This is a genomic window from Flavobacterium aquidurense (assembly GCF_031458035.1).
Lineage (GTDB): Bacteria > Bacteroidota > Bacteroidia > Flavobacteriales > Flavobacteriaceae > Flavobacterium > Flavobacterium aquidurense_C.
Window position 1 is genome coordinate 346,030 of sequence record NZ_JAVDXR010000002.1, and the last position, 213,291, is coordinate 559,320.

Genomic DNA, 213,291 nt, shown 5'->3' on the forward strand with positions numbered 1-213,291 from the left:
ACTGCTATATTTTGCAGCATTACTTAAAACATCTATAATCATATTCTAAATTTTGTATTTGATTTTTTTTGAGTAAACTTTAATTTATTTACAACAACTTATTGTTTTGTATGTAATTTATGTATTTTTGCGTGTACGCACACGGTCTTTTACAAATGTATAGAAAAAGTTAACTAATACAACTTATCTATACTAAAAAAAATATTTTTTTGTGTTTTCAAAATCATTTTAACTTAAAAAGGTATATTATCATAACAATCAAGAAAATAGCAGCATTAGCCAATGTTTCGCCCGGAACGGTTGACAGAATCATCCACAATCGGGGACAAGTTGCACAGGAAAATGTTGATAAGGTGAATGCTATCATTGAACAATATGGCTATAAGCGTAATATTCTGGCGAGTAATCTGGCATTGAACAAGAAATTTCGTTTCGCTGTATTTCTTCCTAAATATGAAAACATTGAATATTGGAAAAGTCAGATTATCGGAATTGAAAAGGCTGCTGTTGAGTTTGGGAAATTTGGAGTTGTTCTGGAATATTTTTTCTACGATTTCAATATAGTTTCTTTTAAAGAATCTGTCGAAAAAGTATTGAATTTTGATTGCGACGGATTGTTATTTGCGCCTATATTTTATGAGGAATCAGTACGTTTTTTGAAAGAATATGAGAAGAAAAACATTCCGGTTGTCATGATCGATTCAAATATTTCTAGTGATGAAGAACATGCCTACATTGGACAGGATGCCTTTCAGAGCGGCTATCTCGCGGGAAGACTGATTAGTTTTGCCGTAAATAATGAAAGACAGGTTTTGATTTTTAAGATCACCCGTGAAATAGAGAGTACTTCGGTTTATTTGCAGCGTATTGATGGTTTTTATTCTTTTTTTAAAGATCACAACGAACTTACCAATTTTAAATTTTCGGAAGTTACTATTAAAGATTCCGGAATCGATCAAATGTCACTGGAAATGTTTTCAGGAATCAATAGTGTTTTTGTACCCAATTCAAGAGCTTATATTGTGGCCCGTTTCTTAGAACAAAACAATATTAAGGGGGTTCGTATTATTGGTTACGATTTATTAAAAGAAAATATCGAATACTTAAATAAAGGAATAATTGACTTTTTGATTAATCAAAGACCTGAAGAACAGGGTTATATGGGTATCAATCATTTGTATAAAAAATTGGTATTGCAGGAAAGTGTAGAGAAAGTACATTTTATTCCGTTAGAGATTATTTTAAAGGAGAATTACTTTCCTGTGAAGAGATAGTCATTGCGGGGAACGAAGCAATCGCACTCGAATAGCCAGTTGTTGATTTAGCCAATGAGGTTGCTTCGTTCCTCGAATGACAAATTTTAGTGTATAAATAAATGTAAATCAAGTATATGGAAGTTAAATGTATTATTTTCGATTGTGATGGCGTTTTGGTAGATACGGAAAAAATAGGCAATGAAATTCTGCTTTCAATGGCAGCTGAGCATGGTTTTGAAATGAAAATTGAAGATGCTTACAGTAATTTCAATGGCCGTAATTTAAAAGAATGTTTCCAGCATATCGAAAATACAATTGGCAATAAACTTCCAGAGAATTTCGAAAACGAATATCGCCAAAAGAGTTTTGAGGCATTTAAAACTCAGGTTTAGCCAATGGAAGGTGTCGTTGCTTTTATCGAGAAATTGAAAATTCCGTATTGCGTTGCTTCAAGCGGCCCTGTTGACAAAATCCGTTTAAATCTTGAAACGGCAGGTTTACTTGATAAATTTGAAAACAAAATATTCAGCTCCTACCAAATAAAAAGCTGGAAACCCGATCCCGGAATTTTTCTGCACGCTGCTAAAGAAATGGGTTTTAATGTTAAAAACTGTATTGTAATTGAGGATAGCAAAGCTGGTGTTATGGCAGGTATAAATGGTGGATTTAAAGTGTACGGTCTTGCGAACGATAATAATGCAGCCGACTTAAAAAGTGAAGGTGCGATTGTTATTAAAAATTATGAGGAACTGGAAATTATTCTCCAGCTCTAAGTTGTTTCTTTAGTCGTTTTCTGCCGATTTTGAAACATTTTTGATTCTCTTACCTTCCTTATGTAACTTGAAACCGTAGAGAAGTCCTCTTTTCTTCTCTTTTTTTGGGTGGTTTCACTTTTGATAGCTAAAATTCTTAAATTTTTTTGTAAAACACTTGTTTTCAGATATGTTAGCTATGAATTATTTTATTATTTAAAGAATTAAACAGGATATTTTTGGTTTCAAGTTATAAAATGAAACCATTAAAAATGAAACTTTTAAATATTTATTTTTTTATCTCGTTAGCTTTGAGGTAAGTAAGAATTATTTAAAATTTTTAGCATCATAATTTTTTTAAATGTTCATTTCTCTAAACCTAATTTGCTTAAACAAAAAGAAAAAAATGAGAATTAAATTACCAATAACATTAACTATTTACCCTAAAAACTTAATTTCTACGCCAAAACATTTGACTGAAATTTGGACAGAACTTTATTCTCCGTAGAAACGATTTTCTACAAAAACTATTAATTAATCCGATGCAAAAGTTTTCAAATTGAAACAAAAATGTATTCAAATTTTTAACCAAATTAAAATCAAAAATTATGAAAAAGTATCTTTTATTATTCGCAGTATTTTTCTTTTCGCTGGCAATGTCGGCACAAGACGCACATTCAGTTTTACTTAACCTGTATGGAGGTTACACTTTTAAGGACAAAGTCGATTTCGACTCTTCCTACGCACGTGTGGAAGATGGTTTTGAGTACGGTGCAGGTTTAGAGTATTTCTTTATGGACAATCAATCAATCGAGTTAAAATACAACAGATTTGATACCCATATGCCTTTATACACAAAGGTTCCTTTGCCTAATTTTGGTATTCCCGCTGGAGGACAGGTTAATAGCGGAGATGATAAAGGTGCTATTAATTATATACTAGCTGATTATACCTATTATTTTGCATCATCTGACTCTCAAAAAGCGATTCCATTTTTAGGTGCAGGTGCGGGGATTTCTATTCTTGAATCACCACAAAGCGGCAACGGAACTTATTTTGCATGGGAACTTAAGGCGGGTGTAAAAGTAAAAACAGGTTCACCATTATCAATTAATTTTAATGCTTATTTGCAATCGATGTCGGCAGCTGTTGGATATGACTATTATTGGGATTACTATTGGGGTCCTATAGCAGTTTCTGATTACGCATCAACATTTCAGTTTGGATTAGGAGCTGTTTTGAGCTACGATTTCAGCAAATAATCACTTAATAGAAAAGATAAAATTTTAATTCCTTAAAAAATAATTATGAAAAAAATATTTTTATTACTTGTCTTTGTTGCTGCTGCAAGCGGATATGCACAATCGAGTTCTAGCCTGTCAGATGATGTGGCAATAATTCAGGATATTTATGGTAAATCTAAGTCAGACTTAGTGAAACAATATATGAATTTGTTGGAACCTCAGGCATCAGCATTTCAAAAAGTTTATGATGAGTATGAAATAGAACGCAAAGTACTAGGCCAGAAGAAAGTACAGATCATTAAAGATTATGCAGACAATTATGCGACTCTTGATGATGTAAAAGCAGCCGAATTAACTGAAGCCAATTTAAAAAACACAGCCGATTTTGATAAACTGCTGTCTAAAACATTTGGAAAAGTAAAGAAAGCCGCCGGTGGTCGTAATGCAGCAAAATTTGTGCAGTTAGAACAATATTTACAAGTAACAATTAAAGCTGAAATTCAAAACTCAATTCCGTTTATAGACGAAATTGACAGATCAAAAATCAATAAATAAAAAAAAAAGGCAACTCTATCGAGTTGCTTTTTTTTAGGTTCAAAGGCTCAAAGGCTCAAAGGCTCAAAGGTTCAAAGGCTCAAAGGCTCAAAGGTTCAAAGGTTCAAAGAGGAAAGATTTTAGTTTTCTAAGTCAAAACTTTGAACCTTTGAGCCTTTGAGTCTTTGTACCTTTTAAAAAAAAAAGTAGTTATTTTATAAAAAAGTATTGAGATGATATAAAGAATAAAATGCATTTCAGAGTTAATTTTGATAGACATTTCATGAAATGTGAAATCATTATTAATCAGCATTTTAATAACATTCAAAATAAAAATATCATGATACATCAAATAGACACAACAGATAACATAGTCGCTTTTAGAGCTTTGGCAGAAGTAACAAAAGAAGACTTTCTGAGTGTAGTTGTTCCCGCTGTTGAACATTTAGTTAAACAGACAAACGAAATTAACTTTTTATTAGTTCTGGATACCGATCTTGAAAATTTTACTGCCGGAGCATGGTTACAAGATGCATTGCTGGGACTAAAACATTTGGGAAAATGGAACAGAGCTGCTATAATCTCAGATTCGGAAGATATTATTTCTTTCACAAATGGATTCAGTTACGTAGTTCCAGGAGAATTCCACGGATTTAAAAAAGAAAATTTTAATAAGGCACTGAATTGGGTAGAGGGCAACATTAATATTTCTTAGAAATTTGTTTCAAGTTTTATTTGTTTCAACTTTCCAGTTAGTTGGAGCGCAAATAAAAGCCACAAATTCACGAATGTTTGTCTACAATAATGTAGCATAATTCGCGAATTTGTGGCTTATTTATTTTTTGAGGTTCGTTCTATTAACTCATGCTGACTTGAAACAAAGAAAAATTGAAACCTGAAACAATTTTTTAGTGGTTGTATTCTATTCCACTGCTATCTGTTTTTTCTTTTTTCTCTTTATAAACTTTTGATAGTTTTTTATAGCACGCAGTTGCCAATAAAGGTAATGCAATACCGCCTACAATTGCTGCTGTTTTATTTTGTCCCGCTTTTTTAAGAACTGCTCCAAGTATAAGTGAACTTATTCCGGCGCAAACTAAATGTTTTGCAGACAGTTTATAAGATGTGTCAGGCGTTATTCCGTGTAATAGAGGGTCTATAAAATTTAAATTTTCCATGATTCGTAATTTATTTGATTTAACTTATTTGTATTTATTTCGATAGCTTTTCGCTATCTGTTTCATTTTCTATTTTCTCGATTTCTACTTTTTCTTTTTTAATAGCCTGTCGCAATAATGCAAAAAGACTCATATAGGCGTTTGCTACATAAACCAGCGAGAATCCTGCCAAAATGTAGCCTCTCCAGTCATTTAACAAAAGTTTATAATCACATAAAATCAAAAATCCAATTGTGATATAGTGACTAAAACAATATTCGCAGGTAAAAAGATAGAAGAGTTTTCTGGTCAATAATAGTTTGCTTTCTTTAGAACATTTAACGCACCATTCCCGTGGTTCCTTGAATATTTCTTCGTGAGTCACAGTCCAGCTGATACAGGCGATAGGAATAGCTAAAACAAGCAGCCAGATAATTTGCGTTGTTATATTCATGATTCTCCGGATTTTCTAATTCTTGATTTTTGTATAACAAAAAAATAAAGTTAGCTAATACCGAAAAATGTCAGCTTATATAGTTTTAGGATAATATTACAAAATTCGTATCTGCCAAACTGGCAAATGACAAAGACCGCTAAAATTAATTTTAACGGTCTTTGAGATTATAATTTATTTTATTTAATGAATGAATTTTATTCTCTCGTATGAGTTTCCGGAAAATGCTCATCATTTTCTTCGACATGATCGTAACCGGCATCGGTTTCTTCATCGTTGTCATCAAGATCGCCATCTTTATCTAAGCTATCATCTAGATTGTCAGGATCTTCATTGTCTTCGTCATTCGTTATTTTGTCATCTTCATTAATGACTTGTTCCTCATTCGGAATATTTTCATTTCGATTATAATCATTTACTTCATGATTAACATCATTTGAAAGATCTGGTTTGTACTGATCTGTCACATCATCTTCTATATATTGATTTTCGATTTGTTGATTATCATCCCCGGACAGATTTTCTATTGATGGATTAGTTTCGTTATCAACAATGGTATCTATATTTTCATCGTGAGAATTATGGTTTTCGTGACCATAATAGCTGTTGTTTTGATTTTCCATGATTATATGATTTTATAAGTTTCTATTTCAATAAAGCGATTTACTAATTCGCACTTTACAAATCTACCTCCGATTATCACTGATTATATTATAACAATATGCAATGTGATTGTATAATTTACAGCTTTTCAAAATATAAATTACGATTAGAATAGTATAAAGAGTTGTTATTTAAATCTCTTATTTTTTTCTATTTAAAAACAAAATAAAAAATAGTAGAACTAATGTTTTGTTGTTGAAAATCAAATATTTAAATCTTGTAATTTTTGAGTTAAATGATATAAGCAAAGGTATTTACAGAGGTTTACATTTGTTTTCACATTTTGTGTGAAATCAAAAAGCAATCCTGTTCAAACAGTATAAAAATTAAAAAACTCTGACGATGAAAAATTCAAAAAAAACAATTGGTAATACTTCTGATGAAAAGCAAAACGATTTGGATTTAAACAAATCAAATGCTGAAAATCAGTTCCTGACAACCAATCAGGGCGTTAAGATTAATGATAATAACAATTCTTTAAAAGCAGGCGAAAGAGGACCATCCCTGTTAGAGGATTTTATTTTGAGGGAAAAAATAACCAGCTTCGATCACGAAAGAATTCCGGAACGTATAGTTCACGCAAGAGGGTCTGCAGCACATGGTTATTTTGAACTGTATGAATCTATGGAACAATATACAAAAGCTGGATTTTTGACTGATACAAGTATCAAAACGCCGGTATTTTTGCGATTTTCAACTGTCGCAGGCTCGAAAGGCTCTACAGATTTAGCTCGTGACGTACGCGGATTTTCAGTAAAATTTTATACTCAGGAGGGGAACTACGACTTAGTAGGAAATAATATGCCCGTATTTTTTATACAGGATGCTATGAAATTCCCAGATTTGATACATGCCGTAAAACCTGAACCTCACAACGAATTACCTCAAGCGGCTTCTGCTCATGATACGTTTTGGGATTTTATTTCGCTAATGCCGGAATCTATGCACATGATTATGTGGGTGATGAGCGACAGGGCAATTCCGAGGAGTTTAAGAATGATGGAAGGTTTTGGTGTGCATACTTTCAGATTTATCAATAAAAATAATGAATCGCATTTTGTAAAATTCCATTGGAAACCTAAATTAGGAACACATGCCGTTGTTTGGGATGAAGCACAAAAAATATCAGGTAAAAATTCTGATTTTCATAAACAGGATTTATGGGAAGCTATTGAAGCCGGAAATTTTCCGGAATGGGAATTAGGTGTACAGATTATCCCGGAAAGTGATGAACACAAATTTGATTTTGACCTTTTAGATCCAACGAAATTAGTTCCGGAGGAATTGGTTCCGGTAAAGATCATTGGAAAAATGACCTTGAATAAAAATCCGGAAAATTTCTTTGCAGAAACAGAACAGGTAGCTTTTCATCCGGGACATGTTGTGCCGGGGATTGACTTTACCAATGACCCGTTATTGCAAGGAAGATTATTCTCTTATACAGATACCCAATTGTCAAGATTAGGTAGCCCGAATTTTCATGAAATTCCAATCAACCGTACTATTGCACCAATGCACAATAACCAGCGTGATGGACACATGCGTCAGGAAATTGCAACAGGGCGTGTGAGTTACCATCCGAATTCGCTTGGTGGCGGCTGTCCGTTTCAGGCAAAGATTGACGAAGGTGGTTTTGCCAGTTTTAACGAGCGAATTGATGCTCAGAAAATTCGTGAAAGAAGCGAAAGCTTTTCAGACCACTTTAGCCAGGCGATTCTTTTTTATAATAGCCAGACTCCAACAGAGCAAGGGCATATTGCAAAAGCACTGTCGTTTGAACTAGGGAAAGTAGAAACTGAGGCAATCAGAACAAGAATGTTGGGACTTATAGCTCAAGTTGATAAAAATCTGGCCGCAACTGTTGCCAAAAATTTAGGAATGAATGTACCGGCAGCTCCTGAAAAACCTATTAATCATGGAGTAGGAGCGGATGAAGAAGGAGAGAAACACGAACCTAAAAAAGTCAAACAGACTATTGAAAATTCTGATGCATTGAGTATGTTGAAAAACCCAACTTTGTCAAATACCATTGCGACCCGTCAAGTTGCTTTTTTATGTGCCGAAGGTGTTAACGCAGCTTCCGTAGATTCGATGAAAAAAGCACTTAAAGGCGCTGGCGCGAAAGCAGTAATCATTGCGCCGCATTTAGGAACAATTGTATCTGAAGAAGGAACAGAAATTAAAGTTGATCAGAGTTATCTAATTGCAGCGTCCGTACTTTTTGATGCCGTATTCGTTCCTGCAGGAAATGGAATTACGGAGCTTAAAAAAGTAAAAGAAGTTGCTGAATTTATTAAAGATGCTTACCAACATTGCAAGTTTATAGCGGCAGAAGGACAAGGGATTGATGTACTTCCTATTGATGCTGATGGTGGCGTTTTAACCAGCGAAAAAGCAGGAGATAATACTCTTGCCGGCTCTTTTATAGAAGCAATGGGAAATCATCGTTACTGGGAAAGAGAGAAAACTTTATAAAAAATAATTTTGAAATGTAATTTCTAAAATGCTCATAATGAAAAAGTTTATCTACCAGAATAGTTTGTCTATCGTTTTTTTGCTGCTTTTTGCAGGAGCTATGATCGGGCAGCTTGTTTTTGGGTTTGATGAATATAATAATGAGCTGATAGAAAGCGGTGGTCAGGTAATTACAATTTGTGATTATCTCACCACCGGACATTTCTTTGAAGCAACTTTTGAGAATTGGGAAAGTGAGTTTTTACAAATGTCTTTGTTCGTATGGCTCACTATTTTTTTGAAGCAAAAAGGCTCTTCAGAGTCTAAAGGTTTTGATGGTCCAGAAGAAGTAGATCGCGAACCTTCAGCCCATAAAAAAGATGCTCCATGGCCTGTGAAATCAGGAGGAGTATGGTTAAAAATTTATCAGAATTCCTTGACTATTAGTTTATTTTTACTCTTTATAATTTCTTTTATACTCCATCTTTACGGAAGTTTAAAAGATGAAAATACAATGAATATCTTAAAAGGGAAACCAACAGTATCTCTTGGCGATTATTTAGTTCAGACGCGCTTTTGGTTTGAATCTTTTCAGAATTGGCAAAGTGAATTTCTTTCGGTTTTTGCCATTGTCGTTTTATCCATTTTTTTACGTCAAAAAGGATCTTCACAATCTAAACCTGTTGATGCACCACACAGTCAGACAGGGGAGTAAAATTTTATTCCTAATTTACAATATTTACTGTAAAACTTAAGAGCTTAAACTGCTGTATTTTTGTGTGCACGAGCGAGACGCTCGCGCTAGCGGGGGGACAGTTTTTATCTCTCTATACAATCACAATTAGTATCACCATAGTAGCCAGCTTTTCTTTTTTCTGTTTTTATTTTCTTGAAAACGATTGTATCTGTAACTATTTGTTTAAGCCCACCTATATCTTGATTCGGATTTGTCTGTATAAAAAGCACCTTTATTTCATTTTCTAATTTGTTTACTGATATTGTTTCACAATTATCCTCTTTTTCCGAACTGTAAACTTGTTTTGAGTTATTTAATAATTTAAAAGAATATAAAATTCTGTCTGTTCCGATTTGAGTTATTGGTATTCTAAAATAAAAGATTGAATCTTTATGTTCTAATTTATAATTATGTTCAGAGCTACAGGCAAAATCAATTTTCACAATACTATTATCAAATAGTTTTAACTCTTTCTTATTAGGTTTATATAAGTATCTATTATAACTCAAAATATTTTCATCAACATAAGATCTTGGATAGAATGAAAAAAAGATGAAAGAATAAGAGAATAAATTTAGACTAAAGAGTAAAAAAAAATATTTCTTAATTGGTTTAATCTTAAATGTTATTCTATAAATCGATATTTCAAAAATTGATAATACAATTAAAGCGAATATGAGGATTATTGAAATAATTGCGGATTCACTTTTTTCATTTCTACTAAAAACTGAAATATTAGTGTTTTTGTAAATAGAGATTAAATATAAAATAAAGGAAAATGAAAAGAATACAAGATTGGGTAATAATGCTTTTGTGAATGAGTTTTTTTCTGTTTTATAATTTAGTTTTAAAAAGAAAAATGAAACTCCAACAGAAACAAAAAAGAAGAATATAAGTGTAGTGATTAATGATAAAATTTCTTCAAAAGATTGATTTAAATGATACATTTAGTTCTTTTTGGGTTAAGTTTTGTAAAATTGCTCCCAACGTCTTGGTATTAGAGTGGGTTTCGTGCTAAATTAAGCCCATTCTTCAGATTTGCCAAATCATCGAAATATAAAACCATATTTCCATTAAACCAATTGCCCAAATCCGTTGTAGAGCTGTTACCAGCAATAATTATTTAATCTTCTGTTACGTAATCAAAATTTCCATCTGCAGGTATTGTTAAAATTCCTTTTTTATTCATTTCGTCAGTTGATTGTGTATAAATGAAATGATACCACCAAATAAAAAATTCTTCAAAAGATATTTCTTTGTCATACCCTAATTTTGCATATATCTTTTTACTATAATCTCTTTCATCCTCTAAAATTTTTAATAAGTCAGGCAAGTAGATTTTAGCCATTTCATCAAAAATTTTGTTGTCTGATTTTGAAATTAGATTCTCAGATGAAGATATTTTTAAATTAAGTCTGTTATTTCCATAGACGCTATTATATTTATCTCCAATTTTTTGAGATTGATTGCCATAAATCCCAAAAGATTCTATTTGTGGATTTGTATTTTCGCTGATTTTGTAATAATAATGCTTTCCATGTCTTAAAGGTCTGTCTTCTTTCTTAAGAAAATCTTTTTCAACATTATCAATTTGCCAAGAATCTAATAAAACATCACTTAAAATCAGAAATGACCATTTTTGAAAATTTTGTTTTTTTGAAATTTCAGTTTGGTCAAATTGTGATTTTATTTCAGATAAATTTTTAGTTATTGATTTTGTGATTTTTTTAGAAATGGGTTTTGCATATTTATAAAGTAATTTTCCATCTTCTGCGTCGGAAATGAAAACTGTTGGTTTGTATTGATTATTTATTCGATGAAGCCAATTTTTGGATTCTAATAAGGAAATTAGATTTGACATTTTTTCGTCATTAAACTTTGTATAGTTTTGAAAGTCATTTGGAGAATAACCTTTATGAAGTGTAAATAAAAACACATCCAAACTATCTTTTTTTACTCTAAAATCCGGAAAATTATCTCCTCTCGAAATTAGAGATTGTTCTATTTTTATTTTAAAAAATTGGTCAATCTTATTTTGAGCATTTATATATTTTCCTAATAATAGAAAAATTAATATTAATAATTTTGGTGTTTTCATTATTTCTTTTCTTGTATTATTGCTGGTAACGGCTGTTAGGTGTAGTTTTATTTACGTCCTACATAAACTGAAATTGGGTATGAAAAATGAATTTCATTTCCAATTAGATGCGATTCAACGCCTAAATTGTTTTCAGTTAAATCATTTTTAAAGATTTGTCTCAACTTTTCATCATCCCCTTCTTTTGGAAAAGATGCAGAAAGTTGTCTTTCAAGTTCCATTTCAACCTTGTAAGATGCTCTCTTTAAATTTGTCAATTCAAAAAAGGATAAAAGTTCTTCAAATTCTTCAAAAGTCAAAGCCTTCGTGTGAGAATTGTCTCTTATAACTTCCATCTCATTAAACGCATTTACTTTTTCTTTTGATAAAACTACATCAGCAATCAAAATTCGTCCATTTGGTTTACAAACTCTATACATTTCAGATAGGACTTTTTTTGGTTCTAAAAAATGATGAAAGCTATACCTTGTAATCACTAATGAGAATGAATTTGAACTATATGGTAATTCTGTAACATTGCCTAAATCCCACTTCATATTTGTCAAACCTAAGTTTTTCTGTCTTTCTTGGGCTTGTTCCAGCATAACCTGTGTTATGTCTATTCCTGTTCCATGGATTGCCGTTTTTGCGAACTCACAAAGCACAAGTCCTGGCCCACAGGCAATATCTAAAACATTGTCTTCTGGCGTCAATTCAGCCATCTCTTTAAGTATTTCAATCGAATCTAAATGCCCTGATAGTTTTGTGAATGGAATGGCTTGTTTAGAAAATTGCTCCACAATCTTTGCGTTATGTTCTTCAGTATTCATCGTATTGATTTTAAGATTTCTGATTTTTAAAATTACTCCTAACGTTTTGGTGCTGCTAAAGCGGGTTTGGGACTAATTTAAGCCCTATTTTCGGATTTGTCAAATCATCACAAATACGAAACCAGCTTTCCATTAAGCCTAATACTCAAATACATAGGATTATCTGTTAGTGGCAGATATTAATCTATTTTCTTTAAGTAATATTTTCTTTTGTTCATTGATCCTTGAATTTTTCGAACAATTTTGCCTGTTACAATATTATAAACTATTAGTTTATTTTGCTTTATTTTATATTTCAAATGATAAGGAATACTATTTTCATACTTCAAATCATATGAATGCATATTTCGATATTCATTTGTATCTACTTCTTTTGTAAGTATTTCGCTGAACGATAAGTTGTCTTTTGATTGATCGTATTTCAATTTGTCAAATTTTATATATGCAATATTATTTGAGACTTTAAATCGTCCTGTTAAGTTTTCATTCATTAAATCTCCAGCCATACGATATTCAGTTGTGCTGTCTGGATTAAATTTTATCTGAGTGACGAAAAAACCATGCACAGCAAAATTCGATCTATAGGTTCCGATAAGGTTCTTTCTTGAATTACATGAAATCAATAATAAAAATAATATAGGTAAAAATGACGTATTTTTCATGTAATTATAATTTCAAGTTTCCAGAGCCAATTGCCACTAACGTCTTAGTTCTACAGCGGGTTTGAGATTAAATTAAGCCCATTCCTCGGATTTGCCAAATCTTCCAAATACAAAACCAACTTTCCATTAAGTCGATTGCCCAAATCCGTTGTAGCTGTTATAGCCAGTATTTTCTATTTAGAATCTTTGCTCAAATAAAAACATTTCTAATGATTCTGCGTCGAGATTCAATTCTGCTGAATATTTATGCATTAATGTGTTATATATTTTATAATGTACAAATTTGGATGATGGAACAACTTCAACTATTTCAAAAATTTCTGGTGTTGTACTTAATTTTATAAGAGATTTAGCTACTCTAATGTCATAAATCAAGGCATATTCTTTATAATCGCACGCTTTTGTAGCAAAGTATAAAATTTTAGAGATGTAACTTATATTTAACCCTTTTATAGATTTTAAACTTTTATAAGCCAATTCTAAATTATTGTTTTTAACAGCTTCAAAAGATTTTTGAATCAGGTTTTGATTTTTTTCTTCTGCTATGTAATTGTTTGTTCGGTACGTTCCATATCCAGTATCAGCAAATCCCCAAATCATTGTCAATAAAAATGGTTTTTCCCAATTTGATTTTCCAATATAAAAGTTTTGAAAAGAATCAATTACGTCTTGTCTTGATATATCTACATTTTCAAATTCTGAAATGAAATTTGTAAATTTTGGATTCAACTTTTCCCACCTTTTTCTATTATACATAAACTTGGAATTAGTTAATGGTTTCAGATTTTTGATGATTTCCTTGTAAATTGAAATATTCATTTTTAGCAGTTTTTTAATATTGTCTATAACTTGTATATATGTGTAACATAATCACACAAAGCTACCCAAATCAAGGTAGATACGTATGACGCTAATCACACAATATTTATTTCAAATATATCATTTTCTTTTCCAATTCATTAAAAGCAAATAACATTTCAACTCATTATTCTATAAAACATTCCCGATATCCTATAACATAAAATTAATCTTCTGATTTAATTTTAAAGTCAATTTAAAATGATGAAATCATGAGAGCAATATGGACAGGTTCAATCAGTTTTGGTTTGATTAATATTCCGGTGAAAATATTTTCGGCAGTGCAGGAAAGCAATCTTGATTTGGATATGTTAGATGCGAAAGATCATTCACACATCTTATTTAAGAGAGTAAATGAAAGTACCGGCAAAGAAGTTAATTACGGAAATATTGTAAAAGGCTACAAAATCGAAGACAAATATGTAATTCTTGAAGATGAAGATTTTGAAGCTGCGGATGCCATCAAAACTAAAACCATTGATATTGAAAGTTTTGTTTTGGAGAAAGAAATCGAAAGCATTTATTACGAACAGCCGTATTATCTCGAACCTGATAAAGGTGCTATGAAAGCGTATGCCTTACTTCGTGATGCGCTTGCAGCATCGGGCAAAGTAGGAGTGACCCGTTTTGTTTTGAGAAGCAAAGAAAGTCTGGCGATTTTAAAACCGTATAAAAATGTGATTGTTTTAAACCGAATTAGATTCGAACAGGAAATCAGAAATACAGCAGAATTAAAACTTCCTCCGGCGTCTTCAACCAGTGCGAAAGAAATGGATATGGCCGAGAAATTAATCGAACAGCTTACAGAAAAATTTGATATTAGCGCTTTTAAAGATGAATACACAGCCAAACTTCTGGATATTATTAAAAAGAAAGCCAAAGGAAAAGTTTCTAAAAAAGCTCCCGATTTAAAAGTTGTTCACAAACAATCTGATGATCTTATGGAAATGCTGAAAGCAAGTTTAGAAACTAAAAAGAAAAAATCATCTTAGAATCTAAAATAATACAACTTCCGTTTTATTTTTTACCATTAAGAGATTAAGAAAGTTAAGTTTTGTGTTCATAGAACCTGAAAGCATAATAATTAGTTAAGAAAATTAAGTAAGAGAGTCTTACTTTATCTTAATATCTTAATGGTGAAATATTTACAACCTTTATTTGTGAAAATTAAATAAAGTCTTACGTTTTATCGCGATCTTCAATTTTCTTGATAATCTTTTTAACGTTGGCACCTTTTGCTAAAACAGGTGTCCATAAATCACCTTTTTTCTCCAAACGACTTAACATGTTTTTAATGGTAAATTGCGATGGATGCAACTTATCATTTACCTCACTCCATTCTAAAGGAGTGGACACTGTTGCTCCAGGTTTAGGACGCACAGAATAGGGTGCCGCTAATGTCTGGCCTTTTCGGTTTTGCAGATAATCCAGATAAATTTTATTTTTTCTCTTTTTGATGCTGCGTTCTAAAGTCGTTAAATCCGGTAATCGGGACTGCACTTCTTTGGCAATTAATTCGGCCAGAATTTTTGTAGAATTATAGTCATATTGTGCCCCTAGCGGAATATAAACATGAAGTCCGGAAGCACCTGAAGTTTTACAAATACATTCTGTTTCCAGTTCATCCATAACTTCTTTTACAGTTAAAGCTGTTTTAACGACTTCTGAAAAATCTTGTTGATCGGGATCAATATCAATGACAAGCCAGTCCGGATTATCAAGATGCAGAATAGTAGAATTCCACGGATTAATTTCAATGCAGCCCAAATTTGCCATATAAAGCAAAGTTTCCTTATTGTTGCAAATCAGGTAATTAACATCAGCGTCATTAGATTCTGAGAATATCTTTTTGGTTTTTAACCACGACGGACTTTTATCAATATCAATCTCTTTGTGATAAAAACTCGGACCTTCAATTCCGTTCGGGAATCGATTCATAGATTGGGGACGATTTTTAAGATAAGGCAATATAACATCAGCAACTTCATTGTAATATTGCACAATATCGCCTTTTGTTATGTTATCTGCAGGAAAATATATTTTATTCTGATTCGTCAAATGAAGCACCGTTTTATTCACTTTCAGATCATAATCATTTTCTGTTTTATTTTCTTTTTCGTTTTTTTGAGTGTCATCCATGGCTTCTTTTTTTACTTCTTCTGAATTTTTAGAATTATTCGAAAATACAACCTCACTAGCTTTTTTGTCTATTCTTAAACCAAGATATATGGGATGTCGGAGATGGTTGTCATGTGTCCATTCGGAGAATTTTATCTGACAAACTAATTTTGGTTTTACCCATTGAATTGTATCTCTAAGTCCTGTTTTTTTGCTTAAAGTTGAATCTGTAGTAAAATAGGGTTCTAATTTAGTGTACAATTCTTCCAGGATTTGGTCTGTAAAACCCGTTCCGCATTTTCCAATATATTGAAGTTTTTTTCCATCATACTGCGCCATTAGAATTGCACCAAAAAACTTCCTTGAATTTTTAGGTTCGGTAATCCCAATAATAATCACTTCTTCCTGATTCGAAGTTTTAATTTTAAGCCAGTCATGGCTTCGTTTATCAGAGAGATATATACTGTCTGCTTTTTTGGCAACGATTCCTTCTTCTTTATTTTTTGTGGCAAGTTCAAACTGTTTTATTCCCTCTTTAATAGTATGATCAGCATAAAAAATATTTTTGAATTTATATTTATTAAAAAGGATTTTCAATAGCTCTTTTCGGTCGATTAATGATAATTTGGTAATGATGTTATCTTCCAGATTCAATAAATCAAACACATAATATTTTAGGATACCCTCACCCGTTTTAAGGTAATTTTGAAGCATTTGGAAACTTGCTTTTCCATCTTCGTCCTCAACAACAACTTCACCATCTAATACCGCTGTGTAGTCAATTTTTTTTAATTCCTCGACAATTGGTTTAAAATTAGTATTGAAAGAAATCTCATTACGGCTATACAATTCAACGTCTCCCTGATTTATAACAGCAATCGTTCTGTAGCCATCATATTTATTTTCAAACACCCAATCTTCATCATCAAAAGCCTTATCAGTAATCGTGGCTAGCATTGGCTTGATAAAAACTGCTTTTTTCTCGCTTTGGTGAGGTTCTTTTAAAATTTGCTTCTGATCAGCTGAAGTTATTTTTTTAGCTTTTTGCTGTAATTCTTCTAAAGTTCTGTTCGAAATGACAGATTTGTTGTGATATAATATATCGCTATCAGACGCAAATTCGTCACTTTTTTTGATTAATAACCAAGCATTTTCTTGTTTTCCGGTTAATTTTACTAAAGAAAATTCTCCTTTAAGTTTTTTGCCCTTCAGAATAAAACTTAAACGGCCTTTTTTCAGGTTGGCCATTAAAGTTTTTTCAGGTGAATCTGTTTTTTCTGCGGGTACGTACGTTCCGTTATCCCAAACAATTACATTTCCGGCACCGTAGTTTCCCGTAGGAATTGTGCCTTCAAAATCTTTATAGCTGTACGGATGATCCTCAACCATCATCGCCAGACGTTTTACTTCCGGATTCATGGACGGACCTTTAGGAACTGCCCAGCTTTTCAGAACACCATTTATTTCCAGTCTGAAATCATAATGCAAATGCGAAGCGGCATGCTTTTGCACCACAAATATCAGTTTATTGACAGATTTTTCAACTTTACCCTTCGGTTCCTGAGTTTGCTTAAAGTCTCTTTTTTTATTGTATTTAGAAAGTGACATATCTTGAAAATTGATTGGTTAGCAATAGAAAAATGTTTTGGTTTTTTATAACAGCTGAAACCTTAAAAATTTCAACGCTGTAAGTATTTATTTTGCCTGTTAGTACTAACAAATTTAGGCTTGAAATATGATTTTATTTTATAAGATTATCTTTCTCCATTGTATAATTATCAGATTCGTTTTTTGCCGGTTAAGTGTTTTTTTTATGCTGATTTACAATAAATTGTATAATTTTTACGATTAATTATATAATCTCTTTCATTTTTAATTTGTGAAATTTGATAGAAATTCCAATCTCACTATTGTATTCATTTCATAGAAAATATTAACCTAAAATCTACCATCATGATGCGACATTCTAACTTCATTATTTCTATTTTATCTAGCGTTTTGTTTATAGCCTGCGGCTGTTCAAACGATAAAGATCATGTTGAAACGCCAGATCCGGGCACAAGTACAGATCCGGTTGAAACCAATACACCAAATACAGCTTATAAACCGGCTTTTGCAGGACAGACCCGAGCTAGCGGATTGAAAACCAATACAGCTTTTGAAGCTAAGGTTATCACTTCAGGGTTGACTGCTCCGTGGGGTGTAAAAAGCCTTCCGGACGGAAGATTGTTGGTTACTCAAAAAGCGGGTAATATGCGTATTGTAACAGTGAGTGGAGAAGTAAGTGCACCAATCACGGGAATTCCCGCAGTTAACCCGGCTGGTCAGGGAGGTTTATTGGGCTTATGTCTTGATCCTGAATTTGCTTCAAACCGAATGATTTACTGGGTTTTTTCTGAAGCTGTTACGGGCGGAAATCAAACTTCAGTAGCCAAAGGAAGATTGTCAAATGATGAAAAAGCTATAGAGGGAGCGGTGGTAATATACCGTGCTAATCCTGCAAATCCAAGTGATCTTCATTATGGAGGGCGCATTCTTTTTGATTCTTCAGGAAATCTGGTTGTAAGTACTGGAGAACGTTCCGTATTACAAACCAGACCTTTAGCACAATCTGTTACGGCAGGATTAGGAAAAGTGATCAGAATAACAAAAACCGGACAACCTGCCCCAGGAAACCCAACATTTACAACATCCGGTGCATTACCGGAATTATATACTATCGGTCATCGAAATCCGCAAGGATTAGCTTTAAATTCCGTTACAGGTGAAATATGGCTGGCAGAGCACGGACCACGCGGAGGCGACGAAATCAATCGCCTGAAAGCCGGTTCTAATTATGGCTGGCCAACAATTACCTACGGAATCGAATATAGCGGAGAAAAAGTTGGTGCAGGAATTCAGCAACAAGAAGGTCTGGAACAGCCTGTTTATTATTGGGATCCAGTTGTATCACCAAGTGGTATGACTTTCTATAAGGGAAATCGTGTTCCGGAATGGCAAAATAATCTTTTTATTGGTGCTTTAAGCGGAATGCATATTGTGCGCCTTGCAATCGAAAATAATAAAGTAGTTGGAGAAGAAAGACTTTTGGCAGGAGAAGGGCAACGATTTAGAGATATTACACAAGGAAATGACGGAGCTTTATACGCTGTTACTGATCAGGGAAGACTTTATAAAATTGATAAAAAATAAGGAAATAAATCTGGATGAAATTTTCTCCTTTAAAAAATAAAAATGGCGCTAATTATGCGCCATTTTTGTTATTTAAATTAGTGTGAAAGATTTTCCTTTTTGGTTTGAAAAATTACTTTGGAGCAAAATAGGTGTCTGCCAGCAAAGTGACTGTCAAGGAAATAGCGTAGACCGCAGTAGCAGTAAGGGCAAAAATAATATGGGCTGCGAATAATTGTATATAATAACCTTTATAAGTGATTAGTGGCTGATAATGCGAAATTTTAAAAAAGATCATCCAACTGATGATGGCGATAATTCCACTTGCGGCACCCAATACAAGTGCGTGCAAAATAGATAATTGTAATATATTTCGTGCCCAAAAATAATGATAAACAGCTACAAAAGCCACTCCAAAACCATAATGTAACAACCAGCCTAATGTGTTTTTGGAAGCATTTGAAAGATTGATTTTGAAATTTTGCAGCAAGTACGTAAGTAATAAAGGTTCTTTATATACCGCTCTGTACTTTGTAGATACTGCAAAACTAAATAATGTCATGGTGGATGTTGCGGCAATTGATACTATAATAATTTGAAAAATTAGGTAAAGATCCATAACGAGTTATTTTTTGGAGCAATAAAATGATGTATCCTAAATATCGATACATCAGTCATTTTTATGTACTCTCGTTTTGATCTTTTGTCTCATACCTTTCCTGCTTTTTATCATTGAAGAGAGAAGAGTTTGAGAATTTTTTATAGCACCCAATAGCCAGAAGCGGAAACGCCCACTTGCCCAAAAAAGAACCAGCCTGATTTTGTCCTGCCAGTTTTAAAGTTGCAGCTAACAGCAAAGAACCTGCAGCGGCTCCCATAAAGGTGTTAGCAGAAATACCTGAGACTTTAGATTCTAAAGTTTCACCAAAATTTTCCAGATTACCGGAATTGAAAATAGTTTTCATAATTTTAGATTTAGTTAAACAAATTCCATTAGTAAAGATTTTATTATTCGTTATCAAAATTGTCTTCTTGAAAATCGTCGCCGTCACGATCAATTTGTTCTTCAAACTTTTCTTCTTCCTGATCTTCTTCCAGGGCATCTAAAAAGCTTTGATCCAAATCATCTTCATCATTTGTAATAGTGTCTTCCGTATTAACGATTGTTTCCTCTTCAGGATTATCATTGTCGGGTGTAATATTTTCATATTGATCGACATAGCTTTCGCTTTCGTCTTTTTCAGAATCGGCTATAATCGGTTCCTGAAAATGAAAATCACGGTCATCACGACCGTAATTTTCTTTGTTTTCTATGCTCATATGAGTCAGAATTTTAAAAATTACTATTTTTTTGTCGATGATTTTTTATCATCGCTTTTAGATTTGGTGGTGCTTTTAGCATCGGTTCCTTTTGCATCAGCTTTTTTACCTTCTGATTTTGCACTCGCAGTGCTGCTGGTTTTTTGATTTGAAGTCTTCATAACATTTTAGTTTTAATGATTCATATAAGCAAATGTAGGTGTGCCTAAACATAAAACTATTATACGATTTCGATTCGTAATTTTATAATTATCAGTAGTTTGTGTTTTGTAAGGTTGTAAAAGTGTTGCAATAGCAGTTGCGGAAAATTTATATGGTGGTATAAAAATAGGTCAGTATTTTCAATCCAAGACAAGTCCGCGGTATAAAATCCCAGGCTTATAAATAACTACAACCCGAATAAATCAATTATAAAAAATATAAAATGGAGTAATCATTTAAATCAGTTTAGCTGAATTAAAAGGCTTGTAAGTACAGGTTTTTTGTGGTTTATTTTGAAATAAAAGCCTAAGTTTATGATACTATCCCTTTCAGAATAACCTTAAGGTCATTAAAATCACTTGGTTTTGTGAGGTAATCTTTAGCATCGAGTATTTTTGCCAGTTGAGAAGATACAGGAGCCGTCGAAAATATAATGACAGGAATATTTTTAATAACGTCCCTTTTTTTAATTTCCGCCAAAAACTCAATACCACTCATAAGAGGCATATTGATATCAAGGAAAATCAGATCTGGTTTTACATCGTTATCAATTAATTTTTGTAATGCTTCTATAGGATTATGAAGTGCCATATAAGTAGCATTCGACACTTCTTCCAACGCCTGTTGAAAGAACTCACAATCATCTGAATCATCATCAATCTGCAAAATGTTTTTATAGTTCATTTTAGATAATATTTGTTTATTTTATATGATGATGTCTTGTAAAAATACGGATTTTGCATCAAATAATAATGAATTATTCTAAAATTCACATAAAAAAGCAAGATTATTCTTATTTAATAAAATGCTGTAGGTTGAAACAATATAACATTTGAATGAAATTATGTAAAAGCAAAAGAAAATAATGAATGCATATTTGTTAAACTAGAAAAAATGAGCCTTTTATAGGCCCTATAGACGTTAAATTGATATTACATTCTTCATTCGGAGAATCCATAAATTAAGAATTATTGATAGAACTTTACTTACCAGAATAAGCAGATGACTTATAAAAATATACTACAAATTGATGATGATTCAGATGATTGTGAATTATTCATGGAAGCTCTGGAAGCCGTCTCCGATACAACTTATACTGCAATGTATAATCCTGTAGAAGCATTACGAAAATTAAGACAAAAGGAGATTTCGCCCGACATTATTTTTCTGGATTTAAACATGCCAATTATGTCCGGGCTGGAATTCTTAACGGAAATAAAAAAGGAGGAAGTGTTAAAAGAAATCCCTATCATTATTTTTTCTACTTCACAATTAGATGATATTATTCGTGAAGCAAAAGCACTCGGGGCTTATGATTTTATATCAAAACCAAATAATTTTAATGACTTAAAAAGAATTTTAAGTCACTATACTTTTGCTGCTTAATTGGAATCGGTTTTAAGATTAGTGGTAGTCGTAAAAGGTTCATCAATAAAAATTGTGCACAAAAAATATTCAGTTGAGATCTTATTATTTTTAGTATTTTTATGTGATAATCTACAGCCGCACAGTATGATATGGATTTTTAATTGGTATTAAATGAAATTATCGACTCAAATTCTTGTAGCGTTTACTTTGGTGATTTTGTTGTCCGTAGCGGACTCATACACGAATTATCTGCTTTCAAAAAAAGTACAGCTTAACTCACAGTTTCTTGCCAGATCTGAAGAAATAATCCGTAATTCTAATAAAACACATAAAACGATTATCGAAATGCAAAGTGCGTTCCGCGGTTTTCTCTTAACTGATGATCATACTTTTCTGAGATCTTATTTCCTCGGGCTGAATAAAGTACCTTTATTGATAAAAGAGCAGCAACAACTTATTGATGATGATATGACGCAGCATGCTATCTTAGATTCGATTAGTGTGCTTCATAATTCCTGGATAAAATATTCGGAGTTATTGATAAAATCCAGAAAAGAAAATCCGGATTCCTATAAAAATCTTTTCGATTCTTCGTTAAAAAGACATGTCGGAAAAAAAATAAATGATGCCATTGCCGAGAAATTTTCACGCTTTGATAAAATCGAGTATAAAGCGAGGAAACACCACACAGAAATGTTGCTTAATTCCTTGCGTTATGCCAGAACTTTTTCACTTATTTTCCTGACTCTCATAGTTATAGTTGGGTTTCTAAGTACTATCTTTATAATGTTCATCACCAATAAAAGAATTACTTCAATGATTCGTCTTGCCGAAAATATTTCGAAAGGAAATTTTACAATAGTGAAAGACACCAGAAATGACGAATTAACAGCATTGGCAACTTCACTCAACAGGATGTCAGAGAAACTGGATCAAAATATTCATGAACTAAAAAATAGAAATGCCGAATTGAACAAATTTGCTTACGCAGTTTCGCACGATCTTAAGGCACCAATCCGTGGTATTCACAACGTTGTGAGCTGGATTGAAGAAGATATGGAAAATGAGTTATCACCGGAACTAAAGCGATATCTCAAAATTATTCCGCAAAAAACCAGACGCATGGAAGCACTTATTAATGGTTTACTTGATTATGCGCGGCTGAATTTAAAAGCGCCTTCAGAGCATATTGATACAAATGCTTTGGTGCATGAAATTGCTGATTCAATTGTTCCAAGGAATTTCAGACTTGAAATTGGGAACCTTCCTGATTTATTTACGGAGCGAATTAAACTTGAACAGGTTTTTGCTAATTTGATTAGCAACGCCGTAAAATATACACCTCAGGAAGACGGCTTGATTCAGATTAGCTGTCAAAGCTATGCCGGGGTTTATGAATTTTCAGTTAAAGATAACGGAATCGGTATAGCCATTGAATATCACCAGAAAATATTCGAAATATTTCAGACCCTGCGCGAACAAAATGAGCAGGAAAGCACCGGAGTTGGTCTCGCAATAGTGAAGAAAATAATAGACGATCAACAGGAGAATATCATAGTGAAGTCGGCATTAGGCGAGGGAGCCGAATTTGTTTTTACATGGAGAAATAATAAGTTATGAAAAAGCCAACAATTTTACTGGTCGAAGATGACGAACTGGACGTAATAAGTGTAGAACGGTCTTTAAAAAAATTCGAAAGTGAGTATGTACTTTACACCGCTTATAACGGAATTGAGGCATTAAAAATGCTGCGGGATTCTGAACTTGAATTGATTCCGGATGTGATTTTGCTGGATATTAATATGCCAAGAATGAACGGAATAGAATTCCTTAATGTGTTGAGGGAGGATAAAAAGCTCAAAGATTTAAAGGTTTTTATCATGACGACTTCATCAGAATACAATGATCGCACAGAGGCAGAAAAGTTAGGAATATCAGGCTATATTATAAAGCCATTAAATTATAATGACAACACAAAACGATCTGATTCTATGGATGCTTTTGTGCAGTTTCATTTAAGGAAAATATTGTTTGATGATGGTTTGTAAATAAAAGTACTTAAAACCTATCAGGTCTCAGAGATGTTTAAGTAACTATGTTAAGCAGGTTAAACAAAAATTAAACACATAGAAATATAGTTTTGATTGGGGAAAAAGAGTACAAAAAGAAGCAAGTTTGTCACAGATAGCTATATGTTTTTGTATAAGTGGAACGCCTTTTTAAGCATTTAGCTAAGCTATGTTTCTATGTGTTTAAATAAAAATAGTAGTGTCGGATTTTTTTAATCATTCGAAAAGAATTGGGAATATGAAAAAAATAAAAGAAATTAAAACTGTTGAATCTCAGGAAATTGCAATTGAACTTCCAATTGTTTCAGGAGATGAGCCTGCAAAATCAAGAAGGGAAAAAGTTGATTCTGAGGAATCAATTTTGACTGATGCAGAGTTTTTAAAGATTTTGCTGAAAGTCAAAAATGGTAATTTCGCGCAACGTTTCCCAACAGATCAAAATGGAATTAAAAGATCAATTTGTGATACTTTGAATGAAATCATCGACCTGAATGAGCGAATGGTTTTTGAGTTTCAGAAAGTTGGAAAAAGCATTGGTAAACAAGGAAAACTAACCAATCGCGTGGCACTTGACGGCGCTCGTGGTTCGTGGAGTTCCTGCGTTGATTCGGTAAATACACTGATATCAGATCTGGTGCACCCGACGATTGAAATTGCGCACGTAATCACATCTGTGGCAAAAGGAAATTTATCTCAGGAAATGCCGCTCTCTATTGAAGGAAACCCGCTTCAGGGAGAGTTCCTCCGAATTGCAAAAGAGGTAAACGGAATGGTAAAACAGCTGAATTTGTTTTCGATGGAAGTTACCCGTGTGGCGCGTGAGGTAGGTACAGAAGGTAAACTGGGAGGTCAGGCAAAAGTGCGAGGTGTTGGTGGTGTTTGGAAAGATTTGACTGACTCGGTAAATAAAATGGCTTCGAACTTAACAGGCCAGGTGCGTAATATTGCCGATGTAACCACGGCGGTGGCAAAAGGAGATTTATCTAAAAAAATTACCGTTGACGTAAAAGGAGAAATCTTAGAATTAAAAAATACCATCAATACCATGGTGGATCAGCTGAACTCGTTCTCCTCTGAGGTAACGCGTGTGGCGAGAGAGGTAGGAACCGAAGGAAAACTGGGAGGACAGGCGCAGGTAAAAGGAGTTGGAGGGACCTGGAAAGATTTAACCGATTCCGTAAATCAGATGGCGTCCAACTTAACAGGTCAGGTGCGTAATATTGCCGATGTAACAACGGCGGTGGCAAAAGGAGACTTATCCAAAAAAATTACAGTTGACGTAAAAGGAGAAATCCTGGAACTAAAAGATACAATCAACACGATGGTGGATCAGCTGAACTCGTTTTCATCTGAGGTAACGCGTGTATCACGTGAAGTTGGTTCGGAAGGAAAACTGGGAGGTCAGGCAAGAGTACGAGGAGTTGGTGGAGTTTGGAAAGATTTGACGGATTCGGTAAACCAGATGGCATCGAACTTAACGGGTCAGGTGCGTAATATTGCCGAGGTAACAACGGCGGTAGCAAAAGGCGATTTATCCAAAAAAATTACAGTAAACGTAGCGGGGGAGATCCTCGAACTTAAAAATACGATCAACACGATGGTGGATCAGCTGAATTCATTCGGTTCCGAGGTAACGCGTGTGGCGCGTGAAGTAGGTTCAGAAGGAAAACTCGGAGGTCAGGCAAAAGTGAAAGGTGTTGGTGGAACCTGGAAGGATTTAACCGATTCGGTGAATCAGATGGCGTCCAACTTAACCGGGCAGGTACGTAATATCGCCGAGGTAACAACAGCGGTAGCCAACGGAGATTTATCGAAAAAGATTACGGCAGTCGCCGAAGGGGAAATTCTGGAGCTGAAGAAAACCATTAATACGATGGTGGATCAGTTGAATTCATTTTCTTCTGAGGTTACCCGTGTGGCATTGGAAGTAGGTACGGAAGGAAAACTCGGAGGTCAGGCGAAAGTAAAAGGTGTCGGGGGAACCTGGAAAGATTTAACAGACTCTGTTAATCAGATGGCATCGAATTTAACAGGTCAGGTTCGTAACATCGCCGAGGTAACGACAGCGGTAGCAAAAGGCGATTTATCACGTCAGATTACCGTAGATACCAAAGGAGAGATTTTGGAACTTAAAAATACCATTAATACGATGGTGGGGCAGTTGAATTCATTTGCCTCCGAGGTAACTCGTGTGGCGCGTGAGGTTGGTACCGAAGGAAAACTGGGAGGTCAGGCACAGGTAGAAGGTGTTGGTGGAACATGGAAAGATTTAACGGATTCGGTGAACCAGATGGCGTCCAACTTAACTGGTCAGGTGCGTAACATTGCCGAAGTAACCACAGCGGTAGCAAAAGGAGATTTATCGCTCCAAATTACCGTTGACGTAAAAGGAGAAATTTTAGAGCTTAAAAATACAATTAATACCATGGTGGATCAGCTTCGAGGCTTTGCTTCGGAGGTAACCCGTGTGTCAAGAGAGGTAGGAACGGAAGGAAAACTTGGAGGTCAGGCGAATGTGCCGGGAGTTGCCGGAACGTGGAAAGATTTAACGGATTCGGTGAATCAAATGGCAGGAAACCTTACCGCTCAGGTACGTAATATTGCCGATGTGGCGATTGCCGTGGCGAATGGGGATATGTCCCGAAAAATTACCGTTGACGTTCGCGGGGAGATTCTTCAATTAAAAGAAACCCTGAATACCATGGTGGACCAGCTTCGTGAATTTGCCTCCGAGGTAACTCGTGTGGCGCGTGAGGTGGGTACCGAAGGAAAACTGGGAGGTCAGGCGAATGTACCGGGAGTTGCCGGAACGTGGAAAGATTTGACCGATTCGGTGAACCAAATGGCGGGTAACTTAACCACTCAGGTGCGTAATATTGCCGAGGTAACTATCGCTGTAGCGAACGGAGATATGTCTAAAAAAATTACTGCCGACGTTCGTGGAGAAATTCTGCAATTGAAAGAAACCGTAAATACAATGGTGGATCAGCTTCGAAGTTTTGCTTCGGAGGTAACCCGTGTATCGAGAGAGGTAGGAACAGAAGGAAAACTGGGAGGACAAGCCTTCGTACCGGGAGTTGCAGGAACCTGGAAAGATTTAACGGATTCGGTGAATCAGATGGCATCGAACTTAACGGGTCAGGTGCGTAATATTGCCGATGTAACCAAAGCCGTAGCCAATGGTGACCTTTCAAAACAAATTACCGTTGACGTAAAAGGGGAAATTCTGGATTTGAAAAATACCTTCAACACCATGGTGGAACAGCTGAATTCGTTTTCATCCGAGGTAACTCGTGTGGCGCGTGAAGTTGGTACCGAAGGAAAACTGGGAGGACAATCTGAAGTAAAAGGAGTTGCGGGAACATGGAAAGATTTAACGGATTCGGTTAATTTAATGGCTTCGAATTTGACTTCTCAGGTGCGTGGAATTGCGAAGGTTGTAACTTCCGTAGCAAAAGGAAATCTGAAGCAAAAATTATCCATTGATGCCAAAGGAGAGGTGGCACAATTAACCGATACAATCAACGAAATGATTGATACGCTGGCAACTTTCTCGGATCAGGTAACAACCGTGGCGCGTGAAGTTGGAGCGGAAGGAAAACTCGGAGGTCAGGCGAATGTACCTGGAGCATCGGGAACCTGGAAAAACTTAACGGAAAACGTAAATCAGCTGGCAGCGAACTTGACGACTCAGGTACGTGCGATTTCAGAAGTGGCTTCTGCGGTAACGCAAGGGGATTTAACGCGAACTATTGGTGTTGAAGCAAAAGGTGAGGTAGAGGCACTTAAAGATACTATTAACCAAATGATTTCGAACCTGAAAGCAACAACTTTACGAAATCAGGAACAAGACTGGCTGAAATCGAATTTGGCTAAGTTTACACAGATGCTTCAAGGGCAAAAAGAGCTGAATTCGGTTACTAAAAAAATCCTTTCGGAGTTGGCAACGGTAGTTACAGCACAACACGGATTGTTCTATATTTTACAGGAAGATGAGAATTTTGATGATTCAAAACTGAATTTGATTGCATCTTACGCATACGTTAAAAGAAAAAATTCACCAACGCAATATGCAATGGGTGAAGGACTTATAGGTCAGGTTGCTGTCGAAAAAGAACGAATTATTCTGAGTAATGTTCCGAAAGATTATATCCGAATCAATTCGGGACTAGGTGATGCCAAACCAAAAGACGTTATTATTCTACCAGTATTATTTGAAGGACAACTTAAAGCTGTTATTGAATTGGCTTCACTTGATACGTTTAGTCAGACACACTTAGATTTCTTAGAAGGATTGACAGAAAGTATCGGAATTGTATTGAATACGATCGAATCGAATTCAAGAACGGAAGAACTTTTGGTACAATCACAATCATTGGCAAACGAGCTGAAAAGTCAACAGGAAGTACTAAAAAATACCAACGAAGAACTGGAAGAAAAAGCATTTTTATTGGCGAATCAAAAAGAAGAAGTGGAGCTTAAAAACCAAGAGGTAGAGGTTGCCAGAAAAGCGTTGGAAGAAAAAGCAGATCAGCTGACTTTGACATCAAAATATAAGTCGGAATTCCTCGCAAATATGTCGCATGAGTTAAGAACGCCGCTGAACAGTTTACAGATTTTAGCGAATGAATTAATTGCGAACAGAGACGGAAATCTTTCTGAAAAACAAATTCAGTTTGCCAAAACCATCAACTCCTGCGGGGACGATTTAATTCAGTTGATTAACGACATTCTGGATCTTTCTAAAATTGAATCCGGTTATATCTCTGTGGATTACAATCCAATTAGCTTTGATGAAATCAGCCGATTTGTGGAGTCTACTTTTAACCCGATTGCAGAGGCGAAACATTTACGTTTTAAAATCAGCATGGACGACGAGCTTCCGGAACTTATGGAAACCGATTCACAGCGATTAAATCAGATTTTGAAAAACCTGCTGTCAAATTCTTTCAAATTCACCGAAAAAGGAGAAGTTCAATTGAAAATTTACAAAGCTAAAAATAACTGGAAAATTACAAATCCGAGTCTTGATAATGCCGAAGATGTGGTGGCTTTCGAAATTTCAGACACTGGAATCGGAATTTCAAAAGAAAAACAAAATATCATTTTTGAAGCTTTCCAACAGGCCGAGGGTTCTACGAGCCGTAAATATGGAGGAACCGGTTTGGGATTATCTATTAGCCGTGGACTTTCAGATTTATTGGGAGGAAGTATCGAATTGGAAAGTGAAACCAACATCGGAAGTAAATTTACCTTGTTCCTGCCATTGCAATACGTAGATATTTCTGAAATAGAAGATATTGAATATGAGGATGAAACAGATGTGAAAGGCCGTATAAAATCATTGCCTTCGGAGAAATTTAACCGATCTGATATTGATTTGTTTTTTGTCGATGAAATTGGCGATGACAGAACCGATATTAAACCGGGAGACAAAGTTTTATTGATTGCAGAAGATAATCTGACATTTGCTAAAATCATGCTCGAGCAGGCGCATCAAAACGGAATTAAGGCAATTGTAACCACAAAAGGAAATGATGTTGTTGATTTTATCAATCAGTTTCATCCGCATGCGATTACGATGGATTTAAACATGCCGGATACGAGCGGCTGGAAAATTCTGGACCGATTAAAAACCGATTTCAACCTGCGCCATATTCCCGTTTACATTATTTCCGGCGAAGACGAGCGAAATAAAGGATTAAAACGCGGTGCAAGAAACTTTTTCTTAAAACCGGTTAAGAATGATTCGCTGGCGTATCTTTTTAATGACATTCACGACTTTAAAAATAAAAAAGTAAAAAACCTTTTAGTTGTAGATGATAATGAATTGGAATTAAGCCGAATAATAAATGCAATAGACGGTGATGATATTACAATTTCGAGCGCAAAAACTGCCAGTGAAGCTGTGACATTAATACAGGAAAAATCATTTGATTGTATTATCTTAGATTTGGTTTTGCCAGATGCTGACGGACTCGATATAATTACGGATTTGGAGAATAATATTGCGGGACAGGAAACGGCGATTATTATTCATTCGGCGGCTGATGTTACTAAAAAACAAAAGCTTAAACTGAATAGGTTTGCCCATAGTATCATTACGAAAAGTGCAGGTTCTATGGAGGAACTTATAGATCAGACAGCGTTGTTTATGCATCGTGTTCATAAAGAATTGCCTGATGAAATGAAAGAAATCATCGAGTCATTTTACTTGAAAGAAGATGTACTGCCAGGTAAAAAAGTATTGCTGGTGGATGATGATGTACGTAATCTTTTTGCGTTAACGACAGCTCTGGAACGCTACGGATTAGACGTAATAAGTGCAGAAAGCGGTCAGGAAGCAATCGATATTCTCAACGGAAACAGAGATATTGATATTGTCCTGATGGACATTATGATGCCCGAAATGGATGGTTACGAAACCATGAAACGCATCAGGAAAGATGCCAGACATAAAGACCTTACTATTATTGCCGTGACTGCAAAAGCAATGAAAGGCGACAGACAGCGTTGTATAGAATCAGGAGCTTCAGATTATATGACCAAACCGGTAAACGTTGAACAATTGTCTTCGCTGATGCGTGTGTGGCTTAAATAAAATGTTGAGTGTAATTCACAAATAGAACGATTCGTGACTAATACCAAGCTGAAAAATTAGCCACAGATTAAAGCAGATTCGAAGGATTAACACAGATTTTTTTTTAATAATAAGGGAATAAAATCTGGGTAAATCTTTTTAATCTGTGGCAAAAAAAGTGTACAGTTTGCGAATTGTCATATTCATAAAAAAAAACAGATAGCTTCAAGACTATATGTTGAAAATAATTAGAGCCAGGGGTTTTAATAAAAATTTCATATTTCAATGCAAAATCTAATGGGAGACAACGCAATTAAAATCTTAATAGTCGATGACAAAAAGGAAAATCTGCTTTCACTGCAGGTTATCCTGGCAGATCGTGGGTATAAGTTTGTGGAAGCAACATCTGGAAAAGATGCTTTGCGGATCTTACTGAAAAATCAGGATTTTGCCATTATATTGATGGATGTGCAAATGCCATTGATGGATGGTTTTGAAACAGCTGAAATGATCCGACAAAGTGAAAAACTGAAACATGTCCCGATTATTTTTTTAACGGCTAATATGAATACAAATGAATATATTTTCAAAGGCTATCAGTCTGGTGCTGTTGATTATATGATTAAGCCGTTGTCGCCGGAAATATTACAGGCGAAAGTAATGGTCTTTACCGAATTGTTCCGAAAAAATCAGGAATTAAGAAAGAAGGAAGAAGAAACCCATGCCCTCAACGAAATAATTTTAAAGACCAATAAAGAGCTTGCTGCTCAATATGCCGCAATAGAAAAACATGCTGATGAACTGAAAAAGAAAAACATGGAATTAGATGCTTTTACCTATATTTCAAGTCATGATTTACAGGAGCCATTGCGAAAAATCCAGACATTTTCAAATCTTATTTTGTCGAATGAATATGCCAATTTATCTGATGACGGCAAGACAAAATTCGACCGCATTTTATATGCCTGCAACAGAATGAGAGAGCTGATTAACAGTCTACTGACGTTCTCCCGCGCTACACTTGTTGACAGAAGATTTGAAACGGTTGATCTTAACACTATTATCAGGGATGTGGAAGAAGCATTGCATGAAAATCTACAGGAAAAAGGAACTGTAATAACAACTGATTTTCATGATACGGCGAAGGTTATTCCTTTTCAGTTTGTTCAGTTAATGGAAAATCTGATTCATAACGCCATCAAATTTGCAAAAACAGAAAAGCCTTTAGAAATTAATATCAAAAGTCGATTGGTGAATGGTTTTGATCTGCAAATTGAAAATCTATCGACAGAACATAATTATTGTCATATTAGTTTTGCTGACAATGGAATTGGTTTTGAACCCCAGCACAACGAGAAAATTTTTGGTGTTTTCCAGAAATTACATGGAAGAGATGTGTATGAAGGAACGGGAATTGGCCTGGCAATCGTTAAGAAAATAGTCGAAAATCATAATGGTTATATTAATGCTGTTGGCGAGCCGATGCAGGGCGCGACTTTTAATATATATATTCCATATTAATGAAGTTTTACTTTGCAGTAGCGATTTTTAATTTTTATTAAAGCAAAACTTACCATTTTTTAAGTTTTTAAAATTTTATTTTGATTTTTTTTGCAGTAAAGTGTCTGACATTGTGATTTTTATAGTACTTTTAAGGTGTAAGACTTTAATTTTTTATGATATGAAAAACAGGATTTTAAAAGGATTATTATTAGGGAGTGTGCTAATTTCGATGTTAGCCTGTAATACCAAAAAGGAGGAAGAAACGCCCGTAGTAGTTGATAAGGAGCAGGTAAAAAAGGAAATTCAGGCAAAAGAAGATGAATTTGCTGCAACTTATAACGCAGGGGAGGTTAAAGATATTGGCTATTATGCTGAAGACGCTATCAGTTATTATCAAAACCGGAAACCTTTAGTTGGAAAAACAGCAATTAGAGAATTTTTAACAGCGGACTTAAATGAAAATTCGAATGTAATTTCATTTAAAACAAATGAAGTTTTTGTTTCTAATGATGGAAATCAGGTTGTTGAAACTGGCGCATTTACGCTAACAGACTCTAGTAAAGTCATTATTAATTCAGGAAATTATATTAGCTTGTTTGAAAAAAGAAATGGCAAATATGTTTGTTTAAGAGATATGAGTGCTTCAGATCTTACAAATTAAGAAATAAAGATATATATCCTTTCAGGACTAAATAAAAATGGACTAAAAACTTCGAAAGTTTTTAGTCCATTTTTATTTTTTTAGGAACTATTATTTAGCGTCTTCTTCCACCGCCTCCGCTAAAACCTCCGCCTCCTCTGCTTCCGCCGCCGCCGCTAAAACCTCCGCTGCCTCTGCTACTGCTGTTGTTAAAGTTGCTGCCACCACTGCTTCTGGTACGTCCAGAATCAAAACTTGGTGTTGATGAACGATTTGATGCTGAAGAACGATCTGAAGTAGAAGGACGATTAGCTGACGAAGAACGATCTGAAGTAGAAGGACGATTTACGTTTGAACGATCTGATGTTCCTGCAGATGGTCTATTAGATGCAGAAGAACCTCTGTTGTTCTGACGATCTGATGTTCCAGCCGATGGACGAGATGATGAATTGCCTCTATTGGTATTGTAATTTCCGTTAGCTCGATTATTAGCAACAGTAGTTGATCGATTTCTCTGGTTGTTATAATGATTAATTTGATTTCTGTTATTGATAACTACGGTATTTCCACCATGATAATGTCCGCCATGATAACCACCATGATACCAGTTATTATGACGATAAATACCAACTGCCAGCACCGTAAATGCTGCAAAATAAGGAGGATAGTATCCATAGTGATAAGGAGGATAATAAGGAACATAAGCCGGAGAGTACACATACTGTACAATTGGTACCTGTTCTACAATGACTGTGGTTGTGGCGGGAACATTGACAGTAACCGGATTTGAACCCTCATATGCCGGATTGGCAGTTACTGAAGGAGAACCCGTTTTAGATGGTTCAATAACATAATTTTTGCCATAAAGATCTTCATCTCCAACAGCTTGTAATGAAACTTTTCCGTTTTTGTCTTTATTGACTAAAATGACGGCAACATCCTGCGTTTCTTTTTTGCTGACAGCAACTTGCAATACAAAGGTAAATGCGTTACCATCTTTCTTAGTAACAACTTTTATAAAGTCAACTTTTTTGTCAAGATTTAAATCAAGATTATTAATACCAGTTTCTTTTAGATTCAAATCCTTTTCAAATCCTTCAATAGTTTTTGACTTTTGAAAAAGAGTTAATACAGCGTAAAGATCTAGATTATCTCCCGGCAAACCTAGGGGTTTTACCGAGTCATCATCGGTTTGAGAAAAAATGGGCTGATTAAATAAGCATACTAAAACTACTAAAAATGGCAAAAGATGTTTTTTCATAATACGAAAGTTTAGAAGAATATACTGCAAGTTAATGAATATCAATGGAATAAAAAAACGTTATATCGCTTTCATTTTTGGTAATCTTTATTCGTTTTTGATTTTGTTATTTTTATAGAATATTTTCTATTGCTTAGGAACTATTTTGTAAGTTTTTTACTTTGAAATACCTATTTGAATGCTACTTAAATTAAGAATTACATAAATAACCAGCAGGATAGTACATGACGCTAAGTTTATGGCTATTAGATACTTTTACAAGACGCTAACCTAACCATAAAACCATGAAAATTAGAAAAAGCTTTTCTTTTAATTTTATTATCCTGTTGTCATTTACTATCATTGGGCTATCCGGCACCAGCGTAGCACAAGAACTAAATATTAAAAATGATGTGTTTTGGAATACCAAAGAGGGTCTGCCTCTAAATAGTCAGGGTGGTGGAATTTTTAAATTTGCTGATCCGCTCACGGGCACACAAAAATATTACTGGTATGGTGTGCAATATGTTGAAGCGAACCAATATCGTGCAAACCCTGCCGTTACTTTAGCAAAATCTACTTTTGAAGCTGTTACCTGCTACAGTTCTTTAGATTTGGTAAATTGGACTTTTGAAGGTAACGTTTTGACGAAAGATATAGCAAACCCGAAAGGAAAAAGCTGGGTAGGACGTTTAGGGGTTTGCTATATTAAAGAACTTCGTCAATATGCGATGTTTGTTCAGCATGATAAAGAAGTATTGATCACGCTTTCGGACTCGCCTGCAGGAGATTTTAAATGGGATCAGAAAATAAATATGGAGAAAATGATCGGAACCAGTAATACAGGCGATCAAACCGTTTTTACAGATGAAGATACCGGGAAATCATATCTTATTTATTCGTACGGAAAAGGCCGGAACAAAATTTATGTTTCTGAAATTGGTCTGAAAGATGGAAAAGTGAATCTGCTGGATTGTACGGAAGTTTTTAAAGGTGAAAGCCGTGAAGGAAATTGCATGTTCAAATATCAAAATAAATATTACATGTTTGCTTCCAATATTTATGGCTGGGATGCTTCTTTTGCCTATTATTTAGTTGCAGATGACATTAGAGGACCTTATCTCCCGACAAATGAAATGCTGGTTATGAACGGTGCTGCAGAAGATTTTGCGCACATTTCGCAAACTGGTTTTTTCTTTTCTGTTAAAGGAAGTCAGAAGGAGACAATAGTATATTGTGGTGACCGATGGGCCGATTTTGCAGGAAATGGACTTGGTTATAATCAATGGTGCCCGCTTTCTTTTGATGTAAAAACACCTTATTTTAATTCACTTAGTTCCTGGAATCTGGATGCTGAAACAGGAACCTGGAAAGTTGCAAAGGATAACAATTACATCAAAAATGGCAGTTTTGAAGCGGATCGCAGACATATTCCGAGTCCCGTTAAACCTGTCCAAATTCAATTGACAGGCTGGGCAAGCGAAGTAATTGAAGGAAATAAAATAGGACTAGACAGTATTAATTCGCCGGTTTTAAATCATTTTAATACTGAAAATGAACGAAAAATTGTCATCGGCGAAAAGAGCCTGAATATTAGTGACAAGGTTAATTTCAAGCGAAAAACATTTCAGGTAATTTCGTCTTCGCCTTACGTAAAACTCGAAGACGGCGTTTATACTTTAACAGCAAAAATAAAAAACAGCAAAGGATTTGATAATTTGGAAATGTACGCTTTAAGCAATTCTAAAACATTTAAAACCAGTATCAAAAATGAAAATGCAGAATGGAAAACAATCGTGATTAAAAATATTGCTGTAAAAGGAGGAAAGGCGGAGGTTGGTTTTATAGCTGCAGGCCAGGCAAATGCTTTTTGTCTTGTCGATGATGTGTCTTTTGTAAAAAGATAAATTAATCAGAAAAGGGAAGCGCAAAATTTCCCTTTTTTTATCCTCGATAATTACGTAAAGTTTCGATAATAGAATTTGGCTATATTTGTTACCGAATCTAAACTTTGATTATTAATTAAATTGAATTTTTTTAGATTTTAAAATAATTTAATACCACCCAATTTCAGGTAATTATTTATGAAAAAGGATACTTTAAATACCACAAAAAAAGTTTTAATAGTCGACGATCATTTAGTAGTACGTAATGGTGTTGCTATGGTTTTAGAAAAACAAATTGAAAATGTAGAAATATCGAATGCCGAAAATTTCTTCGAGGCCGTTGCTATTTTAAAATTGGTTCCTTTTGATCTTGTTATTTTGGATATCAATATTCCGGGCGGAAAAAGTACTGAAATGATTGGTGATATAAGAGCTATTCAGCCGGCTGTTAAAATACTTGTTTTTTCGGCACATGAGGAAGAACAATATGCGTTGAAATATATTTCTTCCGGAGCTAATGGATATTTGAATAAATTATCCAGTGAAGAAAAAATGATGTTTGCCATAAATTCTATTTTCGAGTCTTCGACCTATATTTCTCCCGAACTTTTGAGTAAATTGGTAGAAGCCAGAGTTACCAAAGCGCCAATAAACCCCAGAGATGTTTTATCTAAAAGAGAACTTCAAATTGCCGAATTATTAATCCATGGCAATGGTAATCTCGAAATCTCAAATTTACTAGATATTCACATGTCTACAGTGAGTACCTACAAAGCCAGGGTATTTGAAAAACTTAAAGTTCATAATCTGGTGGAACTCATTAATTTGTATAAAAATTTTGAGGTTTAGTTATACTCTACAATTATTTCAATCGTCGTTCCTTCATTAACCCTACTTACAATATTGATTTCACCTTTGATGATAAGAAGAAGTTCAATAATCATGTGTAATCCTAAGTGGTAATTTTTCGCAATAGGATTTTTATAAAAATCAAGGTAATAATCAATTTGTTCCTGAGGCATACCTTTTCCATTATCTACAATTATAAAAGCAAGCAAATTGTCTTTTGTGATACATTGTAATTCAATTTGTCCATCTTTTGTATTCTTTACGGCATTATCAAGTAAATTATGGACAATAATAGACAATGCTTTTTTATTTGTTCTGATAAAAATATCCGGATTAATTTCATTATATATTACGGTATTTTCTGTAGCGGCAATTTTTTCAAAAATCTGAATCTTCTCCTCAATCAGCTCATACAAGGAATAACTTTTTTCTTCGAGTTTTTTTCCTTCAATAAATATGGTCGAATATTTAATAAGATTCTCAACATATTCATATAATTGAAAGGATGACAGCTGAATATTTTCGATCTGGCGTTTTAGTTTTTGATCGTCCTGTATATTTTCATTGTCAAATATATGGTTTATAGAAGTGTTCAGGAATTTCAACGGACTTTTAATGTCATGACTCATACTTTTTACCAATGTTTCCTGTTGCTTGATTTCCTGTTTTAGATTGTTTTGTGTCTTTTCGAGTTTATGAACTGTTTTTGCTAATTTTTTAGTTTTTTCGGCAATAATATCTTTTAGTTTTTTGTTTTTTAATTTGACATAATGCAAGCGGGCATACCATATCAACATTATCAATCCTAAGACTAAAAAATAACAAAATATACTAAACCAAAGTGTCTGATAGAATTTTGCCGGCACAATCACGGCAAATTTTTTAAAGGTATAGCCTTCATTAAAACCAGACATGGTTCTTAAAGTAAGCGTATAATCTCCAGGGGGCAATGTCGTAAAAGATATCGATTTATCGGTTCCTAATTTCTCCCAGCGGCTATTGGTGGTTTTGTCCAGTTTAGCTTCGATATTTATATTCTCAGGATTGCCATAATAGGGATACGCTATTAAAAAACGTACCCTTTGAAAATTGTTTTCCAATGTAATAGTATTTTTCGGAGAGTAACTTTTCTGGTCTACAATGACTTTGTCAATAAATATATCTTTAGAGGGAAGCAAAGGCGAAACCTTATACGGATTAAAAAATACAAAACCATTCATAGAAGGAAAAACAATCTCATCATTTTGAAGGAAATTTCCACAAGGATCGCATCCTCCGTTAAATTCATTAGTTAGAAAACCATCGTCTTTATTATACTTATGATAGTAAACGGGTCCTTTTTTGCTTTTGTTATATTGTAGTAATTCGCTTCTGGAAACCTGAAAAAGCCCTTTATTAGTAGGTATCCAGAAAAATCCATTTTTGTCTTCGACTATGCAATGGGATGAATTAAGATAATTGTCCTCATCTTTTGGGAAAGAATTTAAAACATTATTTGAATAGAGGAAGAAACCTTTTTCATAGGTGGTCAGCCATATTTTTTTATCACTATCAATAAAAATACTTCTAACGTTTGTTTTTTTAGAGTTTTTAACAAAAAGAAGTCGGCCAGATTTAATTTCATATTTATATAAACCATTTTCGGTTCCTAAATAAAGTGTATTACTATCATATTGTTTAATACAATTGATATTGCTATCCATTGTTCTAAAGTGAGTGATTTTTCCATTCTTTATGGCATATATATTACACTTATGAAATTCATCTTTATTTAAACTGACCCAGATGGTATTGTTTTGATCCTTAAATAAAGTTTTTGGAACCTGTTTAAAAGGATACAAAACGTATTTTTTATACCCTGTTTTTTTCAAATAGCAGTACACATTAAACTTCAATACTATCCATATATTTTCATCATTATCTTTAGTCATTGATAAGCGTTCCGTATAAAAAGTACTTTGTTCAAATGGAAGGCTGTCAACCACTTTTTTGTTATTAATGATCAATCCTTCTACATCAACAATTGAATTATCGGTAAATGGGAGGGCGGCATAAAAAACATCTGTCGAATGAGAATCTCTTTTTACTGCTTTAAAAGCTGGAAATGAAATAATACATAACCCATTTGTGGCACTTCCTAAATAGAGTTTTCGGCTTTTTTGATCGTAATAAATGGAAACAATATTACTTTTGCTAAACTCACTAAAGTCTACTATTGGCAGGGCTTCTAAACGGTTGTTTTTTAAGGTTAGAAGTTGTATTTTATTCTTTGAACAAAGAAAAATTTGATTGGCAGTAATGTTCCAGATTAATTTGTGTTTTGTCTTAAAAAGAGACGGATCCAGTTTTCCGGAGTATTTTACACCGTTAGAAAAGTAATCATAATCACCATTATCTTTAAGGTAGTAAAGGATGCCGTCAATCACAAAAAAATTAAAAATATTATTGTTTTTATAGGTTATTTTGTAAATGCTTTTCATTTTAGCATTGCAAAATTCTACTTTTTCATTATCCATAAAATACATATTCCCGTTTGGCAACGTAATATAATAAGGCTCGTGAGGGTTTACGGTATTAATTGAAGGTAGTCCGTCATGATAGAAAAAGCGTTTTCCATTTCTTGTAATGTTAAACTCAATCCGTTTATTTTTGATTATCTGAACTTTTCTGTTGTTAATAAGAACCAACTCGGTTTTTCCTTCATTGTAACAGTACAAACTATCTTTTTGTATGTTTCCTGAAATCGCAGTAAATCGACATTGTTTTAAACTGGTCGTATTAGAATTGAATACGTAGAAAATATTACCATCGTAACGGACAAGACCATTTTCAGTGGTCATCCAAATAAAATTGTGTTTGCTTTGTACTATCGCTTTTACACTGCTTTGAGGTAACTCATTATTATCTGCAGTGTACCATCTTGCCTTATAATTTTCCTGGCAAATTCCAGAAGTAGCAATTAGTAGCAAAAGACAATAATAATTCAAGGATGAAAACAACCGCTTTTTTAGCATCGAAATGATTTTTCTATTCATACAAACATACTATAAAATTTAATTCTTGTAGTTTTAAATCTACAGAAATGTAGATTTATTAGTACGGTCTGTTCAAGTCTCTCAACAATGTTTACAGTTATATTTGTAATAACAGTAATCGTAGAATTTTAACAAATTTATAATGTATTTACTACTAAAAAGAAAATATTTTATAAAGTTAAAGTAATATAAAGCACCAAATTGTAAAGAGTATGAAAACAGGAATCATCGGCGTAAATAATTTTACATTAGACCTCGCCAGCAGAGCAGTAAATTCAGGATACGAAGTTTTAATCAGTCATGCCCGTGATAATAATATCTTAAAGCAGACAGTGCAAAAAATGGGTGAGAAAGTACAATTGGCTACGAAACAGGAAGCGGCGAGTGCTGATATAATACTATTGTTTATTCCTCGGGAAAATCTTGAGGCTTGGTTAAATGATTTGCCTGACATGACTGATAAAATAATATTACACATTAATAATTCGATTTTTAATATTCAAACCTTTTTACCTGATTTTGAAACAAAATCGGCAACGGAGATCATAACAGATCACTTGCCAAACACACACGTCGTAAAAATATTTAATAGCTTAGAACCTATGTTAATTTTACCGGAAAGAAAAAATCAAGATAGAAACGAGATATTTTATGAAGGAATCAATGAGGATGTAAAAAATGAAGTAAAGGTTTTTTTAGAAGCCTTGCAATTTTCAGCAGTTGATCTTACGGGGCAATGTATGCTAAGTAATTTAAAAGTTTCTGCATAAATAAAAGGATTAGTAAGCAGCTTTAAATAGATTTGTCAGATTTTTGGTAGACCTCTAAAGTCATTTGATTTTAGAGGTTTTTGGTTATAAATTATTAATTATTAATGACTTTTCTTCAAAGTATCCAGCAATTCTGCTAAATCAACTATGGCATAAGTAGAGGAATAATCAGATACGGCATAAGGTAATATTAAACTATTGTTGTGAATAATTGCACCGCACGAATACACAACATTAGGAACATACCCTTCACGTTCGTCTTCTAATGGTGAAAGCAACGGTTCTTCTAATCTTCCAATTTCTTTAGATGGATCATCTAGATCTAACAACGATGCACCAATGCAGTAACGTCTCATTGTACCTACACCATGAGTAATTACCAGCCAGCCATCTTGTGTCCAAAGTGGTGATCCGCAATTCCCTATTTGTGTAAACTCCCATGTAAAACGCGGTTCCTGAAGTAGTATAGGAGTGTTCCATTGCGTAACTCTGTCAGAATACATAATGTAATTGTTCACACCATCAATGCGGGCAAGCATTGCATATTTGCCTTTTATTTTTCGGGGAAATAAAGCCAGGTTTTTATTTTGTGCACCTGCGCCATGCAAAGGCATTACTCTAAAGGTATAAAAATCTTCGGTTGAGATAAGTTTAGGCAGAATCGTATGACCATTATACGCCGTATAAGTTGCCATAACTCTGGTTGAACCATCGTCATCAGTAAAGCGAACAAAACGGGCATCTTCGATACCACGGCTTTCAGAATCTGATATTGGAAATATAACACGCTCGGTAATATCAGAATCATGCTTGAATTCTAAATCATAAAATGATTTGGCTAACCAGATTATTTCGTTCAGCGCAGTCCTTCTTTCTTCGCGAATTGAAGGATCGTTTAAAGCTGTGTTTACAAGATTTTTTAGAATAGTATATTCAAATTCATCAGGAAGCTCCTGCATAATTTGCGTTATGTATTTATCCTGAGTATGCATCTCAGACAATTTCATTAAAAATCGCTCTTTATTGAAAAAGGTTTTGTGCATAATTTCAGCCTTGTCAATGTTGGTACCAATTTTCATCACCTGCAGATTGTTGTCCCTATCCAAAATTGCCCTTCTAAAAACAATAGAGGAGATGTGACCTTCACCTGTTGCACGAAAAGAAATAATAACGCGTTTTTCTCCGACTTCTAAACCTGACTGATCAAAATCTTCTACAATTGAAGGATTAAAAATTGCGGCAGATTCTATTGCATATTCCATTGTACAATAAGAACCAATAAGCATTTTTCGATTAAGGGATATCGCTTCGTAATCAATTTGCATTGCTTCGATTAAATCTCTGATTTTTTCGCAATGTCTAAAAAATATAGCCGAAATATTTCGATGGCGTCTGGCAAATTCCCTAAGTGTTTGTTCTAAGGTTTCTACAACTTGTTTTTCATCCAACATCATGATGCGCATGACCATTTGCTGGGTTCGCTCATCACCATTCATAAAATATCGGGCTACAACTCTTCGGGAATCTGGGGTTAATTTTATATTTTTTCGGATGACTGACACTCGCATAATAAGTCTGTTTTTTTTTTGTGTTAGAAAAATTACTTAAGGAACTTTGCACTATAATTTGTTTCGAAAAATAGAGAAGTAAACTACTGGAGAACGGTATTAATACTTGGAAGTAGTTCTAATTCTAAACAAGTTAGTGATTTTGCGAATGAAAAAAAAACTTTATTTTAAAAAGTCGCTGCTGTTGTTTAATTTCTGAATGGATTTTGCAGATCAATTATGAAAGTTCAAATAAAATAATACTCTTTTTATTGTATTGAGTTATATTAGTTTGGAGCAAAAACAGGATGAACTTAAAAATGTACCTGCTGGAACACGCCACTAGAAAACTAATTTGTTAATATTTTTAAGAAATTATCTTTAATTTGCAGATAGTAGACTCTAAAAGAGCGGAACAGGAGCAGTATTAACTTTACAAAAAGGCAACAAATAATACATTTAAATTTTTGGGTTTAATTAAAAATAATTTTGATGATGTTACGTAGAAAACGGTATATTTTAAAAAACTAAAACCTCGAAATTTTTCGAGGTTTTTGTTTTTTAATTTTGTCGTAAAAGATTACCAGGCAAAAGGCAAATACCAGTTGTTTACATTCATTAACTTAGAACGAACTTCTTCAGCTCTGCTGTTTCCTTCTTTACTTAGTTTTTCATATACTCTATCAGCCAAATAAGCAGGGTCATTTCGGCGTAAAGCAATACGAACTAAATCTTCCCAACGATTTCCTTCATATGCTAATTCTAATGCATCTTCATTTATAATATTGTTTTCAGTAGTTAGCATATCATCTCCAATATTTCCTGCTGGCGTTACATAAGCTCTTCCACGAACTCCTGCACCACGGTACCAATTACCTCTGAAGTATGGATATTCACCCTGACGGGCATCAAAATCATAAGGAAAACCAAGATTTGTCTTCTGAATATCAGTAACATCTACTTGATTTGGAATATTATAAGTTCCTTTTATCCCGATGTTTAAAATCGCATAGGCAACTTTTTGCTGATTGTCTCTGTTCGCTGCTTCTGCATAGCGCAAGTGTAATTTTGCTGCACGGTATAAAAACCATTGTCCTTTTGTAGGCTGAATGTCACTAACAATAGCTTCGCTGCTGTACAGGTATTTCATAATTACCGGATCTCCATTTACCATTTTGTAAGTAAATTTCTGTCCGCGGGCATCATATGGGAAACCGTTTTGCTGTTTTTGGGTATTCCATAAATCCATGGCACGCTGAGAAGGTTTTGCTAAATAACTTCCATGTTTACTTGAAAAGATATTGATAAAAGGATTTTTAGGAGCAAAATTATTTTCGAATGGTAAAGACCAAATCCATTCTGTATTCCACAAAACGTCTCTGTCTCTGGCAAAAATAGATCTCCATCCGCGAGTATCTTCATCGATTAAAGCATTAATATCCTGTTCACGAGTTCTTATATAACCAACCGCTAAGTCATTATTATTGGTAACCTCGGCAAGTTTTACACGGTACATATCAAAACGCTCAGAGTCATTTCCACTTGTTGAAGAGGTTTCCATCACATTTTTGTAATGTTGAGCCGCTTGCAGATAATTTCCTTTCCAAAGCTGTAAATCACCTAATAAACATTCTTTGTTGATGAAGAATTTTGCAGTATTATAACCGTCAACGGCAATATTTAAACTGCTTTCAGAATCGTATTGGTTTTTATAGGTTAAGCCTTCAGTAAAAGCAACCAATTTGGTCAATAATTCATTAAACGAAATTCTGGGCGTTTTTGCTAGATTTTTTACATCATTAATATTTTCAATAGGTTCTGTGATATACGGAACGCTTCCATATTGAATTCCTAATTGCAGGTAAATCCATGAACGAAGCACTCCGATATCAGCATAACGTTGATCATACTGAGATTGCGAAAACTTCTTTTTAGCCAGCATGATATCGAAATTTTTCAGGACATCATTACAGTTCTGAATTACTTCGTAGAACTCTTTTGGACTTGCATAAGGATTATCTGCCGAAACATTATGTTCTGAAATCTCTTTCAAATACGGACTTGAATTACGGGTTGTCGTCATCAAATCGGCACGCATTTCGTTCAGGATTACATGTTTTTCAGCCAGTTTCATGAATTTTCCATAAACTCCAACTACTGCGGCATCGGCATCATAAATGTCGCGATACACCTGCTCGCCGGCTAGTTTATCCTCAGGTTCTACATCAAGATAGTTCTCACATGAGGTTAAGCTAAACACTAGCATCACCATCATTAGTATGACACTATTTTTTGTCTTTGTTCTAATTGTTGTTATCATTTTTATGTTCTCTATAGTGTAAAAAATAATTAAAGGCCTAAACGTAATCCTAGCTGAAATGATCTGAACTGAGGAGTTAAACCAATATCTGCTCCCTGACCAAATATTGATGAGGTAGGGCTAAATTCAGGATCAAAACCTAAATAATCTGTGATTGTAAATAAATTATTAGCAGTAGCGTAAAGCTTTATTGCTTTGATATAATTCATTTTCTCCACATTAAAATCATATCCGATTACTAAAGTTTTTAATCTTAAATAAGAACCATCTTCGATCCATCTGTCTGAAAAACTGCTGTTTCCTAATGGGTCACCATAAGTTGCTTTTGGCATATCAGTGATTTGATCTTCAGCTCTCCAACGATTTTCAACCGCGATGCTTTGGTTTTCATAAGTACTCATTTTTTCAAGGTTGTAACGTAGTCCGTTATAAAGATCATTTCCTATTGAGAAATTGAATAATCCCTGAAGGCTGAAACGTTTGTATGTAACATTTGCAGTAATATTTCCAGTTAAATCCGGGTTTGGATTACCGATAACAACTCGGTCTTTGTCATCAATTACCTTATCACCATTTGTGTCGGTAAAACGCATGTCACCACCACCAAAAGGAAGTAATTCTCCGTTGCTTAAACGTTTAGAAAGACCGTCAGTCTTGGCATCAGCAGTTGTAGCATACACTCCGTTGCTTTTAAAACCGTAAAATAAGTTAGCATCCTGCCCAACTGATGTTAAATAGGTTGCACCGCCAAATTGCGTTGTAATATCTCCGTCAGGTAAACTTTGAATTTTGTTTTTGTACGTCGCTAAATTCAATCCTAAGTCAAACGTTAAATCCGGAGTATTGATTATACGGCTGTTTATAGATAATTCTGCACCAGTAGTCTTCATTGTTCCGCTATTGGTAATCATATAATCAAAACCACTTTGAACCGGAATGGATTCATAAATAATCATATCCTCTGTTTTGTTTGAAAAGAAATCAACAGAAACATTTAAGCGTTCTTTCAACAAACCGAAGTCAGCTCCTAAGTTGAATTTTTTAACGGTTTCCCATTGCAAATCAGGATTTCCGATATTACCACGAACTAATCCCTGCATTCCCAAAAGGTTTTGAGAAACATAATATTGCTGTGCAGTAAAGTTTCCGATATCGTCATTTCCGGTTTGGCTCACAGTTGCTCTGATTTTCAAATAATCAAATACATTAGAATCTTTCATAAAATCTTCAGAAGAAACCAACCATGCACCAGTTAGCGAACTCATTAAAGCTAGTTTGCTGTTTCCATTCGGATTATCTCCAAAACGACTTGATCCGTCTAATGCATAACTGGCAGAGAAGAAGTATTTGTTACGAAAGTTATATTTACCATTTGCATAAAAATTTAACCAGTTCCATTCTCCCAATGTTCCGCCAACTACACGTAAAAGGCTGGATCCTGAACCAACACTCGTAAAATCATCAGTAGGAGAGTTATATCCTAAGCCTAAATCATTTTCTGATTTATTATTTTGAGTTCTGAAACCAAAGCGTACATCAAAATTGTGATCTTCTTTATAGTTTTTCAGGTAATTCGCATAGGTATCAGTATAGATGGTGTACAAGCGCTGTACATCACTGCCAGAGCGATTTTTTGCAATTGCAATTGGAAGCTCAATATCTGCAACTCCTAAATCCGGAATAAAGAAAGATTCACGCTCTTTGTTGTACGTTAGACCAAAAAGTGAGTTTACATTCCAATCATTATTGATGGTATATTTGAAATTCAGGTTACCAAAAAAGCGATAGTTTTTATTTGTTCCGATGGCGTTATCAATAATCGCCTGAGGATTTCCGACATTAAAATAATCTGTATCAGCAATATTAGGAGATACTTCTCCTGCATCATTAATAGCATTTGCTGCTAAAAATGGTGCTTTTGTTAAAGCTAAATAAAGCGGACTTGTTTTGTAAGCAAGGCCCTGATCTCTTTGACTTTCTATATTATTGATGAAAGATAAATTGGCATCGACAATAAAATTTTCGGTCAAACGTAATGCAGCATTTAAACGCGTGCTGTAACGATTTGCGTAAGTGTTTGGAACAATTCCTTCATTATTTAGGTATCCAACAGACAGCCCGTATTTTGCAATATCATCACCACCGCGAATCTTTAAAAAATAATTTTGGCTATAACTATTGTCAAAAACCTTCTCCTGCCAATTAGTTTCGTTATGATATTTGTAATATCCCGGAACCTGAGAATCATCATTCATATAAGGCTGACTGGCAATTTGATCAGGTGTAAGCCCAGCAGTTGTTGCTAATTGTGAAATATGAGTACGATATGCCTCAGAACCTAAAAGCGGAAGCTGTTTAGGTTTTTCGTTAAAACTTCCGTACATCGTAAAATCAATTTTGGTTGTTAAATCAGTTGGGCGTGTAGTGTTGATTATAATGACACCATTTGCACCTTTAGTTCCGTAAAGAGATGAATCGTCTTTAAGAACCGTAATGTTTTCAATATCTTTTACATCAATATTATCTAAAGGCGAAGAACTGTTATTCTGAATAATTCCGGCACCGTAATCGTCGTCATCATAAATCATTCCATCAACTATGATCAAAGGTTTATTTGATCCGTACAAAGAGTTAAAGCCACGAATAGTCAAATAAGCACCAGCACTTGGAACACCTGATCTTCGAATACTATTAAGTCCGGCAGCTCTTCCCTGGATAAAATCTCCAATAGATTCTTTTATTGGGCTAGACCATTGATTGGTTTTGAAATTGACAACACTTGCGGCTTTGGTATTTCCAAATTGGCTCTCTGAACCTGACGGTAAATTGGCAGTTTCATAAACAGGGGAATAATAAGGATCGAAAAGAAATATCTCAATGCCAGATTCTCTATTGTTAAGAGCGAATACCTTAGGTTGAAAATCCTGACCGCTGATATTTAACAGCGCCTCTAAATGAGGAACTTTAATTTCAAATTTACCTTCGTCATCTGTAATAGCTGCAGAGAAACCTGTGACAGCTACGTTTATTCCTGATAAACCTAATTTTGTTTTTGCGTTTTTAACCACGCCGTGAACTAAAATACCTTTTTTTATGATAGGAGCAGGGGTTGTAGTTTTTGTTGCGGTTGAATCTTGGGAATCCTGAGCATACAATCGCACATTAAGACCTCCGGCAAAGAAGATGCTTATTAGGCAGGTCATTTGTAATTTTTTTAGCATAACAATTTTTATAAAATATTATTTAACGACAGGAACAAATTTTAAATAATCAAGGGCCAGCGAATTGACATCATCAGCTGTAGTAGCAGCGGAGATAAGCGAAATCAGATCTATATTCCCTGCTTTAGTTATTGAAAACTCACCCAAATAGACTTCGGTATAACTATTAAGCGGCACTGTGGTATAATCAAAAGCTTTGATCGCCTCTGCCGGATAATAAGTAGTTCCTCTTATCACATTTCCTATAATTAACCTTTGTTGGAAAGTTATTGCCTGAAAATCGTTAATGGCTCTCCAATAGACTTTATATTTTGTACTGTATAAATCTTTTGCACTGTAATTAATCCAAAATGCAGAAACTGCAGGTTTTCTCATTATCAAATCTTTAAAGTTAACACCCAGCGGGTCACTCGGATCATGATTGTCACGGTAAAGAAGTTTACTTCTTAAAGTAGTTGGGAAAAATGATGTATTATTTTCGCCCTCTATTTTGGTAGTTACCAAACGCTTTGTTAATGGAACATCTACTTTTTTCATACGATAAAGAATTCCGTTGCTTAAAACAATCGGCTCACCAACAATTTGAGTTTTGTCAATAGGTACTTCAACTCCAAAACGTGTGGTTAATGTTGCTGGTAATTCATTAGGCATATACGCTTTTGGAAAAACCATATCCCTAACTGTAAAATAGCTCGAATAAGTTGTTGTAGAATCGACAGTTGATTTGTTCAAATAAGGTTTGAGTTTTTCAACTTCAGCGTTATATCCTTCATCTTCAATTAAAAACATCGTGTAAGACTGTTTTTCATTATTTACATTGTATGCATTTTTCAGGAAAGTGTTACTAAGCGAATCGGCATATTGGCCTGGCAATGCATTTGCCTTGGCAATAATGTCTGAAGGGTAGATGTTTACTTCATTTAAGCTTACCAAATATTTGCTCATGGCAGAGGCATCTTTTTGAGCATTGATATATTGCCAGATGTTTTTCTTTGGAGTTAAATTCTTGTTGATGATATGAAAAATACCATTTTTAGCATAATGATCAGGAGAAACAATTGTAGCATCTGAGATTATATTCGTGCCTTTAAAATCCAAATATTTATCGCTTAGCATTTTCAGTTTTACTACCGCTTCATTTCTTACAGAAGAATAAGAAGTCAGTACAATATGATTGGCAACAAAGTTCGAAAGCGCTTCCGGATTGCTACTAATCGCTGGGTCCAATTGAGCAAGAGCCTCATTTGTAGGTACAAAAACAGTGTAGGTTTTAGATGCTGCCAAAATTTTGTCATATCCTGTTTTGGTAAGTAATTCTCCAAATTTTGACACTTCCGGATTAGCTGTAATGGCTTCGGTCAGGTTTACATCCAGATTGTCGTCTCCATTATTTTCACGGTCAGCCCAAGGATCTGAACAAGATACTGCGGCTACTGCTAAAATACCAATGAAGAGTGTTTTATATATTGATTTTAATGAGATCATTTTTACGTGATTAGGTTTTTAATTAGTTCGCTTTTGATTTTTTAGCCCATTATTGATAAATAAGTCCATCACCACCTGCTTCAAATCTTGGATAAATCTGATCCATATCGATAGGGCGGAATTCAATAACATCAATCCATGAAACTACCCCTGCACTTGGCGAAAGAGATTCTAAAGTAATCGTATGTCTACCAGTGGTCGGAACATCAATAATTCCGCAAAGTCTCGTATTGAAACGGTTGTTAAATGGTGAGATATGGCTTTTGTATCCTTGCGATTCTAAAACTCTTTCTGGTAAAGCGTTGCTTCCTCCTTCTAAGAAATTGATAAGTCTTGGAAGTGCTTGTCCGTTAAAATAAACTTTTACAAGAGGCGCTTTTTGACTTTGATATCTGTAAGAAATCCATACTTTATATTTTCCTTTGATAATTACTGGAGTTTTAAAAGCAATATTTTGCGTATTACCAGTTCTGTGACGCAAAATTTCAATTACATCTCCGTGCCATCCGCGGTCCAGATTCGCACTTGATCCTTTAGCCGAACAGTCGTAAGTCAATACATCCGGACCTTCCCATGTAACATCACTAAATAGTTCTTTTTTAAGCGCAGCTCTGTTTCCTGGTTTTCTGAAAACGGCACTAAGCTGTCTGAATTCAGGCTGATCAGCAACGTCAAAATATACAGGAGCCGGTAAACGTTTTTTGATAAAGAAGTTTTTGTTTACAAAATTTACCACACCGTTTGAAGCTGTTACGTCGCTCTTTTCACGATTTACTACGATACCTTTTTCTAAAACTCCATTGAAAGTTTCTTCATTTAATAAAAGGGTATCCTTTGATAATTTTACACCAATTACTTCAAGAGGGGCTTTTGTTTCTACTGCCTGGGTTACCGCTAAATCGGCTAAGTACTGAAGTCGTGGCAAAACACGATAGCTCACAAAAAGATTCAAACTGTCTTGTGGATTCGTAGGATCTCCTAAATGGCTGTACTTTGCTTTTAAATCGGCAATGCTGTTGATGCCAGCCGCTTTAAAAACGTCATTAGTTTGAGTCAATACTGTTAAGTAATTATCAATTGTATTTTTACCTTCGGGGATTGGCTGGTTCAATTTATCATACCATCCTGTAACTTTTAAGGCTTCTGTAAATAGTGTTAAAGATGGATCACTTTCGATAGTCTGGCTCAGTGTTTTATTGGCTACGCGTAATGCTTTATCAATAACATGAATTACACCATTACCGACTTCGATATTAGAAGTAACAATTTTGGCCGTTTTATTAATTGTAGTGCTTGAAACTCCGTTAACATTTGTTGCTCCAGTTATTAAAAACTGACCATAAAGGCTAGGAGTAGCAATTTTTCCATCGGTAAAAGCAGTTGTATTTATTTTTGCATCAAGGATATGTAATTTTGCAAAATCTTGTAAATCTTTTAAAGGCACATCTTTAACCGAAGCAGCACCTACATCTTTTAAATATTGTTGCACTGCAGCATTAGTTGGCAGAAACAAGGTATAAGTACCATACGTATTCATAAATGAAGCGTAATTTGTAATCTCAAGAACTTCTAAGAATAAAGAGTAGTCTTCTTTGTTTTCTTTTAGAAAGCCAGTAATATTTACGGTTTCATCTGTCGACTCTTTGATCTTGTCTGAACTACAGTTTTGAAATACTATAGTTAGTAAAACCACTAAAGTAAGTCTCATCAATCTGGATATTGTAAGGAATCTTTTCATGACTTAAATTTTTTATTATTTATAAAATGGGTTTTGAACAAGTTTTTTATTGGTATAGATTTCGTATTTATTAATTGGCAGATAATGACTGTTTGGATCTCTTAATTTCGCCAAAATAGATTGCTGCTGATCTGCAGGAGCACTACCCAAAGCATTGGCAAGCAAAAGGTCCAAGCGTTCGTAATTGTTTCTTCGGGCATTACGTAATACATCAAACCAACGTTTTCCTTCAAAGGCAAATTCACGGGCACGTTCTTCTAAAAGAAAATTAGTAACCTCTGTTTTACTTTGTGGATTAATGCGTTGACCTAAATCAAGAGCTGCACGTTTTAGTCTGAGATCATCTATTATAGTAAGCGCTTCGCTTCCTCTGTTTAATTGTGTTAAAGCTTCTGCTTTCATTAGTAAAACATCTGAGTAGCGGTAAACAAACCAGTGTGTATCTGCTTCCTGCAAAGTCTTACGTTCGTCAGTATTTAAACCAGTGTATTTGTATATTTCGTTACTTCCGGCAACTAATGAAGCACGGTCGCCACGAATATCTTTATTTAAAGGATTGACAAAATCAATTCCGAAAACTTCTTCTAAAACTCTTGGAGAGGCTATGAATTCAGGTCTCTGAAAGAACATATCGTAAAATGGATTAACGTTTTGTGCTGTGTATTGAAATTCAAAAATACTTTCAGTAGTGTTTCCTTCGGCGAAAACTCTGGCAAACCAGCTATTTGACGCGGGAATTAATTGAAATTGCCCTGAACTGATTACTTTGTCTGCTGCAGCAATGGCACCATCATAATTATCCATCCAAAGAAAAACATCAGCCTGCATGGCGTTAATCGTGTAAGCTGTTATTCTTCCTTTATTTGAAGCAATATTTCCATAGTCTTTTACTGCATATTCTTCTGCTAAAGCAAGATCTTTTACTACCTGTGCAAAAATTTCACTTTGTGGCGTTACCGGTAATTGAAAATTATCAGCATCAGAAAGAGTTGCTTCTAATTTTAAAGGAACATCTTTAAAAGTACGTGCCAAAGTAAAATACAAATACGCTCTGATGGCCAATGCTTCAGAAAGATAATTATTTAACTGTTTTTGTGTTAAAGTTGGGTCTTCCTTAATTACAGCCGGAGCAAGGTCAATAACAGTATTACAGTAATTAATGACGCGATACATTACAGCCCAGCTGGTCAAGTTGTTTGACGGAATAATATTTGAAGTGGTAATATCTCTTTGGTCTGTAGTTACGAAACCAGCGGGAGAAATCATATCTCCTCTAAGTTCACCGTACATGAAAAGATATTCACTTACCGTATAATTTGTCATTCCGGTAGGAAGATTTGTTCCCGGAGGTGATGTTAACAAAGAAGAGTAGATACCAATAACGGCAGCCTGAATGTCTTCTTTTGTTTTCCAGAATTCCTGACGTACGATTCCGTCCTGAGGGCGCAGGTCTAAATAATTGTCACACGATACAGTGGTAACAAAAATTAGAAGTGTAGCTATTATTGCATTTATTTTAGTTCGCATAATGTAATATTTTATATTTAGAAACGAGTTGAGATACCTAATGTAATACGACTTGTAGGAGGAGTACGGGAGTCGTCAATTGCAATACCAAAAGGGTCGCCGCCTTTCATATTAACCTCCGGATCCTGGCCACGATAGTTTGTAAATGTCATCAGGTTATCAGCAGTAATGTATGTTCTGATCTCATCCATTTTCAAGCGTTTTAGAAGTTTTTGTCCTAAACTGTAACTGAAGGTAACAGAACGCAAACGAAGGAATGAAGCATCTTCTACATAACGATCAGAACCTAACCAGTTATAACCAGACCCAAAAACAGCTCTCGGCATATCAGTTACATCACCTGGATTACGCCATCTTGATAGTGTAGCAGTACTTTGATTGCTCCAGCCGTACATATTGGTTGTATTCATATCGGTTCCGTTTACAATATCATAATTCATACGATACGTGAAATAAAGCAGGAATTTAAACTGATTGTTGAAAGTAATGTTCGGTCCAAAACCTCCGTATAATTTTGGATTACTGTTTCCTAAATAAACTACGTCACGGCTATCAATATTACCATCTTTGTTGATGTCCTCGTATTTGGAATCACCTGGCTGAAAAACATAATCGGTGGCTGGATAATTAAAACGCATATAAACTGTCTGACCGTTTGGACCTGTAATTACATTTCCTTCAGCATCTCTGGCCAAAGTAGCTTCTTTGTCAGTATATACGCCTTTGAATTTATATCCGTAGAAGGAACCAAATGGATTGTCTTTTTGAAGGAAACGTTTGTATTGTCCGTTTACATCTGTATTTCCGCTTTCGCTTGGATAGAATTCAGAAATTTCACGAATTATATTCTCATTGCTGGCAATGTTAAAGTTGAATTCGATTTTCCATTTGCTGTCTCTGTAAGGCGTTGTAAAAAGACCAATCTCCCAACCCTGATTATCCATAGTACCAACATTTTGATCCATTTTGGAATAACCTGAAACAGTTGTAATGTCAAGATTTTCAAAAAACAAATTTTTAGTTCTATTCTTGTAAATATCGACATCCAGAGTAATTTTTCTTTTAAACAACTGAAGATTAAATCCGATGTTTTGACCTGTTAAGGTTTCCCAGCGCAAGTTGCTCAATTCGATGTTTTGAGGAAAAACACCATTTTGACCTAAATATTCAGTACCACTATTGCCATAAATATTAAAATATCTGTAGTCGTAACGAGGCGCATTACCAGATTGTCCGTAACTGGCTCTGATACTGAAATCATCTACAAAATGAAGACTTTGCATAAATGATTCGCCTGAAACTCTCCATCTTGCTGATGCAGAAGGAAATAATCCGTATCTGTTTTCAGGACCAAATTTAGAGTTACCATCAGCACGTAAACCAAAATTCACAATATAACGGTCTAAGTAACCATATTGAGCATTAATCAAACTACCAACACTTCTTGACTGACTGTTGTTAGTGTATAATCTTAATTCAGAATTTTGTGTTCTTGACGGATTTGAAGGGTCAGTTAACAAAGACGAAGCCGTATTTGACGTCAATGCCTGATGCGATTCATAACGATAATCATTTGTCTGCAATGACAAAAGTGCTGATAAAGTATGCTTTTCACCAAGTCTTGGAGAGTAAATAAAATTCGTTTTTGTTGTAATACTTGCTGCATCAACATCAGCATCAGAAGCACGGTTCACAACAGTTTCTGTAAAAGGACGACCTGTAGCGTTTTGTGGTAAAAAGGCCTTTGCTTTTGTACTGTTGAAATCAAATTGCAAATCAAATGTTGATATAAAAACTTTTGGTACGATATCCACATTTAAATTGAAATGAGGTACAATTCGCTCTCCGGATTGGTCATTGGTAGCAAATTCAGCCATTGCCACCGGATTATACGTAGACGGATATCCTCCCTGGATATTTTGCGAAGGAGAGAAATAATTTGGCGTAAGAACTCCAGTTTCATCGTATTCAAAAATACCCATGTTTGGCATTTTTCCGTAAGCGATCGATCTTAATAAATCCTTATCAGCAGTTCCAAAAGTATTTACATAATTACGCTGCGTGTCAGAATGTGTGTACGAAATATCAGTTTTAAAACGAATACGGTCTGAGACTATATAATCTAAATTTAACCTCGCATTGATACGCTGATAACCGGTTCCTTTCGTAACTCCTTTAGAATCATAATATCCTACGGAACTAAAATATCTTGCTTTTTCACCACCTCCTTGCAAAGAAAGGTTATGATCGCCCGTTAAACCAACCTGCGAAATCGCATCAATCCAATCGGTATTGTTACTGTAATTTTTATAGTAATACACTTCCTGAGGGTCGTATTGAAATTCTTTGATATTATTAGTGTTTAACGGAACTCCGTTTCTGTTCATGAATTCTTCAGGAATCAATTGCGAATATTGATCACCATTCAACATCGGGATTGGCTCCGGAAGTTTAGCGTAAGTTCCAATAAAAGTATAGCTGATTTTTGGTGCACTTACAGAACCACGTTTTGTGTTAATCGTAATAACTCCATTAGCTGCACGAGCTCCCCATAATGCTGTTGCTGCGGCATCCTTATCGATGGTAATAGTTTCAATATCTGACGGTGCAATGTTAAGCAATGCTGCATATCCCTGTTCATCGGCAGTACCAAAGTTAAAATCTGTTGGAACAGAAGTTTCGTAAGGCATTCCATCCACAACAATCAAGGGATTTGAATTTCCTGTGATGGAAGACGCACCTCTGATTCGGATTTGCATACCAGCTCCGGGATCACCACTATTTGCGGTAATATCAACCCCGGCAACACGTCCTTGCAAAGCTTCATCGATAGAAGCTGCCTGTGTATTGGCTAAGTCACTTGCTTTAATGGTAACAGAAGCCGTTGTTTTATTACGCTCCGCAAAATTTAACAAACCTGTTTCAACAGTTTTTCCAGATTTAACGACAACCTCAGTAAGAGATTCAATATTAGATTTTAAAGTAATTTTGAAATTAGTTTTGCCATCAATCGGAATTGCTTTCGTAACATATCCTATGAATGAAACAACCAATTTATTGTTAGGATTTTTAATGTTGATTGCAAAATTTCCATCAATATCAGATAAAATTCCGCCTACGGTACGTTTCTCTGAATCCTGCTCAATAATGGTAGCGCCTGGAATTGGTAAATTATCACTTGCATCAACGATCTGACCACGAATTAAAGTAGTTTTAGATTCCTGGGCAAAAGTTGGGAGTGCTGCCAAGACAATGAAGGCAAATGAAAAACAGTAAATTATTTTGGTGATTTTTGATCTCATTTTATTGCTTATATAAAAGGTAATTGTCTACTAAATGAATTAAGGTTCTGTCTGCCAAATTGTTACTTGAAGATTTTATGAAGTTGGCAGTTCTTCCTGCTGAATCTTTAAAAGACAAAGTCCCGGGAGCACTATTAATTTGGATAAAAGTTTTTTCTCCAAAAGTGTCTTTTCTTAAAGTTTCAACCAGACCTTCTGATAGACCATCATCTGATACTGTTTTTGTGGCAATAATGTGATAACGAATAAAATCGGCTACTAAATCCTTATCTCCCTGAAGTGCCGGATTAAAGTTTGGTACGCCCGTAGCTACAGTTCCCGGCAATACGCCATCTTTAACAGCCTGAGAAATCGCGGCATTACTTGGTACAATAAAAGTGTATGAAGTTCCTATCTCTACACCTTCAATCCAGTCTCCAATTTTGTACAAAGTAGATTGTGCCAGATAATTATAAAAATGACTGAAATTTGTATTTGCAGTTGCTAGTTTTTTAAGCGTTAAACCATGAGCTTCTTCCGAAAACTGAATTAATTTATCAATGTAATACGTTCTTCCGTTTCTTTTGTCTTCAAAACCTATCACAGTTGCAGGAGTAATATTTCCTGCAGCAAAAACTTTATTATTATTCCATTTGATGTACTCTCCCGGAATATCAAGGTCACCGGAACGAATGATTCCTGAACCTGCTAAATTGTTTAATTCTCCGTTTGGAGTTGGGATAATTCCATTGTATAAAACACGCATCAAATTTGAACGGGCAATAGAAGCTGTTGCAACTGCGCCATTTACCGGATTAGTGTACATCCACTCATTACGGTTGATGTTGAAATCATATCCAAGAGAACGCAAAACAGCATCGGAAGGAAGGAACAAAGTATATTTTTGAGAGATATCACTAACAATTTCCCTGAAACCAGAACCATCGTTGAATAATCTTGTAGCAAGCGTAAATTTCGGATCTAAATAAGCCGAAGTATAAACTGTATAAAATAAATTTGATTCCTGAATTTTATTTGTTCCGTAAAAGAAACCGTTGCTGGCAACTTTGGCGTCTTTTACATCAGTAGCAAAATTGAATCTGATTTCTTCACCCAGCGCATTGTTGTACGAAGAAACTTTTGATGGCCAAACTGCATTTGGAACCATGTGAGCATTTACTAAATCCTGAAAAATGTATTTCGGAAGTTTGTCAATTGATGCGTAGTTTTTAAGTAAAACCGTATTGATAAACTGTTGTAAAGCATTGTTATCCGGCACAAATAAGGTGTAAGCGTCCATTTGTCCGTCATTGTCAGACTGTTTTAGATAGTTTTCATTATTTGGAGAAAAAGCTAAAGTCGCATCATAAACCTTCACAAAAACCTGGTCAGATTTACCAGTGTAATTACGGTAAGCGGTCGTAGCATCCTGATTGAAATTGTAAGTTACCAAGTTGTTTTCTACAATGCTGCGAAATAAACTATAGTTGGGATTACTTTCCAGATATTGGTCTAAATTCAAAAGAGGCACAGAAACCTGGCTCACTTCATGAATCACACCATTTTCGGCTATAATATCAGCTTCTTCGATATGTCCGCCTAAAACATTCGCATTTGTGAAGTTTGAATTCGGATAGAAAAAATTATAATCGTAAGTGCTTAAATTTTTTGTTGCAAAATATTCTTTCTCAAAGTAAGAAAGATATTTATTGTTGTTATCACCATTTACATAGTAAGTTGTTGCACCACGGTTATTTCTGTTTGAGCCAACAATAACAATTGGTTTTCCATTTACGGTTTTATTCAGGAATCCGTCGTAAAATGCAGTTCTTCTTCTGAAAGAATTATCTACTTCCCATCCGATAGCCGATTGATAATCTGATAATTGTTCTAAACGGAAGGCATTGTATACCAGCGCATATTTAACAATTTTAGAAGCTGTTACAGAATCAATTTTTGTAACATCTGAAATACCTTCTTTTTGAAAAAATTGGGTAAAGGCATCATCATTGGGCGCCATCATGGTCCAATATCCTGCTTTGCTCAGGATGTCCTTGTATTTTGCTTTTTGAATTAAAGCGGTAAGATTTTTGAAATTGCCCTTTGCTTCAAGTTGTTGGTAAATTGGGGGCTCTAAGCTTTCTGGTCGCTCATAGTATTCATCAAATACATCTTTGCTGCAACCGGTCAGAAGAACTAAAAAAGAAAAGACAAGTAAAGAGTAGTGAGTAGTTTTCTTCATTCTTGTATGGTTTATTAATTGTAAAAGGTTGGTTAGTTAGTTTTTTTAACTTTCTTTTAGGAAAATTAACATCCCAAACGTAAAATGATATACGGCAATTTCTATCCTGCACTATCCTGCATTTTTTCGGGATGTGTTTTTTATTTGATAAAAAAATATCAATCCTGTAATTTATTCGTTAATATTTTATAAATGTACAATACCAGTAACTGCAAGGGTTTAGCTTTGAGAATCCTTTTTGTATTTAGTGTGGAATAAACACTTAAAAAAATGCTAATTTTTTTTTAAAAAAGGTGAGAGATTTTCGCTTCTATAAAATTACGGAAGTAAAACTGGTGGCGTGTTTTTGTAGTAATTCCCGATTTGGAGATAATTATCGTAGGATTTTATTTCATTGCGAATACGAAATGTAAGTAAGTTTGTATTAATAGCTGAAAGAAAAGAAGACTGTCAAATTAAAACAAAGATCCAGTTAATTGTCAGGGATGTTTTTTTATGAATATCCTTCAAAAGTAGCATTTTGTTATATATCACAAAATTTATTAAAAATTAGCGAAATGTAGTTATGGATTTATGTAATTCATATCGTATTTCATTGATAATCAATTGTTTATATTTTAGGTACAGCGATTGCACCAGGTTTCTATGGTTGTAAATTAAGTACAGGAATTATACTGTATTATTTTAAAGCACATTTTATAACGCAAAATAATTAAAACTTAAATTATAAAAAATCTTCACTGATACGATGCTATTATTTTTTTAAATATTCAATATTATGACAAAATCCAAAACCATCATTCTAATACACGGAAACTTTGTAAACAACATTAGTTGGACAAACTGGAAAAGCCATTATGAAAAAAAAGGTTATACCGTGTACACACCGGCTAATCCTGGTCACGAAGGAATTCCTGCAGATTTAAGAAATAAAGTTCATCCCACGCTTACTAAAACAGGATTTATAGACGTGGTAAACAATATTGTGAAACTGATTGACAGTTTACCTGAAAAGCCATTAATTATAGGACATTCTATGGCTGGGATGGCAGCTATGAAACTATTGGAAATGGATAAGGCAGCGGCAGCCGTAAGTATAGATGGCGCACCTCCAAAGAACGTGTTTCCTCCATTTAAAACACTTAAGGCAGTACTGTCTGCATTCGGTTTTTTTTCGGGAAAAGATTATTTTATGGGAAGTCGTGAGTGGTATAATAACTGTTTTTTCAATACGTTGCCAGAAGGCGAAAAAGCAGCTGCTTTTGAAAATTTTGCTGTACCTGAAAGCTTTAAAGTGAATCGTGAATTGGTACTAAACTCTTTTTCAAACATTGATTTTGGAAAATCCCATGAACCGATTTTATTTATTGGTGGCGGCAGTGACAATATTTTTCCACCGTCACTTACAACAACTTTGGCAAATAAATATAAAGACAAAAATAGTCGTGTCAATTTGAAGATTTTTGATGGCAAAAGCCACTTCATTTGTGGAGAAAAAGGTTGGGAAACAGTGGCAGATTTTATTATAGACTGGTATGAAAAACTATAAATTTTCATGAGAAGTCTGAATAGCCAAATGTTAATTCAGTTTGAAATCATTAATAATTAATTAAAAGAAAACAAAATGAGTAAGATTACAGTAAAAGACGGAACAGAACTTTATTACAAAGATTGGGGTACGGGGCAACCAATTTTTTTTCATCATGGCTGGCCATTATCTGCAGACGATTGGGATGCACAAATGATGTTTTTCTTAGGTCGTGGATTTAGAGTAATTGCATACGACAGACGCGGACATGGAAGATCTACACAAACCTATACAGGTAATGAAATGGATACGTATGCGGCTGATGTAGCTGAACTTACAACTTTTTTAGATTTAAAAAACGCAATACATATTGGGCATTCAACAGGGGGTGGCGAAGCTATTCATTATGTTGCAAAATACGGCAAAGATCGTGTTGCAAAAGTGGTTTTGATTAGCGCAGTTACACCGTATATGATTGTTAATGAGGGTAATCCAGATGGAGTGCCATTGGCAGTTTTTGATGATATTCGTTTTAATACTGCCAATAACAGATCACAATTTTATCATGATATCACTTTTCCGTTTTATGGCTACAACAGGGAAGGTGCGAATATAATAAAAGGAATACAGGATAATTGGTGGCGTCAGGGAATGATGGGAGGAATAAAAGCTCATTTTGACTGTATAAAAGCATTTTCCGAAACTGATTTTACTGAAGATTTAAAAAGTGTTGAGGTACCGGTACTTGTGCTCCATGGAGAAGATGATCAAATTGTTCCTTACAAAACTACTGCCTTAAGAGCTGCTAAGCTTTTGAAAAACGGAAAATTAATTACATATCCGGGTTTATGTCATGGGATGCCAACAACTGATGCACCAACTATTAATGCAGATATTTTAGCTTTTATAACATCTTAAAAAGGACCGGATTTTATTATATGATTGAAAAATAAATTAACAATGAAAAAAAATTGTAACTCAAAATTTTGAGACATCACATAGACTGGATGCTTTCTTAATTAATAAAAAAACGAACTGAGATACTAAGTATTTTGGTTCGTTTTTTTTATGATTTTAGCGAATTCAATAATAGAAAAGATATCCTGACAGAGAAATTAGTCAACGCACCTAAAATTTTGCTAAAAGGAACGACTATTATACAGCTGGAAGAGATATTCGGTTTTGGGGAATCTGTTTGATTTCTAAAAAATTGTGGTATTTGGCATTGTAAAAGAATATATTCATAGGTAAGTATTCTTATAATAATAAATATTTGTTATGCTGTTCTAAATTATTAATAACAATCACAATTATATGTAGAAAATACAGTAATTAAAGTTTGTCATTATATTTTTTTTACATAATTTGGTAAAACCCCAAATTACCAAAATAATATGAAATTTAAAACTGAACCTGCAGCGGAATCCCTGCATATTGAAGACTATCTTTTTGCAATTAAAGAGAAGTCAGATCACTTAATTAATTACTTTCTCTTCAGTTTTTTCATAATAGGTCTACTTTTGGCCTTTTATTATGATACCTGGGAAATTGCAATAGGAGTGGGAAGTTTATCACTAATCGCTTATTATTCTGCTAAAATAATTTTGCCAAAATCAAATTTGTATCAATATGTTCTTAGTATTGTATTGGGTGTTTTTATGGCGCAGTTTATTTATCAGATGCATGGCATGTTCGAAATGCATTTTTTTGCTTTTATTGCCAGTGCCATTCTTATTACGTATCAGGACTGGAAACTACAAATTCCACTTATGCTTGTTGTGGGGCTCCATCACGGATTGTTTGGTTATTATCAATACAATGGTTTTGATGAAATTTATTTTTCTCAGTTAGATTATATGTCGCTCCAGACTTTTATCATTCATATGATACTTGCCGGAGTTATTTTTGCTATCTGCGGATTGTGGGCCTACCAAATTAAAAAATATAGTCAGGCACATATCGATCTGATTTTTAATAGAAGGGAAATAGAAAATCAGCAATTAAAAACAGCCAATTACGAACTTGATCGTTTTGTGTACAGTACCTCTCATGATTTACGTGCGCCATTGAATTCAATGCTTGGCCTGATCGAAGTGGCCAAATATGACACTGTCGAAGAACAGACACTGGGACATCTTGAAATGCTGAAAGCCAGTGCCAAAAAACTAGATGTCTTTATATGTGATATTCTTGATTACTCGCGAAATTCCCGAATGGAAATTATTAAGGAGGAAATTAATTTTAAAGAACTTCTTCATGATGTGACCGAAAATTTAAAATTTATAGGCGACAACAATAGAAAAGTAGAATTTAATACTGACATCACTGGTGAAAGTTTTATTTATTCTGATAAAAAACGTTTCCTAACCATTTTAGGCAATCTTATTTCAAATGCTGTTCGATATCAAAATTCAAAAATTCCAAACCCCTTTGTCAATATAAAAATTGACGCATCTAAAACGGAAACGAAAATAGTGATTGAAGACAACGGAATAGGTATCTCTACAGAAGCTCATTCGAAAATATTTGACATGTTTTATCGTGTGTCACAAGAATCAGTTGGTTCAGGACTAGGATTGTATATAGTAAAAGAGGCCGTCATTAAACTCAACGGCGAGATAAAAATACAATCTGAAGTAGGTATTGGAACTACTTTTTTAATTAATATTCCAAATTAATAAATCAATTGAATTTATGGAGCAAGAAACAGGAACAACATCCTTCAAAAAAATACTGGTAATTGACGACAATCCGACAGACAGATATATTGCAAAAAGAATGGCCGAAAAATTTCTTTTTGCTGAAGAAATAATTTTACAAGAATCAGCTCTTGAAGCGCTGCATTATATCAAATCATTAGAAAACACACCCCAATTATTGCCGGAATTGATTTTTTTAGATATCAATATGCCTGGAATGAACGGATATGAATTCCTTGATGAATATGCCAAGCTTTCTGAAACAATCAAAAGTAATTGTATTATTTTGATGATTACAACATCTCTACATCCGGATGATTTCAGACGCGCAGAAAACAATCCTTCGATATTTAGATTCCTCAACAAACCTTTAGATCAGGAAAAATTCAGACTAATTGAATCTGAATTTTCATTGAAAAAATAATACGTTGAAATATTTTAGATTTAAAAATGAATCAATTTTTCTTCTTCAATGTCTAAGTAATACATCTGTTTTCTGATGATGGATTCATCTAGTGTTTTGTCCTCTCTGTTTTTATTTATCAGCCATTGCCTTTGCTCGTTGAGTAAGTCGAGATAGATAACTTTGAGTTCCGTTCCAAGTGATTCGTCGTCCATTCCTTTATTGTGATGCTCCATTTTCTGAATGAGTTGCTGGAGTGAAGCATTAGTTTCGAGCTGATCTTTGTAGTTTGTTTTTAGATACTGAATGGCATATTCTGATAAATCTTTTCGTAAGATTGCATAAGCTTCATCACGTGGCAAAGGGTCATAAATATCGGTCAATTTGATTTTTCTGATGAAATACGGCAGCGTTAATCCCTGAATTAATAAGGTCAGAAGGATAACAATAAAAGTGATAAATAAGATTAAGTTTCGTTGCGGAAAACCGTTCCCGTTATTCAAATAAACAGGTATAGATAAGGCGGCAGCCAATGAGACGACACCCCTCATACCGGTCCATCCAAGAATAAAAGGTGTTTTATATCCGGGATGCCTGCTGTCGGCAACAGTTATAAAATTTCGGGCAATTAATGTCACAATTACGGCACCATAGGCTGATAAGATTCTGCTTACAATTAAAACAGCAGTAATTACAACACCATATCCAATTGCGTGTGCGAGGCTGACATCTTCCAGTCCCGAAGTAATCTGAGGTAAATCTAGACCGATGAGCATAAACACTAAACCGTTTAAAATAAAGCAAAGACTTTCCCAAACATTGATTCCCTGCAATCTTGATTTGCTGCTAAGAAAACGGTGTCTGTTATTCGATAAAAGCAAGCCTCCGCTCACAACTGCCAAAACACCTGAACTATGCACTTCTTCAGCGGAAAGATATATAATGTAAGGTGTAAGTAATGATAAAACAATGTCGACATTGGCATTCGTTGGTAAATATTTGTGCGCTTTCATGAATAACCATCCGATTAATAAGCCGATTGCTACACCGCCAAAGATCATCCAGCTAAAACTTATTGCGGCTTTATAAAAAATAAACTGTTCTGTTGCAACGGCTATCATTGCAAATCTGAAAATGATTAAGGATGAGGCATCATTCAGTAAACTTTCGCCTTCAAGTATCGACGAAATTGTTTTGGGTACTTTGACAAATTTTAAAATTGCACCTGCACTGACTGCATCTGGCGGAGATACAATGCCACCCAATAAAAATCCCAATGCTAATGAAAATCCCGGAATAATATAATTAGCCACTAAAGCAACTGAAAGTGCCGAAAGAAAAACAACGACAAAAGCGAAACTCGTAATAATACGTCGCCAACGCCACATTTCTTTCCAGGAAACCGTCCACGCTGCTTCATATAAAAGAGGAGGAAGGAATATGAAAAATATAAGATCGGGTTCAATTTGAACTACCGGAACTTTAGGAATAAAACTAATTGCCAATCCTGCCAATACAAGTAGTACAGGATAAGCCACTTTTATTTTATTAGCCAACATAATCAGTAATAAAATAATTAATATTATACCCAAATAAAAAGGAAAGTTGTTCAGCATTTGTCTAATTTATCAATTAAAATATTCATATACAAGAAAGGTACGCAACTTTTCTCTCACTATGTAATCAGATTAATGCTTACGCCGAATATATTTGATAGTATCGCTAATTTAGGGTCAGTATTTGCAAAAGCCAAATAGTATAATTAATTGCTTAAATTCTAAAGATTAAATTAATAGTAGGTTGTTAATTATTTATATATTAGCATAAATTCTTAATTTCTAAAATTTAATAGAAAGTTATTTCTAAATTAACTTGAGATAATTTTATTAGAGTACCCAGAGAAGACTTTAAGAATTGTTATTGAATCAAAATTTGACTTTAAAAAAATCCACACATGGCATTTGATGATTATATACAGATAGAAAGAGTTGAAAAACTTACAAAAAAAGAATTTATAGAAAACTATTATAAGCTCCAAAAGCCGGTTGTAATTACCAATCAGATAGAAGACTGGCCTGCCTTTACAAAGTGGAATTTTAATTTTTTAAGAGAAGTTGCAGGAGATAAAAAGGTGCCTTTGTATGATAGTCGTAAAACTGATTATACCAAGAAAGTAAATGAGCCGGATTTTATAATGACCATGTCCGAATACATTGATATTCTTGAAAAAGGTCCAACAGATCTTCGTATTTTCTTATATAATCTGATGAAAGATGTGCCTTCAATGAAGTCCGATATGCATTGGCCTCGTTTGGGAATCCGACTACTTAAGAGTCTGCCGCTTGTCTTTTTTGGAGGTGAGAATGCGAAAGTTTTTATGCATTATGATATTGATTTTCCAAATATTTTTCATGTTCATTTTGAAGGTGAAAAACAATGCGTACTTGTCGATCCTAAAGAGACAAAATATATGTACCGTCTTCCGTATTCATGGTTATGCAATGAAGATATTGATTTTGACAACCCTGATTTTGAAAAATTTCCTGCCCTAAAGAAGGTAAAACCATACATCACGAATCTGAAACATGGAGAAATGCTCTACATGCCGGAGGGTTGGTGGCACTACATGAAATATTTAACACCAGGTTTTTCACTTAGTTTAAGATCACTTCCCGGAAGGCCTTCGAATCTATGGAAAGGTTTTGCTAATGTTGCAATCATTCGTTATTACGACAACTGGATGCGTAAGAGAAAAGGTCAGGACTGGCTGGATTATAAAGATGCCGAATCTATTCGGAGAACCAATGAATTGTTAGAGACAGAAGAAAAAAGTTAGAAAATAATCAAGGATAAAAGTGCTATGGTAAAAATGATTTTAAAGCGTTTTTACCATAGTAAGTATCCATTTATATTCTTCTTTCATTGTTGGATAATCTAAATAGTTTTTAGCAGTTTGTATGAATTCTTGTCTTTCATAAAAATATCTTGCCTCACTGCTTTCCATTGTTTTAAGCCATAGAATCGAATGATTTTTCTTTTTGCAAAATAAAATTATGAATTCAATTATGGCCTTTCCAAATCCTTTTCCTGAATATTCCTTTAAAAGGTAAAGCTTGTCAATTTCAATACATTGTGTTTTTGAATAGGGCTCAAGTCCATTATTTTTTAATTTAAAATATCCTATTGCCTTGTCTGCATCATAGATTAAAAAGTAAAAAATATCAGGTGCAGAAAGTTCTTTCTCGAAGTCTTCTTTTTTATAAAATTGATCAAGATAAGCTTGTCCATTATCTGTCCAGAGATATTGATACGTATCATTATAACTTTGTATGGCAACTTTGAATAAAATATCAAGCTGACTCTTTTTGCATTCTAAAATAGTGATCAATGAAGTGTTTTATTGAATAAGTTATAGGATGCAAATTTAAAACAAATATTAATTGTCAGCTTACAGAATATCACAGAATCAAAAAAACGCTAATAAGTAATTGATATTTCTTTAAACTTTTAGATTTCAGTAGGGATAGAAACAGGTTGATTATTATCATTTAATGGCACTAAAGCAGATAAAATTTCCTTAATTGAAAAATACGCGCCGCAAACAAATTCATCTGCTGCGCCGTAATAGATTGTCAATTTATCTCCCTCTACGATGTGTCCATTAGTAAAAACCACATAACCAAAAAAGCCGCTGAGTTCATAATTTTCCTGAGGCATCATTATGGGATCTATTGTTCGGGAAATTATTTTTGAAGGATCTTCGGGATCCATTAAAAAAGCACCTAGACAATATTGATGTTCAGCATTTGCACCATGATAGATTTCGAGCCATCCCTGATCTGTTTTAATAGGAGCGGCACCTGCACCAACTCTGGCACTATCCCATAATCCGTAGCGTGTTTTGATAATGCATTTGTGGTTTCCCCAATGTATTCCGTCAGGAGATTCTGCCAGCCATATAAAATTGCCTCCTACTTGAGGGCTTGATGGTCGATGCAGGGCATAATATTTACCATTAATTTTTTCTTCAAAAATGGCACAATCCTTATTATGAGGAGGGAGTATCATACCCGCTATTTCAAAATTTTTCCAGTCTTTGGTCATACGTAATCCAACGCCAACACCATTTTCAGAAACTGCGGTGTATGTTAAATAATAGGTATCTGCTATTTTAGAAACGCGACAATCTTCTATTCCGAACTGTTCTAATATTCCGCTGCCCATTAAGATAGAAGAATCTTCAGGTTCATGAAAATGTACTCCATCTTCACTGCAGACTAAACGTAAGTGCGAAATGGTGGTAAGGTAATCGAGGCCTTTGTATTGTACAATTCGGGCATCGGTAACAATGAGATCCGGATTGTTTAAAGGTAATTCGAGAATTTCTACTTTGCCTAAGGCATTAATTACAGGAAAAAAAATAACACCTTCTTTTTGTGCAATACCTTCAGCTACCCTTATTAAAAGCCAGATTTTTTTCTCAAAAACGAAAACGCCCGGATTTAAAAGACTGATAACCTGCAGTTCTGCGCTGCTGGATTGCAGATCTTTCGGCATTAATAATGGATTTTCAGGAAATCTGTGGGCGATGTCACTCATAAATAACTTATTTTTTACTGATTCCTCCGACATAAAAGAAATAAAGCAAGCGGGAGCAATACAGCATTTTTTATGAATTATAAAAGTAACTAATTTCAAGAGAATTAATGTTAAGCAATAATCAATCTGGATGCAACCATTTCTTCCAATCGCATTCTAGTTGTTTTGTACATCGCGATCATTGATATCGCTTTTGATTTCATAATCATCCTGATCTGATTCTGTAAAATTATTTGTACTGTTAAGCGGCTCATCATCCCAGTCGCCCCAGTCTCCCTGATAGGATTTTCTATAGATTAAATCACTATTATCAGAGCCATATACTTTGCTTTGAAATGGACATTTGTATAAATTTCCACTATTGTAACGGTATGAATTTTTCATTTGTGATGTTTTTAAGGTTTAAGGTTCTCAAAATTAATACGATAGCTCTGATTTATACTTATATAAAAATGTGTATATGTTATTTAATTATCATCCTACGAAAAGTAGAATATCAATATTGTCCTCATTTTACAAACTAGCAACACAATCAATAACAAGTTTTGCAGCCTCGTCAATGGCCTGTAACACAATTTTTTCAGCAGAACCTTTAAATACTTTACGATGATTTATTTTTTTTACCGGCGTAATAATGCAAAAGAAAATCGTTCCAACTGGTTTTTCCTTCGTTTCGCTTCCTCCTGCCTTTGCCAGACCGGTGATTGCTACAGTAATATTAGAGTTAAATATTTTTGAAGTTTCTTCTGCAAGTCTTTGTGTAACTTCGGCTGATTCCGGTGTATATTTCTCTATTATCGAATGCGGTACATTTAATATTTGCTCTTTAACAAATATCTCATAGCAGGTTATTCCGCCACGCAAAATTTTACCAGACTCATTAGTCATAGAAAACTCAGCACTCATTCTTCCGGCTGTCACACTTTCGGCAAAGGCGATATTCCACTCTTTGGCGGCTAAAATTTTGGCGCATTTAGTTACTAGATCTGATGGCATAATAGTATGTTTAAAAGATTTATAGAAACAATTTGTAAATTAGAAATGCAGTTACACCGAAGATTATGTGTGCCACAAAAAGTTGCGTATAATACCCTTTATAGTCAATATTAGGCTTTTGCGGAATGATTTCGAATAAAATAATCCAGCTTATAATTCCAATTATTCCACTTAAAACACCCAATAAAATGCTGGCTGCCCATGAAATTTCCAAAAACTCATTCCACCATAAAAAGTGATAACCAATTACAAAACATAGTCCGATTAGGTAGTGTAAAAGCCAGCCATAAATAGTTTTTAGGTTTTTTGATATTTTTAAACGGAGTGCTGTTAAAATATAAGTAAGTAATACCGGCTCTTTATAAAGTTCTCTGGCACTTGCTGAGATAGCATAACTGAATAAAGTCATCACAGAAGTGGCTGCGATAGAAGCTGTTAAAATTTGAAGTATAATGTTGAAACTCATAATAATATGACTTTTACGGTTATTTCAAAAATGCAATTTTAAAAGGTTTTGTATTTCTTTTTTTATCTGCAATTAGTCAAAATTAGAAATCCTGATTTTTATAAAATTACAGCTTATCGCCTTTAGTTTATATCATTACCAGTTGTGTCATCGCGTATCTTTAGAATATTTGAGCGATGAAAAATAAGTATTAAATTCTGGTTGTTTTAATTATGTAATTTTAAGTTAAAATATTGAAACAGAACGTTTTAATATTGAAGTTATATTTGAATAAACATTAAATAAAGAAATCATGAAAAAGATATTTAATTCAAAACTGATAGTGCTAATTTTTTTATTAGGACTATCTATTTCTTGTAAATCGACTTCGGGTAATACTATGAAAACAGATTCAGATGCTATAAAAGCTGGTGACAGCACATCCATGAATTCAGGAATAAAGGGTACAACGAGAAGTAATGAAGGAAATGGAAATGAATCAGATGACGTGCCAGCTAAGACTAAAAGTACAGAGTCATCAACCCCTGCAAAATAGCAGTTTTTATTTCGATCAGGAATTACAATAAGATTCTTGATCGAAATAAAATTGGTAAATAAATTCTGCTATATCGAAATGGGAAATATTTCTTAAGCTTTCTGAAGAAATTGTCTCAACACATATTGAAGTATTCCATCATTTCTATAATATTCAATTTCTATTTGAGAATCCAGTCTGGCAATAACATAGAAATCTAACTTTTCGCCATTCTCTTTTACTGCTGATACTAATAGCTCTTTCAAAGGTTTAATATCTTGTGCAATTCCGGAGATGGTAAAAGTTTCTTTTCCTGTAAGTCCAAGACTTAAAGCATTATCGCCGTTTTTATATTGTAGCGGTAAAACTCCCATACCCACTAAGTTGCTTCTGTGAATTCGTTCGTAACTTTCTGCCAATACAGCTTTTACACCCAAAAGAAAAGTTCCTTTTGCAGCCCAATCCCTTGATGAACCACTTCCATATTCTTTTCCGGCAAGAATGACTAGAGGAGTATTAGATGCTTTATATTGTACCGAAGCATCATAGACACTCATTTCTTCTCCCGTAGGAAGATATTTGGTATAACCTCCTTCTTTATCTGCCAAGGCATTTTTAATACGAACATTGGCAAAAGTGCCTCTTATCATGACTTCATCATGACCGCGACGTGATCCATAAGAGTTAAAATCGGCTTTTGCTACACCACGACTTATTAAATATTTACCGGCCGCCGAATTCTCATTAAAGGAACCAGCGGGAGAAATATGGTCTGTCGTAATACTGTCGCCCAGCATTAATAAGGTTCTGGCATTTTCAATATCCTGTAATGGTTTTGGATGTTCCGGAAGATCCTGAAAAAATGGTGCTTCTTTAATATAAGTGGAGTTATCATCCCAAGCATATATTTTTTGTTCTGGTATTTTTAATTTTTGCCATGTTTCATTTCCGTCAAAAATAGTTTCATAGCTTTTAGCAAATTGTTTGGGAGATAAAACGGCACTTAAGACTGCATTAATTTCATCATTTGTAGGCCAGATATCTTTTAAATAAACAGGCAGCTGATTAGAATCGTAACTGACAGGTTCATTAATTAAATCAATATCTACACGCCCTGCAAGCGCAAAAACAACTACGAGCATGGGCGACATTAAAAAATTCATTTTAATCTGTGGATGAATTCTTGCTTCAAAATTTCTGTTACCGGATAAAACAGAAGCGAGAACAAGATCATGATCTTCGACAGCCTTGGCAATATGGACAGGAAGTGGCCCCGAATTTCCTATACATGAGGTACAGCCGTAACCTACAACGTGAAATTTCAGAGATTCAAGATCGCCGAGCAAATCTGCTTTTTCAAGATAATCAGTTACTACTTTTGAGCCGGGTGCCAGCGAAGTTTTAACCCATGGCTTTACATTAAGGCCACGTTCTCTTGCTTTTTTGGCTACGAGTCCGGCGCCAATCATTACAAAAGGATTAGAGGTATTGGTACAGGATGTAATGGCTGCTATGGCAACTGCACCATCTGAGAGCATAAATTGCTCATTGCCTAAGGTTACCGCAACGGTTTTTATACCATTTTCAATCTTTTCTTCAATTTTTGCATTATCGGGAATTACGGCTTCTCCCTGAATCGGTTGTGAACCTCCTTCGCCTGACCAGCGTGCTGTTTGTTTTGGAGCTACATTTTTTCTGCCAAAGGTTTTGTCAAGCAAATCGATAAGGGAAGGCTGGAGATTTTTAAGAAGTATTTTATCCTGCGGTCTTTTCGGTCCTGCAATAGTGGGTTCTATAGTCGAAAGATCAAGCTCCAAAACATCAGTATAAGTAATGGCTTCATCGCCAGTACGCCAGAGCAAATTAGCTTTACAGTATTGTTCAACCAGATCTATTTGATCTTCAGAACGATTGCTGAGGCGCATATATTCTAAGGTTTTATCATCAATAGGGAAGTAGGTAACCGTACAGCCAAACTCAGGCGACATATTGCCGATGGTGGCGCGATCAGGAACACTTAAGCTATCGAGTCCCGGACCAAATACTTCAACAAATTTCCCTACAACACCATATTTTCTAAGGAGTTCTGCTATTGTAAGCACCATATCTGTGGCTGTAGATCCAAGCGGAATTTCACCGGAAAGTTTAAGACCAATAACTTCAGGCATGATAAAATAAATGGGTTGACCCAAAATAGCGGCCTCAGCCTCAATACCACCAACACCCCACGCAATTACACCGATTCCATTTACCATTGGGGTGTGACTGTCAGTCCCAACCAGTGTATCAGGGAAAATTTCTCCATTTCGTTCAATCACACCTTTTGACAAATACTCTAAATTAACCTGATGACAGATTCCCATCCCAGGAGGAACGACACTAAAGTTGCTGAAAGATTGTTGAGCCCATTTTAAAAATTCGTATCGTTCTGTATTGCGTTTATATTCTTCCTCCATATTGTGCAGATAAGAATATTCTGTTCCGAAATAATCTACCTGAACCGAATGATCAATAACTAAATCTACAGGAATAAGTGGGTTAATCATATCTGGATTTTTTCCTTTTTTAGCGGCTTCAGCTCTTAGTGATGCAATATCTACTACGGCGGGAACTCCGGTAAAATCCTGCATCAAAACGCGAGCAGGCTTAAACGGAATATCCTTGTCAGAAGCTTCAGGTTTCCAATTCAGCAGCGTTTCAATATTTTCTTTAGTAATAGCAAAATCATCGTAGTTGCGTAACACATTCTCTAACAGTATTCTAATAGAGAATGGCATTTTTTTAATATTAAATCCCTGATTCTCCATCTCAGCCAGACTATAATATGAAAATGTCTTGTTCTTAGTAGTGAGTAATCTTTTAATTTGATAGATGTCGTTTTGCATAATTAAAAATATTTAATTCGTATGTTATCTTATTCTCAAAAAACCTGCCTCGTTTTTAAATCGCTGAATAACAGTATTTTGTGATTAAATTGATTTATTTTATTTTTGATATATCGCTAATTTGTACCGAACTGTAATTAAATTGGAAAAAACAGTGTCAATCTAATTTTTAAAATTTTAAATTTCATTAATTAATCTTATTTTAAAAGAAAATCTTGTTGATTTGTAGATGCTTACGCTAAAGTTACATAAAATATCCTATAACTATAAAATGTTTTAGTTGTGGTTGCCTGTCTATAATAACTCATAATAATCCATTATCTTTGATACTAATTAAGGATTACGAATTGATTAAAGGTAAATACCCGAAATTTAAAAATTATACAAGAATGGAAAATTTAAAGAAAGCCTATATAGCCGGAGGATGTTTTTGGGGAATGGAAGATTTGTTTCGTGTTCGTCCAGGTGTAAAAGATACCGAGGTTGGCTACATTGGCGGAATCAATGATAATCCCACATACGAAAATCATCCGGGTCATGCCGAAGGAATTGAAATTACCTACGACAGCAATGAAACCTCTTATAAGGAATTGTTAGATTATTTTTTCAGAATGCATGATCCAACCACTATTGATAGGCAAGGCAATGACAGAGGATCTAGTTACAGATCTGCAATATTTATCCAGGACGAGCAGGAGGAAAAAATTGCTGATGAAGTGATTAATATTGTTGATGAATCAGGAAAATGGCATGGTAAAATTGTCACCACACTTGAACCTTTTACCAAATTTTGGCCAGCTGAAGAATATCATCAGGATTATCTTGTCAAGAAACCAGATGGCTATACTTGTCATTTTGAGAGATTTGACACTTTCCTATAAATAGTATAAGATAAGTTATATAATCACTTAATGAATTTATTAAGCACCTCTTTAAAGAGGTGCGTTTCTGCTTTTTCAAGCCATTCAAATGCGAGCATATCGCGTGTAATTATTTCAGCTCCATTTTGGCGCATTCTTTTTATCGCAATTTTTTTGTCTTTTGGATGTCGGCTTCCCACAGCTGATTCAAGAATAAAAACCTGAAAGCCTGATTGTAAAAGATCCAAAACGGTCTGCTGTACGCAAATGTGCGCTTCCGTACCCGTCACAATAATCTGCTTTTTTTCTTTTGGCATCATCTTGAGAAGATTGCCCTCACTGACTGCGGAAAAGTAAACCTTTGATACAATGTCTTTTTCTTCGAATTTTTCTCTTAATTCGGAAGGCGTGGTTCCTATTTTATCCGGGCAATGCTCGGTTAAAATACTTGTAATGCCAATTACTTTAGCCAAATCAACAGCCCAGAGGGTATCTTTCATTACCTCTTCGTTTTCGTAAATTTTTGGCAGCAGCTTCACTTGTATATCCATTACAAGCAAAACAGAATTCGATGGTGATATCTTCATACATTTTTGTTTGAATTAGACAAAACTTAGGAAGGACTACCAAATTTACTAAAAAAGGAGATTGTTTAAAACAAACAGATTTTCAAATTTCGTTTGATTTCTTTTTATGAATGAAATTCAGTCTCCGGTTGTGTTTCCGTTAGTGCTTCAAATTCAGATTTTATGGCATCTTTATACTTTGCAAGTCCAATTGCAATTATTGGGATAGACAATTTGCCAATTACGGAACTTGCTTGGTTTTTTCCTATTTTTTTAAGATAGCCAGATAAAAGTAGCGAACCGATTGCTCCGACCAATATATAATTAGTTGGCACATCTGCTATCTTACTTTCAATAAATTCTCTGATATCTTCCAGATTCTCCTGATTAATTAAGTTTTCCATGATTTATAATTTTATAGTTATTAGTGTAAGCTTTTTAGCAAATGCTCTTAATTCAAAATTATGGGTTTATTGCTTTGCTATTTTATAGAATTGGTGAGTGGAATTATATAATTAACAGTGAATTACATTTTATGACTACTTGGAGTTTTGTAATTAAAGCCAAAAATGATATAAAGATATTTTTTTGCTAATTGGTTAATTTTAAACGGAATTAGATCAGTACATTTTGAACTTATAATGTACTCCGAGTCTGGTTTAAAAATCCATTTTAATTTCAAAATACAATAACCTATGGAAACATCAGAAATGCATTCCGTAATTTTAAATGTAAACGGAACAGTCCATACTTTAAAACTCATGCCTTGGGTTTCTTTACTGGATGTGCTGCGCGAAAAAATCAATCTGACAGGCACAAAAAAAGGATGTGATCACGGGCAATGTGGTGCCTGTACGGTTATTGTTGACGGCAAAAGAATCTTAAGCTGCCTAACGCTGGGTGTAATGAAAAATGGTTCTGAAATTACCACAATTGAAGGAGTTGCTGATGGAGAAAATCTACATCCATTACAGAAAGCTTTTATTGAACATGATGCTTTTCAGTGCGGTTATTGCACACCAGGACAGATTTGCAGTGCCATAGGAATGTTACAGGAAGGAAAAGCAAAAACCAGAGAAGAAGTTCAGGATTTAATGAGCGGAAATCTTTGCAGATGTGGCGCCAGTAAAGGTATTATTAATGCAATTATAGCGGTGCAGGAAGGAGGGTTCAATGAATAATTTTTCTTATACAAAAGCATCAAATGTTGATCAGGCAATTTCTCAGTTAGACGCTGATATTCGGAATAAAATTGTGGCTGGAGGTACAAATATTACCGACCTTCTTAAATATTTCATTACGAAAGCGGATAAACTCGTCGATATCAATGCGATAAAGGAACATAATTCCATACTTCGTCTTGACAATGGAGGAGTGAGGATCGGGGCGTTGCATACCAATGCCGATACTGCCTACGATCCAATTATAGAAGGGCGTTATCCATTATTATCAAAAGCAATATTGGCTGGCGCTTCGGCACAAATTAGAAATATGGCAACCAATGGCGGTAATCTTATGCAGCGAACAAGATGTTATTATTTTTACGATATTAATACACCGTGCAACAAACGCGATCCAGGTTCAGGTTGCTCAGCAATTACTGGTTATAATCGTATTCATGCTATTTTAGGACAAAGCAAAAACTGCATTGCTGTTTTTCCTTCGGATATGTGTGTGGCTTTGTCGGCTTTAAATGCTACAATAAATATTAGCGGATCACATGGAGAAAGGGTAGTCGATTTCTCTGACTTTCACCGACTTCCCGGAGATACGCCCAATATTGATAATAATCTCAAACACGGCGAAGTAATTACGAGTATTGATCTTCCGGAGAAGGGATTTGAAAAAAACTACTCTTACCTAAAACTCAGAGACAGAAGTTCGTATTCTTTCGCACTTGTATCTGTAGCTACCGGTTTTGATATTGAAAATGGCATTATTAAAGATGTCAGAATAGCTTTGGGAGGAGTTGCTCATAAACCATGGCGTGTTCCGGAAGCGGAGGATTTCTTAAAAGGTAAAGAGCCTACTCAGGAAATTATTACCGAAGCAGCAAATATTATTTTGAAAGGGGCGATGGGTTATCAACACAATTCATTTAAAATAATATTGGCTAAAAGAGCAATTATACGTAATTGCATTATGGCATTAGATCCTGAATCTCAACGACCGGGTGCAAAACCGTCATTGTAAATTACCGATAATTTAAAATTAAAAAAATGACAAAATTACCCTCAATAGGAAAACCAATAAGCCGTTTAGAAGGTCATCTGAAAGTTACCGGAAGCGCCAAATATGCTGGCGAGTATGAAGCCGCAGATTTGTTATACGGTTATGTGGTAAACAGTACAATTACTAAAGGTAAAATAGCGATTATTGATACTACAGATGCAAAAGCCTTAGAGGGAGTAATAGAAGTTTTTACGCATGAAAACAGACCATCAACAGCATGGTTTGATTTTCAATATGCGGATATGGATGCACCACCCGGAACAGTTTTTAAACCATTAAAAGATAACGAAATAAAATATAACGGTCAGCCGATTGCACTTGTCGTAGCTGAAACTTTTGAGATGGCACGATATGCCGCAATTAAAATTAAAGTAGCTTATATAGAGGAAGAATTTGAAACTGATCTTGAATCAAATTTAGATAAAGCAAGAGATCCCAAAAAAGGACTTGCTTCTATGCTTAAACCTCCACCGCCTAAGCCAACAGGTAATTTTGAAGCAGCATATCAAAATTCTTTTGTTCAAATTTCGGGTAAATTTAAACACGGAACAGAGCATCACAATCCAATGGAAATGTTTGCTACGACTGTTATTTACGAAGGAAAAAACAAACTGAAAATTTACGACAAAACACAGGGAACAATTAATTCTCAAATGTATGTGGCAAATGTTTTTGGTTTAAAAATGAAAAATGTTCAGGTAATTGCACCATTTGTAGGTGGTGCTTTCGGGTCAGGACTTCGACCGCAATATCAGCTTTTTATGGCGGTTATGGCATCACTTGAATTAAAAAGAAATGTTCGGGTAACCTTAGATCGGGCACAGATGTTTACTTTCGGACACAGACCGCCAACATTGCAGTTTACAAAATTTGGAGCTGATGAAAAAGGAAGGGTCAACGCTATTTATCATAAAGCAATAGGGGAGACTTCTCGTTTTGAAGATTATGTTGAAATCGTTGTCAATTGGGCAAACATGCTGTATCCCGCAGAAAATACTTTGCTGGAACACCAGCTGATTCCCTTAGATGTTTATACTCCGCTCGATATGCGTGCTCCCGGCGGAAGTACTGGTATGCATGCTATTGAAATTACGATGGATGAATTGGCATATAAGTTAAATATTGATCCGGTCGAATTGAGACTGATCAATTATTCTGAAACAGACAAAAGTTCTGATAAAGAATATTCGAGCAAAGAATTAAGAAGCTGCTACTTGCAAGGTGCTGAAAAATTTGGGTGGGACAAAAGAAATCCTGAACCAAGAAGTATGACAGATGGCAATAAATTAGTCGGTTACGGAATGGCAACGGGAATTTGGGATGCCAACAGGCTTTTGGCCAGAGTGCAGGCTATAATGACAAATGATGGAAAAGTGGAGATAAAAAGCGCCGTTACAGACATTGGAACAGGAACTTCGACTATTATGACTCAAATTGCATCAGATGAATTAGGTCTTCCAATAGAAGATATTACCTTTTCATATGGTGATTGTAAAATGCCATTTGCCCCTATTCAAGGTGGTTCTTTTACCTCTGCAACTGTGGGTCCGGCTGTTCAGACTGCATGCAGGGCATTAAATAAAAAAATATTTAAAATTGCGAAACATCTTCCGAATTCTGTTTTAAACGAGGCCGTATTTGAAGATGTAATTTTTAGTAATGGGTTTTTATTATTAAAGAATAATCCTGAGGTTAAAATTAGCCTCGCAGCGATTTTTGCTGCTAATAAAGGAAAAGAAATAAAAACAACCAATACATCCATGCCCAATCCTTTACATTACCGAAAAAAAGCAAGGGCGGTGCACAGTGCAGTTTTTGTTGAAGTTGAAGTAGATCAGGATTTAGGAATAATTGAAGTAAAAAGAGCCCTTACAGCCGTTGCTGCAGGTAAAATCATTAATCCTAAAACTGCTGAAAGCCAGATTTTAGGCGGAATGATTTGGGGAATCAGCAAAACGCTGCATGAAGAAACAATTGTAGATCATCAATTTGGAAAATATATGAATACCAATTTGGCCGAATATCATATTCCGGTTCACGCTGATATTCATGATTTGGATGTGATTTTTGTAGAGGAAGAAGATCATTTTGTTAATGATCTTGGTATAAAAGGTGTCGGAGAAATTGGTGTTGTAGGAATGGCTCCGGCGATTGCGAATGCCATTTTTCACGCTACTGGCAAACGCATAAACGATTTACCGATTCACTTTGATAAACTTTTATAACTTTAAAAAATAAAATAGAATTAGTATCAAGGATTTAATATTAAATAATTAAAACTATGAAGGCATTGCTGATTGGAGCGACAGGCTCTACGGGGAAATTTTTATTAAAAGAACTGATACAGGATGATGATTATACATCGGTATCTATTTTTGTGAGAAGGCCTACAGGCAGATCGCATCCTAAATTGACGGAACATATAATTGACTTTTCAAATATTGAGCAATACAAGGAACTGATCACTGGAGATGTTTTGTTTTCCTGCTTGGGAACAACATTGAAAGACGCAGGTTCGCAGGAAAATCAATGGAAAATTGATTATGAAATTCCGCTAACATTTTCTTTCATTGCAAGAAAGAACAGGGTAAATTCAATGGTATTGGTTTCTTCTTCTGATGCCTCTCCGAAGAGCAGGATTTTTTATTCACGGATGAAAGGAGAACTTGAAACAGCAATTACAGAACTTGATTTTGGGCAATATATAATTTTTAGACCCGGACCGCTCCTGCGTGCCGATACGGACAGAAGCGGAGAAAAAACAATAGTTAAAATACTTGGCTTTTTTAACGGTATTGGATTATTAAATAAATACAAACCGCTACCAACAGAAGTTTTGGCTATGAAACTCGCTAAAGCACCTTGGAAACTGCCTCAGGGAACTTCAATTGTAAAACTGCAGGAAATTGCTAAGTTTTAGAATAGCTTTTAAAATTCAAATTTTGATTCAAAAAACAATTCTGTGCTATTTTTTAAAAGCGTAAATAGTATAATAAAGCAATATAATATTGTAAAAAAAAAACATACCATTGTCTTACTTTTATTCTTATAAAATCAGCCCTATTTATTAACTCTAAATGATCAAGCTATGTTTAAGAAAGGTCAAAATGTACAGCAGGAATTCGGTGGTCAGGTGATGAAAGTTATTGGCTTTGAGCCGGAATTAATTGAAAATGTCCTAACACAATGGGAAGACGAACAAGGGACTATTGTAACGGCAAAATTTATGGAATCGCAGCTTTTATTAGTTGATGAAAAGAGAAATAGTGACAAACTTTTCAAACAAAACTAAAATACTATCTCTTCAAACCATAAAAAGGATATTTATTTAGGTAGTCATTAGGCTTTTTCTGAAATATTCCTTAACTATGTGTTTAATTATCAAAACTTTAATTATGGATTTAGAAGAGGTTAAAATAATAAATTTGAGTATTTTAGTTCTGAGCTTTAAAATTAAGGCTTTACAAGACAGTCTAACTGATGACCAAAAAAAAATCTTTGAAGAATCTCTAGAAAATAGCAAAGTTATGATCCGCAGCAAATTATCAGATTCGCTTACCATAGCCGAATTTGATCGTTTATTTGAGGCTCTGGATTCTGTTTAATAAATCTTTAATAAAATCATTATTTATTATTTTAGTAGTGACTAATTATTATTCAAAAGTCATGCGTCTTTCACTGCCTTGTCTGCAAGTTCAATGTCATCTAATGAACTGCTGCCATTTCCGTTTGATTTTCTGACAACTGTTATTTGTCCATTTAGTTCCATCACAATAGCTTTCACTTCATCTATCTGATCGATTCCTGAATTTCGGATTGTTGAAAAAATTTCGCCTTTTGTTATAGCTTCTTTTGCCATAGCTTTCTCGATAAATTTTCCATCATAATATATAAGCGTTGGAACGGCATTTATAAGCCTTTCCATTTTTTTGGACGAACGGGCTGTCCAGGCAAAAATGTATTGTAAAATAATAATTAACAGTAACACTATAGTGCCTTCTACAATAGGAACCATGGCCAGCATCATATATGATAATGTAGATCCCAAAGCCACTGTTACAACAAAATCAAAGGCATTGAGTTTTGATAATGTGCGTTTTCCTGAAATCCTGACGAAGAAAAATAACGTGATAAATGCGATGATTGTTGAAAGGGCAACATGCTCAATGCTTTTCCAATCTTTAAAAAATACTTCTTGCATATTATTTATTTATTAAATTGAAAATGTACAGCAACAGCCAGTTCATAGACTTTTAATTCGAAAAGCTAAAATAACTCCAGCTGATTATTTGGATTTATAGGTTTGTTTTTAGGGGGTTTTGCAGCTCCAAAAATAGTTCTTCCCCCATATTTATGCGAGTCATCTCTTTCCCTCTGAAGCAATGCATCAAAATTGGAATTGGGAGTAAAACTTTCTTCCGCTTTTCTTGAGATTTCAGATAGTTTTTGAATCGCGTTTATTTTATCAGTATTGCCAATCTTAGCACGATTAATAGCTCTTTGAAAAGTATCAATTGTCTCATCATATATTTTTACCGGAACAGGAAACGGATGCCCGTCTTTTCCGCCGTGGGCAAATGAAAAACGTGCTGGATCTTCAAATCGGGTAGGAGTGCCGTAAATTATTTCACTTACTAATGCCAATGATTGCAGAGCTCTTGGCCCCATGCCTTTTAAAAGCAGCAGATCCTCAAAATCTTCCGGCTTATTCTCATGTGTCGTCCAGAGCATTGCACCGAGTCTTTTCATATTAACATCCTCCATTCTAACATCGTGATGAGCGGGCATAGAAAGGTATTGCATCTCTTTTATAATTTTTGTTGGCGATTCCCGGGATAATTCTAAAATGCCTTCTCTGGATTTTAAGGCTGCCTGAGCAGTAAGATTTAAGATAGTTCCTTGGTTTTCGCCATAAATAAAGGTGTGAGGTTCATTTATAAAAGATTTTAAATCTTGTGAATGCCAATGATATCTTCTTGCTGTTTGTGAGTTGGGATTCATTCCTTGTTGAATAACCGCCCATTGTCCTTTATTGTCGACAATAAAATTATGCTGATACAATTGAAAACCGTCCTGAATGGCTGTATTGTCAACTTTGGCAGTAAGCCTGCTGTAATTGGCGAGATTATTTCCGTCGAGACCTGTTTTTTCACCAACAAACAAAAGTTCCTTTGGAGTTAACATAGAATGTTTGCCTTTTCCTCCACAGATGTATATTCCTAATTCTTTGGAATGCGGGTTGACGGATTTTTTTAAAGCGCCAAGAACAGATGTTGTAATTCCGGAAGAATGCCAGTCCATTCCCATCACAGCACCGAAACTTTGAAACCAAAAGGGATTGCTAAGTTTGCTTATTACTTCAGAAGTAGAAAATTCCATTGCAATCGTTTCGACAATTGCAAAACCAAGCTTAGCCATTCGTTCGGAAAGCCATAACGGAACGTGTCCATAATGTAATGGTAAATCTGCTGTGCCGGAACGTTTCATCTGGTAGATTTGAATTGATACAAAAATAATTAAAAAATAGAGTTAAATAACTCGCTGATTGTCGCTATGCTTTAAATACTATTTTGCTATTTAGCAGCTTTCTTCAACGATTCCGCCAAAGATGTTGCATCTTTAGCGTAGTTCCGTTGATAATATTTTTGCAATTGTGTCTTTGTTTTTTTGGAGTTCTTGGCATGCCCTTCCCATATAACACCAAGTGAAGAATAAGGCGGCACAGTTACTCCGATGCTGCAAAAGAAATTAGCAATATTTCCGGTGATGTGTTCAACACCGTCCGAATCGCCGGTTATGATAATACCTCCAATTTTACCGTCAAGCGGAGAATCTTTTCCTTCCAGAATAATATCATATACTTCATCAAGGCGTTCGATGCATCTTTGAAGTTCGGACGAATGGTTGTTCCACCAAATTGGTGTCGCAAATAATAAAATTTTTGCTTCAAGAATTTTATTATAAATCTCCGTCCAATCGTCTTTAACATTCATATGTGTGTAGGTACCGGGAACAATGTTTTGACTCGCTAATCTTATAATTTCATACTCAATATTCTGTTGCTTCAGATAGGGAGCAATAAATTCAACCAGAGCTTCAGTATTGGAGCGTCCTTTATTTTTCAGGGTCGCTAAAAGTATAATAGCTTTCATATATTTCTATTTAATATGGATTTTTGGCAGATCGGTTTGAGATGGTCCATTAATTACAGTGCCTTTAGTATCAAATCGTGAGCCGTGACAAGGGCAGTCAAAAGATTTTTCATCAGCATTCCATTGTACAATGCATCCTAAATGTGGACATACTGCCGAAAAAGCTTTTAATGAATTATCATAATCACGATAGACCGCAATTTTTTTTACTCCTGAAGAAAGAACGCCTCCTTCTCCCGGAGGTAAATCGGCAGTGCTTTTTAAATCAGATTTTTTGATCCAGTCCAGATATTGTGAAGCCATGTTGCCAGCTTCTTTGATATAATCTCCCGTGGTTTTCAGAGTGATACGTGATGGACTGTACAAATCCTCCCATTTATTTTTGATACCCAAAATACTATCGCAGATAATCATTGCGCCAATAGTCGAGTGTGTCATGCCATTGCCGGAATCGCCAGTAATGATATAAATATTATCATCGCCGGGATTTTTGCCCATAAAACCCAGAGAATCTACAGGCTCCATTACTTGCCCTGACCATCTGTATGAAAGGTCATTGTCGAGCATCGGAAAGTAGTTTCTTGTCCAGGCTTCGAGTCTGTCATAGCGTTCCATTGCAGAAATATTTTCCTCATCTGCCTGACCAGTTTTATGATCTTCACCACCTGAGATCAACAGATCATAATGCTCATCAAATTCTTCTAGACGTACATAATGATACGGCTGAGAAACCCATTTGGAGTCCAGATCGCCAGTGTCCCACCAAAGAGAATAGGGTAGTTGTCCTTTCGGAATCTTACCTGCAATAACATAAGTTCTATACGCATGTTGTTTGGTATGGATGGCTAAGGTATCATTAACAGGTGTGTTGGTAGCCACTATTATATCATTTGCAGAAAAATTAAAACCGTTTACTTTTGCGCCTTTTTTGGTAATTTCTTCGGCATGGGCTTCTGTATAAATGTTTCCGCCAAGTGCAATAATAGCTTCTGCAAGCCCTTTTAAATAATGCATTATATGAAATTGTGCCTGATTATGAAATACCAGACATCTTTGATTTTCACCATCTGCGACTGCTGGAGTTGCCTGTAATATTGATGTTGCAAGCCCAGCTTTTTGAGTGGCCGTGAATTCTTTGTCGAGATTCTCCTCCTTGTCGGTTGAATGCAGAAATAAATAACCATTTACTCTTTTGAAAGAACAATCGATATTTAGCGTATTTATAATTTGTTCAATTTCATCTATCGCGGCGCTATGACTTTCTGCAGCTAATTTTGCAGCGTTTTCACCAAAAGTATTTTCAAGGAAGTAATAACGATCGTCAAGGGCACAGGTAAGATGTGCTGTAGTACGCCCACTTTCTCCGCTTCCAATAAAACCATCCTCAACAAGTACTACTTTTTTGCCAGCCTGTAATAATTTATAGGCAGTTGTTAAGCCTGCAATACCTCCTCCAATAATAAGTACTTCAGTATCAATATCCTGATCAGGCTTATTATAAGAGATTATTGGGCTGGAATCAATCCAAAACGATACATTATCACCAGAAGATATGTTGGAACTTTTAAAGGTTGGGTCCGGTTTATCCATGATTTTAAAACTAGTTAAACAGATTAGATTTTTTAATTGCCGCCTAAATCCAAATTAAAAATGTCCGTAGCATTAATTACTACCGACATTTTTAATTTCCTAAACATTTTATGATTCAGCAGATTCAAGATAATTTTTAAGGCTTGCAATATCATCTCGGACCATTTTTTCAAAGTAAGGATTTAAAAGTTTTGCCGCACTTTCGCCAGCAATTCCTAGTGGTGCATGATAAGAAATAGTGATCTCAAGTTCTGTTGCACTGCCTTTGTCTTTAAAGATTACTTTACCGGCATTTCTTATTGAAGATCCTTCTAAAGAATTCCAACTTAAAAGTCTATTGGTTCTGTCTTTAACAATTCTTGCTTTCCAGCTAATTGATCCAATTCCTGCCGGACCTTTTGCTGTCCACTCTGAAACTGTAGAATCAATGGTTTTGATGCTGTGAAGATGGCTCATGAATTTTGGCAAATTTTCAAGATTGTGCCAAAAAGCAAATACTTCACTAACAGGTCTGTTAATAACAGTATTTAATCTAATATTGATGTTTGATGCTTTATCATTTCTTAAATGATCTGCAACATCATAAACAGGGCAATAGCCTGAAATTCCTCTCAAAAGCATAGCACCGCCAGCGCCCGCTTTTTTAATGTTTTTGTTTTTATTGGACAAGGCATTATATAGGAGATAGGCACCACTGGTGACCATTAATATCCTTTCTAGATTCGATACATTTTTTTTCAATATCGATTTTGAAATGCCTGCTGTTGAAGATGATAATGTTTCCATAATATATTGTTTTTAAGTTTTAAAATCTAATTATTACGATAAAGTAATAATGATTAAAATTACGCAGCTTTCAATGTTTTTATTTTACAGCTTTTCTATCAATCATTACAGAATTAGTTGTTCGTAACAGTTTTAGATCTAACGCTAAGAAACTGTAAGTCAATGTTTAAATAGTGTAAATAACAGCCAAAAAGCTGTAAAATTATACAATGCAACGCGTTGTAATTTTGGCCCATAACCTTAAAAGAAAACATTATGAAAACTGCCGAAAAAAAGACAGCTGCTACAAAAAGCAAAACTGCTGCTAAAACAACAGCATCCAAAACTAGTTCAAACGGAACTGTAAAAGCGAAACCTTCTGCTGCTGAAGGATTAAGAGAATTGTTTGTAGATTCATTAAAAGACATTTACTGGGCGGAAAAAGCGTTAGTAAAAGCACTTCCCAAAATGGCTAAAAATGCAACTTCTCAAAATTTGATTACTGCGATAAATGACCATCTTGCAGTAACTCAGAAACAGGTTGCAAGACTTGAAGAAGTTTTTAAATCTGTGGGTGAAAAAGCAGTTGCCAAAAAATGCGACGCTATGGAAGGACTTATCAAGGAAGGTGAAAGCATCTTAGAAGAAACAGAATCTGGACCAGTAAGAGATGCCGGTATTATTGCTGCATCGCAAAAGATTGAGCACTATGAAATTGCAACTTACGGAACACTGGCCGCTTTTGCAACAACTTTAGGAGAGGATGACGCAGTATTGCTGCTTGAAAAAACGTTGGCAGAAGAAAAAGAAGCTGATGTTACACTAACTGAAGCTGCCTATAACACTATAAATTTCGACGCAAAAGAGGAAGAAGAAGATTAATTTTAAAATTGCCGGTTTCAAGATTAAAATGGATTAAAAAAAGCTGCACCATTTATTTAATGGTACAGCTTTTTTTGCCAAAGCATTTAACAATTTTTAGTTATCAGAGAAAGAACCAATTTGTTGTAAATGTCTTTCTGTTTGATATTTATTAAAATTATTCCATTTTGGTGGAAAACTTGTTTTTTGCCCGTACATAGAATCCAGACAAACATTGTTGTCTTTGTATTTGTCATGTAAAACTGCAAGAATTTTAAAGAAAAATTCATCCAGTAATGTTATTTCTTCAAACTCGGCTTTCAATATATTATAAGTTGGATCTGCTGGATGTAACAATTGCAGTAATGCCAAAACTTCGTTTTTTTCCTCCGCATCAATTTCAGTTAAATAACCCATTTTTAGGGTTTTAAAAACCAAATTATTCCACACTTTACTATCATGTCCCCATTGTACATCGGGAAGATTTAAAGAATGCTCACAAATTAGAATTATCGAAAAAAGAACATCGTTTAAATATTCTGCCGGAAATTCATCAAAACTTCTGAATTCAAAACCGCTTTGGTACATTTTTTCCTGATTAAAATCAAGACCCAATTCTGCAAGCATTTCGTATTCCATGTCAGCCTCAATCTGATCGCGCCACCAAATATTTTCTTCCTTTTCAAATTTCAGCAATTTTCTAAAATCATCAACGTTATAAGTTAGGATTTTCCCTTTTGGCATTGCCTTGTTGTAAGTTCCTACGCCAATGTAACGAGACATCGCATTTCGCATTGAACCTAAAGTGAAATTTTTATCTAAACTATATTTATCGCTAATCACGCCCATAATGTCCGGACTTCCCAGAGTTGCTATAAAAAAAGGTTCAAACCATTGCAGCAAGTAGATCGCGTTGGCATGTGTTTTTTCAAAATCATTATAATCTACAATTCGGCTGTCCTCAGTTAACGATGGTAAAGTAATATGAAAATGGTACGTTCCATTATTAAACAAAACAAGATTTTCCTGATTGGTCATAAACATATTAAGGCCATTGTTGTAATCCGGAAAATTCAATTTGCCTTTTAAAACAGACGATTCGTTGATTTTATCCAAAAATAATTTTTTGGTAGCTTTCAATTCTTTGCAAGAATCAGCTATAGTTCGGTTTTCAAAATATTTGGTTACAAATTCGATAGAATCTCCATCAAAATGCACAGATCCCATTGTTTTATTTCTTTGGGTAATCATACTTTGAATGTTGTAAGGCTGATCTTCAAGGAAAAGCTCCATAATTGACTTTCCAAGATATTCAGGATTTTCAATTGGTTCTGCGTTCACAGTTGTTTCTGCAGTTTCAACAGCTGGTTTTACTGCGGATAATGTTTTATGCTGGTAATTGATATCCAGTTTTTCCAGCGAATGACTGTTCATCATTCGGCTTACTTTATAAGTATCATTTACATTAAATGCTTTCCTCAAAATAGGAGCCAGGCTTTCTGGTTTGTAGCATTTTCTGTAGTCAAGACTATATTTTTCAAAACCAATTTTTTCTTGTATAAATTCACCAGAAACTATTAGGGATTCTTCAAATTGCATGTAGGTTTCGTTTTCTAATCCTATTCCCCAATAATATTTTTTTGTCTGATTGTCTTTCATTTATACTGATTTTCTTTTTTTATGATTGATTAAATTTTTTTAGAACATTTTTTTTAATTCTGAAATAAGGGATAAATCGTTTATGATTTGAGCCAAAAAAACTTTAACGGATCTGTATAATTGTTTGTATCCATTAAAAAAGTTTATTTATTTTAGAATTTAGAAATGAGAATTTTAGTCTCAGAAATTTACACTTGTATCGACTGAAAGAATGATAAAAAGAATGATTTTATAAAGGGGCTTATAAAACTATAATTGTCATTAATTACTTTTATATCAATAATTTAAGCAAATGAATAGCCTAACAGTATTATTCTGCTATCCCTGTTTTTTACAGGTTGCAAAATTAGTTTTTTATTATGTGATTTCCAAGTAGTTAATGCGTTGAAAATCAATATTTTTTTTAGGTGTTTGAGCAATAGGTGAGTTGGCTTTATTTATTCATGATAATAAAACACATGAGACGAGTATAATTCGTCATTCCACCAGTCTTTTCTGATTTCCGCGAAGTAATTATAATTTAATTTTCCCGCTTGTGATTGCAATGGATATATAACAACGCCGTTTTCACGATATGCTTTATGAAAATCAGTTTCAGGAACCACAGGAACGATATGTCCCGATAATCCTTTTTCTCTTCTTTTGGCACAAATTATTCCGATTCCGCCATTGGCATTCACTTTATTTTGAATTTCATCCACGGTAAACATTCTTTCCCAGCCAAAATTAATTCCCCATTCTAAAAACCAGTCATGGATGGCACTTGAGTAAATACGATCAACCGTTTGCTCAAAAACGGCTTCTACATCTTGTCCTTGTATTAATTTTTCCAGCGATTCTTCTGTCCACCAAACCGTTGGAAGATATACTCTGGAGAAATGACAATAATCATAAGAATACACATTGCAATAGGTATCTTCAATTGTTCTTTGATAACGGATATTAGCAGCAACATCCAGTTTAGCAATGATTTGTGCGATACTTTCTTTTTTAGTAACGACATTTGTCAAGTCTCTATACGGAATAGTCACATCGCTGATAGGTCTCTCTTTCATTTCTATAGAATCTAAACGAGATTCCGGATCCGGTAATAAATCAGCTTTTTTTATTTGAATGTTTTGCATTGGATTATCATTCAAAGGTACTGCTGCTGATATAGTATTTTTTTCCATCTTGACTGCTTAAATTAAATGGCTAACGCTATAAGAATTGGAAAATCCGTAAGACGTAATGCTCTCCACTAAAAAAGTAAATATAGGTATTTTAAGTTTTTTGAAGTTAAGTTTTATCTAATAATTTGCTTGATACTATTAGAATTTCTGTACTAAGATAACGTTTTGTATACGTTAGAGTTTTGATTGTAAGTTAATTAATATCCACGAATGCATGTACATAAACAATGTTGTTTAAAAGAAATTTTATTGACACGAATGTATTTATTTATGACGATGAACAAGTTATTTACGGAGTAATTTGACATAAATATCAAAAGTAGAACTCTTTGTTTGTTGTGAAATTTAAAAGCCGTCTCAAATATGTTTTGGGACGGCTTTATTTTAAATTAGTATTTTCCTGTAGATACAATATCAAGACATTATTTTACAGTTACAATTAAAGGTTCGTTTGTCTGCTGATAAAAATTATTCAGATAGTCCTGCCATTGTTTTGCATTCGTGATTACACCTGCTTTATCCCAGGCTGCTCCGGTGTAATAAATAACGGGAACATTGTTTTTAACTTCAGTTTTAGCTAAAATTTGCTTTTTGGTTACCATCATATTGCTAACCGGACTGGTTAATATGGCTCCCACACCAGTCGTACCATCTTGACCGTGAACAGGTTCCCAATACCCCATAACACCTTGCTGTTCATTTAATGAAATAGTTCCGGTTTCAGGTCTTTTTATTATTCCGACCACTACTGGTAATGGTTTTTCGCCATCAAAAGAATAAACATTCTCAATTTTGTTAAGTTGAGAACCAGCATCAAGCGAAATAGTTTTTGTTACTTTAACATTTGTTCCGCCGGCATTCCAGGTGTCGTGAGTTAGTTGAAATGTGCTGCGTAAAGGCCCGTTGTCCAGGACTTTCCATTGACGGTAATTGGCGGAGTAATAAATTGAATCCTTTACGTAAGGCGCCATATTTCCCGCACCTAATGAAAAACCTACGTGGTAATAATCCATCCCGTCGCCATGATCAATATGGTATTCATTTCGTTTGTATCTTTCATTAAGGATAAGCCTGTCCGTTCTTTTAACCCACACATCAAATCCAAATGCATCTTCTTTTGTGTTTTCTAAAGCTTTTCCGTAAGCACGAAATGCAATTTTGTCATTTTCCCACGCAAAATCATCTTTTCGTTCCGGTACATAACGCGCATAGGTTTTTGCAGCAAAAGCTTCAGGTTTTCCTTTTTGTATTAGAATATTGAATGAGGATTTGGCTTTCACATCAACTTGTACGAGCAAATTTTGAATTGCCTGAAGTCCGCGATGTTCTAGCTGAAAAGGGATTTGCTTTTTAGTGGCTGGGTTAATAACCACAAAATTGGCAGTATCTATTTGAGGATAATTTGATACAATAGTTTTCCAGGGTATAGAAACTATGGCTGCTTTTCTGTCTAAATTGGAGTTATTTTGAATGGAAACAGTTATTTTGGATTGAGCCAAAAGGGCTATAGGTAAAAGAATAAAAGTCAGGCCTAATAAGATTTTTTTAAATTTCATTTTAATTATTTTAAGTCGTTAATTGCACAATAATCCATATTTCCGTAATCTAAATTTTAGCCCGCTATACTTCACATAAAGTAAAATTGAAGTTACCGCTCCAGATGTTTTTCGCTTTCTCAGGCTTAATATTTAAAATATGCAATTAACAAATTTAACTTTTATAGCGATGTTTTTTAATTGATTTTCTTAAAAAGTTTTAATAGCACGATTCGTCGCTCTACATTATTCTTTTTTATTCTCGAGTTGTATGGTGAATTTGCCCCAATACGGATTGTCAGCCATAAGCGAATGTCCAACTATTAAAATATGATTTCCTTTTTGTTTAAGCGGAATATTAATCTCCATTCCAAAAGGTCCGTCTGAGCTTTGATCGGGAAAAATAATTTGGTTAAAACGGATGTTTCCTTTGCCTGTAGCCGGAATAATCTGTGCTTTCAATTTGCCTGAATATTCATTTTTAACTTTGATATATACTTTTGAATGTAAAGAATCGAGGGAACCTTCAGCGATAAAAAGACCTTTTTCATCCATATAATTCATCAGAATAGTGTCTCCAATTTGTTTGTTTTCTTCTTTTTTTTGTTGGCTCTCGCCAATGTTTTTGTTCGTGGCAACTGAATCTGATACTTCAACAGAAGGTTTCTTGTTTTCTTTTTGTTGACACGACAAGAAGAAAATTGATATTAAAAGCATTATATAATTTTTCATAATAGTATATTTAAGATATTAAAAATAATGATTTATGATTTTATAAAATATGAATCATAAGTATTTAACTTCTAATTTGGATTAAATTAGGTTTTGGTAAAATATTAATTTAAAAAACTAACTGTAGTAAAAACGAATCTAGAACCGCTACTATTCATGATTTCATCTCAATAAAAATTGATTTATGTACTTACAGTTTGTATTTTTGCCGTTATGAATGACAATTTTATAAATGAATATTTTGGGATAGGGATACAAAACGGTAAAACACCTGAAAATTTGGGTGTTTTATGGCGATCCGCTCAAAATTTAGGTGCTACTTTTATATTCACAATTGGTAATCGATATGCCAAGCAAGCAAGTGACACACATGATGCGGTAAAAGCAATTCCTTATTTTCACTATGATACTTTTGAAGCTTTTTTTGAAAACTTACCAAAAGGAGCCCGATTGGTTGGTGTTGAATTGGATGACAAAGCTTTAGATTTAGAAACCTTTGAACATCCAAGACGTTGTGTTTATTTATTAGGGGCAGAAGATCATGGTTTATCCAGGAAAGTAATGGAAAAGTGCCATTATTTAGTAAAATTTAAATCAGTTAAAAGCTTAAATGTAGCCGTGGCGGGAACAATAATTATGTACGACAGAAACTTGCCTAAGCCACGTTCTTAAAATAATATCTAGTTAAGTTTCTCTGTGCTTTCCATTCGCAAACAATGTTCAGTTCCCAGGTAAAGTGGGTTACCGTGTTTCTCAGACCAAAAGCCATCCAGCACATCTTTGGTAATGCAGCGGTAAACTGCAACTCCTTTGAAGGTTGTATTGTTTTCACCCTTGTAGTTAAAATTTATTACCAGAATATTGTCTTTAAAAAAGCCGTGACCATTTTGTTCCTGTGTATTGTTGATGATCCAGTGAGCGATAACCCGGTTGTTTTTATCTAAAGACAAACTCAAAATACCTTTGTAAGTTATTTCATGACTCTCATCCTGATTGCTTCCGGAAATAGAATAGGTACCAATTAAATCTTGTATAGTCATTTATTTTATCATGCAGAAATTTACAGCTGTTACTTAAAAAACACAGTAATTCAGTGCTTGGAAGCAAATTTATAAAAAAAAGCATTTGATCTAAAATGGCGTTGTTATTACTTTAAATATTTAGGTCTTTTAAAATATTCCAATCATTAATTTTAAATGCTGGTTTGAATGCTTTAACGCAAAGAAATATTTAACATATTGAAATTATAAAACATTAAAAATCAAAAATTTAGAATAATAATAAAGTACAAAATGAGAAATTTTATTCTTCTTGTTTAGTCAATCATTTCAAATGTCCCTGGTTTTTCTTCATTCTTGTCATGTTCTGCATGACTGTCTTCATACGAATCATCTTCTTCCCAATCATTTTCGTCGTATTCAGACTCAAAATCAGCATCCAGTTCTTCAAGCTCAAGGTCGAAGTGGACGGGTGCTTTTGGTGTTTTTGTAAAACTGCTATCCATTAAATCTTCATAATTTAGCAACAGTTGTTCTTCATAAGAAATCATATCGCCTGTAAATTCCTGTGATGTCGAAAAGTAATTTTGAAATGTCATATCATTTTAATTTAAGTTAGAAAAAATCAATACTCCAATTTTTCAAAATGGAATTAATTAAAATTACTTATTAATACAACTGTAGGTTTTACATAATTCCTTCTAGTGTTTGTTGAATTTTCATTTTTTCATTTATTAATTGACCTAACATAATTCTTCTAATTAATACCTGTTCTTTTGATGTTAACATGATATGGTTCAAATCGTATTTTTACATACCTTATAATAATCTGTAATAAAGCAAAAAATAGGGTGGACCTCACAGAAATAAGGAGACCTGATTAAAAATATAAAACACCTATTTCAGATTGAATAGGTGTTTTTAAACGACGTTCTTGAGCAAATGACGCCATATAAATTAAAAGAAGATGGAAGTAAATTAGATTTTTCATAATTATATAATTTTTCAAATGATACCAAAATTTTCTATTTTTTAAAATTTTTGATGCCTGAATTCAACCAATTGAAATAATTATCAATATCAGGATTGTAAGCTGATGGTTCAATCAAATTAACGCTCTTATGATCAACGATTGCATAGAAAGGCTGAGCGTTGGCTTTATAGGTTTTAATCTGTAAATCACTCCATTTATTTCCAATTGTTTTTATATTTTTTCCTGTTTTTTCAGAAACATATTGTTCGTTTTCCGGTAATTCTTTTTTATCGTCAACATACAGAGAAATCAGCACAACATCCTTTTTTAAAACGCCTAAAACTTTTGGATCTGACCAGACAAGTTCTTCCATTTTTCTGCAGTTCACGCAGGCATAACCAGTAAAATCTAATAATACAGGCTTTCCTGCTTTTTTTGCAAACTCCATTCCCTTATCGTAATCATGAAAAGTAATGATGTCATGCGGACCAAATTCTGCGCCATCCGGCAAAGAAGATTTTGCTTCGTCTGAGCTCTCAGCAGATCCTATTCCATCAGGCGATTCACTGTATTCCATTGGAGGTGGAAATCCGCTGATTAATTTTAGAGGTGCACCCCAAAGTCCAGGAATCAGATAAATCGTAAAGCTTAAAACAATTAATCCAAATCCTAATCTTCCAACTGAAATATGATTTAACGGAAAATCATGCTGCAACGTAATTTTTCCAAATAAATAAAATGCCAAAGTTCCAAAAACAGCAATCCAGATTGTTAAAAACACTTCTCTTTCTAACCAATGCAATTGTAAAACCAAATCGGCATTAGATAAAAACTTGAACGCCAAAGCCAATTCTAAAAATCCAAGTACCACTTTTACCGTGTTTAACCATCCGCCGGATTTTGGCAATGCATTTAACCATCCCGGAAAGGCGGCAAACAATGAAAACGGTAAGGCAATAGCAGTTGAAAAACCTAACATTCCCACAATTGGAGCAATACCTCCTTTTGAAGCAGCTTCTACCAATAAAGTGCCCACAATTGGCCCTGTGCATGAAAAAGAAACTATGGCTAAAGCCAGAGCCATAAAGAAAATCCCTATCAGACCGCCGCGATCGGCGTGCGAATCTACTTTGTTTGCCAATGCATTTGGAAGCATGATTTCGAATGCGCCTAAAAAAGAAATAGCAAAAACAACCAGTAAAATAAAGAAAATAAGGTTGAACCAAACATTCGTCGAAAGAGCGTTTAAAGAATCGGCACCAAAAATGGCCGTTACAATTGAACCTAATAAGACATAGATAATAATTATCGAAAAGCCGTAAATCAAAGCATTTCTGATTCCCGCTGCTTTAGTTTTACTTTGTTTGGTAAAATAACTTACCGTCATTGGGATCATCGGGAAAACACAAGGAGTTAGCAAAGCGGCAAAACCAGATAAGAATGCAATGATAAAAATGCTTATCAAGCCTCTTGATTCATTTTTTTTAATAGGATGTACAACTGCTTTTCTCACTTTTACCTCGTGCTTTACGACATGGTTTTCCTCTGAAATTACATTGTTATTTGCTGTAGCATCTCCCTGGGCTTCAGCTGCTTTTTTAGCATTCGGAATTTTAAAAGATAATTCTTCCGAAGACGGAGGCAGACAATTACTGTCGTTACAAACCATAAATTCAACTTCGGCTTCTATGCTTGCACTTTGATGTGAGTTGAATTTTATTTTTTGCGTAAAAACCGCTTTATCTTCAAAATATTTAATTTTCATATTGAAGATTTTATCTGCTATTTCATGTCCTTTTCCTTCAGTAGTTTTACCTACTAAATCAAAGTTCTTTTTTGGATTTTTAAAAGAAAAGGCTGTCGCGGATGGGCCTCCTTCTTCAATATATTGTCCATACAAATGCCAGCCCGACTGAATAACAGCTTCTATCTTTAAAACATATTCTTTATCCGAAATTTTTTCTACAGAGGTGGTCCATTTTACTGGATTATACATTTGTCCAAACATACTGCAGCTTAAAAGAAACAGTAAGGCTGTTATGGTATTTTTCATAGGTTTAAGGTTTGATATTTTGTTTTGCTTTAAAAAAAAGAGCTGTCGGCAAACCAGCTCTTTTAGTCTCTCACAGAAATTTGCTTACTAATTCAGTTTCTAATAAAAAAATGAAAGACAATTATTAAAAGTATTTTTGCTTCATGTTACGATAACTTTGTCAAAGTTTAATTCCTATTATAATTTATTTTAAAGGATTGCCGTCCTGGTCCAGTGAACCCGATTTAATGACAACGATTTAATCGTACTAAGCGCTGGAAATTTTTTTAACGGCTGTAGACTATTTTGCAGGCTCCAATATTGGGGTTTGGGCAATAATAACTACAAAAAGTGCCGTCACAAAAAATATTTTTTTCATGTGGATGTTTTTACTGCTTTGGTTTGAATATAACTTGATAAGATTCTCCTCCGTCAAGTAATTGTTTTCCAATATTTTGTATGTCCTTTTTAGACATTTTATTAACGATGTCTTCAAAGTTTTTAGGATCATTTATGTTTTCATTGTATCTAAAATAGGAGGTAAGCAAGTTCATTTCATAACCATTTTTATCTTTAGCCTGCTCGCGTTCTTTTATAAAGTTTGTTTTAGTTTTATTTAAATCATCGTCATTGATGATGCCATTCGCTATTTTTTGTAACTCATCGTTTACGATACGAACTAAATTTTCTGTTAAATCTGGATTACAATCAAAACTGAATCCTGCATAAATTTGTTTTTTGGGCTCTCTGCTGAGAAAAGCTCCTGCTCTCGGACTATAAGCACCGCCCTCTGCTTCTCTAACGGTTTCTAAAACTCTGAGTTGCAAAATATCTCCTAAGGCATCTGTATAAATACTGTTTTTGATGGAATACGGCATTTCTTTTTTATAAGCGATATTGACAGAAACTTTTGGCTCTTGCATAGGTATATAAATATCTTTATGTAAGGTTTTAGACAGCCATTCAGCTTCATTATTTTTATAAACTTCTTTAATTTTTTTAGTTGGAAGACTGGCGATGTATTGCTCTAAGAGTGGCTTTAACTGAGTTTCGTTGACATCTCCTACTATGAAAAAATCAAAATCTGACGCATCTGCAAAGCGCTCGTTATAAATCTTTTTTATTTTTTCAAATGAAATGGCACGGGCGTAATCTTGATTAAAAAGCTGTTTCTTGGGATTGTTTTTGCCATATAGTGCAACGGTTAAACTATCTCTCATTTTCTCGCCAATATCTTTGCTTCTTCGGATGATGTAATTATCAATATTACTTTCTAATACGCTAAAGGATTGTCCGTCAAAGCGTGGTTTTACAAAATAAACGTGAGCCAATTGTAACATGGTTTCTACATCTTTTGTATTTGAATAGCCTGATAATGACTCGGTAATATCTCCTAAACCAATTGAAACCCCAGCAGTTTTTCCAGCCATTATTTTTTGTAAATCGCTGGCACTATAATTGCCTAATCCAGACATTGAGATTAAATCGCCCAATAAATTTGCAGAGGGTAAGTCGGCATTACTTAAAAGTGATTTTCCTCCATAACTGATAGCGTTTAAAGAGACATTATCTTTTTCTTTATCAACAAACTTATAATGTACTTTTACGCCGTTACTTAGCTGATATACAGTTGCGCCAGTTTCTTTATTTAGTATTGTCTTTTTTATAGTTCCGGCTTTAATGTTTACACCATCTGTTATAGTTGCTCCTTCCAGAGTTTCATTATAAGGCACTATGGAAGTATCGTTTTGTACAGAAGATATTATTTCTTTGGCCTGCACTTCTGTTAGATTGTCTTGTCCTTCAACACCTGTCACATTTAAATATCTATTTTCCTGACCATAAAATCGCTTTATAGTGTTATGAAGTTCTTCTGCTGTGATTTGTTGTAAAAGCTGTTTTGCTATTTCATATTCCTTCTCGGTGTCTTTCATTGTTCTATTTGAAAGAAAATTATTTTGAATAACTGCCTCGATCTGTCCATGATCCTGATCATTTTTTTTAGCAATCTTATTTTCATACGAACTTTTTATGCTAGCAATTGACCGATCAACTTCTGTTTGTATAAAACCAAATTTCACAGCTCTTTGTATTTCCGTTAAAACCTCTTTTAATGCTTGCTGCTGCTGATTTAGTTTTGGATAGATGGTTATTGTAAAAGCATTAGAGGTTCTGGAAAAACCTCCGTACCAAAGTTGAGCATTTAAAAAACTGGCATCTGGTTTTTGTGATTTCTCTGAAATTCTTCCAGATAACATTATAGATACTATAGACTCCAATAAGTCTCTTTTTAAATCCGAAACAGTTTCCGGTTCTAATGATTTTTTATCTCTGACACTAAAATTTATAGATGCCGTTGAAACTTCTGGATCGGTACCATAAATAAATGCCATTTCTTTATTTGCAGGAATGTCTATTATAAAACGTTCCTTTGTTTTTTTTATCGCAGGAATTTTAGAGAATTTTTCGATTATTTTTTGTTCTATCTCATCTAAATTCACATCACCAATAACAGCAATTGCTTGTAAATCTGTCCTGTACCAATCGTGGTAAAAATCACGAAGTGTTTTGTAATCAAAATGCTCTACAACAGACATCAATCCGATAGGCAATCTTTCAGCATACTTTGAACCGTTAAACAGGACTGGCATCGACTTTACAAACAATCGGCTATAACCATTTTGGCTTGTACGCCATTCTTCTTTTATAACACCTCTTTCGGCATCAATTTCCTCATTTGTTAAAAGCAGGCTATTCGACCAATCTTTTAACACCGTGAGACAAGTATCGAGAAGACCATCTTTCAGAGGTATGTTATTTAGGTTATAAACCGTCTCGTCAAAAGAAGTATAGGCATTGATGTCTTTTCCAAATACAGCCCCGTGTTTTTGCAGGGTATTTAAAATTTCTTTTCCAGGAAAATTTTCTGTACCGTTGAAAGCCATATGTTCTAAAAAGTGAGCCAGACCTCGCTGGTCTTCATTTTCCAGAATGGAGCCTACATTTTGAATGATATAATAACTTGCGGCCCCCTTAACAACATCGGTACTTTTAATGTAGTACGTCATGCCATTTGGCAGCACTCCTTTTTTAATAGTTTTATCGACAGGTAATGCATCATTATAATTAATATTTTGAGATAAAATCTCAGAATTTATGGAAATAAAAAAAATAAGTGATAAGATAAAAATACGTTTCATGTTGTATTATTTTTTTAGAAGAAGAAGTATTAAATATCTGCCAGATTTAGATAGGTCAATACAAGGTTTGTATAGACGATCTTCTATATAGCTTTGTTCAGGTCAGATTACAGGGATAATTTGAGTAAGCCATAATCTTTAAAGAAAAATCATGGCTGTTACTACACCAATTAAAATAAATAATATGCTGGCCTGATGTGTCTTAAGGCTGAATATTTAATTATCTTATTATTATTTTTGAATGTTTAAGTGCTTAATAATAAGCTCTTCCAGACCTTCTCCGCGAAGAGACTCTCCTAAAATTTCTCCCTGAGAATTTACCAAAATATTATATGGTATGCCCGTTATTTCATAATCGATCGCGCTTTGTGATTTCCATGCTTTAAAATCAGCCGTATTAACCCATAATGTTTTTTCCATTTCCAAGGCTTTTAACCATTTGTTTTTATTGTCGTCCAAAGACACAGCATAAATTTCAAATCCCTGATTTTTATATTTCTCATAGGCAATGCGCAGGTAAGGAAATTCAGCTCGGCATGGGTGGCACCAAGAAGCCCAAAAATCAAGCAGCACTAGTTTATTATTTTTTAATACTTCAGAAAATTTATGAATGTTTCCGTCAACATCCACTGTAGTCACATCTGTATATTGTTTTCCTACTCTAGACTTTCTCAAGGTACCTTCCGCTTTTTTTTGCTCCTCTTTAACATAATATTCAAGAGCATATTTAATGTTCATTGTGTTAGGGTGATCCGGATAATTAGTAATTATATATTCAGCCTGCTTTTTGAATTTTTCAAAATCTTTTTTTGGATCTATACCGTACACCAGAAAAATTTGATGCAGTGGATGTGATTCTTCAAACCAATTTGGATCAATATTAGAAATATAACCTCCAACTTCCTCCTGCAGTTTTTGCAATGCTATTTTTTCTTCATTCGTGTTCTCTTTAGCTTCCATTTTCATTACTTTTTCCCTTAATTCTAAATATTTTGGATCCGATTGAGAGGCATATACTTTTTGTGCAAACTTACCACCAGTGACTTTATAAACAGGGTAGTAGGTGAATAGTCCAGAATAGTTTAATGTTGTTTTTTCAACAAAAAATTTTCCGTATGTTGTATCCCGTTTTGTAGTTACCATGACATAATACTCATTTTCATATTTGACATACCCGGTAAGCGTAAATTTTCCATCTGAAATTTTGGCTCTTGAAAATGGCACTAATTTATTCATGACTTGATTGCAGAGAAAAACCGAATCTGATTCTTTTAGGTTTGGAAAATCCCCATTTATTTTAAAATTGGCTTTTTGTGCTGTTATTTTGACTGTTATTAATGATGTTACTAGTATTAAGATCATTAATGAGCATTTTACTCTTTTCATAATTTGTAGTATTAGTTTAATCCTTTTATATAAGTGATATCCGTTTTAATTTCCCATAGGCCGGGCTGAAAAATTTCAATTTCAATAAAATCCTGGTTGTAACTGGCCTTTAATTTTATAGGATAAGTGACATTGGTCAGTTCAACAAAATCATTATTGTCGATTTGGGTTTGAAAACTTCCGGAATGAACAATAAAATTGATACGGGGATATTTCTCGGGTTCTTGGTTAACCTTGATATAAAAGCGTAAATTATTAATATCATCTTGAACTTTGTTTATAGCATATGATGAAACATTTGGCGATTTTGATATTTTTTTATAAGGCTTATCGAATAATCCTATGTACACATCTTTTTTCCAAAAACCAGTAATAATACTGTCCTTATTAACAATTAGTTTCCCTTGTCCTTCTTTAAGCCCTTTACTGAACTCACCCTCATAGATTTTTCCATCTTGCCAGGTATATGTTCCTACGCCATCAGGGAGACCTTTTTTAAATTGTCCTTTATAGTTATCTATACCTTTCGCCAATCCTTGTCCATCAGCTTTTCCTTTTTTACAATCGCCTTCGTAAGTGTTATCAATATTTTTTAATAACACAGTACAATCTTGGGCATGTACTGCTTTTAGAATAAAAAACAGTAATGCCAAAAAAATATATTTTTTCATAATTTTTATTTTTTAAAAGATTACGCTCCTTTACAATTAGATCATTGCAGTGGATATTTTTTAGTAACTTGGGTTTTGCTCTACTATATTTTTACCAGCTTCAATGTTTACATAATCAATAGGCAAGATGTATTTATCCGGATTAACAGCGGTCGGTTTTACTTTTGAAACATCAAAGCCATCTGTAAAGTGGTATCGTACCAAATCAAACCAGTCTTCTCCGTTTTCAATGCCAAGTTCTACTCTTTTTTCGACGCGGACCGCTTCTAAAAATTCTGCATATGTAATTGTTGATGGATATGTTTTAAAACCGTTACCAGCAGTAGTTTTAGCACCTGCTCTGATACGAATTTTGTTTAGTGCAGCAAGAGCATTTATACTCACAGTTTTATTGGTTCTGGCATCAGCTTCTGCATAAATAAGATATATTTCGCTCATTCTTAGATGATAAACCATTTCATACTTATTGTCTGGAGGAGAAAAATTGAATTTTGACTTCAGACTATCAAAACCAAAATACCCGTTTTTAATCGTTGACGATACACGAGTACTATCGGGAGTAATCTTTTGTGTACCAATTGTAGTTGTTTGCAGAACTGAATTTATATAGGAAGGAGTTACTGCTTCTATAGTGCCTATAACATTTCCAATTCCTGTATCTGCCATAGGATCGCCTTTTGTACCGAATATAATTTCAGAACTATTAAATAGGTCCTCGGTAGCATGATTAAGAAATATTTCGCCATAAGTGGCGGCTAAAGTAAAATCTGCATTAGATGCATCAATAATCTGCTTCGCCAATATAGCAGCTCCGGAGTAGTTTCCTTGGTATAAAAGTACTTTTGCCTTTAAACCTTTTGCATATGTTTTATTTGTATACCATTTAGCTCTGAGTTCTGGTGCATTTGCTATAGCAAAATCTAAATCTTCAACAATAGCATTGTAGGATTCACTAACTGTGTTTCGTGGTAATGCATCACCAGATCTCGATGGATCTTTTCTGATACAGATTCCGTACTTTGAACTATTGTCATAAAATTGCCCCCAAAGGCGTAATAAGTAAAAATTTGCTGTAGCTCTTAACATTTTTGCTTCCGCAATGATTTGGAGGCGTCTTCCTGATGTTGGAAATTTATTATCGGTTAGTGCTGTTACTTTTTCAATCAGCCAATTCGCTCTATTAATAACGGAATACATGCGGGTATAGGCACCCAGTCCTTGACTGGTCTTGACAGAAATAGGACTGTTGTTTACATAACCCTGTGTTTCTGAATCATTCAAAAGAAAGGTATTTACCAGCGTTCCGCTCATTAAAGAAGGTATTGTATAAATTTCTGGAATTCCCGAGCCGGCATTCTGTTGGTGGAAACCCGCGTAAATACCTGTCAGAGCCAGTTCAGCCGTTGATTCATTGGTAATTGCTTTATTTGCATCTAATGCATTCAGAGGTTCGTATTCGTCTAATTCTTGCGCCAATTCACATGAAGAGCATGCAAAAATTAAACTAATCAGTAATGATATATATTTTATAGTTTTCATTTTCTTTAGTTTCTTTTAGTTAATTATAAACTCACATTAAGTCCAATAGTGAATGTTCTGGCTTGTGGATAAGAAACGCCAGTATCTCTTCTTAAATCTACTGTAGCTCCACCTCGTTGTGAGTCAACACTTTCTGGATCGATACCTGGATAATTACTTATAATAAATACATTATTTCCTGAAAGGCTTAATTTTACATTTTGTATTCCTGTATTTGTTAACCAAGCTTTTGGAAAATTATAAGATAAAGAGACTGATCGTAATTTTATATAATCTCCTGCTTCGACATTTTTGCTGGTTGAAATTATATTACCATGAGTGGCTGAGCCAATACGGGCATATGTAGCATCTGTGTGCTCGGGAGTCCATGTGTCATAAACATCTGTTGTCACGTTCGAAGTTGCGCTTATTGATGAAAATTGAGTGGCTCCTCTATACCAATTTCTCTTGTTTCCTTGTACAAAATTAAAATTCAGTGAAAATTCGAAATTTTTATAGCTTACAGAGTTATTCCATCCTCCAAAAAAATTGGGATTTATATCTCCTAAAGGTGTTATATCTTTATTATTAATTTCTTTGTCGCCATTTACATCTCTAAAAATATAATCCCCCGGCTGTTTTAGCCCGCTATAATAAGTGCCGCTGGGAGCACTTGCATTTAAAGCAGTAATTTCTTCTTGTGTTTGTGCTATGGATACAACATCAAACCCCGTAATTACACCTATCGGCTGTCCCTCTATAATACCGCTGCTGCCAAAATTTGTTGTTGCCCCATTGTTTAGCGCATCAACATTATTCTTGATAAAAGAAATATTAAAAGACGAATTCCATCTAAAATTTTTGCTCCTAACCACGTCTCCGCCTAATTCGATTTCCCATCCAGTGTTTGAGACATCTGCAATATTTGTATTCCAGTTTGCAAAACCTGTTTCTGCAGGTACCGGTACAAATAATATAATACCACTGGTTTTCTTTTCAAAATAGACAACTTCAGCATTTAAACGATTATTAAATAATCCGAATTCCAGACCAAGATCTAATTGGTCTGTTTGTTCCCATTTAATATCTAAATTAGGTACTCCATCTACAGCAATTCCATTTACGTCATCATAATAGGAATCGGTTCCGTTCAAGGATTTATAATTCACTAAATAAGAGAAAGCGGGTAAATTATCAGATCCAGTGCGGCCTAAACTAGCACGAAGTTTTAATTGGCTTATAACTTCATTATCACTTAAAAAATTTTCATTATGTACATTCCATGCCAAAGCAGCCGAAGGAAAAAAGCCTCGTCTATTATTTGGTCCAAATTTAATAGAACCATCATACCTTGCGGTAAATGTTGCCAAATAGCGATCTTTATAGTTATAGTTTAATCTTCCAAATAAAGAATTAAGACCAGTTTGGGTAGATTCACTAGAAACATCCAAAACACTTTGTGCAGAATTGATGTCGGTTAGTATTTCATCATCTGGAAAGCCTACATATTGCTGAAAATCTAAATCTAATCTTGAACGGTCCCATGAGACTCCCGCTAATGCATCTATAGTATGGCCGTCACCAATTGTTTTATTGTAATTTAATGTGTTGGCCCATGATGTGGTTAGTCCGTTGGAGTGCTGAACCATCAACAATGCTCCATCTGCTAAGCCTCTTCTTGTATAAGATGGGTGAAAAACATCTCTTAGGTCAGTATTAACATTAAGACTTAACTGGGATTTAAATCGCAGTCCATCAATTAACTTGTATTCTCCATAAATTGTCCCTAAAATATTTTGCGAGACTGCTTTATCCCTAACTTGCGCTTCATCTCCTAAAGGATTATTAAAAGGCACTCCTGAATAATCTATAGAGGTATAGCTGCCATCATTATTATATACCGCTAAATCAGGTCTGTAAAAGGCGCCTGTACCCAAACTGTTTAATGCAGATTGTTTACTTTCAGAATAATTATAGCCAATATTTGTTCCAACTCTAAAGCGATCTGTTATATCTGCATCAATGCTTGATGAAAAGGAGTAGCGTTTTAACTTATTGCCTACCATAATGCCTTCTTGATCATTAACATGTCCAGAAACTAAATAATTTATTTTTTCACTGCCTCCAGAAACACTCATATTGTATTGTTTCCAAAGTGCATTATTATTAGTGGTCTCATCCTGCCAATCTGTATTGGATGTACCGAATTCAATTTCATCTGCCAAACCCTGATCTGTAATAAATTTTTTAAAGCCATTAGCATCAAGAACATCATAGGTTTTTGTTGGATTTTGAATGGTCAGGTTGTAGGAGAAATCAAATTTTGGCTTTTGATTTCTTTTTCCGCGTTTAGTAGTTATAATAATTACTCCATTAGCAGCTCTGGAACCATAAATAGCGGCTGATGAAGCATCTTTTAAAACATCAACACGCTCTACATCTGATGGATTAATTGTTAATAATGGATTAAGCCGATTATCATTTAAGCCCAGATCACCGCCAAATTGTGGATTTATAATAATTGGAACTCCATCAACTACATATAAAGGCTGATTATCTCCAATTAATTGGCCAAGTCCTCTAACATGAACTATAGCACCGCTTCCAGGTGCACCTGATTGAGCAGATACAAAAACCCCGGGAAGTTTGCCCACCAAAGCTTGGTCTATTGTCTGCGCATTTATTTGTTCAATACTTTCAGATTTTATAGAACTGACAGATCCAGTTAAGTCCTTGCGTTTTGTAGAGCCATACCCAACTACAGCGACTTCATCTAAAATGTTTAATTTTTCCTGTAGAGCAATATTATAAACTCCTTTATTTTCTGAAATTTTTTCATAATATAATTCATAGCCTATTCCAGTAGCAACAAGATAATTACCAGTTACGCCATTTATAGAATAGTTCCCCTCAGCATCAGAAATTGAAGTCGTAATTAAAAAATCCTTATTGATTTCGCCTCCGACGGGTGCTTTATTCATTACGGCGATCATAATTCCCGGCAATGGTAGACCGTTAACGTCTGTAATTTTTCCTTTTATTGAAATTTGTATCTTTTCAGATCTTTTGATAAGAATAGTGTTATCTTGAGATACCTCAAATTGAAAATCTCCATAGGAAAGACTAGTTTCTAATAATTCATTTGCATTTATAACCCCTTTTTTTACCTTGATTTTAGGGTAGTCTTTAAATAAGTCAGACTTATAGATAAAATTATAGCTGGTTTGCTGTTTGATAATTTGAAATACTTCGCTAATAGTGAGTGTATTATCATTATAGATTTTTACTTTTGGGTTTTGTGAAAAAACACCGTCGGAAGTAAAGCTGAAAACAGTAGTGCAGAAGAAGTAAAGAAATATTTTCATAGCAATATGAAGCATTCTTTTTCTTTTTAAGAAAAAGACATTGGCTAATTTAATTTTCATAAATTTGTTTTACGTTAGTTAATAATATTAATTAATTGTCAAGGGGTATGACGGTTAGTTTGGTGAGATATTCGAACCTTATACCCTTTTTTATTTTATAAAAACGGTGTTGTTTTTTATTTCATAGTGTATGGCGTTTAATGATTTAATTGTTTTAAGAATATTTTCAATATTTTGATTTTTTCGAAGCACACCGGTAAATGTTGTGTTTTCAAAGTTGGAGTTTATAAAAACAAAATTGATATTGTACCATCTGGATAATACCGTCATTATATCTTTGAGCGACATATTATCAAAACTAAAAATACCTTGTTTCCAGCATACACTGTTATAAATGTCTGCTTTCGCAACTACAATTCCTGATTGGTTGGTCTTAATAATAGATTGCTGTTTCGGAATTAAAGTTGCAGTTTCATCAAATCTGGAAACTGTCACTTTACCTTCTACAAGTGTTGTACAGATGAGATTTTCTTCTTTATACGCTTTTATATTGAACTCAGTTCCAAGCACTTCCACTTCTTGATTTTTTGTAAATACTTTAAATTTTGCGCCTTTGTTGTCTGTACTTGGAGACACATCAAAATAAGCTTCACCATATACTAATTCCACTTCACGGGTTCTTCCTTCAATGAAATTGACAGGAAACTTGATTTTGGATTCAGAATTTAACCAAATCTTCGTACCGTCGCCAAGCTCTACCAAAAACTGCCCTCCCCTTGGAATGGTCAAATAATTATAGGTAAGTTCTGTATTTTGTTTTGTTCCAGTTTCGTAAATGATTTTTTCTCCAGTGCTTTTACTATTTTCAGACTGGTACTCAATTCCTTTTTTTAAAATAATTTGTGATCCGTCTCCTAATGTTAAGATGGCTTTGTCAGTTCCTGGTTTAATAACATTATTTATAGACACAGGTTTTTTAAAAGGAGCAGTTTGTATATCCTGAAATAGGAGAGGAATGGAAAGTAAGAGAATTAAAGCCGCCGCGGCTGCATATTTCCAATAAACAAATTTCTTAGGTTTTGAATTGATTTGCTTTTGAAGAGAATCCCATGCTTTTTCAGCATCTATTAACTCAATATTTTTCGCCTGATTATTTTCAACTTTATGAAAGTACAATCTGTGATCGGCAGATTCATTATACCAGTTATCAAAAATAATTTCCTCTTCTTTAGAAAGAGAATGATTTATTTTTTTTATTATGAGTTCGAATTCCATTGCTTTGTTTGTCTTGTTTTATATTATGACAACTTAAACTTTACAATGGGTGACAAAAAAAATATTTTATTTTTACATAAACTGATATTTAAGTAAAAATAAATCAGTCAGTAGTCCTATTTAGTTCTTAATCTGAGTTAAAATCAAGAGTATTGTTACAAATTCCGCAATTTTTAGTTTTGCTCTTTTTAGTTGAGTTTTAACAGTATTTACAGAGAGATTTAGTTCAGCGGCAATTTCGGCGTATTTATAATTATGCAAAAACTTTAATCTAGCAATTTGCTGCATTTGCTTGGGAAGTCTATCTACTATTTTTAATATTTGATTATAAACTTTTTCTTCTTCATCTTCACTGCTAGAATCGAATTCATAATCTGTTGTCAAATTTGTATACAATTCTAGTACCTCTAAATTATCTGTGATTTTAAATGATTTTAAATAATTTAAGCATTTATTACGGACCATTGCATAGAGATAACTTTGCAGCGATGTTTGAATATTTAAGCTTACAGCATGCTCCCAAAAGTAGATAAAAACCTCCTGTACTAAATCTTCACTAGTATCTTTATCATACAGATATCCGTAAGCATAAGTTACCAAACCTTTATAATACCTATTAAATATGATTCGAAATGTTTTTTCATCATCAGCAATAGAATTCTCCTTGACAATAAAAATTTCGTTATTAATTTTAAATTTTGACATGAATCACCTTTTTAATATTTATTTGATAATCTATAATTAAGGTCAATTATTCACAACAAAAATACTTAAATAGTTGTAAAAATAATGATGTTTTGTAAAATTTCATTAAAAACCGTAATGACTATATAATTTATTGAAGACTATTTCTTTCAAGTTTTAATATGACAGATAAAATATTCAAAATGTTTTTTAAAATAAATCCAGCTTTATAATTAAAATTGATTTTTAATTATACTAATTATATAGAACAAATGTAATTTAAAAAAATTAATCTAAAAATTTAATTATATATTTTGTGTAATGATGGGGGAAGTATTTTTTTTGAAGTTGCAGCATTTACCGGGACATAAATTTTAAGACTGTTTAAATAAAAATAAATATCTTAGAATTATGTAAAAACGAGTTTACAGTGTTGAGTTTAAATCATAAGCAGTACGAATAAGTTACGAGCAAGAAAAAGATACTTTCCAGCCAACTCGTTATATTGACCTGATGAACAGAGATGGCTATTTTTTTTCCATCATCTAATTTTAGATCTGAATTCCAGATTTTAATTTTATCAGAATTTGCTAAAACTCAAATAAATTTTATTTTTGACGTTGAAATGCTGCAACAGACACTTAGAAAATGGCTCAATCAATTTAAGCAGTACTTTTTTACGTACAGCAACGGCTTCTATCATCTTCCTTACAGCAGTAAAACTCCGGAAGATCTTGTGGAGAGTTTAGCTAATTACCCCTTTATGAAGCATGATAGAGTAAAACAGAGTGTTTACGCTAATACTCCTTTTTGTTCGGGAGGCTTCAATTATCAAAAATTAGAAGAAGGACTTTGGGTTATTTATTCTAAAATGAGATATTCTTTAAAAGAAAAAGGTGTTGTTTTGTAATAAAACACACCTTTTTCTATATCATAAAACTATTTTTATATATAAATTAACAATCTTCTATTACGGACTCTGAGTAGCTTCGAAATAGTAATAGAGACGAATTGTAAGCAAAAAAGCGATGTATTGATGTTCCTTGTTTTATAGATTTTTTTATTTTTTGACCCAAGATCTTGTGTTGTGTATTCACTTTTAGTTATGAACTCCAATCGAGTCCTATTTTTATTATTTGTAATATTCACTATGATGCTTCATTCAAATCGGTAGAGCTGAACTTTCAGTACTTCTGGATCGTCGCTTTCGAACCGCGCTACACTGCCTGTTTTATTTTGAGCCGCCTCATCTGCCAAAATATAATTCAGCATAATATTATCGCCGTTTAATTTTCTTCCTTCAACCCATTGTCCATTACTGAAGCTGCCTTCGTAAACAGACGCAAAGCCTGCAGTTTTAGGACCTGGTGTTATTGGGCTAAAAGTGAATTGCAGCCCTTCACCAGCCAAAATATATTCATTTTTAGAAGTATTGATAATTATTGCATAGCCCATTTTTAGTTTGCTTTTTTCACCGCGTGTCTTTCTTAAAGCAACATCTATTTTGTAATCTCCCAAAACAATAGTTTGTTCCGGTTTATCTTCCTTTAAATATACCGCGGTAATTGTACCAGCAGATTGGGCTTCTGTTATCTTTGGCATCATTTCAGATAATACCTTATAGCCTTTGGATAATTTATCGCCACCTGAAATTTGCTTTCCTCTAATGCCATCAATCCCAAAAGGAGAATAACCAATACCCTTATGAAAACCAACTGTGTAGAAAGCACTTGCAACGCCAATGGAATCTGAAAATGATTCAGGTATGAAAAGCGGATTCCAATCGTGCGCATACAATTGTGCGATATCTTTAAAATCGGGCAAATATATATCGGGCGATAATATATTTATATGAGGAGCCGCCATCCTGTAGATATCGTGATTAATGGATTGTGGCCCCCCGCTCGGGTAATTTCCCGGCATGTGATCTTCAGGCTGCACAATCCAGGCATTAACAAACATTGGTAAATCATATTCTGCTTTTCCAGCTGCAGCAACAGCATCTATATAAGTAGCGTATTGATAGGCCATAAAAATCTCGTCTGTACGGTAACCATTTCCAAATACCTGACTCCAGGTACCCGAATTTAGTGATCCGTTTTCATTCCATTTCGATTTTAGTTCAGGTTGTAATTGGCTCTCATTCTTTTTGATATAGGCTAGGAATGATTCAGGAACTTGTTTTAAAAATTCATTATTCGCAGCAATAGAATGATCTCGGGATGCTCCAATAACGCCTACTTCATTTTCTACCTGTACCATAATTACAGTCCGCTCCGCATCATTTTGATACAAATGTTTCATTAAAGCAGCAAATGCCTTCGCATCTAAATTTTTAGCTTCCGTACAAAATGGGCTAATGGTTTCGGTGGCATTTCCATCAGCTAATTTTACTCTTGGAAATCGCTTGTAATCAGATTTTACCCAATCAGGTACATAATGGGATAAACCGTTTTTCCAGCTGCCAAACCAAAGTAATATCAGGCGCATATTGTTTTGTCGGGCCTGCTTTAAAAGTCCATCTACCAATGTAAAATCGTATTGACCTTCTTTAGGTTCAGATAAATCCCAGGATATTGCTGCAAGTGTGGTATTGAGATGAATAGAGGAGAGGTAAGGAAGTATCGGCTGCATATAAGAAAGACTGGAGGTGCTGGAATTATGAAGTTCTCCACCCAATATCAAAAAAGGTTTTCCATCAACTATTAGTTGGGTAGCTTCGCCCCGTTTTTGCAAATGAGAAATTTCCTTGCTTTTTTTTGTTTGCCCAATTGCCTGCATGCCTAAAATCAACATTAGGCACGGTAAAATAATGCACTTATTAAATTTCATATTCATCTTATTATTTTTTTAATAGTTATTATTTCTTGATTATTCTTCTCTAATAATATCTTCTCCTGTAACTCCTGTAATGGTAAGCCCGGAAAGATCTATATTATTTACATTTTTCAATGTGAATCCTTTTTTTGCGTTTATGTTGCAGTTTATGAATTTCACACCAGTAATTGGACTATCTTTCAACCCATTCATGTCACCAACACTATCTGCTGTCCCGGATATATTTATGATTGTAATATTACGAACTACAGGCAGCTTTTCTGCCGCAGGTTTTGGATTGACCATTCGCCATTCCATATTAAATTCAAAAGCTTTTTTTGTATTATTCAGTTTAATATTTCGATACGTAATGTTCTCTACCACACCACCTCGGCTGGGCTGCGATTTAAAACGGATTGGAGCCCAGTTCTGAGAGTCAATAACACAGTTGCTTATCACTACATTTTTGATACCTCCGGATGTCTCGCTTCCCATAGCTACACCGCCATGACCATAAGCAAAGTGGCATTTTTCAATAAGTATATTCTCGGAAGGACGATTTACCCGAAGACCATCTTCATCTTTGCCTGATTTAATAGAAATACAATCGTCATTCACATCTATAAAGGTTTCTGTAATATTAATTTTATTGCTCGAATCAATATCTATTCCATCAGAGCTGGGAATATTATGATCTGCAGTGATATTTAATTCCTTAACTTTTACATTTGTAGAGTAGAGGATAAATAAACCCCATGATGCCTGATTATGAAGACGCAAACCTTCTATTTTAATATTTTTGCAATTTTGGATGCCTATTAAACGCGGTCGTCCCAGTTTTTTTTCATTAGATGATTCTGGTTTTTTATTTCTCCACAAATCACCGGAACCATCTATTACACCTTCTCCAGTTATAATAATATCTTTTAATGTTTCAGCATTTATCAAGGCTGACGTCCACAAACGTTCTTCACCTTCCCAACGGGTTTTGATTTGGGGATAATCACTCTGATTCACAGATCCTTTTAATTTTGCGCCTTTTTCTACCAGAAGATTCACTTTGTTTTTTAGGAATATAGCCCCGCTAATAAAAACTCCTTTTGGAATGATTACTGTGCCTCCGCCATCATCGCTGCACTTGTCAATACAATCCTGAATTGCTTTAGTATTAACTGTAATACTGTCGCCTATGGCCCCAAATTCAGTAATTAAATATTGTGTTGGAGTAGGTTGTTTTGCAGCATAGGCCATAGTTATCATGTAAATAAAAAAACAGGTTACATTAAATATCTTTTTCATCTGTAATTTATTTTATTGATGATCCAATAACGATGAATTTAGTTTCGTGAGCATTTAAATGCAGTTCAAAAGTGATTCGATCCACATCTTTCGAAGTCTCTTTTATAGCGGTAATATCGCCAGAAAATGCATCCCATACAGCTGCTTTATCACCATTAGCCTTAAGGCTTGCTTTTGTGTTTTGTTCTTGGTCACTCTCATTAAAAAAGAAATACATTTCAGCATCTTTCCATTTTCGATGGAGGTATTTAATACCAAGAATTGATTTTTCAAATTTTACATCTATGTTCTTTATTTTAGAGAGCATTTCACTGGTTACCTTAACTGTCGGTTCAGTATAGCCCCATGTAAAATCAGGTATTTTTTCTGCGTTTAAGAAAGTTTTTTCGACAGTTAGAGTAGGGTGTGAGCCCATAAAGATTACTTGGCCACCATTTTTTGTAAAAGAATTTAAACGGTTTAAGATTTTTTTCGGAATGTATTTGATGGCAGGGATAATAATGGTTGTATAAATTTGTCCGCTTAAATTTTTAAATCCTTCCTTTTCAAAAGTAAAAAGAGTTTCCAAACCCTGATCGTCAACAAAATCATAATCAATTTGATGTTCTGACAGTGATTGTGCAATGTCCAATGTGTTTTTATTTGCTGCATCATCACCCATCCACAAATTACTTGTCGGATGGTAGAGTGCTACCTGTGCGGCAGGGATTCCATTTGATAGTAAGTACGAAGCCCGATTGGAATATTTTGCCACAGGGATAAAATCATCTTGTCCTAAATATCCTTTAGGTACTTTGGTTTCATTTAGAGGCCAAAACATATATTCAAATAAATTAATTCCTCGTATCAGTTGATAATCAATTACCCATTTTGCCTGCAGTACGCTTGGTGGTATAGTATATGCCGCAAAACTTTCACTTAATGACCTTGGCCTGCCATACATATGGGCTGCTGATGAGGCAAGCTTTGGAAAATCAGCCACTTTATCAGGCCATATTTGTAACCAAATGGCATCTACGCCAGGAACTCCAACATGGCGCATATTTCTGAAAAAATCACCTTCCGATCGCACAAGGTCCATCATTTTTTCTTCGTGATTAAGATGAACCATATATTCCATACCATTTTCTTTGCACCATTCTGCCTGAATGTCAAAGAAATTTTTGCTGAACATGTATGACCAAACATCCCAAAAATCTGCTTTCATTCGCTGCTGCTCTAAACTTAGGTCTTTGAGGAAAATTACACCTAAATAAGGTACAATGTCGTAACCTTTTTGTTTTCTGAATTCCGCGGGAAGTTGAGACGTCCAGGGAGTAAAGCCATAATCAGGTTCGTCACCTCGGAAACCTAATACTGTTTTTCCAAATTCATTCCCTATATATTTTTTATATTGAACATGGGTAAATTCAAGGAATTGCTTAGTAGCGACAGGATTCAAATAATCGCAGAGAGAATTGAGAGTGTCTTTACCGTGTGTAGGGTTGTTAGCAGCGCGGGTAACTGATGTTTTAAACTTATGCTGAATCAATAAAATTTCCCAGTTGCCTGCAGGAGCTTTCCAGTTGATACTGTTTGAATTAATAGAAATCATTTTGCTGCTCTTATCATTTTGATTGACCACAATAGCGCTAATGACACTTGGAGATAATTTTCTGGTAAAGTAATCCCCTTCCTTAATAATTGTTTTTTCCTTGATCACCAGTCCCTGCATCCTTAATTCAGGTTTCTCCTTGCTGAATTTACCCCCTGCAAAACCACTAGGATATTTTCCTTCATCAATTAGCCAGACATGCATATTCCTTTTTTTTGCTTCTTCAACTGCTATTTTAACAAGTTCAAACCAGCCATCGGAAAGGTAATCTACCGGCATGCCGTATCCGGCTTCTATACTTACTGTAAAAAGGCCATGTTTTTTTAAAATATCTAAATTTGCCGCTATGGTTTCCCTGGTTATATTGCCTTCCCATCCCCAGGTGACTGTCTGGGAATAAACTGAAGGATAATCCTTAAAGTTTGCCGCCATCTCTGCCATAATAGGTTGAGAAACTTTTTGCCAAAATTCCTGAGCAGTCGAAGCGGTGGTATATAAGAGCAGGGCCACAACTATATTCAGATTCTTATTCCATTGTTTTATTTCTAACATGAACTTTTGCTTTATTTTATTAAATTTCAGTTTAACATCCTTTTAATAGACCGCTACATCCCAAACATTTGCCATACGAGCTTTTCCGGCTGGTCCTTCAATATCCAGCACTACAACATATTTACCTGCATTTTTGTAATGATGAACAGGGTTTTCTTCATTAGAAGTTGTACCATCACCAAAATCCCAATGCCACTTTGTTATATCACCCGTACTTTCATTTATAAAAGTCACTTGGCGTTTACTCATGTCGGTTATTTTAAACGACCATTTGGCATCAAATGATTTTTGGTATTTCTTCTCAAGAGGTTGTAATGTAAAAATGGTGCCCAGACTTGAGTTGCCATACATTTTGTGGTTTTTGGATAAGTTCCAAAAACCTTTTTTTGTTTCATCATTTACATCATCATAATCGATCACAGCCCATGTAAGTCCAATTTTTTTATTATCATATAAGTTAGATTCTACTGCTCTTTCTGGACCTTCAGTGCCTGCATAATCAAATAGTGTAATCCAGAATTCTGCAATTAGTTTGCCGGGCTGGCCTGGTTTAAAGTTGTACGAATATGAAATATTGGAATAAGGCATTTTTTTAATCCACGGCTGACTACCCCAAGCCAGTGCCCAGTCTTTGCCGACCGCCGGCGTGAATATGTGATAGTTTTGTGCATGTACCCCATGGAAATCAAAATAGCGCTGCTGCCAAGACAGATTTTGGTTTGAATGTTGTTCGTCAATCAGAGGACCACCGGAAAGGTCGCCATCTACCACTATTTCAAAAATATCATTGTGCAGGCCTGGCAGCGAAAAATCCCAATAATCATCATATGCCTCATATAAAAAATAAAGCCGGTTCAATCCTTTTACCCAGGCTACTTTTACTTTTACGTCTAAATTTTTGGGATCTGTCTTAGGGTAGTGTTTTGAATCGTCCCACAGCTGGTCGGTACCAACAATATATTCAGCAGGAAAAGTATCCCAATCATCTGTATTACCGTCAATTCTCGGAATCATGTTGGCAGGAAACTGATATATTTTGTATCCTCTGTCTTCTTGGGAAAATGCCATTGAATTTAAAAATAAAAAGGTACTTAACAACAGAAGGTTTTTCATTTTATATAACATATTTACTATTGGTTTTTATAATTTTACTTACAATTATCTTGTATTGCTTCAACCGCGACACGTTATCTTTTATTTGGATTTTTCTTTTCGTAACGCAGCATTTCGGTTCCCGCTAATAAAAATGGTCCAATTCCATGGCTGTCGTTAAGCTTAGCAGGACGAGTGTAATAGAATTTAATATCATCCTGGATCCCGGTACCAACACAAATATCCTGCATTTGACCGTCTGAAGTAATTTTATTTGCCAAAGCTGTCCACGCATCTTCGGCAATTCTAATATATCCATTATCTATCCATCCTTCATTTACTGCCCTTGCAATGGCGTAGATGTACATAGCAGTAACGGATGTTTCTAAGTAAGAATCATTTCGATCTAGCACCTGATGCCATAGACCGGTTTGGTCTTGCCAGCGCGAGAAACCAACAATATCTTTTAATAATAATGCTATTAGTTCTTTTCTTTTAGGATGGGTAGCGGGAAGATTATTTAAAAGTTCAGTTTGGGCAACAGCTACCCATCCGTTGGCGCGGCCCCAATGAGCAACTCCGTTTTGTTGATTAGAACTGTAATAGCAGTGATAAAAAAGTCCGGTATGATCATCGTATAAATATTTAGTAAAATTGATTATCTGTTTTATAGCATCATTATAATATTTTTCATCTCCGGTTATTTTTCCCATTCGGGCCAAAAAAGGAACACTCATATAAAGGTCATCTGCCCAAACAGTGTTTTCTCGCGGATCAGGTCTGCATAGTGTACCATCCGCAAGCCGTAATTGTTTGTTTAAAATATAATCGCCTGCCTTGTCAAGATATTGTCTATAATCTTTGCGGGGATCCAAGAGATAAACATCACTTAAACCAGCTGCCATAGCCCCACAGTCATCTAGTTTTGACATTCTGAAAAGGCCGGAAAACTCTGTGCGGACACGTCCACCATCTTTCGATGCACCATCGTTGTAAAGCTTTTCAAAAAAAGGCAGATCATTAAATATAAATTGATAATTGTGACTGCAGTAGGCAGCATATTTTTTATCCTGTAATACATCAGACATATGCATCAGTCCGGTCATCATGACGCCATTAGGATACCCCCATCTATTATACTCACTTTCCGCAGCTATTTCCGGCACTGGTTTTAGTCCCGTGACAGCATCAAATTTTTCGCTGGTATTTTTATTAATATACTTAAATGAAGTAACTGCAAGGACCCTGTCAGCCACCCGCCTAATTACTTCTTCCGTATTAACTGGTTGGGATGTTTGTGCCAAAGCTACATGGCAGGCCATTATAAAAATTATTTGCAATACCTTTTTTTTCATATTTAATATAGGGTTAAATAGTTAGTGTAGTAAATTGTTAATTTTATAAATAGGTTCTAATATGTTTTTGTTGTTAGTTTCTTTATCTCTACTTCTTTAAACGGTTTGCTGTCTTTGATGGAAAGGTCACTTACATCTTTGAGTACAAGAAGTTCGGATTTAAGATTTTCCGGCACAGTTATATTGCGCAGCTTTATACCTCTTACTCCTGTGAGCATTATAGCAGGTCGCACTTCTTTGCCTAACAAATAAAGATTAATGTTACTGAGCTCAATGTTTTTGGCGTGTCGGATAAAAAATCCATAGACAGGCAATACACCAAATTTTTGTGGCTCGGGATAGTCTTTTTCAAATTCCGGAACTTCCTTTTGAATGTTGGTTTTCAAAGAATCTAATGCCCGATACCAAATACTAATATTGTTAAGGCGAACATCCTCAATCTCATGATTAGGAATCCCGCTTATAAGGACAGCAAAACGGGAATCGGTATTGAATACAGTTATGTTGCTAATGTTTATACGCCGCAAGGCGCCCACAGCAGTGCCGTCTGGTGCTCTCATGCGCCCGCCAAGACGAAGGAAAATAGGTGAATTTATAATGTCCCGCATGGTTATGTTGGTAATTGTTACATCTTCCAAAAGACCGCCATCCACTGTTTCGAGCGCGAGTCCGCGGCAAAATTCAAATACACAATTGCTAATGGTAATGTTTTTAAAACCGCCATTCGATTCCGTACCAAACTTGATACGGCCAGTCGGACCTTCCTTATCTGGCACAAGATGCCCTTCATTACGCTGGTAGGTGCCATTGTAGAAAGTACCACGATCAAAACCGCTTACACTGCAATTGGTTATTGTTACATTTTCGGTTGGGCGTGCATAACCGAGGGCAAATGAACTTTTGAGGCAGATGCCATCATCCCATGGAGAATTTACACTGCAATTGGAGATACGAACATTTTTGCAGCAATCGATATCTATTCCGTCGCGATTGGTATCAATTTTAAGGTTGTCAACTGTAAGATTGTCAACACCAGTGGCTAGTATGCCGAAATGCCCGCCATAAAGTATGGTAAAGTCTTTTAGAGTTACATTTCGGCAAGATTTCAGTGCGATTGCTTTATTGCCAACCGGCGCTTTATAAGGCCCTCCTCTTGATAGCCCTTTCCCGTGAATTAATCCTGGGCCCAAAATAGAAATATCCTGAAGATTTTCACCCCAAATTAAACTGTTATGCCAGTGGCTGTGTCCAAAGTCCTGAAACGTATCATTGATGGCAGATTCAGGCATATCATAACCTAGTTCACCAGAAGGTGTTGCTCCCAGAATCACAGCGCCCTGGTCTAAATAAAGCGCAATATGGCTTTCCAGACGAATAGAATAACTGAGGTAGGTACCAGCCGGAAAATAGACAGTACCACCGCCTGCCTTTACAGCTGTTGTTATGGTATTATTTATAGCGTTGCTATCCAGTGTAATGCCGTCTCCTTTGGCCCCGTATTCCCTAACGTTGAAGACTGTTTCCGGAGCTGCGCACGTACTGGTGATTACAGTAAAAAATAAGTAAATACTAAAAGTGAACTTAGATAATAAAGGGGTAATATGACTGAATGGAATTTTCATATCGTTGACTGGAATAAAGTGTAATTGTCAGCAAGCTAATAGTTTAACAAGATATTGATATCCTGTACAATCCTGCTACATAAAAACTTATTTTGCCAACTTTAGGTTTACTAACACATAAAATTGCAGTAACCATAGTTGTTGCCTCTGATTTATATTTAGGAATGTTTCAAAATGATACTGATTTATGCCTTGATAATAATTTATTTTTTTCCTCTCTAAATATTCGCTATTATTTTTATAGATAAAAAACCTTAAAAATTAGAATTACTGGTGAATAAGCTATGCTTCTGTCGCATCTGGGAATAACTTTTATCTTAGAATTTTAAACACATCGAAAATGAATACGAAAGGTCATTGCTATCCAAAGTCTAGCGGGATGTTGAAGAAATAATGAAGATTAGGGGCGTGATTGTGAATCATGCTGCGATCCAACATTGCGTTTATAACTTTACGCCTTTCATTGAATCAGTTCTCGAAGATTAAAATCCGGCAATGTAAATATCTTAACAATGTTTTCGAACAGGACCCTCTTTTGATCAAGTGGCGCATACAAAACAGATTAGGCTTTAAAAGTTTTGAATTAGCAAAGAGAACTCTAAGCGGAATTGAAGTTTTGCATATGCTTCGGAAGAATCAGATGATTAGACCACGGATCTTTATGTTTAAATCATTCTGTACGTTGGCGTGTTAACTTTTAAATCACCTAAATTCATATATTTGATTCTGACAGGTGCGACAGAACCCTTCATTGCTATATTCTGGAAATCCCAGGAACCATTATAGTCTTTGTGTAAGAAATAAGCTTGAATAGTTATAAAGAGTATGCTTGGAATGTTTTTTTTGCCCATTTTCCCCAGCCTTTCAAAGCATCCAAAAGTATTTTGTTTAGTCCTTTATTGTCAGTGGGCTTACCTTTAATTGGTGGGGCCAAATCTTTGTCAGAAACTGGAATTTCTGTAACTTTAGTCGCAAACCATGTCATATTTTCGTGCGGCATAGCCAATCCTAAAATTGTTCCTGGTAATCCTGTAAAAGATTCAGGGCCACCGGCAAATGGAATTTGAATTGTGTAATAGGCAACAACATACACAGAATCGAGAACTATAGCATTTGCTCTTCGACATTCATAACCAGCAATTTCTCTGGTTTCATCGGTGATTTTCCAATCAATTTTGCGTAAACTGTCTTTAACTAAGTATAAATCGTCATAAACATTTTTTTGCGTAATACTGGTTTGCGTATCAAGATCTGTTGCGATAATATTTTTTAAATTAGCCATTGCATCATCTGCAATCCAACTGTTGCTTGCTGATTGATTTGTTTCATCCCATTTGTATAAACTCTTGTTTTTTGAAAAACTGAGAATGCTTTTAGTAGTTTTAAATTGTGGATTGGTTTTTTTATAGCTTTCAAAAGCAGCTTGATAATAACTATCCGTTTCTCCTTTTATTTTTTTTGTAATCAAAGCATACATATTCGATTTTTTCTCAAATTCGATTACGCCATTTTGTACAAAGTGATCATTTTGTGCAAAAGTATTGCAGCTTGTCAATACAATTATTAAAATTAAGAAGCGATTTATTATTGTTTTCATAGTTTTAGTTTTGTTTAATTTCTCCTCCGCCCATTTTGCTGAAATCCCAGCTTACAGAGAACATAAAGTATCTTTGAATAGTGGTATAAGTACTTTGGTTGATATTTCCATTATATGCCGAACGATTAAATCCTACATTTTGGTTCAGAAGATCTCTTCCCGTTATAGAAACTCTTAAATTATCTGATTTTAAGAATTTTTTGGTGATAGATGCATTCCAGATAAAACGTTCAAAACTTTCCTGAATCACTTGTGTTTTTCCATTATATTGATAATTACCATCTGTGCTAATTTCCAGTTTGAAAGGTAATTGTATACTGGACCAGAAATTTCCATTAAAACCCCAACCATTACTATCACTATTTTCGTTGATGCTTGCATCCGCTACGTTGTAAGTAGGTCCGAAGCTGGTATTAAAATTATATTTTTTTTCTTTATTCTTTGATAAGTTTAAATTAAAGGAATAAATTGAATTTTTAGTTTGATTCAGTTTTGTATTGATGTAATTATAGTTTACATTTTTATTGGCGCTTAAACCAATTCCTGCCGACAGATCTATTACTTTAATTGTTTTACCAAAACTAGTACTCAAATAATAACTTGTTGCTGCTTTGTCTTTTAGGTTTACAAATTGTGATATACTTTCACCTCTATCATTTGTAAGCACATTACTTATTATTGGATTTAGCGTAAAATTATACGATCCATTAACCGAAAAATATTGATTGCTAAGTACCTTATACGAATAATAATTTCCTCTAAAATTATTTCTAAATGAAGGATCTAAATTAGGATTACCCACAATTGTGTTCAATTGATTTTGATTGTTTCGGATAGGCTGTATTTGTTCTAATGTTGGCTGATCAGTGTTTCCGTTATACGATAAACGCAATGATTCTCTTTGTTTAAAATTATATTGATAGTTCATCTGAGGCATGTAGTTGATAAATTTTTGCTTAAAAGAACTATCTGTATAAACATCATATTGTTTAAAGTGTACACCACTAAATTTAGAACCAAAAGAAAAAACAGTTTTATTTTTTTTGTAATTAAAAATCGCTCCCAGTTGGTTTATCGTTTGGTCTAGTTCATAATTATTACTAAAGACTGAATCGAGGACATTATAGTCGCCATTTGAAGACTGATTAAAAGATTTACGATCCGCTTTTCCGTTACTAATGTTCAAGCCATAATTAAGAATTAAAGACAGACTTTTGGATAACGGTTCGGTATAGATTAAATTTGATTTAAAAGCGGTATTGCTAATATTATTGACTTTATTTTGATCGACTACTTTGGTGCTATCCGGATTAATTACGGCTGCTTTAAAAAATTCAGCTCTGGAATTTAAATAACCATCACTTTCGCTATCTGTACTTGATTGGCTTAAATTAAGAGATACTGTTCGGCCCGTTCTTTTAAGTCTTTTGGTTAGTAAAGTATTTATATTAAATGTTTTATCATCAACATCGTTTGTAGTTGTCTGATTCAAATTATTCAATTGGTTACCTTGTTCGTCAGTACCTTTTCGCATTTCTGCTTCTCTTGAATTACTATTTTTGAATAATCCATCTACATTTAATTTTAAAGTTAATGTGCTATCAATTTTAATTTCATAAGCCAGATCAAGTTTGTTTTTAGTCATGTTTTTCTCAAAACTCTTGTCTGAATTATTATAAATACTGCTAGAACTTAAATTTTGCTGGTTAATATCATTGCGATTTCCTGAAAGTTTGATATCGCCAATTTTATAATTTACATTGATAGATTCTTTATCATTGTTCCATTTATTGTCAAAATGTATTCCGCCAGTTTGAGCAACTGGAATTCCTTCACCATTAAATTGTCCGTCCCAACTTTCAAATTCATCATTTCCGCTACTTGTAAAATTAATACCGCCGTCATCACTTACCTGATAACTACTTTGGCCGTATTTATCTTTATCTCCCCATCCTAATCCTACTTGTCCTGTGTTGCCAAAAATGCCATAAGCTGCTAATTTTTTCTTATCCCAAAACTTATTAAACATGGCTTGGCCTTTGTAAAAATTATCAGTTCCTAATCCGAGTTCTACTTTCCCGAAATGACCATTTTTTTTGTCTTCTTTAAGTTTGACATTTAGCGTTTTGGTTTTTTGACCATCGTCAATTCCTGTAAAAGCGGCCTGATCACTTTTTTTGTCATACAATTGTACTTTATCAACCATGTCCGCACGTAGATTTTTTGTAACTAAAGTGGGATCATCACCAAAAAATTCTTCACCATCAACCAAAACTTTGGTTACAGTTTCGCCTTGAGCGGTAATTTTTCCATCCTTATCAATTTGTATTCCCGGGAATTGTTTTATCAGATCTTCCACTTTTGCATTAGGTTCTATTTTAAATGCTTTTGGATCAAATTCTAACGTATCTCCTTTGATTTTCATGGCGGCTCTATTGCCTTTTATAATTACTTCGGTTAGTAATCTTCCTTTATCAGCCAAATTAATTTTACCAAAATCTTTGATTAACTTTGTGGAATCAATAGAAAATTGATCTACAAAATCAGCATATTTGGGATAAGAAACCAGTAAAATAAATTTACCGGCCTTAATATTATTCAACTCAAAAGAACCATTTTCTTTGGCTCGGGTAAATTTTACTAAAACAGAATCTTTTGCTCTTAACAAAGAAACTGATGCTTTCGTTAAAGTAGAATTGTTTATGGTATCTGTTATATAGCCTTTAACTGTACCTGATGTTTGTGCCTGTAAAGTATTTAATAAAAAAAGAAAGCAACATAATAGTAGAATTGTTTGTCTCATTAATTGGTTGTGGTTTTTTGAAAACAGGCATTATAGTTCTATTCTATTTTTTGAGAAATAGAAATAAAATGCATTTGTTGTGTAATTTGTTTTTTAAGTAAGCAAGATTGTAGATTCTAAAATAGAAATTGAAATAGCACCTTTTGATACAGGTTTAGAGAAGTATAATGACTTGATTTTATGAAATTCATAATTTTTTTGTGAGGTTTTGGTTGTTAGTGGTGTAAGTTTTAACGATTTAATTAGTGATTGTTGCTATAATAGTTTAAATGTGTGTATGGTTCAAATGTAAATAAAAATACTACAATATTATAAAAGACTTTACTTTTATTGCCATGATTAATTATTTACATGCTCATCATGTTTTTTTGCCAATATCTTTCAATGTTAAGCTAATCTCAAAATCTTCAATGGAGGTTCTTCTGCGTTGAGACGATTTCGTCCTGATTATCTGCAGATTGTTGCTGGAACTACCAATATTATAGTTGGCTATGTTCTTCCATTTGATCTAATAAAATCATATAGTATGACAAAGGGTTTAGTAATCGAGCCATAATCTTCCGCAAGTGTTATAGAAATTTTCTATAGAATCAAAAATTGAATCTGTTGACTGGTCTATCGTTCCATATTTATTCTGGTAAACCAGTTCTGCTTTCAGGGTTTTGAAAAAACTCTGAGCAACCGCATTATCTAAATTGTAAGTCCCTTTTTAAATCAGGAATAGATTGATTGCAGCACTTATCAAAAAAAGGGTTTTAGTTTATTCAATATGTTAGAATATATATAACTATTAGGTCATATTAGCTTAACATCATACTTCTAGATTTGCAAAAAAAAAATAACTACATGAAAAAAATTACACTTCTTTTTATTTTTACATTTTGTTTTTTTCTTACGGTTTCTGCAAAAGCATCTACTATTAAAGGTAATGTTTATGATGCAGAAACGGGTGAACCTTTAGTTGGCGTTTTAGTTTCACTTGCAAAAAGCAATCAAAACTTCATTACTGGACTGGATGGTTCTTTTAAACTTAGCGAATTATCCTCTGGAACTTATACTTTAAAAATTAGTTATGCTTCTTATGTAAGTATTTCGAAAGAAATTACAATTGATAATGAAAATTCTCAAAATTTAAAATTTTACTTGCAGCCTGAAAGTAATTCGCTAGATGAAGTCATTGTAGACAGTGAAGGCCGCGGCAATGGAGAGCATACAGCCAGAAGATTAGAGAAAGAATATAGCCAGGTTGTTAATATCGTATCTGGCAAAGCAATAGAGATATCGCCAGATCTTACAGTAGCTAATGTAATTCAGCGCGTTTCGGGTGTGTCGATAGAAAGAAATAGTAATGGAGATGGTCAATATGCTATTATTAGAGGAATGGACAAGCGATACAACTACACAGAAGTTAATGGAGTAAAAATTCCAAGTCCGGATAATAAATATCGTTATGTGCCTTTAGATATTTTTCCTTCTGACTTACTAGACCGATTAGAAGTATATAAAACATTAACTCCAAATATGGAGGGTGATGCCATAGGAGGTGTCGTAAATATGGTAATGAAAGATGCTCCAGCTGCTAAACCACTCTTCAGTGTTAATATTTCTGAAGGCTACAGCCAAATGTTTTTCGACAGAAAATTCATGGCCTACGGATTCAATGAAATTCACAAAAAATCTCCTTATGAAGTAAATCCTAAGGGCTATCAGGCGACTTCTCAAGACTTCCCAAAAGGGACATTGGCTTATACTTACCCAACTCTAGTGCCTAACTTTCTAGCTAACATCTCATTAGGGAAACGGTTTTTTGATAACAAATTTGGTGTGCTTCTAGCGGGAAGTTTTCAAAATTCTTATAGAGGCAGCAACTCTACGATTTACAATACCCAACTTGTGGGTACGGATGAGTATGCCAGCATTGTCAACAAAAATTCCCGTGAATATTCGGAACAGCAAAAAAGATACGGTGTACAGGGAAAGGCTGATTACAAATTCAATCCATCTAACAAAATCAGTTTATATAGTGTCTTCTTAAATCTTGATAATATTCAAACGAGAAATACGCTAACTACAGATTATACTTCTGAGTATCACCCGGAAATTGGCAACGCAAAATTGCTTTATGCCACACGAACACGTTTTACAAGGCAGCAAATTTACAACAACACTTTACAGGGAGATAATGCCTTATTAAACGATAAATTCAAAATTCATTGGTCGGCTGCTTATTCTTTTGCCAGTAACGAAGTTCCGGATAATACCAATATCAATGTTAATGGCGAAGAGAAAAACTATGTAAGTACCCGTACAAAACTAGCTATTAACCCCGTTACGCATCGTTGGGAGCGCAATACAGACGAAGATTTAGCGGGATATTTAGATTTAACATACACCCTTCCTTTATTTGGCGGCAATATCGATTTATCGGCAGGAGGTCTTTACAGAGATAAGCAAAGAAGCAGTTTTTACAATAATTATACTTTAGCACCAACAAATCCGAATGCTACTTATGGGACAGATTTTACAGATTATACTCAAATAGATTTAATAGTAACCAATCCGACAGGGGCAGTAAGTAACCCTTTGACTTACGATGCAAGTGAAAAAACAGCTGCGGGTTACGGAATGTTTAATTTTAAAACAGAAAAATGGCAGGCAATAGGAGGTATCCGTATAGAGAACACCGACCAGGGGTATAATCTTCTTTTTCCTGCCGGTGAACCTCGCCCAACAGGAAACCAAATTTATACCTACACTTTGCCTAGCTTGACTTTAAAATATTTCTTAAGCAGCAAACAACAATTACATGCTTCTTATTTCCGCTCGTTAAATCGTCCTGGATTTTATGAAATTGTACCCAGTAAAGTGGTTAACGAAGAATATCAAGAGCGAGGTAATCCTGACTTAAAGCCTGCAGTTGCCGATAATTATGACTTTAGATATGAATTTTTTCCAAAGGCAGGTTCACAATTATTTTTGGGTACTTTTTACAAAAACATTAAAGACCCAATCGAATACACATTTTTGGCCGATGCCACTCGTGGACAAGACACTTATTATAGCCCTGGTAATTTTGGAACAGCAAAAAACTTCGGAATAGAGTTAGATTATATCACGTTTTTTAACAAAATTGGCTTTAAAGTAAACTATACTTATACTGATTCTAAAATTACGACTCCAAAAGACAAAAAAGTTTTAGATGATAACGGAAATTTACAAAAAATATCAGTAATGCAAACCAGACCGCTTTATGGTCAATCTGCCCATATTGGTAATGCCTCTATACTTTATAAAGACGGCAAAAAAGGTTGGGATGCTCAGCTTTCTGCAGCATATACTGGTCCTCGTATCAATACTGTTTCGCAATTTGTGAATAATGATTTATGGCAGGAAGGATTTGTACAAATGGATGCTTCGGTTGAAAAACAATTTAAATCAAAATTTAGCATTTACATAAAAGCAAATAATCTCTTAAACACCCCGCATAAGTTATTTATAAAAGGTACAAACCCAGCAAACGCCACCATTGCAGAGAATAATTTAGAATATAATGGCAGAACACTGATAAGAGATGATTATTATGGTCAAAGCTATCTTATTGGCGTACGTTACAAATATTAGTTAATCCTAAAGAAAAAAATATACCGATGAAAACAATCTTTAAAAATCTTAGCACTGCTTTTTTATTCATAATTATAATAACAGCAGGAGGTTGCGAAAAAGCGAATATCGACGTAGACACCGATGTAGATAGTGGCGCTTCTTCAGGTGAAGTCTCCGGGGTTTGGGTAAAAGGAACAACACACAACATTACCGGAGATGTAATTATTCCACAAGGAAAATCGCTAACCATAGAAGAAGGTGTAACCGTAATTATGGATCCTGTGGCAAAAACCGAATTTATTGTAAAAGGTAATCTGTATTCGTTAGGAACGGCCGATAATCCTGTAAAATTTACCATTCAGGAAAAAGACAGAACTGCAGACAATAAATTTGGAAAAAAATGGGGAGGGATTTTAGCCACTCCAACTTGTGCAGAACTCATTTTAGACTACACAATTTTAGAATATGGAGGAAGTACTACTTCAGACGCCTCTACATCAGTAAAATTAGGCTTATACAAGGCAGTTGCCGGCGAAAACTTACCTGCTTTGTGGTTTTCTAATGTAAACGGAAAATTGGTGGTAACGAACTCTATTATTAGAAATTTTCAAGAAGACTGCACTTATATCGAAGGTGGGAATATTATTTTTTCGAATAATCTTTTCTATACTACAGGGGTTTCTGGTGGTGAGGCGATGAATTTCAAGTCAGGTTGTTTGGTTGATGCAGCTTACAATTTAATTTACAGTACCAATACAAATGCGTTTAAATTGTCTAACGCAGGTCTTAGAAATCCACAAGCTGATATTGTTGCTTATAACAATACTTTTGTAAACACAGGCTGGCGCAGACCAACAGCAAAAGGGGGATCCATTTGGGTCGAGAATGCGGTAATAGCCCATATTTATAATAATTTATTTGCCAATGCCCGCTTTGGTATTAAGAGAGATACAAAGAGCAAAGAAGACGCTCGCACTACGATTAGCAATAATTTTTATTATGGTTATGATCAGGCAACCGTTAATCAGTTTCAACCATCAACAGATATAATTGGCGGTACAAACGAAGTAAGAGGAACAACTGCCGGCCAAAACGACCCAAACTTTGTTAATTACCCTCTAAACAATCCTGTAAGCAGTCCGGATTTTAATACCTCTTGGGATTTTCATTTAAAATCAAATTCTATTGCGCTAGGTAAAGGAACTACTAATTTTGTGAGGCATTTTAGTAATCCTATCACTTTTAGTAACGGACTGGCATATGCTTCACCAGCTCCGGCAACTTTTATAGGTGCTTATGGACAGGCTAAATAAAGAAATCAAATAATTCAATTATTACAAAATGATCAAAAAAAATATGCTTTCTATTGGTTTATTTATGCTTGCTGGACTATCAGCAAGCTGTCAAACCGATAAAAAAAAGACTATAATCACCCCCAAAAACGTAGTAAAACCAGTTTTTATCTCTGAACCTGTGCAGTTTGACAGTGACGATCCGGCAATTTGGATTAATAACGCTGATGTTTCAAAAAGTTTGGTTATAGGAACAGATAAAGATATAAATGGAGGACTTTATGTATTTGACCTACAAGGAAAGATCTTAAAAGATAAAACCGTTAAAAATCTAAAAAGACCCAATAATGTAGATATTGCTTATGGATTAGTACTCAACGGAAAACCAACTGATGTTGCTATTACTAGTGAAAGATTAGGCCAGGACCTTAGAATTTTTTCTTTACCGGACATGCAACCTGTCGACAACGGGGGCATAAAAGTATTTGAAAATGAAACCGAACCTGATTATAATGCTCCAATGGGAATAGCTGTTTATACTTCAAAAGATGCAAAAATATATGCCATTGTCGGTCGTAAAACCGGACCCAAAACGGGAGGATACCTTTTTCAATATTTATTGGAGGATGACGGAAACGGAAAAGTGAAAGCCTCTTTAGTACGCAAATTTGGAGAATACAGTGGCAAAAAAGAAATAGAATCAATTGCTGTAGATAACGAGTTAGGATATGTTTACTATTCTGATGAGCAATTTGGCGTACGCCAGTATTATGCCGATCCAGCTAAAGGAAACAAACAACTATCCTTATTTGGTACAACTGGTTTTGCCGAAGATCATGAAGGCATTTCTATCTATAAACTTAATGCTACTACAGGCTATATTTTAGTATCGGATCAAGGGGCTAACCGTTTTCAGATTTTTAGACGCGAAGGCACAAAAAACAAGCCATTTGAACACAAATACTTAAAGACCGTAAATGTTGCAGCGATGGAAAGTGATGGCTCAGAAATAACCAGCATCCCTTTAAATAAAACCTTTAAACATGGTTTGTTTGTTGTGATGAGTACTGATAAAACGTTTCACTTTTATCGTTGGGAAGATATAGCCGGTAAAGATTTAAAAATAAAGTAGTTTCAGTTTCATTTGGCGTCTGTATGTATTCCGGCATAAAAGAATCTTTCCAATCGAGAGTGGTTTAGCAACTGTTCGAGTGGCTTAAGGAGAAATAAAAACTTCTTTTATAGATCTTATTGGTACCTCAAATCCATTTTATTATACAGTTAATTTCTGGGGCTGAAGTTCGCAGTATTGTGCTTTGTTTCATTTTCGAACTTAATTGCTATATTTGATCAACCACAAATGTAAATTTTTGTACAATACACGTTAGGGTTAATGCTAGCGGACTATCGCAAAAATTGGTAACTAAGAAAATGACAGAAAACAAAGGACAATATAGAAACTTTAAAATAACTGTTCCGACAGAGTACGAAGATGTTTTTTCTCATTTTTATTTTGCCGAAAATACAACAACTGAAACCATTACCAAAACATTACTTCCCTCTTACCAAACCATTTTAATTTTCAATTTTGGGACAACAACTATTCTTTATTCAAACCAAAGAACAGAAATTGAAGTTGACAAATGTCTCATTTTAGGACCGATAAAACATTCTTTGGATTATTCATTACCGCCAAAATCAAAAATATTAGTTGCCAATTTTAAAGACGATGCATTTTACCGTTTCTTTGGTAATGCCTCGGTTGCAGAACATTTGCCTCTCAATCCAGACGATTTACTAAATGAAAATTGTTTTACCGCTTTATGGACAGAACTCAACAAAATAAATGACACAAATTATCAGGTAAATTATATTCTTGATTTTTGTAAACCGTATTTAAAACAGAGAAATATAATAGCGGAAAAGTTGACAAACTTTAATGATGAAATCTTAAATCCAATTAAATCCGTTGCAAGCCAGCAGAATCAAACAGAAAGAAACATCCAACTCAACCATAAAAAACATTTAGGATATACATCCAAAGAAATCAACCGCTACCAACGTTTTCTAAAAGCTGTTGAGTTAATACAAACTTATGCAACTGCATCAGCTAAAATCGATTGGTTTGAAATTATCAGCAAATGTGGCTATTATGATCAAAGTCAACTTATTCACGATTTTAAGCATTACATCAATATTAGCCCAACAAAATACCTGAAATTCCAACAAGACATTTGTAATCCAAAAGCGGAATAGTAATCTACATTTCGTTTTCTTACAATTTTAGCATACAGCGCTATTCTACATTTGTTCTATCAAATTTTAAAAAATATAGAACAATGAAACATTTAATTATTTACTCACATCCCAATCAAGGTAGTTTAAACCATCATTTATTGCAAACAGCAACAGACAGTTTAAAGGCTAAAAATCATGAAATCGTCATTAGAGATTTGTATCAATTGAACTTCAATCCTGTACTTTCATTGGAAGATATGAATGGACAACGAATGGGAAATGTCACAGACGAAGTAAAACAGGAGCAGCAATATATTTCGTGGGCAGACCATATAACATTTATTTATCCAATTTGGTGGACTGGAATGCCCGCCATTATGAAAGGATATATTGACCGTGTTTTTAGTTATGGTTTTGCATATCGTTACGACCAAGGCGTGCAAAAAGGCTTACTTACAGGCAAACTGACAACTATCATAAATACACACGGAAAATCACAAGCCGAATATGAAAGTATTGGAATGGACAAGGCGCTTTCGCTAACATCTGACAAAGGAATTTTTACGTATTGCGGTCTTGAAATTAATCAACATTTCTTCTTTGACAAAGCCGATAGGGCAGCGCCAGAACGCGTCGAAAATTGGACAAATCAAATTATATCAACCTTTAAAATCTAAATTACGATGAAAAATAAAGCGCTAAAAAAGATACTATTTGGCTTCGTTTCTTTTCTCTTAGTAATTGCTATAACTGTATTTTCACTTGAGTATTTCAGTAACTACAAAACATCTAAAACAATTAACTATAATGCACCTGTGATAGCAAAAAAGAGTATTGTAATTAACGCACCAGTTGAAAAGGTTTGGGAAATTTTTAGCGATGTAAATAATTGGGATACCTGGCAAAAAGAAATTGTAACACCCAAAATTAATGGAGTGTTTAAAGCAGGAACATCTTTCAATTGGAAAAGTAATGGCTTAACTATCATTTCTACATTACAAACAGTTGAAACTAATAAAATGGTCGGTTGGTCAGGCCCTGCATTTGGAGCATTTGCAATACATACCTGGCATTTTTCAGAACATAATGGTCAAACAACCATTATAGTGGAAGAAAGTATGGAAGGCTGGCTAGTCGCATTATTAAAAAGTAAATTTCAATCAAGCCTCGACACATCGATAGAACATTGGCTTAACGCACTAAAGATTAAAGCAGAAAAATAATTTATTTCACAACAATTAAAATCAACAAAAATGGAACAGTCAACAAAAGCATCATTCGACAAATCGGTTTACAATCCGATACTTTTCAAAAGTTATAAAGGAGTAAAGAAAATCCTGAAATACAGTTTGTATATTATGACGATATACTTTGCTTACGAAGGATTTATGGCGTGGCAATAATTTGCATACAAAAGTAAATTACTTTTTTGCGTACTATGAAACATGCTGAGAAAAATTCAGCTGGATGACATCATAACGCACAGGCTTTCTGTATCCGAGATTTCACATATCGATATCCTTAATAAAAAAGAAGACCGCTGTGTTGAGGTAGTGATGGAACCCTGGAAGTAAGTACAACAGCGGCTTAAAAAAAGAAAAAACTGCACTTAGTGCAGTTTTTCTATATTTTTGAATGACAAGATTGTAATAATTTGAATTAAAAATTGTTAAAGTGTACATTTAAGATCAATATCATCCAGTGAACTTTTTCCGTTGCCTTTTGATTTTCTAACTACAGTAATCACGCCATTGAGTTCCATAACAACAGCTTTTACGTCGTCGATCTGATCGATACCTGAGTTTCTTATCATTGAAAAAATTTCACCTTTCGTTACCGCTTCTTTAGACATGGCATGCTCAATAAATTCGCCATCATAAAAAATGAGCGTAGGCACTGCATTAATAAGCTTTTCTATTTTTTTTGAAGAACGGGCCGTCCAGGCGAAAATGTATTGTAATGCAATTATTAGAAACAGTACAATAGCACCTTCTATAATGGGGACGATCGCCAGCATCATGTAAGATAAAGTAGATCCCAGTGCGACAGTTACTACAAAATCAAATGCATTAAGTTTAGCCAGAGTTCGTTTACCCGAAATGCGTACGAAAAAAAATAATATGACAAATGCTATGATCGTAGTAATCGCTACATGACCAATGCTTTTCCAGTCTCTAAAAAAAACCTGTTCCATGATTACTCTTTTAAAATGTCATGTTTTTTGCGAAGCATGCCGGCTTACCAAAATTTGCTATTTGATTAAATTCAGAATGGAAAGCCTTAATTGTCTTGCTGTGTAATAAGATTTCCTGTATTAGCTTTTCAATCGAAAAGTTACTGATTCTTCGTGATTTTTATCGAATTCTCCTTCCTGATTTTCAATTGAGTTTTCTTCCTCTTCCCAGTCATTTTCGTCATATTCGGATTCGAAATCATCCTCGAGATCCTCAAGTTCCAGGCTGAAGTGGTTAGAGAGTGTTACTGTCTTTGAAAAGCTGCTCTCCAGATAGTCATCATAATTTAATAACAGCTGTTCTTCATAGGATCTAACATCACCAGCAGATTCTTTTGGTGTATTAAAGTAGCTTTGGAATGTCATATAATTCAGTTTAAATTAATAAAAGTAGAGTCTCATTTATTTTTTAAAATGATTGGCTTAAAATTACAATTAATGAATTTAGAGGGGTTTACATAATTCCTTTTGGTCTTTGCTGAATTTACATTTGAAAATAGAATCTGATAGAAGAAATCTTGTATTTTAGATACATTATATCTTCCCTTTATTTATGAGGGTTTAAGAGGATGGAGGTGTACAGGAGGTGTAGTGATATTGTTGATAAATGAGTATTTATAAATGAAAGGAAAAACAATCTTAGTTATTCTTCTTTACTTCTTCTGAATCATAAGTACCCTGGTTTATGTGGTAAGTATAGTAAGTATTCTCTGTAAAAAATGCGGTGAATAACGTGTTTTTTCACCGCATTTTTTTTTGCATAATATAATTACAGCAAAATTATTCTATCAAATAAAATTTAAAAACTAATAATCATCTTCAATTCAATTTTCTATAACTTATTAATTTCAGCTTGCTATAATTTTATCTCCTTATTAATTGATATCTTTAAAATTCTACATTCTTCATGTTTTTAATCATGATCACGCTTATAGTAAATGTTAGCGTTGCGCTTTTTGTTTTGCAGGACTAAAATTTTAATTAATATAATACACATTCAAAAATTCCAATAACTTTTAAGTTTTCTAGATCATCATCCATCAATTCAATATCATTGTATTCAATATTATAAGAAAGAGGCCTTAAAATAATAGAATGATGATTCCATTGTTCGCTTTCAATATTTTTTTTACTTCTATACTCTTTTACAGTGTAACCAGATCCAAAATCTAGATCCTGAATATTTGTATGTTCTACTAATACAATTTTACCATCTCGAGAACCTCCAGAATATTTTCTGAACATACAAATTGAGCCATTAGGAATGATTTTATTCATTGACTCACCAACAATTTTACAAGCAAATAAATCATTTGATGGTTTGTACGTTTTAGGTACTGCAATCCATTGACAATCATTTACAGTTTGTAAATTACTAAAGTTACCTGCCGCAACCTTTAAATCATATAATGGAATACTATTTACATACGGGATAACTTCACTTTCTTGTAAAATAAGTGTTTGTTTTTCAGTCTTGAATTTAGGTATAAATTGAGAAAAATAATCTCTGAGGTTATTATCACAAACATATACATATGTTCCTTTAATGCCTCTAAGCATTATTGTCTTATATATGTTTAAAATAAAATCTTTTAACTCTTCTGGTTCAACAATAGATTGTTTCCCATTCACATCATAATAATTTTCTTTTATGATTTTAATTTGATTTGTTGCTTTATCAAAAGTAATTTCATTTCCAAAAATTATTCCCGTATAGTTTAAGTCATAACCTTGAGTAGTATGAATACAGCCCACTTCGTTTCTGGAATTTTCGGAATTAACCCAATCAATATTTGTGCTGTTCCATTTTAGTCTGGTATTTTCAATTTCAATATCGTAATCCTGCTTGGAGTCTTTTTTATTGGTCATCCATGGCCAAGAATATCCTGCAACCAATCTTGACAAACCATTTTCTATATCTCTTGATTTTATCTCATTTCTAATATCTTCAATAGAATCAAAAAGAATAAGTTCATATTCTTTAGAGTTAAAAATAATATCCGAACTGTTCAATTTGCATTTCAAAAGATTATCAATATAACTAACATAATCATTACCTCCCTTAGATCTGAATTGAGATTTTAAGAATTCAATTTTGGTTAAGCTATTTCTTTTTAATTTATCGAAATCTTCTTTCTTAACATCAGAAGGTTTTATAGATTGATTTTCATCATAAAAATATATTGCACTTTCTGATTGTTTCATTATCCAATCTAATTCATTGCAAGTATATCTATTTAAATTTAATTTTTCACAAACGATATCAAATGCCCTAAAATAAGCACCTAAATTTACACGTCTCCTTAATCGATGCGACTCGTCGACAATAACAATATCAAAAGTATCTTTTACGATTTCTGCAGGACCAATAACCATATTGGAATTTAGTCCTTTGATGTTTTTGAAAACTTTTTTTAAAGTAGTTCTAAATGATGACATTGGAACAACTAATGCCATTTTTGGGTTTGGATATTTTTTCTTTAATTCAAAGACAAGTTCCATGAATTCAAATTCATCACTTCCGAACTCTTCAAAATTAAAATCTTCATTTGAAGTGTTAAGTAGCTTAAATAAGAAAATTGCTAAAATTGTTTTACCAGTCCCTGCACCACCTTCAATAATAATGCTTTTGTATTGATTATCAAGCAGGTTTTTCATAATTACGAGGAGACCACTCTTTTGTTCTGAAGTTAAAGTTTTGTACGGTGAATACTTAAATAGATCAGAGTTATTAATAAAATCAATTGGATGCTTAGCTATTCCAACAGATCTTAAATTATCCCAAATAGATTTGAAAATATCCCAATATATTTCTCTCTTTTGGTAATAATTGTGATTGGCTAATCCAATATTTCCATTAATTAATTTATATTGACCATCGCCAGAAATATATTTTATGAGATTTGATTCTATATCTAATGTTGCAGATTTATTAAACTTTTCACTTGAAATTAAATGTACTGTTACAAGTTTGTTTTTTATATTATTTTTTAAATGACTATTCATTCTAGCATACGCATCTGTCGTTTCACCAACATATGCTTCATTTACGTTTCCATCACTTAAAATGTAAACTATAGGCCATAAGTCTTTGATATAGTGGATATTGTTGAATTCGCTAATAAGAGTTGAATCAAAATCAAATTTTTTAATTGTGAATACAGGATTTTGATTCATAGTTCATTGTATTTTTTTGCAGTGCCTTTAGCTTTATCAACAGGATATTTTAATGCATTCTTTATAATCTTTTCAGAAATTATATCACAGACATCTAGTTTGTGTTTTTCAGCAAGTAAAAAAGCAAAAGATAGTACATCAGCAAGCTCTTCTTTTAATCGATCTTTATTGATGTTTTCTGCTTCATCTTCTTTTTTCCATAGGAAGATTTCATTCAGTTCTGCAGCTTCGATTGAAATTGCTAGGGCTAAATTTTTAGAATCATGAAATTGTTCCCAATCCCTTTCATCCCTAAATTGAATTAATTCTTTGATAACTTTATCGAACTTATTCATAATATTTGTTTTATATCAAATAAATTAAATGCTAAAATATCAATTATATATGGAAGAGTAAAGAGGAAAACCGTAAAAAAAATAAAGAAATATCTTTAGTTTCTTTTAGTATGGTTGTAGTTTCATTTTTTATCAAGAATCAGTTGTACTATAAATTATCAGATAATCTTCGGCTATACTAGATAAAAGTTATACATGTCAAGAAAAGGTAAACATTAGAATTTTAAAGAAAGCATTATTACTTCCCAATACAGAAATTTGCAGTCCAGTCTTTACTGGGGTTTTCAGATGTCGAGGTACAGTAAAAGTACTAATCTGAACAAAATAAAACGAAACAGCAACAAACAAACTTATCCTTTTTTAGTAGAATGTAGAATTTTGTTAAACCGTAATAAAATCTTTTTTTAAAAACACATTAATCCAGTGGTTGTAGCAAATTTATAAAAAATATTATTCGTACCATTTATATTTTGAAGCTTTTTCATTTTCAGAATTTTAAATTTTGTATTGAACCTCTGTATAAATCGGAGAGCTGCACATTCGAGCCTAACTCCACGACCTCTTCTAATCATTGGATTTTTACTTTGCAGAATCGTATATGCCACGATTCTGCCACAAACTTCGCTTTAGGAAATATCGGTAAAAAAACCGCCTTAATTTTTTGCGGCAAAAAAAGTATCCACTCCATTTTCGGCTGCGCCACGAATGTCCACAAATTTCAAAAGTGTTAATTTAAAGTTTTTAACTTGTTTAAAATGAGTGATCATTCAAGGTAAACAATTCAAATTGCACGTCTTTGCCTCTCAGGATATTTCTCCCTACTGATTTTACCTTGTAGTAAGGACTGAGGTCAAGCTTGTCAGTAAGTGAGTCAGATATTAAAATATCTACATTATAATTGTTACAAAGCCCTTCAATTCGTGCTGTTGTGTTAAGTACATCACCAGTAAATATGATTTCTTTTTTTAGCACACCTATTTCTCCGGTTGTGACTTTTCCACAATGCAGTCCTGCTTTAAATTGTGGTGTTAAGCCATACTTTTCTTGATAGGCACTTGATTTGTCCATTAGGGAATCCTTCATAGCAAAAAAGCAGCTTATGCAAGTATTGTTTTTAAGACCTTTTTCTAATCTCCAGGATATAATCATTTCATCACCGGCATATTGGTATATTTCGCCAGAATAATCAATTACAGGACCGCTCAGATCTGAAAAATATTGTTGGAGCATTTGAAAATATACAACATGTCCTAACTTTTCTGCAATCGCCGTAGATGATTTCATATCCAGGAACATAAATATCCTCTCTTCTTCAATAGGTTTATTGTATTTTCCGAGGAAAAAATTACTCAGAAGCCCTGTACCCATACTTTCACTTACCTCGGTGTAGAACTGAGTTATTAGAATAATGCTTGCAATATAAGTTAGGATTCCGAGGAAGGAATAATCAGTAAAGAAGCCCCACATTAAAAGCCAAAAGCCCTCACTGGAAATTGCAGCAGGAATTTCATTAGCGGTTGTCAGGAATATAATAATCAGAAGGAATATAATGATTAGAAAATAAATAGAAGATTTGTATATAATTTTTTTACTGAAGCTAGCTTGGATCAACCATTTACTAAAGTAAAGGATTTCAAGTATACCTATTATTGTTCCAAATATAGTGGCCAATAGTGGAATAGCTATAATATTTCGACTAAAAACATATTGATTCCCAGATGTCGGGTAAAAGTTTAGGTCGCCTAAAAGCCCTCGTTCAAGAATAGTATAAATTAAACTAAATATCAGCCATATTAAACCAAATGGTAAAATACGATTAATGTTTCTTTTATATTTTGGCGTTATTATCATCTAAGTGGTAAATACCAAAGATATTCATTTTTGGCGTGCTTAGATCGTACTAAAAAATTGTAAACCTCCAAAGTATTTATTTGGAGGTTTTTTATGAAAGTGTATTTGCTTTATAGAATTTCAGACTCTTACTTTATAAATATTTCTTTTAGCAATTTTGTTAGTTCAAGAGATTTAGATATAAAAGGACTATGTCCTGAATTAATCGTATAAGTATTTGTAATGCCTGCATCTTTTGCCATTTGCTGCTGAAAACTATATGTTATCGTATTATCCTGAGTGGTGTGAATATAATATTTTTGACCAGCTGCATTATAATCTGCTGTTTTATAGTTTAAAGGTGTTCCAAGAGGAATAGTAGGTTCTGCTTTGTATCGTTCTACTAAAAACTGTTTTTGAGCAGCTGTACCATCTTGGCAAAATATTTTCGGAAGATTAATTTCCGGATTTACAATGCCTGCTAATGTCTGATCATCTGAAAGTTGCAACGCTGGCGGTAAAAGAGAGGATGAATCCATTTGAGAGTAATCCAAAACACTTTTTCCGCTTTGAGGAATAAAACCTGCTACATATATTAATTTTTTAATTTTTTGTGGTATTGCAGCAGCTGTTTGTGTAATTACCGCACCGCCAAGACTATGACCAACTAAAATTACAGGTTCATTATAGGAGTTAATTGCTTTTTTAACCTCATCAATATAAGCTTGAAACGAAACTTGATATGCCGGTGTATTATCATCTCCATGACCAGGTAATTTTACAACAGTTACGTTATAACCAGCAGCTGTTAAGTCAGCTTTTGTCTGATCCCATACATAGGAAGCCTGCCATGCACCATGAACTAATATTACGGGTGATTTTTTTTCTATAACATCATTATCATTGCTTGAGCATGATGCGGTTGAAACAGTCGTAAACAAAATCAGGAAAAGTTTTGACATTGTTTTTAAGGATGATTTGGTATTAATTTTTAATGTTTTCATTGTTTTTATATTTAGTGTTGTGTTTATTCTTTTAATATATTTTGCAGTTGATCAAGGCAGAACATCAAATCCGTTTAGAACCATTGCAAGAAGATTGTATGCTCCAACCAGAAATATAAGTTCGGCGACACCTTCTTCTCCTAATAAATCTTTAGCCAGATTGTACGAGGAATCTGAAATGATTTTCCCTTTTACTAATGAAGAAGCTATTTCATAAGCTATAGATTCTTCCTGATTTAATTCGACAGGACAAATACCAGATGCTAATGATGCAACGGCTCTGAGTGAAAAACCCAGATGTTCTGCCATAATTTCATGAGCGTAAAGTTCGAAACGTGCTCCATATGCTGCTCCTACAGTTAGGATTGCAACTTCTCGTAATTTCTTTGAAAGAATTGCATGATTGTCTAATGAACGTACAAAACTTAACGCAGGAATTCCAAATTGTGGAAATCTGAACATTGGAGGAAATGGGCCGACTAAAGCTCCTTCTTTGTCAAGCATCGTAACCGGTCCCTGACTAGAAGTGATGAGTTTAACAACTTCCTGATGTACATGCAGAACATCGGGATTCATATCTTTTGGGTTGACAGGATTTACTCTCATAATTATTGATTTAGATTACTGAAGTTTTTCTTCAAATTGTCCATCTATTAAAATAAATACAACACGGCAGTTTTTGCCTGATCTATTGCTCCATGCATGATTTGTGCCTCGTTGTATGATAATGTCACCTGCTTTTGCAGTTGTTTCTCCGTCATCAACAATTAAGGTAAGCTCGCCTTCAAGAATAATTCCGTAGTCAATTGTTTCTGTTTTATGCATGAGTGGGTGAGGACCATTTTCACCAGCTTTTGAAGCATGTTCACCGCTCATGGTTTTGAAATGTTCTTTGGCTTGTTCCTTGGTAAGATTTCGTATTTCATCGCCTTCAGGAGGAAAATCTATAACTCTTATCCTTGTGCCTTGTTTGGGAGGGCCTAAAATAAGTCCCTTTTCTTCTTCGTCTTTTGATATCTTATCAATTAAAGCCGGAGTTTGTCTGGTATTCCATATCTCGTGAAACTTAGCACCATTCGGTCCGCCAACCATGTAGGTTCTTGCAGGTATTTCATCTGATGCAATAATTGCTTTGCCTTCTGAATTATGTCCAGTTACAATGCGTCTGAATGTTGGACTATTGGTTTCCATAATTATAAAGATTTAGATTTTATTTTTTTTGAAAACAAATACTCCCAAATAATGAAAAAACACTCCGACGGCCCACGCAGGTATAGACCAAAGTGGCCATGGATAAGTTGTATCTGTTAGATACCAAACGATCAATATTGTAGGTATCGCTAATAAGAATACAATAAAATGAATTCGAAATCCTAGTTTAGGGTTTCTGTTTGTTGTGGCATTATTACTTAATTTAGTTCTCATGATTTACGTTTTAAATATTAGTAATTGGTTAAAATTCTGATTTTTAATATTTTTACATGACAAAGGTAGAGAGCAGGGTTTGTTGTCGTCATTGACTTTGGTTAAGTTCGTTTTAAAGAGAATAATTTTGTGTTTAGCAGAATTAAATCTATTTTTAATCTTAATATTATTTCTTAAGTCACTATTATGGATGCAATTAAAAATGTTATTACATCGATTGTCGCTATGTCTGATGACGAGTATAATTTGATGCTGCCAATCATCAAACGAAGGGAAATAAAAAAAGAAACCGATCTCTTGCAACAAGGAGAAATTTGTCGTCATATCTATTTTATTGAAAACGGATTTTTCAGAATGTTTTATGTAGACTATAAGGGAAACGAAATCAACTGCAGATTTGCCAAGCCAAATGACTTTTTGGTTGATTTCGCTAGTTTTATTACTCAAAAAAAAGCCCAGTACCATTGCAGGGCAATGGAAGATTCAACTGTACTTGCCTTAGAATATGATAAAGTTGAAAAATTATACAATAGCTCTCCTAACTGGTCAAAATTTGGAAGGCTTATTGCCGAATCAGCATATCTTTTAATTATTGAAAGAGAAGAAATGCTGCATTTTCAAACTCCGGAAGAGCGATATAAAACGCTATTAAAAAAAGAACCCTACCTTCTTCAATTGGTATCGCAAAATCAGCTATCCTCCTACATTGGTATTAAACCTGAATCACTAAGCAGATTGCGCAAAAGAATGATAGGTAAATAAACTCATGGCACTTACAAAGCAAGCTGGCTCAGTTCATTATTTATATTGCTTATTTCTTTTTCCGTTATTTTTATGTCTATGGCTTTGGCATTGCTAATGGCTTGTTCTTTATTTCTGCCTCCTGCAAGCACCACCGTTATACCAGGCTGAAGTGTTGTCCATCTTAATACTAATTGCGCCAGACTAGCATTTTTTTCCTCAGCCAAAGGTTCAATTTTCTCAAGGAATGCCTTAACTTTTTCAGGATTGAATTGTCCAAAATAACCTTGACGGTGATCATCTGATTTCAGCTGTTCTCCTTTAAAATATTTTCCGCTTAACAGTCCTCGTTCCAGTGGACTATAGGCAATAATACCAATATGGTTTTCAATCGCTGCCGGTATAACACTTTCTTCGATGCCACGATTGAGCATACTATAAGGCATTTGGTTTGATGCAAGCCCAATACTTTTTTGAGCTTCCAGCATTTGATCCTTATTATAATTGCTAACGCCTGCCGCGCGTATTTTGCCCTGATCAATTAGTAACTGAAGCGCTTCCATAGTTTCATCAACAGGTGTTGTAGAATCTGGCCAATGCAACTGAAGCAGATCAATATAATCTGTTTTCAATCGTTTAAGACTTTCCTCAGTTTCTTTAAATACGTTGGCTTTCGAGGCATATTTATAAAGTGGATAGCTTTTTCCATTATGCTGCTGATTCCACATAAAATCTCCCATTCCTTTATTACTTCCATCCCAAACCATTCCAAACTTGGTTAATAGCTGTACCTTAGAACGATCAAGTTCTTTAATTGATTCGCCAATAAGTTCCTCACTTAGTCCTAATCCGTAAAAAGGAGCTGTATCAATAGTAGTAATGCCGTTATCAATTGAGGCTAAAACAGCTTCTCTTGCTTCTTTTTTTTCTGTTCCTCCCCACATAGTACCGCCAATAGCGAAACTTCCATATGTAATTGCGGAGAGCTGAAGATCAGAATGGCCTAATTTTCTATATTCCATTTTTATTTCTTTTAGTGTTAAAGAGTTTTATATGTTTCCCAATCCGTATAGCCATGATTACCTAGTCCGTAGTATAGATTTCGATCGGGTGGAGTTAATTCCCAATTGTTTTCTAAACGTGCTACCAGATCTGGATTTGAGATGAAGGGTTCCCCAAAACCCGCAATATCAATTGTTCCCGCATTGATCAGCTTTTCAGACTTTTCTTTAGTCATACTACCGGCTAAAATTATAACACCGTCATACCAGCTGCGGAAACGCTCCAAAAATCCATCAGGCAAAGCATGACTTCCTTTAGATTGCTGATCCATTAAATGTACATAAGCAACACTTCTCTTCGTTAATTCGTTTGCCAAATATTGATAGGTTGCTTCAATTTCATCGTAATGAGGCAAATCGCCCAAACCTCCATAAGGTGTTAGTCTAATTGCAGCTTTATCATTTCCTACAGCTTCTATAACGGCATCAACAACTTCTAATAAGAATTTGGATCGTTTTTCGATATTTCCTCCATATTCATCTGTGCGGTTATTTACAAAAGGATTTAAAAATTGTTCTATCAAATAACCGTTGGCTCCATGAAGTTCTACACCATCAAAACCGGCTTTTATTGCATTTTTAGCAGCCAGGACAAAATCATTAATCACGTCTTTAACTTCGTTTGTTGAAAGCGCTCTTGGTTTGGAAGATATCACCGGACCTTCTTTTCCATTTTCATCATATCCCCAGGCGAAAGAAGAAATGGCTTGAATATCAGACGGACCAACCGGAGCAATACCTCCGGGTTGATTCGATAAATGAGAAACTCTTCCCACGTGCCATAACTGTGCAAATATTGTACTGCCTTTTTCGTGTACAGCTTTGGTTACTTTTTTCCAGCCTTCTACCTGAATCGGGGTATATAATCCGGGGATATAAAGAACTCCTTTTGAAGTCTCGGAAATTGCGGTTCCCTCCGTTATAATTAATCCGGCTCCTGCACGTTGTGAATAGTATACAGCATTATCATTATTAGGAATCCCGTCAGCATTTCTTGCTCTTGTCATAGGAGCCATTGAAATACGATTTTTAAGTTTTAAAAAACCAAGGTTAACTGGTTCGAAAATATTTGTTTTCATTATTTAAGAATATAAATGCACTTTATTTTATTTGTTATTTTACAGGACAGACCATTTTGACTGTTCTTTTTTAGTTGAAAATTAATAATAGAGGGAATTATTTTTTAAGTAGCCAATTTTCAACTGCTCTTGAAAAATCTGCTACATCAATTGGATGTCTGCTGGTTATAAGATTAGCATCCGTCACAACTGATTGCTCTAATACAGTTCCGCCTGCATTTTTCAAATCAGACTGAATATTCCAGTATCCTGTTAATTTTCTTCCTTTTAAGATATCTGCTGATGCCAGTACTACCGGAGCATGACAAATAGCTGCAATTAATTTTCCAGATTTATTGAAATCCTGAAGGAATTTAATAACGTCTTTATCGTATCGAAGGTTATCTGGATTCCAGGCGCCTCCGGGAATAAATACAGCATCGTAATCACTTACTTTGATCTGATCTGCCGTACGATCAAATTTCAACCAGCCAACAGGCTGTAAATACTGAATCGCCATTACATGTGTTTTAGCCAATTCAGGAAATACAAGTCCGTATCGCTCGGGAGCCGGATTGTATTTAGGAGCCACTATGTCTACATCGGCTCCTAATTGTTTAAAATACCATACCGGACCAGTTAATTCAATTTCTTCGAAACCATCTGCCACAATAACCGCTATTTTTTTTCCTTTTAAAGCTGACGTGTTTTTTACAGGAGTAAAGAAGAAATCTCTTAAAGCTTCATTTCCCGGAGCATTCAATAACTTTGATACCGGCATATTGACAACCGCTGACTGAGTAGATAGTTGATTCATAACTTCTAACTCACTAGAATAATTTGTTTTCATTTCATTTGTTTTTACTTTTACTTGAGCTTCTACATTTATCGTGGCAAGTACACTTAATACACCTGCAGCAATGATTTGATTAATTGTTTTCATTTTTTAAGTTTTAATTGTTATTATAATTATGTTCGGAATTTATTTTTGCTATTCTCTTGTCATTGGTGCAAATTCGATAAGATTGTGCAGTCCGTTTTGAAAAGGTGGATTTTTAATACTTGTCTGTAGGTAATCCAGTACTGGTTTGATAGGAGGGAAGTTGAGATGATATTGAAAAGCATCATTACTTCTGAATTTTTCGTAGGTTACAAATAGGGTGTCATCCCCTTCAATTTCTGAAAGCTGATACGTTACCACACCTGGTTCGCTGCGAAATTGAGGCATTGCGATATGATACCTATCTTTAAAATTTTGTTGTGTTCCTTTTTTTGCATCAACAAACAACATTACAATAAGCTGATTGTCTTCTTTTTTTGCTGCTGTACGCCATTGCTCTTTGGTTAGTGGCTCAAGATCTTTGACATAGTAAGTTTTAATGGAATTTTTTAGTGCTTTATTTGACAGAGATGTCACTATTTTTCCTTGTAGCTCTTTGTTGAAATTTTCCAGTTGATTTTTATTGTTCCATCTTTCAATTAACCATAAGACATTGGTTTTGTTTTGTTCATAGAAGGCCTCAGCCATAATATTTTCTTTAGAAGCAAGTGCATAAAAAACATAATCTGAAAGTGTTTTTTTAAATTGCTCCAGATATTCTTCCTTTACTTCATACCTTGTTATTTTTGCAACCATTTCTATACTGTTTAATTGCTGTAAAACCGCTTCTCCAACAGCTTTTGCAGACTGCGGATTTTGACCTGTAACCAAACGTTGGTCTGTAACTACATGAGTTTGCCACAAACCTGATTTTTCAAAAATTCCACCTCTTTCAATTAATTTAGATTCCAATAAAAAAGGAACAACTTTATCTAACTTTACAGCAGCTTCTTCCTCATTAGTAAAGGCGTTAACTTTTTTTCCATTTACCAGATATTCTCTGTTAGATAATTTTATGTTTATCAACCCTGCAGGACCGTGGCATACTGCACTTACAATCCCGTTGTTTTCGTATATTTTAGAGGCTATTAATGCAAGCTCTTTGTTATTTGGAAAATCCCACATTGCACCGTGTCCGCCTGCATAATGTATGGCTGCGTAATTTTCAGTTTTTACATCTCCCGGTTTCATTGTGCTCTCTATTTTTTGACGGTATTTTGTATTATCCCAAAACTTTTTATTGGTCGGATCTCCCAGGTTAAAACCATCTATTGGAGCCTGACCGCCTTTTGGACTGACAAAATCAATTTCGTATCCCGCATTAACAAGCACATCCCACGGATGTGTAACTTCAGAAAGATAAAAGCCTGTAGGTTCTCCCGTATTTCCTTTTTTATCTTGATTGGTAACTACGAATAAAATTTTCTTTTTCATGTTATCAGAATTTATAGCTTTACTGTTCCCTGTAATAATCATAAACATACTTATTGTTATGATCAGGGCTTTTTTGATTTTTAAACGATATGTTGTTGTTTTCATAGTTTTTGGGTTTTTAATTATTGCATTATTCAACTCAATATTTTTCATTTCTATCATTTGCTTTTTTTCTAAAACAAATTTCCTTCATATATAAAATCTGGAGGTTGATTCAACTCACTTTAAAAGTGTGACCCAACTCACTCTTTTACCGCGGATCTTTTAGAATTAATTACACACTTCTATTGCTCAAACCAGTTATTTACATCGCAAAATTAGGTTCATCGTTCTTTCAAAATCATTGACTTTGGTTAAGAATGTTTTTTGGTTTTCATAAAAGTTTTAATGAAGCATTGAACTATGATTATTAATTTGAAAATTTATTTACTCAAAAAAGGAAGTGTATTGAGATCTTGAATAAAAATAGCAGAGGTATGTAGTAAACGGGTTTGGGCAATAAAAAAGCGTGATAAAATCACGCTCAGTTGTTTGGTTATCTTTTATAAACTATTTCCGTTATGTAATATTAGAATAAAGTCGGCTAAGGGTTTCACGACGCAATCCTAAATATTCAGCAATATATTTTTTTGGTATTTTTTGTGTGATGTTGGGGTAGAGTTGTGCAAATTTTTCATAACGCTGTTTTGGATTGTCAGATAATAAAGATATAATTCGCCGTTGTTGAGAAGAATAAATTTTAGTTAGCGTCATTCTAAAAAAATGTTCCATTTTGTGGAGTTCAGAAGCCAGCTTTTCCCTTGCAAATATAGTGAGGCACAATATTTCAGCATCTTCCATGCAGACAATATTGATTTGCGATTCTGTTTGATTAAAATAAGCATTATAGTCTGATAACCACCAGTTTTTAAGTGCAAACTGCACGATGTGTTCTTTGCCATCATCGGTAAGATAATAGGCTCTTAAAACGCCTTTTATAATCCAATATTCACACCCGACTTTATCGCCATTCTGAATTAGATACTGATTTTTTTTAATTCTCTTTTCCGTAAAGAATGTTTTTATATATGTAAATTCCTCATCAGTAACTGGGGTGATTTCTTCAATATGATTTCGTAGTTGATCCATGGCTTATAAATCATTTTAGATAGATTTTGTTCTGGTGTTTGTAGAAAATGACCAAGAACATGCCAATAATTTATAAGTAAAAAATTTAAAGAACGTCGCTTATAAAACCCTTTAAATATGGTAATTTTAAGTTTTTTTGATATATAATCAGCACAAATTAGAAAGTAAATGTTCTCCGAAATTTCTGGAGATTAACTTAGTAAACTACGAAGTTTTCGGAGAAATTCTAAAAAAGAATTTGGTTAATTAATTTTGAAAATCTTCTTTTTTAATTTGCAGCTTTGCTATTTTTGATTCTAATGTTGTTGGTTTAATGTTTAGTAAGAAAGCAGCTCCTGCATTTCCTCGTATTCTGCCATTTACTTTTTTCAGAATAGAAATTATATACTCACGTTCTGTTTTCCTTTGGATGTTCCTTACATCTTCTAGATTCTGTATGTCTTCTTTAATAGACACTTCAGATGTGGCTATACTAAGATTTTGTTTCAATTCTAATTTTGAGTTTCCTTCATTTAAAATGACGGATCGTTGCATGACATTCTCCAGCTCCCGAATATTTCCCGGCCACTCATAATTATACAATTCTTCTGTCATCTCTGTAGTTATACCAGTAAAATCTTTATTGAATTCTCTGCTGAATTTTTTAGCAAAATAGAGAGCTAGTTCATTTATATCTGTCTTACGTTCCCGTAATGGAGGTAGTGTAATTGGAAAAACATTTAATCGATAATATAAATCCAGCCTAAACCTTCCTGCCGCAATTTCTTTTTCCAAATTTTGATTTGTTGCCGCAACAATCCGTATATCAACTTTTTTTGGTGAATTACCTCCAACAGAGTCAATTTCTTTTTCTTGTAAAACACGTAAGAGCTTGGTTTGCATCTCTAAAGTTAATTCTCCGATTTCATCTAAAAAGATTGTTCCACCTTCTGCCAGTTCAAATTTTCCTTTTCTTTTTTCCAAAGCGCCGGTAAAAGCCCCTTTTTCGTGACCAAATAATTCAGATTCTATAAGAGTGGATGGAATAGCCGCACAATTTACTTTTATAAAAGGCCCATTTTTTCTCATTGAAAGCGTGTGAATGGACTGGGCAATTTTCTCTTTCCCGGTGCCGCTTTCACCCAGGATAAGAACAGATGTGTTATAATTTGATACTTTTAATACCAGATCTAAAGCTTCTAATAAAAGAGGATGTTTGCCAATAATAGTATTAAATTCTAATTGGTTCTCTTTTTTAGAATTTTCTTCCGTTTTAAGATCGGCTTTGTTTAGAAGATTTGCTGATTTAAAATTTTTTAGGTTTAGTTTAATTTGTTCTGAGAAACATGTTTTCGAACGATTCAGTAAATCAGTATGAAAATTCGAATAGTTGTTTTGCTTACGGCTGCAGAAGATGTATTTCACCTTTGTTTCATCATTTAGAATTAAAGGAAGTATCAGATACGATTCAGTCTTAAAATGGTTTTTTAATAAGCTTAAGACAGCATCATCATTTATTGCTTCATTGTTATCTATACTAGTATCTTTTTCAATAAAACTGTTTTTGAATATGGATGTAAGTAAACTGGTTTTTAAACTAGTAATAACAGATAATTCTTTTAAAGCAATAAACTGATATTCATCAAAACCGATGCGCAAATATCCTAAAGTATTTAAATTCTCATTATCCGATTCCTTATATTGCCATATAATAAGATCGAAAGGTATATATGGTTGCAGTATCCTGGCAATTGTCAGTAAATATTCTTCGGGCTTTAAAATTTCGGCAGCTATTGCCTTAAATTTTTTTTGCAGCAAGTCTTCTTGTTGTAATCTTGATTCCAGACTGTTTTTGTGTCGATAAGATGCAATCTCCAAAGCTATAAGTAAATCTTTTTCCCTAAAGGGTTTAACAAGAAAACCATAGGGATTAGTTTGCTTTGCCTGCTCAAGTATTTCCTGGTTTGAATTAGCAGACAAAAATATAAAAGCTATATTTTCCTCGTTTAATTTTTTGGCAAGATCAATTCCGGATTGTTTTCCTTCTAATTGAATATCCAACAAGACCAGATCGGGCTTAGTTTTTTTTATATACTCATCTGCTTCTTCAGCTGAAACAGCAATTCCGATAACATGATAGCCTGCCTGCTTTAGTGTCAGGCGCAGATCATTTGCTACAATAAATTCATCTTCTACAATTAATACTTCATTGTCCATACAATATCGTTTGATTACCTGAAATCTTGTCTAAACCTATTTATTTAGATGTATAAATTTAACCATTATATGAACGCCATTATTATTTTCGATAGTAAAGCTGCCCTTTAATTGTTTAGTAAGTCCCTGCATAAGATCATGACCAAGTGAATGATGATCTGATTTTTCATGGAAAATTGTTATACCAACGCCGTTATCGGATATTTTGAGCAAAAGTGAGTCATTACCTTCAGGCTGCAAACTAATATTTATGATTCCCTTTTGTTCTCCTATGAACGCATATTTAATAGCGTTTACAATGCTTTCAGTGATGATTAGTCCTAATGGGATAGCTTGTGATAAATCAAGCGATATTGGCGCAATATTTTTTTCGAAAATAATCTTATTTTCACTGTCAAAACTTTCATGCAGATAATGAACCAGTTCGGTGATATACTCCGGCATTGCTATTGTTGAGATATTGTCATCCTGATAAAGTTTCTGATGTATCATAGACATCGCCTGCATCCTGCGAAGACTGTCTTTAACAGCCATCTTAGCATCATCGTCTTCAAGATAGATCGATTGTGAATTGAGCAGGCTTGTAACCATTTGAAGATTGTTTTTAACGCGATGGTGCACTTCTTTAATCAGCCATTCTTTTTCTTTAAGTAATTTTTCCTGTTCAATATTTAATGTTTCTAAAAACATGTTCTTCTGGTCTAATTCTCGCTGGTTAGCTTCAAGTTTGCGATTGCTTTTTTGTTTAATAATATAGCGATTTAGCAATAATCCAATTATAGCAAGTAATAATAATGAGCCAATTAAAATAATATTTTTTGCTCTTTCTGCCTCTTGGGATTTTATATGTTGTAACTGGTTTTGTGTATTAAGTATTTTAATGTTTTTATCCTTTTTATCAGCCTCATATTTAATTAGTAATTCTGCTGCCTTTTTTTGCTGTTCATTACCAAACGCAGAGTCCTTATACTTTTGACTCAATTGTAAATTCTTAATGGCATCAGAATATTTGTGTTCTACAGAATCAATTTTAAAGAGATTGTAGTAATATTCGCTTTTTTTTGCATGACCAATTTCAAAAGAATGATTAATTCCTTTGTTGAGCAGTTCTCTGGCTAGAACCGTTTTTCCCAGATTTCGATAGAATGCAGATATCCGAAAAAATGCTGCCGGAAATTCGTCGTGTACATGATCGATTGGGAAATTTTGTATCATATTTAGAAAAACCTTGTAGTTTTTTTCTGCGAGCTCTGTCTTTTTAAGATTTTCATAAGTTTCCCCAAGCAAAAGTGCATAATGCATTTTCTCAAAATCAGTACGGGCAGGGAATTTATTTTCCGTTTCCTGTAGCAGAGACAAAGCTTCTCTATCTCTACGCATACTATTTAAAAGTTCAACGTTAACCAAAAAGGTTTTGTACCAGTAAAGTTTTGTATCATTAGTCCGGTTTTCTAAGGCCTTTTTATACCATACTAAAGCATCTTCATTTTTTTTAAGATATTGATATATTCCTGCTCTACGGCTAAAAAACATACTTTTAAAAGTAGAATCTGATTTAGATCGCATGCTGGTTATGCTCTTATTAGAATAGGATAAGGCATGAACTAGATCGCCATCTCGGTAAGAGAGATAGGATAGAACGTCAAAGGCATATTGATTATGATGGTACTTTATTTCTTTTTGCAGCTTTAATATTTTAAGGATCAATTTTTCTGATTCCTTATATCTTTTAGCAATAAAGTATTCAATATTTATCTGTGAAAGTGTTTCAATCTCTTTTTCTTTTTCCTGCAGCGCATGAAATATAGAAAGCGCTTTTTCAAATTTAACTAGCCTCAGCGGATGTCCATATTGTAATGTTTTGCCTGCGTTTAATAATGCTCTGGCTTGATCGAGGCTATTTTTGGATTTTTTACAAAGTCTTTCAATTTCTGATAATAATTTTTGGCTTTCATCTGTTAGTCCGCTCTGATGCAGTAAATCAGCCTTTAGTGTCAAGGCTCCAATTTTCCATTTGGTCAGTTTTTTATCTTCTAAAATTTCATCTATATAGGTTTCTGCCTGATCAAGATCTGCTTTTTGAGTACCAGGTTTAAAGATGTAATAACTACTTAATTCAAGTAGCAACAAAAGCCTACTTTCACCTTTTAGGGCTACAAGCAAAGATTCGACTTTTTTTACTTTTCCTTGTTCAAGTAATTTGGTTTCAATTGTTGGTTTTCCATTACTGTAGATTTCATTATAAGGGATGAGAATACTTAAGTTGTAAATTTTACAAGAAGTTCTTACAGCACTATCCATATCAATTTGTCCCTGACTGATGGTATGTAAATAGTCAGATGTTATATGAACTAGTAATCTTTGTTTCTTTATGTCATTATATCCTGTTTTATTAGTTTGTCCATATATTGTTATATTAAACGATATTAGCAGGAAAAATATTTTTTTTGCTAATGTAAACTGTGTCAAAATTGAATAGCCTGGCTCACAATTCATAATAAAACCATCAATTAAATTATTATTTCGGAGTACATTAGTTTAAAAAAATTACAAATAATTATTATCCGATTAGAAGCTTCACAAAAGGTTACCAAAATTTTAAAGAAATTTGTTTAGGAATATCACTATATTAATTTATGCTACAGACCCCTTAAGGATTTTTAATCAGATATAAGATTAAATATATAAAAAAATATTGAATGATTATAAATCTCACTCTCTGATTATGAGTCAAATAGAGTGAGAGTTTATTACCGGCGTTATCAAATCAATAAAAGGACTACAGAGCTGTTCAAAAAAGCGAACCTTATATGTGTACGCAAGAAATTACACTTTTAAGTCACTTGATTTTGTATATCTTGTTTTAGTTGTATTCATGATTCTGCTGGCTACAATATATTCGACCCTAAACTAAGTATCCTTAATATTGCTAAATTTTCGTTTGTAAAAACAGCATGTGTAACTATTTGCCATAAAATTTTGAGTACCAAAATTATTAGATGTATTTTTTTATATATGACTTAGTTGTGCTTCTGTGTATCTTAATTGTACCTAAAATGTATCTAGTGCGTGAAAAAAAAGAAAATAAAATTTTTGCAAATGTAATTAGCAAAGCATTTCTAAATCCAATTATCTTTGAAAGTAATTTTTTTAATTTTTACTCTGTAATTTTTGATATTCCAAAATATTCATGTTGTTCAGATGCTTGTGTCTTCTATTTGTATTGTAAAATTTCTCTATATAGTCAGAAATTGAAGATTTGGCCTCGTTCTTATTTTGAAAGTGATTCTGGTAGATCAGTTCTACCTTTAAAGTCTTGAAGAAACTCTCAGCAACTGCGTTGTCCCAGCAGTTTCCTTTTCCTGACATGCTTCTGGCGACTGATCTGTGATTCTCTATTTCACGAACAAATTCCCCACAGGAGTATTGAATCCCCCGGTCGGAGTGGAAAAGGAGAGAGGCATTATTTAGTATAGGTCTATTAGCAAGGGCCATTCTGAAGGCACATATGCTAGTATTTCTTGCAGTTATAGTAGAGGATAATGACCAGCCAATTACCTTCCTGTCAAACTGGTCAATTACAGTTGTTAGATAAAGCCATCTCTTTGCTGTTCTGATGTAGGTTATGTCCGATACCCAAACCTCATTTTTCTCTTTAACATTGAATTCCCGGTCCAGCTTGTTTTCGACCACCGGATAACTATGCGAAGAGTTGGTTGTTGTTTTGAATTTTCTTTTAAAGATCGTCTCCAAAGATGCCTGTTTCATTAGTTTTCTGATCAGCTTTTCCGATGCATGAATACCAACGGTTTCCAGCTCTCTTGCTATTCGCGGACTGCCATATCTTTTTTTATTTCGGTAGTGTATTTTTTTTATCTGTTCAATCAAGGCTAGATTATAAAGTGCCCTTTTGGATGGTTTTCTCTGACTCCAATAATGAAAGCCACTTCTGCTAACGCTAAGTATTTTGCAGATCTTCTCGACAGGATAAACAGATTTGAACTGTTTTATGAATTCAAATTTAACCTGGGTAGGACTAAAAAGAATACTCGAGGCTTTCGTTAATATATCCCTTTCCATCTTGACTTCTGCAAACTCTCTTTTCAGTCTTTTTAATTGCAGGAGTTTACTGGCTGTTGTTTGTCTTGTTTTACTGCCCAACATTCCCTCTTCAAACTGGCGCTTCCATCTTCGGATATTTTCCGCACTTGTACCCAGTTCCTGAGCAGCCTGAATCGTTTTATTATGTCCTGTAGCAAGTTTTATAGCCTGTAGCTTAAATTCTAATGTGTAGCATTGTCTTTGATTCTGCATTTTTTTTGTTTTAAAAACCAAAGATCTTGTGTTCTGCGTCCACTTTTAGGTATGAACTCCACTTTCCAATGAGGGCATTAAATAATCTGAGAAGCGTATTTTGCAGTTAGAGAGGTTGTCCTGAATAGCTATTTTAAGTTTAATATAAAAAAGAGGCTCAATTAGAGCCTCTTTTAGATTAATGTTTCCCGTTTCCTTTGCCATTTCCATTATGGTTCCCATTATCGTGGTGTCCATTGTCTTTTCCTTGTTTATTATTTCCTTTACCAGGCTTTTGACCAATTGTTTTTTGGGGTTGACCTTTGTAACCTTTCCCATATTTTACTTTATGGGTTTTAAAATTGTCATAGGGTCTGTCTCCTCTGTATTCAGTTAAGACTACTTTATATTCGTTGTAAAGATCATAATTTCTGTAAGCAGAAGGAAGTGATCTGGCTCTGACCCATCTTCCGTCATTCAAATAAACATAGTTTGCTGTATTTACATCATAATAGGTTTCAAGATCAGGCAAATAATAATATCGAACATCTGAATAACCAGCCGGTCCCCATGCCGGAGGAGTTCCAAGATTGACATTTACAGATACCTGAGCTTGTGAATAACTAAAAGACAGGAACAGAATCCCGATCAAAAAATATTTTAAAGTTTTCATAATTTCAATTTGTAATTCATCTTTATATTTTAAATAAAACAAGAAACGTGCCTAAAATTTTTATTCTATACAAGTGAATGATTATACTTTATTTGTATTTAATGTTAATGCTAATTATATCCGAAGTCATATTAGTAGTTCGTGTGTAATGGCCATAACGAAGTTCTAATGTATTCCAATGTTTAAGCCCAAAGACTCCATTAAGAGGGGTGAATTTCATACCCATTCCAAAGAAACTACTGTCAAACTTTGATAAATCATAATTACTGGTGTAATATTCGTCGGCAGCAGTATGTTCACCATATGGTTTGAAATACTTGGTTCCGGTTTGAGTATAATATCTATAAAACGGACTCAGTGAGAATGCCTGCGTTAGTTTTACCGGAATTTCAAGATCAGCGGTATGGGCTCTTAAACTCCAGTCATCAGTATAATACCTGTAGTAAGCGCGGATAATTATATTGTCCCCTACGAAATAACTGGCACGGATTCCTAGTGGAATTTTCAGTCTAGTATCCGGCATTTTTTCCTGATGTACGGATCCATCAGCGAAATAAACCCTGTGAAATGGAAGGCTCAAATAACCATTTTGACTGATAACATCTCCTACAAGCATTATCTGCAGGTCTTTGTTTATAACCTGCGAGTAACTCAAAGTTCCTGCAAAAGTATTTCGGTTAGCACTGTCATAGTCTTCTTGGCCTGGTGGACGCAGTTCAACGGGCTCAATTAGTTTTAGCTGATCAATAAAGGTTTGAAACTTCGCGGTAAATTCACCATTTTTGTCTTTTGTTTTTTGGGAGAAACTTATATTTCCTCCAAAAGACTGATAATCAAATTCGGTTGATGACGAAACGCCAATTCCCAGTGTTCTTCCTTTTTCTTCATTTTCTCTCAGATAAGTTAGAGAAGGGTAGAAGCGATTGTCTGAAGAAGAAGCCGATGAATTGGCACTCAAATCAATCATATCTGACGATGCCGAAGTATAATGATCAATACCGGCTTCAATATCAAAAGTATGCTTGATTCCGGTTTCCCCGTATTTTACCAGTTTAACATCAATTGTATTGGCGATGTCAGTAAGATGCTCAGAACCAATTCCTCCTGTAACGGCTGAATTATTCCCGTCCTGACTGTAGTAACTTGAAACTAAATTTACTTCTTCAAGTTTTAATTTTTTGCTTTTATAGCTTGTAGAATCAGTAGGAACATTTTGTGCTCTTGATTGAAATAATGCCAATAAAGCAAATCCTGTAATGAATATTCTTTTCATTTTATAATTTGATGAAAATTAATTGCAGCCACAGCCACCGCCGCTTTTTCCTGCGTTTGCTCCGGAAGCTCCTTCTCGGTAGGATTGAAAGCTAAGTTCTGTCTTTTCTATTTTCCTGTTAGAAAGTACCATTTCAGAATCGTTGATTTTTCCTTTCTGGTATTCCTTTACCGAAGTGCAGGAAGTGAACATTATGCCTGTAAAAGCAATACTGCATAGGATCACGAGATTTAGTTGCTTTGGCTTTTTCATTTGAGGTTAATGTTTTTAGAAGTGTAAATTTTGTTGTTGTCGTCGATGATAATACAATATAGATCCGGAATCTGGTCAATTAGAAACAAGCCGGCTTTAATTCCCATAACCGCTATTGGAGTGGCCATTGCATCTGCAAATTCTGCATTTGAAGCGATAATGGTAACGCTTTTTATTCCGGTTATCGGAAGTCCAGTTTTTGGGTCAATAGTATGCGAATATTTCTTTCCGCTAATGGTTACGAACTTTTCATAATTTCCCGATGTTGCCACTGCTTTATTGGAGATTTCCATATATGAGAATGCTGCATTTGGAGAATCCGGATCAGCCACTCCAATAGTCCATTTAGAACCATTTGGCTGTAATCCCCAGGCCGAAAGATCGCCGCTTGCATTAATAATACCGCTCTGCACGTTATTTTTAAGCAGTACTTGTTTTGCCATTTCGGCTGCATAGCCTTTTCCAATACCTCCAAAACCAATTCGCATCCCTTTTTCTTTCAAGAATACCGTGGTGTTTTCCTTGTCCAGAATTATGTTTCTGTAATCAATAAGATGCACCATTTTTTTTGCTGTTAGTGCATCAGGAAGACTGGTCATTGTTTTATCAAAATTCCAAAGACTTTTGTCAAGACTTCCATAAGAAATGTCAAAAGCACCTTGTGTAATTCTTGAAATTCCAATGGATCTTTCGATAAGATTAAAAACTTCCAGATCTACTTTAACAGGCTTAATTCCTGCATTTTCATTAATCAGATTGGTCTGACTGTCTTCTTTATAAGTAGTCAAAAGTTTTTCGATCCGCCTGATTTCTTCAATAGCGAGGTTGATATTCTCATTTCCTGCTTTCTCGTTTGGGGCGACAACTGTAATGGTAAAGTTGTTTCCCATGAGTTTTAGGGATTGTGAATATTTTTGATTTCTTGAGATGTTATTTTCGGCTGTCACAGATCGCTTTTATTTCGGCAGTCCAGGCCTCAGGTGTAGTTTCTGGTTTTCCATGCCAGATTTTGATTACTTTACCATCTGCATCAAGAAGAAGTGTTAAAGGAAAACTTCCTTCTTTATTATAAATTTCGGCTAAATCCTCGTTGCGCTTTACTTGCTGGGGAGTTCCAATATTTTTCTTTTTTCTCGGAAAATCAGCATTAACTAGTACCAGATTTTCATTTGCCATATCGGTGAATGTTTGACTTTCAAGATAGTCTCTTCGTGTCACGATACAAGGCCCGCACCAGTCTGAACCGGAAAAGTTCAACAGGATTAATTCGTGCTTTTCTTTTGCCACTTTTTTTGCATTATTAAAGTCAGGTTCCCAGTTGATGGGAAGGACTGTTAATAATAGAAACAATGTGATTAGTTTCATCTTACGGATTTGTTTTTAGGTATATACGAAATAACGAATTGTTGGGTATCTTATTTTTTTTACTTGCTTAAGATTAGATTAAATTTTAAATCAAAAAAACTATTTTCTAAGCAGTCTGGACGCCAAAAATATAACCAACCAATGCTGACATTGCCATGGCGAAAGTGCCCCAGATACAAATACGTAAGACTGCTTTTAGGGTTCTTGACCCGCCTGCCTTTGCAGCTAAGATTCCTGAGAACGAAAGAAAGAGTATCGAAAAGCCATACTGATAAAACACCATTTCTTTTAGAGGTGCAAAAATAGCCACCAAAAGCGGTAACATGCCTCCAACAATAAATGAAATAGCTGATGCAAAAGCAGCAGTTAATGGATTAGCCTGTGTAATTTCATTAATACCGAGTTCATCGCGCGCATGAGCTTCAAGTGCATCGTAAGCCGTTAATTCGATAGCAACTTGTCGGGCCAGTTCTTTATTTAATCCTCTTTGAATATAAATATCTGTTAGTTCTTCCAGTTCTTCTTCCGGCAGGGTTTCAAGAGCAATTTTTTCTCTATTTAAATCAGCAGTTTCTACATCAGACTGGGAACTTACCGACACATATTCACCCGCTGCCATAGAAAGAGCACCGGCCACCAAACCTGCTAGAGCTGCCAGTACGATAGGCTCTCTTGTAACACTTGCGGCTGCCACGCCAATAACTAAGCTGGTGGTAGATAAAATGCCGTCGTTTGCTCCCAAAACAGCTGCTCTAAGCCATCCGCTTCTATTGATGTAATGGTTTTCAACGTGCATAGTTCTAATTTATATTAGTTTAATCCAGTCAGGATCTTCAGTGATTTTTGGGGTACCTCCAAAATTGGTTTTTAAAAATTCCCTAATTTGAAATTGTGTTTTATTCTTGGTACTGCTTTTCCAGTCACTAAAATTATAAATATGAATCTGCTTTGCATTTGGATTTGTAACAAATGAAATGCGGGATATCGAATATTTGTATTTTTTTACTTCATCTAAAATACTGCGGCTGGGAACTACAATAAGTATATTTTGCCAATTCATATAATCTTTAGGCATATCATTTCTTTCTGTCAGTCCCAGGGCATAAAGGAAAGCTGTTATTTTTTGCTCATTTAGGCTGTCGATTTTTTGATCTATCTTGGAAAGGGCAGTCTGTAAAGAAGTTTTATCTTTAATACCATCCATGGTTGCGGGCTTTAATTTCCAAATAAAATTAATTCAAAATAGAGTAGGTTGTTACGCTGGGGATCATAGAATGATTCTAAATTTTGTAAGATTTATGATAGGGAGGATTTTATCATTAAGTTAGCTTATAATTCAAGCTCTCATATGTTTATTAATTCCTTTTACTGAAAAGTTAATTATTCGCTACAGTTTTTTATGTACACTTTAAATACGCAGTTGACTCATTTTAAGTATACACTTGATTCCAAAAAAATAATAGTAAATATTAATTGGTTTCGATTGAGTAATGATGCTATTGCGGATTATTTTTATCGGAGAGAACTTGATGAGTTGTTAAAGTTTATTCAGAGCAATAAAACTAATTTTCCCGGCTCTTATTTTATTGAAGAAGCTGCAAAAGAAAAATTCTATACTTCTTCTCTTAATGAATTATCAAAAAGCTTAATGCCGTTATATTTTATTTTGTCAAGAAAAGAGTATAATAATTGGGATAAGCATATTTGCAATGTTATGAACATTGTACTTATGGATGAAAATTATGATAGTATTATTCCATACGATCTAAATTTTGATATCATAGGAAAAATTGAAATTTATAAACAGGCCTAATAATGGGTGTTTTAAAAATCACATGGTTGACAGTCTATAAAATATCAAAGGGCTGTTTTAATGGCAGGCTCACTATAAATTCAGCGCCATTATCTTTCTCTCCGGTAGCACTAATTTTTCCATTATGTCTTCTTGCTATCTTTCTGCAAAGCGAAAGGCCAAGGCCATTTCCTTCGAACTGGTCTTTGGAGTGGAGTCTTTCAAAGGCATCAAATATCTTTTCTGCATAAATTGGGTCCAGTCCAATGCCATTGTCCTTGATTTTTATTTCAAGTAATTCAGCGCCATCTATAGTGATCACAGTTGAAGTTATGATTACACGTGGCGGCTCGTCCGCTTTTGAGAATTTAAGGGCATTATGGATAAGGTTGTAGAAAAGTTGATGGATAAGTATTGGTGCCCCTTCTATAGCAGGGAGCTCACTTATGACAAGGATTGCTCCTTTTTCATTTATGATGAGTTCCAGATCAGTTTTAATATTTTCAATGACCTGGTCAAGATTTATTTTTTCAACAGGCTGTGTTTTTTTATCCAGTGTAGAATAGGCTAGAATGCCCTCTATGATAGTCTGCATTCTTTGGGCGGACTGATCTACTTTACCAAGGTATCTTTTTGAATTTTCATTAAATATCGTTTCAGGTTCATTTCTTAGAAGACTGTTGAAGGTTTTTATTTTTCGGACAGGTTCCTTCAGGTCATGGCTGACCACATTGGCGAAATGCAGAAGATCATCATTGGATCTCTGTAGTTCCTCTGTATTTTGTGCAACCTGTTTTTTTAACTCTTCCTGAAATTGTTTCTCCTCGTGGATATCCTGTATAATTCCAATAATGGTAGTAGGATTGCCATTTTCGTCCTTGATGATTTTGCCGTCTATTTTTACCCAGCGCATTGAACTTTCATCCTTTACAATTCGGGCCTCATAAGACATTTTCCCAGTAAGTTGAGCCTCTTGATGTGCTTTTTCGCGCACGGCCTGATCATCAGGATGCAGTTTTGCAATAAGCTGTTCATTGGTTATTTCCCCATCGAGAGACCAGATGGAATTAAAATTGCCACAGGTTTTAATTTTTTTTGTCGCAAGGTCAATCTCGTAGGTTCCCATACCGGATGAGTCGACGGCCATCCTGAGCCATTGATCTGAATTTTGCACCTCTTGTTTAGCCTGATGCAGATCTGTAACATCAGCTCCGGTATTCATTACACCGTAGATGTTTTTCTGGGCATCAAAAAGGGGGATAAAACTATAATTAAAATAATGGGATTGCATCTGGCCATTGATCACCAGATCAACCTTTTTGTCCTTGGCATGAAAAGGAACACCTGTTTTAAATACGGCAAGAGCCTGGTCAAAGATCTGCTGGTTTTGAATTTCGGGAAGGATCTCCAAATAATTTTTCCCAATTACATCTTCTCCTTTTCCCCAAGTAAGAATCATGGCAGGGTTTGCCAGTTCAACCTTTAGGTTTTCGCCTGTATATACCGCAATAGGCAGGGGCGTGTTATCCACTATATCTTTCAAAAGCTTTAAATCTTGGTACATAGCAGTTTATTTTTCTAGGCGAAGCTAGTTTTTTAATAATGGGTTAGGTTATATGTATTTCTTAAAGAGTTGCACAATTCCAATATAATTATATATTACCTCTTGGATATTTTATTATTAGAAATAGAACGCTGACGACTGCATTTAAAACGATCTATACCGGAAGCCCGTTTAGCAGAATGTTTTGTATTGCAATTTTCCACCCGTTGGCGCCATAATTTGTAACTGCTGAATTTTAACTCTTTTTTCATTAAAGTTTTTACAGCTGCTTCTGATAAATTAAATTGAAAATGGATGGCATCAAATGTTGTTCTGTCTTCCCACGCCATTTCAATAATACGATCTAAATCGATATCCGAAAAATGGTCTGATTCTTTTTTCATTCTGTCTTTTATTGATTGCTATGTGCAATGGCTCAAATTTATACTTAACAATAAGCTCCATTTGATCAATTACTAAATTAAATTCTTGGTACTAATATAAACAAAAAAAAATATTTTGTTTAATGTTTTTATAAAATAGTTAAACAATGATTATCTTTATGATGTAAAAAATGGGTTTAATTCATGAAGTGATGACCGAAAATTATACCCTTCGCAAAATTGATATAGAAAATCAACTATAAAATCAATTGCATTTTTAAATAATTATAAGAGCAGATCGTTAATTTAAAAGTAAATAAGATGAATAAAATTGTAATTATAGGAGGCAGTAAAGGAATTGGTAGCGCTATTTTGCTTCAGCAATTAGAAAATAATTTTATCTATAATATCTCAAGGTCTGCTCCAGATATTTCGCATCCCAATTTAATACATTTTTCTGTAGATGTGCTCCGCGATGCATTACCTGAAATTGAAGCTATAGATACCTTGATTTATTGTCCGGGATCTATAAACCTGAAACCAATTTTAAATTTGAGCATTGATGATTTCAGGCTGGATTTTGAAATTAATGTGATTGGCGCTGTTAAAGTGATTCAGCATTATCTGCCCGCTTTAAAGAAAGGCAATAATCCTTCAATTGTTTTATTCAGTACTGTTGCTGTAAAATTAGGAATGCCTTTTCACTCCAGTATTGCAGTTGCAAAATCTGGTGTTGAAGGTCTGGTGAAATCTCTTGGCGCCGAACTGGCTTCATTAGTACGAATAAATGCTATAGCACCAACTATTACCGAGACTTCATTATCTGCTTCGATGTTGCGAAATGATCGTATGAAAGAAAATATGGTAGAACGCCATCCAATGAAAAATTATTTAAAGGCGCAAGAAGTTGCCCAAATGGCAAACTATCTTATTTCTGATAAGGCAGGATCAATTTCAGGGCAGATTTTTCAAATGGATTATGGACTCGTTACTTTTAAATTATAACAATTTAGAAAACAAAAAATGAAAATTCTTTTAACAGGCGCAACAGGTTACATAGGAAAAAGACTTTTGCCAATCTTGATTGAGCAGGGGCATGATGTGATTTGCGTTGTACGAGATAAAAACAGATTTTACTATCCCGAAAAATTTGGGAAAAACATTAAGGTTGTTGAGGTCGATTTCCTGAATCCTGAAAATCTGTTAAACATTCCCAGTGATATTGATGCGGCCTATTATTTGATTCATTCTATGTCAGGTCCTGCTTCCAATTACAATGAACTGGAAAGTATTTCGGCAAATTATTTTCTGGATAGAATCAGTAAAACAAATGCAAAACAGATCATTTACCTAAGCGGCATTGTAAATGATAAGTCATTATCCAAACATTTATCGTCAAGAAAGGCTGTAGAAGAAATTTTGATGGCAGGAACAATTCCAACTACAACTTTAAGGGCCGGAATCATTGTAGGGTCGGGTAGCGCGTCATTTGAAATAATACGTGATTTGGTCGATAAATTGCCTGTGATGATTACCCCAAAGTGGCTCAATACCAAATGTCAGCCCATAGCAATTTCGGATGTCTTGGAATTTTTAACTAAATCACTGCTCAATCCCGTTACCTACAATCAGAGTTTTGATATTGGAGGCCCCAATATTCTCACTTACAAAGAGATGCTGCTGGAGTTTGCCAAGGCTAAAAAACTAAAAAGATACATTTTTACCATCCCGGTAATGACACCTAAATTATCTTCTTACTGGCTGTATTTTGTGACTTCGACCTCTTATAAATTGGCTTCTGCCCTAGTTAGCAGTATGAAAGTAGAAGTGGTCTGTAATGACAATCGCATCAATAATCTGCTAGCAGTAACGCCAATTAGTTACAAAGAAGCATTGGATAGGGCGCTCATTAAAATAAATGAAGATAATATTGTTTCGAGTTGGAAAGATTCACTTGTAAGCGGCCAGTTTAAAGGGAATTTAGCCTATTACCTCAAGGTTCCTAAAAAAGACTGTTTTATAGACAGAAGGAAAAGAGCGATTATAAACAGGGATTACACTATTGAAAGAATTTGGTCCATTGGCGGAGATACGGGATGGTATTATGGAGACTGGCTCTGGGATTTGCGGGGCTTTATCGATAAAATTTTCGGAGGAGTTGGAGCCAGAAGAGGAAGAACACACAAAAACATAATATATCCCGGCGATGTATTGGATTTTTGGAGGGTATTATATGCAAATAAAATAGAAGGAAAGTTGATTTTATATGCAGAAATGAGATTACCGGGCGAGGCCTGGCTGGAATTTAAGATTATTAATAACACCTTATATCAGGCTGCAACCTTTAAGCCAAAAGGAATCTTGGGAAAATTATACTGGTATTCGGTCTTACCTTTTCATGGATTTATTTTCAATGGAATGATAAAGAAATTAATTTCTTAATATGCTCAGTGAAAATAATTTTGGATTTTTTAATCATTTGCAGTATCCTCCAGAACACAAATTTTTGTCTCGTTAGATACTAAGTGGTAAATTACCTAAAGTAAGGAACATCAAACGCAAGCTCAAAAATTGATCAAGCTTTGAATATTCGAACCCAGATTCGTTATAAATTGTCAATACTGTTATGCAATTTATAGATCTGTCTATAGATAAGGAATTTGCCGTAACATTGCATAATCATTAAATTTCAAATCATTAAATTCTGAACGTTTCAAAAAAAAATAAAGAAAGAAAATTAACAATGGAAAAGTAGAAAATGTTTAATTAATTTTAAAGCGCAGATAGTTAGTAGTTTGAACCGCAATGAGTGATTGTAAGACATTATCTGTGATTAATCATTCCAAGCACGGCATATTGCTAAATGGGAAGGAAGCTTAAATTAGATTATAATTACTATATTTATTATCAAAAAATTGCAATAATCCAAGAGTGAAATAAATTATATCTAATGAGATTTCGAACTACCGTTCTGTCCTGATTAAATCTCAGATAAAGCTACTTTGTAACGTGTTGATAATTACATAACTCAGTGGAAAATAGGATTAAATATGGGATACGAAAAATTAACCTCGGAAGAAAAAGAACTTTATTTAACAAAAATAGAAAGTACTTTAATTTCTAAAAAACTTTTTCTAAAGAATAATGTCTCTCTGCCAGACATCGCTGAAGAGACAGGAATTCAGCTACATATTATTTCATATTTAGTCAATAAGGAATTGAATCTTCATTTTAAAGATTATATAAATTTGAAGAGAATTGAATATTTCAAGGAAAAAATTAATGATCCTGAAATGAAAGGTTTAACAGTCGATAAAATGATTTTGTCTGCTGGGTTTAGATCTCGAGTGACCTGTTACCGGGTATTTATGAAACATGTCGGCGTGACGCCAGTGGCATTGGTTAAAATCATGCGCGATAATATTGTCGTGAAATAAAGTTTTTCAAATATTTACCATAATACTTTACACCATACCATGAAAAGGTACTAAATGCAGTAAATAAAGGATTTAAAAATTAAATAATTTATGCAGCCCATTATGTGAATTTTAAATCATTAAATCTCATTTTCTTGGAATTGTATATGTTGCTATATGAAGTAGATTTTATGATCGGTATAAAGTTTCGAACCTAAATTCGGAAGGTCTTTATTCAAAAGTATTATTAGTTTTTAAAAACATCTTGTGCCACGATTCTGCCACAAAACTTTGAGTTATAAAATTTTTAAAACTTGTCATAGAATTCTTTTAATTTTAAAGCTATAATTTTACTTCTTCAGATTGTATCTTACTTGTACCTCAAATACATTTTATTCTACTCAATACTGTACAGTTAATTTCTGTAAATGTAATTAGCGAAGCATTTCTAAATCCAATTATCTTTGAAAGTAATTTTTTTAATTTTTATTCTGTAATTTTTGATATTCCAAAATATTCATGTTGTTCAGATGCTTGTGTCTTCTATTTGTATTGTAAAATTTCTCTATATATTCAGAAATTGAAGATTCAGCCTCATGTTTGTTTTGAAAGTAATTCTGATAAATCAGTTCCACTTTCAAAGTCTTGAAGAAACTTTCAGCGACTGCATTGTCCCAACAGTTTCCTTTTCCTGACATGCTTCTGGCGACTGATCTGTGATTCTCTATTTCACGAACAAATTCCCCACAGGCGTATTGAATCCCCCGGTCGGAGTGGAAAAGGAGAGAGGTATTATTTACAATAGGTCTATTAGCAAGGGCCATTCTGAAGGCACATATGCTAGTATTTCTTGCAGTTATAGTAGAAGATAATGACCAGCCAATTACCTTTCTGTCAAACAGGTCAATTACAGTTGTTAGATAAAGCCATCTCTTCGCTGTTCTGATGTAGGTTATATCCGATACCCAAACCTCATTTTTGTCTTTAACAGTGAATTCACGATCTAACTTGTTTTCGACCACTGGATAACAATGCGAGGAGTTGGTAGTTATTTTGAATTTTCTTTTAAAGATCGTCTCCAGAGATGCCTGTTTCATTAGTTTTCTGATCAGCTTTTCCGATGCATTAATACCAATTGCTTTCAACTCTCTTGCTATTGGTGGACTACCATATCTTTTTTTATTTCTGTAGTGTATTTTTTTGATCTGTTCAATCAAGGCTAGATTGTAAAGTGTCCTTTTGGATGGTTTTCTCTGACTCCAATAATGAAAGCCACTTCTGCTAACGCTGAGTATCTTGCAGATCTTTTCTAGAGGATAGACAAATTTGAACTGTTTTATGAATTCAAATTTAACATGGGTAGGACTAAAAAGAATACTAGAGGCTTTTCTTAAGATATCCCTTTCCATCTTGACTTCTGCAAGCTCTCTTTTAAGCCTTTTTAATTGCAGGAGTTTACTCGCTGTTGTTTGTCTTGTTTTGCTGCCCAATATTCCCTCTTCAAACTGGCGCTTCCATCTTCGAATATTTTCCGCACTTGTTCCCAGTTCCTGAGCAGCCTGAATAGTTTTATTATGTCCTGTGGCAAGTTTTATAGCCTGTAGCTTAAATTCTAATGTGTAGCATTGTCTTTGATTCTGCATTTTTTTTATTTTAAAAACCAAAGATCTTGTGTTCCGCGTCCACTTTTAGGTATGAACTCCAAATAGCATGTGCCACGATTTTTCCACAAAGGTTATTTATTTGCTGTAGTAATAAATAAAACTTATTCTCAATAAGTCAACCCTCCTAAAACTTCTAACGAGCCTGATTAGCAGAATCATTTTGCTCTTTCCTCCAGAAGCATAATTTTTTTAGCTGATTGCATTTTTATTCTAAAGGCTTATTTACTGTCGATTTTTGTGATTTCACCCTAGAGTAATTGTGATATACCCCACATTCTTAACGAAGGAACCCACTATGTTTGTACCATATCGTTTTCTCAATTATAGTAATGGTTATATTACAATAGTCGTGTAGCATTTTAAACAATGCATGCAGATTTACTATTTTATTTTAAAATAATACTTATGAAAAAAATTATCATAGTAATAATTCACTTCTCTCTATTTTTTCATCCATTATCGAAAATATGGGGTGCAGTACCTAAAGATACCATTACGGTTGCATTGGATGGTTCTGCTGATTTTGTTTCGATTCAGGAAGCAGTTACTGCCTGTGGGGCTTTCCCTTCTGCAACAAAGACTATCTTTGTTAAAAATGGTATTTACAAGGAAAAAATAATTATCGATTCTTTTAATAGTAATATATGTCTTGTTGGTGAAAACAAGGACCAGACCATTATTTCATTTAATAATTACAACGGCCAGCCTTCTATTGGCACTTTTACAAGTTATACTTTAAAAATACTTGCTGATAATGTTAGTCTTGAAAACATAACAGTAGAGAACACTGCAGGAGCTGTTGGTCAGGCTGTGGCCCTGCATGTTGAGGGGGATTATTTTAAAGCTTACAATTGTAAAATTTTAGGGAATCAGGATACATTATATACTGCAGGAGAAAATCGGCGTCACTATTTTAGTAACTGTTATATTGAGGGAACAACTGATTTTATTTTCGGTTCTGCAACAGCTGTTTTTCATATGTGTACTTTATATAGTAAAGCTAATTCTTATATAACTGCGGCCAATACTTCCAAAAACAGCAGTTATGGTTTTGTTTTCTTGAAATGTAAACTTCTGGCAGCCCCAGGTGTTCACAAAGTCTATCTTGGCCGTCCGTGGCGCGAATATGCTAATGTGATTTTTTCAGGCTGTTTTATGGATGCCCATATTCGTCCCGAAGGCTGGCACAACTGGGGAAAACCATCTAATGAAAAAACGGCTTATTACGCCGAATTCAACAATTACGGTCCGGGTGCTGTAAGAAGCCGGCGTGTAGCATGGTCACATTTTCTTTCTGCCGAAGTAAACAGTAAGCTGTCTTTCAATACTATTTTCAAAATTGAAAATCAATGGCTGCCCGCTGCTTCAGCACTTTAAATTAAGTAATACTACCATTTATTTATCACACATTTTTAAATCATGAAATATATTTTTTTTGAAAAAATCTTTTATTTGTTCTTTTTTTTATGCTCACTAAGTGCATTTGCTAAAAAATACGATCTTAAAGAAATGGGCGCTGATCATTTAGGGAGTAAACCCTGCACAGCGATCATTCATAAAGCCATTGAGCTCGCTTCCAAAGAGGGAGGAGGGACACTTTATTTTCCATCGGGTAATTACCTGACAGCGGCTATAACTTTAAAAAGCAATATTACAATCTATTTAGAGGCTGGTGCAAATTTGAAATTTTCATCTAATTTTAAAGATTACCTGCCTTTTAAAAAAGTACGATATGAAGGTGTGTTTATGAAAACATTTGCCCCTTTGCTCAATGCGCAGAATGCCGAAAATATTACTATTAAAGGCGAGGGAACTATTGATGGTAATGGTTTTGCGTGGTGGGAGGAAGCCAAGAGAATCAATAAAGAATTGAAATCGAACGGTAAAATTGTACAACCTACCGAATTACAAGAGCTTTGGGCAAAGCAGAATGCCGGGCTGCAAGTAGAACCGTATTATCAAAATACTTTAAAAACGCAGTTTTTCAGGCCTCCATTTATTCAATTTCTGGAATGCAACAAAATTAGTATTGAGGGAATTCGCATTTTAAATTCACCTTTTTGGACTATTAATCCAGTGGGGTGCAATGATGTACGAATTCATGGGGTAACTATTTTGAATCCCGATAAAGAACCACATGGTCCCAACACAGATGGCATTAATCCTTCATCTTGTTCAAATGTAAGGATATCAGATTGTTTTATCAGTGTGGGTGACGATTGTATTACTATAAAATCAGGAAGAGACTTTAATGGACGCGAATATGGAAAAGCATGTGAAAATATCACGATTACCAATTGTGTAATGCTGGCAGGACACGGGGGCGTTGTAATTGGAAGTGAAATGTCCGGCGGTGTAAAAAATGTTGTAATTACAAATTGCGTTTTTGACGGAACAGATGCCGGTATTCGTATGAAAGCGTCAAGGGGGCGCGGCGGGGTGGTCGAGAACATTATGATTTCGAATCTTGTCATGAGTAACATAAATCGTAATGCATTTACTTTTGATCTCTTTTATGATAAATCCTCTCAACCAGAGCCCGTTTCAGAGCGTACTCCTATTTTTAGAAATATTACCATCAACAATGTAACAGGCAGAAATATTAATAAAGCAGGAGTAATATATGGTATTGATGAAATGCCAATAGATGAACTTAATTTTATCAATATCAATATGGAAGCTAAAGAAGGTTTTACAGGGATTCTGGCAACCAATCTAACCTTTTCTAATGTAGATATAGCTGTCGAAAAAGGATCCGCTTTCGAGTTTACGAATTGCGATAAACTACTCTTTAATGGTGTTAGGTCTAAAAAACCACTTGCCGGCCAACCGATAATAAAACTAGATCGATGTAAAACGATATTGGTAAACAATTGTTTTCAAAAAGAACCTGCCGAAGTCTTTGTTGAAACTGTTAATTCAGATGTGATCGAGGGAAATAATTTCTTATCTCTGGTAAGAACACCTTTTATTAAAAAAGACAAATAAAAATGAAAAACGCAATACTGATTTTTTTATTTATAACCTCAATAAATGCTACTTTAAGCCAGGAGATTATTCCGCTCTGGGAAAATGGCAAAATGCCTAATTCCAGAGGTATGAAACTCAATAAAATAGAAGATAATGAGCGTATAACACAAGTTGATGTCCCATCCATATATGCGTTTTTTACTTCCAGAGAAGAAAATACAGCGGCTGCGGTTTTAATTTTCCCTCCTGGAGGATATAAAAAACTAACGTATGATATTGCAGGTTTTCAATTGGCCAAATGGTTCAATACTTTTGGAGTAAATGCCTTTGTTGTAATGTATCGCCTGCCTAGTTCCCCCGACTTGACAAACCCGGCATTCGGTCCGATTATGGATGGACAAAGGGCAATCAAAATTGTTCGGAGCCACGCCTCTAAATGGGGCATTGATCCTATGAAAATTGGTGTAATGGGTGCTTCAGCCGGAGGCGGGCTTGCAGCTAATCTAGCCACCGTTACTACCGATTATGCACAAACTAAAGATGATTTGGACTTTGTGAGCATACAGCCTAATTTTCAAATTCTGGTCTCAGGAGCGATTAGTATGAAACAAAATGCCCATAAAGGAAGTTATGAAGCTTTATTGGGTACAAATCCGAAACCTGAAAATGAGCAACTTTTTTCAGGAGAATTAAATGTTACTGCTGCCACTCCACCTGCATTTGTGATCTGCGCTGCCGATGATCATGTTGTGAATCCCCTAAACAGTATTCAATATTATCAGGCACTTATAAAGAATAATGTAAAAGCTGCTTTACACATTTTTCCCCAAGGAGATCATGCTATTGCGCTTCGTAACAATCCGGGTTCTACACAATTATGGCCAGCTTTATGTGAGGCCTGGCTATCCGAAATGAAGTTTCTTACTAAACCGCACAACTAACTCTACATTCTAATAACTGTGGGTAAACAATATGTTTAATAAACCACATTAATAACCTTCCAAAACTTAAATTATGAAAAATTCCTTTTTCAAACAGGGTGTTTTTATGGCCTGTATCATTTTTATATCAAATTGTTTGTCGGCTCAGATTAAAGATAAAATTACAGTAGCAATAGATGGCAGCGGTGATTACGCTACAATTCAGGATGCTGTTAACGCAGTGCCGTCTGACAGAAAGCAGCGCACGGTAATTTTTATAAAAAACGGATTGTATAATACCCAAAAAATCATTGTTGCTGCTGATAAAAAGAAAATCACTTTTAAGGGAGAAAACCGTGAAAAAACGATTTTGAGTTATCATATTTTTGATTGTACAGGAGGATTGAATAATAAATGCCCGGCCGAAGACGCTGCTAAATGGGAAGGTCAGAATATTAGAACTTCTGCTTCAGTAACCATTCAGGGAGATGAGTTTAGAGCCGAAAACATCACCTTTCAAAATACAGCGGGAGCTGTTGGACAGGCTTTAGCAGTTTTTATTACCTCAGATAAAAATGTTTTTATTGATTGTAATTTTTTGGGATACCAGGATACAATGTTGCTGGGGAAAGATGGCACACGCAGTTATTTTAAAAACTGTATGATTTTAGGCCGAACAGATTATATCTATGGGGGCGGGATTGGCTATTTTGACACTTGCGAAATCAGGAGTTTTGGCGGCGGCTGGATCACGGCGCCGAGTACGCCAAAGGATCAAAAATATGGTTTTGTATTTAACAAATGCAAGCTGACTTTTGTTGGGAACAGTCCTCGTCAAAATGATGATAAACAACCTTTCAGTCTGGGCCGTCCCTGGCATAATTTTCCTAAAGTAGCCTGGTTGAATTGTGATATAGCATCAGAATTAAATCCGCTGGGATGGCCGACGACGTGGCGTATGGATTATGCTTCTACGAGTACCGATCTTCATCTGTATGAATACAACAACAAAGGAAACGGAGCGGATATGGCTGGCCGGGCAAAGTGGAAAGGTTTAAGAGCACTTTCTGCTGCCGAAGCTAAGTTGTATTCGATAGAAAATGTCTTAAATGGATCTGATAACTGGATGCCTTCCGCTAAATAATAGTGTATGAAATTTTTTTTTAATAAATCTGTTTTACCATTTTCATTCTTTTTATTTTTTTTGTTCAATTCCGTTGCTCAAAAAAAAATGGTTTTATGGTATGATAAGCCTTCCACAGCATGGACAGATGCAGTTCCTCTTGGTAATGGCAGATTAGGAGCCATGGTCTACGGTGTGCCTCAATCAGATACTATTCAAATTAATGAAGATACTTTTTGGTCTGGAAGTCCTTATCAGAACGTTAATCCAAATGCAAAAAAAAGTTTGAAGCAGATTCAAAATTATCTGCAGGATCAAAATTTTGTCGAAGCCCAAAAATTGGCTTTATCAGATATCATTGCAGATCGCAAAACAACTTCACATGGACAGGTGTATCAGTCCATAGGAAACTTGGTTCTATCCGTTCCCGGCCATGAAAAATATAGTAATTTTTATAGGGATTTAGATTTAAAAACCGCAATTGCAACAACGAAATATACAGTAGACGGGGTTAATTTTCAGCGAGAAGTTTTTACTTCTTTTACAGATCAGCTTATTATAATAAGACTGGCTAGTGACAAGAAAGGATCTTTGAATTTTAATGCATCTTTTGCGGGACCTTTAAAAACCAATATGGTAAAAACAAGTGTTAAAGTTTCTGATAATCAGTTGCTTGTTGTGAATGGCAGATGTACGCGGGAAAAAGAAGAAAATATAACCAACTTGCTTCACTTTAATACACAGATAAAAGTAGAAGCAAAAGGCGGGATTCAATCGAAAGTTGGGGAGTCTATTAGTGTAAAAGATGCAGATGAAGCTTTTATTTATATAGCGGTGGCTACCAATTTTAAGAATTATAAAGATATCAGTGCCGATGCCGAAAAGCGAGCTAAAGAGTATCTGCTTGCTTTTTCAAAGTCTTATCAAAAAGCAAAAGACGATCATATTGCTTTTTATCAAAAACAATTTAATAGGGTTGAGCTGGATTTAGGCACTTCTCCACAAGTAAATAAACCTACTGATCAGCGTATAGCTGAATTTTCTAAGGCAGATGATCCGGATTTAGTCTCGATGTATTTTCAATTTGGACGTTATTTACTTATTGCCTCGTCACAGCCAGGCACCCAGCCAGCAAATTTGCAGGGTATTTGGAATCCTAACGCGGGCCAATATCCGGCTTGGGATAGTAAATATACAACCAACATTAATGTCGAGATGAATTATTGGCCTGCTGAAGTAACCAATCTTTCAGAATGTCATGAGCCCTTTATCAACTTAATTAAAGAGGTGAGCGAGACAGGTAAGCAATCGGCCTCACAAATGTACGGTGCCCGTGGCTGGACGCTGCATCACAATACAGACTTGTGGCGTTTTACCGGTGCGGTTGATTTAACAGCTGGAATCTGGCCGACGTGCAATGCCTGGTTTGCTTCGCATTTGTGGGAAAGATTTCTTTTTTCCGGAGATCAGTTGTATTTAAAAGAAGTATTTCCGCTATTAAAAAGCGCCTCCGAGTTCTATCAGGATTTTTTAATTAAAGACAAGAAAACAGGATATTTGGTTGTTTCTCCTTCCATTTCTCCAGAACATACGCCTGGTTTGCAATCTTATCAATATGTAAAATCAGATGGGAGTATGGGCACAGAACGTTGCAGTGTTTTTGCCGGCGTGACGATGGATAATCAGCTGGTTTTTGATTTGCTTTCTAATACTATTGATGCCGCTGAAATTCTGAAAGAAGATCAGCAATGGATAACAGAGTTGAAAAAAATTCGCCAGCAATTGCCGCCAATGCATATTGGAAAATATACACAACTACAGGAATGGCTGGAAGATTGGGATCGTAAGAATGATTCACACCGTCATTTGTCACATTTGTGGGGCGTGTTTCCCGGGCGCGAAATTTCTCCTTTCAAAACTCCTGAACTTTTCGAAGCCTCCAGAAACTCGCTTACAGGTAAAGGGGACGCCAGTAGAGGGTGGTCAATGGGATGGAAAGTGTGTTTATGGGCGAGATATTTAGACGGAAATCATGCTTATAAGTTAATTACTAATCAGCTCAATTTAAAAGCAGCAAATGCAACCATTCGTGATCCGGATGGCGGTACTTACAGCAATATGTTTGATGCGCATCCTCCGTTTCAAATTGACGGAAATTTTGGGTGTACGGCCGGTATTGCTGAGATGCTATTGCAGAGCCATGATGGCGCTCTTAGTTTGCTGCCTGCTCTTCCTGATGTTTGGAAGAACGGAAAGATTAAGGGGTTAAAAGCCCGCGGTGGTTTTGAAATTGAAAATATGGAGTGGAAGGAGGGTAGATTGGTTACCGCTACAATTAAATCAAATCTTGGAGGGAATCTGCGTTTACGAAGTTATACTTCATTAAAGGGTCCAGGGTTAAACAAAGCAAAGGGAATCAATTCTAATACTTTTTACAAGTATCAGCCAGTAGAAAAACCAGTGATTTCTTCCAGTGCCCAATTGATAGGAACAGCAATAGCAAAAACATTCGAATTTGATGTCAAAACTGAAAAAGGCAAAAGCTATACCTTTCAGCTTTACAACTAATTTTTGATTGTTTTCTAAAGATAAAAGAGCTGTGATCATTTTAAATCACAGCTCTTTTTTTATGGAGCGGGATTATAGCTTTTTTTGGAAATTCTGACTATTAAAATAGCTGTTTTTTCGAATGTGATTCTTTAAAGTGTTGTAAATAAAGGCTTTTTGCGAAATGCCCCCTATCATATTGTGTTTAGACCTCCTTCAATTTATGATTAAAATTTAGTTTTGTTTTAACAATAAATCATAAAACAAGATGTTTTTTTTTGAAATATGTTTTTTTGATACTGGTTATTTAAATATTCTTAAAGAGAGTTTTGTAACGGATTTAAACTCCGTCATTGCACCGCTCTTTTTCTAAAATAAATTTTACTTATTAACTATACCAACTAACCAATTAAACCAATTATCGTATGAAAACGAATTTGTCAGAGAATCACTTTGGCATGGTAAGGAAATTCAGGAATAAGGCCGCTTTGCTTTCAGCAGTAGTTTTGCTCTTTGATTTTTCTGCCAGTGCCAATACAGACTCAAATTCAGAAAAATTAACCCGTTTCGATTTTTTTCGCGACATTAAGAACCACAATAACTTTTCTTTTAATTTGTTTCAGTCTTTTCAGGATGAAATAACAGTAAAAGGCAAAGTTGTAGATGAAAAAGGACTGGGCATACCAGGTGTATCAATTTTATTAAAAGGTACCAAAAGGGGTACAATGTCTGATATTGATGGAAATTTTATTATTGAAAAAGTTCCTTCAAATGCTTCGCTTACTTTTTCTTTTATTGGTATGGATACACAACATATCGTTATTGATGGAAGAAGCAGTATAAATGTGACCATGAAAGAGTCTTCTACCAACCTTGATGAGGTGGTAGTAATTGGATATGGAACTGCTAAACGTAAAGATTTGACAGGCTCTGTTGCTTCTGTAAATATGAACACTCTGAAAGATATTCCCGCAACCTCAGCGCTGCAGGCTATCGCTGGACGGTTAGCAGGTGTAAATGTAACCATAACAGAAGGTTCTCCTGATGCACAGATCAACGTACGTGTGCGCGGAGGCAGTTCTATTACACAGGACAATAGCCCACTTTATATTGTTGATGGTTTTCAGGTGAATACTATTAACGATATCCCTCCTGGTGATATTGAGACTATTGATGTATTAAAAGATGCTTCATCTACTGCAATTTATGGTTCTCAGGGAGCCAATGGAGTAGTGCTTATTACTACCAAATCAGGAAAAAAAGGGAAGACAGAAATTACGGTTAATGCTTATACAGGCTTAAAAAAGACCTATAAACTTACCGATGTTTTATCGCCTTATGAGTATGTTTATTTTCAAAAAGAGCTGGATCCGGGTTCCAGTGTAACCAATACCAGTTTTTATTCTGCCTATGGTTTATGGGAAGATAAAGATATTTACAAATCTAAAAAAGGTTTAGACTGGCAGGAGCAGCTTTACGGAAATACGGGCGTACAGACACATACCGATATTGGTATGAGCGGCGGAGATGCTAAACTGCAGTACAAAGTAAATTATACACATGATGCAGAAGACTTTATTATGGTCAATTCAGCTTATAAAAGAGATTATGTGAGTTTTAAACTGAATAAAGAATTGAGTTCTAAATTCCGTTTTGATTTTAACTCTCGTTTCTCAAATACTATTATAACCGGACCAAGCGTATCCAATGGTGGAAAGCTAAAAGACGGCATTAAGTATGCTCCGGTGAGGAGTTTGACTTACCTGGATCCTGCGTCTGCCTTGGGAGGAACAGATAATATTACTTCTGCTGAAGCTTTGAGCAGTTTAAATGATCCTATTTATAATATTACTAACGAATATAAAGAGCAGAACAATCTTAACCTGACCATGAATGGAGGTTTGACCTGGAAACCTCTTAAAGGGCTTTCGATAGTTACGCAGGGGAGTTACGCCATAAATAGAAATTATACCGACAATATTTGGCTGCGAAATACGGGGGAAGCCAGTGCTAATGGCGGACAGCCTGTAGCGAAACGTCAGGATGTGAAAGGTGCCGATTGGTCTTTTCAAAATACGATAAGTTATGATACGGCATTTAACAAATCGGTGCATAAATTCAATTTCCTGATTGGACAGGAGGCCAGAAGCTCTCAAGTAGATGAAACATTAGTGCAATCGAAATTTTTCCCTGCCGATTTTGGTGCCAGTGATGTTCTGGCTATGTGGAATTATGGTACGCCTCTTCCGACCTATACAACTATTGGTGAACCAACAAGAACTTCTTCTTATTTTGGACGTATTAATTACACATTTCTTAGTAAATACATCTTTAGTTTTACTTCTCGTTTTGATGGTAAAAACGTTTTTGCTCCGGATAATCGATGGGGTTATTTTCCGGGAGCAGCATTTGCCTGGCGTATGTCTGACGAGAAATTCATGAAAAAGACTAAAGATTGGTTATCTGATGCTAAATTTCGTTTGAGTTATGGAGAGGTTGGAAATGCCCGTGTGGGGTCATACTGGCGTCAGGATTATAGTTTTGAAAATACAGCAAATCGTCTTATTTATATTAGTGAAGTAGGTCAAAGCTCTTTGAAGCCTTCGAATACTTTAAAGAATGAAAATCTTACATGGGAAACTACGGTTTCTACCAATTTAGGATTAGATCTTGGATTTTTTAACCAGAGATTGACCGTAAATATTGATGCCTATAAAATTGACACAAATAACCTGATATTGGCAGTGGCATTACCTTCAAACTCAGGTTACGTTTCTCAATATCAAAATATAGGAAGCACTTCGAATAAAGGAATCGAATTTACTGTAAACGCAAATATAATCGAAACTTCTCAGTTTCGATTATCAGGTAACTTTAATATTGCCTTTAATAAAAATGTTGTAAAAAGCCTTGATGGCTCTGACGAAATGATAGCAGCATCAAATTGGGCTCCTAATATTGGCCGTGATGATTATAGAGTGCGCATAGGACAACCTGTTGGTTTGATGTATGGCTACGTATCTGACGGTATGTACACATTCGATGATTTTAGCTACGATAATGTTCAGAAAAAATGGATTTTAAAAGAGGGAGTTGCTGATGCGTCAAAAGTTTTTACCAACTCAGGTAATTATTTTGGACCAGGGCACATGAAACTAAAAAAATTAGGAGGCACTGGGACTGTGATTAATCCTGATGAAGACCGAAAAGTTATTGGACGTGCACAGCCTAAACATATAGGTGGCTTTGGTCTTAGTGCTATATTTAAAGGCTTAGATTTTTCAGCGCTATTTAACTGGTCTTATGGTAATGACATTTATAATGCCAATAAAATTGATAATTCTACTTTCAGTGGCTCCAAACGTTATAATAATGCTAATGCAATTATGAGTTTAGAGAATCGTTTTACAACTATCGATCCCGTTACCGGAAATAACATTATGTTTGGTAACGATGCGAATCCGCAATTACTGCAGGAAGTTAACCAAGGTGCTAGTATCTGGCATCCTTTATCGAACTCTACAATTATTACTGACTGGGCTATTGAAGACGGTTCATTTCTGCGTTTAGGAAATCTTACTATTGGTTATACACTTCCCGAAACAATTGCCAAAGGTAAGTTTATTCAAAAAGTAAGATGTTATGTGTCAGGTAATAACCTTAAAGTTTGGACCCACTACTCAGGACAGGATCCTGAGGTGAGTACTAATAGTTCTCCTTTAACTCCTGGACTTGACTGGTCAGCTTATCCAAAAGCAAGAACCATATTATTTGGTGCCAATTTAACTTTTTAATTGTTTATGATCATGAAAAAATATATTTATACCGCATTTGTATTTGTTGCTTTTGGCACAATCTCTTGCAATGAAGACTTTTTAGAAACCACTTCGCCTTCTAAACTTAGTTCACAAACTGTTTTCAATACTACTTCAATGGCTAAAGCGGCTGTAATGGGAGTTTATGGAAAAATGACCGACACCTATATTTATGGTCAGAAATTGTCGGTAAACTGGCAGGGAGTAAGTGATATCGAGACCAATACTGGATTTACAACCACAGGATACAACTCTACAAGTTCTGATTCCGGGGCTGGTAATTTTTATGACGATCCTTACAATACTACCACAAAATGGGAAACCTTGTTTCAGTTTGCCGAACTAGCATCATCTGCCGTAGAAGGTATTCGTAATTCTCCTGTTTTCGAATCCAAAGCAAATGAAATGAAACCTCTATTAGGCGAAGCGTTAACCCTTAAAGCATTGGCTTATTTTGAACTAGTGAGATTTTGGGGTGATATACCTTATAAAGGCGAGCCATCAAAATCGGATCTGTCTAATGTGTACATCGGTAAAACAGACAGAGATGTCGTTTACGCCGAATTGGTGAAAGATTTAACAGAAGCCGTAGACTACCTGCCTTACCTTAAAAAGGCTCCTGAATATACTACAGCAGAGCGCATTTCTAAAGCATTTACTAAAGGATTACTGGCAAGGGTAGCTCTTTTTGCAGGAGGATGGTCGCTGCATGACGGTAACCTGTTTTCAGATCAGAATGTGGAGCGTCATCCAACAATGCAGGCTGAGAATGGATATTATGTAGGACGTGTTAAAAATTGGCGTGATTACTATCAGATTGCTGCCCAGCAAACCGCAGAAATTCTAGGAAGTTCAGAGCACCAGCACTCATTAGATCCGAGTTACGAAAATATTTGGAAAACAGTTTGCAATCTTGGACAGAACGCCTCAAATGAAAACTTATTTGAAGTTGCTTTTGGCCTTGGTAATAACGGCGATATAGGTTCTTTAATGGGCTACGAAGTGGCCGCTAATACAAAAAATGGTTCAAGAGGCTTTGGAGGTAGTTATGTGAGTTCACAGGCTTATTATTTTTATTCTTTTGATCCAGATGATTTACGACGCGATGTCACATTGTCCTGGACAAGTTACGGAAGCGAGAATAAAGAAGTAATGAAAACTGACGCATTGAGTGTGAGCTTTGCGAAATGGCGATTATACTGGATGAATCCTTCTTACTTAGCATTGCATAAAACCGCTAATTCACGTATTGCGACAGGAGTAAACTGGATTTTAATGCGTTATTCTGATATTTATTTGATGTTCGCCGAGGCGGAAAGCCAGTTATCGAGCCCTGATAATTTAAATTCGGTGGCTAAAATGTCCCCTCGTCAGGCATTAGAAACTGTAAGAAAACGTGCTTTTGGCAACAATTCGCAAAAAGTGAAACAGTATGACTCTAATTTCTTTAACGCGATCGTTAATGAACGTGCATGGGAGTTTGGCTGTGAAGCCATACGAAAACAAGATTTGGTTCGATGGGGGCTTTTATATGAAAAGATTGAAACCATGAAAAAAACGTTGTGTTTAATGCTTGACAATAAAGAAGCAGTTACCATTTTTGACAAAAGTTATCAGGCGTCTGACTTTCCACAGACAATATATTATAAGTTTAAAGATGCGGAGTTTATTGACAAAAGCAACATTAATTATTATAGAAATTTAGGAGCCAGTCCTGGGCCAGAATATTTATCATCGTCATGGTTTACTAAAAACGCACAGAAGCCAACCAGCGGAACTAATAAAAATTATATTGACTGGCCGACACGTATTTTATTGGCTGGGACAGGTATTAATAAATCGTATGATTATTCCAGTTTCTTAAGTTCATTGAAAAATGGAGGGGAAATACAATCCAATTTAGTACAATACACAATGGGGAACAAAAGCTGTAATTACAGGCATTATTTTGCCATTTATTATGAAGATTTATTTGAGTCTAAAGGTAAATTAACCAATTCCTTTGGATACTAAACCTGTAAAATTGGAAGATATGAAAAAAAATATAGTATTGGGACTATTTTCTTTGCTTGCCATTATACTGGTAAGCTGTGAAAAAGATTATAATGATTGGGAAGTAGTAGCAGGGCATGAACGCCTTTTTAAATCTTTAATTTTTGAAGTTTCTAAAGTAGAATCTACTGAAGTAGAATTAAAGTTTACAAAATCTATAGATGCTACTAAATATGTTTTTGAATTTAGTAAAGATAGTTTACTATTTAACCAGATTGTAAAAACTGTTGAATTGTCAAGTTCTGACTTAGTTCCTTTCGCAGCCTCCACCAATCAGACTAAAATTGAGTATCGTGAAATATTTAAAGATCTGGATGGAGATTCAAAGTATTCAGTCCGAATGAAAAGTATCAATGAAATAACCGGACTTGAATCTAAATTAAGCCAGATGTTTTTTAAAACCCCTGCCGAACAGTTATTTAAAAGTTATACTCCGGCAGCAAATAGTATAACTATTGAATGGACAATTTCTCCGAGGGTTACTGCAGTGGTTTTGTACGATCAGGCTGGGACGAGTATTAGAGAAATCCCTTTAACAGAACAGCAGAAAGCAGCAGGTACTTTGACTATAGATAATTTAGCCATTGGAACGAGTTATGTAGTGAAGATTCTCAACGCGTCAAACGTAAGAGGTTCCTTAAATGTTAGAACTACCGGCATATTGGACAGCACTATTTACAACGTATTGCCTGGTGATAATGCAGCAACAATTGCAAAAGCTATTAGTGACCTGGTAGCAGCGGGTTCTAAAAACTTTACCGTTGTTTTTGATAAAACTACCAGTTATAATATTGGCGGAGATATTACCATTCCTACCGGCGTTAACGATATCGCTTTTGCAGGTGTTGCCGATTCTAACGGTACACTTCCTAAATTGCTTAATGCCCGATTTAGAGTACAAACGCAGATTAATGATTTAATTATTCAGTATTTAAATACAACTTCAGCAGCCGCATTTTTTATCGATTTAGGAACCAAAAACGTACACAACATCAATATTGATGGCTGTGAAATAGACAATATAAACTCTATAGTACGTTTAAGTGGTGCTTCTGTAATAAATGATATCAATGTTACTAACAGCAAGATTTCGAAAACAGGTGGTTATGGTGTTTTTAACGTGGCTTCTGGACAGGTTATAAATTCAATAACAGTTCAAAATTGTACGCTAACAGAAATCAGCACCCGATTTGCTGATGTGCGTGTTGCAACAAAAATTAATTTTTCAAATATTACCTGTGTAAATATTACTACTGCAATGGGACATTTGTGGCTCTTTGATAATGCGAAGCCAGTACAATTGACCATTCAGAATATGATTATTGGAGGTCCAAACGGGGGTGCTAAAATTAATAGTACCAATGGCAATTATGCAAGCATTCCTATTTCCTACACCGGCAGTTATATGACAAAGGATTTAATTGTCGATGCAAGGCCTTTGACTGGTATAACGGCGGTTCCGTTAGATATTTACGGCTTGTTTGTAAATCCCGCAGCCGGCGACTTTCATATAAAAGAAGGTACAGGGTTTGCTGGTACAGGTATAGCAGGTGATAAAAGATGGTTCTAATCTGTAAATAATCTTATTTAGCTCTCACAAAGGGAGTCATTACATAAAACTCCCTTTGTTATTGTGTTAAAATAGAAAAACTTATGTTTCAATATGTATAAAAAAGTAACAAGCGTTATAATAAGGGTATTGTGCTGCTACAGTATATTATCCTTTATTCCTGCAGATAAAAAGCAGGCGGGTTTCGATGCTTCGAAAGATAAATCTATAAATACTCAACTCATTGAAGAGGAAGCTTTGGCTTTTCCAGGCGCCGAAGGAGGGGGGCGCAAAACAATAGGCGGGAGAGGAGGAAAGGTAATCAAAGTTACTTCGTTAGAAGATGCTGACACTCCGGGTACTTTACGATATGCGATAAATCAGCAAGGTCCGAGAATCGTAGTTTTTAATGTCAGCGGGACGATTTATTTAAAGTCATCTCTGCATATTAATGTCAATGATATTACGATTGCAGGTCAGACAGCACCTGGAGGTGGGATTTGTATTGCACACTATGATGTAGATGTTAGTGCCGATAATGTTGTAATGCGATATCTTCGTTTTCGAATGGGCGATGTAAACAAAATCGAAGCTGATGCTCTTGGAGGCCGTTTTCATAAGAATATCATAGTCGATCATTGTTCTGTAAGCTGGTCAACTGACGAATGTGTCTCTTTTTATCAAAATGAAAATTTTACACTGCAATGGTGTATTATCTCCGAATCTTTGAAAAACTCTGCTCATTCGAAAGGATCTCACGGATACGGTGGAATTTGGGGCGGTAAAAATGCAACTTTTCACCATAATTTAGTTGCCAGTCATGACAGCCGCAATCCTCGCTTGGGTGAGTATGCTAATCATGCTTTTGCCCTTACAGATTTAGTAGACTTGCGCAACAACGTAATTTACAATTGGGGAGGAAACAGCTGTTATGGGGGTGAAGCAATGAATGTAAATATTGTAAACTGCTACTACAAACCGGGTCCGGCCACTGTAAAAAAGGACCGCATTATTGCTATTGATAAAAATACAAAAGCCAACATTTCTCCAAATCCCGTATACAATATTTGGGGAAAATATTATATTAATGGTAATGAAGTTGAAGGATCTCCTGAAACTACAAAGGACAACTGGACATACGGTGTTTACAATCAATTTGCTGCCGGTTACGGGGTGGTTTTCGATGCAGATAAAATAGCCATTAAACAAAATACACCGCATAATGCAGCTTTTGTTACTACTCATACAGCGCAAAAGGCGTATGACTTAGTACTAAAATTTGCAGGAGCCTCTTTGGTTCGCGATGCGGTGGATAATCGTATAATAATTGATGTAAAGACAGGTAAAGCGACGATTAAGGATGGTGGAAATGGCAGTAAAAACGGACTTATAGATAGCCAGAGTGCTGTTGGCGGATGGCCGGAACTAGCGTCAGGAACTGTATTACAAGATACGGATAATGATGGAATACCGGATGAATGGGAAAAAACTAATCGCCTGGATCCCAAAAAAAATGATGCTAATAGTCGAACCCTTAGCCCAGTTTATGATAATATCGAGGTCTATATTAATAGTATAACAGCAAAACAGACCGAGCAGCAATTAAAATTATAATACTTTTTTAGAATTCGTTTTTGTTTTTTAGTCCGTTTTCCTGCAGAAAAGTTCTCTTTTCTCAGGTTAACAGACTAGGGCAGACGTGTTTTTATCCTTATAAAAATGAATACAGAAAAATACAAGAAAATAGCCGGACTATTTTGCTTCATGATGGCTGCAGTCCAGGTAAATGCACAACAGCTCATGCTACAATACGATAAGCCCGCAAACAATTGGAATGAGGCGCTGCCTATTGGTAACGGCCGTTTGGGCGCCATGATTTTCGGAAATCCTGCGAAAGAGGAACTACAGCTAAATGAAGAAACTATTTGGGCAGGCGAACCAGGCAATAATGTACCTAAAAATACCTACTATAATATTGAAGCAATCCGCAAGCTCATTTTTGATAAAAAATATAAAGAAGCACAGGATCTGGCCAATGAAACCTTTCCAAGGCAGGCACCAAGTGGTTTAAATTATGGTATGCCGTATCAAACTGCAGGAAGTTTGTGGCTTGACTTTCCAGATCATGACCATTTTTCGCATTATAGAAGGGATTTGGATATCGAAAAAGCGGTGACTTCGGTAAGTTATAAAGTAAACGGTATAACCTATAAAAGAGAATTTTTTACTTCATTTGCTGATGATGTTCTTATTGTAAAACTTACGGCAGACAAGAAAAATAGCATCAGTTTTTCGATAACTTCTACAACTCCTCAGTTAGTAAGCAAAGTAAAAACGGAGGGAAATAGATTGATTTTTGAAGGAACCTCGGGCTCAAATGATAACAAAACAGGAAAAGTACACTATACAGGCCAGGTTAATTGCATTTTAAAAGGTGGCACCTTAGCAGCAACCGCAGATAAGCTGGTGATTGATAAGGCCAATGAGGTTGTAATTCAAATTTCATTAGCAACTAATTTTAAAAACTACAGCGACCTTTCAGAAAACCCTTTTCAAAAGTCAAAAACAATATTAGAAAAGGTTTCTCAGAAAAATTATAAGACCGCTTATCAGGATCATGTTGCCGCTTATCAGAAATATTTTAACAGAGTACGGTTCGATCTTGGCGATTCTCCTCAATCAAAGAAAACAACCGATGTAAGGATAAATGAATTCAACACCACTTATGATCCGCAGCTCGTAGCCCTCTATTTTCAGTTTGGAAGATATCTGCTCATTTCAAGTTCACAGCCTGGCGGCCAGCCTGCAAATCTGCAGGGAATATGGAATCATAAATTAAATCCGCCGTGGGACAGTAAATACACCGTAAATATTAATACTGAAATGAATTACTGGCCTGCTGAAACAACTAATTTGAGTGAGATGCACCAGCCACTTTTCAGTATGCTAAAAGATTTAGCGATAACTGGACAAGAAAGTGCAAAAGAAATGTATCACGCCAGAGGCTGGAATATGCATCATAATACCGATTTGTGGCGTATTACAGGTATAGTAGATGGGGGATTTTACGGACTCTGGCCTATGGGAGGCGCCTGGCTGACCCAGCATTTATGGCAGCATTACCTTTATACCGGTGACACAGAATTTTTAAGAGAGTACTATCCGGTTATGAAAGGAGCAGCACAATTTTACCTTGATGTGCTTCAGGAAGAACCTCAGAAAAAATGGTTAGTTGTTAGCCCATCTATTTCTCCTGAAAATACGTATCAAAGCGGTGTTGGTGTTTCGGCAGGAACTACTATGGATAATCAATTGGTTTTTGATGTGTTTAATAATATTATTAATGCCTCTAAAGTACTGAAGTATGACAAGAATTTTGCTGATTCGACAGCTCTGGCTTTAAAACGATTGCCTCCTATGCAGATTGGACAGCATTCACAATTACAGGAATGGCTTCAGGACTGGGATAAGCCAAATGATAAACACAGACATATTTCTCATTTATACGGATTGTTTCCTTCAGGTCAGTTATCACCTTTCAGGACCCCTGAATTGGCTGAAGCCGCTAAGAATACTTTAATATCCAGAGGAGATGTTTCTACAGGCTGGTCAATGGGATGGAAAGTAAATTGGTGGGCACGTTTATTAGATGGTAATAAAGCCTATAAATTAATTAAGGACCAGCTTCGTCCGGCACCAACAGAAATCAAGGGAGAATCCGGAGGAACATATCCGAATCTTTTTGATGCACATCCGCCTTTTCAAATAGATGGTAATTTTGGATGTACGGCAGGTATAACAGAAATGCTGCTGCAAAGTTATGATGGCGCTGTGCATTTGTTGCCAGCCCTTCCTGATGAATGGAGAACAGGTAACATATCAGGCTTAAAGGCTCAAGGTGGATTTGCAATTGAAGAAATGAAATGGGATCAGGGAAAAATCATTTCGGTAACAATAAAATCTAATTTAGGAGGGAATCTTCGTTTAAGGAGTTATTCAAAATTAAAAGGAAGAGGCTTGACAGCTGCTAAAGGCGAAAATCCTAATTCTTTTTTCAAAATACCGGGGATACAAAATCCAGGCATTTCCCAAAAGGCAAAACTGACGGGATTAAAAAAAACAAAAATTTTTGAATATGATGTAGCCACAGCAAAAGGCAGCAGCAATACATTTTATGCAGAGAAATAATTCTAAAAGCGGTATACTTTTTATAAGATAATGAGTCCTTTAATAGTGGTGTATTTAATATTGGAAAGCATCATTAGTGCGCAGTCCATTAATTTTAATCCAACAAAAATAATAGTAAAATGAGAATAAAATATGTAGCTTTTGCCTGTTTAGCTATTACTAAAATAGGCAGTATTTGTGCACAAAATAATATCGATGCAATTTCTAAAGTCTGGACAGCAGACCTTGGAAATGGAAATTATAAAAATCCGATTATCTACGCAGACTATTCCGATCCGGACGTTTGCAGGGTGGGAAAAGATTATTTTATGACTGCTTCCTCCTTTAATTGCATTCCGGGTCTTCCCATTTTGCATTCCAATGATTTAGTAAACTGGAAATTAGTGAATTATGCATTGCCAAAACAGCCTCCTGTAGAAACCTACGATAAAATACAGCATGGTAATGGTGTATGGGCTCCGTGTATACGTTTTCATAACGAAGAATATTATATTTTTTATCCGGATCCAGATTATGGCATATATATGACTAAAACCAAAAATCCGTACGGCAAGTGGTCAGAACCGGTTCTAATTAAAGCAGCAAAAGGCATTATAGATCCCGCTCCATTTTGGGACGAAGATGGTAAAGCGTATCTGGGTTATGCATTAGCGGGAAGCCGTGCCGGAACTAAGAGTGTATTGATGCTTTGTAGCATAGATCCTGTTAGCTGTATGGCTGAAGATAATGAAGTGCTTTTGTTCGATGGACATAAAAACCATACTACTGTTGAAGGGCCCAAATTTTATAGACGCAATGGTTATTATTATGTTTTTGCCCCTGCAGGCGGTGTGGCAACAGGCTGGCAATTAATCTTGAGATCAAAATCTATTTATGGTCCTTATGAAGAGAAGGTTGTGCTGGAACAGGGAAAAACTACTGTAAACGGCCCTCATCAGGGAGCGTGGGTAGATACAGTCACAGGAGAAGACTGGTTTATACATTTTCAGGATCAGGGCACTTACGGACGTGTGGTACATTTAAATCCGATGACATGGAAAAATGACTGGCCAGTTATGGGAGTTGATAATGACAAAAACGGTATTGGAGAGCCGGTAATGACTTTTAAAAAACCAAATGTAAATGCCCAATATCCTGTAGCAACGCCTCCTGATTCTGACGAATTCAATGAGCCTGTACAAGGTTTACAGTGGCAATGGCATGCCAATAAACAATTGGTGTGGGGCTATCCTTCGGCTGGTATGGGGTATTTCCGTTTTAATTGTATCCCAAAGCCTGTTGATTTTAAAAGCTTATGGCAGGTGCCTAATATTTTTGCGCAAAAATTCCCTGCAGAAGCGTTTATGGCAACAGCTAAAATAACATTTACGCCAAATTTTGATAACGAACAATTTGGTTTGGTTGTAATGGGAAGAAGTTACAGCAGTTTAATAATTAAACGAAGTAATGACCAATTAAAATTAATGCAGTTATCTGCTAATAAAGCCGACAAAGGAGCTGCAGAAACAGGTGTTGAAATAGCGACACTTTCTGCTAACACTTTTTACTTTAGACTTAAAGTTGAAAAAGGAGGAAAGTGCCAGTTTTATTATAGTTTAGATGATAAAAAATACTTAAAAGCCGGTTTAGAATTTGTGGCTTCAGAAGGAACCTGGATAGGTTCAAAAATTGGTTTTGTCGCCTTAAGGGAAGGAACAATAAACAATGCCGGCTATGCCGATGTAGACTGGTTTAGAATATCTAAAATTGAAAAGTAAGGTTTTTTAATAGTTTGTTTTTTTTCAATCTAGTGATTATTGTTTAAGTGATTAACTGTTTTTGTGGTTAAGTGTAGTTAATTTTTTGGTTTAACACTAGTGTAAAAAGAAGTCTTCGGACTTCTTTTTTTATGCCTGTACAATTCAGCCGCAAAAAAAAAACATTATTAAAAAAATGTATTTTTCATTTTTTGTAACCATTAGAGTTGCAGACACAGACTTATAAGGCTAATGATTTTTGTTTTTAATTGCTGAAATTGGTATTCTTAACTTGTATGTTTTTGCCGGTATTCTGTGGGAGTTTCTCCGTATTTATTTTTAAAAGATTTTGTAAAATATTTTATATCGGAAAATCCAGTCATATCTGCTATTTCTTTGATTAGTAACTGACTGTCTGCCAATAATTGTGCAGCACGTTTTATTCTTATGTCACGAATAAATTCAACAGGAGAATAACCTGTTAAACTTTTTATTTTATAATATAAAGTCGTTCTGTTTAAGCCAACGGCGCTACCAAGAATTTCAACTGAAAATTCGTTATTGTCAATGTTTTCCTCAATGCAGTTCATGATTTTCCGCATTATTTCTTCATCCTTGTCGGTTACCAGGAATGGTTTTGGCTCGTATTCTTCAATAGTAAGCTTTTCATTTTTATTAGCATTTCTATTATAGTCTTCAAAAATGCTTTGTAGGCGTTTTCGCTGCTCCATTAAATTTATGATACGGGCCTTTAAGTAGCTTACGCTGAAAGGTTTGGTAATATAATCATCAGCGCCATAATTGATTCCCTCCAACTGGCTTTCAATTGTGGTTTTAGCTGTTAATAATACCACAGGAACATGGCTTGTTTCTATATTATTCCTGATTTTCTTTAATAAGTCTACCCCGTTAAGTTTTGGCATCATGATATCACTAATGACAAAATCGGGCGTATTTTGTAGTATTTTGCGATAGCCTTCCTCGCCATCTTCTGCTTCGATTACTTCATAATCTTCTTCCAGTACATTTCTTATGAAGGTGCGTAAATTTAAATCGTCTTCAACCACCAGTATTCGGATTTTTTCATTTGGCTGTCCTGTGGTATTTTTGTCTGTTGCATTTTCGATTGCTTCAGCTGATTCTTCCGTTAGAATTTCTACATCATCATTAAAATGATCATAACCCGTTTTGAAGTGAAGGCTGAAAGTACTTCCTTCGCCGGTTTTACTACTAAAAGTAATTTCTGCATGGTGCTGCTCTGCCAGTTCTTTAACCATAGAGAGTCCAATCCCTGTACTTGGATTATTGGCGTTTGTATTATAAGATGAAAATCGATTGAAAATACGACTCTGAAAATCTTCCTGTATGCCTAAACCTGAATCGATGACCTGTAGTTGGATCTGGCTCGATGTCCTTATTATTTTTAGAGTAATAGACTTTCCGTCCGGAGTATATTTAAAGGCATTGGATAATAAATTCATTAAAATCTTTTCTAATGCATTTTTATCTGCCCAGATGTTAAAATCGTCTCCTTCAACTTGAAATAAATAAGAAATATTTCTTTCCTGTGCTGTTTCTAAAAAGTTATTAAAAATATCATGAGAAAATACAGTAAGGTTTATTTCTGATATCTGTAACTTCTGATCCTGTATTTTTCTAAAATCCAGTATTTGATTTACTAAGCGCTGCAGTCTATTGGTATTTTGAGATACATAGGTCAATTGTTTTTTTACAACTTCAGGTGTTCTGGCGTCATTAATAAGATAATCGACAGGACCAGTAATTAGGGTAAGAGGTGTTCTTAATTCATGCGAAATATCAATAAAAAATTTATGTTTCATTTCAAACATATCCTTCTCCATCTTCGTGTTGGTCCTGAGTCGATACATTGTAAGTACCACATAATTAATTCCTAGTATAATGCCCAGTACCAGCATGCCATAAATAATATAGGCAATCCAGGTATTCCAGATCGAGGGCAATACTGTTATTTTAATCTGCCGTTCGTTGGTAACCCAGTTTCCCTGGCTGTTGGTAGATTTTACCTTGAAAATGTAATTTCCTTTAGGAACATTGGTGTAAAAGGCGGCATGCTGGTCATTGGTATAATTCCAATTTTCATCAAAACCTTCAAGTTTATAAGCATATTTGATGTTCTCAGGATTAATGTAGTCCAATGCTGTAAATTCTATATTGAAAAAGTTCTGATTATGTTCTAATTCTATAGCTGGATTGCTGTCTATCGAATAAGATAAATGAAACGGATCATTGCTGCTGTTTTGATTATAAACCTGAAAATCAGTCAAGGCCAATGTTGGGATATTGTTATTTGATTTTATTTGGTTGGGAAAAAAATGTAGCAGTCCCTGAGCGTAGCCAAATAGCAGTTCACCGCTTTGCAATCTGATCCTCGTTGCTTCTGTAAAGTTATTAAAGGCCATAATTGGTTTCACTTCAGAATATACTTCAAAGAGCTCTTCCCTCGGATTAAAACGTGACAAAATATAATCGGTTGTTATCCAGATATTTTGATCGCTGTCTTCTAACAATGATAAAATATTATTGGAAGGAAGTCCTTCTTTTTGTGTATAATGCTGAAATTCTTTTGGATATCCATTTGGATACCTCGTTAGCACTTTACTGATGCCTCCATCGGCTGTTGCAATAAATGTCTGGCCGCTTTTAGTGATACAGAAATCAATAATATCATTACTCTTTAAGCAAGTTTTTTCCTGCTGCGTTTTTTCATAAACTGTTATAGAAGATATTAAATCGGGAAATCTTTTTTTTCCGTCAAACACCAATAGGCCAGTTGTAGAACCTGCATATAGTACTCCTTGTTTATCTTGTTTTAGACATCGAATGTGTACATGTTTTTCAAAAGGGGTATTTTTTAAACGTCCATTCTGATTAATAAAATCTAAAGTATTTCCCCGCTTTCGAATCAAATTTAGTCCGTTTAAGGTACCGACCCATAAACGTTTAGACTGATCTTCAAAAATAGTGTAGATATTATCATTGCTTAAGCTGTTTGGATCCTTTTCAATATTCTTAAAGTGCGCTGTTTGGTAATTGTAGTCTGTGTTCTGTGGAGTAAATTTATAGAGACCGTCTCCTCGCGTACCGATCCATATCACAGCATCCTGATCCTGAATAATACTATAGATCGGTTTTTTCCAGACCGCCTGAGAGACTAATTGCCCATCTGATGAAAGATATCCAAGTTTTTTTAAATTTTGATCAAATAGTATGAGCTGATTCTGCTTGTTGGCAACCCAAATATTTTTGTTTTTATCCTGAAATACGGCACGTACATCTTTGATTCCTAATTTTATATGAGGATTTTCTATTTTTAGAGCTTTAAAATTATTTTGGCTGAAAGTAACTTTTATGATTCCTGCAGTCTGCGTATTATACCATAAATTACCTTGCCTGTCAAAGTAGGCAATATGAAGTTTATTGCTAAAGTTTCCCTTAGGGAAATAAGATGTAGTTTCAAACGGAATCAGAGTATTTGCAGCCGAATCATATTTTGAAAAACTGCCATTGTTCGGCTGAACCCATATTTCACCTTTTGTATTCGTTAACACTGCAGCCTTTACTGAAAATTGGTTTGCTCCGGTTTCTTTATCACCTGCGGGGAAATAACTTAATTTTTGGGTTTTTATATTTATAGCATAAATACCAGCTTCTTCATTACAGGTAAACCACAATAAATCCTGAGTTAATTTTATAACATTGATTTTTTTTTGCGCCACACGTGCCTCATTAGAAGTTTTAAATTTAGTGGTCTGCCCTGTATAAATGTTTATTAAACAAAACTCTGCCTGGTGGGTAATGGCTGCGACAGTGTTTGTGTTTATTTTTTTTAGAATGATTATTTCACCTTTTAAACCTAATTGATGACTTCTAAAATTTTTCGTGCCTTTTGTATATTGGAGCAAATTACTGTCGGCTCCTCCAAACCATATTTCGTCTTCAAGTTCGATAGCACTATAGAATGCTTTTGTTTGTTCGTTTACGGCTAAAAGCGATTTTGTATTGGACTGTACATTATTTGCTTTTAACTGAATAATGCCCCGGTCAGTTAAAATCCAGCTATTTTTAGAGCGGTCTTCAAAAACTGAAATGACATTATTACTGTTTAATTGACCATTGTCTTTACTGAAAATTTTATAGGAATAACTATTGCTGGTTATGGCGATGCAGCCGTTATTTTTTGTAATAAGCCATACTAAACCTGATTTTTGAGGAAGTATCTGGATAATTTCCATATTATTCTGCGCTACCTCCGGTATGAGTTCAGCTCCCCAAAATTCATTTACCACAGGATCAAAGCAATACGCCTTATTTTTGTTGGACAAAGTGCGCATCCAAATTTTACCATACGAGTCTTCGGTAATCCAATCGATACGGTTGTTTTTCATCAAAACTTTATCGGTAGCTTCTGTTTTATAGTTTTTGAATCGGTAACCGTTGTATTTGCTTAATCCATTAGTAGTAGCAAACCACATAAATCCTTTTTTATCCTGAAGGATATCATTGATGATGTTGTGCGGTAGTCCATCCTCTACCAAATAATGATTAAAATTGTAGCTCTGCTGACCGTAAGTGGTTAACTTACAAATCAACAATAATAAGAATGTATAATAGCAATTTTTATTAAAAAAAATCATTAGAAGAGTGGTCTTGGTGAGGTTATAGTAATAGGCACTAAAATAGGAAATTGTTTAGTATAAAGGACTAAAAAAAAAGATGGATTTAATTTTTGATATGGTTTTTTTTTACCGTGTATGCTGTCACTTTAGATCTTATATTTCTTATTGTTTTGTTGTCTTATTAGTTAAGGGTTAGGTAATTTATATGATCGTAAAAAAAATGTTTCGAGTATACTGTAAAGTAGCATAGATCGAGTAATATTAAACAAGGAAAAGTATTGCCTACTGAAGCATATTATATTGAAGTTTTGGGACAATTTATTTTACAGTATTCTGCAGTTCAAAACTCTGATAACCCTGAAGAAAAATTACTTGAATTTTTAAGAAGTACTTGTACTATTGGAGTAAAATTAGCCAATTTGTAACAATGGTGTATTAAGAAAAATTGCTGTACAGGTTTAATCAGAAAATTGTTTCTAAAAGTTTCGAACGTAAATTTCTTAATTCTTGATTTACTGACTTTCTACTTTCCAAAAACACATTGTGCCACGATTCTGCCAAAAAACTTAAAGCATCTTTCTGCCCTTATAAATGATCTTTGAATTTGTATCTTATCCGTACCTCAAATGTATTTTACTTTACTGAAATGTGGGAAGTTAATTTCTGGAGTTGTAATTCGCAATACTGACTTTTATGATCTTCAAGTCCATTTATTAAATGGACTTTTTTATGTCTTTTTTGTAAAATTTAGAATGTTTTTTTTTGTAGGTTTTTACTGTTTTTGTGTCCCGTAGGGTGACCGCTACGATACAAATTCCAAACCACCTATTTTTGGAGGACTTAAAACGAATTTTAAGTGTGAATACACCGAATGATAATGTATTTGAATACAGTATTTTAAGTATAGCTGCTTAATTTATTACTTTCATTTATAAAACATATGATATTTACAAAAATTAAGAAATTAATATGATGTAAAAAGAAATTTTTCATCTATAAAATAAATGCACGCTATGAAACCATATAAATTTGAAGATTTACCTGATATTATTGGTGAGCTACTTACAAGAATTGACAGTATTGAAAAACTTTTACAAGAAAATAAATTAAATGCGGTAGCAGCTAATGATGAATTACTTACTATTTCTGAAGCAGCAATATTGTTAAAATTGTCTGTGGCTACTATTTATACTAAAGTTTGTAAAAATGAGATTCCAGCCAATAAACAAGGTAAGCGTCTTTATTTTTATCGTGCTGAATTACTAAATTGGATAAAATTGGGTAGGATTAAAACTATTACTGAAATACAGCAGGAAACGGAATTGAAATTTAATTCGAGGCAACCATTTAAATAAATAAGAAAGACATCTTCCAAAAAGATGTCTTTCTTATTTTACAATATGCTACTTCAAGCTTATTCTAAGCGATGCTTCCCTTTTCTTTTCATCAATTATTTTCGTGTAAATCTGGGTAGTTTTCACACTTTTATGACCAAGCATTTTTGAAATGGTAAAAATGTCTGTTCCGGAGAAAATTTGTAATGTAGCATAAGTGTGCCGAAAACAATGAAAAGTTATGTGTTTTGTAATTCCGGCTTGGGCAACCCAGACTGGCAAAACTCTATCCACATCCCATTTTTTCAGACCCCCGAAGACTTGGTCATTATCTTTTGTTCTTTTACCAAGTACTTCATAAGCCTCATCTGATATTGGCATAGTCTGCAAGCCTTCAGTTTTCTTTTGTTTAAATCTGATATAATGTCCATCATCTTCTCTATATTGAACTTCTGACCACGTTAATTTAGCTATATCCGAATATCTAATTCCTGTAAGGGTTGAAAACATTGAAATTTTATAGACAATATTTTTAGAACAAGGTGTTGCAAATAATTTTTTAGCTTCATTTAAAGTTAGAAAATTTCGCTGCGATTCCTGTTCTTTAATAGAATCTATTCCAGCATTAATATCAGTTCGAAGTTTTCCTTCTTTATATGCTCTTTTGAGTGTAGTTTTTAGTTTATTGTGATAGGAGAGGGCTGTATTTCGTGCCAGAGTATTCCCGGTTTCTCTTCTGTTTTTGGCCTTTAATAAATATTCTTTGTAATCTTCCATCAAAGTTACTGTTATATCTTTAAAACATACGTCTCTTCCTGAAAGAAAGTTTTCAAAATGAATTATAGCACTACACCAAATTTGATGATTCTTCCCCACTTTTTTATCTGCCAAATTTTTAAAATAATCTAAAAATGAAGCACGTCCAATTCTCTGGATTTCCAGTTGTTCTTTCTCAAACTCGCTATAGACATCGTGCTTACGCATTTCGTTTTGTCTTCGAATTTGAATAAGCTCAGCTGTGTGCAGGTTTTCAATATTAGAAATTTTTTGAATTTGATTTTTTGGACGTTCATATAAATACAGCTTTAAGAATTCACGTCTGGTGTATTTATTAGTTTCTGTATTTAGTATTGGCGGATAAAAATCCAGGTAAAGTGATATCATTCCATTTGCCAAATTTTTTTTTCTCAATCTTACATTTCCCTTTTTCATTTTTCTCTTACATTAAATATAATATCAATATCTTTCTTCGCAACATAATTGAACTTACCTACGGAATATTTGGCTATTCCCTGACGTTGAATAAGCATATACAGAGCTCCCGGCGATATACCGAATTTCTGCTGTATCTGGGTAATAGTGTAACAGTTCTCTAATCCAGGGAATTCCTGTACTGGTCGAAGCAAAGATTGCTCTAGCGGTATGGAAAAGAAAGTATCCATATCGCATTTGCGAATAACTGTTCTGGCTCCAAATTTTGCTATATCAAGCTCTCCCCTGGAAATGATTCTGTAAATTGTCCTTCTGCTAATTCCAAACAAAAGGCTGGCCTGATTAACGCTCAGAAAATCTTTTGTTTTTACAGCTTCGAGATGTGGTTGTCGTGCAATTTCAGTCTGTCTGTTGCTTTCATCAATTTTCGACTTTCTTGTCCTTGCTTTGTAGGCTCTGCTGCTGCATTTCAGCGAGCAATACTGTGTTTTTGTTGTCTTGGCTATGAACTCATTTTGGCAGAATTCACAGATGCGGGTAATCTTAATGTTTGTACTCATAGAAATGTGACTTTAAGTGTCCCACTGTGACTATGTGTGTCTAGGCGTGCCATAATTTGGCCAAAAAAAAATATTATTTGTACCTCACATTCTCGAGGTACAAATACGGTACAAATTTAATCAAAACATCACATAATATCCAAAAGAAAAAGGAATTAAAAAACGAGTTAAAATATTGTTTATCAATACTTTAACTCGTTTATTTGTTGTTGTTTTGCTTTATTTTGTCCTGCTATTTTCCGATGCAAAAATTAGCAAAAATATTCCCCAACAATTCGTCATTAGAAACCTGACCTGTAATCAGTCCAAACTGATATAAAGCTTCACGAATATCCAAAGCAATTAAATCACTTGAAAGATTTGTTTCAAGACCAAATTTCACTTTCTGAATTTCATCTAAAGCTTTTAATAGAGAATCGTAATGCCTTGTATTCGTTACAATTGTTTCATTATTACGAAGTGCGCCGGTATTCACGTACGAAAGCAATTCATTCTTTAATTCTTCAACGCCAATATTTTCTTTGGCGGAAATGTAAATAGTTGTTGGTTGTTGGTTGTTAGTTGTTAGTTTTGAATCAATTTCATCTATTGCTTCTCTGGAAAGTAAGTCTTTTTTATTGATGATAACCAAAATAGGTTTTTGAGGGTATTGATTTTGTGTTTTGTTAATTTCAATAAGTAAGTTATCCAGCCTTCCATCAACCGACAACTGACAACCATCAACTAGATACAAAACAAGCTGCGCCTGATCGATTTTTTCAAACGTTTTTTTAATTCCGATGCTTTCTACAACATCCTTAGTTTCGCGGATTCCGGCAGTATCAATAAATCTGAATCCAATTCCGCCAATAACCAATTCATCTTCGATGGTATCACGAGTTGTTCCCGCAATGTCCGAAACAATGGCACGTTCTTCATTCAAAAGAGCGTTTAATAAAGTCGATTTTCCAACGTTTGGCTCGCCAACAATTGCAACCGGAATTCCGTTTTTAATTACATTTCCAACTGCAAAAGAGTCGATTAAACGTTTTAAGACAAACTCAATTCTATTCAATAATTCATGAAACTGGGTTCTGTCAGCAAATTCAACATCTTCCTCGGCAAAATCCAATTCCAATTCAATTAAAGAAGCAAAATTCAAAAGTTCTTCACGTAATTTTGCAATTTCATTACTGAATCCGCCGCGCATTTGCTGCATGGCAATTTGGTGAGAAGCTTCATTATCTGATGAAATCAAATCGGCAACTGCTTCAGCTTGAGATAAATCTAGTTTTCCGTTTAAGAAAGCTCTAAGTGTAAACTCTCCCGCATCCGCCATTCTACAGCCTTTTCTCAATAATAACTGAATAATCTGTTGTTGAATATAGGTTGAGCCGTGACATGAAATCTCAATCGTATCTTCGCCAGTATAAGAATTTGGTCCTTTGAAAACAGAAACTAATACTTCGTCCAGCGTTTTTGAATCATCAATAATATGTCCCAAATGCAAAGTATGTGTTTTTTGCTTGGTTAAATCTTTGTTTTTGATGGATTTAAAAACTGAATTTCCGATAGTAATGGCTTCCGAACCTGAAATACGAATGATAGCAATTGCTCCAGCTCCGGAGGGAGTGGCCAATGCAACTATAGAATCTTGATTTATCATGGCGCAAAGGTATAAAAAAAGCCATAAAGTTCCGAAGCTGAAACAAGTCCCTGATTAAATTTTAAAGTTTTTAAAATAGTTATCGTTGCATTTTTTTAAAATGTTAAAGAACTGATAATTATCATGTTGTTTTGTTTTTATAATGAGTAAATTTGAGTAAGTAACCTTTAAAAGCAAAACAAAATGAAAAAGATATTATTTCCCACAGATTTTTCTGAAGCAGCTACAAATGCATTTGTTCATGCTTTGGAATTTGCTAAAATTGTCAACGCCGAACTTGTTTTGTTGCATACTTTTGAAATTCCGGTTTACGATAGTCAATTTTTTCCTGAAAATTATGCATCGATTTATAGCTCGATTGAATTGGCAAAATTTGAAATGTTTAAAGATGAAATTCCAAAGCTCAGAACGATTGCAATGGAACGAAATTTAGAAGATATCGTGATAAAACATCGTTTGATGGACGGTGATTTAATCTATAATTTGAAAAACGCTGTCGAAGAAGATAAAATCGATTTTGTCATTATGGGAACTTCTGGCATTTCAGACTGGACTAAATTTTTTACGGGATCAAATACCAATTCAGTAATATCCGAAGTTAAAGTTCCGGTTTTATGCATTCCGGTAACAGCAAAATTCAGTAAAATAAAAATTATTGGTTTTACGACACGTTATCGTGAAAAAGATAAAATTGAACTTAGAAAAGTATTGGAAATAGCCAATAAAACCAATGCTAAAGTTAAAAGTCTTTACGTTAAGACTTCAAAATCAGATGTGACAGATGCTACAATTAAAGAGTGGGAGCGAGAGTTTGCAAATGATAAAGTCGAGTTTTTAGTATTGCCAAGTGACGAAGTGAAAGAGACAATTCTTGATTTTATTCTTTACAAAGACATTGATATTCTGACGACTATAACACATAAAAGATCTTTCTTCGAAAGCATTTTTGATTCTGGTTTTACAAAAAAAATAGCCAAAGAAGTTTCGGTGCCAGTTTTGGTTATGCACGAAACTTAAAATTCTGTCTTTTTTTACTATAGATTTTATGATGCAAAACCTATATTTGTATCTCATCAAATCAATAAAATGGATTCATATCAAAATAAAGTTGATCATTATAGCAATGTTTTCACTAAAATCAATAAAAGGTACAATAGCATAAGTTTACTACGTTTATTAAGTGTTTTTCTGTGTTTGTTTTCGTTGTTCTATTACATCAAAACCGATGATTCACTTTATGTAGTTTTTGCTTTTCTAGCTTTTGTTGGTTTTATTTTTTTGATGAGAATCCATTCCAAATTATCTTTTCAAAAACAGCTTACCACGGCACTTTTGAAAATCAATAAAAATGAAATCTCTTATTTGAAAAGAGAAAAGATTCCTTTTGAAAACGGAATAGAATTCAACGATTTTCATCATCCTTACGCTTATGATTTGGATATTTTTGGAGATCATTCCTTGTTCCAAAATTTAAACAGAACCGCCACTTTTATCGGAAAAAAAACACTGGCAAATCAATTATTGAATCTTGCTCCAAACGAAACAATTCTGGAAAATCAGAAAGCTATAAATGAACTGAAAACTAAAATTGAATGGCGACAGGATTTTTTGGCTTTAGCAACAATTAGTAATGATTCTGAAAATTCTTATGATTCTTTAATGTATTGGAATTCATTTAAAAACAATACATTACCTAAAGTTATAGTTGCATTATCATTTGCATTTCCGGCTTTGTTTTTTGGAGTTTTGCTTGCTTATTATATCACTTCAAAAACTATTTTATTATCCTTTCTGAGTTATATTTTTATTGCCAATTTGATGGTGGTGGGAAGGTCATTAAAACGAATTCAGTCTGAAATTGCAAAGGCTGATAACGTTGATAAAATCATCAAGCAATATAGTTTATTGGTTCAGAAAATTGAAAATGAAACTTTTCAATCAAAGAAATTAAAAGATTTACAACAACAGCTTATTTTTAAAAATGCGGCTGCCAGTGCACATTTGAAACAATTATCTGAGTTATTTTCCAGAATGGACACGATCAGTAATTTAGTTGTTGCGACTGTGTTTAACGGGACGTTTTTATTTCATCTTCATGTTTTAAAATCACTTTTGAAATGGAAGGAAGATTATTCCGATGAGCTCGAAAAATGGATTGCTGTTATTGGAGAATTTGAAGCTCTAAATAGTTTGGCAAATCTGGCGTATAATAATCCTGATTTTGTTTTTCCGGAAATCAATTCAGATTATAAAATTGGGTTTAAAAATTTAAGCCATCCATTGTTGAACCCGGCAACCAGAGTAGGCAATGACACCCATTTTTATCCTGAATCATTTATGATTTTAACTGGTTCTAATATGTCCGGAAAAAGTACTTTTTTAAGAAGTTTAGGTGTGAATATGGTTCTTGGTGGAATTGGTTCTGTTGTCTGTGCTTCAGAAGCTAACATTCATCCATTGCCAGTTTTGGTTTCAATGCGATTATCGGATTCTTTGGCCGACAGTGAATCGTACTTTTTTGCTGAAATTAAGCGTCTGAAACAAATTATGGATGCTTTGGAAGAGCAGCCGGCATTTGTTTTATTAGACGAAATTTTAAGAGGAACAAATTCTGATGACAAACGCAACGGAACTATTGAAGTAGTCAAAAAAGTAATTGCTAAAAAAGCTATTGGGGCAATCGCTACGCATGATATCGAAGTTTGCCTCACAACAAATCAATATCCGGATATTTTAACAAATCAGTGTTTTGAAGTAGAAATCCAAAACAACGAACTTCATTTTGACTACAAACTTCGCAGCGGAATCTGCAAAAATAAAAGTGCCACTTTTTTAATGCAGAAAATGGGAGTGATATAAAGGATTTTAGAATGTAGATTTTAGATTGAAATGCTCTTCGACTTCGCTCAGAGTGACAATGGAGAAAATCTAAAATCTACATTCTAAAATCTAAAATTATTTCTGCACTTCCTTAATAGTATTCACAAAAGCCTCAACTGGCTGGGCGCCTGAAACAGCATATTTTCGATCAAAAACAAAAAACGGTACACCTTGTACGCCAATTTCCTGTGCTTCCTGAATATCGGCTTTCACGTCATTTAAAAATAAGTTTTCATCTTTTAGAACTTCCAGAACCTGAGTCTGATCTAAACCAGCTTTTACAGCCAATTCTATTAAAGTTGGACCATCATTTAAATCTCTTCCTTCGGTAAAATAAGCCTTAAAGAAAATTTCTTCCATTTCGTCGCCTATTTTTTTAGCTTTCGCCAAATGTATAATGCGATGTGCAGTTAGGGAATTCGAAATAATAGCTTTATCAAAATGATAATCTAAACCAACGCTTTTTGCGCGTTCTGTGACACCTTTATGCATTTCTTTAGATTGTTCAACTGAAATGCCTTTTCGCTCGGCTAAAAACGTATAAACGTCTTTTCCTGATTGCGGCGTAATTGTTGGATCAAGCTGAAAACTTTTCCATTCAATTTCAAATTCATTATTTGGAAATTCAGCCAATGCTGTTTCCAACTGTCTTTTTCCGATATAACAAAACGGACACATGATGTCCGACCAAATTTCTATTTTCATAATACAAAGTTAAAAAAAATGTTTCAGGTTTTTATTTGTTTCAGGTTTCAGGTTTTTGCTTTGAACATAATGTAATCGCAAAGTTTTGAAACTTGAAACTTGAAACTTGAAACTTGAAACTTGAAACTTGAAACTTGAAACTTGAAACCTGAAACCTGAAACCTGAAACCTGAAACTAAGTTAAAATAAAAAACCGCAAATCTTTTAAAAAGAATTGCGGTTTCCAGGTATAAAAAATGGTTGGTTAATAGCGATATATTTTTTTTTACAATGATATGTCTTTAATCTGAAACTAAAAAAAATCCCTGTAACAAAAAGAAGTTTTGATGTTAACTATTTAACATTACGGGCATTACTAACATCGTAACAGTTTCTCCTTCTTCTAAACCGTCAACTGGTGTTAAAATCCCAGCTCTGTTAGGCAATGACATCTCTAACATAATCATGTCAGATTGTAAGTTGGTCAACATCTCAGTTAAAAAACGTGAGTTAAAACCAATTTGAAGATCATCTCCCTGATAATCGCAAGTCAATCTTTCTTCCGCTTTGTTTGAGTAATCAATATCTTCTGCGGAAACATTTAGTTCAGCTCCGGCAATTTTTAAACGAATTTGGTGTGTAGTTTTGTTTGAGAAAATTGCAACACGTTTCACTGAACTTAAAAACAAAGAACGGTCAATCATTAATTTGTTTGGATTTTCTTTTGGAATTACTGCTTCGTAATTTGGGTATTTTCCATCAATCAAACGACACGTTAAGATATAATTGTCAAATGAGAAAGTCGCATTTGAGTCATTATATTCAATTTTAACTTCAGCATCAGAAGTTCCTAAAATACTCTTTAAAATATTCAAAGGTTTCTTCGGCATAATAAAATCTGCCACCTGAGATGCTTTTACATCTGTACGGGCATATTTCACTAATTTGTGCGCATCTGTTGCAACAAAAGTCAAACCTTCTGGCGAAAACTGGAAGAAAACTCCAGACATTACCGGACGTAAATCATCGTTTCCGGCAGCAAAAATAGTTTTACTCACGGCAGTTGCCAGAACATCAGCAGGAACTAAAGTTACAGATGGATCTTCAAGACTAACCGATTTTGGAAATTCTTCTCCGGCTGCGTATGCTAATGCATATTTACCTGAGTTAGAGCTAATTTCAACCGTATTATTATCTTCAACTGTAAAAGTTAAAGGTTGTTCAGGAAATGTTTTTAAAATTTCAAGCAAAAGTTTAGCAGGCACAGCCACACTTCCTTTACTTTTAGAATCGATTGATAATGTAGCCGACATCGTAGTTTCAAGATCCGAAGCCGAAACCGTCAATGCGTCATTGTCTAGTTCAAATAAAAAGTTGTCTAAAATAGGCAACGTATTGTTACTGTTAATTACACTACCTAAAACTTGTAATTGTTTTAATAAGTACGAACTCGATACTATAAATTTCATCTGTTTTGTTTTATTTTTTGATGTTTCTTTAGCAATTGTTGGCTAAATATACGGATTACAAATATATCGTAAACAATCTTACTTTCGCAAATTTTTTATTAACATCTATTTGCTGTATTTTCTTTTTCGGAGGTACGTAAATGCAAGTCCGAAAACCAATAAAATTAGGATTGGAAGTCCGATAGTTATGAATTGTGTCAACGTATAGTTTTCATAAACTTTCTCCTTGTCCAATAATGGCAACTCAACATCTTTGCTTCTAATGTTAATAAGTCCGGTGTCGTCCAATAAATAATTAATACAATTCATCATAAAATCTTTGTTGTCGTACAAATTCCCGGTACGCTGATCGTAACCTAATTCAACAGGCATCATGTTTTTATCCAATTGATTTCTGGCCAAATCTCCGTCAGCAATCACAATCATTTTATTCGGTTTTCCCTTTGCCTGAAATGCATTTTCCTTGAAAGGCAAAACACGATTTTCAAAAGCGGAATGAAATTCACCTTCTAATAAAACAGCTAGCGGTAAATTTCCTTTATTCAGATATTCCTGAGGTGTAGTTTGTTCAGTTACAATGTTTAAGTTTATTTCTCCCGGAGTTCCGATTTTTTTAGAATATTGAGACGACTGTAATAAAACGGTTTTCTTGATTCCGTTTTTCAGAGTGTCAATCGGATTAGCGAAATCGAATTTAATACCCCCTAAACTCTTCACAATTGGGTGTTTGCTTGTTGGATAAACCTGAGGTGCAAATTTCCACACAAAATCTTGATACTGAGTAGCACTTCCTTGCTCTCCGGTAGCTAGTTTTATTGGACTTCCTTGTTCGTCTTTTACTAAATCAGGATTGATTCTGAATCCGTATTTGAAAAACATATCGTTCAGATTCAAATCTCTGGGATAAGCCAGAGTAGCGCCGGATTGATTGTACAAACTGTCCATATCGGCAGCAACCTGGTCGATTAACCATAATGTTTTTCCGCCATTCATGATAAACTGGTCTAAAACCTGCTTTTCTTCATCAGAAAAAGTTTCCGTTGGTTTGGCGATAATTGCTAAATCATATTTTTTAAGAGCATCTAAAGTCCCTGTGGGATTTTTAACAACAGAATCTAAAGTGAATGGCCCTATATAATAACTTTCTTTGATTTGTTTCAACATTTTAGCAACATGGATCTCGTTCATTTCGCCATTTCCTTTTATAAAAGCAACTTTCTTCTGCTTGGCTTTGGTAATTTTATTGATAGCATCAGCAATAGAATACTCTAAATGCTGAATCGATCCAATAACTTTAGCTGTTGTAGACGCCCCCATAATGTTCTTCAACAAAGGAATATTCACTTCTTTATTGTCATAAACTGCTACAGCCCAAGGAAAAACCATTGCCTGAGATTGTTTTCCTTTATCGTCAACAGTGATGTTTATTGGGGTAAGTCCTTTTTGGTAAAGCGATTTTACAACTTCCATGCTTTCATCTTCATTTTCCATCGGATTTACGAATTCGAAAACAATATTACTGTTGTAAGCCTGAAACTCTTCTAATAACTGCTTTGTTTCCTGTTGCAATCTTCTGAAATCTGCCGGCAAATCGCCCTGCATATAAATCTTGATCGAAAGCGGATTCTTAACCTGTTTTACAATTTGTAAAGAAGTTTCAGATAAAGTATAACGCTTGTCTTTAGTTAAATCGAAACGGTGGAAAAATAAACTTCCAAGTACATTTAAAACTATTAAAACGAAAACGGTAATACCTAATATTTTAATATTTTGTTGATTAGATGCTTTCATTATGCTTTAAAAGATTTTAATTGATAAACTGTAAAAGACAGAAATAATACGGTAATGCTTAAAAAATAAATTACATCGCGAGTATCAATCACACCTCGGCTCATACTTTTAAAGTGATCCTGCATACCCAATGCCGAAATAATATTAGAATCTCCGGGGATCAATGAAGCCAAGCCCTGAAATCCGAAATAAAAGAAAAAACATAGAAAAACCGCTACAATAAAAGCAACAATTTGATTTTCGGAAAGGGTAGAAGTAAAGACTCCGATTGCAGAATATGCAGCAATTAAAAACAGCAATCCGAAATAAGAACCAATAGTACTTCCCATGTCAATATTTCCTTCAGGCAGACCCAAATTCGAAATTACTTTTACATAAATAAACGTTGGTACAATTGCTAATACTATTAGAAGTAAAGAACCGAAGAATTTTCCGTTTACAATTTCCCAAATGGATAATGGTTTGGTCAAAAGCAATTCTAATGTACCTTGTTTTTTTTCGTCAGAGAAACTTCTCATCGTTACCGCCGGAATCAGGAAAATTAGAATCCATGGTGCTAATGTGAAAAACGGAGTTAAATCGGCATACCCGGTATTTAATATATTGTAATCTCCTTCGAAAACCCATAAAAATAGTCCGTTGCTAATTAAGAAAATAGCAATGACCAAATAGCCAATAGGAGATCCAAAAAAGGATTTTATTTCTCGTAAAATGATTGATTTCATTTGTTTTATTTTTGTTTCAAGTTTTTCTTGTTTCAGGTTTCAGGTTGCTTTACTTGCGAACTTTAAGTTTTCTAAAAACATTGTAATATAATCTTTGTGCCCTTTGCGTTTTAATAGTTCCAATTTTCAGATCCAGCAAATAACTTGAAACCTGAAACTTGAAACTAATTTAAACTTACTATTTTGTCTACGCTCCACGCTTCTGGTTTTGCATTAAATAGCTTTTTAGTGAAATCCCAAACCGAATTAAAAAGTTCAGATTGTCTGTAATTTTCTAAATCAGCTTCAGTTTCCCAGTAACTATAGGTAAAAAAGACGCATTTATCATTTTTATCCTGATACAATTCCAAAAAACGATTTCCATCGGCATTTCGTATTTTGTCTTTTACGGTTTCAAAATTCTCCAGAAAATCCGGAATTTTTTCTTCGTGAAAACTCATTTTTACTATTCTAACGAACATGTATTTGATTTTAGATTTTAGATTGCAGATTTTAGATTTTTGAATTACTAAAAGTGCAATACGCGCGCAAAAATACCAAAATAGATTGTTCTTTTTAGGAAAATTTTAAAATTCCAAAAATGAAATTCCAAATTCCAAATATTCGGATTATTTAAATCTAAAATCTGCAATCTAAAATCTAAAATTTTAGGTAAACTTAACCGTAATTACGTCACGGTAATTCAATCCTAAGAGGCTATTTGCAGAACCAACTTTTGAAGGATTGCTCCTAAAAATGGCAATTTCGAGAAAACCGGCTTCGTTAAAAATAGCCAATTTTTCGCCTTCATAGGTTTTGATTGGATATTTCTCTGAAGTCGCAATAGCGGAATAATTTGGTAGAATTGTTTTGATACTTTTTGGTTTCATAACAATCTCGTACGGGCGTCCTTTGGCAACTTCAACAAATTGCTTTTTGGAAATATTAGTTACAATATTTCCAAAATGATCAATGTAAATAACATATCCTTTTATAGAACTTCCATCGGCTGCAATGACAGGCTGTAACTCTGTAATTTGCTTGATTTCTTTAATTTCTTTACCAATAACATTTAGTAAACCTCCTTTTGAAAGATGGCAGGCAACTTTTATAAAAACGTCTAAATCACTGAATTCACTAGGAAAACGATCATGAATATTAATCACAACAATTTTCTGCGGAACGATTTTCTGCGTAAGCATACTTAGAATACCATTATCGGCACAAATAAAGTAATGATCGTTCCATTGCATGGCAATATGCTGATTCTCTTTATTACGTTCGATATCAACCCCAATTAAGTGAACGGTTCCTTTTGGAAAACTCAAATACGATGCGCCAATAACGTAACTCGCTTCGGCAGTGTTAAATGGGTCTATGTCGTGCGAAATATCAATGATTTTTGCCTCTGAATATTCAGAAATAATTTTACCCTTCAGCGAGCCCACAAAGTGGTCTTTTAAGCCGTAATCAGTAGTAAGGGTAATTATTGACATAATTTTGTTTATAACTATTGGTAGTATTTAAATCTAATTTTCATTAAATTTGAGAAATGCAAATCTAATAATAGTAATTGCAAAAATGCAAGAAAGAAAAGACAAATTGCATTTAAAGATATAAAGATACCCGACAACCACCGATTTATAAAACTGATTTATTTTTAATTTAAAACTATCTCATTTGAACGAAAGAATTATCGAGCTCATAGACATCGCTCCAAAAGACTTTTGGGGCGCTCAAGACACTCATCTTGAAATCATTAAAAAGTACTACCCAAAGCTTAAAATCGTAGCGAGAGGGACCACTTTGAAAGCGTTTGGCGAAAAAGAAGTTTTAGATGAATTCGAAAAGAGATTTCAGAGGCTTATGCTTCATTTTACCCGATACAACAACATTGACGATAATGTAATTGAACGCGTAATTATGAGTGATGGTCAGGATGAAAGAAAATCATACGATCATGACAAAATATTAGTTCATGGTGTTGGAGGTAAAATAATCAAAGCCATGACGCCTAACCAGCAATTGCTGGTAGATACCATCAAAAAAAATGATATGGTATTTGCAGTTGGACCAGCTGGAACAGGAAAAACCTACACAGGAGTAGCAATGGCGGTTAAAGCGCTTAAAGACAAAGAAGTGAAAAGGATCATTCTTACCAGACCAGCGGTAGAAGCGGGAGAAAATCTTGGTTTCCTTCCTGGCGATATGAAAGAAAAACTAGATCCGTACATGCAGCCGCTTTATGATGCTTTGCGCGACATGCTTCCAAACGAAAAACTCGAAGATTACATTTTAAAAGGAATTATTCAGATTGCGCCACTGGCATTTATGCGTGGGCGCACACTTGATAACGCTTTTGTAATTCTGGACGAGGCGCAAAACACCACCCACTCACAAATGAAAATGTTTTTGACCCGTATGGGAAAAAACGCGAAATTTATGATTACGGGGGATCCGGGACAGGTCGATTTACCACGCAGAACTATTTCTGGTCTTAAAGAAGCTATTTTGGTACTAAAAGACGTTGACGGAATCGGAATTATTTATCTGGATGATAAGGATATCGTTCGTCACAGATTAGTGAAAAAGGTAATTGACGCTTATAAACAAATTGAAAATCACGATTAATTTTATAGAATGTCAAATGTAAATCGTGAAATGTGTTTTGACATTTACTAATATTCGTTTTCTACATCATCTTTTATAGAATGTGGAAAACGAATATTTTTTTTGGTTGATAAATTTAATTATATGAAGAAAATATTCTGTTTTGGAGTAATAATTAATTTTCTTCTAATTATTATGACTGGGTGTACACCGAATTACGAAAAAATTTTTGAAGAAAATAACCAGAGATTTGATGACAATAGATTATTGCTGAATAAAACTTTATCGTTAATCGAGAAGGGTTACGTAAAAAAATGGGATAGTAAAATGGGAGTGACTTTAGAAGTCGAAAGCTTTAGTGGAGATATAAAAGAAAATCTTTTAAAATTAGGAATTGGAAGTGTCGAGATTTCTGGTGATATTGGCCCTTGCGACAAAAATTATAATGTTATATTTCACATTGTTGAAGGTTGGAATATTTCCACTTTGAGAGTTGTTCAATTAGTTTACGCTCCTTGTAATTTTAATACAAAAAGAGATCGAAATAAACATTTAAATTATATAAATCATCAAGATTTTTGGGGACAAGGGGGAGATTGGTTTATATATTCAGATACTGACAAATTTTAGAAATTGATTTACACAGATTTTTTTCGCCGCGAATTTCACGAATCAACACGAATTAATTAGTGGAAATTTGTGAAATTCGTGGCAAAAAAAAAACAGCAAAGTGCGTAGAAATTTTTGCTTTTAGAATAAATTGAAAAACACATTCAGAAAGCTATAATTTATACAAATCAGGAATTATAAAAGTTTAAATTATTTATAATTCAATATTTAACGAAATAGTTAAATAAAAAATAAACTTCACGTATTTCGGGCTTTTGCAACTTGTAATCTTTGCTCTTGTGAGCGTAAAGCCTTAAATTTGTAATTCATAAATATTTGATCTTTAATATGACTAAGCTTAAAAATATAAAAGTTGTAGTAAGTGACCTTGATGGAACTTTACTCAACCCTCAACACAGAATATCGGATTATACTAAATCTATTTTTCAGGAACTTCACAATCAAAATTATCTTATCGTTGTCGCTACTGGCCGTCATCATCTTGATGCGATGGCTATTATTGAAACGCTTGAAGTTCCCGTTTATCTGGTGAGTTCAAACGGAGCGAGAATTCATTCACCGAATAAAGAAGAACTTTTTTCATTTAATTTGGATAGCGATGTTGTCAAAAACGCTTTGAATGTTGATATTGACCCTGATATTACTGTGGTTTTATTCAAAGAGAATGTCTGGCAGACCAATAGAATTAATGAAAAATTAAATGCTTTTCAAGCCGAGCTAAAATATCGTCCGGAATTGGTAGATTACAAAACTTTGGAAGATTTTGGAGCAATTAAAATATTCTTCTCGTGCGATGATCATGAGAAATTAGTAAAACTTAAAGACGCTATTTTAGCCAATTCTTCTGAGCATTTGCATCATGCTTTCAGTTTACCGACTTGTTTGGAATTTATGGATAAAGCTGTAGATAAAGCCGTTGCAATTGAAATGGTTTTAGAAAAAGAAGGGTTTACTTTAGAAGAATCCGTTTCTTTTGGAGATGGTTTTAATGATGTTCAGATGTTATCTTCGTCAGGAAAAGGATTAATTATGGGCAATGCTCCGGCTTTATTAAAAGAAACTTTACCTGAATTAGAAGTTATAAAAACCAATGCTGAAGATGGCGTTGCAAAATATATTTCTTCAAAAATATTAGATAAAGAATTTGTAATTAGTTAGTTTTTAAATAATTACCAGTAAAAGATATTGCTGATTAAAGTTAAATTTATAAATTTATAGGAAATTTACCAGATTTGGGTAAAGAGACCTTTTATGAAATAGTAACTTAATCATCAGTATTATGGACAAATTTTTACTTCAGCTTCAAAAGAATTGCTTTTCGGGAATTATTCTGCTCTTGCCTTTGGTTGTTTTTTTTATGATTCTTGAGAAGGTTTGGGGGTTTTTTAAAAAATACGGTGATAAAGTTGCTAATTTACTACATCTGGATAAAGTTTTAGGCCCGATTGGAAGTGATATTCTAGGCGGATTATTTTTAATCTTGTTGATTTATTTCAGTGGTTATTTGATGCAATTTTCTTTTCTGAAAAGATTTACGGAATGGGTTGATAATAAATTGATGGTTTTTTTGCCAGGTTATGAAAAGAATAAAAAATTGGCAGAAGAAAAATTAGCACAGGAAATGGGTAAGCCAGTTACAGATCTGCCAATTTTATTGAAAGCTGGAGAATATTGGCAGCCAGCACATTTAATTGAAGAAAATGCTGATGGAACTGCGGTAGTTTTTGTGCCTGTTGCTCCTTCAAAAGATCGTGGTCAAATTTTTATAGTGAGTTCAGCTAATATTAAAAGATTACCGGATACCACTTTAGGAAGTCTGAATGAATCGATAAAATCATTAGGAAAAGGAATTCTTGAATTTAAATGATTCTTTTGAAAAATATAAATAAAAAAAACTCTGAGGCATCTTCAGAGTTTTTTAATATGTTCTAATATATTTTATAATAACACAAAAACAAATTTTTAGAAGTCTTAAAAAGTTTTCTTTGTTTGCTCTTTGAATTAGTTTTAAATTTGCATCAAACAAACAAAACACAACTAAAGATAATGAGCAATACAATTACAACCACAAATTTTAATTTTCCGAATCAAAAATCAGTTTACCGCGGAAAAGTGAGAGAAGTTTACAACATAAACGACGAACTTTTAGTAATGATAGCAACTGACAGACTTTCGGCTTTTGATGTGGTTTTACCAAAAGGAATTCCATATAAAGGTCAGATTCTTAATCAGATTGCGACAAAATTTATGGAATTGACTGAAGATATTGTTCCAAATTGGTTGATTGCCACACCAGATCCAAACGTTGCCGTTGGGCATTTATGCGAGCCATTTAAAGTAGAAATGGTAATTCGTGGTTATGTTTCAGGACATGCTGCGCGTGAGTATGCTGCTGGAAAAAGACAAATTTGCGGGGTAACAATGGTAGAAGGTTTGAAGGAGAATGATAAATTTCCGGAACCAATTATTACGCCAACTACAAAAGCTGATAATGGTTCTCATGACGAAGATATTTCTCGTGAAGATATATTAGCAAAGGGAATTGTTTCTGAAGAAGATTATATAGTTTTAGAAAAATATACTCGTGATTTATTTCAAAGAGGAACTGAAATTGCTGCAAGCCGTGGTTTGATTTTAGTTGATACAAAATATGAATTTGGAAAAACAAAAGATGGAGTTATTGTCTTAATTGATGAGATTCACACGCCGGATTCTTCTCGTTATTTTTATGCTGATGGATATTACGAAAGACAGGAAAGAGGAGAGGAGCAAAAACAATTATCAAAAGAGTTTGTGCGTCGTTGGTTGATAGAAAATGGTTTTCAAGGTCAGGAAGGACAACAAATTCCGAATATGACTGATGAATATATTGAATCAGTATCTGAAAGATATATTGAATTGTACGAAAATATTTTAGGAGAAAAATTCGTGAAAGCTGATATCGCAAATATTGATCAGCGTATTGAAAAGAATGTAGTAGATTATCTTTCTGGTAAAGCGTAATTTTTTGATTTTAACTTTATAAAATTGCCCCAGATTAATTTGTTTTAATCTGGGGTATTTTTTTTATTTTTCCATTTTGGTTTTTAGATTTTCAAGACCTTTTTGCAAATCCTTACCAATCATTCTGTTCATATTCATCATAATGTTCATTGGATAGGGAAAAACACCGTTGATTCCCATTTTACTTTGGTTTGATTTGGTGAAAGAGCTTCAGTAACATACAACCGATGTTCATTGGCTCTTTAAAACATAATGCAAAGTCAATACTTTTCTTTCTGTTATTTTAGTAATTTCCTGTTTTCCAACACCTACATCTTTTACATCACTTTCCCATATAGAGATTGAGCTAATAGCACCATCGTTTATTAGAAAAAATTATAAAACAAAAAAGTTGATTTTATGGTATTCTAAAATTAATACACGTTTTTTTATTTTTTTTTTGATTTAAACTGTAACAAAATGAATATTTGCGCGTCTATATATGAAACGATAATTTAACATTCGGAATTATTTATTAGGTTTTTATTAAATGAATGTTAAGAATTAGTTAAAACAAGGTACTTGGTAATACATAATACAAAAATTCGAATTACATTTACATAGAAATTAAAAATCATCAATAATCAATCAATTTAACAATCAATCAACATGAAAAAATCAGTAATTATTTTAGGAGTAGCTCTAGTAGCTTTTGCCAATGTTTCAATGGCAGCAAATCACACAATGACTTTGAAATCTCAATTTGAAATTTCAAATTTATATTCAAGTCCACTAAATGTGGCAGTAATTAAAGGAGATATAGATATTGTAAAGAAATTTATCGAATACGGTGCAGACGTAAATGAAAAATCAGAAGACATGTCACCATTAATGGTTGCGGCACGTTATAATAAAATTGAAATTTTAAAAGTTTTATTGGCAAGCGGTGCTCGCCCAAATGATAAAAACGAGCAAGGTTATACAGCTTTGAAATATGCACAATTATCAAATGCAACAGACGCTATTGCCATTTTGAAAGATTTAAAATAATAATATTGTTTAAATCTAGTTTGAGTTAGTATAAAAACGACCTTCCTTGAGCAGAAGGTCGTTTTGTTTTATAGTTAACTAGTTTAAAAATCTATTCTGTGAATTTGCTTATCCTGAATTTTTGAAAAGAGAGCTAAGGCCGTAATTGCTCCAATAGTTGCGTATAGCATATCAGATTGGGTATCCCAAATGTAACCCTGAGTTCCTAAAAACGAATTTCCGCCTTCGCCCGTTGCCAGCGAGACAAACCATTCTATAAATTCGTAAGCAGCACTAATTGCCAAACAAATGCTGACAATAATAAAGTTGAAAAAACTTTTATTATTAATCACTTCTTTTCTGATGAACAATTCCCTGATAATCATAGCCGGAACAAATCCTTGTGCAAAATGTCCTACTTTATCATAATTATTTCTGCTTTGATGAAATATTTCTTTTATGTAATCAAAGAAAGGGACTTCAGCATAAGTGTAATGTCCTCCGATAAACAGAATGATACAATGAATTAAAATTAGTGTATAAGTGAAATTTGTAAAACGGAATTTTTTAAAAGTAATTGATAGAATAAGAAATCCTATAATCGCCGGAATAACTTCAAGAAAGCAAGTAAATGCTTCTTTTGCATTTATAACTGAAGCTAATAATGAAATTGAGAATAGCGTTATTAAAAAGTAGATATATTTCATAAATGATTTTGATTATGATGCAAGATATTAAACTAAAATGTAACGGAATCAAAAAAAGCACCATTAAAATAAGGATGCTTTCTCTTTATCCAAACTAACTTAGCCAATTAATTTATTTTAAAATCCCTACTTAATAGGAACATGTTTTTTGCGGTTAAAAACGCAAAATAGAATTTGGAAAACCAACAGCGTTAAAAGAGTTGTCATAGTAAGGTACACACTCGAATTCTTTTAAAGTAAAGAATGCTGTCTTTTGATAAAGTAAAATCGTCCTCGAGCAGTAATATTTTCTTGCTATTTTTTTATAACGTCCATACGGCTAATAATAACCGAATGGACATTTTAAATGTATTTCTTATTTAAAATAAGAGAAAGTCTCATTATTTTCAATTTTCAATAACGATGCATAAATCAGGTGAATCACATTTTCAACATCTTCTCTATGAACCATTTCAACTGTAGTGTGCATATAACGTAAAGGTAAAGAAATCAATGCAGATGCTACACCACCGTTGCTATAAGCAAAAGCATCAGTATCTGTTCCCGTCGCTCGCGAAGTAGCGTGACGCTGGAATGGAATCTCATTTTCTTCAGCCGTATCTACAATTAAATCACGCAATTTATTTTGAACAGCAGGAGCATAAGCAATAACTGGTCCTTTACCCATTTTAAGATCGCCCTCTACCTTTTTATCAATCATAGGAGTAGTGGTATCATGACAAACATCTGTAACAATTGCTACATTTGGTTTAATAGTTTGTGCAATCATTTCAGCACCACGTAAACCAATTTCTTCCTGAACTGAGTTGACAATGTACAATCCAAACGGAAGTGTTTTTTTATTTTCGTGTAATAAACGAGCAACTTCGGCAATCATAAAACCGCCCATTCTGTTGTCAATAGCACGACAAACGAATTTATTTTCGTTTAAAATCATGAATTCATCAGGATAAGTAATTACACATCCCACATGAACACCCATTTTAAGAACTTGTTCTTTGGTTTCACAACCCAAGTCAATAAAAATGTTGCTTAATTTCGGGATTTCCTCTTTATCACGTAAACGGGTATGAATCGCCGGCCATCCAAAAACACCCTTTACAATTCCTTTTTTAGTGTGAATATTAACTCTTTTCGATGGCGCAATCTGATGATCCGATCCACCGTTACGTATTACATATAGCAAACCATCATCTGTAATATAATTTACATACCATGAAATTTCATCAGCATGACCTTCGATTACAACTTTAAAAGGAGCATCAGGATTAATAACTCCAACCGCTGTTCCATAAGTATCGGTAATAAAAGTATCAACGTATGGTTTCAAATAATTCATCCAAAGTTTTTGCCCTTCACTTTCATATCCGGTAGGTGAGGCGTTATTTAGATAGCTTTCCAGGAAAGCAATTGAGGTATCTTTTAAGATAGATTCAGTACTCATAAAAATATTTTTTTGCTAATTTATAAATTTGGTATCAGAGTTGTGTATAAATATTTAATTTTACATTTAAATTATGACTCGATGAGATTTACCTACATTATTTTATTTTTTACATTAATTTCATTTACAAGCCAGGCTCAGGTTACTCCTAAAGACGATCAGCAAATGGGCTACGTACTAACTGAGCAAGATTCTATTTTGGGTGATACTATAGAATTGCCAGAGATTATCATTACCAAAGAAAAGCTCGATCCCGAAGCACAAAAGCAATTCAAGATTCTTGAAAACCGTGTTTACAAGGTTTATCCATACGCTAGATTGGCTGCAGATCGATTGACAGCCTTAAATCAGGGGATGGCTCGTTTGAAAACTAACCGTGAAAAAAAGAAGTATTTTAAAATTGTAGAAGACTACCTTAATAATGAATTCGAAGAAAGGCTTAAAAAGCTTTCACGTAAACAAGGTCAGATTCTCGTTAAACTAGTTCACAGGCAAACCGGAATCACAACCTACGAATTAATACGAACTTTAAAAAGCGGTTTCAAAGCCTTTGTTTCAAATACAACAGCCAATTTATTTGATATTAGTCTAAAGACTGAATACGATCCTTACAAAGTAAACGAAGACTATTTAATAGAAACCATTCTTCAGCGTGCATTCGAATCTGGTCGTTTGATAAATCAGAAAGCCGCAAAGCCGGTAGATTATAATAATTTAATGAATTATTGGGAAGCAAAAGCAAAAGAAGCCAAAAAGCAATAGTATTAATATATGGTATAATAACCCGGCAGTTTAGACTGCACCCAAAAGTTTAGACGAATTTATAATTAAATTTGATAATAATGAGCTCGATATTGTATCGGGCTCATTCCTTTTAGATTAAGTTTTATTCGATCATTATTATAATAGTCTATATATTCGATAATTTCCTGTTTTAGTTGATTAGTCGAACTATATTTTTTAAGATAAAACAATTCAGTTTTTAATATTCCGAAGAAGTTTTCAATTATTGCATTGTCTAAGCAATTTCCTCTTCTGGACATACTTTGCTTAATTCCTTTTTGTTTTAATAAATTTTGATATTGTTTCATTTGATACTGCCATCCTTGATCTGAGTGCAATATTAGATTAGCTTGACCTGGTATTTTCTCGAAAGATTTATTAAGCATTGATACGATTTGATTAAAATTAGCCCTTTCAGATAATTCATAACTTATAATTTCCCCATTAAACAAATCAATTATTGGTGAAAGATATAATTTACTTCCTGATACATTAAACTCTGTAACATCTGTAGCCCATTTTTCATTCGGCATTGCTGCTTTAAAATTACGCTTTAATATATTAGGCGCTATTTTTCCTTGTTCCCCTTTATATGATTTATACTTTTTTAATCTAATTATACTTTTTAATCCTAGGAGTGTCATTAATCTGAGAACCGTTTTATGATTAATTAAAACACCTTTATTTCTTAAATCTAAAGTAATACGTCTGTAACCAAATCTGCCTTTATGCAGATGATAAATCTGCTTGATCAGCTCTTTAATATATTTGTACTTATCTTCTATATGATATTTTTTTTCGTAGTAATAGTAACTACTACGTGCCATATTCAGATGACCCAGCATAGTGCCAAGATCATATTCATGCCTTAATTCTATTATGGCTTGCGTTTTAAATTCTTCATTTCCGCGGCTTGAACTAAGGCATTGTACTTTTTTAGAAGAGCATTTTCACATTTTAATGATTCTATCTCTAGTAAAAGTTCTTCTTCTCTAGTCAGGGGTTTATCAGATTTCTTTTTGGCTCTCTTAATAGTCATAGATTTAGGTCTTCCTTTAGGTTTGCACTCTAAGCCCGAGTTTCCTTGGTCTTTGTACCTTTTTTGCCATTGAATAATGACGGCTTGACTGGGAATATTAAATACAACACAGGCATCTCTCAAAGATAAAGACTTCTTCTTAATTTCTCGCAATACCTTTTGCTTAAAACCTGTGCTGTAATTTTGCTGTTTGCGAGGTAAAAGACCTTCTGCACCATAATTCAGATAAAATTTAATCCATACTCTGAGAGTTGATTCATCGAAATTATTTTCCTTGGCAACTGAATAAACTGGAATATTGTTTTTTAAAACTTTATTTACACAGCGAAGCTTAAACTCATAATCGTATTTTACTCTTTTTCCCATAAAAATGCCCCCAAATAGTGTCTAACTTTTTGGGGGCAGTTCAGTTTTTCAAAATCTGTCGGGTTTGTTTTTTATACCTATATATAAGGAAGGAATTCGGGTATTAATATATAATGGTGTTTTCAGGCTGAGCGAAGCCGAATCCTGTTTCAATTGGAATTTGGAGTTTCAAAGATTTGGAATTTGTTTTTTAATTAAGGAGCTTTATCCCGCTGTCCGTTTTAATCTTTTGTGGTGTCCCGAGGCTTCGGGGCCACCACAAAAGGATTTCCTCCCGTCCCGAAGCGTCGGGATCGGGACTATCGGGGCTAGGGGGAGCTGTTTCCAGAAGAAAATTATTGTTTTTCCATAAGCCATAATCGTTTTTCGGAAGAAAAAGAAAGACTTTGCGCCTTTGCGTCTTTGCGAGAACCATTAAAAACAAAGAAAAACCGCGCTTTGTGTCTTTTTCACAAGCAAGTAAAGCATAATAAGTAGGGGAATCTAAAACTTTGTGTCCTGGTGCCTTTGTGGCAAAGCCCGCCCAAAACAAGCAAAACCACCCAAAACCCGCAAAAGCAAAAAAAACTTTGTATTATAAAAACCGCCATACCAGCGACTTATAAAAAACATTGAAATTATATAATAAAAACCCTTGGAAATGTAAATAAAGGTGCTACTTTTGCACCCGCAACAGCGATAGACGTTCCCTGAAATACTGACAAGCATTAGAATCCAAACGAAAAAATATTTTCAAAAAA

General features: G+C 34.4%; 170 protein-coding genes and 2 pseudogenes (1 of these 172 only partly in view). 69 read left to right on the plus strand and 103 right to left on the minus strand.

The features are described 5' to 3' along the window. Positions 1-42: the start of a NanQ anomerase/TabA/YiaL family protein gene (locus tag J2X17_RS04625; RefSeq protein ID WP_310295149.1), read on the minus strand. 408 nt of this gene lie to the left of the window's left edge; the window shows 42 of its 450 coding nt (coding positions 1-42); it begins with the start codon at positions 40-42; its stop codon lies beyond the left edge, outside the window. Positions 43-209: 167 nt separating this feature from the next. Here J2X17_RS04625 and J2X17_RS04630 point away from each other — a divergent pair, with 167 nt between their 5' ends. The 5 genes and pseudogenes from J2X17_RS04630 (at position 210) to J2X17_RS04650 (ending at position 4,501) form a co-directional block, all read left to right on the plus strand. Continuing rightward, complete coding sequence (locus J2X17_RS04630) at positions 210-1,274, plus strand: substrate-binding domain-containing protein (RefSeq protein ID WP_310295150.1); 1,065 nt, start codon at positions 210-212, stop codon at positions 1,272-1,274. Positions 1,275-1,390: 116 nt separating this feature from the next. Beyond that, positions 1,391-2,029 (plus strand): annotated as a pseudogene (locus J2X17_RS04635) (HAD family hydrolase). Positions 2,030-2,616: 587 nt separating this feature from the next. Further along, the gene (locus tag J2X17_RS04640) at positions 2,617-3,270 is read left to right on the plus strand and encodes a hypothetical protein (RefSeq protein WP_310295151.1); all 654 of its coding nucleotides are present in this window, start codon (positions 2,617-2,619) and stop codon (positions 3,268-3,270) included. A 45-nt stretch (positions 3,271-3,315) separates the two neighbouring features. Next, positions 3,316-3,807: a hypothetical protein gene (locus J2X17_RS04645; protein WP_310295152.1), complete on the plus strand. Its 492-nt coding sequence runs from the start codon at positions 3,316-3,318 to the stop codon at positions 3,805-3,807. A gap of 319 nt (positions 3,808-4,126) precedes the next feature. After that, the gene (locus tag J2X17_RS04650; protein WP_310295153.1) at positions 4,127-4,501 is read left to right on the plus strand and encodes a SpoIIAA family protein; all 375 of its coding nucleotides are present in this window, start codon (positions 4,127-4,129) and stop codon (positions 4,499-4,501) included. Between the two features lie 193 nt (positions 4,502-4,694). Here J2X17_RS04650 and J2X17_RS04655 read toward each other — a convergent pair whose 3' ends face one another. The 3 genes from J2X17_RS04655 to J2X17_RS04665 all read right to left on the minus strand — a co-directional run bounded on the left by J2X17_RS04655 (position 4,695) and on the right by J2X17_RS04665 (position 6,020). Further along, entirely contained in the window at positions 4,695-4,964 is a 270-nt protein-coding gene (locus J2X17_RS04655; protein WP_310295154.1) for a PrgI family protein, read from the minus strand. 34 nt (positions 4,965-4,998) lie between these two features. Continuing rightward, positions 4,999-5,397 (minus strand): hypothetical protein, encoded by a 399-nt coding sequence (locus J2X17_RS04660; RefSeq protein WP_310295155.1) that lies wholly within the window; start codon positions 5,395-5,397, stop codon positions 4,999-5,001. Between the two features lie 197 nt (positions 5,398-5,594). Next, complete coding sequence (locus J2X17_RS04665) at positions 5,595-6,020, minus strand: hypothetical protein (protein ID WP_310295156.1); 426 nt, start codon at positions 6,018-6,020, stop codon at positions 5,595-5,597. A 382-nt stretch (positions 6,021-6,402) separates the two neighbouring features. Here J2X17_RS04665 and J2X17_RS04670 point away from each other — a divergent pair, with 382 nt between their 5' ends. Together J2X17_RS04670 and J2X17_RS04675 are read left to right on the plus strand one after the other, a co-directional pair. Beyond that, complete coding sequence (locus J2X17_RS04670) at positions 6,403-8,535, plus strand: catalase (RefSeq protein ID WP_310295157.1); 2,133 nt, start codon at positions 6,403-6,405, stop codon at positions 8,533-8,535. A 37-nt stretch (positions 8,536-8,572) separates the two neighbouring features. Further along, positions 8,573-9,229, plus strand: a complete 657-nt coding sequence (locus J2X17_RS04675; protein WP_310295158.1) for a DUF6766 family protein — start codon at positions 8,573-8,575, stop codon at positions 9,227-9,229. Between the two features lie 104 nt (positions 9,230-9,333). Here the strand turns inward: J2X17_RS04675 and J2X17_RS04680 are convergent, their stop codons facing one another. The 5 genes from J2X17_RS04680 to J2X17_RS04700 all read right to left on the minus strand — a co-directional run bounded on the left by J2X17_RS04680 (position 9,334) and on the right by J2X17_RS04700 (position 13,638). After that, a complete protein-coding gene (locus J2X17_RS04680; RefSeq protein WP_310295160.1) occupies positions 9,334-10,197 on the minus strand; it encodes a hypothetical protein in 864 nt (287 codons plus the stop codon). 176 nt (positions 10,198-10,373) lie between these two features. Beyond that, positions 10,374-11,348, minus strand: a complete 975-nt coding sequence (locus tag J2X17_RS04685; protein WP_310295162.1) for a hypothetical protein — start codon at positions 11,346-11,348, stop codon at positions 10,374-10,376. Positions 11,349-11,395: 47 nt separating this feature from the next. Then, positions 11,396-12,157 carry a class I SAM-dependent methyltransferase gene (locus tag J2X17_RS04690; protein ID WP_310295163.1) on the minus strand — a complete coding sequence of 254 codons (762 nt, stop codon included), beginning with the start codon at positions 12,155-12,157 and terminating at the stop codon, positions 11,396-11,398. Between the two features lie 179 nt (positions 12,158-12,336). Continuing rightward, the gene (locus J2X17_RS04695) at positions 12,337-12,819 is read right to left on the minus strand and encodes a hypothetical protein (protein ID WP_310295165.1); all 483 of its coding nucleotides are present in this window, start codon (positions 12,817-12,819) and stop codon (positions 12,337-12,339) included. A 177-nt stretch (positions 12,820-12,996) separates the two neighbouring features. Continuing rightward, positions 12,997-13,638 (minus strand): 8-oxoguanine DNA glycosylase OGG fold protein, encoded by a 642-nt coding sequence (locus tag J2X17_RS04700; protein ID WP_310295167.1) that lies wholly within the window; start codon positions 13,636-13,638, stop codon positions 12,997-12,999. Between the two features lie 251 nt (positions 13,639-13,889). Here J2X17_RS04700 and ku point away from each other — a divergent pair, with 251 nt between their 5' ends. Further along, positions 13,890-14,669 (plus strand): non-homologous end joining protein Ku, encoded by a 780-nt coding sequence (gene ku, locus J2X17_RS04705; RefSeq protein WP_310295169.1) that lies wholly within the window; start codon positions 13,890-13,892, stop codon positions 14,667-14,669. Positions 14,670-14,856: 187 nt separating this feature from the next. On the opposite strand, the gene ligD is transcribed toward ku, so the two are convergent. Next, entirely contained in the window at positions 14,857-17,403 is a 2,547-nt protein-coding gene (ligD, locus tag J2X17_RS04710) for a DNA ligase D (protein WP_310295170.1), read from the minus strand. Positions 17,404-17,751: 348 nt separating this feature from the next. On the opposite strand from ligD, the gene J2X17_RS04715 reads away from it, so the two are divergent. Then, positions 17,752-18,987, plus strand: a complete 1,236-nt coding sequence (locus J2X17_RS04715) for a PQQ-dependent sugar dehydrogenase (RefSeq protein ID WP_310295422.1) — start codon at positions 17,752-17,754, stop codon at positions 18,985-18,987. A 112-nt stretch (positions 18,988-19,099) separates the two neighbouring features. Here the strand turns inward: J2X17_RS04715 and J2X17_RS04720 are convergent, their stop codons facing one another. The 5 genes from J2X17_RS04720 to J2X17_RS04740 all read right to left on the minus strand — a co-directional run bounded on the left by J2X17_RS04720 (position 19,100) and on the right by J2X17_RS04740 (position 21,171). Next, entirely contained in the window at positions 19,100-19,585 is a 486-nt protein-coding gene (locus J2X17_RS04720; protein ID WP_310295171.1) for a hypothetical protein, read from the minus strand. 61 nt (positions 19,586-19,646) lie between these two features. Beyond that, positions 19,647-19,931, minus strand: coding sequence for a hypothetical protein (locus J2X17_RS04725; RefSeq protein ID WP_310295172.1), 285 nt, complete (start codon positions 19,929-19,931; stop codon positions 19,647-19,649). Between the two features lie 43 nt (positions 19,932-19,974). Then, positions 19,975-20,286: a hypothetical protein gene (locus J2X17_RS04730; protein WP_310295173.1), complete on the minus strand. Its 312-nt coding sequence runs from the start codon at positions 20,284-20,286 to the stop codon at positions 19,975-19,977. 23 nt (positions 20,287-20,309) lie between these two features. After that, entirely contained in the window at positions 20,310-20,447 is a 138-nt protein-coding gene (locus J2X17_RS04735; protein ID WP_310295175.1) for a hypothetical protein, read from the minus strand. Positions 20,448-20,799: 352 nt separating this feature from the next. Beyond that, positions 20,800-21,171 (minus strand): response regulator, encoded by a 372-nt coding sequence (locus J2X17_RS04740; RefSeq protein ID WP_310295177.1) that lies wholly within the window; start codon positions 21,169-21,171, stop codon positions 20,800-20,802. A 318-nt stretch (positions 21,172-21,489) separates the two neighbouring features. Here J2X17_RS04740 and J2X17_RS04745 point away from each other — a divergent pair, with 318 nt between their 5' ends. The 6 genes from J2X17_RS04745 to J2X17_RS04770 all read left to right on the plus strand — a co-directional run bounded on the left by J2X17_RS04745 (position 21,490) and on the right by J2X17_RS04770 (position 32,668). Beyond that, complete coding sequence (locus J2X17_RS04745) at positions 21,490-21,873, plus strand: response regulator (protein WP_310295178.1); 384 nt, start codon at positions 21,490-21,492, stop codon at positions 21,871-21,873. Positions 21,874-22,026: 153 nt separating this feature from the next. Then, a complete protein-coding gene (locus J2X17_RS04750; protein WP_310295180.1) occupies positions 22,027-23,475 on the plus strand; it encodes an ATP-binding protein in 1,449 nt (482 codons plus the stop codon). Next, positions 23,472-23,903 carry a response regulator gene (locus J2X17_RS04755; protein WP_310295182.1) on the plus strand — a complete coding sequence of 144 codons (432 nt, stop codon included), beginning with the start codon at positions 23,472-23,474 and terminating at the stop codon, positions 23,901-23,903. The genes J2X17_RS04750 and J2X17_RS04755 overlap by 4 nt, the downstream gene beginning before the upstream one ends. Before the next feature lie 259 nt (positions 23,904-24,162). After that, entirely contained in the window at positions 24,163-30,525 is a 6,363-nt protein-coding gene (locus tag J2X17_RS04760; RefSeq protein WP_310295183.1) for a hybrid sensor histidine kinase/response regulator, read from the plus strand. A gap of 264 nt (positions 30,526-30,789) precedes the next feature. After that, positions 30,790-32,025: a sensor histidine kinase gene (locus tag J2X17_RS04765; RefSeq protein ID WP_310295185.1), complete on the plus strand. Its 1,236-nt coding sequence runs from the start codon at positions 30,790-30,792 to the stop codon at positions 32,023-32,025. A gap of 160 nt (positions 32,026-32,185) precedes the next feature. Further along, the gene (locus tag J2X17_RS04770; RefSeq protein ID WP_310295186.1) at positions 32,186-32,668 is read left to right on the plus strand and encodes a YybH family protein; all 483 of its coding nucleotides are present in this window, start codon (positions 32,186-32,188) and stop codon (positions 32,666-32,668) included. 94 nt (positions 32,669-32,762) lie between these two features. Here J2X17_RS04770 and J2X17_RS04775 read toward each other — a convergent pair whose 3' ends face one another. Then, entirely contained in the window at positions 32,763-33,908 is a 1,146-nt protein-coding gene (locus J2X17_RS04775; RefSeq protein WP_310295188.1) for a dermokine domain-containing protein, read from the minus strand. A gap of 284 nt (positions 33,909-34,192) precedes the next feature. Here J2X17_RS04775 and J2X17_RS04780 point away from each other — a divergent pair, with 284 nt between their 5' ends. Both J2X17_RS04780 and J2X17_RS04785 read left to right on the plus strand, forming a co-directional pair. After that, positions 34,193-35,794, plus strand: a complete 1,602-nt coding sequence (locus J2X17_RS04780; RefSeq protein WP_310295190.1) for a family 43 glycosylhydrolase — start codon at positions 34,193-34,195, stop codon at positions 35,792-35,794. Between the two features lie 177 nt (positions 35,795-35,971). Beyond that, on the plus strand, positions 35,972-36,622 hold the full coding sequence (locus J2X17_RS04785) for a response regulator transcription factor (protein ID WP_310295192.1): 651 nt from the start codon (positions 35,972-35,974) through the stop codon (positions 36,620-36,622). Here J2X17_RS04785 and J2X17_RS04790 read toward each other — a convergent pair. Further along, positions 36,619-39,657, minus strand: a complete 3,039-nt coding sequence (locus tag J2X17_RS04790) for a ligand-binding sensor domain-containing protein (protein WP_310295194.1) — start codon at positions 39,655-39,657, stop codon at positions 36,619-36,621. The two genes, J2X17_RS04785 and J2X17_RS04790, sit on opposite strands and share 4 nt — an antisense overlap. Before the next feature lie 212 nt (positions 39,658-39,869). Here J2X17_RS04790 and J2X17_RS04795 point away from each other — a divergent pair, with 212 nt between their 5' ends. Next, a complete protein-coding gene (locus J2X17_RS04795; protein WP_310295195.1) occupies positions 39,870-40,427 on the plus strand; it encodes an NADPH-dependent F420 reductase in 558 nt (185 codons plus the stop codon). A gap of 101 nt (positions 40,428-40,528) precedes the next feature. Here J2X17_RS04795 and J2X17_RS04800 read toward each other — a convergent pair whose 3' ends face one another. The 8 genes from J2X17_RS04800 to J2X17_RS04835 form a co-directional block, all read right to left on the minus strand. Further along, the gene (locus J2X17_RS04800; RefSeq protein ID WP_310295197.1) at positions 40,529-41,995 is read right to left on the minus strand and encodes a glycoside hydrolase family 130 protein; all 1,467 of its coding nucleotides are present in this window, start codon (positions 41,993-41,995) and stop codon (positions 40,529-40,531) included. Between the two features lie 559 nt (positions 41,996-42,554). Continuing rightward, a complete protein-coding gene (locus tag J2X17_RS04805) occupies positions 42,555-44,294 on the minus strand; it encodes a RagB/SusD family nutrient uptake outer membrane protein (RefSeq protein WP_310295198.1) in 1,740 nt (579 codons plus the stop codon). A gap of 29 nt (positions 44,295-44,323) precedes the next feature. Next, positions 44,324-47,497, minus strand: coding sequence for a SusC/RagA family TonB-linked outer membrane protein (locus J2X17_RS04810; RefSeq protein WP_310295199.1), 3,174 nt, complete (start codon positions 47,495-47,497; stop codon positions 44,324-44,326). A gap of 36 nt (positions 47,498-47,533) precedes the next feature. Further along, positions 47,534-49,000 (minus strand): fasciclin domain-containing protein, encoded by a 1,467-nt coding sequence (locus tag J2X17_RS04815; protein WP_310295200.1) that lies wholly within the window; start codon positions 48,998-49,000, stop codon positions 47,534-47,536. 49 nt (positions 49,001-49,049) lie between these two features. Next, positions 49,050-50,738: a fasciclin domain-containing protein gene (locus tag J2X17_RS04820; protein WP_310295201.1), complete on the minus strand. Its 1,689-nt coding sequence runs from the start codon at positions 50,736-50,738 to the stop codon at positions 49,050-49,052. Positions 50,739-50,753: 15 nt separating this feature from the next. Continuing rightward, positions 50,754-52,265, minus strand: a complete 1,512-nt coding sequence (locus J2X17_RS04825) for a RagB/SusD family nutrient uptake outer membrane protein (RefSeq protein ID WP_310295202.1) — start codon at positions 52,263-52,265, stop codon at positions 50,754-50,756. Positions 52,266-52,282: 17 nt separating this feature from the next. After that, positions 52,283-55,567, minus strand: a complete 3,285-nt coding sequence (locus tag J2X17_RS04830; RefSeq protein WP_310295204.1) for a SusC/RagA family TonB-linked outer membrane protein — start codon at positions 55,565-55,567, stop codon at positions 52,283-52,285. A gap of 1 nt (position 55,568) precedes the next feature. Next, positions 55,569-57,788: a fasciclin domain-containing protein gene (locus J2X17_RS04835; protein WP_310295206.1), complete on the minus strand. Its 2,220-nt coding sequence runs from the start codon at positions 57,786-57,788 to the stop codon at positions 55,569-55,571. Positions 57,789-58,566: 778 nt separating this feature from the next. On the opposite strand from J2X17_RS04835, the gene J2X17_RS04840 reads away from it, so the two are divergent. The 4 genes from J2X17_RS04840 to J2X17_RS04855 all read left to right on the plus strand — a co-directional run bounded on the left by J2X17_RS04840 (position 58,567) and on the right by J2X17_RS04855 (position 62,439). After that, a complete protein-coding gene (locus J2X17_RS04840; RefSeq protein WP_310295207.1) occupies positions 58,567-59,337 on the plus strand; it encodes an alpha/beta hydrolase in 771 nt (256 codons plus the stop codon). Between the two features lie 75 nt (positions 59,338-59,412). After that, positions 59,413-60,234, plus strand: a complete 822-nt coding sequence (locus J2X17_RS04845) for an alpha/beta fold hydrolase (RefSeq protein WP_310295209.1) — start codon at positions 59,413-59,415, stop codon at positions 60,232-60,234. Between the two features lie 476 nt (positions 60,235-60,710). Further along, complete coding sequence (locus tag J2X17_RS04850) at positions 60,711-61,994, plus strand: ATP-binding protein (RefSeq protein WP_310295211.1); 1,284 nt, start codon at positions 60,711-60,713, stop codon at positions 61,992-61,994. Positions 61,995-62,010: 16 nt separating this feature from the next. Next, entirely contained in the window at positions 62,011-62,439 is a 429-nt protein-coding gene (locus J2X17_RS04855; RefSeq protein ID WP_310295213.1) for a response regulator, read from the plus strand. A gap of 20 nt (positions 62,440-62,459) precedes the next feature. Here J2X17_RS04855 and J2X17_RS04860 read toward each other — a convergent pair whose 3' ends face one another. Next, the gene (locus tag J2X17_RS04860; RefSeq protein WP_310295215.1) at positions 62,460-64,034 is read right to left on the minus strand and encodes a Na+/H+ antiporter; all 1,575 of its coding nucleotides are present in this window, start codon (positions 64,032-64,034) and stop codon (positions 62,460-62,462) included. 338 nt (positions 64,035-64,372) lie between these two features. On the opposite strand from J2X17_RS04860, the gene J2X17_RS04865 reads away from it, so the two are divergent. Further along, positions 64,373-65,254, plus strand: coding sequence for a cupin-like domain-containing protein (locus tag J2X17_RS04865; protein ID WP_310295217.1), 882 nt, complete (start codon positions 64,373-64,375; stop codon positions 65,252-65,254). 39 nt (positions 65,255-65,293) lie between these two features. On the opposite strand, the gene J2X17_RS04870 is transcribed toward J2X17_RS04865, so the two are convergent. The 5 genes from J2X17_RS04870 to J2X17_RS04890 all read right to left on the minus strand — a co-directional run bounded on the left by J2X17_RS04870 (position 65,294) and on the right by J2X17_RS04890 (position 68,479). Beyond that, complete coding sequence (locus J2X17_RS04870; RefSeq protein WP_310295218.1) at positions 65,294-65,806, minus strand: GNAT family N-acetyltransferase; 513 nt, start codon at positions 65,804-65,806, stop codon at positions 65,294-65,296. 119 nt (positions 65,807-65,925) lie between these two features. After that, complete coding sequence (locus tag J2X17_RS04875) at positions 65,926-67,017, minus strand: glycoside hydrolase family 130 protein (protein ID WP_310295219.1); 1,092 nt, start codon at positions 67,015-67,017, stop codon at positions 65,926-65,928. A gap of 156 nt (positions 67,018-67,173) precedes the next feature. Beyond that, positions 67,174-67,401, minus strand: coding sequence for a hypothetical protein (locus J2X17_RS04880; protein WP_310295221.1), 228 nt, complete (start codon positions 67,399-67,401; stop codon positions 67,174-67,176). Between the two features lie 129 nt (positions 67,402-67,530). Further along, a complete protein-coding gene (locus J2X17_RS04885) occupies positions 67,531-68,013 on the minus strand; it encodes a CinA family protein (protein ID WP_310295223.1) in 483 nt (160 codons plus the stop codon). Positions 68,014-68,032: 19 nt separating this feature from the next. Then, positions 68,033-68,479 (minus strand): hypothetical protein, encoded by a 447-nt coding sequence (locus J2X17_RS04890; protein WP_310295224.1) that lies wholly within the window; start codon positions 68,477-68,479, stop codon positions 68,033-68,035. 379 nt (positions 68,480-68,858) lie between these two features. Between J2X17_RS04890 and J2X17_RS04895 the strand changes: the two genes are divergently transcribed. Next, positions 68,859-69,014 carry a hypothetical protein gene (locus J2X17_RS04895; RefSeq protein WP_310295225.1) on the plus strand — a complete coding sequence of 52 codons (156 nt, stop codon included), beginning with the start codon at positions 68,859-68,861 and terminating at the stop codon, positions 69,012-69,014. 92 nt (positions 69,015-69,106) lie between these two features. On the opposite strand, the gene acnA is transcribed toward J2X17_RS04895, so the two are convergent. Next, entirely contained in the window at positions 69,107-71,878 is a 2,772-nt protein-coding gene (gene acnA, locus J2X17_RS04900) for an aconitate hydratase AcnA (protein WP_310295227.1), read from the minus strand. 389 nt (positions 71,879-72,267) lie between these two features. Between acnA and msrA the strand changes: the two genes are divergently transcribed. Then, a complete protein-coding gene (gene msrA, locus J2X17_RS04905; protein ID WP_310295229.1) occupies positions 72,268-72,759 on the plus strand; it encodes a peptide-methionine (S)-S-oxide reductase MsrA in 492 nt (163 codons plus the stop codon). Between the two features lie 23 nt (positions 72,760-72,782). Here msrA and J2X17_RS04910 read toward each other — a convergent pair whose 3' ends face one another. Both J2X17_RS04910 and J2X17_RS04915 read right to left on the minus strand, forming a co-directional pair. Continuing rightward, entirely contained in the window at positions 72,783-73,325 is a 543-nt protein-coding gene (locus tag J2X17_RS04910) for an isochorismatase family protein (protein WP_310295230.1), read from the minus strand. Between the two features lie 104 nt (positions 73,326-73,429). After that, complete coding sequence (locus tag J2X17_RS04915; RefSeq protein WP_310295232.1) at positions 73,430-73,708, minus strand: hypothetical protein; 279 nt, start codon at positions 73,706-73,708, stop codon at positions 73,430-73,432. 291 nt (positions 73,709-73,999) lie between these two features. On the opposite strand from J2X17_RS04915, the gene J2X17_RS04920 reads away from it, so the two are divergent. From J2X17_RS04920 to J2X17_RS04945, 6 genes are all read left to right on the plus strand, one after another. Continuing rightward, the gene (locus tag J2X17_RS04920; RefSeq protein ID WP_310295234.1) at positions 74,000-74,485 is read left to right on the plus strand and encodes a (2Fe-2S)-binding protein; all 486 of its coding nucleotides are present in this window, start codon (positions 74,000-74,002) and stop codon (positions 74,483-74,485) included. Then, a complete protein-coding gene (locus J2X17_RS04925) occupies positions 74,478-75,497 on the plus strand; it encodes an FAD binding domain-containing protein (protein ID WP_310295236.1) in 1,020 nt (339 codons plus the stop codon). The genes J2X17_RS04920 and J2X17_RS04925 overlap by 8 nt, the downstream gene beginning before the upstream one ends. A 26-nt stretch (positions 75,498-75,523) precedes the next feature. Next, a complete protein-coding gene (locus J2X17_RS04930) occupies positions 75,524-77,761 on the plus strand; it encodes a xanthine dehydrogenase family protein molybdopterin-binding subunit (protein WP_310295237.1) in 2,238 nt (745 codons plus the stop codon). 56 nt (positions 77,762-77,817) lie between these two features. Next, positions 77,818-78,456, plus strand: coding sequence for an NAD(P)H-binding protein (locus J2X17_RS04935; protein ID WP_310295239.1), 639 nt, complete (start codon positions 77,818-77,820; stop codon positions 78,454-78,456). A gap of 168 nt (positions 78,457-78,624) precedes the next feature. Further along, positions 78,625-78,828, plus strand: a complete 204-nt coding sequence (locus J2X17_RS04940) for a hypothetical protein (protein WP_310295241.1) — start codon at positions 78,625-78,627, stop codon at positions 78,826-78,828. A gap of 103 nt (positions 78,829-78,931) precedes the next feature. Next, a complete protein-coding gene (locus tag J2X17_RS04945) occupies positions 78,932-79,141 on the plus strand; it encodes a hypothetical protein (RefSeq protein ID WP_310295243.1) in 210 nt (69 codons plus the stop codon). A gap of 59 nt (positions 79,142-79,200) precedes the next feature. Here J2X17_RS04945 and J2X17_RS04950 read toward each other — a convergent pair whose 3' ends face one another. From J2X17_RS04950 to J2X17_RS04970, 5 genes are all read right to left on the minus strand, one after another. Beyond that, positions 79,201-79,737 (minus strand): DUF421 domain-containing protein, encoded by a 537-nt coding sequence (locus J2X17_RS04950; protein WP_310295245.1) that lies wholly within the window; start codon positions 79,735-79,737, stop codon positions 79,201-79,203. 65 nt (positions 79,738-79,802) lie between these two features. Then, entirely contained in the window at positions 79,803-81,023 is a 1,221-nt protein-coding gene (locus J2X17_RS04955; protein WP_310295247.1) for a DUF763 domain-containing protein, read from the minus strand. An 86-nt stretch (positions 81,024-81,109) separates the two neighbouring features. Beyond that, on the minus strand, positions 81,110-81,688 hold the full coding sequence (locus J2X17_RS04960) for a flavodoxin family protein (RefSeq protein WP_310295249.1): 579 nt from the start codon (positions 81,686-81,688) through the stop codon (positions 81,110-81,112). A gap of 6 nt (positions 81,689-81,694) precedes the next feature. After that, on the minus strand, positions 81,695-83,278 hold the full coding sequence (locus J2X17_RS04965; protein WP_310295250.1) for an FAD-dependent oxidoreductase: 1,584 nt from the start codon (positions 83,276-83,278) through the stop codon (positions 81,695-81,697). A 108-nt stretch (positions 83,279-83,386) separates the two neighbouring features. After that, complete coding sequence (locus J2X17_RS04970) at positions 83,387-84,064, minus strand: SRPBCC family protein (protein WP_310295251.1); 678 nt, start codon at positions 84,062-84,064, stop codon at positions 83,387-83,389. Between the two features lie 255 nt (positions 84,065-84,319). On the opposite strand from J2X17_RS04970, the gene J2X17_RS04975 reads away from it, so the two are divergent. After that, entirely contained in the window at positions 84,320-84,925 is a 606-nt protein-coding gene (locus tag J2X17_RS04975; RefSeq protein ID WP_310295252.1) for a YciE/YciF ferroxidase family protein, read from the plus strand. Between the two features lie 96 nt (positions 84,926-85,021). Here the strand turns inward: J2X17_RS04975 and J2X17_RS04980 are convergent, their stop codons facing one another. The 4 genes from J2X17_RS04980 to J2X17_RS04995 form a co-directional block, all read right to left on the minus strand. After that, a complete protein-coding gene (locus J2X17_RS04980; protein ID WP_310295254.1) occupies positions 85,022-86,563 on the minus strand; it encodes a hypothetical protein in 1,542 nt (513 codons plus the stop codon). 437 nt (positions 86,564-87,000) lie between these two features. Further along, a complete protein-coding gene (locus J2X17_RS04985) occupies positions 87,001-87,735 on the minus strand; it encodes a hypothetical protein (RefSeq protein ID WP_310295255.1) in 735 nt (244 codons plus the stop codon). Between the two features lie 422 nt (positions 87,736-88,157). Then, positions 88,158-89,291 carry a DUF4861 family protein gene (locus J2X17_RS04990; RefSeq protein WP_310295256.1) on the minus strand — a complete coding sequence of 378 codons (1,134 nt, stop codon included), beginning with the start codon at positions 89,289-89,291 and terminating at the stop codon, positions 88,158-88,160. Positions 89,292-89,516: 225 nt separating this feature from the next. Then, positions 89,517-90,002, minus strand: coding sequence for a hypothetical protein (locus tag J2X17_RS04995; RefSeq protein ID WP_310295258.1), 486 nt, complete (start codon positions 90,000-90,002; stop codon positions 89,517-89,519). Positions 90,003-90,215: 213 nt separating this feature from the next. Here J2X17_RS04995 and J2X17_RS05000 point away from each other — a divergent pair, with 213 nt between their 5' ends. Continuing rightward, positions 90,216-90,674, plus strand: coding sequence for an RNA methyltransferase (locus J2X17_RS05000; RefSeq protein WP_310295424.1), 459 nt, complete (start codon positions 90,216-90,218; stop codon positions 90,672-90,674). Between the two features lie 8 nt (positions 90,675-90,682). Here J2X17_RS05000 and J2X17_RS05005 read toward each other — a convergent pair whose 3' ends face one another. The 10 genes from J2X17_RS05005 to J2X17_RS05050 form a co-directional block, all read right to left on the minus strand. After that, positions 90,683-91,042 carry a hypothetical protein gene (locus J2X17_RS05005; RefSeq protein ID WP_310295259.1) on the minus strand — a complete coding sequence of 120 codons (360 nt, stop codon included), beginning with the start codon at positions 91,040-91,042 and terminating at the stop codon, positions 90,683-90,685. 275 nt (positions 91,043-91,317) lie between these two features. Then, on the minus strand, positions 91,318-91,599 hold the full coding sequence (locus J2X17_RS05010) for a hypothetical protein (RefSeq protein ID WP_310295260.1): 282 nt from the start codon (positions 91,597-91,599) through the stop codon (positions 91,318-91,320). Positions 91,600-92,025: 426 nt separating this feature from the next. Beyond that, positions 92,026-94,026, minus strand: coding sequence for a protein-disulfide reductase DsbD family protein (locus J2X17_RS05015; RefSeq protein ID WP_310295261.1), 2,001 nt, complete (start codon positions 94,024-94,026; stop codon positions 92,026-92,028). A gap of 368 nt (positions 94,027-94,394) precedes the next feature. Further along, positions 94,395-97,205, minus strand: a complete 2,811-nt coding sequence (locus J2X17_RS05020; RefSeq protein WP_310295262.1) for a M16 family metallopeptidase — start codon at positions 97,203-97,205, stop codon at positions 94,395-94,397. A gap of 231 nt (positions 97,206-97,436) precedes the next feature. Beyond that, positions 97,437-98,591, minus strand: coding sequence for a thioredoxin-like domain-containing protein (locus tag J2X17_RS05025; RefSeq protein ID WP_310295264.1), 1,155 nt, complete (start codon positions 98,589-98,591; stop codon positions 97,437-97,439). Between the two features lie 11 nt (positions 98,592-98,602). Further along, a complete protein-coding gene (locus tag J2X17_RS05030; protein WP_310295265.1) occupies positions 98,603-99,262 on the minus strand; it encodes an MORN repeat-containing protein in 660 nt (219 codons plus the stop codon). Between the two features lie 60 nt (positions 99,263-99,322). Further along, positions 99,323-100,801 carry a RagB/SusD family nutrient uptake outer membrane protein gene (locus tag J2X17_RS05035; RefSeq protein ID WP_310295266.1) on the minus strand — a complete coding sequence of 493 codons (1,479 nt, stop codon included), beginning with the start codon at positions 100,799-100,801 and terminating at the stop codon, positions 99,323-99,325. Positions 100,802-100,824: 23 nt separating this feature from the next. Continuing rightward, positions 100,825-104,205 carry a SusC/RagA family TonB-linked outer membrane protein gene (locus tag J2X17_RS05040; RefSeq protein WP_310295267.1) on the minus strand — a complete coding sequence of 1,127 codons (3,381 nt, stop codon included), beginning with the start codon at positions 104,203-104,205 and terminating at the stop codon, positions 100,825-100,827. A 90-nt stretch (positions 104,206-104,295) separates the two neighbouring features. Next, complete coding sequence (locus tag J2X17_RS05045; protein ID WP_310295269.1) at positions 104,296-105,420, minus strand: FecR family protein; 1,125 nt, start codon at positions 105,418-105,420, stop codon at positions 104,296-104,298. Positions 105,421-105,540: 120 nt separating this feature from the next. Next, positions 105,541-106,125 (minus strand): RNA polymerase sigma-70 factor, encoded by a 585-nt coding sequence (locus J2X17_RS05050; protein WP_310295271.1) that lies wholly within the window; start codon positions 106,123-106,125, stop codon positions 105,541-105,543. Positions 106,126-106,627: 502 nt separating this feature from the next. On the opposite strand from J2X17_RS05050, the gene J2X17_RS05055 reads away from it, so the two are divergent. Then, a complete protein-coding gene (locus J2X17_RS05055) occupies positions 106,628-107,014 on the plus strand; it encodes a hypothetical protein (RefSeq protein ID WP_310295273.1) in 387 nt (128 codons plus the stop codon). A gap of 248 nt (positions 107,015-107,262) precedes the next feature. Here the strand turns inward: J2X17_RS05055 and J2X17_RS05060 are convergent, their stop codons facing one another. The 6 genes from J2X17_RS05060 to J2X17_RS05085 form a co-directional block, all read right to left on the minus strand. Continuing rightward, positions 107,263-108,942 carry a GH35 family beta-galactosidase gene (locus J2X17_RS05060; RefSeq protein WP_310295274.1) on the minus strand — a complete coding sequence of 560 codons (1,680 nt, stop codon included), beginning with the start codon at positions 108,940-108,942 and terminating at the stop codon, positions 107,263-107,265. A gap of 33 nt (positions 108,943-108,975) precedes the next feature. Then, entirely contained in the window at positions 108,976-110,220 is a 1,245-nt protein-coding gene (locus J2X17_RS05065; RefSeq protein WP_310295276.1) for a glycoside hydrolase family 28 protein, read from the minus strand. Positions 110,221-110,227: 7 nt separating this feature from the next. After that, positions 110,228-112,366 carry a glycosyl hydrolase gene (locus tag J2X17_RS05070; protein ID WP_310295278.1) on the minus strand — a complete coding sequence of 713 codons (2,139 nt, stop codon included), beginning with the start codon at positions 112,364-112,366 and terminating at the stop codon, positions 110,228-110,230. A gap of 42 nt (positions 112,367-112,408) precedes the next feature. Next, complete coding sequence (locus J2X17_RS05075) at positions 112,409-113,434, minus strand: PKD domain-containing protein (RefSeq protein WP_310295280.1); 1,026 nt, start codon at positions 113,432-113,434, stop codon at positions 112,409-112,411. 119 nt (positions 113,435-113,553) lie between these two features. Beyond that, positions 113,554-114,714: a glycoside hydrolase family 88/105 protein gene (locus tag J2X17_RS05080; protein WP_310295281.1), complete on the minus strand. Its 1,161-nt coding sequence runs from the start codon at positions 114,712-114,714 to the stop codon at positions 113,554-113,556. A 155-nt stretch (positions 114,715-114,869) separates the two neighbouring features. Continuing rightward, positions 114,870-116,435 carry a rhamnogalacturonidase gene (locus J2X17_RS05085; RefSeq protein WP_310295282.1) on the minus strand — a complete coding sequence of 522 codons (1,566 nt, stop codon included), beginning with the start codon at positions 116,433-116,435 and terminating at the stop codon, positions 114,870-114,872. A gap of 421 nt (positions 116,436-116,856) precedes the next feature. On the opposite strand from J2X17_RS05085, the gene J2X17_RS05090 reads away from it, so the two are divergent. After that, positions 116,857-117,129: a DDE-type integrase/transposase/recombinase gene (locus tag J2X17_RS05090; RefSeq protein WP_310295283.1), complete on the plus strand. Its 273-nt coding sequence runs from the start codon at positions 116,857-116,859 to the stop codon at positions 117,127-117,129. A 120-nt stretch (positions 117,130-117,249) separates the two neighbouring features. Here the strand turns inward: J2X17_RS05090 and J2X17_RS05095 are convergent, their stop codons facing one another. From J2X17_RS05095 to J2X17_RS19035, 3 genes and pseudogenes are all read right to left on the minus strand, one after another. After that, entirely contained in the window at positions 117,250-118,032 is a 783-nt protein-coding gene (locus tag J2X17_RS05095; protein WP_310295285.1) for a GLPGLI family protein, read from the minus strand. 4 nt (positions 118,033-118,036) lie between these two features. Beyond that, the gene (locus tag J2X17_RS05100; RefSeq protein ID WP_310295286.1) at positions 118,037-120,835 is read right to left on the minus strand and encodes an outer membrane beta-barrel family protein; all 2,799 of its coding nucleotides are present in this window, start codon (positions 120,833-120,835) and stop codon (positions 118,037-118,039) included. Positions 120,836-121,373: 538 nt separating this feature from the next. Further along, positions 121,374-121,496, minus strand: a pseudogene (locus J2X17_RS19035) (hypothetical protein); the annotation flags it as partial. A 185-nt stretch (positions 121,497-121,681) separates the two neighbouring features. Between J2X17_RS19035 and J2X17_RS05105 the strand changes: the two are divergent. The 7 genes from J2X17_RS05105 to J2X17_RS05135 all read left to right on the plus strand — a co-directional run bounded on the left by J2X17_RS05105 (position 121,682) and on the right by J2X17_RS05135 (position 129,371). Then, entirely contained in the window at positions 121,682-124,456 is a 2,775-nt protein-coding gene (locus tag J2X17_RS05105) for a TonB-dependent receptor (protein WP_310295288.1), read from the plus strand. 26 nt (positions 124,457-124,482) lie between these two features. Continuing rightward, positions 124,483-125,751 (plus strand): right-handed parallel beta-helix repeat-containing protein, encoded by a 1,269-nt coding sequence (locus J2X17_RS05110; protein ID WP_310295289.1) that lies wholly within the window; start codon positions 124,483-124,485, stop codon positions 125,749-125,751. Positions 125,752-125,779: 28 nt separating this feature from the next. Continuing rightward, complete coding sequence (locus J2X17_RS05115; protein ID WP_310295290.1) at positions 125,780-126,862, plus strand: phytase; 1,083 nt, start codon at positions 125,780-125,782, stop codon at positions 126,860-126,862. A 299-nt stretch (positions 126,863-127,161) separates the two neighbouring features. Then, positions 127,162-127,986, plus strand: a complete 825-nt coding sequence (locus tag J2X17_RS05120; RefSeq protein WP_310295292.1) for an AraC family transcriptional regulator — start codon at positions 127,162-127,164, stop codon at positions 127,984-127,986. A gap of 83 nt (positions 127,987-128,069) precedes the next feature. Further along, a complete protein-coding gene (locus J2X17_RS05125) occupies positions 128,070-128,645 on the plus strand; it encodes an NAD(P)H-dependent oxidoreductase (RefSeq protein WP_310295294.1) in 576 nt (191 codons plus the stop codon). A 6-nt stretch (positions 128,646-128,651) separates the two neighbouring features. Continuing rightward, positions 128,652-129,191, plus strand: coding sequence for an SRPBCC family protein (locus tag J2X17_RS05130; protein ID WP_310295296.1), 540 nt, complete (start codon positions 128,652-128,654; stop codon positions 129,189-129,191). 30 nt (positions 129,192-129,221) lie between these two features. Further along, positions 129,222-129,371, plus strand: coding sequence for a hypothetical protein (locus J2X17_RS05135; protein ID WP_310295297.1), 150 nt, complete (start codon positions 129,222-129,224; stop codon positions 129,369-129,371). Positions 129,372-129,637: 266 nt separating this feature from the next. Here the strand turns inward: J2X17_RS05135 and J2X17_RS05140 are convergent, their stop codons facing one another. From J2X17_RS05140 to J2X17_RS19040, 9 genes are all read right to left on the minus strand, one after another. Then, on the minus strand, positions 129,638-130,162 hold the full coding sequence (locus J2X17_RS05140; protein WP_310295299.1) for a DUF421 domain-containing protein: 525 nt from the start codon (positions 130,160-130,162) through the stop codon (positions 129,638-129,640). Positions 130,163-130,282: 120 nt separating this feature from the next. Then, positions 130,283-130,567, minus strand: coding sequence for a hypothetical protein (locus tag J2X17_RS05145; RefSeq protein WP_310295301.1), 285 nt, complete (start codon positions 130,565-130,567; stop codon positions 130,283-130,285). Between the two features lie 615 nt (positions 130,568-131,182). Then, positions 131,183-133,378 (minus strand): DNA/RNA helicase domain-containing protein, encoded by a 2,196-nt coding sequence (locus J2X17_RS05150; protein ID WP_310295303.1) that lies wholly within the window; start codon positions 133,376-133,378, stop codon positions 131,183-131,185. Then, positions 133,375-133,713 carry a nucleotide pyrophosphohydrolase gene (locus tag J2X17_RS05155; protein ID WP_310295305.1) on the minus strand — a complete coding sequence of 113 codons (339 nt, stop codon included), beginning with the start codon at positions 133,711-133,713 and terminating at the stop codon, positions 133,375-133,377. The genes J2X17_RS05150 and J2X17_RS05155 overlap by 4 nt, the downstream gene beginning before the upstream one ends. Before the next feature lie 750 nt (positions 133,714-134,463). Further along, on the minus strand, positions 134,464-135,564 hold the full coding sequence (locus tag J2X17_RS05160) for an adenylate/guanylate cyclase domain-containing protein (RefSeq protein WP_310295307.1): 1,101 nt from the start codon (positions 135,562-135,564) through the stop codon (positions 134,464-134,466). A 128-nt stretch (positions 135,565-135,692) separates the two neighbouring features. Continuing rightward, positions 135,693-136,547, minus strand: a complete 855-nt coding sequence (locus tag J2X17_RS05165; RefSeq protein ID WP_310295308.1) for an alpha/beta hydrolase — start codon at positions 136,545-136,547, stop codon at positions 135,693-135,695. Between the two features lie 51 nt (positions 136,548-136,598). Then, positions 136,599-137,153 carry a carboxymuconolactone decarboxylase family protein gene (locus J2X17_RS05170; protein WP_310295309.1) on the minus strand — a complete coding sequence of 185 codons (555 nt, stop codon included), beginning with the start codon at positions 137,151-137,153 and terminating at the stop codon, positions 136,599-136,601. Between the two features lie 15 nt (positions 137,154-137,168). Then, positions 137,169-137,738, minus strand: a complete 570-nt coding sequence (locus J2X17_RS05175; protein WP_310295310.1) for a cupin domain-containing protein — start codon at positions 137,736-137,738, stop codon at positions 137,169-137,171. A gap of 12 nt (positions 137,739-137,750) precedes the next feature. Then, positions 137,751-137,972, minus strand: a complete 222-nt coding sequence (locus tag J2X17_RS19040) for a 2TM domain-containing protein (protein WP_409025237.1) — start codon at positions 137,970-137,972, stop codon at positions 137,751-137,753. A gap of 186 nt (positions 137,973-138,158) precedes the next feature. Here J2X17_RS19040 and J2X17_RS05180 point away from each other — a divergent pair, with 186 nt between their 5' ends. After that, positions 138,159-138,734, plus strand: a complete 576-nt coding sequence (locus J2X17_RS05180; protein WP_310295312.1) for a Crp/Fnr family transcriptional regulator — start codon at positions 138,159-138,161, stop codon at positions 138,732-138,734. Positions 138,735-138,745: 11 nt separating this feature from the next. Here the strand turns inward: J2X17_RS05180 and J2X17_RS05185 are convergent, their stop codons facing one another. From J2X17_RS05185 to J2X17_RS05255, 15 genes are all read right to left on the minus strand, one after another. After that, positions 138,746-139,735 (minus strand): aldo/keto reductase, encoded by a 990-nt coding sequence (locus J2X17_RS05185; protein WP_310295313.1) that lies wholly within the window; start codon positions 139,733-139,735, stop codon positions 138,746-138,748. 17 nt (positions 139,736-139,752) lie between these two features. Further along, positions 139,753-140,853 carry an alkene reductase gene (locus J2X17_RS05190; RefSeq protein WP_310295314.1) on the minus strand — a complete coding sequence of 367 codons (1,101 nt, stop codon included), beginning with the start codon at positions 140,851-140,853 and terminating at the stop codon, positions 139,753-139,755. A 97-nt stretch (positions 140,854-140,950) separates the two neighbouring features. Then, positions 140,951-141,775: a DJ-1/PfpI/YhbO family deglycase/protease gene (locus tag J2X17_RS05195; RefSeq protein WP_310295315.1), complete on the minus strand. Its 825-nt coding sequence runs from the start codon at positions 141,773-141,775 to the stop codon at positions 140,951-140,953. A gap of 48 nt (positions 141,776-141,823) precedes the next feature. Further along, positions 141,824-143,251, minus strand: a complete 1,428-nt coding sequence (locus J2X17_RS05200) for an antibiotic biosynthesis monooxygenase (RefSeq protein WP_310295316.1) — start codon at positions 143,249-143,251, stop codon at positions 141,824-141,826. A 453-nt stretch (positions 143,252-143,704) separates the two neighbouring features. Then, complete coding sequence (locus tag J2X17_RS05205; RefSeq protein ID WP_310295318.1) at positions 143,705-144,274, minus strand: Crp/Fnr family transcriptional regulator; 570 nt, start codon at positions 144,272-144,274, stop codon at positions 143,705-143,707. Between the two features lie 246 nt (positions 144,275-144,520). Beyond that, entirely contained in the window at positions 144,521-146,470 is a 1,950-nt protein-coding gene (locus J2X17_RS05210; protein WP_310295320.1) for a sigma 54-interacting transcriptional regulator, read from the minus strand. Positions 146,471-146,506: 36 nt separating this feature from the next. Continuing rightward, positions 146,507-148,966, minus strand: coding sequence for a tetratricopeptide repeat-containing sensor histidine kinase (locus tag J2X17_RS05215; protein ID WP_310295321.1), 2,460 nt, complete (start codon positions 148,964-148,966; stop codon positions 146,507-146,509). 654 nt (positions 148,967-149,620) lie between these two features. Beyond that, entirely contained in the window at positions 149,621-150,784 is a 1,164-nt protein-coding gene (locus J2X17_RS05220; protein WP_310295322.1) for an IS3 family transposase, read from the minus strand. 178 nt (positions 150,785-150,962) lie between these two features. After that, positions 150,963-151,436, minus strand: a complete 474-nt coding sequence (locus tag J2X17_RS05225; RefSeq protein WP_310295323.1) for a hypothetical protein — start codon at positions 151,434-151,436, stop codon at positions 150,963-150,965. An 88-nt stretch (positions 151,437-151,524) separates the two neighbouring features. Beyond that, positions 151,525-152,709 carry a DUF3570 domain-containing protein gene (locus J2X17_RS05230; RefSeq protein WP_310295325.1) on the minus strand — a complete coding sequence of 395 codons (1,185 nt, stop codon included), beginning with the start codon at positions 152,707-152,709 and terminating at the stop codon, positions 151,525-151,527. 18 nt (positions 152,710-152,727) lie between these two features. Then, positions 152,728-152,901: a DUF4266 domain-containing protein gene (locus J2X17_RS05235; protein WP_409025238.1), complete on the minus strand. Its 174-nt coding sequence runs from the start codon at positions 152,899-152,901 to the stop codon at positions 152,728-152,730. Between the two features lie 56 nt (positions 152,902-152,957). After that, the gene (locus J2X17_RS05240) at positions 152,958-153,851 is read right to left on the minus strand and encodes an FAD:protein FMN transferase (RefSeq protein ID WP_310295328.1); all 894 of its coding nucleotides are present in this window, start codon (positions 153,849-153,851) and stop codon (positions 152,958-152,960) included. A gap of 40 nt (positions 153,852-153,891) precedes the next feature. Further along, a complete protein-coding gene (locus tag J2X17_RS05245) occupies positions 153,892-154,326 on the minus strand; it encodes a thioredoxin family protein (protein ID WP_310295330.1) in 435 nt (144 codons plus the stop codon). A gap of 106 nt (positions 154,327-154,432) precedes the next feature. Next, the gene (locus tag J2X17_RS05250; protein ID WP_310295331.1) at positions 154,433-155,122 is read right to left on the minus strand and encodes a VIT1/CCC1 transporter family protein; all 690 of its coding nucleotides are present in this window, start codon (positions 155,120-155,122) and stop codon (positions 154,433-154,435) included. A 9-nt stretch (positions 155,123-155,131) separates the two neighbouring features. Beyond that, entirely contained in the window at positions 155,132-155,530 is a 399-nt protein-coding gene (locus J2X17_RS05255; protein WP_310295332.1) for a hypothetical protein, read from the minus strand. Positions 155,531-155,809: 279 nt separating this feature from the next. On the opposite strand from J2X17_RS05255, the gene J2X17_RS05260 reads away from it, so the two are divergent. Next, positions 155,810-156,139, plus strand: coding sequence for a hypothetical protein (locus tag J2X17_RS05260; protein WP_310295333.1), 330 nt, complete (start codon positions 155,810-155,812; stop codon positions 156,137-156,139). A gap of 34 nt (positions 156,140-156,173) precedes the next feature. On the opposite strand, the gene J2X17_RS05265 is transcribed toward J2X17_RS05260, so the two are convergent. Next, on the minus strand, positions 156,174-157,682 hold the full coding sequence (locus J2X17_RS05265) for a PAS domain-containing sensor histidine kinase (RefSeq protein ID WP_310295335.1): 1,509 nt from the start codon (positions 157,680-157,682) through the stop codon (positions 156,174-156,176). Positions 157,683-157,777: 95 nt separating this feature from the next. After that, positions 157,778-158,065 carry a TIGR03643 family protein gene (locus J2X17_RS05270; RefSeq protein WP_310295337.1) on the minus strand — a complete coding sequence of 96 codons (288 nt, stop codon included), beginning with the start codon at positions 158,063-158,065 and terminating at the stop codon, positions 157,778-157,780. Between the two features lie 300 nt (positions 158,066-158,365). Between J2X17_RS05270 and J2X17_RS05275 the strand changes: the two genes are divergently transcribed. The 3 genes from J2X17_RS05275 (at position 158,366) to J2X17_RS05285 (ending at position 161,481) form a co-directional block, all read left to right on the plus strand. Further along, complete coding sequence (locus J2X17_RS05275) at positions 158,366-159,049, plus strand: SDR family NAD(P)-dependent oxidoreductase (protein ID WP_310295339.1); 684 nt, start codon at positions 158,366-158,368, stop codon at positions 159,047-159,049. Between the two features lie 18 nt (positions 159,050-159,067). Beyond that, positions 159,068-160,486, plus strand: coding sequence for an SDR family oxidoreductase (locus J2X17_RS05280; RefSeq protein ID WP_310295342.1), 1,419 nt, complete (start codon positions 159,068-159,070; stop codon positions 160,484-160,486). A 608-nt stretch (positions 160,487-161,094) separates the two neighbouring features. Continuing rightward, positions 161,095-161,481, plus strand: coding sequence for a helix-turn-helix domain-containing protein (locus J2X17_RS05285; protein ID WP_310295344.1), 387 nt, complete (start codon positions 161,095-161,097; stop codon positions 161,479-161,481). Between the two features lie 458 nt (positions 161,482-161,939). On the opposite strand, the gene J2X17_RS05290 is transcribed toward J2X17_RS05285, so the two are convergent. Further along, entirely contained in the window at positions 161,940-163,103 is a 1,164-nt protein-coding gene (locus tag J2X17_RS05290) for an IS3 family transposase (protein WP_310295346.1), read from the minus strand. A 426-nt stretch (positions 163,104-163,529) separates the two neighbouring features. On the opposite strand from J2X17_RS05290, the gene J2X17_RS05295 reads away from it, so the two are divergent. From J2X17_RS05295 to J2X17_RS05345, 11 genes are all read left to right on the plus strand, one after another. Next, positions 163,530-164,501 (plus strand): pectinesterase family protein, encoded by a 972-nt coding sequence (locus J2X17_RS05295; protein ID WP_310295349.1) that lies wholly within the window; start codon positions 163,530-163,532, stop codon positions 164,499-164,501. Between the two features lie 42 nt (positions 164,502-164,543). Further along, a complete protein-coding gene (locus J2X17_RS05300; protein ID WP_310295351.1) occupies positions 164,544-166,112 on the plus strand; it encodes a glycoside hydrolase family 28 protein in 1,569 nt (522 codons plus the stop codon). Positions 166,113-166,114: 2 nt separating this feature from the next. Then, a complete protein-coding gene (locus J2X17_RS05305; protein ID WP_310295353.1) occupies positions 166,115-167,035 on the plus strand; it encodes an alpha/beta hydrolase in 921 nt (306 codons plus the stop codon). A 73-nt stretch (positions 167,036-167,108) separates the two neighbouring features. After that, positions 167,109-168,158, plus strand: a complete 1,050-nt coding sequence (locus J2X17_RS05310) for a pectinesterase family protein (RefSeq protein WP_310295355.1) — start codon at positions 167,109-167,111, stop codon at positions 168,156-168,158. 6 nt (positions 168,159-168,164) lie between these two features. After that, positions 168,165-170,705 (plus strand): glycoside hydrolase family 95 protein, encoded by a 2,541-nt coding sequence (locus J2X17_RS05315; RefSeq protein WP_310295357.1) that lies wholly within the window; start codon positions 168,165-168,167, stop codon positions 170,703-170,705. A gap of 404 nt (positions 170,706-171,109) precedes the next feature. Beyond that, positions 171,110-174,478, plus strand: a complete 3,369-nt coding sequence (locus J2X17_RS05320) for a SusC/RagA family TonB-linked outer membrane protein (protein WP_310295359.1) — start codon at positions 171,110-171,112, stop codon at positions 174,476-174,478. Between the two features lie 12 nt (positions 174,479-174,490). After that, the gene (locus J2X17_RS05325; protein ID WP_310295361.1) at positions 174,491-176,512 is read left to right on the plus strand and encodes a RagB/SusD family nutrient uptake outer membrane protein; all 2,022 of its coding nucleotides are present in this window, start codon (positions 174,491-174,493) and stop codon (positions 176,510-176,512) included. Positions 176,513-176,531: 19 nt separating this feature from the next. Then, the gene (locus J2X17_RS05330; RefSeq protein ID WP_310295363.1) at positions 176,532-178,121 is read left to right on the plus strand and encodes a DUF5123 domain-containing protein; all 1,590 of its coding nucleotides are present in this window, start codon (positions 176,532-176,534) and stop codon (positions 178,119-178,121) included. Between the two features lie 93 nt (positions 178,122-178,214). Beyond that, positions 178,215-179,714 (plus strand): pectate lyase family protein, encoded by a 1,500-nt coding sequence (locus J2X17_RS05335; RefSeq protein WP_310295365.1) that lies wholly within the window; start codon positions 178,215-178,217, stop codon positions 179,712-179,714. A gap of 105 nt (positions 179,715-179,819) precedes the next feature. Continuing rightward, positions 179,820-182,288 (plus strand): glycoside hydrolase family 95 protein, encoded by a 2,469-nt coding sequence (locus J2X17_RS05340; protein WP_310295367.1) that lies wholly within the window; start codon positions 179,820-179,822, stop codon positions 182,286-182,288. Positions 182,289-182,407: 119 nt separating this feature from the next. After that, positions 182,408-184,045: a glycoside hydrolase family 43 protein gene (locus tag J2X17_RS05345; protein ID WP_310295369.1), complete on the plus strand. Its 1,638-nt coding sequence runs from the start codon at positions 182,408-182,410 to the stop codon at positions 184,043-184,045. 266 nt (positions 184,046-184,311) lie between these two features. Here the strand turns inward: J2X17_RS05345 and J2X17_RS05350 are convergent, their stop codons facing one another. After that, on the minus strand, positions 184,312-188,700 hold the full coding sequence (locus J2X17_RS05350; protein ID WP_310295371.1) for a hybrid sensor histidine kinase/response regulator transcription factor: 4,389 nt from the start codon (positions 188,698-188,700) through the stop codon (positions 184,312-184,314). A 242-nt stretch (positions 188,701-188,942) separates the two neighbouring features. Between J2X17_RS05350 and J2X17_RS05355 the strand changes: the two genes are divergently transcribed. Next, entirely contained in the window at positions 188,943-189,107 is a 165-nt protein-coding gene (locus J2X17_RS05355) for a DUF5996 family protein (RefSeq protein ID WP_310295426.1), read from the plus strand. A gap of 588 nt (positions 189,108-189,695) precedes the next feature. After that, on the plus strand, positions 189,696-190,037 hold the full coding sequence (locus J2X17_RS05360) for a helix-turn-helix domain-containing protein (RefSeq protein WP_310295374.1): 342 nt from the start codon (positions 189,696-189,698) through the stop codon (positions 190,035-190,037). 48 nt (positions 190,038-190,085) lie between these two features. Here the strand turns inward: J2X17_RS05360 and J2X17_RS05365 are convergent, their stop codons facing one another. The 3 genes from J2X17_RS05365 to mnmE all read right to left on the minus strand — a co-directional run bounded on the left by J2X17_RS05365 (position 190,086) and on the right by mnmE (position 193,433). Continuing rightward, on the minus strand, positions 190,086-191,228 hold the full coding sequence (locus J2X17_RS05365) for a tyrosine-type recombinase/integrase (RefSeq protein WP_310295376.1): 1,143 nt from the start codon (positions 191,226-191,228) through the stop codon (positions 190,086-190,088). Next, positions 191,225-191,788, minus strand: coding sequence for a helix-turn-helix domain-containing protein (locus tag J2X17_RS05370; protein WP_310295378.1), 564 nt, complete (start codon positions 191,786-191,788; stop codon positions 191,225-191,227). The genes J2X17_RS05365 and J2X17_RS05370 overlap by 4 nt, the downstream gene beginning before the upstream one ends. A gap of 232 nt (positions 191,789-192,020) precedes the next feature. Beyond that, the gene (gene mnmE / locus J2X17_RS05375; protein ID WP_310295381.1) at positions 192,021-193,433 is read right to left on the minus strand and encodes a tRNA uridine-5-carboxymethylaminomethyl(34) synthesis GTPase MnmE; all 1,413 of its coding nucleotides are present in this window, start codon (positions 193,431-193,433) and stop codon (positions 192,021-192,023) included. 183 nt (positions 193,434-193,616) lie between these two features. On the opposite strand from mnmE, the gene J2X17_RS05380 reads away from it, so the two are divergent. Then, the gene (locus tag J2X17_RS05380; protein WP_310295383.1) at positions 193,617-194,450 is read left to right on the plus strand and encodes a universal stress protein; all 834 of its coding nucleotides are present in this window, start codon (positions 193,617-193,619) and stop codon (positions 194,448-194,450) included. Between the two features lie 69 nt (positions 194,451-194,519). Then, entirely contained in the window at positions 194,520-196,292 is a 1,773-nt protein-coding gene (locus J2X17_RS05385; RefSeq protein ID WP_310295385.1) for a MutS-related protein, read from the plus strand. A gap of 96 nt (positions 196,293-196,388) precedes the next feature. On the opposite strand, the gene J2X17_RS05390 is transcribed toward J2X17_RS05385, so the two are convergent. The 6 genes from J2X17_RS05390 to J2X17_RS05415 all read right to left on the minus strand — a co-directional run bounded on the left by J2X17_RS05390 (position 196,389) and on the right by J2X17_RS05415 (position 202,457). Further along, positions 196,389-197,018, minus strand: coding sequence for a DsbA family oxidoreductase (locus J2X17_RS05390; protein ID WP_310295386.1), 630 nt, complete (start codon positions 197,016-197,018; stop codon positions 196,389-196,391). Between the two features lie 329 nt (positions 197,019-197,347). After that, positions 197,348-198,466 (minus strand): DNA polymerase III subunit beta, encoded by a 1,119-nt coding sequence (gene dnaN, locus J2X17_RS05395; protein WP_310295389.1) that lies wholly within the window; start codon positions 198,464-198,466, stop codon positions 197,348-197,350. Between the two features lie 105 nt (positions 198,467-198,571). Continuing rightward, positions 198,572-200,257: a gliding motility-associated ABC transporter substrate-binding protein GldG gene (gene gldG / locus J2X17_RS05400; RefSeq protein ID WP_310295392.1), complete on the minus strand. Its 1,686-nt coding sequence runs from the start codon at positions 200,255-200,257 to the stop codon at positions 198,572-198,574. Then, entirely contained in the window at positions 200,257-200,982 is a 726-nt protein-coding gene (gene gldF / locus J2X17_RS05405) for a gliding motility-associated ABC transporter permease subunit GldF (RefSeq protein WP_310295393.1), read from the minus strand. The genes gldG and gldF overlap by 1 nt, the downstream gene beginning before the upstream one ends. A gap of 164 nt (positions 200,983-201,146) precedes the next feature. Beyond that, entirely contained in the window at positions 201,147-201,443 is a 297-nt protein-coding gene (locus J2X17_RS05410) for a putative quinol monooxygenase (protein WP_310295395.1), read from the minus strand. 186 nt (positions 201,444-201,629) lie between these two features. Continuing rightward, complete coding sequence (locus J2X17_RS05415; protein ID WP_310295397.1) at positions 201,630-202,457, minus strand: SAM hydrolase/SAM-dependent halogenase family protein; 828 nt, start codon at positions 202,455-202,457, stop codon at positions 201,630-201,632. A gap of 184 nt (positions 202,458-202,641) precedes the next feature. Between J2X17_RS05415 and J2X17_RS05420 the strand changes: the two genes are divergently transcribed. The 6 genes from J2X17_RS05420 to J2X17_RS05445 all read left to right on the plus strand — a co-directional run bounded on the left by J2X17_RS05420 (position 202,642) and on the right by J2X17_RS05445 (position 208,233). Then, positions 202,642-203,592 carry a PhoH family protein gene (locus J2X17_RS05420; protein ID WP_056190794.1) on the plus strand — a complete coding sequence of 317 codons (951 nt, stop codon included), beginning with the start codon at positions 202,642-202,644 and terminating at the stop codon, positions 203,590-203,592. 123 nt (positions 203,593-203,715) lie between these two features. Next, positions 203,716-204,201 (plus strand): hypothetical protein, encoded by a 486-nt coding sequence (locus tag J2X17_RS05425; RefSeq protein ID WP_310295404.1) that lies wholly within the window; start codon positions 203,716-203,718, stop codon positions 204,199-204,201. Positions 204,202-204,528: 327 nt separating this feature from the next. Further along, positions 204,529-205,359, plus strand: a complete 831-nt coding sequence (locus J2X17_RS05430; protein WP_310295406.1) for a Cof-type HAD-IIB family hydrolase — start codon at positions 204,529-204,531, stop codon at positions 205,357-205,359. A 121-nt stretch (positions 205,360-205,480) separates the two neighbouring features. Beyond that, on the plus strand, positions 205,481-206,068 hold the full coding sequence (locus J2X17_RS05435) for a hypothetical protein (protein WP_310295408.1): 588 nt from the start codon (positions 205,481-205,483) through the stop codon (positions 206,066-206,068). A gap of 179 nt (positions 206,069-206,247) precedes the next feature. Then, complete coding sequence (locus J2X17_RS05440) at positions 206,248-207,204, plus strand: phosphoribosylaminoimidazolesuccinocarboxamide synthase (protein ID WP_310295410.1); 957 nt, start codon at positions 206,248-206,250, stop codon at positions 207,202-207,204. A gap of 648 nt (positions 207,205-207,852) precedes the next feature. Next, positions 207,853-208,233, plus strand: a complete 381-nt coding sequence (locus J2X17_RS05445; protein WP_310295412.1) for an ankyrin repeat domain-containing protein — start codon at positions 207,853-207,855, stop codon at positions 208,231-208,233. Between the two features lie 83 nt (positions 208,234-208,316). On the opposite strand, the gene J2X17_RS05450 is transcribed toward J2X17_RS05445, so the two are convergent. Together J2X17_RS05450 and J2X17_RS05455 are read right to left on the minus strand one after the other, a co-directional pair. Next, positions 208,317-208,919 (minus strand): DUF2238 domain-containing protein, encoded by a 603-nt coding sequence (locus J2X17_RS05450; protein WP_310295414.1) that lies wholly within the window; start codon positions 208,917-208,919, stop codon positions 208,317-208,319. 355 nt (positions 208,920-209,274) lie between these two features. Then, positions 209,275-210,363 carry a M42 family metallopeptidase gene (locus tag J2X17_RS05455; protein WP_310295416.1) on the minus strand — a complete coding sequence of 363 codons (1,089 nt, stop codon included), beginning with the start codon at positions 210,361-210,363 and terminating at the stop codon, positions 209,275-209,277. 81 nt (positions 210,364-210,444) lie between these two features. Here J2X17_RS05455 and J2X17_RS05460 point away from each other — a divergent pair, with 81 nt between their 5' ends. Then, on the plus strand, positions 210,445-211,125 hold the full coding sequence (locus tag J2X17_RS05460; RefSeq protein ID WP_310295418.1) for a DUF4294 domain-containing protein: 681 nt from the start codon (positions 210,445-210,447) through the stop codon (positions 211,123-211,125). A 65-nt stretch (positions 211,126-211,190) separates the two neighbouring features. Here J2X17_RS05460 and J2X17_RS05465 read toward each other — a convergent pair whose 3' ends face one another. Together J2X17_RS05465 and J2X17_RS05470 are read right to left on the minus strand one after the other, a co-directional pair. Beyond that, positions 211,191-212,027, minus strand: coding sequence for an IS3 family transposase (locus J2X17_RS05465; RefSeq protein ID WP_310295428.1), 837 nt, complete (start codon positions 212,025-212,027; stop codon positions 211,191-211,193). Next, entirely contained in the window at positions 212,024-212,551 is a 528-nt protein-coding gene (locus J2X17_RS05470; RefSeq protein WP_310295420.1) for a helix-turn-helix domain-containing protein, read from the minus strand. Before J2X17_RS05470 ends, J2X17_RS05465 begins: the two co-directional genes overlap by 4 nt. Positions 212,552-213,291 lie beyond the last annotated feature (740 nt).

Excerpts from the sequence above, each read along its gene's own strand:
- J2X17_RS04640 (WP_310295151.1), top strand. The coding sequence starts at position 2,617 with ATGAAAAAGTATCTTTTATTATTCGCAGTATTTTTCTTTTCGCTGGCA.
- J2X17_RS04645 (WP_310295152.1), top strand. The coding sequence starts at position 3,316 with ATGAAAAAAATATTTTTATTACTTGTCTTTGTTGCTGCTGCAAGCGGA.
- J2X17_RS04650 (WP_310295153.1), top strand. The coding sequence starts at position 4,127 with ATGATACATCAAATAGACACAACAGATAACATAGTCGCTTTTAGAGCT.
- J2X17_RS04655 (WP_310295154.1), bottom strand. The coding sequence starts at position 4,964 with ATGGAAAATTTAAATTTTATAGACCCTCTATTACACGGAATAACGCCT.
- J2X17_RS04660 (WP_310295155.1), bottom strand. The coding sequence starts at position 5,397 with ATGAATATAACAACGCAAATTATCTGGCTGCTTGTTTTAGCTATTCCT.
- J2X17_RS04665 (WP_310295156.1), bottom strand. The coding sequence starts at position 6,020 with ATGGAAAATCAAAACAACAGCTATTATGGTCACGAAAACCATAATTCT.
- J2X17_RS04670 (WP_310295157.1), top strand. The coding sequence starts at position 6,403 with ATGAAAAATTCAAAAAAAACAATTGGTAATACTTCTGATGAAAAGCAA.
- J2X17_RS04675 (WP_310295158.1), top strand. The coding sequence starts at position 8,573 with ATGAAAAAGTTTATCTACCAGAATAGTTTGTCTATCGTTTTTTTGCTG.
- J2X17_RS04680 (WP_310295160.1), bottom strand. The coding sequence starts at position 10,197 with ATGTATCATTTAAATCAATCTTTTGAAGAAATTTTATCATTAATCACT.
- J2X17_RS04685 (WP_310295162.1), bottom strand. The coding sequence starts at position 11,348 with ATGAAAACACCAAAATTATTAATATTAATTTTTCTATTATTAGGAAAA.
- J2X17_RS04690 (WP_310295163.1), bottom strand. The coding sequence starts at position 12,157 with ATGAATACTGAAGAACATAACGCAAAGATTGTGGAGCAATTTTCTAAA.
- J2X17_RS04695 (WP_310295165.1), bottom strand. The coding sequence starts at position 12,819 with ATGAAAAATACGTCATTTTTACCTATATTATTTTTATTATTGATTTCA.
- J2X17_RS04700 (WP_310295167.1), bottom strand. The coding sequence starts at position 13,638 with ATGAATATTTCAATTTACAAGGAAATCATCAAAAATCTGAAACCATTA.
- ku (WP_310295169.1), top strand. The coding sequence starts at position 13,890 with ATGAGAGCAATATGGACAGGTTCAATCAGTTTTGGTTTGATTAATATT.
- ligD (WP_310295170.1), bottom strand. The coding sequence starts at position 17,403 with ATGTCACTTTCTAAATACAATAAAAAAAGAGACTTTAAGCAAACTCAG.
- J2X17_RS04715 (WP_310295422.1), top strand. The coding sequence starts at position 17,752 with ATGCGACATTCTAACTTCATTATTTCTATTTTATCTAGCGTTTTGTTT.
- J2X17_RS04720 (WP_310295171.1), bottom strand. The coding sequence starts at position 19,585 with ATGGATCTTTACCTAATTTTTCAAATTATTATAGTATCAATTGCCGCA.
- J2X17_RS04725 (WP_310295172.1), bottom strand. The coding sequence starts at position 19,931 with ATGAAAACTATTTTCAATTCCGGTAATCTGGAAAATTTTGGTGAAACT.
- J2X17_RS04730 (WP_310295173.1), bottom strand. The coding sequence starts at position 20,286 with ATGAGCATAGAAAACAAAGAAAATTACGGTCGTGATGACCGTGATTTT.
- J2X17_RS04735 (WP_310295175.1), bottom strand. The coding sequence starts at position 20,447 with ATGAAGACTTCAAATCAAAAAACCAGCAGCACTGCGAGTGCAAAATCA.
- J2X17_RS04740 (WP_310295177.1), bottom strand. The coding sequence starts at position 21,171 with ATGAACTATAAAAACATTTTGCAGATTGATGATGATTCAGATGATTGT.
- J2X17_RS04745 (WP_310295178.1), top strand. The coding sequence starts at position 21,490 with ATGACTTATAAAAATATACTACAAATTGATGATGATTCAGATGATTGT.
- J2X17_RS04750 (WP_310295180.1), top strand. The coding sequence starts at position 22,027 with ATGAAATTATCGACTCAAATTCTTGTAGCGTTTACTTTGGTGATTTTG.
- J2X17_RS04755 (WP_310295182.1), top strand. The coding sequence starts at position 23,472 with ATGAAAAAGCCAACAATTTTACTGGTCGAAGATGACGAACTGGACGTA.
- J2X17_RS04760 (WP_310295183.1), top strand. The coding sequence starts at position 24,163 with ATGAAAAAAATAAAAGAAATTAAAACTGTTGAATCTCAGGAAATTGCA.
- J2X17_RS04765 (WP_310295185.1), top strand. The coding sequence starts at position 30,790 with ATGCAAAATCTAATGGGAGACAACGCAATTAAAATCTTAATAGTCGAT.
- J2X17_RS04770 (WP_310295186.1), top strand. The coding sequence starts at position 32,186 with ATGAAAAACAGGATTTTAAAAGGATTATTATTAGGGAGTGTGCTAATT.
- J2X17_RS04775 (WP_310295188.1), bottom strand. The coding sequence starts at position 33,908 with ATGAAAAAACATCTTTTGCCATTTTTAGTAGTTTTAGTATGCTTATTT.
- J2X17_RS04780 (WP_310295190.1), top strand. The coding sequence starts at position 34,193 with ATGAAAATTAGAAAAAGCTTTTCTTTTAATTTTATTATCCTGTTGTCA.
- J2X17_RS04785 (WP_310295192.1), top strand. The coding sequence starts at position 35,972 with ATGAAAAAGGATACTTTAAATACCACAAAAAAAGTTTTAATAGTCGAC.
- J2X17_RS04790 (WP_310295194.1), bottom strand. The coding sequence starts at position 39,657 with ATGAATAGAAAAATCATTTCGATGCTAAAAAAGCGGTTGTTTTCATCC.
- J2X17_RS04795 (WP_310295195.1), top strand. The coding sequence starts at position 39,870 with ATGAAAACAGGAATCATCGGCGTAAATAATTTTACATTAGACCTCGCC.
- J2X17_RS04800 (WP_310295197.1), bottom strand. The coding sequence starts at position 41,995 with ATGCGAGTGTCAGTCATCCGAAAAAATATAAAATTAACCCCAGATTCC.
- J2X17_RS04805 (WP_310295198.1), bottom strand. The coding sequence starts at position 44,294 with ATGATAACAACAATTAGAACAAAGACAAAAAATAGTGTCATACTAATG.
- J2X17_RS04810 (WP_310295199.1), bottom strand. The coding sequence starts at position 47,497 with ATGACCTGCCTAATAAGCATCTTCTTTGCCGGAGGTCTTAATGTGCGA.
- J2X17_RS04815 (WP_310295200.1), bottom strand. The coding sequence starts at position 49,000 with ATGATCTCATTAAAATCAATATATAAAACACTCTTCATTGGTATTTTA.
- J2X17_RS04820 (WP_310295201.1), bottom strand. The coding sequence starts at position 50,738 with ATGAAAAGATTCCTTACAATATCCAGATTGATGAGACTTACTTTAGTG.
- J2X17_RS04825 (WP_310295202.1), bottom strand. The coding sequence starts at position 52,265 with ATGCGAACTAAAATAAATGCAATAATAGCTACACTTCTAATTTTTGTT.
- J2X17_RS04830 (WP_310295204.1), bottom strand. The coding sequence starts at position 55,567 with ATGAGATCAAAAATCACCAAAATAATTTACTGTTTTTCATTTGCCTTC.
- J2X17_RS04835 (WP_310295206.1), bottom strand. The coding sequence starts at position 57,788 with ATGAAGAAAACTACTCACTACTCTTTACTTGTCTTTTCTTTTTTAGTT.
- J2X17_RS04840 (WP_310295207.1), top strand. The coding sequence starts at position 58,567 with ATGACAAAATCCAAAACCATCATTCTAATACACGGAAACTTTGTAAAC.
- J2X17_RS04845 (WP_310295209.1), top strand. The coding sequence starts at position 59,413 with ATGAGTAAGATTACAGTAAAAGACGGAACAGAACTTTATTACAAAGAT.
- J2X17_RS04850 (WP_310295211.1), top strand. The coding sequence starts at position 60,711 with ATGAAATTTAAAACTGAACCTGCAGCGGAATCCCTGCATATTGAAGAC.
- J2X17_RS04855 (WP_310295213.1), top strand. The coding sequence starts at position 62,011 with ATGGAGCAAGAAACAGGAACAACATCCTTCAAAAAAATACTGGTAATT.
- J2X17_RS04860 (WP_310295215.1), bottom strand. The coding sequence starts at position 64,034 with ATGCTGAACAACTTTCCTTTTTATTTGGGTATAATATTAATTATTTTA.
- J2X17_RS04865 (WP_310295217.1), top strand. The coding sequence starts at position 64,373 with ATGGCATTTGATGATTATATACAGATAGAAAGAGTTGAAAAACTTACA.
- J2X17_RS04875 (WP_310295219.1), bottom strand. The coding sequence starts at position 67,017 with ATGAGTGACATCGCCCACAGATTTCCTGAAAATCCATTATTAATGCCG.
- J2X17_RS04880 (WP_310295221.1), bottom strand. The coding sequence starts at position 67,401 with ATGAAAAATTCATACCGTTACAATAGTGGAAATTTATACAAATGTCCA.
- J2X17_RS04885 (WP_310295223.1), bottom strand. The coding sequence starts at position 68,013 with ATGCCATCAGATCTAGTAACTAAATGCGCCAAAATTTTAGCCGCCAAA.
- J2X17_RS04890 (WP_310295224.1), bottom strand. The coding sequence starts at position 68,479 with ATGAGTTTCAACATTATACTTCAAATTTTAACAGCTTCTATCGCAGCC.
- J2X17_RS04895 (WP_310295225.1), top strand. The coding sequence starts at position 68,859 with ATGAAAACAGATTCAGATGCTATAAAAGCTGGTGACAGCACATCCATG.
- acnA (WP_310295227.1), bottom strand. The coding sequence starts at position 71,878 with ATGCAAAACGACATCTATCAAATTAAAAGATTACTCACTACTAAGAAC.
- msrA (WP_310295229.1), top strand. The coding sequence starts at position 72,268 with ATGGAAAATTTAAAGAAAGCCTATATAGCCGGAGGATGTTTTTGGGGA.
- J2X17_RS04910 (WP_310295230.1), bottom strand. The coding sequence starts at position 73,325 with ATGAAGATATCACCATCGAATTCTGTTTTGCTTGTAATGGATATACAA.
- J2X17_RS04915 (WP_310295232.1), bottom strand. The coding sequence starts at position 73,708 with ATGGAAAACTTAATTAATCAGGAGAATCTGGAAGATATCAGAGAATTT.
- J2X17_RS04920 (WP_310295234.1), top strand. The coding sequence starts at position 74,000 with ATGGAAACATCAGAAATGCATTCCGTAATTTTAAATGTAAACGGAACA.
- J2X17_RS04925 (WP_310295236.1), top strand. The coding sequence starts at position 74,478 with ATGAATAATTTTTCTTATACAAAAGCATCAAATGTTGATCAGGCAATT.
- J2X17_RS04930 (WP_310295237.1), top strand. The coding sequence starts at position 75,524 with ATGACAAAATTACCCTCAATAGGAAAACCAATAAGCCGTTTAGAAGGT.
- J2X17_RS04935 (WP_310295239.1), top strand. The coding sequence starts at position 77,818 with ATGAAGGCATTGCTGATTGGAGCGACAGGCTCTACGGGGAAATTTTTA.
- J2X17_RS04940 (WP_310295241.1), top strand. The coding sequence starts at position 78,625 with ATGTTTAAGAAAGGTCAAAATGTACAGCAGGAATTCGGTGGTCAGGTG.
- J2X17_RS04945 (WP_310295243.1), top strand. The coding sequence starts at position 78,932 with ATGGATTTAGAAGAGGTTAAAATAATAAATTTGAGTATTTTAGTTCTG.
- J2X17_RS04950 (WP_310295245.1), bottom strand. The coding sequence starts at position 79,737 with ATGCAAGAAGTATTTTTTAAAGATTGGAAAAGCATTGAGCATGTTGCC.
- J2X17_RS04955 (WP_310295247.1), bottom strand. The coding sequence starts at position 81,023 with ATGAAACGTTCCGGCACAGCAGATTTACCATTACATTATGGACACGTT.
- J2X17_RS04960 (WP_310295249.1), bottom strand. The coding sequence starts at position 81,688 with ATGAAAGCTATTATACTTTTAGCGACCCTGAAAAATAAAGGACGCTCC.
- J2X17_RS04965 (WP_310295250.1), bottom strand. The coding sequence starts at position 83,278 with ATGGATAAACCGGACCCAACCTTTAAAAGTTCCAACATATCTTCTGGT.
- J2X17_RS04970 (WP_310295251.1), bottom strand. The coding sequence starts at position 84,064 with ATGGAAACATTATCATCTTCAACAGCAGGCATTTCAAAATCGATATTG.
- J2X17_RS04975 (WP_310295252.1), top strand. The coding sequence starts at position 84,320 with ATGAAAACTGCCGAAAAAAAGACAGCTGCTACAAAAAGCAAAACTGCT.
- J2X17_RS04980 (WP_310295254.1), bottom strand. The coding sequence starts at position 86,563 with ATGAAAGACAATCAGACAAAAAAATATTATTGGGGAATAGGATTAGAA.
- J2X17_RS04985 (WP_310295255.1), bottom strand. The coding sequence starts at position 87,735 with ATGGAAAAAAATACTATATCAGCAGCAGTACCTTTGAATGATAATCCA.
- J2X17_RS04990 (WP_310295256.1), bottom strand. The coding sequence starts at position 89,291 with ATGAAATTTAAAAAAATCTTATTAGGCCTGACTTTTATTCTTTTACCT.
- J2X17_RS04995 (WP_310295258.1), bottom strand. The coding sequence starts at position 90,002 with ATGAAAAATTATATAATGCTTTTAATATCAATTTTCTTCTTGTCGTGT.
- J2X17_RS05000 (WP_310295424.1), top strand. The coding sequence starts at position 90,216 with ATGAATGACAATTTTATAAATGAATATTTTGGGATAGGGATACAAAAC.
- J2X17_RS05005 (WP_310295259.1), bottom strand. The coding sequence starts at position 91,042 with ATGACTATACAAGATTTAATTGGTACCTATTCTATTTCCGGAAGCAAT.
- J2X17_RS05010 (WP_310295260.1), bottom strand. The coding sequence starts at position 91,599 with ATGACATTTCAAAATTACTTTTCGACATCACAGGAATTTACAGGCGAT.
- J2X17_RS05015 (WP_310295261.1), bottom strand. The coding sequence starts at position 94,026 with ATGAAAAATACCATAACAGCCTTACTGTTTCTTTTAAGCTGCAGTATG.
- J2X17_RS05020 (WP_310295262.1), bottom strand. The coding sequence starts at position 97,205 with ATGAAACGTATTTTTATCTTATCACTTATTTTTTTTATTTCCATAAAT.
- J2X17_RS05025 (WP_310295264.1), bottom strand. The coding sequence starts at position 98,591 with ATGAAAAGAGTAAAATGCTCATTAATGATCTTAATACTAGTAACATCA.
- J2X17_RS05030 (WP_310295265.1), bottom strand. The coding sequence starts at position 99,262 with ATGAAAAAATATATTTTTTTGGCATTACTGTTTTTTATTCTAAAAGCA.
- J2X17_RS05035 (WP_310295266.1), bottom strand. The coding sequence starts at position 100,801 with ATGAAAACTATAAAATATATATCATTACTGATTAGTTTAATTTTTGCA.
- J2X17_RS05040 (WP_310295267.1), bottom strand. The coding sequence starts at position 104,205 with ATGAAAATTAAATTAGCCAATGTCTTTTTCTTAAAAAGAAAAAGAATG.
- J2X17_RS05045 (WP_310295269.1), bottom strand. The coding sequence starts at position 105,420 with ATGGAATTCGAACTCATAATAAAAAAAATAAATCATTCTCTTTCTAAA.
- J2X17_RS05050 (WP_310295271.1), bottom strand. The coding sequence starts at position 106,125 with ATGTCAAAATTTAAAATTAATAACGAAATTTTTATTGTCAAGGAGAAT.
- J2X17_RS05055 (WP_310295273.1), top strand. The coding sequence starts at position 106,628 with ATGGCTATTTTTTTTCCATCATCTAATTTTAGATCTGAATTCCAGATT.
- J2X17_RS05060 (WP_310295274.1), bottom strand. The coding sequence starts at position 108,942 with ATGAATATGAAATTTAATAAGTGCATTATTTTACCGTGCCTAATGTTG.
- J2X17_RS05065 (WP_310295276.1), bottom strand. The coding sequence starts at position 110,220 with ATGAAAAAGATATTTAATGTAACCTGTTTTTTTATTTACATGATAACT.
- J2X17_RS05070 (WP_310295278.1), bottom strand. The coding sequence starts at position 112,366 with ATGTTAGAAATAAAACAATGGAATAAGAATCTGAATATAGTTGTGGCC.
- J2X17_RS05075 (WP_310295280.1), bottom strand. The coding sequence starts at position 113,434 with ATGGCATTTTCCCAAGAAGACAGAGGATACAAAATATATCAGTTTCCT.
- J2X17_RS05085 (WP_310295282.1), bottom strand. The coding sequence starts at position 116,435 with ATGAAAATTCCATTCAGTCATATTACCCCTTTATTATCTAAGTTCACT.
- J2X17_RS05090 (WP_310295283.1), top strand. The coding sequence starts at position 116,857 with ATGCTGCGATCCAACATTGCGTTTATAACTTTACGCCTTTCATTGAAT.
- J2X17_RS05095 (WP_310295285.1), bottom strand. The coding sequence starts at position 118,032 with ATGAAAACAATAATAAATCGCTTCTTAATTTTAATAATTGTATTGACA.
- J2X17_RS05100 (WP_310295286.1), bottom strand. The coding sequence starts at position 120,835 with ATGAGACAAACAATTCTACTATTATGTTGCTTTCTTTTTTTATTAAAT.
- J2X17_RS05105 (WP_310295288.1), top strand. The coding sequence starts at position 121,682 with ATGAAAAAAATTACACTTCTTTTTATTTTTACATTTTGTTTTTTTCTT.
- J2X17_RS05110 (WP_310295289.1), top strand. The coding sequence starts at position 124,483 with ATGAAAACAATCTTTAAAAATCTTAGCACTGCTTTTTTATTCATAATT.
- J2X17_RS05115 (WP_310295290.1), top strand. The coding sequence starts at position 125,780 with ATGATCAAAAAAAATATGCTTTCTATTGGTTTATTTATGCTTGCTGGA.
- J2X17_RS05120 (WP_310295292.1), top strand. The coding sequence starts at position 127,162 with ATGACAGAAAACAAAGGACAATATAGAAACTTTAAAATAACTGTTCCG.
- J2X17_RS05125 (WP_310295294.1), top strand. The coding sequence starts at position 128,070 with ATGAAACATTTAATTATTTACTCACATCCCAATCAAGGTAGTTTAAAC.
- J2X17_RS05130 (WP_310295296.1), top strand. The coding sequence starts at position 128,652 with ATGAAAAATAAAGCGCTAAAAAAGATACTATTTGGCTTCGTTTCTTTT.
- J2X17_RS05135 (WP_310295297.1), top strand. The coding sequence starts at position 129,222 with ATGGAACAGTCAACAAAAGCATCATTCGACAAATCGGTTTACAATCCG.
- J2X17_RS05140 (WP_310295299.1), bottom strand. The coding sequence starts at position 130,162 with ATGGAACAGGTTTTTTTTAGAGACTGGAAAAGCATTGGTCATGTAGCG.
- J2X17_RS05145 (WP_310295301.1), bottom strand. The coding sequence starts at position 130,567 with ATGACATTCCAAAGCTACTTTAATACACCAAAAGAATCTGCTGGTGAT.
- J2X17_RS05150 (WP_310295303.1), bottom strand. The coding sequence starts at position 133,378 with ATGAATCAAAATCCTGTATTCACAATTAAAAAATTTGATTTTGATTCA.
- J2X17_RS05155 (WP_310295305.1), bottom strand. The coding sequence starts at position 133,713 with ATGAATAAGTTCGATAAAGTTATCAAAGAATTAATTCAATTTAGGGAT.
- J2X17_RS05160 (WP_310295307.1), bottom strand. The coding sequence starts at position 135,564 with ATGATAATAACGCCAAAATATAAAAGAAACATTAATCGTATTTTACCA.
- J2X17_RS05165 (WP_310295308.1), bottom strand. The coding sequence starts at position 136,547 with ATGAAAACATTAAAAATTAATACCAAATCATCCTTAAAAACAATGTCA.
- J2X17_RS05170 (WP_310295309.1), bottom strand. The coding sequence starts at position 137,153 with ATGAGAGTAAATCCTGTCAACCCAAAAGATATGAATCCCGATGTTCTG.
- J2X17_RS05175 (WP_310295310.1), bottom strand. The coding sequence starts at position 137,738 with ATGGAAACCAATAGTCCAACATTCAGACGCATTGTAACTGGACATAAT.
- J2X17_RS19040 (WP_409025237.1), bottom strand. The coding sequence starts at position 137,972 with ATGAGAACTAAATTAAGTAATAATGCCACAACAAACAGAAACCCTAAA.
- J2X17_RS05180 (WP_310295312.1), top strand. The coding sequence starts at position 138,159 with ATGGATGCAATTAAAAATGTTATTACATCGATTGTCGCTATGTCTGAT.
- J2X17_RS05185 (WP_310295313.1), bottom strand. The coding sequence starts at position 139,735 with ATGGAATATAGAAAATTAGGCCATTCTGATCTTCAGCTCTCCGCAATT.
- J2X17_RS05190 (WP_310295314.1), bottom strand. The coding sequence starts at position 140,853 with ATGAAAACAAATATTTTCGAACCAGTTAACCTTGGTTTTTTAAAACTT.
- J2X17_RS05195 (WP_310295315.1), bottom strand. The coding sequence starts at position 141,775 with ATGAAAACAATTAATCAAATCATTGCTGCAGGTGTATTAAGTGTACTT.
- J2X17_RS05200 (WP_310295316.1), bottom strand. The coding sequence starts at position 143,251 with ATGAAAACAACAACATATCGTTTAAAAATCAAAAAAGCCCTGATCATA.
- J2X17_RS05205 (WP_310295318.1), bottom strand. The coding sequence starts at position 144,274 with ATGGATCAACTACGAAATCATATTGAAGAAATCACCCCAGTTACTGAT.
- J2X17_RS05210 (WP_310295320.1), bottom strand. The coding sequence starts at position 146,470 with ATGGACAATGAAGTATTAATTGTAGAAGATGAATTTATTGTAGCAAAT.
- J2X17_RS05215 (WP_310295321.1), bottom strand. The coding sequence starts at position 148,966 with ATGAATTGTGAGCCAGGCTATTCAATTTTGACACAGTTTACATTAGCA.
- J2X17_RS05220 (WP_310295322.1), bottom strand. The coding sequence starts at position 150,784 with ATGCAGAATCAAAGACAATGCTACACATTAGAATTTAAGCTACAGGCT.
- J2X17_RS05225 (WP_310295323.1), bottom strand. The coding sequence starts at position 151,436 with ATGAAAACTTTAAAATATTTTTTGATCGGGATTCTGTTCCTGTCTTTT.
- J2X17_RS05230 (WP_310295325.1), bottom strand. The coding sequence starts at position 152,709 with ATGAAAAGAATATTCATTACAGGATTTGCTTTATTGGCATTATTTCAA.
- J2X17_RS05235 (WP_409025238.1), bottom strand. The coding sequence starts at position 152,901 with ATGTTCACTTCCTGCACTTCGGTAAAGGAATACCAGAAAGGAAAAATC.
- J2X17_RS05240 (WP_310295328.1), bottom strand. The coding sequence starts at position 153,851 with ATGGGAAACAACTTTACCATTACAGTTGTCGCCCCAAACGAGAAAGCA.
- J2X17_RS05245 (WP_310295330.1), bottom strand. The coding sequence starts at position 154,326 with ATGAAACTAATCACATTGTTTCTATTATTAACAGTCCTTCCCATCAAC.
- J2X17_RS05250 (WP_310295331.1), bottom strand. The coding sequence starts at position 155,122 with ATGCACGTTGAAAACCATTACATCAATAGAAGCGGATGGCTTAGAGCA.
- J2X17_RS05255 (WP_310295332.1), bottom strand. The coding sequence starts at position 155,530 with ATGGATGGTATTAAAGATAAAACTTCTTTACAGACTGCCCTTTCCAAG.
- J2X17_RS05265 (WP_310295335.1), bottom strand. The coding sequence starts at position 157,682 with ATGTACCAAGATTTAAAGCTTTTGAAAGATATAGTGGATAACACGCCC.
- J2X17_RS05270 (WP_310295337.1), bottom strand. The coding sequence starts at position 158,065 with ATGAAAAAAGAATCAGACCATTTTTCGGATATCGATTTAGATCGTATT.
- J2X17_RS05275 (WP_310295339.1), top strand. The coding sequence starts at position 158,366 with ATGAATAAAATTGTAATTATAGGAGGCAGTAAAGGAATTGGTAGCGCT.
- J2X17_RS05280 (WP_310295342.1), top strand. The coding sequence starts at position 159,068 with ATGAAAATTCTTTTAACAGGCGCAACAGGTTACATAGGAAAAAGACTT.
- J2X17_RS05285 (WP_310295344.1), top strand. The coding sequence starts at position 161,095 with ATGGGATACGAAAAATTAACCTCGGAAGAAAAAGAACTTTATTTAACA.
- J2X17_RS05290 (WP_310295346.1), bottom strand. The coding sequence starts at position 163,103 with ATGCAGAATCAAAGACAATGCTACACATTAGAATTTAAGCTACAGGCT.
- J2X17_RS05295 (WP_310295349.1), top strand. The coding sequence starts at position 163,530 with ATGAAAAAAATTATCATAGTAATAATTCACTTCTCTCTATTTTTTCAT.
- J2X17_RS05300 (WP_310295351.1), top strand. The coding sequence starts at position 164,544 with ATGAAATATATTTTTTTTGAAAAAATCTTTTATTTGTTCTTTTTTTTA.
- J2X17_RS05305 (WP_310295353.1), top strand. The coding sequence starts at position 166,115 with ATGAAAAACGCAATACTGATTTTTTTATTTATAACCTCAATAAATGCT.
- J2X17_RS05310 (WP_310295355.1), top strand. The coding sequence starts at position 167,109 with ATGAAAAATTCCTTTTTCAAACAGGGTGTTTTTATGGCCTGTATCATT.
- J2X17_RS05315 (WP_310295357.1), top strand. The coding sequence starts at position 168,165 with ATGAAATTTTTTTTTAATAAATCTGTTTTACCATTTTCATTCTTTTTA.
- J2X17_RS05320 (WP_310295359.1), top strand. The coding sequence starts at position 171,110 with ATGAAAACGAATTTGTCAGAGAATCACTTTGGCATGGTAAGGAAATTC.
- J2X17_RS05325 (WP_310295361.1), top strand. The coding sequence starts at position 174,491 with ATGAAAAAATATATTTATACCGCATTTGTATTTGTTGCTTTTGGCACA.
- J2X17_RS05330 (WP_310295363.1), top strand. The coding sequence starts at position 176,532 with ATGAAAAAAAATATAGTATTGGGACTATTTTCTTTGCTTGCCATTATA.
- J2X17_RS05335 (WP_310295365.1), top strand. The coding sequence starts at position 178,215 with ATGTATAAAAAAGTAACAAGCGTTATAATAAGGGTATTGTGCTGCTAC.
- J2X17_RS05340 (WP_310295367.1), top strand. The coding sequence starts at position 179,820 with ATGAATACAGAAAAATACAAGAAAATAGCCGGACTATTTTGCTTCATG.
- J2X17_RS05345 (WP_310295369.1), top strand. The coding sequence starts at position 182,408 with ATGAGAATAAAATATGTAGCTTTTGCCTGTTTAGCTATTACTAAAATA.
- J2X17_RS05350 (WP_310295371.1), bottom strand. The coding sequence starts at position 188,700 with ATGATTTTTTTTAATAAAAATTGCTATTATACATTCTTATTATTGTTG.
- J2X17_RS05360 (WP_310295374.1), top strand. The coding sequence starts at position 189,696 with ATGAAACCATATAAATTTGAAGATTTACCTGATATTATTGGTGAGCTA.
- J2X17_RS05365 (WP_310295376.1), bottom strand. The coding sequence starts at position 191,228 with ATGAAAAAGGGAAATGTAAGATTGAGAAAAAAAAATTTGGCAAATGGA.
- J2X17_RS05370 (WP_310295378.1), bottom strand. The coding sequence starts at position 191,788 with ATGAGTACAAACATTAAGATTACCCGCATCTGTGAATTCTGCCAAAAT.
- mnmE (WP_310295381.1), bottom strand. The coding sequence starts at position 193,433 with ATGATAAATCAAGATTCTATAGTTGCATTGGCCACTCCCTCCGGAGCT.
- J2X17_RS05380 (WP_310295383.1), top strand. The coding sequence starts at position 193,617 with ATGAAAAAGATATTATTTCCCACAGATTTTTCTGAAGCAGCTACAAAT.
- J2X17_RS05385 (WP_310295385.1), top strand. The coding sequence starts at position 194,520 with ATGGATTCATATCAAAATAAAGTTGATCATTATAGCAATGTTTTCACT.
- J2X17_RS05390 (WP_310295386.1), bottom strand. The coding sequence starts at position 197,018 with ATGAAAATAGAAATTTGGTCGGACATCATGTGTCCGTTTTGTTATATC.
- dnaN (WP_310295389.1), bottom strand. The coding sequence starts at position 198,466 with ATGAAATTTATAGTATCGAGTTCGTACTTATTAAAACAATTACAAGTT.
- gldG (WP_310295392.1), bottom strand. The coding sequence starts at position 200,257 with ATGAAAGCATCTAATCAACAAAATATTAAAATATTAGGTATTACCGTT.
- gldF (WP_310295393.1), bottom strand. The coding sequence starts at position 200,982 with ATGAAATCAATCATTTTACGAGAAATAAAATCCTTTTTTGGATCTCCT.
- J2X17_RS05410 (WP_310295395.1), bottom strand. The coding sequence starts at position 201,443 with ATGTTCGTTAGAATAGTAAAAATGAGTTTTCACGAAGAAAAAATTCCG.
- J2X17_RS05415 (WP_310295397.1), bottom strand. The coding sequence starts at position 202,457 with ATGTCAATAATTACCCTTACTACTGATTACGGCTTAAAAGACCACTTT.
- J2X17_RS05425 (WP_310295404.1), top strand. The coding sequence starts at position 203,716 with ATGAAGAAAATATTCTGTTTTGGAGTAATAATTAATTTTCTTCTAATT.
- J2X17_RS05430 (WP_310295406.1), top strand. The coding sequence starts at position 204,529 with ATGACTAAGCTTAAAAATATAAAAGTTGTAGTAAGTGACCTTGATGGA.
- J2X17_RS05435 (WP_310295408.1), top strand. The coding sequence starts at position 205,481 with ATGGACAAATTTTTACTTCAGCTTCAAAAGAATTGCTTTTCGGGAATT.
- J2X17_RS05440 (WP_310295410.1), top strand. The coding sequence starts at position 206,248 with ATGAGCAATACAATTACAACCACAAATTTTAATTTTCCGAATCAAAAA.
- J2X17_RS05445 (WP_310295412.1), top strand. The coding sequence starts at position 207,853 with ATGAAAAAATCAGTAATTATTTTAGGAGTAGCTCTAGTAGCTTTTGCC.
- J2X17_RS05450 (WP_310295414.1), bottom strand. The coding sequence starts at position 208,919 with ATGAAATATATCTACTTTTTAATAACGCTATTCTCAATTTCATTATTA.
- J2X17_RS05455 (WP_310295416.1), bottom strand. The coding sequence starts at position 210,363 with ATGAGTACTGAATCTATCTTAAAAGATACCTCAATTGCTTTCCTGGAA.
- J2X17_RS05460 (WP_310295418.1), top strand. The coding sequence starts at position 210,445 with ATGAGATTTACCTACATTATTTTATTTTTTACATTAATTTCATTTACA.
- J2X17_RS05470 (WP_310295420.1), bottom strand. The coding sequence starts at position 212,551 with ATGGGAAAAAGAGTAAAATACGATTATGAGTTTAAGCTTCGCTGTGTA.